The organism is Klebsiella sp. HN106 (assembly GCF_051209435.1).
GTDB classification, from domain to species: Bacteria; Pseudomonadota; Gammaproteobacteria; order Enterobacterales; family Enterobacteriaceae; genus Klebsiella; species Klebsiella oxytoca.
Map to the genome: position 1 here is coordinate 170,760 of NZ_JBLURD010000004.1, position 181,992 is coordinate 352,751.

Consider the following 181,992-nt stretch of genomic DNA (forward strand, 5'->3'; position numbering starts at 1 on the left):
GTACGCCGCTTTGCACCAGATGGCGGATATTATCGAAGATCTCACTGGCAGTTTTTCCAACGATCATTATTGACCTATGACAAAATGAAATTTAGCATAGGACGAATGATAATCAGAGTATGACTCGCTGTCCAGCGGGGGGAGAAAGGATGGGCCAGCAGGATGAAATACAATCGGTGCTCTTCAACGATAAAAGTCGGGCACTACAGGTCGATATCGTGGCCGTGCAGTCGCAGGTGGTCTACGGCAGCGTAGGAAACAGTATTGCGATACCGGCGATAAAGCAGCACGGCCTGCGAGTTATCGCGGTGCCGACGGTGCTGTTCAGCAATACTCCGCACTATGACACCTACTATGGCGGCGTCATCCCGGAAGAGTGGTTTGCCGGTTATTTAAAGGCGCTGGAGGAGCGTGACGCCCTGCGCGAGTTGCGGGCGGTCACGACCGGCTATATGGGAAGCGCGGTGCAGATTAAGCGCCTTGCGCAATGGCTGCAGCGCATTCGCGAGCATCATCCCGAGCTGTGTATTCTCGTTGATCCCGTCATTGGCGATGTGGATAGCGGTATTTATGTTAAGGCCGAGATTCCGGAAGCCTATCGTACTCATTTGCTCCCGCTGGCGCAGGGAATCACGCCTAATCTGTTTGAACTGGAGACGCTAAGCGGACTGCCTTGCCATAATCAGCAGGAGGCGATTATCGCCGCCCGCAGCCTGCTTTCTGATTCGTTGAAATGGGTCGTTATTACCAGCGCGCCGGGAGCGGATAGCGCCACGATCAACGTGCTGGTGGTTAGCGCAGAGTCGGTCGAGGTGATCGAACATCCGCGCGTAGAAACCGACCTTAAGGGAACGGGCGATCTTTTTTGCGCCGAGCTGGCGAGCGGCCTGGTGTGCGGAATACCGCTGGGTGATGCCGCTCATGCCGCCGCGCAGCGGGTGCTGGCGGTAATGACCTGGACCGATGAACAGGGCTGCGACGAGCTTATTCTTCCGCCGTCAGGGGAGGGGATATGAAGAGCTATCGTTTAGTGGTTCGTCAGCAGGGAAGAGTCGTCGGCCATTTTGAGACGACCGGCAGCGAAGCGCTGGAAGATGTTTGCGAAGTGGGGTCGCTATTTGGCGCCGTTGGCGGATATCAGTGTGATTTACAGGTTTCTGATAGCGAGAAGCGGATTCTGGAAAGCGGCCCTGAGGGGATGAAAATACTTTCACGGGAGAAGTGCTATCGGCCATTCAAAGCGGCGAGATAAAAAAATGGCGCCCTGAGAGGCGCCATTCTTCTGCGGCAAGAATTACTTCTTGATGCGGATAACCGGAGTTTCACCCACGGTTACGCTACCGGACAGTTTGATCAGCTCTTTGATCTCGTCCATGTTAGAGATAACAACCGGAGTCAGGGTAGACTTGGCTTTCTCTTCCAGCAGCGGCAGATCGAATTCGATAACCGGGTCGCCGACTTTCACACGCTGGCCTTCTTCAGCGATACGTTTGAAGCCTTCGCCTTTCAGTTCAACGGTATCAATACCGAAGTGAACGAACAGCTCGATGCCGCTATCAGATTCGATTGAAAACGCATGGTTGGTTTCAAAAATTTTACCGATGGTACCATCTACCGGCGCAACCATTTTGTTGCCAGTAGGTTTGATAGCAATGCCATCACCCACAATTTTTTCCGCAAACACTACATCCGGCACGTCTTCGATGTTGACGATCTCGCCAGAGAGCGGGGCAACAATCTCAATAGTTCCGGTGTCTTTTTTGTCATCAGAAACCAGAGATTTCAATTTATCGAACAAACCCATGATCTTCTCCTAAGCAGTAATTTGGGCCGCGCATCTCGTGAATTAGCAGATTGTTTTTTCTTCAATGAACTTGTTAACCAGCGTCATTAACTCGTCCGTTGTCGGTTGAGCAAGAGCCTGCTCTGCTAATACCTTCGCATCTTCGAAGTTCGTGTTACGAATAATCTTCTTAATGCGCGGGATGGAAATGGCGCTCATAGAGAACTCGTCCAGACCCATACCCAGCAACAGAAGTGTAGCACGTTCATCGCCCGCAAGCTCACCGCACATGCCGGTCCATTTGCCTTCAGCATGAGAAGCATCAATAACTTGCTTAATCAGCGTCAGCACAGACGGGGACATTGGCTGGTAAAGATGTGAAATCATATCATTACCACGGTCAACTGCCAGAGTATACTGCGTTAAATCATTGGTACCGATACTAAAGAAATCAACTTCTTTGGCTAAGTGACGTGCAATAGTCGCAGCGGCAGGGGTTTCCACCATTACGCCAATCTCGATTGCTTCGTCAAATGCTTTACCTTCGTCGCGCAGTTCCTGCTTGTAGATTTCGATCTCTTTTTTCAGTGCACGCACTTCTTCAACAGAGATGATCATCGGGAACATGATGCGCAGTTTACCGAAAGCAGAGGCGCGCAGGATGGCACGTACCTGGTCGCGCAGAATTTCTTTGCGATCCATGGCGATACGCACGGCGCGCCAGCCGAGGAACGGGTTCTCTTCTTTCGGGAAGTTCATGTACGGCAGCTCTTTGTCGCCGCCGATGTCCATGGTACGAACAATAACGGCCTGAGAGCCGCATGCTTCGGCAACTGCTTTATAAGCCGCGAACTGTTCTTCTTCAGTTGGCAGCGAATCACGGTCCATGAACAGGAATTCAGTACGATATAAACCAACGCCTTCTGCGCCGTTACGCTCGGCACCTTCAACGTCGCGTACGGTACCGATATTGGCGCAAACTTCAACCTGATGGCCGTCCAGCGTAATTGCCGGCAGGTCTTTCAGCTTAGCCAGTTCCGCTTTCTCTTCAGCGACCTGAGCCTGCAGGTTACGCAGCTCTTCGATCTGCTGGTCGCTCGGGTTAACCAGAACCTGGTTATTTACAGCGTCGAGAATCAGATAATCGCCGTTTTTCACCTGGCTTGTGACGCTACCGGTGCCCACGATGGCCGGCAGTTCCAGAGAACGCGCCATGATGGAGGTGTGGGAAGTACGGCCGCCCGCGTCGGTGATAAAGCCCAGCACCTTGTTCAGGTTCAGCTGTGCGGTTTCAGACGGGGTGAGGTCTGCGGCAACCAGGATAACTTCATCCTGAATTGCGCTAAGATCGATGATGGCCAGGCCGAGAATGTTGCGCAGCAGGCGCTTACCGATGTCGCGTACGTCAGCAGCACGCTCTTTCAGGTATTCATCGTCCAGTTCTTCCAGGGCAGTAGCCTGACCTTCGATAACTTCATTGGCTGCCGCATCGGCAGTCATGTGCTTATCTTTAATCAGGGCTATGATTTCCTGCTCAAGCTCCTCATCTTCCAGCAGCATGATGTGCCCTTCGAAGATGGCTTCTTTTTCTTCACCGAAAGTTTCACCAGCTTTGGTTTTGATGACCTCCAGCTGGGCGGAGGCCTTGGTGCGGCCGTTCAGAAAACGTTCAACTTCCTGATCAACCTTATCGGCAGAAATTTTCTTCCGGTCGATGACAATTTCATCTTCTTTCAGCAGAAGAGCCTTGCCGAAAGCGATACCCGGGGATGCTAAAATGCCTGAAATCATAACCCTACCTTACTTGTGACTGATATTAAAAAGAACCCGTGAACTTACTCGAGTTCAGCCATCAGTTTAACCAGATGCTCAACTGCTTTTTGCTCATCTTCGCCTTCGGCAGAGAGAGTTACAACGGTACCCTGGGTCAGGCCCAGAGTCTGCAGTTTGAACAGGCTTTTGGCGCTGGCGCTTTTGCCGTTGGAGGTTACAGTGATCTCAGAAGTGAAGCCTTTTGCTTCTTTAACAAACTGAGCAGCAGGGCGGGTGTGCAGACCGTTCGGAGCGGTAATAGTAACTTCTTGCTGGAACATTATATTTCCCCAACTTATAGGTTTAGTGTTGTGGACCTAAAGTTTAGCCTAACGGCCAAACTTTAGCCTGTATCGTTAGCGCCGGCATTACGTGTCCGGCTTCGGCACCAGCAGCTGAGAATCGCTGTGGAAACCTTCAGGCCGTTAACGTCTACCACGTCATTAAACATTATGCCGCTAAAGGAAGACTTGAACCAAATCATAAAATCGATTCAGCTTATGGAAATCCCAATCGGAATAATTTCGCGCATCGAAATAAATGTGCTGGTTAAATACCAGACCCAACGAAGTGAATCAATGCCAGGAGGGGTAAAAGTTTGATGTGCGCCACAAAAAAGCACCTGAAAAGGTGCTTTTTTACACGATATTAACAAGCTGGCATTACTGTTGCAGTTCTTTCTCTGTGAACAGATCCGCAAACAATGCAGTGCTTAAATAGCGCTCACCTGAAGAGGGTAGGATAACCACAATATTCTTGTTGGTAAAGGATTCATCCTCCTGCAGCTTCAGCGCAGCGGCAACGGCGGCGCCGGAAGAGATACCAGCCAGAATGCCTTCCTCTTCCATCAGACGGCGTGCGGTGGAGATCGCCTCCTCGTTGGTGATCGCTACCACTTTATCAACCAGTTTCAAATCCAGGTTGCCGGGAATGAAGCCTGCGCCAATACCCTGAATTTTATGCGGGCCGGGCTTAAGCTCTTCGCCTGCCAGCGCCTGGGCGATAACCGGGGAATCGGTAGGTTCTACGGCAACGGTAATCAGATCTTTTTTACCTTTGGTGCCTTTGATATAGCGGCTCACGCCGGTCAGCGTACCACCGGTACCGACGCCGGAGATGAAGACGTCGACCTGACCATCGGTATCTTCCCAGATTTCCGGGCCGGTGGTTTTTTCGTGAATTTCCGGGTTGGCCGGGTTGCTAAACTGCTGCAGCAGCAGGAATTTCTCCGGATTGCTGGCGACGATCTCTTCGGCCTTCTGGATGGCGCCCTTCATGCCTTTTGCGCCTTCGGTCAGGACCAGATTGGCGCCCAGCGCCTTCAGCAGTTTACGACGTTCGATGCTCATCGTCTCGGGCATCGTCAGCGTCAATTTGTAACCGCGCGCCGCCGCCACGTAGGCCAGCGCGATACCAGTATTACCGCTGGTAGGTTCTACCAGCTCAACGCCGGGTTTCAGCACGCCGCGTTTTTCGGCATCCCAAATCATATTGGCACCGATACGGCATTTTACGCTAAAGCTCGGGTTACGTGATTCTACCTTTGCCAGGATGCGCCCGTTACCGATGCGGTTCAGTCGTACCAGCGGCGTATGGCCGATAGTCAGGGAGTTGTCTTCAAAAATCTTACTCATGGCCTGTCCTTAACTGTATGAAATTTGGGAGTACGGCTTCAGCATACCCGCTTAAAGAATATGCGGAAGTAAGGATTTAGCATATCTATATTCGGAAGGGAAATAATGGCAAGCCAGAAGTAATAAGGAGCGGCATAAGCCGCTCCGAACGAGATAGCGCTATTTCCACATCGCGTGTTTGTCACGGTAGCAATCAACCCACATCGCCGTCGCGCCGCAAATTGCGACGGGCAGGATCACGAGGTTGAGCACCGGGATCATGGTAAACAGGCTGGTCAGAGCGCCAAACTGCATGTTGGTGACTTTGCGGGTGCGTAGCGCCTGGCGCATGGTTTTAAACGGCACTTTATGGTTATCAAAAGGATAATCGCAGTATTGAATCGCCAGCATCCAGGCGCTGAACAGGAACCACAGCACCGGGGCGACGGTCTGGCCGAAACCGGGAATAAAATAGAGAAGCAAAAGGACGATCGCCCGCGGCAGATACCAGGCAAACTTCTGCCACTCGCGCTTCATGATGCGCGGCACATCTTTCAGGATGCCGAAAATTCCGACGTCCGGCGGCGTCGCGCCAGTCAGACGCGCCTCAAGCTGCTCGGCCAGCAGGCCGCTAAAGGGCGCGGCAATCCAGTTGGCGATAGTCGAGAAGAAGTAGCCGAACACCAGCAGAATAGAAATGACGACGATGGGCCACAGCAGATAGTTAAGCCATTGCAGCCATTCAGGAACATGGCTCATCAAAGAAGGGATCCAGCTATCCAGTCGCGTGAACAACCACCAGAATGCGCCACCCATCAGCACGATGTTGACGAGTAGAGGGAGGAAGACGTATCGACGGATCCCTGGCAGCCCGATCAGCTTCCAACCCTGCGAAAAATAGTAGACGCCACTGCGCGGGGTCGTTACGGATGATGAAACCATAGTCAGGTGATACTCCTTTTTTAACATCCAGGCTGAATGTCGGGCTATTTTATCGGGTTAGCCGACAATAACCAGTTAGGAAATGTTCGAAAAAACAGCAAAAAGCACGATTTAGTTCATCTTTATGTAGTGAAAGCCCCAGACGCACTTGCACTTGATGTAATCGGCAAATACTCTTAGTGAGTAAATGTTTGCCGTGGTGGCAAGGTGTTAGAACAACAGAGAATATAATGATGCAGGATTTGCGTCTGATATTAATCATTGTTGGCGCGATCGCCATAATCGCTTTACTGGTGCACGGTTTTTGGACCAGCCGTAAAGAACGTTCCTCGATGTTTCGCGATCGCCCACTGAAACGTATGAAGTCTCGCGACGATGAAGAGTCGGAAGGCGACGACTTTGATGACGATGTTGAAGGCGTTGGTGAAGTCCGGGTTCATCGGGCGAGTCATGCGCCGAACGGCGTTCATGGGGAGCATGAAGCACCTCGTCAGCCGCCGCAGCACCAGTATCAGCCTCCTTATGAGCGTCAGGCGCAGCAGCCTGTGCGCCCGGAAGAGCCTGCCCGTGCAGCGCAGCAGCCGCATCAGCAGCCAGTTCACTCTCAGGCTCCGGTTCAGCAACCGCATTATGCCGCGCCGACGCAGCAGCCGGTGACACAGCCCGTGCAGCCCCAGCAGCCGCCGCAAACGCAGCCACAGCAATCGCCGCAGCCACAGCAGCATGTGCAGCAACCCGTTCAGCATGTGCAGCAGCCGGTTCAACAGCAGCCTGTTGCCGCTCCGCAGCCGCAGCCGACGCCTGAACCTCCGGCCCCTGAGCCGCAGCCGGCAGCGCCGCAGCCTAAAGAGCGCAAGGAGACGGTCATCGTGATGAACGTCGCCGCGCATCATGGCTCGCAGCTTAACGGCGAGCTGCTCATCAACAGTATCCAGCAGGCGGGCTTCAAATTTGGCGATATGAATATTTTCCATCGTCACCTGAGCCCGGACGGTAGCGGCCAGGTGCTTTTCAGTCTGGCGAATATGGTTAAACCTGGCACCTTTAATCCGGACAGCATGGCGGATATGATGACCCCTGGGGTGACTATCTTTATGCAGGTTCCGTCCTTTGGCGATGAACTGCAAAACTTTAAGCTGATGCTGCAGTCCGCGCAGTACATCGCCGATGAAGTCGGTGGCGTGGTGCTGGACGACCAGCGTCGTATGATGACGCCGCAAAAACTGCGTGAATATCAGGATCGCATTCGTGAAGTAAAAGAGGCGAACGCCTGATCCCGCTTTTTGCGTTTAATCTACTTATCCTGAACCCCCGCCCGTCGGGGGTTTTTTATCATTGATGGTGTGATATGGAATCGAACGAACAAAAACTGACTGAACTGCGAACCACGCTTCGCCATCATGAATATCTCTACCACGTCATGGATACGCCGGAAATTCCTGATGCGGAATACGACCGGTTAATGCGTGAACTGCGCGAGCTGGAAGCTCAGCACCCGGAGCTGATCACCCCAGACTCGCCCACCCAGCGCGTCGGCGCCGCACCGCTAGCCTCCTTTAGCCAGATCCGCCATGAAGTTCCGATGCTGTCGCTCGATAACGTCTTTGATGAGGAGAGTTTCCTCGCGTTTAACAAGCGGGTGCAGGACCGTCTGAAAAATAGTGATGATCTTACCTACTGCTGCGAGCTCAAGCTGGATGGCCTGGCGGTCAGTATCCTCTATGAGAACGGCTTGCTGGTACAGGCGGCGACCCGCGGAGATGGAACGACCGGTGAAGATATTACCTCCAACGTGCGTACCATCCGCGCGATCCCCCTGAAGCTACGCGGCGACAATATTCCGCAGCGGCTTGAGGTTCGCGGAGAGGTGTTTCTGCCGCAGGCAGGGTTCGAAAAAATTAATGAAGAGGCCCGGCGAACCGGGGGGAAAGTCTTTGCTAACCCGCGTAACGCCGCAGCAGGTTCTTTACGTCAGCTCGATCCGCGGATTACCGCGAAGCGTCCGCTCACTTTCTTTTGCTATGGCGTGGGCGTGCTGGAAGGCGGCGAGCTGCCGGCCAGCCACTCGGCACGCTTGCAGCAGTTTAAGTTCTGGGGGCTGCCGGTCAGCGAGCGCGTAAAACTCTGCCATACGCCAGAGGAAGTGCTTACTTACTATCGCAAGGTGGAAGAAGATCGACCGAATCTGGGATTTGATATCGACGGAGTGGTGATCAAAGTCGATTCGCTTGCGTTACAGGAACAGCTTGGCTTCGTAGCCCGCGCGCCGCGCTGGGCGGTGGCGTTTAAGTTTCCGGCGCAGGAGCAGATGACTTTCGTGCGCGACGTTGAGTTTCAGGTCGGGCGAACCGGCGCCATCACGCCGGTTGCGCGTCTTGAGCCGGTACACGTCGCCGGAGTACTGGTCAGCAACGCGACCCTCCATAATGCCGATGAAATCGAGCGCCTGGGACTGCGCATCGGCGATAAGGTAGTTATTCGTCGTGCCGGAGATGTGATTCCCCAGGTCGTGAACGTTGTGCTCTCAGAACGCCCGGAAGAGACGCGGGAAATCGTGTTCCCAACCCATTGTCCGGTATGCCACTCCGACGTCGAACGCGTTGAAGGCGAAGTGGTAACGCGCTGTACCGGCGGATTGATCTGCGGCGCGCAGCGCAAAGAGTCGCTCAAGCATTTTGTCTCCCGTCGCGCTCTGGACGTCGATGGTATGGGCGATAAAATCATCGATCAGCTGGTAGAAAAAGAGTATGTGCACACGCCAGCCGATCTCTTTCAGCTGACGCCGGGTAAACTCACCGGGCTCGATCGCATGGGGCCAAAATCAGCGCAGAACATCGTGGATGCCCTGGATAAGTCAAAAGAGACCACCTTCGCTCGTTTTCTTTATGCGCTGGGGATCCGTGAAGTGGGTGAGGCGACGGCAGCCGGTTTAGCGGCCCACTTTGGCACTATTGAGGCGCTTGAGCAGGCCTCGATTGACGATCTGCAAAAAGTGCCGGATGTCGGGATTGTCGTCGCCACGCACGTGCGTAATTTCTTTGCCGAAGAGAGCAACCGCGAAGTTATCGCTCAGCTGCGTAAAGAGGGCGTCCGCTGGCCTGCGCCGGTGGTGGTCAATGCTGAAGAGATTGATAGCCCGTTCGCCGGAAAAACGATTGTTCTGACCGGTAGCCTGAGCCAGCTCTCTCGTGACGATGCGAAAGCGCAGCTGGTTGCGCTGGGCGCGAAGGTTGCGGGCAGCGTGTCGAAGAAAACCGACCTGGTTATCGCCGGGGAGGCCGCGGGTTCTAAGCTCGCTAAAGCGCAGGAGCTGGGAATTGCGGTAATCGATGAAGACGAAATGCTGCGCCTGCTCGGAGAGTCGCGTGGATAAAGAGCAGCTTATTGAAATTGCCAATACGGAAATGCCGTTTGGCAAGTACAAAGGCCGTCGATTAATTGATGTGCCGGAAGAGTATCTGCTGTGGTTTGCCCGTAAGGATCAATTTCCTGCCGGGCATCTCGGCGAACTGATGGCATTAACCCTGTTGATTAAAACAGAGGGGCTGACCGGTCTGGTCCAGCCCCTTAAGCGTCCGCGTTAAGCTTCGGAGGCGCGGTTTTTTTCCTGCGCCTGCAATGCTTCGGCCTGGCGCTTATAGCGCCTCGCCAGCACTGCGCACACCATGAGCTGAATCTGATGGAAGATCATCAGCGGCAGCACCATGATCCCCAGGATTGAGGTCGGGAAGAGAATATTGGCCATTGGAATGCCGTTCGCCAGGCTCTTTTTCGACCCGCAGAAGACAATCGTAATTTCATCCGCTTTATTAAACCCACACCTGCGCGCTACAAACACGTTAATAGCTATCACAATTGCCAGCAGCACGATGCTGACAATAACGATGAACAGCAGCGATCCGATACCCACTTTGTGCCAGATACCGTTCACGACTGCCTCGCTGAATGCCGAATAAACGACCAGCAGGATAGAGGTCTGATCGGTTTTTGAGATCCACTTTTTATGTTTTGTCACCCAGTTGCCAATCCATGGGCGAGAAAGATGCCCCAGCACAAACGGCAGCAGCAGCTGCAGCATGATTTTACCGACCTGCTCCAGACTCCCGCCCGCGCCGTGCAGATTCATCAGCAGGCCGACCAGCAAAGGCGAAATGAAGATCCCCAGCAGGCTTGAGGCCGAGGCCGAGCATACCGCTGCCGCCACGTTACCGCCCGCCAGGGAAGTAAACGCGATGGCCGACTGGACGGTGGCTGGCAGAATGCAGAGATAAATAAACCCGGTGTATAGCGCCGGATCGACGTTGACAGGCGCCCACCAGGCAAACAGCACGCCAAGCACGGGAAAAACGATAAACGTGCTGCACATGACCCAGAGATGTAAACGCCAGTGGCTTCCTCCGGCAACGATCGCCTCACGCGAGAGTTTGGCGCCGTGCATAAAAAACAGCAGCGCGATGGCGGCGGTAGTTAAATGCTCAAAGAAGGGGACAAATCCGCCGCGAGCAGGAAAAAAAGAGGCCAGCAGGACGACGGTGACTAACGTTAGGGTGAATGGATCAAGAATGCGGAAAAATTTCATAAACGCTCCTGAAAATCGATGTCGCTATTGTGCTTTCTTTAGTTTGAGAAATAAAATCGATTTATTGCATCTATTCATGAAAAAAAGAGATGAATTACTCGCTACGACAGTTGAAGGTTTTTGTGACCGTTGCTCGCGTCAAAAGCTTTAGCCGGGCAGGGGAGAGTATTGGCCTTAGCCAGTCAGCGGTAAGCCATAGCGTCAAAGAGCTGGAGCATCAGACCGGGGTACGCTTGCTTGACCGAACGACGCGCGAAGTGGTGCTTACGGAGGCCGGCCAGCAGCTCGCGGCCCGGCTTGAGCGTCTGTTGGATGAACTAAACGGCACGCTGCGAGAGGCCGGACGCGTCGGGCAGCAGCTGATGGGAACCGTCCGGGTGGCGGCCAGCCAGACTATTTCCGCCCATCTTATCCCGCAGTGCATTGCCGACAGCAACCGTCGTTATCCGGAAATCGATTTCGTACTACACGACCGCCCCCAGCAGTGGGTGCTGGAGAGTATCCGCCAGGGGGAAGTGGATTTTGGCATTGTGATCGATCCTGGCGCTGCTACCGATTTACAGTGTGAGACGGTGCTCGCCGAACCTTTTCTGTTGCTTTGCCGTAGCGATCACCCTTTTGCCGGACGGAGCGCGGTGAACTGGCAAGACCTCCAGCAGCAGCGGCTGGTTCTGCAGGATTATGCTTCTGGTAGTCGTCCGCTGATTGACGCCGCGCTCTCGGGATTTGCCGTTAAAGCGAATATCGTGCAGGAAATCGGTCATCCGGCCACGCTATTTCCGATGGTTGAGTCGGGGATAGGTATCAGTATTTTACCCGCATTAGCGCTGCCGCTTCCTCAGGGCAGCCATTTGCAGGTGAAACGACTCACTCCGGTGGTGGAGCGTCAGCTGATGCTGGCGCGGCGTAAAAATCGCTCGCTTTCAACTGCCGCAGAAGCGCTGTGGGAGGTGGTGCGGCATCAGGCTGGCCAGCTGACCGCTTTGCGCGAGAATGACCCCTTGTATCAGAAATGAAATCAATAGCTTTTTGATATCGAACGTCCGGGAAAACTGTATTGGTAATCGATTGCGTACCCTCGTTATAACATCATGGTAGCCAATTAACTTATCGATTCTTCAGTTTCTAAGGACAGCTTATGAGCGACACGCTTTTTTCACAGAACCCATGGTATAGCGCAGACATCATTCGCGGATATAAGCCGGACTTTATGCCGCGGGTGGCTTTTATTCTTGGTTCGGGTCTTGGGGCGCTAGCGGAGCAAATTGAAGATGCAGTGGCAATTTCATACGAGAAGCTGCCTGGATTCCCGGTGAGTACCGTTCACGGCCATGCCGGCGAGCTGGTGTTGGGAAACCTGGCCGGCGTACCGGTTGCCTGCATGAAGGGGCGGGGGCACTTCTACGAAGGGCGCGGCATGAAGGTCATGACCGATGCCATCCGTACGCTAAAGCTTTTGGGATGTGAACTGCTGTTTTGTACTAACGCAGCCGGTTCTCTTCGTCCGGAAGTGGGGCCGGGAAGTCTGGTGGCGCTGAGCGATCATATTAATACTATGCCGGGTACGCCGATGGTGGGCCTGAATGATGAACGCTTCGGCGAGCGCTTTTTCTCGCTGGCAAATGCCTATGATGCGGATTATCGCGCCGTTCTACAGGGCGTTGCGGCAGAGGAGGGTTTTCCGCTGACTGAAGGCGTATTTGTCTCCTATCCCGGGCCGAATTTTGAAACGGCGGCTGAGATCCGCATGATGCAAATTATCGGCGGCGATGTGGTGGGAATGTCCGTGGTGCCGGAGGTGATAAGCGCCCGCCATTGCGGGTTGAAAGTGGTGGCTGTTGCAGCGATTACTAATCTGGCTGAAGGTCTGGGCGATGTGAAGTTATCCCACGCGCAAACCCTGGCAGCGGCCGAACTCTCCCGGCAGAACTTTATCAACCTGATCTGCGGCTTCTTACGCAAACTGGCCTGAAAATAATAAATATTGACCTCGCTTGCGGGGTCTTACTTTAATGGCAAGGAACGGAAAAAATGGGTATCGCTTCTCGCTTAAAGCTCATGTCGTTTTTGCAATATTTTATCTGGGGAAGCTGGCTGGTCACCCTGGGTTCTTACATGATCAATACGCTGCATTTCACCGGCGCAAACGTCGGCATGGTGTATAGCTCTAAGGGGCTGGCGGCCATTATCATGCCCGGCATCATGGGGATCATTGCTGATAAATGGCTTCGTGCAGAACGGGCCTATATGTTCTGCCATTTGGTTGGCGCGGGAGTGCTTCTTTATGCGACGGCCGTGACCGATCCGGATACGATGTTCTGGGTGATGCTCATTAACGCGATGGTCTACATGCCCACTATCTCCTTGTCTAACAGCGTCTGCTATTCATGTCTGTCGCAGTCCGGCCAGGATCCGGCGACCGCGTTTCCTCCCATTCGCGTTTTTGGCACTCTCGGTTTTATTGCCGCAATGTGGACGGTGAGCCTGATGGGGCTGGAGTTAAGCAGCGCACAGCTATATATCGCCTCTGCCGCGTCGCTATTACTGGCGATTTATGCATTTACGTTACCGAAAATTCCTGTCGTCGAGAAGAAAGCCGGAACCACCCTGGCCAGCCGGCTGGGGCTGGATGCCTTCGTGTTATTTAAAAATCCGCGGATGGCCATTTTCTTCTTTTTTGCGATGATGCTGGGAGCGGTACTGCAAATAACTAACGTCTTCGGTAATCCTTTCCTGCATGATTTTGCCCGCAATCCGGAGTTTGCCGACAGCTTTGTCGTACGTTATCCCTCAATTTTGCTTTCGGTGTCGCAGATGGCGGAGGTCGCTTTCATCCTCACCATACCGTTCTTTCTTAAACGCTTTGGCATCAAAACAGTCATGCTGATGAGTATGCTGGCATGGACGCTGCGCTTTGGCCTTTTCGCTTTTGGCGATCCCTCTCCGTTCGGTTTTGTGTTGCTGTTGATGTCGATGATTGTTTACGGCTGCGCATTCGACTTCTTTAATATTTCTGGATCGGTATTTGTTGAGCAGGAGGTCAGTGCCAATATTCGCGCCAGCGCCCAGGGCCTGTTTATGACCATGGTGAACGGCATTGGAGCATGGGTTGGTTCAGTTCTGAGCGGTATGGCCGTCGATTACTTCTCTATTGATGGCGTAAAAGACTGGCAGACTATCTGGCTGGTGTTCGCCGCCTATTCATTACTGCTGGCGGTTATTTTTGCCCTGTTCTTCCGCTATCAACATGAGCCTGAGAAACTTATCAACAAAGCGCTGACGCATTAATCTTCTTCAGCGGCGGAGTTTATACTCTGCCGTTTCATTTTCCAGGATGCAGTGTGGTAACTTTGCGCATTATCCTTCGCCTCAGGAGCGCATGTCCCATGGAACGCACGCATCGTATCGATCTGAAATTATTGCGCTATTTTCTGGCTGTCGCAGAAGAGCTGCATTTTGGTCGTGCGGCTGCCCGTCTGAACATGTCGCAACCGCCGCTTAGTATCCACATCAAGGAGCTGGAGCAGCAGCTCGGTACGCTGCTGTTTGTTCGCCACTCTCGTAGCGTGGCGTTGACCCATGCTGGAAAAATTCTGATGGAGGAGTCCCGCCGCCTACTTTCCAGCGCCAATCAGGCGCTGGCGCGAGTTGAGCAGATTGGCCGGGGTGAGGCGGGGAGGGTAGAACTGGGCGTGATAGGTACGGCGATGTGGGGGAAAATGCGCCCGGTAATGCGGCGTTTTTTGAAAGAGAACCCTAACGTAGAGGTGCTTTTCCGCGAGAACATGCCCGCCATGCAGATGGCGATGCTGGAGCGACGGGAGCTGGATGCCGGCGTGTGGCGGATGGCGACAGCGCCTACGCCAGGATTTACCAGCCTGCGTTTGCACGAGTCCTCTTTTCTGGTGGCCATGCCGGAGGAGCATCCGCTGGCGATGCTTGAGGCGATCCCGCTTGCGGCGCTGCGTAACGAATATTTTGTTACGATGCCTTCAATACATACCGACTGGACGTTTTTGCAGCGCGTCTGTCAGAGTGCCGGATTCTTGCCGATGATTATCCGTGAAGTGATGGAGCCGCAAACGGTACTGGCTATGGTCAGCATGGGAATTGGTATTACGCTCATCGCCGATAGCTATGCGCAAATGACCTGGCCGGGCGTTGTGTTTCGTCCGCTGGAAGAGCGCATACCCGCTGACTTGTATATTGTCTATGACCAACAACAGGCGACGCCCGCGCTGGAGAAGCTGGTAGCGGCGCTGGTGAATTGATGGTCAGTGCCGGATAGCAAGATGAAGGCCTGTGCCGGTTTCGTATATTGCAGATAGCAAAAAAGCGCCTTTAGGGCGCTTTTTTACATTGGTGGGTCGTGCAGGATGACTCGCTTCGCTTGCCCTTCGGGCCGTCGCCGCAGGCGGCTCCGTTGTCTCTCTTCGCTACTCGTCTCATCCTGAGACTCGCCCTTCGGGCAACGCTACGCGTTGTACAAAATTGTTCCCGACAATTTTGTCGACTCGAACCTGCAGCATGTTCGAATCTTTTGAATCGCAGATAGCAAAAAAGCGCCTTTAGGGCGCTTTTTTGCATTGGTGGGTCGTGCAGGATTCGAACCTGCGACCAATTGATTAAAAGTCAACTGCTCTACCAACTGAGCTAACGACCCGAAGTGGTGGGTGATGACGGGATCGAACCGCCGACCCCCTCCTTGTAAGGGAGGTGCTCTCCCAGCTGAGCTAATCACCCACTTCGGTACTTCACATTTTATGACAAGAAATCCAGCTGGCGAGAAAGTGGTGGGTGATGACGGGATCGAACCGCCGACCCCCTCCTTGTAAGGGAGGTGCTCTCCCAGCTGAGCTAATCACCCACTTCTCAATTTCTTGCTACACGGCGGAGACTACGTAAAGTAGTTGGTGGGTGATGACGGGTTCGAACCGCCGACCCCCTCCTTGTAAGGGAGGTGCTCTCCCAGCTGAGCTAATCACCCCCGCTGTGTGGAGTCGCATTATAGGGAGAGTTGAAAATGAGTCAACGCCTTTTCTAAATAATTTGTTTGTTCGTCGTAAAATTAAACAAAACGATCGCAATGTCATCTATGACGCATGATTTATAAACAAAAAGGGTAAAGCTTGACGTTGAAACGGTAACAACATTGAGGAATCAGCCCACGGTGTTAGAATATTCCTCCATAAAATCCAACGAACACTGCCGCGTGTCGGCACCTTTATCAAACGTAAGGCCACTTCATGAAAATCAAAACTCGCTTCGCGCCCAGCCCGACAGGCTATCTGCACGTTGGCGGCGCGCGTACTGCTCTCTATTCCTGGCTTTTTGCACGTAACCACGGCGGTGAGTTTGTGCTGCGTATTGAAGATACCGATCTTGAGCGCTCCACGCCGGAGGCCATTGAAGCCATCATGGATGGTATGAACTGGCTGAGCCTGGAATGGGATGAGGGTCCGTACTTCCAGACCAAGCGTTTTGATCGCTATAACGCCGTCATTGATGAAATGCTGGAAGCGGGCACGGCCTATAAATGCTATTGCTCTAAAGAGCGTCTGGAAGCGCTGCGTGAAGAACAAATGGCAAAAGGCGAAAAGCCGCGTTATGACGGTCGCTGCCGCCATGGTCACGAACATCATGCTGATGATGAACCTTGCGTTGTTCGTTTTGCCAACCCGGAAGAGGGGTCCGTTGTTTTTGACGACCAGATTCGCGGTCCGATCGAATTCAGCAACCATGAGCTGGACGATCTGATTATTCGCCGTACCGATGGTTCTCCAACCTATAACTTCTGCGTCGTGGTTGACGACTGGGATATGGAAATCACCCACGTTATTCGTGGTGAAGACCATATCAACAATACACCGCGCCAGATTAACATCCTGAAAGCGCTGAATGCGCCTGTGCCGGTTTACGCCCACGTTTCGATGATTAACGGCGATGACGGTAAAAAATTATCCAAGCGTCACGGCGCGGTCAGCGTTATGCAGTATCGCGACGACGGCTACCTGCCGGAAGCGCTGCTGAACTATCTGGTGCGTCTGGGATGGTCAAGCGGCGACCAGGAAATTTTCTCTCGCGAAGAGATGATTAAGCTGTTTAGCCTGGGAGCGGTGAGCAAATCTGCGAGCGCGTTCAACACCGAAAAACTGCAGTGGCTGAACCATCACTATATCAACTCGCTGGCCCCGGAATATGTGGCAACGCATTTACAGTGGCACATTGAGCAGGAAAATATCGACACCCGTAACGGCCCGCAGCTGGCTGAGCTGGTTAAGCTGCTGGGCGAACGCTGCAAAACGCTGAAAGAGATGGCGGCGAGCTGCCGTTATTTCTATGAAGATTTTGCCGAGTTTGATGCCGATGCGGCGAAAAAGCACCTGCGCCCTGTTGCTCGTCAGCCGCTGGAAGTGGTACGCGATAAATTAGCCGCTATCAGTGACTGGACTGCGGAAAATGTTCATCACGCGATTCAGGCGACGGCTGATGAACTGGAAGTCGGGATGGGCAAAGTCGGGATGCCGCTGCGAGTTGCCGTAACCGGCGCAGGCCAGTCTCCGGCGCTTGATGTGACCGTGCATGCAATTGGCAAATCCCGTAGCGTAGAACGTATCAATAAGGCGCTGGCCTTTATTGCTGAACGCGAAAGCCAACAATCCTGATACTTGAAACAGACATTGCAAAACGGCGGGGATAGCTAACCCCGCCGTTTTTTTTGCCTGCTACTTTGCATCAGTAATACCAAGCCGGGAGAGAAATCCGCTAATCCCCTCGCGCGCAAGAAGATCGCGCAGGTGTAACTGTTCGGTCGGGGTCATCAGGTGCATGGTTTCGACAATCTGCCGCCATATGGCGTCAGCATCATTCACAAAGTATTTGACGGGCTGTTCAGCCAGCTGATTATCTATCGCCAGATGCCGTAGCGCCGGAATATTGGCGAGGAAATCGATAACCGGCCTGTCGATGACGATAAGACGAGCGCGCCCCCCTTTGACTCCGGGTATCGGTTCCGTCCGCCATTTTTGTTCTCTGGCCCAGCGGTTTATGGTTTGTCGGGCGAGGTTAAGACTCTCGGCGAGCTCCGCTGGCGTCATTTTATCTTTAAGTTTCATCATGCTTTCACCGATCTCGGATACCCAGTCGGTTGAGTAATCCGGTGATCCCTTCACGCAACAGCAGCGACATCAGCAACTTTTGCTCACCCGGCGTCATCTCTTTGCACAGCGTAAGAAGCAGAGATTCCAGTTCGTTATCCGTTGCGGAGTAGGGGACCGGGTTTTCGGCCACGCGCTGCGCGCTGCGTATGAATTCGCGAACCTGCTCATTGACATGTACGAGGCGCGCTTTACCGCCCTGAACGCCGGGGCGCGGGGAGGTTTGCCACCCCTCTTTACGTACCCATTTGTTTATGGTTTGCCGACTGAAGCCAGTCAGATGCGCTATTTCTTCAGGTGTCATTCGTTCCTTGAGCATACTATTTCCTGAGTAAATATGTGGGAATTAGTTGCACATGTTATAGCATCCTTTTACAGGAAAGAGTGACATGTTTAGCTTCTGGCTGCGATAAGGCTCGCAATGTCAGCCGTTTGCCTGCTTTTTCAGCGATCAAATTGCGGGGATTCATTTTGCCGTTGACACCTGACGAAGGAATTCATATTATGCCGCCCGTCAACACGACACGCTTTACGTTACGGGGCTATAGCTCAGCTGGGAGAGCGCTTGCATGGCATGCAAGAGGTCAGCGGTTCGATCCCGCTTAGCTCCACCAAATCCTGCACCCAGCAGATTTGGTTCGTAAAGAGGTCCTGTGGGGCTATAGCTCAGCTGGGAGAGCGCTTGCATGGCATGCAAGAGGTCAGCGGTTCGATCCCGCTTAGCTCCACCAAATTCCGAACCCTCGCTGCGGCGGGGGTTTTTGTTTTTATCAGGGAAATGTAAAGTACTTTCTGAATAAGTCAGTAAATCTCCGCGTTAAGTAATTTCAGATTTTTTCACTATTTAAAATCTTGCCTGCCTTTATTAAGCAACATAATATTTGCTGCCTAAATATATTTGTTGCCGCAGGAGTTTTAATTAACAATAATGATTGATCATTTTAACATTAAGATCAAAAAAACTCTGCTGGCCCTTCTGGTCTGCTTTATAGCCATTCCGCTGTCCAGATTTATTTCTCCTCAAACTATTATTGACGGAAATCAAATTTATCTGGCATGGCTGCCGTTGAGCTTAATGTATGCTGTGCTTTTTATTTTTGGCCGCTATGCCGTTGCTCCATTGGTAATCGCGTTTGCGATTACCAATGCCTGGATAATCGATCTGACCTTCACTCAGGCGGTCATCCTGCTTTTTTGCCAGCTCTTCTCGGTATTCCTCTCCTGCGCTATTGTCCGTTATCAGCTTGGAAGGCGCTGGCGCGCCGGGCTGACGGCGAAACATATGGGCGTGAGGGTTTTCTGGGGCGGTTTCTTCGCGCCAATTCTGCTCAAGATCACAATGTATCTGGCGGGGCGCTTCTTTTCGTTTCCGCTGGCGATTTCCAGCTATTTCGGCAATATGTCGGTTATCTACACCGTTATCGATATACAGAGCCTGATTAGCGCTGCGTTAATTTTTACGACCTTCTTTTATTATCCGTTGCGGATGATTATCAGTCCGCGATATGCGCGAGTATTCTGGCGCAATCTTTGTCATTCATGGCAAGTGCGCGAGCAGCGAGTATTTACGCTGTACTGGTTTGTAGCGCTGGCGGCAATATTACTGGTGCTATGTACGCCTTATGATTCTGTTTTTATTGCTGGTTATTTAGTTCCTCTTATTTTCATTTTATACTTTATTGGTATTAGTCGTCTGGCGCATACGCTGATTCGCATTTCGTGGTCCGTTTCAGCATTTTTACTCGTGGCCTATAACCAGAATTTTTTGCATGGGGTACAAACTGAATATTCCCTGTCATTTGTGCTTTCGGTGCTAATTTGTTTCACTATCTGTCTGTTTTATATGGCGGATATCTACGCGCGCAGTGAAAGAATGAAGTTCAGATGGCGAGACCAGGCGGAAGAAGATCCGCTAACCGGTTTGCCCAATTTGCGTGCGCTGGAGAGTCATCTGCAGCGTAACCCCGCGGTTGCTATAAGCAGCCTGCGAATACAGAATCTGGATTTCCTTAGCCGCCATTACGGCATGATGATGAGGGTTGAGAGCAAACGGCAAATCGCCTGTAAGCTACAGCCGCTATTGTCTCAGGGAGAGCGGATTTTTCAGCTTCCCGGTAGTGAGCTATTGCTGGTGCTAAACGGCCCTGAACCTGAGGCGCGTTTAAATCATATCGTTTCCACGCTTAACCATAAGAAGTTCAGCTGGAACAACCAGACGTTGGATCTCGAGTTTGGCGCATCGTGGGGAGGCTATAGCGGTACCGAATCGGATATTCACCCGATGCTTGGTCAGCTTAGCTGGCTATCGGAGCAGGCCGGCGCGGCTCGTCGCGTGTTAGCGCTTGACGCCGCTCAGGAACAGATTTCCGATCAAACAAGCGAACAGGTCCGGCTGCTGGCGCAGATTAAGCAGGCGCTTAATGAGCGCGGTCTGGTACTGTATGCCCAGCCCATCCGCGATGCCGCAGGAAAGGGATACTATGAAGTTCTTTGCCGTATGCGCTGCGGTAATAACATCATTACGCCCGATAAGTTTATTCCGCCGATCGCGCAGTTTAATCTGAGCCAGCGCTTTGATATGCAGGTACTGGAAACGCTGTTCAGCTCGCTCAGGCACCATCAAGGGCAGCACTTCTCCGTGAATCTGCTGCCCTATACGCTGATGCAAAAGGATAGCGCGACGCAAATTATCTCGCTTTTTAAACGCTATAACCTGTCGGCGGAGGCGATAACGATTGAAGTCACCGAAGAGCAGGCGTTTTCCGATGTGGAAACCAGTATGTATAACATACAGCAGCTGCGAGAATTCGGCTGCGCTATCGCTATCGATGATTTTGGCACCGGCTACGCTAACTATGAGCGGCTGAAAAGCCTGCAGGCCGATATTTTAAAAATTGACGGTTGCTTCGTGCGGGATATCGAAACCGATCCGCTGGACGCCATTATGGTCAAATCGATTATCGAAATGGCTAAGGTTAAAAAGATGAAGGTGGTGGCGGAATACGTTGAAACGCCGGAGCAGCGGGAAAAACTTCTTCAGCTAGGGGTCGATTACCTCCAGGGGTATCTGGTAGGTAAACCGCAGCCGCTGAGCGAGCTGCGGACGTAAAAAAGCCGGGACTTGCCCGGCTTTCTCTCTAGCGAAGAGGGATTACAGTACCAGCGCGGCGATAGACGCAGAAAGCACGCTCACCAGAGTGGAACCGTAAACCAGCTTCAGGCCGAAGCGAGAAACCACGTTACCTTGCTCTTCGTTCAGGCCTTTAATTGCGCCAGCGATAATGCCGATAGATGAGAAGTTAGCGAAGGAGACCAGGAAGATAGAGATGATACCTTCCGCACGCGGTGAGAGCGTGGCGGCCACTTTCTGCAGATCCATCATGGCGACGAATTCGTTAGAAACCAGCTTGGTTGCCATAATACTACCTACCTGCAGCGCTTCGCCTGCCGGTACGCCCATGATCCACGCCACCGGATAGAAGATATAGCCGAGGATCCCCTGGAAGGAGATGCTATAGCCAAACCAACCGGTAACGGTGGCGAACAGGGCGTTCAGCGCAGAGATCAGGGCAATAAAGCCAATCAGCATGGCGGCCACGATAATCGCCACCTTAAAGCCCGCCAGGATATATTCACCCAGCATTTCGAAGAAGCTTTGGCCTTCATGCAGATTAGACATCTGCAGATTTTCTTCGCTTTCGTCAACGCGATACGGGTTAATCAGCGACAGAACGATAAAGGTACTGAACATGTTGAGTACCAGCGCCGCAACAACGTATTTCGGCTGCAGCATGGTCATGTACGCACCTACGATAGACATGGATACCGTAGACATCGCGGTCGCAGCCATGGTGTACATGCGGTTGCGGGACATTTTGCCAAGAATATCTTTATACGCGATGAAGTTTTCAGACTGACCCAGAATCAGCGAGCTGACTGCGTTAAAGGATTCCAGCTTGCCCATACCGTTGATTTTGGACAGTACGGTTCCGATCGCGCGAATGACGATAGGCAGAATACGAATATGCTGCAAAATACCAATCAGCGCGGAAATGAAGACGATAGGGCACAGAACTTTCAGGAAGAAGAAAGCCAGGCCTTTGTCGTTCATGTTGCCGAAGACAAAGTTTGTCCCTTCATTGGCAAAGCCGAGGAGTTTTTCGAACATCTCGGAGAAGCCCTTCACAAAACCCAGACCAATGTCAGAGTTCAGGAAGAACCAGGCCAGCAGCACTTCAATGACAAGCAGCTGAATGACATAACGAATACGAATCTGCTTACGGTTGTGGCTGACCAACAGGGCCAGAATAGCCACCACTACGATCGCGAGAATAAAGTGCAAGACGCGGTCCATATTTGCTCCAAATATGAGGCAGGTTAAATTTCTGTGCACATTCTATGTAACAAGCGCAAAGAAAACGAGAGCCAGCACACACTATTGCAAGGATATGTGACTAATGGCAAAAATAGTGATCAACCATGCATTTTTGTTATGTTACGTAAAAGTTTTAAAAGTTGCGCTGTTGTACTATTCTGATGACTGATTAAGAGAATTTATCAGTTCCCCGGTTTTAAGTTACTGACCTGCTATCGTTCCCCCCTATCACAGCAATCATTATCATCGCTCTAAATGAACTTGATAATCATTCGCATTTTGATAGCATAAAACATAGCAAAGGCTATATTTCCAGAGGCAGAAAATGACAAACAGTCGCGTTGAGAATAGCAGCGGTCGCGCAGCGCGCAAGATTAAGCTCGCCCTGATGGGGCCTGCGTTCATTGCTGCCATTGGCTATATCGATCCGGGTAATTTCGCGACTAACATCCAGGCCGGCGCCAGCTTTGGCTACCAACTGCTATGGGTGGTCGTGTGGGCAAATCTGATGGCGATGCTGATTCAGGTGATGTCGGCGAAGCTGGGTATCGCTACCGGTAAAAATCTGGCAGAGCAAATTCGCGACCACTACCCGCGTCCGGTGGTGTGGTTTTACTGGGTGCAGGCGGAAATTATCGCTATGGCGACCGACCTTGCAGAGTTTATTGGCGCAGCCATTGGATTTAAGCTGGTGCTCGGCGTGTCATTGCTGCAGGGCGCGGTATTGACGGGGATCGCGACGTTCCTGATCCTGATGCTACAGCGCCGCGGACAAAAACCGCTGGAAAAAGTCATCGGCGGACTGCTGCTGTTTGTTGCGGCGGCTTATGTCGTTGAACTTATCTTCTCCCAGCCGGCGCTGGCGCCGCTGGCGAAAGGCATGCTCGTACCGTCTCTGCCAACCAGCGAAGCGGTATTCCTTGCCGCCGGGGTATTGGGGGCGACCATCATGCCGCATGTTATCTATTTACACTCGTCGCTCACTCAGCACCTGCACGGGGGGACGCGCAAAGAGCGCTATAACGCCACGCGCTGGGATGTTGCCATCGCTATGACAATCGCAGGTTTTGTTAACCTGGCCATGATGGCGACCGCCGCCGCGGCCTTCCATTTCAATGGTCACACCGGCGTTGCCGATCTCGATCAGGCCTATCTGACGCTGGAGCCGTTGTTGAGCCACGCGGCAGCCACCATCTTTGGGCTGAGCCTGGTCGCCGCCGGTTTATCCTCCACGGTTGTAGGCACCCTGGCGGGGCAGGTCGTAATGCAGGGTTTTATTCGCTTTCATATCCCGCTGTGGTTTCGTCGGGCCATTACCATGCTGCCTTCATTCATTGTGATTTTGATGGGGCTTGATCCGACGCGTATTCTGGTGATGAGCCAGGTCTTGCTGAGCTTCGGTATCGCCCTGGCGCTGGTGCCGCTGCTCATCTTTACCAGCAATGCGCGGCTGATGGGGGATCTGGTTAATTCCCGGTGGGTGAAAGTGCTGGGGTGGGCGATTGTCGCGGTGGTTGTGGTGCTCAACGGCTGGCTGATTGTTGGAACGCTGGTCGGTTAAGCAGGTAATTAAAAAGGGAGCCGGATGGCTCCCTTTTGCGATTAATGATGCCCGTGACCATGGCCGCGGCCGCCATGGCCTCGTCCCCAGCCGCCGCGTCGGTCGTCGCGATCTTTCCAGCCTTCGCGATAGCCGCGTTCGTAGGCTTTACCTTTATCCCAGCCGCGATGCCAGCCGTTATCGTGACGACGCCAGCGGTTATCGCGCCATTCATAGTGTTTACGCCAGTAATCACGGTCGCGCCAGCCGCCACCGTCCCAGTAGTTACCATAATTGTCGCGATCGCCAATTTGTAATTTTATTGATGGCAACAGGGTGATTTCACCAGCGTTAGCGACCAATGGCGCTGAAGCCAGAAGCACTGCAGCCAAAATCAGTGACCTGAACATACTCTTCTCCTTCACGATCGGGGCCGTTGTCGGCCTGTTAACCCGATATTACGGGGCAGTAAAGCCCCGTCGCATCGGAGGAACTCCTAAATCGCCAGTGAGAGCACTTTTTGCTAAAGTAAAAATGAATTTACACCGCAAGGATTGCGTCAATCGTTGCCTGTTCTTCGGCGGTGAAACGGCGGTTTCCCAGCATGCCAATCGCATCGTCGAGCTGCGTGGTTTTGCTGGCGCCAATCAATACCGAAGTCACTTTCTCGTCGCGCAGCACCCAGGCCAGGGCCATCTGCGAGAGCTTCTGCCCGCGGGCTTCGGCCACTGCGTCAAGTTGACGAATCTTTTCCAGTTTGCTTTCGGTAAGCTGATCCGGTTGCAGGAATTGACTGCCGCTGGCGGCGCGGGAATCCGCCGGAATGCCATGCAGATAACGGTTAGTTAACTGGCCGCCGGCAAGCGGTGAAAACGCTATACTTCCCACCCCTGCGCTCTGCAGGAAATCGAGTAAACCCCCCTCGACCCAGCGTTCGAACATGGAATATTTAGGCTGATGAATCAGACACGGTGTGCCCAGCTCGTTAAGAATATTGACGGCTTCCCGGGCCTGTTCGAGAGGATAATTCGATAATCCAACGTACAGAGCCTTCCCCTGGCGGACGAGATGGTCCAGCGCGCGCATGGTTTCCTGCAGCGGCGTTTCAGGATCGGGACGGTGGTGGTAGAAAATATCGACATAGTCGAGGCCCATTCGTTTAAGGCTTTGGTCGAGGCTGGCAATCAGATATTTGCGTGAGCCCCAGTCGCCATAGGGGCCGTCCCACATGGTGTAACCGGCTTTACTGGAGATAATCAGTTCATCGCGATAGGGCAAGAAGTCCTCTTTCAGGATGCGACCAAAATTGCTCTCCGCGGAACCCGGCGGTGGCCCGTAGTTGTTGGCCAGGTCGAAATGGGTGATGCCGAGATCGAATGCGTGACGCAGAAGCTGACGGCTGGTTTCCACCCGCGTTTCGTCGCCGAAATTATGCCAAAGCCCAAGAGAAATTGCCGGTAGCTTTAGCCCGCTATGACCGCAACGGCGGTATTCCATCGTTTGATATCGCGTGGTGTTTGCCTGGTAAACCATACTTCCTCCGCACTTAAAACAGGGTTGTGTATACGTTTACACTAAAGAATGTTTGCCGGCGAGTATACTCCCGGAACGCGTAAATTTTGCTTTCCACCGTCTTTGTTGAGTGCAATCTGGACAGCGCAACTGCTTATTCAATACTCAACTTACCTGCACGAGAGGAGAGTAAGGATATGCAACCGACTTATACCATTGGCGATTATCTGCTGGATCGTCTCGTAGATTGCGGCATAGACCGCTTGTTTGGCGTACCTGGTGATTACAATTTACAGTTTCTCGATAGCGTTATTGCGCAGCAGAATTTAGGGTGGGTAGGTTGCGCTAACGAGCTCAACGCGGCCTACGCCGCTGATGGCTATGCGCGTATCAAAGGCGCAGGCGCGCTGTTGACCACCTACGGCGTCGGCGAACTGAGCGCGCTTAACGGTATTGCCGGCAGCTACGCCGAACATGTTCCGGTTCTGCATATTGTCGGCGCCCCCTCAACCGGCGCGCAGCAGCGCGGCGAGCTGCTGCACCATACGCTGGGCGACGGTGATTTCAGCCACTTCTCGCGCATGAGCGAGCAGATTACCTGCTCTCAGGCGGTACTGGCGGCGGGAAATGCCTGCCATGAAATCGACCGCGTACTCTGCGAGATGCTCACCCATCATCGCCCCGGTTATTTGATGCTGCCTGCCGATGTGGCGAAGGCAAAAGCGACACCCCCTGCACATCCTTTGCTTATTCCGAGTCTGCCTGCCGATGAGAACCAGCTGGCGGGACTCCGAGAGCACGCGGAGCGGATGCTCAGAAGTCGTCGTCGCGTATCGCTGCTGGCTGATTTTCTTGCTCAGCGCTATGGGCTACAAAATGTTCTCAGAAAATGGGTCGCCAGCGTGCCCGTCTCCTGCGCCACGATGTTAATGGGCAAAGGGCTTTTTGATGAGCAACAAAGCGGTTTTGTTGGCACTTACAGCGGGATTGCGAGCGCAGAGGAAACCCGCGAGGCCATTGAAAACGCTGACACCATTATTTGTATCGGCACCCGTTTTACCGACACCATTACCGCGGGCTTTACCCAGCATCTGCCGCAGGAAAAAACGATTGAAATCCAGCCGTTTGCCGTTCGGGTAGGCGACCATTGGTTCAGCCGGGTTCCGATGGATAAGGCGCTCGAAATAGTCATCGAGCTCTCCGCAAGTCTGGCGGGGGAATGGGTGCCGCCGAATATTCAGGCGCCCGGGGTGAGCGGCGCGCCTGAAGGAAGCCTGACGCAGAAAAACTTCTGGAGTACGGTGCAGGAACAGCTCCGCCCGGGAGACATTATTCTTGCCGATCAGGGAACCGCGGCTTTTGGCGCCGCCGCGCTTAAGCTGCCCACTGACGCAACGCTGATTGTCCAGCCGCTATGGGGATCGATAGGTTTCACCCTTCCGGCAGCCTACGGGGCGCAAATAGCAGCGGCGGACAGAAGGGTCGTGCTGATTGTCGGCGATGGCGCAGCGCAGTTAACTATTCAGGAACTGGGATCGATGCTCAGGGATAAGCAACGTCCGCTGATTCTGTTGCTCAATAACGAAGGCTATACGGTGGAGCGCGCGATTCACGGCCCCGAGCAGCGGTATAACGATATTGCGCTCTGGGACTGGAATCGTCTGCCTGATGCTTTTGCTCCCGATGTCCCGTCCCGATGCTGGCGCGTGACTCGCACGCATGAGCTGAGAGAAGCGATGAATAGCAGCGTCGCCTCAGACAGACTGACGCTGGTAGAGGTGATGCTGCCCAAAATGGATATCCCCGACTTTCTGCGCACGGTCACTCAGGCGCTGGAAGAGAGGAACAGCCGCGTTTAATCGCTATGCTTTCTGGCAATCATCAACGGCTTTCCGGCCAGCAGCAGCCAGGCCGGAAGCATAACAATGCACAGTAGCGGCAGTAGCGTGGTATCCGACACGACCACCGCCGCCATAAACAGGCTCAGCCAGCCATCACGCGTCACTACCAGCGTCAGGCCGAGGATAGCGCAGGAAACCGTGATGGCTGCCGGTACGGCGGGAACGTGTGCATGCAGCATCAGACCGAGCGCGACGCCGACGAACACGGCAGGAAAAATACGCCCGCCGCGAAAACCGCAGGCGGCGGCAAGTATCAGCGCCGCAAGCTTGATCACGGCAATAAGCAGGTAATCATTGGCGCCAAGCGTCAGGCTTACCGGCAACTGCTGCATCTCATCAAGGCCTTTAAATAGCGTGATATGCCCGCCGATGACGCCCAGAATCCCTAATAAAAACCCGCCGACGCCCAGCGTAAGCACAGGATTTTTCAGACGATGCATCAGCGTGTGTAGACGCGGCAGGCACCAGACGGCGACCATGCCAACGGCAATCGCGATAAGCGTCACGATGGCGCCGCTAATAATGTCGACGAAGCGCAGCTCCGACAGATAAGGCAGCGGTAGCGAAAAATGGGGGTGAAAAAACAGGCTGGTGGTCAGGGAACCCGCTGCCGCCGCAAGCAGCGGAGCAAATAGCTTGTCCCACAGGGGAACATCGTTGCTGCCGTTCAGCGTTTGCGAAAATATCAACGCCGCCGCGACCGGAGTGCCGAATAGCGCGCCGATGGTGCCGGAGGCGGCGAGAATCGTCCAGTCCAGAGGGGTAATGCGTGGAAACAGGCGACTGCCCACCGCAGCCGCCAGGGCGATATTCACGACCATAATAGGATGTTCCGGCCCCAGGCTAACGCCGCCCGCCAGACCCACTATCAGCGCCGCAAGCAGACCCGGCAGCGCGCTGGTGCTGACCGGTGCGCCTATCAGCGACTCTGTTGCCGGGTCCGGTCCCGCGTGCCCGGGACTAAAGCGCACGATCAGCCCAACGGCGATGCCGGTTCCGGTGAGAATAGCCATCGTCCACAAAGGGCCATCGGCATTGATGCCTACGCTCGCAGGCAGGCTGGTCCACAGGATATTTTGCAAAACGGCGGCTATTTTCATCGCCACGATTAAAACCAGACTGCAAGCAATACCAATGACGACTGCGGGTATCGATAATAGGAGCATGGTTCTGGCGCGTGGGTGCAGCATGAAAATATCCTTCTGAGTATCCTTGGCACTAATTTGCATGGACTCGTAAAGAGCGTCGACGCAAATGGTGCTGAAACGATAAAGTAATGATGCAACCTGAAAATTGTAAGCGCCAGGATGCTCAATTTTTCATGAATTTCAGTTCAATTGTGACGCAGATCGCTAAACCAGGGGCGCTTATGCGTTGGTCGTTGTTGTTAGCGCTTCATGAATTTAGAGTGTGCCAAAAGAATTATTTTGACTTTAGCGGAGCCGTAACGGAATGACAAAATTTGCTTTAGTAGGGGACGTAGGCGGAACGAATGCTCGTCTGGCGTTGTGCGATCTGGCAAGCGGGGAGATCTCCCGTGCAAAGACCTATTCCGGGCTCGATTATCCCAGTCTTGAAGCTGTTGTTCAGGTCTATCTGGAAGAGCATAACGTCAAGGTTGAGGACGGCTGTATAGCCATCGCCTGTCCCATTACCGGCGATTGGGTGGCGATGACCAACCACACCTGGGCATTTTCTATCGCCGAGATGAAAAAAAATCTGGGGTTCTCGCATCTGGAAATCATTAATGATTTCACGGCGGTGTCGATGGCGATCCCGATGTTGAAAGCCGAACATCTGATTCAGTTTGGCGGCGCGAAGCCGATTGAAGGCAAGCCGATAGCCGTCTATGGCGCAGGTACCGGGTTGGGCGTTGCTCATCTGGTTCATGTCGATAAGCGCTGGGTGAGCCTGCCGGGAGAGGGCGGGCACGTGGATTTTGCGCCTAACAGCGAAGAGGAAGGCATTATTCTGGAAGAGCTGCGTACCGAGCTGGGTCACGTCTCCGCCGAGCGCGTACTTTCAGGGCCCGGACTGGTGAACCTTTATCATGCGATCGTTAAATCTGACGGGCGTCTGCCGGAAAATCTGCAGCCTAAGGATGTGACTGAACGTGCGCTGGCCGATACCTGCATCGATTGCCGTCGCGCGCTATCGCTATTTTGCGTCATTATGGGCCGCTTTGGCGGTAACCTGGCGCTGACGCTCGGTACTTTTGGCGGCGTGTATATCGCTGGCGGCATTGTGCCGCGCTTCCTCGATTTCTTTAAAGCTTCAGGTTTTCGCGGCGGTTTTGAAGATAAAGGTCGGTTTAAAGCCTTCGTGCAGGATATCCCGGTCTATCTGATCGTCCACGACAATCCGGGGCTACTGGGATCCGGAGCCCACCTGCGTCAGACTCTGGGACAGGTTCTTTAATCCTTACGTTAACCCGGATAAATCGCTTATCCGGGTAACTTTCCTACAGATGCATGAGCTGGCGAAACTCTTTGACCTTGCTGCGGCTGACCGGAACCTGGAACTCCAGATCGCGAAGCCGCAGAATATAGGTGTTGTTAAACCAGGGTTCGATTTCGCGAATTTTGTTCAGGTTGACGCAGTACGAGCGGTGACAGCGGAAAAAGTGCGCCGTCGGTAGCTTGTTGCAGAACTCCGTAATATTCATCGGCATCACAAATGACTCTCTTCGGGTATAAACAAAAGTCATCTTTTCATGCGCTTCCGCATAGTAAATATCGTGGATGCTGGTGACGATAATCCGCTCATCTTTAATCAGGTTAATGGTGTCATTTTCCCTGGCCGGATTAGGCATCGCACCGGCGCTCGGCTGCTGCTGCTGCTGCCAGGCGCTGGTCAGCTTTTGCAGCATATTAATGATGCGCGACTCCTGATAGGGCTTCAGGATGTAATCAAAGGCTTCCAGCTCAAAGGCTTCCACCGCATGTTCTTTCCACGCGGTAATAAATACGATAAAGGGCTTATGCGCGAACTGGCTGATATTTTGCGCCAGTAGTACGCCATCCAGCGAAGGAATATTGATGTCGAGAAAAATGGCGTCGACTTTGTTGTGTTGTAAAAACTTCAGTACGTCCAGCCCGTCGTCAAAGGTGCCGACAATCTCCATCTCGCTATGGGTGTTAATCAACCAGGTGAGCTCTTGCTGCGCGAGGAACTCATCTTCAACAATGATGACTTTCATTTTATCTCCGCTCATGACAGCAGCGACTCCCTGGCCGCCTGGGGCGCGTGCTGGTGAGGCACATAGAAGGCGATTTCGGTCCCTGGCGTCAGGCGTCGGATATGCAGGCCTTCGCCGTACAGCAGCTTGACCCGATGATGAACATTGAGCAGGCCAATTTTATTTCCCGGCATTTCGTTAGCCTCGACTCTCGCCACTACCGCAGGGTCAATACCGTTCCCCGTATCGCGAACGCTAATTCGTACCCGATTTCCGCACTCATTAATGCCGATGGTCACCACCCCTTTACCTTTACAAGGCTGAATCCCGTGGACAATCGCATTCTCCACCAGCGGCTGAATAAGCAGGCTGGGGATCATAAAGCTGACTTCATCATCAATATCATAAATCACCGTCAGCTTGTCGCCGAAGCGAGCCTGTTCAATGGCGATGTAATCCTTGATTTGATACAGCTCCCTTTTGATGTCTATTTGTTCATCATCTTTTAATTCAATGTTGTAGCGGAGATAGCGCGACAGATTAAAAATTAACTGGCGCGCGGTGTCCGGATTCATGCGAATCGACGACGAAATCGCGTTCAGGGCATTGAATAAAAAGTGGGGGTTAATTTTGCTTTGCAGTGCGCGCAGTTCGGCTTTATTAGCCATTTCACGAAGCTGCTCTGCGCGGGAGACCTCCAGCTGAGTCGAGATGATTTGCGACAGGCCAATCGCCATTTCCTGTAGCGATGAGGTTATGCGGTGAGCGTGGCAATAATAGATTTTTAACGTACCGGTGACGATGCCTTTTTCCCATAGAGGAATGACCAGCATAGAGTGTATTTCCGGCGTCCGATGAGCTTCGTCATTGTTTTTAATAATGATTTTTCCATAGCGAATCGCCTGTTGCGTTGTCGGGCTGATAAAGTCGTCGTTATCCCGGTAGTTGATTTCCCCGACGCCGACGTAGGCCATCACATGTTGAGTATTGGTAATGGCGACGGCATCGGCATTAATATCGCGGCGGATAATATCGCATACCTGACGCAGGGACTCGCTATTGACGTGGCGAAACAAGGGGAGCGTTTTGTTAGCGATGTCGAGCGCCAGTTTCGCCTGACGCGCGGCGCTGGCCTCCTTTTCCCCTTCAACGCTCTGCACCAGCAAAACGATAAAACCGATGCATACGCTGCCAAGGATCATCGGAATACCGATTTTTGACACGATATCTATCCCCAGCGAGAACGATGGAGCCCACGCCACCACGAGTATCATGGTTAAGGTTTCGCACAGCATCCCGGCGAGGATCCCCGCTTTCCAGCGCTGCGCTTTAGGGACTTTACGACTGATTAACCCGGAGAGTAGACCGGCGACAATGCTGGTGATAAAGCAGGGGATGGCGGTGACGCCATCAATATCGATTAGATAGCGATGTACGCCGGCAATGACGCCCACTATCGCGCCTACCCAGGGGCCGAAGAGGATCCCGCCGGACATGACTGCGATAATACGCACGTTGACCAGTGAACCTTCGACCGGTACGCCGGACCAGGTACTGAAAAGGGCAAACAGGGAGAAAATGGCGGTAACGGCCAGCAGCTCTTTTGGCGTGTGCGCGGATTTATGCAGAAGTTCACGAAACAGGCGCAGGCGAATGAGAAAAAAGAGACAAATCAGCATTAATGCCGCGCGGTCAAAAACCGCCAGCAGCATAGTAAATATTTCGTGCATGTGTGCGCCGTGTTAATCGCGAGAAAGCAATATGATAGAAAACCTCGTCGCAGAAGACCAGCCGAAGAGAGGAATGAGGAAAAGTCACACAAATAAAAGGGGATTAATGACGATGCGCTGAGTTTCAATAGCGTCTGCGCAGGCGGTGCTTTTTGCGTAAAGTTAAAGATATCAAAATGTTAAATTTAATGAAGGGTATGATATCCAGGATGCTTCTTTCTGCCGTATTTAGCTGAAATGATGCCCGTTTTCAGCGTGAAAAATTTTTTTTAATCCACCTCTCGACAGGAAGAAAATATTCGGGTTATTTTCTAAACGTGCTGCGGTTGCAGCCGCGTCGCTCGGACGGTCCGGGCGCTAACGTTAATCCGAGGAATCTATGGCTGAATTCAGTCCTGAACGCCGTTTTACGCGTATCGATCGTCTCCCCCCGTACGTTTTTAATATTACTGCCGAACTCAAAATGGCTGCGCGACGCCGCGGCGAAGATATTATTGACTTCAGCATGGGTAACCCCGATGGCGCGACGCCGCCGCATATCGTTGAAAAGCTATGTACCGTTGCCCAGCGCCCCGATACGCACGGTTATTCCACCTCTCGCGGCATCCCGCGACTGCGCCGGGCTATTTCTCGCTGGTATCAGGATCGCTATGACGTAGAGATCGATCCGGAATCAGAAGCGATTGTGACCATCGGTTCAAAGGAGGGGCTGGCGCATCTGATGCTGGCGACGCTTGACCATGGCGACACCGTGCTGGTGCCGAATCCCAGCTATCCAATTCATATTTACGGTGCGGTGATTGCCGGAGCTCAGGTTCGTTCAGTTCCCCTCGTTGAAGGCGTGGATTTTTTTAACGAGCTTGAGCGCGCTATTCGTGAGAGCTATCCGAAGCCGAAAATGATGATCCTCGGTTTTCCATCCAATCCGACAGCGCAGTGCGTTGAACTGGAGTTCTTCGAGAAAGTCGTCGCGCTGGCGAAGCGTTATGACGTACTGGTCGTGCACGATTTGGCCTACGCCGATATTGTGTATGACGGTTGGAAAGCGCCTTCTATTATGCAGGTTCCCGGCGCGCGCGATGTGGCCGTCGAATTCTTTACGCTCTCAAAAAGCTACAATATGGCAGGCTGGCGTATTGGCTTTATGGTGGGTAACAAAACGTTGGTTAATGCGCTGGCGCGCATTAAAAGCTACCACGATTACGGCACTTTCACTCCTCTGCAGGTTGCGGCTATTGCTGCGCTTGAAGGCGATCAGCAGTGCGTTCGCGACATCGCCGAACAGTACAAACGCCGCCGGGACGTGCTGGTGAAAGGGTTACATGAGGCGGGCTGGATGGTGGAGTGCCCGAAGGCCTCGATGTACGTATGGGCTAAGATCCCTGAGCAGTACGCGGCCATGGGGTCCCTGGAGTTTGCTAAAAAGCTGCTGCAGGATGCTAAAGTCTGCGTTTCACCCGGCATCGGTTTTGGTGATTACGGTGATACTCACGTACGCTTCGCTTTAATCGAAAACCGCGATCGTATCCGCCAGGCCGTACGCGGTATTAAATCAATGTTCCGCGCCGACGGGCTGCTTCCGGCAGCGGCTAAGTTAACCAGCGAAAGCAACGAATAAAAAAAGGAGCCGAGAGGCTCCTTTTTTTAACACCGTTAAAGCTAGATCATCAGGGCGAAAGTACCGGCCCAAACGATGACCATAAAAGAAATGCCCATTAAGAAATATTTCACGACTCATCACTCCGCGCTCTCGGCGAGACGCCTTACATGAATTTGCTCTTCATTGCCTGCTCAGCTATCGCTAACTAAAACGACACTTTTTTAGCCGGCGGTAGCTGTAAATTCTGAGCGTAAACGGCTCCAGATGGCGCTAATGTACGCCTAAAAAATGAGGGAAACAAGAGCCATTTTTTTATTAATTTTTAGTTACTTACGAGTGTCGTGATTCGGCGACACATTAATTTCATTCGGTATTAAATTTCATTCTGGCGACGGTCGTTAACAATGGTTTTTGTAGGGATATAGTTACTTGATTTTGGGCTTTTTTCTGTCTGAATACGGGATGGGGTAACCATCCCGTAAGAGGATTAGACGGGTTTAGCGAGTGGCTGAGTTCTGATGTTGCCACTCTTGCGGATAGCGTGCCGGGGCAAAACGCAATGTGAGGAGCATTAACGCCAGGACGCAGGCGGCGTGAAACATCCAGCCCGGAAGGAAATTGCCGTTTAAGCTCCGCAGCAGCCCTGAAAGCCAGGGGGAAATACCTGCAATAATAAAGCCCACTCCTTGCATAAAGGCCACCAGGCGACCCGCGATAGCGGGGTGCTTCGCGTGATCGAGCGCCAGTACCAGGCAGAGCGGAAACGCGCCGCCAAGTCCAATACCGCAGCAGATAGCCCAGGCAAGCGGTAGCTGCTGCGGTAGCCAGATAAAGCCGCAGAAGCCGATGAGCTGCAGCGCCAGCGCCAGCATCAGAAGCTTTCGCCGATCTTCATGCCTGGCCAGAACAGGCAGAAGTAGCGCTCCGCCAGTCTGGCCGACGGTCATTAACGCCAAAAGGGTACCGCTAAACTGCGCGCTATAGCCTGACTGCATATAGTAGGGTGGCAGCCAGGCGATCAAACTGGCGTAACCGCCGTTTATCAAACCAAAATAGAGGCTAAGTATCCACGCTCGACGATGGCGAAAAACAGAGAGCTGTATTGTCGATGGCGTCTGGACAGGTAACGTTCTGCTTAGCGGCCACCAGCAAAGGAGCGCTGTCGCTGCGGGTAGCGCCCACCACGCAAGCGCGTGATACCAGATAGCGCTGTGCTGCGCCAGCCACGGCGTAAATGCGGCTCCCAGACCGCCACCGCCCATCAGCGCCGCTGACCAGAGTCCCATCACCTGAGGCGTCCGACGATGAAACAGGCGTTTTATTACCGCAGGAATGAGCGCCTGGATAATACCAATGCCGATCCCGCCAAGAAGCGCGCTGCTGAGTAATAGCGCGCTCTGCGGCGCCAGTTCGCGAAGTAAAGCTCCGGCGGCGATGATTAACAGACTGAAGGCGATACTTTGACGTTCGCTGAATCGGCTGTTAATCCAGCCGCCGGCAAGCGCCAGCAGACCCATCGCGATCACCGGGAGCGCAGTGAGCAGGGAGGCAAGCGTGAAGCTCATACCACTTGCCTGCTGTATCTGGGGAAGGAGCGGGCCTGGCGATGTCAGCAGCGGACGCATATTCATTCCGATAAGCACCAACACCAGCAGCATGGCGCCGTTACGTTGCGTCTGATTCATTGCCGGGTGACCGTGGCGTGTTGAGCGCTGAAGTAAGGATGGGGGGAATTCATTGCGATCTCCTGGGGCTATCAGTCAAAAGGCGCAGGGAGAGTACGCCTGTTGTTTGATAAGTTAAAATACTTATTTATGATTGAGTTCATTTGAATTGCTTATGAGTGAATTCATGTTGCTGCGACATCTCAATTACTTCATTGCCGTTGCTGAACAAGGTAGTTTTACGCGGGCCGCAGCGATACTGCATATTTCGCAGCCGGCTTTATCGCAACAGATTCGCCAGCTGGAGGAGTCTCTGGGCGTACGGCTTTTTGATCGCAGCGGGCGTCATACTTGTCTGACGGATGCCGGGAAGGTGTGGTTGACGTACGCGCACAGGGCGCGGCAGGAGCTCGCTGAGGGGCAGCGTGCGCTTCATGATGTGGAGGACCTGCAGCGCGGTTCGCTACGTATTGCGATGATGCCTACCTTTACGACTTACTTTGTGGGGCCGCTGGTGGCTTCGTTCTATCAACGTTACCCAAATATTACGCTGGATTTGCAAGAGATGACCCAGGAGCGAATGGAGGCCATGTTGCTCAATGATGAGCTCGATATCGGCATTGCTTTCGAAGGCAACGATGCGCGAGATATTGTTTATCAGCCGCTGCTTTCGGAAACCCTGGCGCTGGTGGTAGGCCGGCGTCACCCTCTGGCGACGGCCGAACGCGTCAAGCTGGCTGCGCTCAGTCAGGAATCTCTGATTCTGCTCAGTCGCGCTTTCGCGACTCGCCAGCAAATCGAACGTTACTGCCGGCAGCGTGATATTCAACCGAAAGTTCAGATGGAGGCTAACTCGATTAGCGCTCTCCTGGCCGTGGTAGAACGCACATCGCTGGCAACCCTGCTTCCGGCGTCCATTATTCTGGCGCGTGACGATCTCACTGCCATTGAACTCACCCCACCGTTACTCGCGAGAACCGCATGTCTGCTACAGCGAAAGGGCGCCTGGCAAAGCGCCGCGGCCCGCGAATTTATACTGATGGCGCATCGGGCTGCGATGAAGATCAGTGAAGGTCTTACAGATACTGAATAAGCGAGCTTTGTTGTTATGTTGATTTATGTTTATATGAAATGACTTATTAGCAGACTGGTAATTCATAAAGTATGGTCTTATTATGAAGTCAGGTTCATATCTGAAATTATATTGAAGGCCATTTGACGTTTAAAACTGAGGTATGCGCCACCGCTTCATGGCGCCAGAAAGGGTTTTTATTCTAATGTTTAAATTCACGGTTAGTCATTTGAGCGTGTATTCTGATGCCGGGAGATTAATACTGCCGTAGCTGGAGACCACGCCTTCTGCCCTTAGTCTATCCATTGCGATATTGAATATTTTATTTTTATTGTTTTCCGTTGCGTTTAGAATATTATCACCAAAGTGTGGGTTGGCTTGAATGATGTGATTGATGAATTCAATGAGCAGTTTATTTTGAAGAATAATTGAGGGATTATGCACCTCTTTATCCTCAATTATATTTAGCGGTTTTTCTGCAAATTCCAGAGGGCGGCTGCTGATGGTATGCTCATAAATTTTCTCAATCGCCTGATTAGTGATGTAAAGCTTATTCATCGTGATGGTTGGCTTCTCATCCTCATCGGGGGTGAAGTGACAGAAGAGGACGTTTCTTGCCGGTGAAATTATGCTGATCCGCTGTTCAGTAATGATGCTATCGGGGTTTTCTAGTACTTCCGTTAAATTCCTCGTGTGGCTGTACCACAGGCCAGATACGGAAACCCGGAGTTTTAACTGGGTAACAGGCGTTCCATATTGGGCATCCAGGTTCGGTTCACTTTCATTGAATCTAAAAATTTTGTTTATTTTGGAGTGAGGGGACCACGATCTTTCGCTTCTGCTCAATTCATCAATATTTGATGTGTTAAAAAAATAGGGTTTGTTGCCGCCCTGCTGATGGCGGATAGCACTCTTTAACGTTCCGTTGGTTCTGCCTAATTTGATGCAAAGGCTTATTGCACCAATATCATGCCAATGAAGCAGATCTTCTAATTCACAATTTAATAATTTTTGAGCGCGAGAGATTGAACAATATTCCAGTGGCGGAAGGTTGTTGAGTTTCCATATGTTCCGTTCTTTTCTTTCCATGGTCATTATTATCTTATGAAAAATAGGTTGGCTTTTGAGTTTCTTAAGCTGAATTTTGTCTACGTATTGATGATTGTATGATGTTTAATTCATGCTAAATAATTTATCAGAGATGATGTTGTATATCAATTGGTGAATCGGGTCAGACCGTTATCTGTCGTGCAGTCTATCACTTTTTCTGCAGTAATTAAATATATCGCTAATAGAAAATTATAATTGATAGCTATTATTACAGGGAATGATTTGCATTTAATTATTTATGTAGTGAATTGAATCCGGAGGTGTATACGACGTTAATGACAATACGGGATCGTGTGCTTTAGCTGGAGGTGGGAGTTCTCAGAACGTAAACTGTTCGATAAACGCCGGTTAACGAGCGTAGCTGGAAGGTTGAACAGCGGGCTGCCATCGCTTGCATCAGGCCTGCAACACGAAAATATCTCTAAAGGGGGCGGGGTGTCAGGCAGGGATTTCCCGATGTAACAAGGCAGATTGTCCCCTGCAGGAATCGAACCTGCAACTAGCCCTTAGGAGGGGCTCGTTATATCCATTTAACTAAGGGGACATGGCGCCGGGATTATAGCGTTATTTTCGGCGCACGTTAAGCTTGCGCGGCCCAACTGCTTAATCTATAGCCATTTAGCGCTTTTTTCTCTCTTCAGCCGCACGGGCTTTCTTCTCGTGGCTCATATCATTACGGATCTGAGCATGGCTTAATAACGCGAAAATAAAGGTCCCACCGCAGATGTTTCCGGCAAGGGTCGGGAGCGCGAACGGCCAGATGAATTCCTGCCACGGCAGCGTGCCGTTGAACACCAGGTAGAAAATCTCGACGCTGCCCACCACAATATGCGTAGTGTCCGCCAGGGCGATAAGCCAGGTCATCAGGATGATGACGATAATTTTCGCGGAGCCTGCGGCGGGAAACATCCACACCATGGTTGCGACCAGCCAACCGGAGATAATCGCATTGGCAAACATCTCCAGCGGAGGATTTTGCATCACCTTCAGGCTGATTTTAAGAAAGGCTTCGCGAGTCGGTTCATCGAACACGGGCATGACATCGAACGCCCATGCTGCGATAGCGGTTCCAATTAAGTTACCCGCCAGTACAACACCCCATAAACGTAACAGCAGGCCGATATTGCTGAGCGTGGGTTTATGCATAATCGGCAGGACGGCGGTGACGGTATTCTCGGTGAACAGCTGTTGCCGAGCGAGAATGACGATAACAAAGCCAAAGGTGTAGCCGAGATTTTCCAGCAAAAAACCGCCGGGCAGCTCGCTGAGATGGACATGGAATATGCCTTTGGCAACCAGCGAAGCCCCCATTGAGAGTCCTGCTGCAATCGCTGACCAGAGGAGCGCCATGGCATCGCGCTCAAGCTCTTTCTCTCCTTCCTGGCGAATCACTTCATGCGTAGCCATCGCCTGTGAAGGCAGGCGTTCTTCATCCACCTCAATTTCTTCACCATTCTGTTTTTCTTCACTTTCAACCTCAACATCTTCACTATCATGGTGAGTTTGCGGCTTCATAACTTTTCCTCAACGGCTGGTCTTTATTATAATCGTAGAGCGGTTTCGGTTATTTGGAGTGGATAAGCTCCTAAATTCTTTGTAATGACAAGATTAGCAATACGGAAATTGCAAAATGTGTATAGAATCGGGGGCATCAACAACGATGCCAAAAAAGGCTATGCTGAAAGCAGGCACATGCTTACGGGCGATATCTTAATGGAGGCGGCTGTCCTCGGATAACCCCCAGCGATAGCTAAAATTAACAGGGAGATACCTATGAATTTTCGCCTGTCGGCGCTTGCGCTTGGCGCCACATTGCTGGTGGGGTGCGCCAGTTCTGGTTCTGGCGATCTACCGCAGGGGCGTTCAGATCCGCTTGAAGGTTTTAACCGAACCATGTTCAACTTCAACTACAATGTTGTCGATCCTTATGTTCTTCGGCCTGTTGCCGTAGCGTGGCGAGATTATGTTCCGCAGCCGGCGCGTAATGGTCTGAGCAATTTTACCAGCAACCTTGAAGAACCTGCGGTAATGGTGAACTCCTTCCTGAAGGGCGATCCCTATAAAGGTATGGTGCACTTTACGCGTTTCTTCCTGAACACACTCCTCGGGATGGGTGGGCTGGTTGATGTAGCGGGAATGGCGAATCCAAAACTGCAACGCGTTGAGCCTGCTCGCTTCGGTAGCACCCTGGGTCACTATGGTGTGGGATACGGCCCCTATGTGCAGTTGCCTTTCTACGGCAGCTTTACGCTGCGTGATGAAGGCGGTGATATGGCTGATGACTTGTATCCGGTTCTTTCCTGGCTGACATGGCCGATGTCTATTGGTAAATGGATGGTAGAGGGAGTCGAAACCCGCGCGCAGCTGCTGGATTCCGATGGCTTGCTCCGTCAGTCCTCCGATCCGTATATCCTGATGCGTGAAGCTTACTTCCAGCGTCATGATTTTATCGCCAACGGCGGTAAACTTTCTCCGAATGAGAACCCCAACGCTCAGGCGATTGAAGGCGATCTCAAAGATATCGATTCACAGTAACCGTCGGGTTGAAAGTAAAAAGGGTGAACATGATGTTCACCCTTTTTTGTTGCTGCTGTTGATTAGAAACGGTAGTTAAAGTTCGCGCCGTACAGCCAGGCTTTACCTTCTGATTTAAAGGTATACGGCCCTTCTGTAAATTCGACGTGCTGACCGTGCATATAGGACACACCGACGTCGACGGAAGCATCTTTATTAAAGGCGTAAGTCGTACCGGCGCTGAGCCACAGGCGATCCTGATCCGGGATAGAGATGGAACGATTGGAAGCCGGAACCGGGCTATCATCAAAGGCGATACCGGTACGGAAGGTCCAGTTATCGTCATGGTAATAGGTGGTACCCAGAGCGATACGATAGGAATCTTTAAAACCTTCATCTTTATAGAACAGCGTTTCGCCGCCGCTGGTTTTGGTGGCTTTCAGCTCCTGGAACTGGCTCCAGCTGGTATAAGCCAGGCTGTAGTGAACGGCCCATTTTGGCGCTACGCGGTTATAACCTGAGATTTCCCACATTTCGGGCAGATTCAACGTCAGAGAACCGCCGATTGTCGAACCACCTGTGCCGTAAGGCAGTCCCAGACCGAGGGCAGAGTTAATAGGGTTGAGGGATGACGGCAGACTGCTCTTATAATCTCCGTCAAAATCAACTTTGACCTCAGAGCGGTAGGTTAAGCCGTAGCGGTTGTTTTTATCGACTTCATATAAAATGCCCGCATTCCAGCCGAAGCCCCACTCATCACCCTTCAGACGAGCGATTTGCGTATCGCGGCTGATACCGCCAGCCTGTTGACCAATTGCCGCGGCTTGGGCCGGAGAGAGTTTGCCGGCTTTCACCATTCCCGGTAGCTGCGCGCCGATAATATCCGGTAAATCGCCCGCGTAGCGCTCTAGTTTAGCTCTGGCATAGACGGCGTCAAAGCCTAAACCAAAGCTCCAGTGATCGTTGAGACGATAGGCGCCGCTCAGATTGAGGTTGAGGGTTTCGAGGTCGGTTGTACCGCCCATTGAGCCCGCGGCAAAATCATTGTTGAACTCGGTGGCTAAACCATAGTTAGACGTCAGAGAAGCCCCCCAGCCAAACTGGTCGTTAATCGGCGCCACAAAGTGCAGATTGGGTACCCATGCGGTTGGCGCGATATTGTCCTGGCTGGCGTCATTACCGATAACTGAACTGCCGGTGACGTTGACATCAGGATCGACAAAAATAGCGCCGCCCGAGAAAGTCGGACGGTCGAACATCATAATCAATGCCGGGTTACGGCTGACGTTTCCAGCATCGTCAGCAATAGCTCCTTCACCTGAATAGGCGCGACCAAGGCCCGATGAAGAGAATTCGTTTAACTGAAAGCCTGCCGACCAGGCCTGGCTTGAAACAAGTGCTACAGCCACTGCAAGGGCAGATTGGGTAAGGCGGGTTTTCTGGCTCATGCCCATAACCTCATAGAGTTATTTTTATTTAAACAATGTTACATGCTGTAACAGGAGCGCGAAGTGTAGGGTCTGCTTTACGACAGAGAAATCAGACCAGTGCGCTGAGTATAGGTCTGACCAGATGATATGTTGCAAGTTTGTTTATAAGTTTTTTCAATTGTGATCTAAGAAACGCGATCCAGTTGGCAAATTTGCCGGGGTACCCGCAATCCAAAGTAGGCACTTTTTGTTTTGGATCATTTTTAAGTGTGATTTCGGTCACTTATCTCCTTTGTCGCCATTAACGACTGGAGGCAGGCATGCCCCGGGCGTAAAATAAGCACATTATTTGTCTGGCACCTTGAGTGCATATACAGAGGAAATCTACGATGAGTAAATGCAGTGCTGATGAAACCCCGGTTTGCTGCTGTATGGATGTTGGTACCATCATGGACAACACCGATTGCACCGCATCTTATAGCCGCGTGTTTGCGAACCGCGCCGAAGCGGAAGAAATGCTTGCCGCATTGAGTGAAAGAGCGCGTAATGTTGAATCGGAGCCGTGCAAAATCACCCCGACCTTTACTGATGTTGATGGCGGCGTGAAGCTGGATATCGATTTCGTGTTTAGCTGCGAAGCTGAAACCCTGATTTTCCAGCTCGGCCTGCGTTAATCCCTTCCCAAACGCTCCTCCTCGCAGGGGCGTTATCTTTTCTAATCAATGTGTTTTGGCTCGCACTTTTTCTGTTCCCCGATTGGCTTAATGTAAAATATTAGTTAAAACTGTTATCAGGTCAGACCACTTTGTTTTATCGGTTAACAGGGGAGCGTTATGAGTCAGGCATTACCGCTAGTCACCCGTCAGGGCGATCGTATCGCCATCGTCAGCGGTTTACGTACGCCGTTTGCCCGGCAGGCGACGGCTTTCCACGGCGTTCCAGCCGTTGATTTAGGTAAGCTGGTGGTCGGCGAAATGCTGGCTCGCAGCAATATCCCCGCGGATATAATAGACCTGCTGGTATTTGGTCAGGTGGTACAGATGCCGGAAGCACCGAACATCGCGCGGGAAATTGTGCTGGGTACCGGTATGAGCGTACATACTGATGCCTATAGCGTCAGTCGCGCCTGTGCGACCAGCTTTCAGGCGGTGGCCAACGTCGCGGAGAGCCTGATGGCGGGAACCATTCATGCAGGCATCGCCGGCGGGGCCGACTCCTCTTCCGTATTGCCCATTGGCGTGAGCAAAAAACTTGCCAGAACGCTTGTTGATGCCAACAAAGCCCGCACTTTGGGACAGCGCCTGAAGCTCTTTTCCCGGCTGCGTTTCCGCGATCTTCTCCCTGTGCCACCAGCTGTTGCCGAATATTCCACCGGTCTGCGGATGGGCGATACCGCTGAGCAGATGGCGAAAACGTGGGGTATCACGCGTGAGCGGCAGGATGCGCTGGCGCTTCGTTCGCACCAGCTTGCGGCGAGGGCCTGGGAGGAAGGGAAATTAACGGCAGAAGTCATGACTGCCTACACGCCGCCGTTCCGTGAACCTCTGGAACAGGATAACAACATCCGTAAGAATTCAACGCTGGCAGATTACCAAAAGTTACGTCCGGCCTTCGATCGCAAACACGGTAGCGTGACCGCCGCTAACAGTACGCCGTTAACCGATGGGGCGGCGGCGGTGATCCTGATGACCGAATCCCGGGCTAAAGCGCTTGGGTTAATACCGCTGGGCTACCTGCGCAGCTACGCTTTTACCGCGATTGATGTTCGCCAGGATATGCTGCTGGGTCCGGCGTGGTCGACGCCGCTGGCGCTGGAAAGAGCCGGGCTGACGCTGGCCGATTTAACCCTGATTGATATGCATGAAGCCTTTGCTGCGCAAACGCTGGCGAATTTGCAATGCATGGCCAGCGATCGATTTGCCCGTGAGGTGCTTGGCCGCTCTCAGGCTATCGGCGAAGTCGATGAGAGCAAATTCAACGTGCTTGGCGGTTCGATTGCCTACGGCCATCCCTTTGCCGCCACCGGCGCGCGAATGATTACCCAAACGCTGCATGAACTGCAGCGTCGCGGCGGAGGATTTGGGCTGGTTACCGCCTGCGCGGCGGGTGGGTTGGGTTCAGCTATGGTTCTGGAGGCCGAATGATGGAAACCGTGTCGGCATTTACGCTTGAGGTTCGCCCGGACAATATCGCTGTCATCACCATTGACGCGCCAGGTGAAAAAATGAACACCCTGAAAGCTGAGTTCGCCAGCGAGGTGCGGGGAATTATCCGTCAGCTCCGCGACAATAAAGAACTGCGCGGCGCGGTATTTATTTCCGCAAAAGCGGATAACTTTATCGCCGGGGCCGATATCAACATGATTGCCCGCTGTCATTCCGCTCAGGAAGCGGAGGCGCTGGCCCGTCAGGGGCAGCAAATCATGGCCGAGATCCACGGGCTCCCCATTCCAGTGATCGCCGCAATTCACGGCGCATGCCTGGGCGGAGGCCTGGAACTGGCGCTGGCCTGCCACGGGCGGGTATGCAGCGATGATAATAAAACCCGGCTTGGCCTGCCGGAAGTTCAGTTGGGCCTGCTGCCAGGTTCTGGCGGCACCCAGCGTTTACCGCGATTAATTGGCGTCAGCAGCGCGCTGGAGATGATCCTGACCGGCAAACAGCTTCGCCCGCGCCAGGCTCTGAAGGCGGGACTGGTCGATGAAGTGGTGCCACAGACCATCCTGCTACAAACCGCAGTTGAACGGGCTCTTAAAGGTCGTCCGGCAAGCCGTACCGTCCCGGCGCGCGAACGTATTCTCGCAGGACCTCTCGCCCGCAGCCTGCTGTTTCGTCTGGTAGCGAAAAAGACGCATCACAAAACCCAGGGCAACTACCCGGCAACTGAGCGCATTCTGCAGGTGATTGAGACCGGACTGGCGCAGGGCTGCAGCAGCGGATACGCAGAAGAAGCCCGCGCTTTTGGCGAGCTGGCGATGACGCCGCAATCGCAGGCGCTACGATCGATTTTTTTCGCCAGCACCGATCTAAAAAAGGATCGCGGTGCGGATGCGCAGCCCGTCGCGCTGCGTAGCGTGGGCATTCTTGGCGGAGGACTGATGGGGGGCGGCATCGCCTACGTCACCGCATGCAAAGGAGAATTGCCGGTCCGCATTAAGGACATTCAGCCGCGCGGGATAAATCATGCATTGAAATACAGTTGGGATCTGCTCGATAAACAGGTGCGCCGCCGCTATCTGCGCGCCAGCGAGCGCGATCGCCAGATGGGGTTGATTACCGGTTCGCTGGATTACCAGGGCTTTGCCCATCGCGATGTGGTGATCGAAGCGGTATTTGAAGATCTGACGCTCAAGCAGAAAATGGTCAGCGAAGTGGAACAACACTGCCACCCGGAGACGATCTTTGCCTCTAATACGTCGTCTTTACCGATCGCAGAGATCGCGGCGCAAGCGAGCAGACCGCATCGGGTTATCGGCCTGCACTTTTTCAGCCCGGTAGAAAAAATGCCGCTGGTCGAAGTGATTCCACATCGTGGTACCGATCGGCAGACTATTGCCACGGTGGTAAAGCTGGCGAAGCTGCAGGGGAAAACGCCGATTGTCGTCGCGGATAAAGCCGGATTTTATGTTAACCGAATTCTCGCGCCCTATATTAATGAAGCCATGCGCCTGTTAATAGAAGGGGAGCCGATCGATCACATTGATAAGTCGTTGGTTCAATTTGGCTTTCCGGTAGGGCCAATTCAGCTTCTTGATGAAGTGGGGATCGAGACCGGCACTAAAATTATTCCCGTTCTGGAGGCGGCATGGGGAGAGCGTTTTAGCCCGCCTGCAAACATCATTAGCGCAATTCTGAATGACGATCGCAAAGGGAGAAAAAATAACCGGGGTTTCTATCTTTATGCGGTAAAAGGGCGTAAAAGCAAAAAACGGCCCGACCCGGCGATTTACAACCTGCTGGGTATCGCTTCTCCACAGGCGCGCTTGTCCGCGCAGCAGGTGGCGGAACGCTGCGTCATGATGATGCTCAATGAAGCGGCGCGCTGCTTCGATGAGCAGGTTATTCGCAACGCTCGCGATGGCGATATCGGCGCCGTGTTTGGCATTGGCTTTCCGCCGTTCCTTGGCGGCCCGTTCCGCTATATGGATAGATTGGGTGCGGGGGAAGTCGCAGCGATTTTGCAGCGTCTGGCCGCACAATACGGCCCGCGTTTTACACCATGTGACACTTTGTTACACATGGCCGAGCAGGGGGCGACCTTTTGGCCCGCTGATGAACGTACGACCTAAGTTGTGGTCAAAGAAGGTAAATCCGTTTGTGAATGGCGCAGTGCTTTGGCGATTTTGTAAGCGATAGTTGACTATACTTACGCCATTGAGGTAAAAAACAGCGTTTCATTCGTTGAATGGATCAGGCACAATGCCCGGCCACCGGGTCACCTGCGTATCGTCTACGTGGGTAAGACCGCGGTGCTTCTGGTTAACAAAAGCGGTGCAATATGCAAGTTTTTATCATGCGTCACGGCGACGCTGCCCTCGATGCAGCCAGTGACTCGGTTCGTCCATTAACCGTCTGCGGTTGCGATGAGTCTCGTCAGATGGCAACCTGGCTGAAAGGTCAAAAAGTGGATATTGAGCGAGTTCTTGTCAGTCCCTACCTGCGTGCAGAACAGACGCTGGAAATCGTTGGGGAGTGCATGAATCTGCCAAAAGATGTCGACGTGATGCCGGAACTCACGCCGTGCGGCGATGTTGGCATGGTCAGCGCTTATCTCCAGGCGCTGGCGAATGAAGGTGTGGCGACGGCGCTGGTCGTGTCCCACCTCCCTCTGGTGGGGTACCTCGTCTCAGAGCTGTGCCCGGGGGAAACTCCCCCGATGTTCACCACTTCGGCGATTGCCTGCGTTACGCTTGATGCCAGCGGCAAAGGCGAGTTCAACTGGCAAATGAGCCCCTGCAATTTGAAGATGGCGAAAGCTATCTGATTTCCTCCGGAGCCGACGTTTTACGGAAGCTCCGGCGGTTGCCACTCTTCAACTTCAATCAGTACCAGCAGTGCGGCGTCACCGCCGTACTCTTTTGGTGCCTGATGAAACGCCATGATATGCGGGTGCTGAGCCAGCCATAGCGGCGTTTGCTGTTTGAGAATATGCTTCCCATGCCCGTGCATTACGCAGGCGCAAAATACGTGCTCGCGACGGCAGGCGGCAATCAACGCCCCCAGCTCCTGCTTGGCCTGCTGCTGGGTCAAACCGTGCAGATCGAGAAACAGCTCCGGCGAATAATCACCCCGACGCAGTTTTTTCAGCTCAAAGTGGCTGACGTCCGCACGCACATACTTCACCGATCCTTCGGTATTCAGCAACGGCTGAAACTCATCAGAAAAGTAGTGGCTGTTATCGGCCTGCTCCTGGAGCAGCCGCTTGGGCGGTACTTCAGCGATTTTTTTGCGCTGCGGACGGTGAACAATGGTGTCCTGCTTAATCTGACGAGTGCCGGTCATTAGCTGCCGGAACAATGCCTGATCCTCCTCGCTTAGCGTTGTTTTCTTTTTCATTACCTGGTCTCATTTTTTCTTTGCCGGTAGTTTACCCGACTCGCCACGCATCCAGGCAAGGAAAACCTCTTTTTCCCCCTCAGCGTGACGTAAGAATGCTGATTTATCCCCGTCTTCGTGGCAAACTAGCCGCCGAATTTATAGCAGAGCGTGCCCTGGGGGATAGCGTGGATAAAATTTTTGTTGATGAAGCCGTTAATGAGCTTCATACCATTCAGGACATGCTGCGTTGGGCGGTTAGTCGCTTCAGCGCTGCAAATATCTGGTACGGACACGGTACCGACAACCCGTGGGACGAAGCGGTGCAGCTGGTGATGCCGTCGCTGTATCTGCCGCTCGATATTCCGGAAGATATGCGCACCGCGCGCCTGACTTCCAGTGAGAAACACCGAATCGTTGAGCGCGTGATTCGCCGCATTAACGAACGCATTCCGGTCGCTTATCTGACCAACAAAGCCTGGTTCTGCGGACATGAGTTTTACGTCGATGAGCGCGTGCTGGTGCCGCGCTCGCCGATTGGCGAACTCATTAATAACCATTTTTCCGGCCTGATTGACCACTATCCGCAGCACATCCTCGATATGTGCACCGGCAGCGGCTGTATCGCTATCGCCTGCGCTTACGCTTTTCCGGAAGCGGAAGTCGATGCGGTCGATATTTCCCCTGATGCGCTGGCCGTTACCGAGCAGAACGTAGAAGACCATGGCTTAATTCACCACGTGACGCCAATTCGCTCCGATCTGTTCCGCGACCTGCCGAAGGTGCAATACGATCTGATCGTCACTAATCCGCCGTACGTCGATGAAGAAGATATGTCCGACCTGCCGGGTGAATATCGTCATGAACCGGTTCTCGGCCTGGCGTCCGGTAGCGATGGCCTGAAGCTAACTCGGCGGATCCTGGCCTGCGCGCCGGATTATCTCAGCGATGACGGTATCCTGATTTGTGAAGTCGGCAACAGCATGGTACATCTGATGGAACAGTATCCTGACGTTCCATTTACCTGGCTGGAGTTTGAAAACGGCGGCGATGGCGTCTTTATGCTGACTAAACCGCAGCTGATTGCCGCCCGCGCGCATTTCGGCATCTATAAAGACTAAAACAACACGCAAACATAACGACAAGAACGGAGCCGTGATGGCAGGAAACACAATTGGACAACTCTTTCGCGTCACGACGTTTGGCGAATCGCACGGCCTGGCGCTGGGCTGTATCGTCGACGGCGTACCGCCCGGCATTCCGCTAACCGAAGCCGATCTGCAGCACGATCTCGATCGCCGACGTCCGGGAACATCGCGCTATACTACCCAGCGCCGCGAACCGGACCAGGTTAAAATCCTCTCCGGCGTATTCGAGGGGGTGACTACCGGGACCAGCATTGGTCTGCTGATTGAGAATACCGATCAGCGTTCTCAGGATTACGGCGCGATTAAAGACGTTTTCCGCCCGGGCCACGCTGACTACACCTACGAACAGAAATATGGCCTGCGCGACTATCGCGGCGGCGGTCGTTCCTCTGCCCGTGAAACCGCTATGCGCGTGGCTGCCGGAGCGATTGCCAAGAAATTCCTCGCCGCGAAATTCGGGATTGTGATTCGCGGCTGCCTGACCCAGATGGGGGATATTCCTCTGGCTATCAAAGATTGGGAACAGGTTGAACAAAACCCGTTCTTCTGTCCGGATCCAGAGAAAATTGAAGCGCTCGATGAACTGATGCGAGGCCTGAAAAAAGAGGGCGACTCCATCGGAGCGAAAGTAACCGTGGTGGCCGATGGCGTTCCGCCGGGGCTCGGTGAGCCGGTATTTGACCGCCTCGATGCGGACATTGCGCACGCGCTGATGAGCATTAATGCGGTGAAGGGCGTGGAAATTGGCGATGGTTTTGAGGTGGTGAAGCTTCGCGGCAGCGAAAACCGCGATGAAATTACCAAAGCGGGTTTCCAGAGCAACCACGCGGGCGGCATTCTAGGTGGTATCAGCAGCGGTCAGCAGATCGTGGCGAACATTGCGCTGAAGCCTACCTCCAGTATTACCGTTCCGGGACATACGATTAATCGCTCTGGCGAAGAAGTCGAGATGATCACCAAAGGGCGTCACGATCCCTGCGTTGGCATTCGTGCGGTACCGATTGCCGAAGCGATGCTGGCGATCGTGCTTATGGATCACTTTATGCGTCAGCGCGCGCAAAATGGCGACGTGACGACATCAATTCCACGCTGGTAATAGATGAAAAAAACCGTTATCGCACTGCTGGCGCTTCTCGCCAGCGGTACCAGCCTGGCGGCAACGCCGTGGCAGAAAATCTCCCAGCCCATCAGCGGCAGCCCGCAGTCGATCGGTGCATTTGCCAATGGCTGCATCGTCGGCGCGCAGGCGCTGCCGTTAAACGCCACCGGCTATCAGGTGATGCGTACCGATCAGCGCCGCTACTTCGGCCATCCGGATCTCGTGCAGTTTATTCAGCGTCTAAGCAACCAGGCGTATAACAGAGGTATGGGAACGGTACTGATTGGCGATATGGGGATGCCGGCCGGGGGGCGTTTCAACGGCGGTCATGCCAGCCATCAGTCCGGGCTTGACGTCGATATTTTTCTGCAGCTTCCGCAGGCGCGCTGGAGTTCAGCTCAGCTGCTGAAGCCGCAGGCGCTGGATCTGGTGGCCCGCGATGGTCAGCGCGTCGTGCCCTCGTTGTGGAGCCCGCAAATTAGCCAGCTGATTAAGATGGCGGCGGAAGATAGCGACGTCACGCGTATTTTCGTCAACCCGGCAATTAAGCAGCAACTGTGCCTGGATGCCGGTAACGATCGCGACTGGCTACGCAAAGTTCGCCCATGGTTCCAGCACCGGGCGCATATGCACGTGCGCCTGCGCTGTCCGGCAGGCAGCCTTGAGTGCGAAGATCAGGCTCCGCCACCGGCCGGCGATGGCTGCGGTGCGGAATTGCAAAGCTGGTTTGAACCCCCTAAACCAGGATCAACCCCACCTGTGAAGAAGACGCCGCCTCCGCTGCCGCCTTCCTGCCAGGCGCTACTGGATGAGCATGTTCTTTAATGGATAGTTTTATCGATCTTTTTATGGTATCGCCGACGGTAATGGTGGTGCTGTTTTTCGTGGCCATTCTGGCGGGATTTATTGACTCCCTGGCGGGCGGCGGCGGGCTATTAACCGTCCCGGCCCTGATGGCGGCGGGTCTTCCTCCAGCGCAGGCGCTGGCAACGAATAAGCTGCAGGCCTGCGGCGGGTCGCTGTCCGCTTCGCTTTATTTCATCCGCCGCAAGGTAGTGAATCTGGCCGACCAGAAGCTCAATATTCTGATGACCTTTCTCGGCTCGACCGGCGGCGCGCTGCTGGTCCAGCACGTCCAGTCTGATGTTCTCAAACAGATACTGCCAATCCTGGTTATCGGCATTGGCCTCTATTTTCTGCTGATGCCGAAACTCGGCGAAGAGGACCGGCAGCGACGTCTGTACGGTCTGCCGTTTGCCCTGGTGGCTGGCGGCTGCGTCGGTTTTTACGATGGTTTCTTTGGCCCGGGCGCCGGATCCTTTTACGCGTTGGCTTTCGTCACCCTGGCGGGGTTCAATCTGGCGAAATCGACCGCGCATGCAAAATTGCTTAACGCGACGTCCAACGTTGGCGGCCTGCTGCTGTTTATTATTGGCGGTAAGGTGATTTGGGCGACCGGCTTTGTGATGATGGCCGGGCAGTTTATCGGCGCTCGCGCGGGATCTCGACTGGTGCTGAGCAAAGGACAGTCACTGATTCGGCCAATGATCGTTGTGGTGTCGGCGGTGATGAGCGCGAAACTTCTTTATGATAGCCATGGACAGGAGATCCTCCGCTGGTTGGGGATGAACTAATGAACAGTACGCATAAATACGAACAGCTGATCGAAATCTTCGACGGCTGTTTTGCCGATGATTTTAATACCCGTCTGATTAAAGGCGATGACGAACCGATCTATCTTCCAGCAGATGAAGAGGTGCCCTATAACCGCATCGTCTTTGCCCACGGCTTTTATGCCAGCGCGCTGCACGAGATTTCGCACTGGTGCATTGCCGGAAAGGCGCGCCGCGAGCTGGTTGATTTCGGTTACTGGTACTGCCCGGACGGGCGCGACGCGATGACCCAGTCAAAATTTGAAGACGTCGAGGTGAAACCTCAGGCGTTCGACTGGCTGTTTTGCGTGGCGGCGGGATATCCGTTTAACGTCAGCTGCGACAATCTGGAAGGGGATTTTGAACCCGATCGGATCGCTTTTCAGCGGCGGGTACATGCCCAGGTCATGATCTATCTGGAGCAAGGGATCCCTGAGCGTCCCGCGCGTTTTATCAAGGCGCTGCAAGAATATTACCAAACGCCGCCTTTGACGGCAGAACAGTTCCCGTGGCCGGAAGACCTGCACTAAGGCCACGCTTTACATAATATGAGGAAAGAAGATGATCGCGGAGTTTGAATCACGCATTCTGGCGTTAATTGACAATATGGTAGACCACGCCAGTGATGATGAACTGTTTGCCGGCGGTTATCTGCGCGGCCACCTGACGCTGGCGGTGGCCGAGCTGGAAGGAGAAGGGGAGCATACTGCGCAGGCGGTGCATGATAAAGTGACCCAAAGCCTGGAAAAAGCCATCAGCGCGGGCGAACTGTCGCCGCCGGATCAGATACTGGTGCAGGGAATGTGGGACAGTTTGTATCAGAAGGCGATGCAGGCGTAGTTCTGTAGCGCTTCCTTAAGCCGACGCCCGGCGTTCATCCCGCCGGGCACGGTTCCTCCGCTATTATTTCACCGCTCTCCCCTTCAGCAGTTTTCTTACCCATAGCCGGTTCGGATTCAGCGCAGCTAGCGTCTCTTGATCCATCGGTAATGGCTCATTGCTCATTTGCGCCGCGAGGATCTCTGCCGCGAGCGGGGCGGAGCAGAGGCCGCGCGAACCCAGCGCTCCCAGCATATAAAGATTGCGGTAAACCGGCGCTGCTCTGGCCTTATCCTGATGTTCAGCCAGCGAGGCATATTCACTTAAGGTCGCGTCATAATCAGGCACGCTGCCGACCATCGGCAAATGATCGCGCGTCGCACAGCGCACGCCGCTGCGGGACTCATTCGCGCTTACGTCAACCTCCCGCGTCCATTGCGCCTGCGGGAAACAGTCTATCAGACGCTGTCGATTCTGCTGCTGATCGTCGGCGCTAAACGCGGTATCCGTCTGTCCACGATGATAGCTGGCGCCGATGCAGTGCTGCTGGTTGTGCGGGTTTTGCGGCGTCAGGTAGCCGTTGTAGCACAGCACCTGGCGTAAAGACGATAGCCCTGGCGTTGTTGGTATATGGCTGACCTGGCCGGCGACGGGATACATCGGAAGATGCTCCGTCTGGCTGAAGCGGGTTACCTGATGGCCATTGGCCAGCACCACGACTTCATGAAACTGACGATCGTTTAATTGCCAGCCGGTATTGTCCGCGCTGATAGTCTCTACGGGATATCGGTAGTGAACCCGTAATCCGCGAGTGGCGGCGAGCGCCAGCAGTTCTGCGGTTAACTGCTGGGGGCACAGCCAGCCTCCGGCAGGATAGGTTATTCCTCCGCAGCCGGTTTCCACTCCTGCTTGTTCCGCAGCGCTCTGCGCATTAACGGCGAGGGCGATTTCCGGCGGCAGATTAAGCTCAACCATCTGGGCAATTTTATGCGCGCTTTTTTCATCCCAGCCCAGCTGCGTCACCCCGCACCAGTCATGATCGAACATGACCGGCAGATCGTCGTAGAGGCGGCGAGCGAAAGTAAATGCAGCGGGGAAAAAGCGGGCCAGGGCGGGGTCGTGCTGGCTGAGCAGCGGATAGAGCGCTCCCTGGCGATTGCCGGATGCGCCTTGTGCCGGAGCGTCATCGGCGCAGTATAGTGTCACCTGCCACCCGCGCCGCAGCAGCGCCAGAGCGAGCAGGGCGCTGGCGATCCCTCCGCCAACAATCGCCGCATCGCGCTGTTCAGTGCCGCTGCGGGCAAACCACGGCGCACGCGCGGGAAAGTTGAGTCGTTGATTCATTTCCCCGATGAGCATTTCTCGCTTGCGGCCAAAGCCCTTGCGTTTCTGCATGCTGAAACCGGCTTCCTCCAGCCCGCGGCGCACAAAACCTGCGGAGGTAAAGGTGGCCAGAGTGCCGCCGGGTCTCGCCAGGCGAGCCATTGCCGCAAAGAGTTCCGCCGTCCACATGTCCGGGTTTTTGGCGGGCGCAAAGCCATCCAGAAACCAGGCGTCTACCTGCTGATTGAGCGAGTCGTCCAGCTCGTTGGTCAGCTGGTTAATATCGCCAAACCATAAATCCAGCGTGATGCGGCCCTCGTCCAGCAGCAGTCGATGACAGCCGGCAAACGGCAGCGGCCAACGGGCCTGCAGCTGCTCGGCCCAGGGCGCAAGCTCCGGCCAGTGCTGGTGAGCGAGGCGCAGATCGTCCGCGCGCAGCGGGAATTTTTCGAAACTGATGAAGTGTAATCTTTGCAGGGTAGCCTGAGGGTTATCGCGGCGAAAAACGTCAAACGCCTGCCACAGCGTCAGAAAGTTAAGGCCGGTACCGAACCCGCTTTCGGCAACCACAAATAACGGACGTGAGTGTGTTGAAAAACGTTCGTTGAGCCGGTTGCCGTCGAGGAAAACGTAGCGCGTCTCTTCCAGACCGTTGTCATTGGAAAAGTAGACATCGTCGAAATCTCGGGAAACAGGTGTACCCTCAGCGTTGAATTCCAGGTTGGCAGGTTGTATGGCGTTTTGTTTCACGTAAGTTACTCGAATCACAAGGCGTAGAACGATCTTAACGATGTGTGCCTGAGGGCGCAAATTTATACACAAATTGGCTGATCGGACTTGTTCGGCGTACAAGTGTACGCTATTGTGCGACTCGAAACTTAATATAGTGCGACTTACAGAGGTATTGAATGAAACGTGCAGTGATTACTGGCCTGGGCATCGTTTCCAGTATTGGTAATAACCAGCAGGAAGTCCTGGCATCTCTGCGTGAAGGACGCTCCGGGATCACTTTCTCTGAAGAGTTTAAAGATTCGGGAATGCGCAGCCACGTATGGGGCAACGTTAAACTGGATACAACCGGTTTGATCGACCGTAAAGTGGTTCGTTTCATGAACGATGCCTCTATCTATTCCTATCTCTCCATGCAGCAGGCGATTGAAGATGCAGGCCTGAAAGATGAGGTCTATCAGCAAAACCCGCGCGTGGGCCTGATTGCCGGTTCTGGCGGTTCTTCTAAATCTCAGGTTTTTGGCGCTGATGCCATGCGCAGCCCGCGCGGTCTGAAAGCTGTAGGTCCTTATGTGGTGACCAAGGCGATGGCATCCGCGGTCTCCGCTTGCCTTGCAACACCTTTCAAAATTTACGGTGTGAACTACTCTATCAGCTCCGCCTGCGCAACGTCTGCGCACTGCATCGGTAATGCTGTGGAACAAATCCAGCTGGGCAAACAGGATATCGTGTTTGCCGGTGGCGGCGAAGAGCTGTGCTGGGAGATGGCGTGTGAGTTCGACGCGATGGGCGCGCTGTCCACCAAATATAACGAAACGCCGGATAAAGCTTCCCGTACTTATGATACCCACCGTGATGGTTTCGTTATTGCTGGCGGCGGCGGTATGGTTGTGGTTGAAGAGCTGGAACATGCTCTGGCGCGCGGCGCGCACATCTATGCTGAAATCGTTGGCTACGGCGCAACTTCCGATGGCGCAGATATGGTTGCCCCGTCCGGTGAAGGTGCGGTTCGCTGCATGAAGATGGCGATGGAAGGCGTAGATACGCCGATTGACTATCTGAACTCCCACGGTACCTCTACGCCGGTAGGCGACGTGAAAGAGCTGGGGGCGATTCGCGAAGTCTTCGGCGATAACAGCCCGGCTATCTCCGCGACCAAAGCGATGACCGGTCACTCCCTGGGCGCCGCTGGCGTACAGGAGGCTATCTACTCTCTGCTGATGCTGGAACACGGCTTTATTGCCCCGAGCATCAACATTGAAGAGATGGACGAACAGGCAGCTGGTCTGAACATTGTGACCGAGCCGACCGAGCGTGCGCTGACTACCGTAATGTCTAACAGCTTCGGCTTTGGCGGTACTAACGCCACGCTGGTGATGCGTAAATACAGCGCATAACGAGCATGCTTTGCAAGGGGAGCCTGCCGGCTCCCCTTTTTTGTATTCTTGACAGACCCATGGGTGTAAAGGCAAACTCCTGCCACAACATTATTCTCTCAGATAATGCGTAAGCGTTTAACGTCATCCAACGCGCCTTAAACCTGATAATCAGGTGGAGAGGGCGTGGCCATCACCTCGCCTTACTCTGCGAACTGGAGTAAAGCATGTCCGCAGTCACTGAAACAAAAAAAACGCCTTCAGCGAATGGTTCGCTGTTTCGGATCACTTTCGCCGTTTTTCTTACCTATATGACCGTTGGCCTGCCGCTGCCGGTTATCCCCTTGTTCGTCCATCAGGAACTGGGCTTCGGCAACACCATGGTTGGTATCGCCGTTGGTATCCAGTTTCTGGCGACCGTATTAACCCGCGGCTATGCAGGTCGTCTGGCGGACCAGTACGGCGCGAAACGCTCTGTGCTACAGGGGATGCTGGCCTGTGCGCTGGCTGGAGGTGCCTGGCTATGCGCCGCGCTGCTGCCGGTCCCCGTAATGGCGAAGTTTGGCCTGCTGGTGCTGGGCCGTCTGATCCTGGGGTTTGGTGAAAGCCAGCTGCTCACCGGCAATTTAAGCTGGGGAATGGGGCTGGTGGGCCCGATGCGCTCAGGTAAAGTGATGTCGTGGAACGGCATGGCGATATACGGCTCGCTGGCGGCCGGAGCTCCGCTGGGGCTGCTGATCTACAGCCATTACGGCGTTGCAGCGCTGGCCGGCGTCACCATGGTGCTGCCGCTGGTGGCGTGGGCAATTAACGGCACGGTGCGTAAAATTCCCGCCCACGGCGGCGAGCGTCCGTCGCTGTGGAGCGTGGTGGGAATGATCTGGCGGCCCGGTATTGGTCTTGGACTGCAGGGCGTCGGTTTCGCGGTGATAGGCACGTTCGTCTCCCTCTATTTCGCCAGCAACGGCTGGGCGATGGCCGGTTTTACCTTAACCGCGTTTGGTGGAGCATTTGTGCTGATGCGCGTGCTGTTTGGTTGGATGCCGGACCGCTTCGGTGGGGTGAAAGTGGCCATCGTTTCGCTGTTGATTGAGGCGGTAGGCCTGGCGCTGCTCTGGCAGGCGCCCAATGCCTGGGTCGCGCTGGCGGGCGCGGCGCTAACCGGCTGCGGTTGCTCGCTTATCTTCCCGGCGCTGGGCGTAGAGGTTGTGAAGCGGGTACCGCCGCAGGTTCGAGGAACGGCGCTTGGCGGCTACGCTGCGTTTCAGGATATCTCCTACGGCGTCACCGGCCCGCTTACCGGATTGCTTGCGACTTCTTTAGGCTATTCTTCCGTCTTCCTGGCGGCGGCAATATGCGCCGTGCTGGGGATCCTCATTACGCTGGTATCGCTGCGTAAATAGGCCTTTTGTTCGGCCCGGTATACGGGCCGAACAGGCGGTTAAATCACTAACCACAGCAAAATAAGCCCCGCGAGCAGCGTCAACGCGATAGCCCACGGCTTTTTAAACGCCAGCCACGGCGATGAAGGCGGCGCCTGAACCGGTGGGATCGCCAGCGTCTCTTGCGCTCTGGCGACCCTGAGCACGAAAATTTTGTTCAGCAGCGTCAGCAGCTGGGCTGCGCTTAGCGGCGTTTGCGCCGTTGCGTGCCAGCTGGTTTGCGCAAAATCCATCACTCTTTGCCACTCCGCGGCTTCAAGCGGCTGCTTCAGGGCGGCCTGCAATGACATCAGCGTCGGCGTAGCCTGCGTGCTGAGCGTTTGCCGCGCATGGAGCCAGTATGAGAGGGGAGTGAAGTGGGTCGCCGGGATCAGTTCCCCGCTTTTGACGCCGCTTAGCTCCAGCATCGACTGCCAGATGAGCTTGCTGGACTCTCCGGTAGCTGCTGCCAGTTTGGTCACCTGTTGATTGAGCGTATTGTGCTCCGCTGGCAGCAGTGGACGATGGGTTGGCGGGCGCTGCTGCGGCTGAGGAATCGAGAGCTGGCCGCTTTGCAGCAGTTGCAAAACATTCTCCAGCTGCGGCTGGGTGAGCGCATGCAGCGCGGTTTGACCGTCATGCTGACGAATATAATCGCTGACCGCCTGACGATTATTACCCTGGTTCAGCAGTTCGCTCAGCTGCGCCAGGATTTGCCGGCGGTGGTGATTCTGTTGGGCAAGGATTAAGCGCTGGTTCAGGCTGTGTTCGGCGGCCGCAAAATGGCTTGCCAACAGCGGGGCGTCGTTTTTCAGGCTCAGATCGTGCTTTACGCAGGCCCACACTTCCGCACTTTGCTGCGATGTTAACGCCACCAGGCGCGTAATGAGCCGCTCAAGCGCGGTGCGCTGCTGGGTAGTGAGCGGAGGTTCGCCTGTCCCCGGAGGGCGATCGGACATACCTGAAACGGGATGCGTCATGATTAATCCTTTGCGTAGTGCTGTACTAAATTACTGTACTCAGGGCCGGGTGGTGATGTTCCTGGCGGGCAGATTATGGCACACTTCCCCGGTTTACTCTCGCTCTCAGACAGGTACTGAACCGTGAAAATCCTCGTTGATGAAAATATGCCCTATGCGCGTGAGCTTTTTAGCCGCCTGGGGGAAGTGAAGGCCGTTGCGGGTCGTCCCGTTCCGGTCGAAGCGCTCAATGACGCTGATGCGCTGATGGTGCGATCCGTCACCAAAGTTAACGAAGCGCTGCTCTCCGGCAAGGCTATCAAATTTGTTGGCACCGCAACGGCAGGCACCGACCATGTCGATCAGGCGTGGCTGCAGCGGGCGGGAATCGGTTTTTCCGCGGCGCCTGGCTGTAACGCTATCGCGGTGGTGGAATATGTCTTTTCAGCGCTGCTCATGTTGGCTGAACGCGATGGCTTTGCGCTGCGCGACCGTACCGTCGGGATCGTAGGCGTCGGCAACGTGGGCGGGCGCCTGCACAAACGTCTCGAGGCGCTGGGAATTAAAACGCTGCTTTGCGATCCCCCGCGCGCCGATCGCGGCGATAAGGGCGACTTTCGTCCTCTTGACGAGCTGGTGCAGGAAGCCGACATTCTGACTTTCCATACGCCGCTCTATAAGGAAGGGCAGTACAAAACGCTGCACCTGGCGGATGAGGCGCTGATTCGCCGCCTGAAGCCGGGGACGATATTAATCAACGCCTGCCGTGGGGCAGTGGTGGATAACGCTGCGCTGCTTAAACGACTACAGGAAAATCAGCCGTTAAGCGTGGTGCTGGATGTCTGGGAGCCGGAGCCGGACCTGAATATCGAGCTGCTCAAGCGGGTGGATATTGGTACGCCGCATATTGCCGGCTACACCCTTGAAGGAAAAGCGCGCGGTACGACCCAGGTTTTTGAGGCCTACAGCGCGTTTATTGGCCACCCGCAGCAGGTGGCGCTGGACACGCTGCTACCGGCGCCGGAGTTTGGTCGCATTACGCTGCACGGGCCGCTCGATCAGGCAACGCTAAAACGGCTGGCGCATTTGGTGTATGATGTGCGCCGCGATGATGCGCCGCTGCGAAAAGTCGCGGGCGTTGCGGGCGAGTTCGATAAGCTGCGCAAGAATTACCAGGAACGTCGCGAATGGTCTTCGCTGTACGTGCAGTGTAGTGATGCCCAGGCGGCGACGCTGCTGCGCCAGCTTGGCTTTAACGCCGTACATCATCCTGTTCGTTAATATCATCTTAATGCGCCTGCTGGATAATCCGGCAGGGCCGCTTTTTTTCTGGAGTACACCACCATGTCTGAAGGCTGGAATATTGCCATACTGGGCGCAACGGGCGCCGTAGGCGAAGCCCTGCTCGAAACTCTTGCCGATCGTCAGTTCCCGGTGGGGGATATTTATGCCCTTGCGCGTAGCGACAGCGCCGGTGAACATCTGCGTTTTGCGGGCAAGTCGGTTCTCGTACAGGATGCGGCGGAGTTCGACTGGACCCAGGCCCAGCTGGCATTTTTTGCCGCGGGTGTAGAAGCGACCGCAGCGTATGTCGAAGAGGCCACGAACGCGGGCTGCCTGGTGATTGACTTAAGCGGTCTGTTTGCTCTGGAGCCGGATGTGCCGCTGGTGGTACCGGATGTTAACCCATTCGTACTGGCGGATTACCGCAACCGTAACGTTATCGCGGTAGCGAATAGCCTGACAAGCCAGCTGCTGTCGGCGTTAAAACCGTTGATCGATCAGGGCGGTCTGTCGCGTATAAGCGTAACCAGCCTGCTTTCTGCTTCCGCTCACGGTAAAAAAGCGGTTGATGCGCTGGCGGGCCAGAGCGCTAAATTACTCAACGGTATGCCAATCGATGACGATGATTTCTTCGGCCGCCAGCTGGCGTTCAATATGCTGCCGCTGCTGCCCGATCGTGAAGGAAGCGTGCGCGAAGAGCGGCGTATCGTCGATGAAGCCCGCAAGATACTGCAGGATGACGGTCTGATGATCTCCGCTAATGTCGTGCAGTCGCCGGTGTTCTATGGCCACGCGCAGATGGTGAGCTTTGAAGCGCAGCGTCCGCTGGCGGCCGAAGAGGCGCGCGATGCCTTTAGCCGCGGGGAAGATATCGAGCTGTCCGAAGAGGGCGAATTCCCGACGCAGGTCGGGGATGCTTCCGGCAACGCCCGCCTTTCCGTCGGCTGCGTGCATAACGACTATGGTATGCCTGAACAGGTGCAGTTCTGGTCAGTCGCCGATAACGTTCGTTTTGGCGGCGCGCTGATGGCGGTGAAAATCGCTGAGAAGCTGGTGCAGGAGTATTTGTACTGATGTCTGAGATGGAGCAGCCGCCGGTCTACAAAATCGCGCTGGGCATCGAATACGATGGCAGCAAGTACTACGGCTGGCAGCGGCAGAACGAAGTCCGCAGCGTACAGGAGAAGCTGGAAAAGGCGCTCTCGCAGGTAGCGAACGAGCCTGTTAACGTTTTTTGCGCGGGCCGTACGGATGCCGGCGTTCACGGAACCGGCCAGGTCGTGCATTTTGAAACGCGCTCGCAGCGTCAGGATGCCGCATGGACCCTGGGCGTCAATGCCAATTTACCCGGCGATATCGCGGTTCGCTGGGTGAAGCGGGTTCCTGAGGATTTTCACGCCCGCTTCAGCGCCACCGCGCGCCGCTATCGTTATGTTATCTATAATCATCGTCTGCGGCCGGCGGTATTGAGCCGCGGCGTAACCCATTATTATCACCCGCTGGATGCAGAACGGATGCAGCGCGCCGCTCAGTGCCTGCTGGGAGAGAATGATTTCACCTCGTTTCGTGCGGTGCAGTGCCAGTCGCGCACGCCGTGGCGGAACGTGATGCACATTAATGTCACTCGTTATGGTGCATATGTGGTGGTGGACATCAAAGCGAATGCCTTTGTACATCATATGGTAAGGAATATTGTCGGCAGTCTGATGGAAGTAGGTGCCGGTAACCAGCCAGAGAGCTGGATTGCAGAACTTCTGGCGGCAAAAGACAGGACGCTTGCCGCCGCAACGGCAAAGGCGGAAGGATTGTATCTGGTGGCGGTGGATTACCCGGCGCGCTACGACCTCCCTGTCATGCCGATGGGCCCGCTGTTTTTGGCGGACTAACCTGGTCATTAAGGGCTAACGCAAATTATGGATCTGATTCACTTTTTAATCGATTTTATCCTGCACATTGATGTGCATCTGGCTGAGCTGGTCGCGGAGTACGGTATTTGGGTATACGCGATTTTGTTTTTGATTCTGTTCTGCGAAACCGGCCTGGTGGTCACGCCGTTTCTGCCGGGGGATTCTCTGCTGTTTGTGGCAGGAGCGCTCTCCGCGCTGCCGACTAACGATCTCAACGTGCATTTAATGGTGCTGCTGATGGTCATTGCGGCGATTGTTGGCGATGCGCTGAACTACACGATTGGCCGGCTGTTCGGTGAAAAGCTTTTCAGCAACCCCGATTCGAAAATTTTCCGCCGCAGCTATCTGGATAAGACCCATAGCTTCTACGAACGCCACGGCGGCAAAACCATCATCCTGGCCCGTTTCGTGCCGATTGTCAGAACGTTTGCGCCGTTTGTTGCGGGAATGGGGCATATGTCCTATCGTCATTTTGCGATGTATAACGTCGTTGGCGCGCTGCTTTGGGTACTGTTATTTACCTATGCGGGTTATCTGTTTGGCGATTTGCCGATCGTACAGGAAAACCTTAAGCTGCTGATCGTCGCGATTATTGTTCTGTCCGTACTGCCTGGCGTCATTGAAGTCATCCGCCACAAGCGGGCGGCGGCGAAACAGGCGAAATAACGCGGCGACGATCTTCGGACGGTATGCCGCCGTCCGAAGAGTGAAGTGTGAGCGGTTCGACCACTTTTTTATCCCATGTTACGGGATGTTATGATTTAATGTGCAACATTCATGGTCTGTGAGGGGCAAAAATGGCATTATGCGCCCCTTGCGACAAAACTGGCATCGACCAGGTTCAGGTAGAAAGGTTATCAATGAGCTGGATTGAACGAATTAAAAGCAATATAACCCCCACCCGTAAGGCAAGTATCCCTGAAGGTGTATGGACCAAGTGCGACAGCTGCGGTCAGGTATTGTACCGCGCAGAGCTGGAGCGCAACCTGGAGGTTTGCCCTAAGTGCGATCACCACATGCGTATGTCGGCGCGCAACCGCCTGCATAGCCTGCTGGACGAAGGTTCCCTCGTGGAGCTGGGAAGCGAGCTCGAGCCGAAAGATGTGCTGAAGTTCCGCGATTCGAAAAAGTATAAAGACCGTCTGGCCTCAGCCCAGAAAGAGACTGGCGAAAAAGACGCGCTGGTGGTCATGAAAGGCACTCTGCATGCTATGCCGGTTGTTGCCGCAGCTTTCGAATTCTCCTTTATGGGCGGGTCAATGGGCTCTGTGGTCGGCGCGCGCTTTGTCCGCGCGGTTGAGCAGGCTCTGGAAGACAACTGCCCGCTGATTTGCTTCTCCGCATCCGGCGGCGCGCGTATGCAGGAAGCGCTGATGTCGCTGATGCAGATGGCGAAAACCTCCGCTGCGCTGGCGAAAATGCAGGAGCGCGGATTGCCGTATATCTCCGTGCTGACTGACCCCACCATGGGCGGTGTCTCGGCGAGCTTTGCGATGCTGGGCGATCTGAATATCGCCGAGCCGAAAGCGCTGATCGGCTTTGCCGGTCCCCGCGTTATCGAGCAGACCGTTCGCGAGAAGCTGCCGGCAGGATTCCAGCGCAGTGAGTTCCTGATTGAGAAAGGGGCGATCGACATGATCGTACGCCGCCCGGAAATGCGTCTGAAGCTGGCCAGCATTCTGGCGAAGCTAATGAATCTTCCGGCGCCAAATCCGGAACCCGCTCACGAAGGTGAGGTGGTGCCACCGGTGCCGGATCAGGAACCAGAGGCCTGATAATGCAGAGGGCAGGCCTGACGGCGCTGCCCTTTTTTATACGCGTAGTTATCCTAACTCTTGCCGGACATCATGGAAAAACAACCTATTCCTCAGGCCACGTCGCCCCTGGCTACGTGGCTTTCTTATCTGGAACATCTGCACAGCAAAACTATCGATCTTGGGCTGGCGCGCGTCAGCGAGGTCGCGCAGCGGATGGCGGTAATAAAACCTGCGCCGTTTGTCTTTACGGTCGCGGGGACCAACGGCAAAGGCACCACCTGCCGTACCCTGGAATCGGTGCTGATGGCGGCGGGCTACAAGGTTGGCGTATACAGTTCGCCGCATCTGGTGCGCTACACCGAGCGGGTGCGCGTGCAGGGCGAAGAGCTGCCGGAACTCGCGCATACGACCTCTTTTGCCGAAATTGAAGCCGCGCGCGGCGATATTTCCCTGAGCTATTTCGAGTTCGGTACTCTCTCTGCGCTGTGGTTGTTTCAGCAGGCGCGACTGGATGTGGTGATTCTTGAGGTGGGCCTGGGCGGCCGCCTTGATGCTACCAATATCGTCGATGCTGACGTGGCGGTGGTCACCAGTATTGCCCTCGATCATACTGACTGGCTGGGGCCCGATCGCGAAAGTATCGGTCGTGAAAAGGCGGGGATTTTTCGCTCAGGCAAACCGGCCATCGTCGGCGAACCCGATATGCCGTTGACCATCGCAGAGGTGGCGAGCGAAAAAGGGGCGCAGCTCCTGCGCCGTGGCGTTGACTGGCAGTACGACGCCAGTGAACAAGGCTGGTCCTTCCGCGATCGGCAGGGGACGTTAAACGATCTGCCGCTGCCGCAGGTACCGCTGCCGAATGCGGCAACCGCGCTCGCGGCCCTGCGCGCCAGCGGGCTTAAGGTGAAGGAGCAGGCGATGCGCGACGGCATTCAAAACGCGATGCTGCCTGGGCGTTTCCAGATAATCAGCGAAGCGCCGCGGACGATCCTTGACGTTGCTCATAACCCGCACGCGGCGGCCTATCTCGCCGGGCGTCTCAAAACCTTATCGAAAACGGGGCGCGTACTGGCGGTTGTTGGTATGCTGCATGATAAGGATATCGCAGGTACGCTGGCGAATTTGCAGGCGGAAGTTGACGACTGGTACTGCGCGCCGCTGGAAGGGCCGCGCGGAGCCACGGCGGAGCAGCTGCTGGAACATTTACGCGCAGGTAAAGTCTATACCAGCGTTGCGCAAGCGTGGCATGCGGCGATGGCGGATGCCAGACCTGAAGATACGGTGCTGGTCTGTGGTTCATTCCACACGGTGGCGCATGTAATGGAAGAAATAGACGCGGGGAGAACCGGTGGCAAGTAAGTTTCAGAACCGTTTAGTCGGGACGATTGTGCTGGTAGCGCTGGGGGTGATTATCCTGCCAGGACTACTGGATGGTCAGAAAAAACATTATCAGGATGAGTTTGCCGCCATTCCGCTGGTGCCCAAACCAGGGGACCGCGATGAGCCGGATATGCTGCCAGCGGCGACTCAGGCGCTGCCTTCGCAGCCTCCGGAAGGGGCGGCGGAAGAGGTGAGAGCCGGTGACGCCGCGGCGCCATCGTTGGATCCGTCGCGCATACCGGTGAACAACAACAGTTTTGATGTGGTTCAGGAGCCGGTTGTCGCGCCAAAACCGCAGGCGCAGCCGAAACCTCAGCCGAAGCCGGTAGAGAAACCACAGCAGCAGCAGGTTGCGGCGCAGACGCCGCCGCCTAAGCCACAGCAGCAGGCTGAAATCCCGGCGCCGACCGGTAAAGCATACGTAGTGCAGCTGGGCGCGCTAAAGAACGCCGATAAGGTCAACGAAATTGTGGGCAAGCTGCGCGCTTCCGGTTTTAAGGTTTACACATCGCCTTCGACACCGGTGCAGGGTAAAATTACCCGTATTCTTGTGGGGCCGGATACCTCAAAGGATAAGCTTAAAGGCCAGCTTGGAGAACTGAAGCAGCTTTCAGGACTCAGCGGCGTGGTCATGGGCTACAGCCCGAACTAACTCTCTCTTTTTTAAAAGAGTAGCGAGCTGAAACCCCTGTCTGACGTGCCCTGAAGAGGCGAAAGGCAGTATGGCGTTGAATGTTTTTTCAGCGCCATTTTTATTTATGTAGGGCACGGAAATCCCTACGCAAACGTTTTCTTTTTCTGTTAGAATGCGCCCCGAACCGGACGACAGGGCGTAAAATCGTGGGACGTATATGGTCTGGATTGATTACGCCATAATTGCGGTGATTGGTTTTTCCTCACTGGTTAGCCTGATCCGCGGCTTTGTTCGTGAAGCTTTATCGCTGGTAACCTGGGGATGTGCTTTCTTTGTTGCCAGTCATTACTACACTTACCTGGCTGTCTGGTTCACGGGCTTTGAAGACGAACTGGTCCGAAATGGGATTGCTATCGCGATACTGTTTATCGCAACGCTTATCGTCGGCGCTATCGTAAACTTTGTGATAGGTCAGCTGGTGGAGAAAACCGGCCTGTCGGGTACCGACAGGGTCTTAGGGATCTGCTTTGGCGCCCTGCGCGGTGTGCTAATCGTCTCAGCGATTCTGTTCTTTCTCGATAGCTTTACCGGTATGGCGAAAAGCGAAGACTGGCAAAAGTCTGAGCTTATCCCGCAGTTCAGTTTCGTTATCAGATGGTTCTTTGACTATCTGCAGAGCTCGTCAAGTTTCTTGCCCAAAGCATAAGCGTTGGGATGTAGCTTAACGAGGAAAAGACGTATGTGCGGTATTGTCGGTATCGCCGGTGTCATGCCGGTAAACCAGTCGATTTATGACGCGTTAACGGTGCTTCAGCATCGTGGCCAGGATGCCGCAGGCATCATCACCATTGATGCGAACAACTGTTTCCGTTTGCGTAAGGCGAACGGACTGGTGAGCGATGTTTTTGAAGCTCGCCATATGCAGCGTATGCAGGGCAATATGGGGATTGGTCACGTTCGTTACCCGACGGCTGGCAGCTCCAGCGCCTCTGAGGCTCAGCCTTTCTACGTCAACTCACCGTATGGTATTACGTTGGCGCACAACGGTAACCTGACCAACGCTCACGAGCTGCGTAAAAAGCTGTTTGAAGAAAAACGCCGCCACATCAACACCACCTCCGATTCCGAAATCCTGCTCAATATCTTTGCCAGCGAGCTGGACAACTTCCGCCACTACCCGCTGGAAGCCGACAATATTTTTGCGGCGATTGCCGCCACCAACCGCCAGATTCGCGGCGCTTACGCCTGCGTGGCGATGATTATCGGTCACGGCATGGTGGCCTTCCGCGACCCGAACGGCATCCGTCCGCTGGTGCTGGGCAAGCGCGATATTGGCGATGGCCGTACCGAGTATATGGTCGCTTCGGAAAGCGTGGCGCTCGATACGCTGGGCTTTGAGTTCCTGCGCGACGTGGCGCCTGGCGAAGCGGTGTATATCACCGAAAAAGGCCAGCTGTTTACTCGCCAGTGCGCGGAAAACCCGGTCAGCAACCCGTGCCTGTTCGAGTACGTGTACTTTGCGCGTCCGGACTCCTTCATCGACAAAATTTCCGTTTACAGCGCCCGCGTCAATATGGGCACGAAGCTGGGCGAGAAAATTGCCCGCGAGTGGGAAGATCTGGATATCGATGTGGTCATTCCCATTCCGGAAACCTCCTGCGATATCGCACTGGAAATCGCCCGCATCCTCGACAAGCCGTACCGCCAGGGGTTTGTTAAAAACCGCTACGTAGGCCGAACCTTCATCATGCCGGGCCAGCAGCTGCGCCGGAAATCGGTGCGGCGTAAGCTTAACGCCAACCGCGCCGAGTTCCGCGATAAGAACGTGCTGTTGGTGGATGATTCCATCGTGCGCGGCACCACCTCTGAGCAGATTATTGAGATGGCGCGCGAAGCCGGGGCGAAGAAAGTCTACCTGGCTTCCGCTGCGCCGGAAATTCGTTTCCCGAACGTGTATGGCATCGATATGCCGACCGCCAATGAGCTGATTGCTCACGGGCGTGAAGTGGATGAGATTCGCCAGATCATCGGTGCGGATGGCCTGATTTTCCAGGATCTGGACGATCTGATTGACGCGGTGCGCGCTGAGAATCCGGATATCCAGCAGTTTGAATGTTCGGTCTTCAACGGTATCTACGTCACTAAAGATGTTGATCAGACCTATCTGGATTTCCTTGACTCTCTGCGCAACGACGACGCAAAAGCGGTTCAGCTGCAGAACGAAGTGGAAAACCTGGAGATGCACAACGAAGGGTAATGCCTTGATTCGCTGGAAGCCCGCGGTCCGAAGACTGCGGGCTTTTTGTTTTTAGAGGTCAGGCCTCGTTGATCCAAATTCGCATCTCGCCTTCGCCACGATTGGCCCAGCTAAACCATGGAATAAAGGTTAAGGTCTGTTTCTCTACCGCCGTCTGGCGATGGTCGAAGCTGTAGAGCGGTTTATCCTCCTGGGCGGTCAGTACCCGAAGCCCCTCCGCCTGCAGCACGATTTTTCCTTTTAGCACCCCGGTCCCTGGAATCTCGCGTATCTGACTCGCTTTGGGCAGCGACAGGTTGTGCAGTTCGGCGCTGTTATCAACCTCTTCCAGGCAGTAAACCAGCGGTCCGCGCTGAATGGCGACTTTACCGGCGTTATGGCGAACCAGTGGGTTGGCGTAGACCCGGCGGAGGGTCATCGGCAGGCGCAGCGTAATGATATCCCCCTGCTGCCATTGGCGCGTAATATGCAGATAGCCTTTCAGTTGTTCGCCCTGCGCGGCTTCGCCGTTGATGAGCACCTGCGGCGCTTCACACCATTCCGGCAGGCGCAGCGCCAGCGTATGCTGAACGGCCTGCGGGTGGCTGAAAGTGATGTTGACCTCCTCATCCCATGGATAGTTACCGCTGATTTTTAGCGCCAGCGGCTGGTCATTAATGGTGAACTGCGCTTCGCTTCCGGCGTAGAAATTGATAAACAGCGCATCCCGGCGCGGCGTGAACAGGTAGTGCCCGATAGCCACCAACGTGCGGGCGATATTTGGCGGGCAGCAGGCGCAGCCAAACCAGCGCTGGCGAACCGGTTTGATATGGTCGTAAATATGGTTATGCGGAATGCTTTTCGGATAGGTTTCCAGCGGGTTAACATAAAAGAAGTGTTTACCGTCCAGCGCCATCCCGCCGAGTACCGTATTGTAAAAAGCGCGTTCCATCACGTCGGCATAGTGCGCATCGCCTTCCATTTCCAGCATCCGACGGGCGAACATCATCAGGCCAATTGAAGCGCAGCTTTCGCCGTAGGCGGTATCGTTGGGCAGATCGTAGTCGCTGGTAAAAGCTTCGCCGATCCCCTGAGAGCCGATTCCACCGGTGATATACATCCGACGCTGCACCATGTTGTTCCAGATCCGCAGGCAGGTCTGACGTTTCTCTTCGTCATTTGTCATACGGGCGATATGCGCCAGGCCGGTCATCAGATAGACCGAACGTACGGCGTGGCCGACCGCTTCGTTCTGTTCAGCGAGCGGTTTGTGCGCATGGGTGTAAGTTTTGTCTTTGATCATTCCTGGCCAGGCGTCGCCCCAACCGATCCAGTGCCGGGTACCGCCGCGTTTTTCGAACTCGATATCGTAATAGTAGGGCTGCTTCCCACGCTCTTCGACGAAGAAGCAGGCCAACGCCTGATAGCGAGGTTCCCGGGTGACTTCATACAGGCGCATCAGCGCCAGTTCGATTTCCGGATGTCCCGGATAGCCGCGAAGCTGTCCGGGGTTAGGCCCGAAGACGGTATCAATGTGGTCGGCAAAGCGGCAGGAGATTTCCAACAGACGACGTTTACCGGTGGCGCGATAAAAAGCGACAGCTGCTTCAAAAAGATGCCCGGCACAGTACAGTTCATGACACTCTGCCAGGTTAGTCCAGCGCTGACCCGGTTCTTTTACGGTATACCAGGTATTGAGATAGCCGTCTTCACACTGCGCTTGCGCCAGCAGTTCGATCGCTTCGTCAGCGGTTTGTTCGAGCGTCGCGTCAGGTTTTTGGCTTAACGACCAGGCGACCGCCTCAAGCCATTTGGTGACGTCGCTATCCTGAAAAACCATTCCGTAAAATTGGCCATCCTCTTGTCCCGCGGCAATGCGATAGTTGGCCAGCGCGTGGCTGGGCTCCGCATCGGGAATATTGTCGTTCAGCGCTTCCCACTGATAAGGAATGACGACATCACGAATCAAACGCTGATACTCTCCCAGGAAAGGATCGGTAACGGTAATTCGGTTCAGGTCGGCTTCAATTACATCGGACTGCATCATGTTTACCTCAGGAAATTTGGCTATGTCTTTGGTTAAGATCGGTGGAGATACGTTTCATCATTGGGCCGTCCAGCCGGCACTTCAGCAGACACAGGGCCAGCACCAGATGGAAAATTGCCGGTATTACGGTTTGCAGCAGGGTGATGCCCTGAATAGACGCGGCAGTTTGATTTTCCAGGCCTGGACGGTACGCGACCAGAATCAGCAACAGGCTGATAATGCCGCCGGATGAGGCCCAGGAGAGCTTGATAAAAAAGAGGTTAAAGGCGAAGTTCATACCGGAGGAACGCACGCCATTCTTCCATTCACCGTAATCATCGGCGAAGGCCATAATCGAGAAGTGCAGCGGCAGGGTGAAACCAAGCACAACGTTGTTCATCAGGATACAGACCAGCCATAGTGTCTGATGCTGCGGGCCGGTGGGCAGGAACCACATCGCCACGCCGAAAATAACCAGCACCAGGTTAGTGCGGAAGTACAGCGTAACCATGTCGACGCGGCGTGAAAGCGGGTTGACGATCACCGCGCCAATAATCGCAGCCACGGTGACGATAGCAAAAAACAGCGACATAAAGCCGGCGCTGCCCTGCAGCGCGTAGGAGATAAAGTACATGTAGCCGCCGCCGCGAATGCACAGAATATTCACCAGCAGGAAGGACATCACCAGCATCAGCAGTAATTGGTCGTTCTTACGCAGCCCTTGCAGATGCTGGCGCAGCGTGAATTTTCCGGCCAGCGACAGCGGAACCCGCTCTTTGACCCAGAAAAAGCAAAGTAAAAACATGATCATACCAACGGCGCACAGCACGGCCACGCCGTACTGGTAGCCTTTAGCCAGATTCCCCTGGCCAAAAAGCTCGACCATCCATGGCAGCCCGACGGAGACCAGGAAGCCGGCGATACCGCTTAACACAAAGCGCCAGGACTGGCAGGACATTACCTGATCGTGACGGTTGGTCATGGCGTTTATCAGGGCGCAGTAGGGGACGTTATTGGCGGTATAGCCAATAGAGAGCAAAAAATAGGTCCCGAACGCCCAGGCAATTTTCATGTTTGGGCTCATGTCTGGCACGGTAAACGTCAGGATGCCGATAACCGCAAGCGGCACGGCAGTCCAGAGCTGCCACGGGCGAAAGCGGCCCCAGCGGCTGCGGGTTCTGTCAGCAATAACGCCCATAACCGGGTCTGATATCGCATCAAAAATTCTCAGGGTAAAGAACATTGCCCCGACGATGGCCGGGCTGAGGCCGAACACATCGGTGTAGAAAAAAAGCAGGAAGCCGCTGATTAAGTCAGAGATGCAGTGTCCACCGGCATCTCCCAGCCCATAGCCTATTTTTTCGCGGGTGGAGAGCGTTTCGCCCGCATCAACCATCTGCACATTCGTGTCCAGATTATCGACTGTAGCCATAACCAATCCTTATTTGCTAAGCAGAGTGTGAGGGTACACAGGTCATTACGATCTGTTTTTATATTTTTAGTAAACTTCATACGCTGCCGAGCATAGATCTAATCTTCTCTTTTCGTACATTTTTGACTTTTGTGCTTGTGATATTGATCTTGATTTTTACTATAAATTATTTTTAATGCCGATCTTGATCACATTTATCCGTGAAGGATGCCGGGATTTTTTGCGTTATTCGCTAAGCTGAGCATCATTTTTACGAGAAAAGGTCGAATTAAATGCATTTAGGAATGGATATCGGTGGGACCAAAGTTGAGACTGTCGTGCTGGATGACAAGGGAAAACTGGTCTGGCAGCAGCGCATTGCGACACCGAAAGCCAGTATTGAGCAGTTCTTACAGGGTATCATTGGAGAAGTCCATGCCGCGCAGGATTGGGCAGGCGAAAAGCTAAGCCTGGGATTCGGTTTGCCCGGCGCGATTGACACCGCTACTTGTTTAGTAAAAAATTCAAATATTCAGGTGGTCAATGGGCATCCGCTGCATGATATCCTTAGCGACTATTTTTCCCAGCCGGTGGCTGTCGCAAACGATGCTAACTGTTTCGCGCTGTCGGAAGCGATAGATGGCTGCGGCGCCGGTCATGAAGTGGTGTTTGGGGCGATCCTTGGTACCGGATGCGGCGGCGGTGTGGTGGTGCATCAGCGTTTGCTGACCGGGCCGAATGCCTGCAGCGGTGAATGGGGGCATAATCCTTTGCCGCACTATTCCCCGGAACACGATGGGCCTTCGCACTTGTGCTATTGCGGTCAGCATAACTGCGTAGAATCGTTTATCTCTGGCAGCGGGCTGGCCCGACAGTTTCGCTTACATAATGAAGGACGCGGAACCGCTGAAGAACTGGTGTTGAAGATGCGTGAAGGACACCCTCAAGCGCTGGCACTGTGGCGGCAATTCCGTAATCAGCTGGCGCGCGCCTTCGCAAACGTCGTGAATACGCTCGATCCGGATGTGATAGTGATAGGTGGGGGGCTGTCGGGCGTCGATGAGCTGTATAGCGATTTATCGGCTGAAATGGCAAAGTACATATTCGGTGGACGCTGCGTGACGCCGGTTCTGCCGGCAAAGCATGGCGACAGCAGCGGCGTACGCGGCGCAGCATGGGCTGGAGAGCAGGCGCTGCAGGGATAATCAGCGTAAACCCCGTAAAACAGGTGAAAACGAACGGAATGGTAAAAAAGACCAGAATTAAAGATATTGCGGCGGCCTGCGGCGTGTCGATTGCCGCAGTATCAAGAGCGCTAAAAGGGCAGCCGGGGCTTAGCGAGGAGACTCGTCAGCGGATCCTGTCGATAGCGGAAGCCGAAGGCTATGATTTTAGCCGCTTGCGCAACGGTCGCATCAAGCGGCTGCTGTTTTTAATGCACAGGGAACACAATATTGCCAGCGCTCTGCCGTTCTATTCGACCGTCATGCTTGGCGTTGCGGACGCTTGTAGAGAAAATGAAATTGCCATGAGCTTCCAGCCCATTGGTCCGGGAGATTCAGTTGGCGAGTTGATTAATCTCCATCAGCCTGACGCGCTGATCTGCGCGGGTTATCTTGAAGCAGAGATACTGGCGGAATTGAAAAAAACGGCGCTCCCCGTTGCCCTGGTTGATTTGTGGGCGGCGGATTTTCCCTGTGCCAATCCTGACAACTATCACGGCGGATTTATCGCCACCCGGCACCTGCTTGAACAGGGAAGAAAGCGTATTGCCTTACTCGGCCATTCACAGCACCATTACAGCATCCGTCAGCGTACTGAAGGCTATCTGCAGGCGCTGTTTGATGCCGGAATTTCTCTGGCCGAGGAGTATCGAGTCGAAGTCCCCCCGGTCAAGGAGATAGAAAAACCGCTGGTAGAAGGCATGGAGAAACTGCTGGCGCTACCGCAGCCGCCGGATGCTATCTTTGCTTATAACGATATGGCGGCGCTGGTGGCGATGAGAGTTTGCGCGCGGAAGGGCATCAAGGTGCCGGATGAGATTGCGATCGTCGGTTTCGATGATATTGAAGCTGCTGCCTGGGCCTGGCCGCCGTTAACCACGGTGGCCATTGATAAGCGTGAGCTTGGCCGCGATGCGTTCCGTCTTTTACTCAGCGATGAGGGTGACAGAAACCTGTTGTTGCCGGTGCGGTTAGTGGTTCGCGAGAGTTCATTGCGGTTGCGTCCGCAGGCATAATCCGGCAAAGTCTGCGCCATCGTGTGAAAGGGGCAATCATCGTGAAGCGACTCATTATCGGTATCTCTGGCGCCAGCGGCGCAATTTACGGCGTACGCCTGCTCCAGGTTTTGCGCGAGGTGCCTGATGTCGAAACCCATCTTATTTTAAGCCAGGCCGCCCGTCAGACGCTGGCGCTGGAGACGGACTTCTCCCTGCGCGAGGTGCAGGCGTTGGCCGACGTAGTGCACGATGCCCGTGATATCGCCGCCAGTATCTCTTCCGGCTCTTTTAAAACCGCCGGGATGGTGATTTTGCCATGTTCAATGAAAACGCTTTCCGGCATTGTTCATAGCTATACCGATGGGCTGCTGACCAGAGCGGCGGACGTGGTGCTTAAAGAGCGTCGCCCGCTGGTGCTGTGCGTTCGGGAAACGCCGTTCCACCTCGGTCATCTGCGTCTGCTGGTCCAGGCGGCGGAAATGGGCGCAGTGATTATGCCGCCGGTTCCGGCGTTCTATCATCGTCCTGGAAGCCTTGACGATGTGATCAATCAAACGGTCAATCGCGTTATCGATCAGTTTGATATCTCTCTTCCTGCAGACCTCTTTACCCGCTGGCAGGGCGCGTAGGGCGCACTAACATAGTGCGCTTTCTTCACCTCTGCGCTCCTGCAGTGCAATTTTGTCGCCTCGATCAAATCCTCAACATTTAATTTGTTTTTTTGCGCTACGGCGCTGCGGTTTATCCATTATTGCTGGTATCTTCCCTTTCAAGACAAACTTGCAACCTTTATTTAACAAATTTAACGCCGTTTCCAGCACGCACTGAGAGAATGGCATAAAACGTGCAAGATTTGTCGGCAGCACCAATAACAAGACAACGCATGACATAACAACATCACGACACTTAAGGGTAACCTATGAAGAAGACGGTCCTGGCTTTCTCTTTAATGATGGGCATTTGCAGCGCTTCCAGCGCCTTCGCCGCGCTGCCGCAGAGTATTCGCATTGGCACCGATGCCACCTACGCGCCTTTTTCTTCTAAGGATGCGAAAGGGGATTTCGTGGGTTTTGACATTGATTTGGGTAATGAGCTCTGTTCGCGCATCAAAGTAAAATGTACCTGGGTTGGCAGCGATTTCGACTCCCTGATCCCATCGCTGAAGGCGAAGAAAATCGACGCCATCATCTCTTCGTTATCGATCACCGAAAAACGCCAGCAGGAAATCGCGTTCTCTGACAAGCTCTACGCGGCGGACTCTCGCCTGATTGCCGCCAAAGGCTCACCGATTCAACCGACGCTGGAATCTCTGAAAGGCAAGCACGTCGGCGTTCTGCAGGGCTCCACCCAGGAGGCCTACGGCAATGAACGCTGGCGCAGCCACGGGGTAGACGTCGTGGCTTATCAGAATCAGGACTTAATCTACTCAGACCTCGCCGCGGGCCGCCTGGATGCCGCCTTGCAGGATGAGGTCGCCGCCAGCGAAGGCTTCCTCAAGCAACCAGCCGGTAAAGATTTTGCCTTTGCCGGACCTTCTGTTAAAGACAAAAAATTCTTCGGAGATGGCACCGGTATTGGCCTGCGTAAGGACGATAGCGAACTGAAGGCAGCTTTTGATAAAGCCCTGGCTGAGCTTCGCAAAGACGGCACCTACGACAAAATGGCGAAGAAATACTTCGACTTCAACGTTTACGGTGATTAAGTCGCCCGCTGGCCCGGATTCCGGGCCACGAGTATCTATTTCTGTCTGATATTGGTGCAACGGTGCTTTAAGCGGATTAATTTGGTGCAGGAAATTGCGCACTCTATGTTAAAAAGTGCATAGTTAAGCGTTTCCGATGCGAAAAAATTTGCTTTCCGGCGCAGAATGCTTTGCCTTACCGGGGCGAATAATGGCACGATAACTGCCGTAAGTACTTCTAATAAATCCATTAGAATGACAGTCTGTTGAGGATAGTTATGAAAAAACTGGCGTTGTCTCTCTCCTTAGCGCTGGCCCTTTCCAGCGTTTCCACCGTATTCGCAGCAATTCCGCAAAAAGTCCGCATTGGCACCGATCCTACTTATGCCCCGTTCGAATCAAAGAATGCACAGGGTAAATTGGTTGGTTTTGACATCGATCTGGCAAAAGAGCTGTGTAAGCGCATCAATACGCAATGTACCTTCATTGAGAACCCGCTGGACGCGCTGATCCCTTCTTTAAAAGCGAAGAAGATCGACGCCATTATGTCTTCGCTTTCGATCACCGAAAAACGCCAGCAGGAAATTGCCTTCACCGACAAACTTTACGCGGCTGATTCTCGCCTGGTCGTCAAAAAAGGCAGCGATATCACGCCAGACCTTGCGAAGCTGAAAGGTAAGCGCATTGGCGTTCTGCAGGGCACCACACAAGAAACCTATGGCAATGAACACTGGGCGCCGAAAGGTATTGAAATCGTTTCCTATCAGGGTCAGGACAATATCTATTCCGATTTGACCGCCGGACGTATTGACGCGGCGTTCCAGGATGAAGTTGCCGCCAGCGAAGGCTTCCTCAAACAGCCTATCGGCAAAGATTATCAGTTCGGCGGCCCGTCGATTAAAGACGAGAAGCTGTTTGGCGTCGGCACCGGAATGGGGCTGCGCAAAGAGGATAATGAGCTGCGTGAAGCATTAAATAAAGCCTTTGCCGAGATGCGCCAGGACGGCACCTACGACAAGCTGGCGAAGAAATATTTCGATTTTAACGTGTACGGCGACTAACCATCCCGCGTACCCCATCGCGCGTGACTTAGCGCGCGATGGTTGATGACAGACAGGGCAGACAGCATGCTGTACGGTTTTTCTCAGGTTATTTTTCAGGGCGCGCTGGTCACCCTTGAGCTGGCGTTAAGCTCGGTCGTTCTGGCAGTGCTTATCGGCCTGGCAGGCGCGGGGGCGAAGCTTTCCAGCAATCGTCCGCTGGCGCTGATTTTTGAAGGCTATACCACCTTAATTCGCGGCGTACCCGATCTGGTGCTGATGCTGCTGATTTTCTACGGGTTGCAGATCGCGCTCAACGCGCTGACCGATGCGCTTGGCCTCGCGCAGTTTGATATCGACCCCATGGTCGCGGGGATTATCACTCTGGGCTTTATTTACGGCGCTTACTTCACCGAAACCTTTCGCGGCGCCTTCCTGGCGGTACCGAAGGGACATATTGAAGCGGCAACGGCCTTCGGCTTCAGCGGCGGGCAGACCTTTCGCCGCATTCTGTTTCCGGCAATGATGCGCTATGCGCTGCCCGGAATTGGCAATAACTGGCAGGTGATCCTCAAAGCGACTGCCCTGGTCTCATTGCTGGGGCTGGAAGATGTGGTTAAGGCAACTCAGCTGGCGGGTAAAAGCACCTGGGAGCCTTTCTACTTCGCTATTGTCTGCGGCCTGATTTATCTGGTGTTTACCACGGTTTCCAATGGTGTGCTGCTGATGCTCGAACGCCGTTATTCTGTTGGCGTGAAGAGGGCTGACCTGTGATTGATATTATTCAGGAGTACTGGAAATCTCTGCTGTGGACCGACGGCTATCGCTTCACCGGCGTAGCGATTACGCTCTGGCTGCTGATCTCTTCAGTCGTGATGGGCGGCATACTCGCGGTTTTTCTTGCCATAGGCCGGGTATCGAGCAACAAATTTATCCAGTTCCCAATCTGGCTTTTCACCTATATCTTTCGCGGTACCCCGCTGTATGTGCAGCTGCTGGTGTTCTATTCCGGTATGTACACGCTGGAGATCGTCAAAGGTACAGAACTGCTGAACGCCTTCTTTCGTAGCGGTCTGAACTGTACGGTACTGGCGTTGACGCTGAATACCTGCGCTTATACCACGGAGATTTTTGCCGGAGCGATTCGTTCAGTGCCGGCGGGAGAGATCGAAGCCGCCCGCGCGTACGGTTTTTCTGCGGTCAAAATGTATCGCTGCATTATTTTGCCTTCCGCGCTGCGTATTGCTCTGCCTGCCTACAGCAACGAAGTGATCCTGATGCTGCATTCCACCGCGCTGGCCTTTACCGCCACGGTGCCGGATCTGCTGAAAATTGCCCGTGATATCAACTCGGCAACCTACCAGCCATTTACCGCTTTTGGCATTGCCGCAGTTCTGTATTTAATTATCTCCTATGTGCTGATTAGCTTATTCCGCAGGGCGGAAAAGCGCTGGCTGCAGCATATCAAACCTTCTTCGACGCATTGAGAACGCCATGTCCGACAATAAATTAAATGTAATCGATCTGCATAAACGTTACGGCGAACACGAGGTGCTGAAAGGCGTTTCGCTGCGGGCGAAAGCCGGGGACGTGATCAGTATTATTGGCTCATCCGGTTCCGGTAAAAGCACCTTTCTGCGCTGCATTAACTTTCTTGAAAAGCCCAGCGAAGGGACAATTGTGGTTAACGGGCAGAACATTGGTCTGGTTCGTGATAAAGACGGTCAGCTCAAGGTGTCGGATAAGAACCAACTGCGTCTGCTGCGGACTCGCCTGACGATGGTGTTCCAGCATTTCAATCTCTGGAGCCATATGACGGTGCTGGAAAACGTGATGGAAGCGCCGATTCAGGTTTTGGGCCTGAGCAAACAGGAAGCGCGCGAGCGGGCGGTGAAATATCTGGCGAAGGTGGGGATTGACGAACGCCAGCAGATTAAATATCCGGTGCATCTCTCCGGCGGCCAGCAGCAGCGCGTGTCCATCGCCCGCGCGCTGGCGATGGAACCCGATGTGCTGCTGTTTGATGAACCGACGTCGGCGCTTGATCCTGAACTGGTGGGTGAAGTGTTGCGCATTATGCAGCAGCTGGCTGAAGAGGGGAAAACCATGGTCGTGGTCACCCATGAGATGGGCTTTGCGCGCCACGTCTCCTCTCACGTAATCTTCCTGCATCAGGGCAAGATAGAAGAAGAGGGGCACCCTGACGAAGTCTTCGGTAATCCGAAAAGCCAGCGCTTGCAGCAGTTCCTGAAAGGCTCTTTAAAGTAATCCCTGTCCTGCCCCCGGCGGAATACTCTCCGTCGGGGCGGCTAACGCTCCAGCCGATATACCCAGTCGTCGTAATCAATTCCGTTCAGGCGATAGGCTTTTTCGAGCACCTGAATGCGGATAAAACCGTGTTTTTCCAGCAGACGAGAGGAACCAGCGTTACTGCCCAGCACCCAGGCATTGATGGCGTGAACGCCGAGCTGCTGAAAACCGTAGTCGCAAATCGCTTTTAGCGCTTCGCTGGCGTACCCTTTCCCCTGAGCTTCGGGCAGGAGTGCGTATCCGACATCCGCTTCGTGCGGGTTTTTACTGCTGATGCGCAGCCCGATATCGCCAATTGCCGCGCCGCTGGCATCACGTAAAACGAATACGCCAGGGTCTGCGCAGCGGGACTCAAACAGCGTCCGCAGCGCCGGCTCCTCAAGAAGCTCTCCCATATAGCGCATCACTTCTGGATCTCGCCGTAAGCGCAGAAAAAAAGGCCAGTCGGATGCGTTAAACCCAGAGAGACGCAGGCGCGGAGTGGTGAGTGTTATCATAAAGCAGTCCATACAAGTGGATTCTTCCGCCACCTTAACACCATAAAGCCGCGGAATGTTTATGCCTTTAAGCAACCGTCGGTGAAGCCTGGCGCTGACTTTCCAGCCCGCTAAGATAGTGCAACACGGTTTTGCTCTCCCGCGTAGCCCTCAGCTGCAGCGCCAGATTGAGATCGTCCAGCACCTCGGCGTGGGCGACCAGCGCTGAGTCTTCAGCAAGTCGTCCCTCCGTTACCAGCCAGCCAACGATGGTTTTCCAGCGCCATAGCGGCGAATTGCCTTTAACGCGCTGCACCGGTCCCGGAAACTGGCCCGAGCCTCGCGCGCCATCTTTCAATAAGGCGACGGCCTGTCGCGTCAGGCCGGTGAGTTCGGCAATATCGCTTAATCCTACCAGCGCGGAATCGACGGATTCGACTCGCGCATTCAGAGCCGGAGCGGATTCGATATCAGCAATGGCTGACAGAATAGCCTGCTCAAGAGAGTCTCTTTCGCGATCGAACTCCAGATAGACCGCCGTTCCGTAAAAACAGACCAGGGCGTCAGCGCAGCCTGCGGCATGCAGTGCATCTTCCAGACCCACGGTACGAGAAGTTACGCCGGAGAGGGTGAGCGTAAAATTATACAGCGCCATTGTTTAATCCTTCTTGTGGTTAAGCTGACCCGAGGCAGGCGGCTGGCAGCGGTCGACCATTCTGATAATTTGCCTGGCGTGGTTAATGGGTACCGCAGGCGTTGACCAGATGCTCATCATATGTTCCCGGTGCCGGGCCGTCCCACACATCAACCTGCCAAAACAGTGAACGCTTTTGCCGCCAGTGATAAAAATCCAGCCCCGTGCCAGCGAGTAGTCAATAGCTGCTCTGATATGTTTATCCGGATGTTCCTTCATCAATTCATCCTGGTAATGTTGAATAAGTTGTTGACGAATGTCAACGGTGTGGTGGTGTTAAATTACACACAGGGGTTATGGCAGAGTGAAAGACATATCACTGGAATAAGATTCACAGTTAAGGCGACAGAGGAATGGTGATTTTTGCGCGCTGCGAGGCGGGTTCAACAAATTAATTAATCAGGGAGAGCGATACTCTCCCTGAGAGACCTGGACTACCGCAGCACGTCGGCCAGCGCCTCTTCCAGATCGTACCAACGAAAGCCAAATCCGGCCGCTTCCAGGCGTTTAGGCAGCGCGCGCTGGCCGCCGAGTACCAGAACGGAAGATTCTCCCATCAGCAGACGAATAGCCGCCGCCGGGACGCGGAAAATCGCCGGACGGTTTAGCGCATGGCCCAGCGCATGAGCGAACTGCTCGTTACGAACCGGGTAAGGGGAAACCATATTAAACGGCCCGCGCAGGTCGTTATCAAGCAGCCACAGTATACCGTTGACCATATCGTCGATGTGGATCCAGGCCAGATACTGTCTGCCGCTGCCGATAGGGCCGCCGAGGCCAAGCTTAAAGGCGGGCGTCATTTTGGCCAGAATGCCGCCTCGCGGCGCCAGCACCACCCCGGTACGCAGCAGGCATACGCGGGTGCGATCGCTCTGCGCTTCGCAGGCAATCTGCTCCCAGCGGGCGCAAAGCTTGTGGGTAAACTCATTATGCGGCGGCTCTTCTTCGGTGACGACAACTTCGCCGAGATCGCCATAATAGCCGGCGGCTGAACCGCTAATCAGCACCGCGGGCGGCGCGTCGCTGGCGTTGATTAGGGTGACCAGCTTTTGGGTGATATCCCAACGGCTGTGGCAGAGGCGCTGCTTCTGCTCCGCCGTCCAGCGTTTATCGGCGATAGGTTCGCCTGCCAGATTGATGACGGCATCAAAACCGTTAAGATTCACCTGATGCTCAAAATCGCGCCACAGAGTGACGCGAGAATCGAGGCGGTTTTTCGCCTTTTCAGGGCTGCGGGTTGAAACCGTTACGCGATGCCCCAGCTCCAGCAGCCGGGGTATCAGATGCCGGCCAATCAGGCCGGTACCGCCAGTAAGCAGAACGTTCATAGCGCCTCCCGAAGATGCATCTAGCGCCGCCAGCTCATCGTCATGGAGACGGAATCGGCGTAGCGCAGTGCATGCAGTTTGTCGATCTCTACTTCAGCATATGTGACCCAGTGATGTTCGCGTGCGATGTCGAGCACATCCTGAGTTAATTTTTCCAGTAGAGAAAAGCGGTTATTTTCGATATGACTAATAATGCGCTTAGTAATGGTGCGGTAGTTCAGCGCATCGTTAATATCTTCGCTGTTGCGTGATTTCTCCGCCGGATAGTGGATAGCGACGTTGACCACCACATCCTGGCGGTTGGCGATCTCTTCCTCTTTAATTCCGATAAAAGTACGCAGGCGCAGGTTCTTAATTCGAATAATGGCGTCTGGTTGAGACATTGCAGGCTTCCTCCGGGTAGTAATTTCCGCCATCATACATCAAAGCTTCCCGGCCGAGCAGGGGGTTACCAGGCTTCTGTTTTCAGAAGCGCCTCAACGGTCGCCGGGCGATGACGAATGCGTTCAAACCAGTTGTGAACCGCCGGAAAACTGGCGAGGTCGATGCGCTGGCGCTGATGGGCATTCACCCACGGCCAGCAGGCGATATCGGCGATACTGTAGTGGTTGCCGCCCAGCCAGGGGCTCTCGCCAAGGCGCCGGTTGAGCACGCCGTACAGCCGCTGAGTTTCTACCTGATAGCGCTCGATGGCATAGGGTACCGCCTGCGGGGCGCAGTGGTTAAAGTGGTGGTTTTGCCCGAGCATCGGCCCTAAACCGCCGACCTGCCAGAATAACCACTGGAGCGTAGCGTGGCGCTCGCGGAGCTCACCGCTCAGTAACTTGCCGCTTTTTTCTGCAAGGTAGAGCAGGATTGCTCCGGACTCAAACAGGTTTAACGGGCCACCGCCGTCGGCGGGTTCATGGTCAACGATCGCCGGGATCTTGTTATTTGGCGAAATCGCAAGGTAGGAGGGTTGGAACTGCTCCCCTTTGCCGATATCCACCCGGATGAGACGATAGGCCAACTGAGCTTCTTCGAGGAAGAGCGTGATTTTGTGGCCATTGGGAGTGGGTGCGTAGTAAAGATCGATCATGAAAATCCCTCGCCGTTACGGGTCGCAAACTTTTCGAGTATAGGTGAACTGACGTTATCCGGCAGGCTAACCGAATCCGGGATGATTTTTGCCAGGCAAGTTCACCGCAATTAAGTATGTAAGATCCTCAAGGCGACGGTCAGTGACATCTTCTGAAAGACAGGCTATGTTGGCTTATCGCCCCATTACATTAGCCATTGAGGATGCTATGAGCCAGTCCGCGATTACCCTGTGGTCCGACGCCGATTTTTTCTCGCCCTATGTGATGTCCGTGTACGTTGCCCTGCAGGAAAAGAGCCTGCCTTTTACTCTAAAAACCGTCGATCTCGACAGCGGCGAGCATCTGCAAAGCGGCTGGAAAGGCTACAGCGTGACGCGGCGCGTACCGCTGCTGGAGGTCGGTGAGTTCTTCCTGAGCGAATCCTCCGCGATTACCGAATATCTCGATGAACGCTTCGCGCCTCCGGAGTGGGAGAGGCTGTATCCGCATGACCTGCAAAAGCGCGCGCGGGCGCGTCAGGTGCAGGCCTGGCTGCGTAGCGATTTAATGCCGATTCGTGAAGAACGCTCGACGGCCGTGGTTTTTGCCGGAGAAAAGAAACCTCCGCTCAGCGAAGCCGGGAAAAAAAGCGCCGGCAAGCTGTTTGAAACGGCTGGCGTTCTGCTATCCCATGGCGGGCAGAATTTATTTGGCGAATGGTCTATAGCCGATACCGATCTTGCGCTGATGCTCAATCGTCTGGTTCTGAACGGCGATGAGGTTCCGACCGCGCTGGCTGATTATGCCACCTTCCAGTGGCAGCGAGCGTCAGTCCAGCGCTACGTCGCACTCTCAGCCAAACGAGCGGGCTGATAAGCGTCAGCGGTTCCGTTATCATAGCGGCATCGTAATGCGTGGAGATGAATTGTATGAAGCTGATGTTTGCCTCGGATATCCATGGCTCTCTACCTGCAGCCGAACGCGTGCTTGAGCTGTTCGCGCGAAGCGGGGCGCAGTGGCTGGTTATTCTCGGTGATGTGCTGAATCACGGACCGCGTAACGCGCTTCCTGAAGGTTATGCCCCGGCCCAGGTCGCAGAGGCGTTAAACCGCGTAGCGGAGCGGGTGATTGCCGTTCGCGGCAACTGCGACAGCGAAGTCGATCAGATGCTGCTCCATTTCCCCATAACCGCCCCCTGGCAGCAGGTTTTGAGCGAGCGAACCCGCCTGTTTCTCACTCACGGACATCTGTACAGCCCCGATAATTTGCCTCCACTCGCCGCTGGCGATGTGCTGGCTTACGGCCATACTCATATTCCGGTAGCCGAGAAACGCGGCGAGATTTTTCTCTTCAATCCCGGCTCGGTCAGCATCCCTAAAGGGGGATTTACCGCCAGCTACGGTCTTCTGAACGAGGGGCGATTGCAGGTTTTAGCACTCGATGATCATCAGGTTATTGCAGAGGTCGCAATTTACCCGTAATTTACCCCTCAATCGTATAGACGCGCCGCGAGAGCGCTTTAAAAAGTAAGGTTTCCTGATGGCGGAACAGAATCATTTGGCAAGCACAGAATGGGTCGATATTGTTAATGAAAACAACGAGGTGATAGCACAATCCAGCCGCGAACAAATGCGCGCGGAGTGTCTGCGTCATCGCGCGACCTACATTGTTGTTCATGATGGGATGGGCAAAATCCTGGTGCAGCGTCGTACCGAAACGAAAGATTTCCAGCCGGGCATGCTGGACGCCACCGCCGGTGGCGTGGTGCAGGCTGATGAGCAAATGCTGGAGTCCGCGCGCCGCGAGGCGGAAGAAGAGCTCGGCATTGCCGGCGTGCCCTTCGCTGACCACGGGCAGTTCTACTACGAAGATAAGCACTGCCGCGTCTGGGGCGGTCTGTTTAGCTGCGTATCGCACGGACCGTTCGCGCTGCAAGAAGAAGAAGTGAGCGAAGTGTGCTGGCTGACGCCGGAAGAGATCACCGCCCGCTGCGATGAATTCACTCCGGATTCATTAAAAGCGCTGGCGCTGTGGATGACCCGCAATGCCAACAATGAGCCAACAAAAGCCGAAAAACAGGAAGAGGCGGAATAGCCTTTAGCAGCTATCCCGCATGCATAAACTGGACGCGATGGGTTTCCTGTCGCTCCAGTTTCCCTCATTAAAACGCTCCAGAAGGGCTCGCCCGGCTTCTATACCAATCTTGTGGTGCGGCACAGCCATGGTCGTTAACGGTGGCTGGCACACCCGACTCACGTCACTGTCGCCAAAGCCGACGACGGCTAAATCATCAGGCACCTTGATACGCCGACGCTGGCACTCATACAGCGCCCCGCATGCCAGCTCATCGGAAACGCAGACCAGCGCATCGAGTTCTGGCCATGCCAGCAAAAACTCCGGCAGCTGCGAAGCGCCGGTGGAAAAGTTGGCCGGTAGCGCAGCGTTAATCACCCGGTTAGGCGACATATGATGGCGCAGCATGGCCTTGTACCACCCCTGCAAATGCTGCTGAAAAATCCACTGTTCCTGATTGGCGCACAGTAGACCGATATTCTGATAGCCGCGGTGAATGAGCATCTCCGTCAGCTCGAACATCGCCGCTACGTTATCAATGCCGATATTCATGTCGATAGGATCGGCGCGCATCGCTCCCATTTCCACCACCGGAATCGAGGCGTTTTGCAGCCAGTGGCGTACGGTATCGCTATGTTCAACGCTAAGCAGAATGGCGGCGGCGATATTCGAAGCCAGCAGCGTTTCCAGCAACTTTTCTTCCTGCTCAAGACGGTGCTGCGATTCCGCGAGCATGATTTGATAACCCGCCGGCTGTAGTACCTGCTGAAGCCCGGCAAACATCGCTGAGCAGCCCGCCTCCGCCAGATTGGGGACCACCATCGCGATAGTTCTTGAAGAGGCTGATGCCAGGGCGCTGGCGGCGAGGTTAGGCATATACCCGAGTTCTTGCACCGCCGCTTCGATTTTTTCACGGAGTTTATCGGAAACTTGTTCCGGCGTGCGAAGCGCGCGGGATACGGTCATGGTTCCCACACCTGCCAGCTGAGCAACATCGGCGATCGTCACTTTACCGGTACTACGCCGTTTTCGGGTTAGAGACATACATATTCCTGCTAAACAGACGTTTTTTATTTTCATCCATTACTTCACGTGTCAGGGAGTATACGCCTTAACCGGGGCTTTTTGCTGCGTTTTCACAGGATGATTGTGAATTGATAGCGCTATCACAAATCTGAATGTTCCTTTTTGGTAGCGCTATCTTTGTGATCGTTCTCGCAGATAACTCTTCCCTGCTTGCATAAAGTTTGCCCATCTTTTGCTAAAAGACGGGGGATAAAATGCTCAACACATGGCTCTCTGATGCCACCATTGCGCTGCGGCAGAATGTAGACAGCTGGCCCCAGGCGCTGGATATCTGCGCCCGGCCGCTGCTCGAGGCCGGCGTTATCGAACCTGCTTACGTGAAGGCGATCGTGGAGCAGCATCGTAGGCTGGGGCCGTATTACGTGCTGGCGCCGGGACTGGCGATGCCGCATGCGCGGCCAGAGGAGGGGGCAAAGGGCTTAGGACTATCGCTGTTGAAACTGGAACAGGGCGTATCGTTTGGCTCAGAGGAGTTCGACCCGGTTGATATTATCATTATGCTTGCGGCACCGGATAAACATAGCCATCTCGAAATGATCGCGGCTCTGGCGGAATTATTTTCCAGCGATGAAGATATGCATCAATTACATCAGGCAACCGGCCTTGAGGAGATTAAAAAAATCATCGCACGCTTCTGAGTTAATTTAAACATCCGACTTATCGGACATTACGCGCCTGCGTGATGCGGACCTACTCTACCCAAAAAAGGTGATAACAATGAAAATTATGGCAATTTGCGGTTCTGGCCTGGGCAGCAGTTTTATGGTTGAAATGAATATTAAAAAAGTGCTTAAAAAGCTCGAAATCGAGGCCGAGGTAGAGCACTCCGATCTGTCGTCGGCAACTCCTGGCGCGGCGGATCTGTTTGTGATGGCGAAAGATATTGCTGCCAGCGCCAGCGTACCGGAAAGCCAGCTGGTGGTGATTACTAACATCATCGATATTAATGAACTCGAAGCGCAGCTGCGCGCGTGGTTCGCCAGACAATAACTATTTATAGCGAGGTGGATATGTTTATCCTTGAAACGCTGAATTTTGTTGTTGATATTCTTAAAGTCCCTTCAGTACTGGTCGGTTTAATTGCGTTAATTGGTCTGGTGGCGCAAAAAAAATCTTTCTCCGACGTTGTGAAGGGAACAATTAAAACTATTCTGGGCTTTATCGTTCTCGGCGGTGGCGCGACGGTATTAGTCGGCTCGCTGAATCCATTGGGGGGGATGTTTGAACACGCATTTAATATTCAGGGAATTATCCCTAATAATGAGGCGATAGTTTCTATTGCGCTGGAAAAATATGGTGCTTCAACCGCGCTGATTATGGCGTTTGGGATGGTGGCAAATATTGTGGTCGCCCGGTTTACGCGCCTGAAGTACATTTTTCTCACCGGGCACCACACCTTCTATATGGCCTGCATGATTGGCGTGATTCTCACCGTGGCGGGTTTTGAGGGGGTCGGGCTGGTATTTACCGGTTCGCTGATCCTTGGTCTGGTCATGGCATTCTTCCCGGCGTTGGCCCAGCGCTATATGAAGCGTATTACCGGAACCGATGACATTGCTTTCGGCCACTTCGGCACTCTGGGCTACGTACTGTCGGGGTGGATCGGTAGCGTTTGCGGTAAAGGCTCGCGTTCAACAGAAGAGATGAACCTGCCGAAAAACCTGAGCTTCCTGCGCGACAGCTCCATCTCTATTTCGCTGACCATGATGATCATCTATCTGATTATGGCGGTGAGCGCAGGGCGTGAATACGTTGAAAGCACCTTCAGCGGCGGCCAGAACTACCTGGTCTACGCCATCATTATGGCGATCACCTTCGCTGCCGGGGTGTTCATCATCCTGCAAGGGGTACGCCTGATTCTGGCGGAAATCGTACCGGCTTTTACCGGGTTTTCGGAAAAGCTGGTGCCGAATGCCCGTCCGGCGCTGGACTGTCCGGTTGTTTATCCCTATGCGCCCAATGCGGTACTGATTGGCTTCCTGTTTAGCTTCCTCGGCGGGCTGGTCGGGCTGTTCCTCTGCGGGCAATTTAAGTGGGTGTTGATTCTGCCCGGCGTGGTGCCGCATTTCTTTACCGGCGCGACCGCTGGCGTGTTTGGCAACGCGACCGGCGGGCGGCGCGGGGCAATGATCGGCGCGTTTGCCAACGGTCTGCTGATCACCTTCCTGCCGGTGCTGCTCCTGCCTGTACTGGGGGCGATTGGTTTTGCCAATACCACTTTCTCGGATGCTGATTTCGGCGTCGTCGGCATCGTGCTGGGTAATCTGGCCCGCTATCTGTCGCCGTTTGCGATAACTGGCCTGGTTGTGGCGTTGTTCGTACTGCTGGTGGCGTACAACGTTTTTGCGAAAAAGAAATCTGTGGGCCGCGGCGCGCAGGAGAACAGCGGAGCGAAATCATGAATGTGCAAGAAGTGACTAAACTGGCGCGAGACATTCGCGTCGCAACCCTTAAATCGCTGACGGATCTCGGTTTCGGCCACTACGGCGGCAGTATGTCGGTCGTGGAAACGCTGGCGGTACTGTACGGCGCGGTGATGAAAATTGATCCCGCCGATCCGGACTGGCCCGAGCGCGACTACTTTGTGTTATCGAAAGGCCATGCCGGCCCGGCGCTGTACAGTACGCTGGCGATAAAGGGATATTTCCCGATGGAGGAACTAAGCACGCTGAACCAGAACGGTACGCGGCTGCCAAGCCATCCGGATCGGCTAAAAACGCGCGGCGTAGACGCCACAACGGGGTCGCTGGGGCAGGGGATTTCCATCGCTGGCGGGATGGCGCTGTCGCATAAGCTGGCGGGACGGACGAATCGTGTGTTCTGTATCGTTGGCGACGGGGAACTGAATGAAGGCCAGTGTTGGGAAGCATTCCAGTTTATCGCCCATCATCGCCTGAATAACCTGACCGTGTTTGTTGACTGGAACAAGCTACAGCTTGACGGCAGGCTGGATGAGATCATTCGCGCTTTTAATCTGGAAGATAAATTCCGCGCCTTTGGTTTTGATGTCGTGACCGTTAAAGGCGATGACGTTCCCGGACTGCTGGCTGCGGTACAGCCCGTTCCGCCCGTCGATGCGCGACCGCGGGTAGTCATTCTCGATAGCGTGAAAGGCCAGGGCGTGCCGTATCTCGAAAATCTCAGCAACAACCACCATTTGCGCCTGACGGGCGAAATGAAAGAGACGCTAAACGAGGCGATTCGCCAACTGGAGGCCGAACATGATTAAGCTTGCACCAGCAGGGCAAAAAGATGCCGTAGAGATGCGTAAGGTTTATGCCGGGTTCGTCGCGGAGCAGATTGCAGACAAGAGCTCAATTATCGCGCTGGAAGCGGATTTGATGAGTTCCATGGCGATGGACGGCGTCGCGCGGGAGCATCCGCAGCACGTCATCAACTGCGGCATCATGGAAGCCAACGTGATAGGCACTGCCGCCGGGCTATCGTTGACCGGACGCAAGCCGTTTGTGCACACCTTTACCGCTTTTGCCAGCCGCCGCTGTTTCGACCAGCTGTTTATGTCGCTCGATTATCAGCGGAATAACGTCAAAGTGATTGCTTCCGATGCGGGGGTGACCGCCTGCCATAACGGCGGAACCCATATGTCGTTTGAAGATATGGGGATTGTGCGCGGCCTGGCGCATTCGGTCGTGCTGGAAGTGACCGATGCGGTGATGTTCGATGAGATTCTGCGTCAGCTTATCGATCTCGACGGCTTCTACTGGGTTCGCACCATTCGCAAACAGGCGCCGAGCGTGTACGCGCCGGGTTCAACGTTCACCATTGGTAAAGGGAATGTACTGCGCGAAGGTGAAGATATCACGCTGATTGCCAATGGGATTATGGTGGCGGAAGCGCTGGAGGCGGCGCGCCAGCTTGAGCAGGAAGGCGTTAGCGCGGCGGTGATTGATATGTTTACCCTGAAGCCCATTGACCGCATGCTGGTGAAAAATTACGCCGAAAAAACCGGGCGCATCGTGACCTGCGAAAACCACAGTATTCACAATGGACTGGGATCGGCGGTGGCGGAGGTGCTGGTGGAAACCTGTCCGGTACCGATGCGGCGCGTAGGAGTGAAAGAGCGCTACGGTCAGGTGGGAACGCAGGAGTTCTTGCAGAAGGAGTATGGCCTGACGGCGCATGATATTGTCTCAGCGGCGCGCGAGCTGCTGTAAATAAAAAAGGCGACCATCCGGTCGCCTTTTTTCATGCAGCGGGCAGATTATGCTTGCTGCTGGGACGACTGAATAGCGGTCAGGGCGATGGTATAGACGATATCGTCAACCAGCGCGCCGCGGGACAGGTCGTTCACCGGCTTACGCATGCCTTGCAGCATCGGCCCGATGGAGATCAGGTCGGCGGAACGCTGTACGGCTTTGTAAGTGGTGTTACCGGTGTTCAGATCCGGGAAGATGAACACGGTAGCGCGTCCGGCAACCGGGGAGTTCGGCGCTTTGGATTTCGCAACGTCAGCCATTACCGCAGCATCATACTGCAGCGGGCCGTCGATCATCAGGTCAGGACGTTTTTCCTGCGCCAGACGAGTTGCTTCGCGAACTTTCTCTACATCGCTGCCTGCGCCTGAAGTGCCGGTGGAGTAGGAGAGCATTGCCACGCGCGGCTCGATGCCAAAGGCAATTGCGGATTCAGCAGACTGAATGGCGATTTCAGCCAGCTGCTCAGCGGTCGGATCCGGGTTGATCGCGCAGTCGCCGTAAACGTAAACCTGTTCCGGCAGCAGCATGAAGAATACGGAGGAGACCAGAGAGCTACCAGGGGCCGTTTTGATCAGCTGCAGTGGCGGACGGATGGTGTTGGCGGTGGTGTGAACCGCGCCGGAGACCAGACCGTCAACTTCGTCTTGCTCCAGCATCAGGGTGCCAAGAACCACGTTGTCTTCCAGCTGCTCGCGAGCAACCGCTTCGGTCATACCTTTGCTCTTACGCAGCTCGACCAGGCGAGCTACGTAGCTTTCGCGAACCACTTCCGGATCGACGATTTCAATCCCGGCGCCCAGCTCTACGCCCTGAGACGCGGCAACGCGGGTGATTTCTTCGGGGTTGCCCAGCAGGACGCAGGTGGCGATACCGCGCTCGGCGCAGATAGCGGCGGCTTTAACGGTACGCGGTTCGTTACCTTCCGGCAGAACAACGCGCTTGCCTGCTTTACGCGCCAGCTCGGTGAGCTGATAGCGGAAGGCTGGCGGAGAGAGGCGACGGCTACGCTCGGAAGTCGCGGTGAGCGACTCGATCCAGTCAGCGTTAATGTAGTTAGCCACGTATTCCTGAACTTTCTCGATGCGCTCGTGATCGTCAACCGGAACTTCCAGGTTGAAGCTCTGCAGGCTCAGGGAGGTCTGCCAGGTGTTGGTGTTGACCATAAATACCGGCAGGCCGGTCGCGAATGCGCGTTCGCACAGCTTGCTGATGCGCTCGTCCATTTCGTAGCCGCCGGTCAGCAGGATGGCGCCGATTTCCACGCCGTTCATCGCGGCCAGGCAGGCGGCGACCAGAACGTCGGGACGGTCTGCGGAAGTGACCAGCAGCGATCCTGCGCGGAAGTGCTCCAGCATGTGTGGAATGCTGCGTGCGCAGAAGGTCACGGACTTCACGCGGCGGGTATTAATGTCGCCTTCGTTGATGATGGTGGCGTTCAGGTGACGCGCCATATCGATCGCGCGGGTGGCGATCAGATCGAAGCTCCACGGCACCGCGCCCAGAACCGGTAATGGGCTACCGTTCTGCAGCTGAGCCGGATCGATCTTCACGACTTTCGCTTTGGAAGAGTCGTCGAAGATTTCTGACAGGTCAGGGCGAGTACGGCCCTGTTCGTCAACTGGCGCATTCAGCTTGTTGACGATTACGCCGGTAATGCTGGTGTTTTTCGCGCCGCCGAAGCTGCTGCGAGTCAGCTCAACGCGTTCTTTCAGCTGTTCCGGAGTATCGGTACCCTGGGACATGACGAAGACGATTTCAGCGTTCAGCGTTTTGGCGATTTCGTAGTTCAGCGACTGGGCAAACTGATGTTTGCGGGTCGGGACCAGACCTTCAACCAGCACCACTTCAGCATCCTGAGCGTTGGCGTGGTAGTTGGCGATGATCTCTTCCATCAGCACGTCTTTCTGGTTGCTGGAGAGCAGCGACTCAACGTGGCTCATCTTCAACGGTTCTGCGGCCGGAAGGTCGGAGTTCGCGCGAATGATGGTCGTCGTCTGGTCTGGCGCATCGCCACCGGCGCGCGGTTGAGCGATTGGTTTAAAGACGCTCAGGCGCACGCCTTTACGTTCCATAGCACGGACAACACCGAGGCTGACGCTGGTCAGGCCTACGCTGGTTCCGGTAGGGATCAGCATAATTGTACGGGACACGATATATCCTCTTTCGTTACCGCCAGTATCGGGCGGGATACAAAACTGCACCACCAGCTTCCCGTCATACTTCAAGTTGCATGTGCGTTGGCTTTACTTGCTCACCCCAGTCACGTACTCCTCATACGCTCCTGGGGATTCGCTGCGTCGCCGCCTTCCTGCAACTCGAATTATTTAGGGTTATGGCTGGCGGTGTGGAATCAGGCGGTCAGACGGTTGGCGTCTTGCGCGATGACCAGCTCTTCGTTGGTCGGAATGACGATAGCCGGGCGAGTGCCTTCTTTGTTGATGAAGCCAGACTTGCCGAAACGGGCAGCCAGGTTGCGCTCGTGATCAACTTCAAAGCCCAGTACGCCCAGTTTGCCCAGAGACAGTTCGCGAACCATCGCCGCGTTCTCACCGATACCGCCGGTGAAAATAACCGCGTCCAGACGGCCATCCATCAGCGCGGTGTAGGAACCGATATATTTTGCCAGGCGGTGGCAGTAAACGTCCATAGCGCGTTTAGCATCCGCTTTGTCCTGGTAGTTGTCTTCAACATAGCGGCAGTCGCTGGTCACTTCGGTCAGGCCGAGCAGACCGGACTCTTTGGTCAGCATTTTGTTGATGGCGTCTACGCTCATGCCCAGGGCATCGTGCAGATGGAAAATGATTGCCGGGTCGATATCGCCAGAACGCGTACCCATAACCAGGCCTTCCAGCGGAGTCAGACCCATAGAGGTGTCAACGCATTTACCGTTACGGATAGCGGAAACGGAACCACCGTTGCCCAGATGGCAGGTGATGATGTTCAGCTCTTCAACCGGTTTGTTCAGAACTTTCGCAGCTTCCTGAGTCACATAGAAGTGGCTGGTACCGTGCGCGCCGTAGCGACGTACGCCGTGTTCTTTGTACAGGCTGTACGGCAGGGCATAGAGGTAAGATTCTTCCGGCATGGTCTGGTGGAACGCGGTGTCGAACACGGCAACGTTCTTATCTTTCAGATGCGGGAAGGATTTCAGCGCTTCAGCGATACCGATCAGGTGCGCAGGGTTGTGCAGCGGAGCGAAAGATGCGGAATCTTTAATGCCCTGAATGACGGAGTCATCGATAACAACGGAGCTGGTGTATTTCTCACCGCCGTGAACGATACGATGGCCGATTGCGGTCAGCTGAGCAGACAGTTCTGGTTTTTGTGCCAGAATAGTGTTAACGATAAAGTTCAGCGCTTCACTGTGAGCAGCGCCAGCGCCTAGCTCGGCTTCTTGTTTGCTGCCATCCATTTTCCATTTGATACGGGCTTCTGGAAGATGGAAACATTCTGCTAAACCGGACAGGTATTCGTCACCGTTGACGGCATCAAGGATAGCGAATTTCAGAGAGGAGCTACCGCAGTTCAGAACCAGTACTAACTTACTCGACATGGAAGTACCTTTTATGATACGTGGCTAAAAAAACGTCAGTGTGTCACAAAGCGTAGCGCAGGATGACATCGACATTTATGATTAACATCATGCCTTGCACTGTTTTCGGCACGATGGGAGAAGTACATTTGATTTTATGTCATTTTGCATAATTTTCAGCCAGTGGCAGAATATGCGATAATTTGACTAACCTGGTAAAAGGGTCTAACCGCCCCTCAGGTGCGCACAGAATACCTGATTGAGGCCGCCATTGCCAAAATCTTTTGAACGTTGTCATACACAGTTGGTGTTTTGCACAAATTTTTTAAGTTTTATATGTAAAGTTGAGGTAAGCCATGTCTGGTCCAGAAAATCGCCCTGTAAGTTTTTTCGGCTTGTTTCGCCACGGGCAGCATTATGCAAAGACCTGGCCTCTGGATAAGCGCCTTGCCCCGGTGTTTATCGAAAACCGTATTATTCGCGCCACGCGCTATGCGATTCGTATCATGCCGCCCGTAGCGATTTTCACGCTGTGCTGGCAAATCGCCCTTGGCGGCCAGCTTGGCCCGGCCGTGGCTACCGCGCTGTTTGCGCTGAGCCTCCCGATGCAGGGATTATGGTGGTTGGGCAAGCGCTCGGTGACGCCGCTGCCGCCGTCGATTTTAAACTGGTTTTATGAAGTGCGCGGTAAATTGCAGGAGGCCGGACAAGCATTAACGCCGGTCGACGGTAAGCCTGATTATCAGGCTTTAGCTGACACGCTTAAGCGCGCCTTCAAACAACTGGATAAAACTTTCCTGGATGATTTGTAATTGCATCAGGAAAACGCATATAAAAGAAGGCGCATAATTCATGCGCCTTCTTTTTTCACGCCGTAAAAAGTGTAACAGGAGTCAAAAATGGAAATGACCAATGCGCAACGTCTGATTCTGTCGAATCAGTACAAGATGATGACGATGCTCGACCCGGACAACGCCGAACGCTATCGCCGTCTACAGACCATCATTGAGCGTGGATACGGGCTGCAGATGCGCGAGCTGGACCGCGAGTTTGGCCAGCTTACCGAGGAAACGTGTCGTACCATCATTGATATCATGGAGATGTATCATGCGCTGCATGTCTCCTGGACCAACCTGAAGGACGCCAGCGGAATCGACGAGCGTCGGGTCACATTCCTCGGTTTTGACGTTGCCACTGAAGCTCGCTATCTCGGCTACGTTCGCTTTATGGTCAACGTTGAGGGTCGCTACAGCCACTTTGACGCCGGGACTCACGGCTTTAACTCCCAGACCCCGATGTGGGAAAAATACCAGCGTATGCTGAGCACCTGGCACGCCTGCCCGCGTCAGTATCATCTGAGCAGTAACGAAATTAATCAAATTATCAACGCCTGATGGAGGTTCCCGTGCAGTGTAAAGGTTTCCTGTTTGATCTTGACGGGACATTAGTCGATTCGTTGCCGGTGGTGGAGCGTTCGTGGTGCAAATGGGCGGATCGATTCAGTATCCCTCATGATGAAGTGCTGAACTTCATTCATGGCAAGCAGGCAATCACCTCGTTGCGTCACTTTCTCCCCGGCCGCAGCGAAGAAGAGATTCAGGCTGAATTCACCCTGCTGGAAACGGTAGAAGCGACGGATACCGATGGCGTTACGGCGCTGCCGGGTGCGGTTGCGTTGCTCAAAACCCTGGATGAAGCCGGGATCCCCTGGGCGATTGTGACGTCGGGTTCGATACCCGTGGCCCACGCTCGTCACCGTGCCGCAGGTCTGCCTGAAGCTGAGGTGTTCGTCACTGCCGAGCGCGTAAAGCACGGGAAACCCGCTCCGGATGCCTATCTGCTGGGGGCCGAACTGTTGGGCCTGGCCCCGGCGGATTGCGCCGTCGTGGAGGATGCCCCTGCCGGTCTGCTTTCCGGCCTGAATGCCGGCTGTCGGACCATCGCGGTCAACGTGCCCGCCGATGCACCGCGTCTTGATGAAGCGGATTTAGTATTAACGACGCTGGAAAGCCTGCAGGTTGAGCGTCTGCCTGACGGCAAGGTGAATGTTAGCCTTAAAAACTAATCTCATGATTTAGCCCCGCGTTGGCGGGGCTTTTTTATGCCAAACTTCCAACTCCATCTTCTGACAAGGATAAGTTGTGAACGGTGAATTGATTTGGGTGTTATCTCTTCTTGCCGTAGCCGTCGTGCTCTTTGCCACCGGAAAAGTGCGCATGGACGCTATCGCTTTGCTGGTGATTGTCGCGTTTGTCCTCAGCGATACCTTGACGCTCAGCGAGGCCTTCTCCGGTTTTAGCGATCCCAACGTTATCCTTATTGCCGCGCTTTTCATTATTGGCGATGGGCTGGTGCGTACCGGGGTTGCCACTAAAATGGGTTCCTGGCTGGTGAAGGTTGCCGGTAACAGCGAAACCAAAATGCTGGTTTTTTTGATGCTGACCGTTGCCGGGCTGGGCGCTTTTATGAGCTCGACGGGCGTGGTGGCCATTTTTATTCCGGTGGTGCTCAGCGTATCAATGCGCATGAACACCTCGCCTTCGCGGTTAATGATGCCGCTCAGTTTTGCCGGGCTTATCAGCGGGATGATGACGCTTGTCGCCACGCCGCCCAACCTGGTCGTCAACAGCGAACTATTACGCGAAGGGCTGCAAGGATTCAGCTTTTTTAGCGTCACGCCGATAGGCCTGGTGGTGCTGGTTCTGGGCGTTTTCTATATGCTGGTGATGCGCTTTATGCTTAAGGGAGATGAAAGCGAACAGGTCAGAGATGGGCGTAAACGCAGCACCTTTCGCGATCTCATCAAAGATTATCATCTGACCGGCAGGGCGCGTCGCCTGGCTATTCGCCCCGGCTCGCCGATGATTGGCCAGCGCCTGGACGACCTGAAACTACGCGAGCGCTATGGGGCGAACGTTATCGGCGTTGAGCGCTGGCGGCGCTTTCGGCGGGTTATCGTTAACGTTAATGGGGTATCAGAATTCCGCGCCCGTGACGTTTTGCTGATCGATATGTCGGCTTCGGACGTTGATTTACGCCAGTTTTGCGGCGAGCAGATGCTTGAGCCGATGGTGCTGCGCGGTGAATATTTTTCCGATCAGGCGCTGGACGTAGGGATGGCGGAAGTCTCTCTGATCCCGGATTCAGAGCTGATTGGCAAGTCGGTGCGCGAAATCGCTTTTCGTACCCGTTTTGATTTGAACATCGTGGGCCTGAAGCGCGATGGCAAAGCCATTGACGGCGCGGTCACCGATGAACCCCTGCAGCTTGGCGATATCATGCTGGTGGTTGGCAACTGGCGGCAGATAGCCCTGCTGGCCAAGCGGGGGCGGGACTTCGTGGTGCTGAATATGCCCATTGAGGTCAATGACGCCTCGCCGGCGCACAGCCAGGCGCCGCACGCCATTTTCTGTCTGGTGCTGATGGTGGCGCTTATGCTGACTGACGAAATACCTAACCCTATAGCGGCCATCATTGCCTGCCTGCTGATGGGTAAATTCCGCTGCATCAACGCGGAAAGCGCCTATAAAGCCATCCACTGGCCGAGCATTATTTTGATCGTCGGAATGATGCCTTTTGCCCTGGCGCTGCAGAAAACCGGCGGGGTGGATCTGGTTGTGAAAGGCCTGATGGACGTGGCGGGGAGTAAAGGGCCCTATCTGATGCTGGGCTGCCTGTTCGTGATGTGCGCGGCTATCGGCCTGTTTATTTCCAATACCGCTACCGCGGTGCTGATGGCGCCGATTGCGCTGGCTGCGGCGAAGTCGATGGGCGTATCGCCATATCCCTTTGCGATGGTCGTGGCTATGGCGGCTTCTGCGGCGTTTATGACGCCGGTATCATCACCGGTGAACACGCTTGTGCTGGGGCCGGGTAAGTACTCATTTAGCGATTTCGTCAAAATTGGCGTACCGTTTACCATCATGGTGATGGTGGTGTGCGTACTGCTAATCCCGGTACTGTTCCCGTTTTGATAGCGCTGTAAAAATTCCCGGTCAGGCGCGCGCCGGCCGGGAAGTGATTTATAAAGGCGAATCCTGGCTAATTTCATCAAGGGAAAGATGGAAGCTCGGTACAAATACCCGCATAAAGTAGTCCATCTCTGGACTGCGGCGCGATTCCAGCGTTTTCTCCAGGCGGCCCTTGGCCAGCAGAAATTCATTGTTACCCGCCGATAGCTCTTCCAGACACTTCAGGTAGGCGCAAAGCGCATCGGCCTGTTTGACAATGGATTTTTCCTCTTCGCTATAGTGATGTTCGTCAATGAGTGGCGCAAAAATATCGCGCAGCTCGTCAGGAACCATATCGACCAGCTTCTGCTGGGCGATTTTCTCGATGGCTTTGTACTCTTGCGCAATTTGCGAATTGAAATACTTCACCGGCGTCGGCAGATCGCCGGTCAGCACTTCCGAAGCATCATGATACATCGCCAGCAGCGCGATTCGCTCAGCGTTAACCTGGCCGCCAAATTTGCGATTTTTAATCGCCGCCAGCGCATGGGCAACCATGGCGACCTGTAAGCTGTGTTCGGAGACGTTTTCTGTGCGGACATTGCGCATCAGCGGCCAGCGGTTGATCAGTTTCAGGCGGGAGAGGTGGGCAAAGAAATGACTCTGACTCATAGGAACCCTTAATCAGTTACGACGTCGGGTGCCATTGTGCGCAGGGATCGCCGCCGGATGCAAATACCGGCGGCTGGACAGGCTTAATCAGAGCTGGTGGTAGCCGGAAAGGAAGCGTCCGAAGCGGGTAATCGCCATTTCAAGATCGTCTTCGCGCGGGAGGGTCACGATACGTACGTGATCCGGCCACGGCCAGTTAAAGGCGGTTCCCTGAACCAGCAGGACTTTCTCCTGCAGCAGAAAATCGAGCACCATTTTTTGGTCATCGTGAATATTAAAGCGTTTAGCGTCGATTTTCGGGAACATATACAGCGCGCCTTTCGGCTTAGTGCACGAGACGCCGGGGATTTCGTTAATCAGCTCCCAGGCGCGATTACGCTGTTCATATAAACGGCCGCCGGGAACGATAAACTCGCTGATGCTCTGATAACCGCCGAGGGCCGTTTGAATTGCATGCTGGGCCGGAACGTTGGCGCACAGGCGCATGGAAGCCAGCATCTCCAGGCCTTCGATGTAGCCTTTAGCGTGTTTCTTCGGGCCGTTAAGCACCATCCAGCCCTGGCGGAAGCCGGCGACGCGGTAGGTTTTTGACAGACCATTAAAGGTTACGGTGAGCAGATCCGGGGCCAGCGGGGCTATAGAATGGTGCTGCGCATCATCGTAGAGGATCTTATCGTAGATCTCGTCGGCGAAAATAATCAGGTTATTCTGCCGGGCGATCTCAACGATCTCCATCAGCAGCTCTTTTGAGTATACCGCCCCGGTTGGGTTATTCGGGTTGATAATCACAATGCCGCGGGTGCGCGGGGTGATTTTGGCGCGAATATCGTCGAGATCCGGGAACCAGTCGGACGATTCATCGCAAAGATAATGCACCGCTTTACCGCTGGAAAGCGCGACTGCGGCGGTCCAGAGCGGATAATCCGGCGCCGGAACCAGCATTTCATCACCGCTGTTCAGCAGGGCCTGCATGGCCTGGACGATAAGCTCGGAAACGCCGTTACCGATATAGATGTCTTCGACCGTCACATCGCGCATACCGCGGGCCTGATAGTGCTGCATGATGGCCTTACGCGCGGAATAAAGACCTTTTGAATCGCTATAGCCCTGGGAGGTGGGGAGATTGCGGATGACGTCAACGAGGATTTCGTCAGGTGCGTCAAAGCCGAACGGCGCTGGGTTGCCGATGTTCAGCTTCAGGACTTTATTGCCTTCTTCTTCAAGGCGTTTCGCCTCTTTCAGAACCGGGCCGCGGATGTCGTAACAGACGTTATCTAACTTGCTGGATTTTTCGATGGGGGACATGAACCTTGACCTTTTAGCTGTTATCGCCACTCCCTGCCGTGGAAGTCAGCACGGAACAATGTACTCCGCATCCCCGCTGTTTTGAAGGGTTAACAGGAGAAGATTTTGCTATTCATGTTTTTTTGGTTTAATCAATTTCCCTGGCGTCAGGCGATTTTGTTTATACATTATGCCTTCTCTGGTTTTATAATTGGTCTTATATTGTGTGATGTCGTGTTTTTGTGAACGTTTATATGGTTTTTTCTGCCTGGAGGATGAGCGGATTATTTTTTGCGCAATAAAGCGTCTCTTAAATGAGAACGTTTATTTCACAATACACAGCAGGTTGTAACAACTTGACGCGCTATTTTTAATGAAAGTATTTAATCGATAAATGAGCTTTATTTTACATAAGGAATATTCTTAGATTTGTTAATTTAATTAAGGTTCTGAAAAGCGTTTAAAATTAGCTGAGTTAATACTGATTAACTCTTATAAATATTGTGGTTTTCGGTTAGAATATCGCCGTTAATACGGACGTAGAGCTATACCCGGTAGCTAGTCTTTTTATTAATACATTGTTATTGCAGGTTTTTGTTATCTTCCTGAGGGCTATGGCAAGTTTGTCGCCCGTGAGGATGCCGAAGATGGCCATCGCTGGCTGTTTTTTTGCGTCACATCACAAAAAGCCAGCGCGTCGTAATTAAAAGCGCTTAGGCCTACGAACAAAATATTACTCAGAAATTCCGCACATTTGCTGCGGATGAGTGCTTTCTAATGCAATAACGTTCGTCCAGTTGTTCTTTCGCCTCTCTCCTGGCGGATAACGCGAAGCTGAAGGATTAGCCGGAAGCCTGGAGCACAGCATCAACAAGGCAGGTAAGCATTAGCCGCCTGAAAGTGAAGCAAATATGATAAATGAAAATCGTTCGATACTAAATTTAGACCTCGACCTCTTGAGAACCTTTGTTGCCGTCGCCGATCTCAGTACATTTGCCGCTGCCGCCGTTGCGGTGTGCCGGACTCAGTCAGCGGTAAGCCAGCAGATGCAGCGGCTGGAGCAGTTGGTCGGCAAAGAACTTTTTGCTCGCCACGGGCGCAATAAACTCCTGACAGAACAGGGTATTCAGCTGTTAGGCTATGCGCGGAAGATTCTGCGTTTTAACGATGAAGCCTGTATGTCGCTCATGTTCGGCAGCCTCCAGGGGACGCTGACAGTGGGTGCTTCTGATGAGACAGCGGATACCATTTTACCGTTCTTATTAAATCGGATCGGCAGTTTTTATCCCAAGCTGACCCTTGAAATTAAAGTCCTCAATCATCCCGATATAGTAGATATGCTGAACAATGGGGCGATCGATCTCGCGCTAACGACCCGACCAACGAAGGGTTCGGAAATGCTGACGCTACGCACTTCGCCAACCCTGTGGTACTGCGCGGCGGATTACGTTCTCCCGCAGGGCGAGTCGGTCCCGCTTGTATTGCTGGATGCCGCAGATCCGTTTCGCGAAGATATCACTACGGTACTCGATGTTGCCCGGGTTCCCTGGCATCTGTCCCATACGGCGTCATCAATGGCTGGGGTCAAAGCGGCGGTGAAAGCCGGACTTGGCGTAACCGCGCAGCCGGTAGAGATGATGAGCCCGGAGTTTCGCGTGCCGGGCAGAAGCGACGGGTTACCGGTGCTGCCGGATACCCACTACATGTTGAACTGTAACCCTCAGAAGGCAAGCGAGCTCACTCAGGCGATTTTCCAGTCATTGAGCACGGAGTACCAGCCATGGTCTAGCCAGCGCATTTATACCCCTGAAGGGGGAGATAATTCCCTTGTTTCCTGAAGGGAAAAAGCTAACAAACATCACAAAAACTGGTAACAAAATGTAAGTGCAAAAACGAACCACAGACCTGCAAAATCGCCACTGTGGTTCGTTTTTTTCAAATTTTATTGATGAATTAAATGTTTTGTTGATTTCTTTGCATGTAAATCAGTGGCTTAGTTCTGCTCTTCCTCTCATTTCTCCACTTTTCTCTGCACTTTCAATACTTCCTGCTAATGTTAAAAAACCATCTGGTTTGTTGCTGTTTTCTTGGTTGAATTAACAAAAGCGTGTCGCAGATCAAGAAAATACCCCTCCTTAGGGGGAGGAATCGTGTCTGAATCCTGTCAAAATAGACGGGTAATTTTGATTTACGGCGGAAACGGACACGATTCAACAACACTAAAGCCGAACAGTATGCAAGGTTATTCCGCATGAAAGGGCATTTAATGTTAATGAAAAAAATCCAATGTAAATTAATGTTGTGAAAACTTTTGTTAAAGTTGACAAAAGGTTAATGAAAGGAGTAAAAAGCCACCGCAACTGGCCTTCCACATCACCCAGGGACGCTTTTTTGCACGGCATTTTTTTTTATTCCTCCCCGTGAAACGCTGTGGCGTTCATCTGCCAGTAAGAGCAGAGGGTTTTAGCGCTACACTTTTTTGGTTAAGCAATGCGTATGTCAACATCCACTGAAGTCATCGCTCATCATTGGGCATTCGCTATATTTCTCATCATCGCTATCGGCCTGTGCTGCCTGATGCTCGTCGGCGGCTGGTATCTTGGCGGACGCGCGCGCGCGCGTAGCAAGAACACGCCGTTTGAATCCGGGATCGACTCCGTCGGTTCGGCTCGCTTACGTCTTTCTGCGAAGTTTTATCTGGTAGCCATGTTCTTCGTGATTTTCGACGTGGAAGCCCTGTATCTCTACGCATGGTCGGCCTCTATCCGTGAAAGCGGCTGGGTCGGCTTTGTGGAAGCCGCAATTTTCATTTTAGTGCTACTGGCTGGTCTGGTTTACCTCGTTCGTATCGGCGCACTGGACTGGACGCCTGCGCGCTCCCGTCGCACGCTGGTTAACCCGGAAACAGACAGTCCCACTAACCGTCATACGCAGTAAAAGCGAGGCAATAAGATGGATTATACGCTCACCCGCATCGATCCTAACGGTGAGAACGACCGTTACCCCCTGCAAAAACAGGAGATCGTAACCGACCCCCTGGAGCAAGAAGTCAATAAAAGCGTGTATATGGGGAAACTCGAACACGCCTTGCATGACATGGTGAACTGGGGCCGTAAGAACTCAATCTGGCCTTATAACTTTGGCCTTTCTTGCTGCTACGTGGAAATGGTGACGTCATTCACCGCGGTGCATGACGTTGCGCGCTTTGGTGCAGAAGTATTACGTGCCTCCCCGCGTCAGGCTGACCTGATGGTGGTTGCGGGGACCTGCTTCACCAAAATGGCGCCGGTCATTCAGCGTCTTTATGACCAGATGCTGGAGCCGAAGTGGGTTATCTCGATGGGCGCATGCGCCAACTCCGGCGGAATGTACGATATTTACTCCGTCGTCCAGGGCGTGGATAAGTTTATTCCGGTCGATGTTTACATCCCGGGCTGTCCACCGCGTCCGGAAGCTTACATGCAGGCGCTGATGCTGCTGCAGGAATCCATTGGTAAAGAACGCCGTCCGCTCTCGTGGGTGGTAGGCGATCAGGGCGTGTACCGCGCCAATATGCAGTCGGAACGCGAGCGTAAACGCGGCGAGCGTATTGCAGTGACCAATCTGCGGACTCCGGACGAGATTTAACTTGCGCCTGCGGGCGGGATAAAAACTTCGCAAATCAATCTACTACAGCGCGAAGCCTCGCCAGCAGTCACCACGGACCTTTTGCAATGGTGAACAATATGACCGATTTAACCGCGCATGACGCCGCACCAGCCTGGCAAACCCGCGATCACCTTGATGACCCGGTGATCGGCGAACTGCGCAACCGTTTTGGGCCGGATGCCTTTACCGTTCAGCCTACCCGCACCGGCGTTCCGGTGGTTTGGGTTAAGCGCGAACAGTTGCTTGAGGTGGGTGATTTCCTGAAGAAATTGCCGAAGCCTTACGTGATGCTGTTCGACCTGCACGGCATGGACGAACGTCTGCGCACGCACCGCGACGGTTTACCCGCCGCGGATTTTTCCGTTTTCTATCACCTGATTTCAATAGACCGCAACCGCGACATCATGCTCAAGGTTGCCTTGTCTGAAAACGATCTGCATCTGCCGACCTTCACCAAACTGTTCCCTAACGCTAACTGGTATGAGCGTGAAACCTGGGAGATGTTTGGCGTGACCTTCGACGGCCACCCGAACCTCAGGCGCATCATGATGCCGCCGACATGGGAAGGCCATCCGCTGCGTAAAGACTATCCGGCGCGCGCCACCGAATTTGACCCGTTTGAGCTGACCAAAGCCAAACAGGATCTGGAAATGGAAGCGCTGACCTTCAAACCGGAAGAGTGGGGCATGAAGCGCGGGACCGAAAACGAGGACTTCATGTTCCTTAACCTCGGCCCGAACCACCCTTCAGCGCACGGTGCGTTCCGTATTATTCTGCAGCTCGATGGCGAAGAGATTATCGACTGCGTGCCCGATATCGGTTACCACCACCGCGGCGCGGAGAAGATGGGCGAACGCCAGTCCTGGCATAGCTACATTCCTTATACCGACCGTATTGAATATCTTGGCGGCTGCGTTAACGAAATGCCGTACGTACTGGCGGTAGAAAAACTGGCGGGTATTACCGTGCCGGACCGCGTCAACGTGATCCGCGTGATGCTCTCCGAGCTGTTCCGCATCAACAGCCATCTGCTGTACATCTCCACCTTTATCCAGGACGTCGGGGCGATGACGCCGGTATTCTTTGCCTTTACCGACCGCCAGAAGATCTACGATCTGGTGGAGGCGATTACCGGTTTCCGTATGCACCCGGCCTGGTTCCGCATCGGCGGCGTCGCGCACGACCTGCCTCGCGGCTGGGATCGCCTGCTGCGCGAATTCCTCGAGTGGATGCCGAAGCGTCTGGATTCCTATGAGAAAGCCGCGCTACGCAACACTATCCTGATCGGTCGTTCGAAAGGGGTTGCCGCCTATAATGCGAAAGAAGCGCTGGAGTGGGGCACCACCGGCGCGGGCCTGCGCGCCACCGGCATCGGCTTCGACGTACGTAAATGGCGTCCCTATTCTGGCTATGAAAACTTCGACTTTGAGATCCCGACCGGCGGTGGCGTCTCCGACTGCTACACCCGCGTGATGCTGAAAGTGGAAGAGCTGCGCCAGAGCCTGCGCATTCTTCAGCAGTGCCTCGATAACATGCCGGAAGGCCCGTTCAAGGCGGATCACCCGCTCACGACGCCGCCGCCGAAAGAGCGCACGCTGCAGCATATCGAAACCCTGATTACGCACTTCCTGCAGGTTTCCTGGGGCCCGGTGATGCCGGCGCAGGAATCCTTCCAGATGATTGAAGCGACGAAGGGTATTAACAGTTACTACCTGACCAGCGACGGCAGCACCATGAGCTACCGTACCCGCGTGCGTACGCCGAGCTTCGCGCACCTGCAGCAGATCCCGGCCGCCATTCGCGGCAGTCTGGTCTCTGACCTGATTGTCTATCTGGGTAGTATCGATTTTGTTATGTCAGACGTGGACCGCTAATTATGCACGAGAATCAACAACCACAAACCGAGGCTTTTGAGCTGAGTGCGGCAGAGCGTGAGGCGATTGAGCACGAGAAGCACCACTACGAAGACCCGCGTGCGGCGTCCATTGAAGCGCTGAAGATCGTTCAGAAGCAGCGCGGCTGGGTGCCGGACGGCGCAATCTACGCTATCGCCGATGTGCTGGGGATCCCGGCCAGCGACGTAGAAGGCGTGGCGACGTTCTATAGCCAGATTTTCCGCCAGCCGGTAGGGCGTCACGTCATTCGCTACTGCGATAGCGTGGTGTGCCATATTACCGGGTTCCAGGGCATTCAGTCGGCGATCGAGAAGAAGCTGGATATCAAACCGGGTCAAACGACCTTTGATGGCCGCTTCACTCTGCTGCCGACCTGCTGTCTGGGCAACTGCGACAAGGGGCCGACGATGATGATTGATGAGGACACTCACAGTTATCTGACGCCGGAAGCGATTCCTGACCTCCTGGAGCGGTATAAATGAAAACCATTATTCGTACTGCCGAAACCCATCCGCTGACCTGGCGGCTGCGCGACGACAAGCAGCCGGTATGGCTGGATGAATACCAGAGCAAAAATGGCTACGCCGGGGCGCGTAAAGCGCTCTCCGGGATGGCGCCGGATGAAATCGTCACGGCGGTAAAAGACGCTGGCCTGAAAGGGCGCGGCGGCGCGGGCTTTTCCACCGGTTTGAAGTGGAGCCTGATGCCGAAAGACGAATCCATGAACATCCGTTATCTGCTGTGTAACGCAGATGAAATGGAGCCGGGTACCTATAAAGACCGCCTGCTGATGGAGCAGCTGCCGCACCTGCTGGTGGAGGGTATGCTGATCTCCGCTTTTGCGCTGAAAGCTTACCGCGGCTACATCTTCCTGCGCGGAGAATATGTTGAAGCGGCTCAGCATCTGCGCCGGGCGATTGCCGAAGCGACCGAAGCGGGCCTGCTCGGCAAAAACATACTCGGCACCGGTTTTGACTTCGAGCTGTTCGTCCATACCGGGGCAGGGCGCTATATTTGCGGCGAAGAAACCGCGTTGATTAACTCTCTCGAAGGCCGCCGCGCGAACCCGCGCTCGAAGCCGCCGTTCCCGGCCAGCTCCGGCGTATGGGGCAAACCGACCTGCGTTAACAACGTTGAGACCCTGTGCAACGTGCCGGCGATTCTGGCTAACGGCGTTGAGTGGTATCAGAACATTTCCACCAGTAAAGATGCTGGCACCAAGCTGATGGGCTTCTCCGGGCGGGTGAAAAATCCGGGCGTCTGGGAGCTGCCGTTCGGCACCACCGCGCGCGAGATCCTCGAAGATTACGCCGGCGGCATGCGCGATGGCCTGAAGTTCAAGGCCTGGCAGCCGGGCGGCGCGGGTACCGACTTCCTGACTGAAGCGCATCTTGACCTGCCGATGGAGTTCGAAAGCATCGGTAAAGCGGGAAGCCGCCTGGGGACGTCGCTGGCGATGGCCGTTGACCACGAGATCAACATGGTATCGCTGGTGCGCAACCTCGAAGAGTTTTTCGCCCGCGAGTCCTGCGGCTGGTGCACGCCTTGCCGCGACGGTCTGCCGTGGAGCGTGAAAATTCTGCGCGCTCTCGAGCGCGGCGAAGGGCAGCCGGGGGATATCGAGACGCTTGAGCAACTGTGTCGATTCCTCGGACCGGGTAAAACCTTCTGCGCGCACGCGCCGGGTGCGGTTGAGCCGCTACAGAGCGCGATTAAATATTTCCGCGAAGAATTCGAAGCTGGCATTAAACAGCAGTTCAGCAATACCCATGCAATCAACGGGATTCAGCCGAACCTGCTTAAGACGCGCTGGTAATGTATCCACAAGATCATTCAGGTTGCATCAAGGCGGCAACTGAGTGAACCCCCAGGACTTACTACAGTAAGTGACCGGGGTGAACGAAGGCAGCCAACGCAGAGGCCGCCTGAATGAAGAAGTGGAAAAGATTTTTTTACTTTGGAAGCACGCTAATGGCTACGATTCATGTAGACGGCAAAGAGTACGAGGTCAACGGAGCGGACAACCTGTTAGAAGCTTGTCTCTCTCTGGGTCTTGATATTCCTTACTTTTGCTGGCATCCGGCGCTGGGAAGCGTTGGTGCTTGCCGCCAGTGTGCGGTGAAGCAATATCAGAACGCGGAAGACACGCGTGGCCGCCTGGTGATGTCCTGTATGACTCCGGCATCCGACGGCACTTTTATTTCTATCGACGACGCAGAAGCGAAGCAGTTTCGCGAAAGCGTAGTTGAGTGGCTGATGACCAACCACCCGCACGACTGTCCGGTGTGCGAAGAGGGCGGCAACTGTCACTTACAGGATATGACCGTGATGACCGGTCATAGCTTCCGTCGCTACCGCTTTACCAAGCGTACCCACCGTAACCAGGATCTGGGGCCGTTCATCTCCCACGAAATGAACCGCTGCATCGCCTGCTACCGCTGCGTTCGCTACTATAAAGACTATGCCGACGGTACCGACCTGGGCGTCTATGGCGCTCACGATAACGTCTACTTCGGTCGCCCGGAAGACGGCGTGCTGGAGAGCGAATTCTCCGGCAACCTGGTTGAAGTCTGTCCGACCGGCGTCTTTACCGATAAAACACACTCCGAGCGCTATAACCGTAAATGGGATATGCAGTTTGCACCAAGCATCTGCCAGCAGTGTTCCATCGGCTGTAACATCAGCCCCGGCGAGCGCTACGGCGAACTGCGTCGTATCGAAAACCGCTATAACGGTACCGTTAACCGTTACTTCCTCTGCGACCGCGGACGTTTTGGCTACGGCTATGTGAATCTGAAAGATCGCCCGCGTCAGCCGGTTCAGCGTCGCGGCGACGATCTGATTACCCTTAACGCCGAGCAGGCGATGCAGGGGGCGGCAGATATTCTGCGCCAGTCGAAGAAAGTGATTGGTATCGGCTCCCCGCGCGCCAGCATTGAAAGCAACTTTGCGCTGCGTGAGCTGGTCGGCGCCGACAACTTCTATACCGGCATCGCGAAGGGCGAACAGGAACGCCTGCAGATGATGCTGAAAGTGCTGCGCGAAGGCGGTATTCATACCCCGGCGCTGCGCGAGATCGAATCTTACGATGCGGTGCTGATCCTCGGTGAAGATATTACCCAGACCGGCGCGCGTATCGCGCTGGCGGTGCGTCAGGCGGTGAAAGGCAAAGCGCGCGAAATGGCGGCGGCGCAGAAGGTCGCCGACTGGCAGATCGCCGCGATCCTTAACATCGGCCAGCGTGCGAAGCATCCGCTGTTCGTGACCAACATCGACGACACCCGTCTTGATGACATTGCGGCATGGACCTATCGCGCGCCGGTGGAAGATCAGGCGCGTCTTGGCTTCGCCATTGCCCACGCGCTGGACGATAGCGCGCCGGCGGTCGAAGGTCTGAGCAGCGAGCTGAAAGGCAAAATCGAGGTGATCGTTCAGGCGTTAGCCGGAGCGAAAAAACCGCTGATTGTTTCCGGAACTAACGCCGGCAGCATCGAGGTGATTCAGGCTGCAGCGAACGTGGCGAAAGCCCTGAAAGGCCGCGGCGCCGATGTTGGCGTGACCATGGTCGCCCGGGCAGTGAATAGCGTTGGTCTCGGGATGATCGGCGGCGGCTCGCTTGAAGAGGCGCTGAGTGAACTGGAAACCGGCGCAGCCGATGCGGTTATCGTGCTGGAAAACGATCTGCACCGCCACGCTTCAGCCGCCCGCGTAGATGCGGCGCTGGCGAAAGCGCCGCTGGTGCTGGTGGTTGACCATCAGCGTACGGCGATTATGGAAAAAGCGCATCTGGTGCTCTCCGCGGCAAGCTTTGCGGAAAGCGATGGCACCGTGGTCAACAACGAAGGTCGCGCCCAGCGCTTCTTCCAGGTTTACGACCCGGCCTATTACGATGCGAAAACCGTGATGCTGGAAAGCTGGCGCTGGCTGCACTCGTTGCACAGCACAGTGAACAATCGTCAGGTTGACTGGACGCAGCTGGACCACGTGATTGACGCCGCCATTGCCGCCCTGCCGCAGCTGGCCGGGATCAAAGACGCCGCGCCGGATGCGACCTTCCGCATTCGCGGTCAGAAGCTGGCTCGTGAACCGCACCGCTACAGCGGACGTACGGCGATGCGCGCCAACATCAGCGTGCATGAACCGCGTCAGCCGCAGGATAAAGACACCATGTTCGCCTTTTCTATGGAAGGGAACAACCAGCCGTCCGCGCCGCGTTCGCAAATTCCGTTTGCCTGGGCTCCGGGCTGGAACTCCCCTCAGGCGTGGAACAAGTTCCAGGATGAAGTGGGCGGTAAACTGCGCCACGGCGATCCGGGCGTGCGTCTGATTGAAGCCTCCGCCAGCGGTCTTGAGTACTTTACCACGGTACCGGCAAGCTTCCAGGCTGAAGAAGGGAAATGGCGTATCGCGCCTTACTATCATCTGTTCGGCAGCGACGAGCTGTCGCAGCGTGCTCCGGTATTCCAGAGCCGCATGCCGCAGCCGTACGTTAAGCTCAACCCGGCAGATGCCGCGAAGCTTGGCGTGAACGAAGGGGCGATGGTTTCCTTCAGCGTTGATGGCCAGGCGCTTAGCCTGCCGCTGGTAATCTCGGCGGGGCTGACGGCAGGGCAGGTTGGCTTACCGATGGGCTTGCCAGGGATTGCGCCGGTGCTGACCGGAGCGCGTATTGATACTCTGCAGGAGGCGAAAGCATGAGTTGGTTAACTCCCGATCTCATCGACATTCTGTTAGGCATCCTTAAGGCGGTAGTGATTCTACTGGTGGTGGTCACCTGCGGCGCGTTTATGAGCTTTGGCGAACGTCGTCTGCTGGGCCTGTTCCAGAACCGTTACGGACCTAACCGCGTGGGCTGGGGCGGTTCGCTGCAGCTTGTCGCCGACATGATCAAAATGTTCTTTAAAGAGGACTGGGTTCCGCGCTTCTCGGATCGTGTGATCTTTACTCTGGCGCCGGTGATCGCCTTTACTTCGCTGCTGCTGGCCTTCGCCATCGTGCCGGTCAGCCCGACGTGGGTGGTGGCCGATCTGAACATCGGTATCCTGTTCTTCCTGATGATGGCGGGCCTGGCGGTCTATGCGGTGCTGTTCGCCGGCTGGTCGAGCAACAACAAATACTCGCTGCTTGGCGCGATGCGTGCTTCTGCCCAGACCCTGAGCTACGAAGTGTTCCTCGGCCTTTCCCTGATGGGCGTAGTGGCGCAGGCCGGTTCATTCAACATGACCGATATCGTCAATAACCAGGCGCATCTGTGGAACGTCATCCCGCAGTTCTTTGGTTTCGTGACCTTTGCGATTGCGGGCGTGGCGGTATGTCACCGTCACCCGTTTGACCAACCGGAAGCGGAACAGGAGCTGGCTGACGGTTACCACATCGAATACTCCGGCATGAAGTTCGGTCTGTTCTTCGTCGGTGAATATATCGGGATTGTTACCGTATCGGCGCTGATCGTGACGCTGTTCTTCGGCGGCTGGAATGGCCCATGGTTACCTCCTTTCATCTGGTTCGCGCTGAAAACCGCGTTCTTTATGATGATGTTCATTTTGATCCGCGCATCATTACCGCGTCCGCGCTATGACCAGGTAATGTCCTTCGGCTGGAAGGTATGCCTGCCGTTAACGCTGATCAACTTGTTGGTAACGGCGGCTGTCATTCTCTGGCAGGCGCAATAAGGGGTGAATTGACCATGACCTTAAAAGAATTATTGGTAGGGTTTGGCACCCAGGTCCGCAGTATCTGCATGATCGGGATGCACGCCTTTGCCAAACGTGAAACTCGGATGTACCCGGAAGAGCCGGTATATCTGCCGCCGCGCTACCGTGGCCGCATCGTGCTGACGCGCGATCCGGACGGCGAGGAGCGCTGCGTTGCCTGTAACCTGTGTGCGGTAGCTTGTCCGGTAGGCTGTATCTCTCTGCAAAAAGCCGAAACTAAAGACGGCCGCTGGTATCCGGAGTTTTTCCGCATCAACTTCTCACGCTGCATTTTCTGCGGTCTGTGCGAAGAAGCATGCCCGACGACGGCGATTCAGTTGACCCCGGACTTTGAGCTGGGCGAATACAAACGTCAGGATCTGGTGTACGAAAAAGAGGATCTGCTGATTTCCGGTCCGGGTAAATACCCGGAATATAACTTCTACCGGATGGCGGGTATGGCAATCGACGGCAAAGATAAGGGCGAAGCAGAGAACGAAGCTAAGCCTATCGACGTCAAGAGCCTGTTACCGTAAGGAGAGGGCAATGGAATTCGCTTTTTATATCTGTGGCCTGATAGCCATCCTCGCAACCCTGCGGGTGATCACCCACACCAATCCGGTGCACGCGCTGCTGTACCTGATCATTTCGCTGTTGGCGATCGCCGGGGTGTTCTTCTCGCTAGGGGCTTACTTTGCCGGTGCGCTGGAAATTATCGTCTACGCCGGAGCCATTATGGTGCTGTTCGTGTTCGTGGTGATGATGCTCAATCTGGGCGGCAGCGAAATCGAGCAGGAGCGCCAGTGGCTGAAACCCGGGATCTGGATTGGCCCCGCCATCCTCTCTGCGGTACTGCTGGTGGTTATCGTTTACGCCATCCTCGGTATTAACGATCAGGGAATTGACGGTGCGGCGATTAACGCCAAAGAGGTCGGTATTGCGCTGTTTGGTCCGTACGTTCTGGCGGTGGAGCTGGCCTCCATGCTGCTGCTCGCGGGCCTGGTTGTTGCCTTCCATATCGGCCGCGAAGAGCGCGCCGGGGAAGTGCTGAGTAACCGCCCGAACGACAGCGATAAAAGAAAAACGGAGGAACACGCATGATCCCCTTAACACATGGACTGATCCTCGCCTCTGTCCTGTTTGTCCTCGGCCTGACGGGGCTGGTTATCCGCCGCAATCTGCTGTTTATGCTGATTAGCCTGGAGATCATGATCAATGCCGCGGCGCTGGCTTTCGTGGTTGCAGGAAGCTACTGGGGCCAGACCGATGGCCAGATAATGTATATCCTCGCCATCACCCTCGCCGCCGCGGAAGCGAGTATCGGCCTGGCGCTGCTGCTGCAGCTCCATCGTCGTCGCCAGAACCTGAACATCGATTCAGTAAGTGAGTTGCGCGGATGAACATGCTTACCCTAACCATTCTTTTGCCATTGATTGGCTTTGTTTTGCTGGCCTTCTCTCGCGGACGCTGGTCGGAGAATTTATCCGCCACCGTGGGGGTGGGTTCGGTCGGTCTGGCGGCGCTGGCGACGGCGTTTGTTGGCGTCGACTTCTTTGCCAACGGCAAACAGGCGGTCAGCGTTCCGCTGTGGACCTGGATGTCGGTGGGCGACTTCAATGTTGGCTTCAACCTGGTGCTGGACGGTCTCTCTCTGACCATGCTGTCCGTGGTCACCGGCGTCGGTTTCCTGATCCACATGTTCGCCTCCTGGTATATGCGCGGTGAAGAGGGCTACTCCCGCTTCTTCGCTTATACCAACCTGTTTATCGCCAGCATGGTGGTTCTGGTGCTCGCTGATAACCTACTGCTGATGTACCTCGGCTGGGAAGGCGTGGGCCTCTGCTCCTATCTGCTGATCGGTTTCTACTACACCGATCCGAAGAACGGCGCGGCGGCAATGAAAGCGTTCGTAGTGACCCGCGTCGGCGACGTGTTCCTGGCGTTCGCACTGTTCATTCTCTACAACGAGCTGGGCACCCTGAACTTCCGCGAAATGGTTGAACTGGCGCCTGCGCACTTCGCCGCCGGTAATAACATGCTGATGTGGGCAACCCTGATGCTGCTGGGCGGCGCGGTGGGTAAATCTGCGCAGCTGCCGTTGCAGACCTGGCTTGCGGACGCGATGGCTGGTCCAACGCCGGTCTCCGCGCTGATCCACGCCGCCACCATGGTGACCGCCGGCGTCTACCTGATTGCGCGCACGCATGGCCTGTTCCTGATGACCCCGGAAATTCTGCATCTCGTCGGGATCGTTGGGGCGGTAACGCTGGTGCTGGCAGGCTTCGCCGCGCTGGTGCAGACCGATATCAAACGCGTACTCGCGTATTCCACCATGAGCCAGATTGGCTACATGTTCCTCGCGCTCGGCGTGCAGGCGTGGGATGCGGCGATTTTCCACCTGATGACCCATGCGTTCTTCAAAGCGCTGCTGTTCCTGTCGTCCGGCTCGGTGATCCTCGCCTGCCACCACGAACAGAATATCTTCAAGATGGGCGGCCTGCGTAAGTCTATTCCGCTGGTGTACGTCTGCTTCCTGGTGGGGGGCGCGGCGCTGTCCGCACTGCCGCTGGTGACGGCAGGCTTCTTCAGTAAGGATGAGATCCTGGCGGGCGCGATGGCGAACGGTCATCTGAATCTGATGGTGGCCGGTCTGGTCGGGGCATTTATGACCTCCCTGTACACCTTCCGTATGATTTTCATCGTGTTCCACGGCAAAGAACAAATTCATGCTCACGCAGGGAAGGGGATTACCCATCATCTGCCGCTGATTGTGTTGCTGGTGCTCTCAACCTTCGTTGGCGCGCTGATTGTGCCGCCGCTGGATGGCGTACTGCCGCAGACCACCGAGCTTGAGCATGGACGCGTCATGACCCTGGAGATTGCCTCCGGAGTGATTGCCATCGCCGGTATTCTGATTGCCGCCTGGCTGTGGCTGGGTAAACGCACGTTGGTCACATCGATTGCCAACAGCGCGCCGGGTCGTCTGCTCGGGACCTGGTGGTACAACGCCTGGGGCTTTGACTGGCTGTACGACAAAGTGTTCGTCAAGCCGTTCCTCGGCGTGGCGTGGCTGCTGAAGAGCGATCCGCTGAATGCGCTGATGAACATTCCGGCGATCCTTTCCCGCTTCGCAGGTAAAGGCCTGGTGGTAAGCGAGAACGGCTATCTGCGCTGGTATGTGGCTTCAATGGGCATTGGCGCTGTCGTGGTGCTGGCGTTACTGATGGTATTGCGCTGAGTTTGAGGATTGTGGGCGTTGTCGGTTAACCCGACTTACAAGCAGTAGGCCCGGCAAGCATAGCGCTGCCGGGCAATAACACCCGCAATCCGAAGTGAATTTTCTGTGAGAATTCGTTGAAAATCGGTCCTGAACGGGACTTTAACAAGGAATAAAGATCGCCATGTTATTACCCTGGCTAATATTAATTCCCTTCATCGGCGGCTTCCTGTGCTGGCAGACTGAACGCTTTGGCGTAAAGGTGCCGCGCTGGATCGCGCTGATCACTATGGGATTGACGTTTATGCTTGGCCTGCAGTTGTGGATGCAGGGCGGCTATTCTCTCACGCAATCTACCGGTATTCCGCAGTGGCAGTCGGAATTCGTGATGCCGTGGATCCCACGCTTCGGGATTAGCATTCATCTGGCTATCGACGGTCTGTCGCTGCTGATGGTGGTGCTGACCGGGCTGCTCGGCGTGCTGGCGGTGCTCTGTTCGTGGCGCGAAATCGAGAAATATCAGGGGTTTTTCCATCTTAACCTGATGTGGATCCTCGGCGGCGTGATCGGCGTATTCCTGGCTATCGACCTGTTCCTGTTCTTCTTCTTCTGGGAAATGATGCTGGTGCCGATGTACTTCCTGATCGCGCTGTGGGGCCATAAGGCTTCCGACGGTAAAACGCGTATCACGGCGGCAACCAAGTTCTTCATTTATACCCAGGCGAGCGGTCTGGTGATGCTGATATCCATCCTGGCGCTGGCGTTTGTGCACTTCAACGCTACCGGCGTATGGACCTTCAACTATGAAGAGCTGCTGAAGACGCCGATGTCGCACGGCGTGGAATACCTGCTGATGCTGGGCTTCTTTATCGCTTTCGCGGTAAAAATGCCGGTGGTTCCGCTGCACGGCTGGCTGCCGGATGCGCACTCTCAGGCGCCGACCGCGGGTTCCGTTGACCTCGCGGGGATCCTGTTGAAAACCGCGGCCTACGGCCTGCTGCGCTTTGCGCTGCCGCTGTTCCCGAACGCTTCCGCCGAATTTGCGCCGATCGCGATGTGGCTTGGCGTCATCGGTATTTTCTACGGCGCGTGGATGGCCTTCAGCCAGTACGATATTAAGCGTCTGATCGCTTACACCTCCGTCTCCCATATGGGCTTCGTGCTGATTGCTATCTACACCGGCAGCCAGCTGGCTTACCAGGGGGCGGTGATTCAGATGATCGCTCATGGTCTGTCAGCAGCCGGTCTGTTTATCCTTTGCGGTCAGCTTTACGAGCGTCTGCATACGCGCGATATGCGCCAGATGGGCGGTCTGTGGAGCAAAATTAAGTGGCTGCCGGCGCTGTCGATGTTCTTTGCGGTGGCGACCCTCGGGATGCCGGGCACCGGTAACTTCGTCGGCGAATTTATGATTCTGTTCGGTAGCTATAAGACCGTGCCGGTGATTACCGTTATTTCTACCTTTGGTCTGGTGTTCGCTTCCGTATACTCGCTGTCGATGCTGCATCGCGCGTACTTCGGTAAAGCAAAAAGCGAAATCGCCGCCAAAGCGCTGCCGGGAATGTCCCTGCGTGAACTGTCGATCATCCTGCTGCTGGTTGTTCTGCTGGTGCTGCTGGGCTTCTTCCCGCAGCCGATTCTGGACACCTCGCACTCTGCGATGAGCAACATTCAGCAGTGGTTTGTTAATTCTGTTTCTACTACAAGGCCGTAATTCGCCATGACAATAACTCCACAACAACTGATCGCACTGCTACCGTTGCTGATCGTCGGCTTGACGGTGGTGGTTGTGATGCTCTCCATTGCGTGGCGACGCAATCATTTCCTTAATGCCACGCTGTCGGTTCTCGGCCTTAACGCCGCGCTGATCTCACTCTGGTTCGTAGGCCAGAACGGGGCGATGGACGTCACGCCGCTGATCCGCGTTGACGGCTACGCCATGCTCTATACCGGCCTGGTGCTGCTGGCCAGCCTGGCAACCTGCACCTTTGCCTACCCGTGGCTTGAGGGTTACAAGGACAATAAAGAAGAGTTCTATCTGCTGGTGCTGATTGCCGCGCTGGGCGGCATTCTGCTGGCGGGCGCGAACCATCTTGCGGCGCTGTTCCTCGGCATTGAACTGATTTCGCTGCCGCTGTTTGGCCTGGTCGGCTACGCTTTCCGCCAGAAACGTTCGCTGGAGGCCAGTATCAAATATACGATCCTGTCCGCCGTTGCCTCTTCGTTCCTGCTGTTCGGTATGGCGCTGGTGTATGCAAATTCCGGTAACCTCTCCTTCCTGGCGCTCGGTAAGAGCCTGACGGATGGCATGCTGCATGAGCCGCTGCTGCTGGCCGGTCTCGGCCTGATGATTGTCGGTCTTGGTTTTAAGCTGTCGCTGGTGCCGTTCCATCTGTGGACGCCGGACGTCTACCAGGGCGCGCCTGCCCCAGTATCGACCTTTCTGGCCACCGCCAGCAAGATTGCTATCTTCGGTGTGGTCATGCGTCTGTTCCTTTACATGCCGGTGGGTGACAGCGAGGCAGTGCGGGTGGTACTGGGTCTGATCGCCTTTGCATCGATTATCTTTGGTAACCTGATGGCCCTGAGCCAGACCAACATCAAACGTCTGCTCGGCTACTCTTCCATTTCCCATCTTGGCTATCTGCTGGTGGCGCTGATTGCCCTGCAGAGCGGTGAGATGTCGATGGAAGCGGTGGGCGTCTATCTGGCCGGATATCTGTTCAGCAGCCTCGGCGCTTTCGGCGTGGTGAGCCTGATGTCCAGCCCGTATCGCGGACCGGATGCGGATTCGCTCTACTCCTATCGCGGCCTGTTCTGGCACCGACCTATTCTGTCGGCGGTGATGACGGTGATGATGCTGTCTCTTGCCGGTATCCCGATGACGCTGGGCTTTATCGGTAAGTTCTACGTGCTGGCGGTGGGTGTGCATGCGCACCTGTGGTGGCTGGTCGGGGCGGTGGTCGTGGGTTCGGCGATTGGCCTCTACTACTATCTGCGCGTGGCGGTGAGCCTCTACCTCAGCGCGCCGGAGAAACTGAATCGCGATGCGCCGTCTAACTGGCAGTACAGCGCCGGCGGCATCGTCGTGCTGATCTCCGCGCTGCTGGTGCTGGTGCTCGGCGTGTGGCCGCAACCGCTCATCAACATCGTACAGCTGGCGACGCCGCTGATGTAATGCTGCACGCAGATTGGGAACGAACAAGGACCGCTTCGGCGGTCCTTTTTTTATCTCTACCAGCAAGCGATGGGAATTTTCTTTAATATTGCCTATTTTTCGTATTATTCATGCTTTTTATCATATTAATCTCACTTTACGTTTCCACTCATCCTCTTATTTTCCGTACTATTATTGATACGCACACTGTTGTGTTCTGTAGATGGAGAAAGTGAATGAAAACAAGGCGTAAGCATTTGACTGTCGGTGAAGTTCAGCGTTTGGTTGATGCAGCCAGGCGGGGGGCTAACCCGGAACGCGATGTCTGTTTATTGTGGATGTGTTTTAATCATGGATGCAGGGTGAGTGAAATTCGTCACTGGAAGCTCTCGGATATCGATATTCAAAGCGGGGTTATTTATATTCGACGGTTAAAAAATGGCTTTTCAACGACCCATCCCATATATAAACAAGAGGTGAAAGTTCTTAATGAATGGCTGCGCGTGCGTAAGGATTATCCCGGTAATCATTCCGGCTGGCTCTTTTTATCGCGCAATGGTCAACCTTTATCCCGGCAGCGAATATATCAGATGATGAAGAACCTGAGTCTTGTCGCCCAGCTGGAGATCAGCGCTCATCCCCATATGCTGCGCCACGCCTGCGGTTTTGCGCTGGCTAACAACGGTGTCGATACGCGATTAATCCAGGATTTTCTCGGGCACAGGAATATTCAGCATACGGTCATTTATACAGCAAGTAATGATGCAAGATTTAGAGAGGTTTGGTAAATGAAATAGTCATTTTGTATCAAACTGTCTCCTATGCTATCCACAGGTGGTAACAATGTCAATTTATGATTAACAATATTTTTTGTTATGTTTTTCATATGCTTAAATTATATATTGGTGTCATTTATTCTTGGGGTTATTTAAATTAGTTTAATGCATGAGTTGTCTCTCCTTTCGACCCTTAGTGTTTTATCGTGTTTATTAAGGTTTCACCTGGCAAATATAAAATCAAATATGCCTTCCCTGGCAATTTATATTTCAATTAATTGAAGTGGTCAAATTGATACAAAATGACCACTTCAAAATATTATATCCATTCATGGGTCAATGTTTTGAAGCGTTATTAATATCAAGCGTAAATAAAAGGATGCGCTCAGTATTGCGCTTTTAAATTAATGCATTGACTGCATTGAAAAGGATAAATCATGAAAAAAACATTACTTGCTGCTGTAGTTGCCGGTTGCGCGGCGTTCTCTGGTGCTGCGCTGGCGGATGACGGTCAGGTGAAGTTTCTCGGCGAAATCATCGATGCTGGCTGTGACGTGGTTAACGACATGACCAACCCGCTGGAAGTTCATATGGGGCAGATTGCCAAGACCGCGTTTAGCGGTACCGGTTCTACTGCGGCTGAACAGGATTTCTCGATCAAACTGGAAAACTGCCCGACGACCGTCGCCAAAGCATCGGTACTGTTCTCCGGCCCTAACGTCAACGGTGATAATGAAAAACTGGAGCTGACCGGCGCCGGTACCGATCCTGACGTTGCCGAAGGCGTGGCCCTGCAGCTGGTTGATGGCAGCAACAACAATACCCTGCCGCTGTTCACCCGTTCCACCAGCCTGAATATTCCGGCTACCGGCAAAATCGATCTGCCGTTCCGCGTTCGTTATATCCAGACTGATACCACAGTGGTTGCCGGTAAGGCAGACGGTAGCGCGAACTTCACTATCAGCTACAACTGATTCTCCGTTTGTATGACAGTGTTAGCGAGCCCTGCGTGGCTCGCTTTTCCAGGGAGCTGGAGATGAAACGATACCTGAAAGTGCTAATGGCTGGATGGCTGTTAGTGGGCGCTGCGGCACATGCGGGCGTCGTCACCGGGGGCACTCGCCTGATATATCCCGGGGGCAAAAAAGAGTCCTCTCTGAGCGTTACCAATACCGATGCTACGCCTTATCTCATTCAAAGCTGGGTAGAAGCTGCGCAGGGGGCCGCCCCTTTTCTGTTGACTCCGCCTTTATTTCGCCTGGATGGCGAGCAGCAAACCCGTCTGCGGGTGATTTATAGCGGCGGCCTGCCGGAAAACAAAGAGAGCATGTTCTGGATGAACATCAAAGCGATTCCTTCTTCGCAAGCGAAAGCCGGGGCCAACACCCTGCAGATCGCGATCAAAACGCGCATCAAACTCATCTATCGACCTAAATCCGTCGTGGGTTCGCCGGAGATGGTAACGGAACAGCTTCGCTGGGCGCGTAGCGGTAACACGCTCCAGGTAACCAATCCGACCGCGTTCTATATGAATTTCGCCGAGGTCAAAATAGGCGGGGCCGAAGTCAAGGACGCCAACTGGGTGGGGCCAGGGGAAACGGCGCGCTTTGAACTACCGCGCGGCAGCGCCGGCGCTTTGCAGTGGAAGCTGATTAACGATTACGGCGGAATCGGCGCGCAGCACCGCGCTAATTTGTAGAGGCTGTCTGGCCAGGGAGTTCCAGAGAAAATGAAAAATAATCATAAAAAATGGCGGCTTAACCGGATAGCCGGAGCTCTGGCCGTTGCGCTGTTACCGCTGTGTGACGAGGTCCTGGCGCGGGATGTTTTCAACCCGGCCTTGTTGGAAATGGATGGACCTCAGACGGGCATCAGGGATTTATCAGCCTATGAGCAGGTCGGAGGCCAGCAGCCGGGCAGCTATCGGGTGGATATTTACCTTAATAACGTTTTTATGGATACCCGCGATGTGACTTTTCAGCAGGGGGAAGGCGCCGGGAAAACGGAACTGCAGCCGTGCCTGAAGGTTGAAGAGCTTGCGGAATGGGGCGTGCGCGTCTCCCGGTTTCCAGACCTGGGGCGTAAGTCAGCAAACTGTGCGGATATGAGCGTCATACCGCAGGCGAAAGCCGAGTTTCGTTTCAGCCAACAGCGGCTGTTATTAAGCTTCCCTCAGGCGGCAGTGTCCAGCGCAGCCCGGGGCTGGGTCGATCCTAAACAGTGGGATGACGGGGTGACGGCGCTGCTGCTGAATTACGCTTTTAGCGGAGCCAACAACTGGTCGCGCAAGAACGACACGCCGGATAGCGATAATCAATACGTTAACCTCCGTCCCGGTATTAACATCGGACCGTGGCGTTTGCGTAACTACACGACCTGGACCCGCAGCAGCGGCGGCGGCGAGTCGAGTAACAGCTGGGATACGGTTTACACCTATGCGCAGCGCAATATTAATGCTCTGCAAGGGGTGATGACGCTGGGCGACAGTAGCACCGACGCCGACGTTTTTGAAGGCATTCCCTTTCGCGGAGCGATGCTGGCTTCCGATGACGATATGCTGCCGGAAAGCCTGCGCGGCTATGCGCCGGTTGTGCGCGGGATCGCGCGGACTAACGCCCAGGTCATTATTCGCCAGAACGGCTATGAGATTTATCAGACCTATGTCTCCCCCGGGGCATTTGAAATCACCGATATGTATCCGACCGGGGGTTCTGGCGATCTGTCGGTGACTATCAAAGAGGCCGATGGCAGCGAGCAGAACCTGATCGTGCCCTATGCTTCACTCCCCGTTCTGCAGCGTGAAGGGCGTCTGAAATATAGCGTAACTACTGGGGTGTATCGCGCCTACGACAACAGTATTGACGAGACGCCTCTCTCTCAGGCAACGGCCATCTACGGTCTGCCATGGGGATGGACGTTGTACGGCGGCGGTCAGTTTAGTAGCAAATATCAGTCGCTGGCGTTGGGTATGGGCAAAAACCTCGGCGAACTGGGAGCCGTGTCGACCGACGTTACCCAGGCCTGGTCGAATCGCCAGGATAAAGATAAAGAGAGCGGTCAGTCGGTTCGTCTTCGTTACAGCAAAGATCTTCCGGGATTAGGGACCAACGTCAGCCTGGCAGGATATCGCTATGCCACCAGCGGTTACTGGGATATGCAGGAGGTGCTGGATACCTATCGCGATGACGCCTATACGCCTTCAGTGGAACGGCGGCGCAACCGGGGAGAGGTGACGATCAGCCAGAGTCTTGGCGATGAGATGGGGTCGCTATCGCTAAGCTATATTCGCGAGGACTACTGGAACACCGGTCGTACCATGGAGTCCGTGGGCGTCGGTTACAACAATAGCTGGCGCGGCATCAGCTATAGCATGAACTATAGCTACAATCGCAATACCACCGATCAGAACACCGGTAAACGTAATGATGAAGACCATCTGTTCGCCTTAAGCATCAGCATACCGCTGGGCGACTGGCTACCTAATCCGGTCTATGCCAACTACTCCCTTAACAGCAGCAAAAATGGCTCCACGACCAACAACCTGGGCCTCTCCGGTACCTTGCTGGAGCGTAACAACCTGAGCTGGAGCGTACAGGAAGGTTACACCAGCCAGGGAAGAGGGGAGAGCGGTAGCGTTAACGCCGACTGGCGTGCGACCTACGCGGAACTGACCGGCGGCTACAGTCATGATAAATATAGCCACCGCCTTAACTACGCCCTGCGCGGCGGAGTTCTGGCGCATGAGAATGGGCTGACGCTCGGGCAGCCATTTGGTGAAACCCTCGCTTTAGTTAAAGCACCAGGCGCCGCTGGCGTTGGCATCAACAACCAGACCGGCGTCAGAACCGACTGGCGGGGCTATGCCCTGGTGCCTTACACCTCGCCGTATCGTAAAAACACCTTAACGCTTGATACCAGCACGATGCCGGATGATGTCGACCTTGAGCTAACGACGCAAACGGTGGTGCCAACCCGCGGGGCGGTAGTGCGCGCTAATTACGCTACCAGCGTCGGTAGCCGGGTGCTGATGACGGTGCGTCAGGATAACGGGCGGCCGGTGCCTTTTGGCGCCATGGTCAGCATTCCTGGAGCCGCGTCATCTGAGCAAGCTTTTATCGTTGGCGATAGCGGCCAGGTCTATCTGACCGGGCTGGAATCTAGCGGCGTACTTAACGTGAAGTGGGGGGCCAGCGCGCAAGATCGCTGCCGGGTCCAGTATGCGCTGCCGTCAGGGAAAAGCCTCACCGGCATTATCGTAGCCCAGGGGCTATGCCGTTAATCGAAAGGATGCAGAGACAATGAAACGATTTTCATGGGGATTACTGACCGGTCTGGCGGCGCTGGCGATATCGCCGCAGATTATGGCGGAAACGGGCTGGTGTCAGAATACGGGTAATGGCGGAGCTCCTTTCCAGGACAGCTTTTCATTTATTGAAACTTTTACTAACCCTTCGCAAAACCAGGCCGGAATGGCGTTCCCTCGTCTGTACCATTGGACTACCGGGGGAACCTATCAAGCGAAATGTGATTGCGGTAGCGATGTTACTGGTACTACGTATTTTCGAGCCACTGTTCCGGGATTAGTCGCGACGCAAACCCGAAGCGGCTTGAATTATTATCAGCTGAATAAATATCTGGAAATCGCCAGCGAGCTATTTATTGCCGGCGGGGTGAATCAGTATTTACCGACGCCCATTCAGGATAAAAGCAATCTAAATAATCAGGGTTATGCCTGTAACCCGGGCGGTACGCTGTTTAATACCGGTTCAGTGGGATATATCTCGCTCTACTTTACCCGGCCGTTCGTCGGTCAGGTGACGATCCCGCCAACGGTGATCCTGAACGTTTACGGGTCGCGGAAAACGGGGAGCTATAGCAGTATTCCTCTCACGCAGATCTCAATGAGCGGCTCGGTAACAGTACCGCAGTCCTGCGAGATTAATACCGGTCAGCCGATTAATATCGACTTCGGCGATATTGCCGCGAATAACTTTAAAACTTCAGGTCAGATGCCGACGGGCTTTACGCCGCATGTTGTCAATATGACGGTAGCCTGTACTAATATTTCCTCAGGGGTAAAAATTGCGCTTTCCTTCCAGGGAACGGCGGATACGAATGACAGTACCGCGCTGGCGACCACAAATAGTGATATTGCGGTTCGTATAGAAAATATTACTGGTGTCAAAATCCCCGTTATATCCGGAATGCTGCCGGTCAATCTGAATTACGCGACCCAGAAAGGGGACACGACCATGAAAATCTATCCGATTAATACCACCGGGAATGTACCCGATGGCGGCGGATTTACGGCGACGGCAACCATTCAAGCAGAAATCGAATAGCAGGAGTGAATAATGAAAAAGGCGCTATGGCTGGCATTGCTGCTGCCTGTTTTTTCATCCTGGGGCGGCATCCCTCTGAACGTGAAGGGTAATATATATTATCTCCCCTGCGACGTCAGCACCGATACGAAGTATCAGGAGGTGAATTTCGGCACGCTGCTGAATATCGATTTTCAAACTGCCGGCACCGCTTCTGAGTGGAAAACCTTTAGCCTGAACGTTGAAAATTGCCCGGCGGGTACGACGAAAGCGACGGTGAAATTTGATGGCGTGACCGACGGCGATGATGCCACGCATTTCGCCAATATGGCCGCCAGCGATGCGGCGCAAAATATCGCGCTGCAGATAACCAATACCGATCATTCCACAACCTATAAAAACCAGGATCGGATGACTATTGCTATTAACGGTAGCACCGGCAAAGGCGAATTCCCGCTGGCCGCGCGCTTATATTCAACGCAGGGCGGAGCAAAAGTGGGAAAATTCGAGTCGGTGGTGCAGCTGACTTTTACCTATCAGTAATTGTATGTATTAAATGGATGAAAAGGAATGTCATATGCAGGATGAGACGGAATATCTGAGCGTTAAAGACGTTGAGCGCCTGGTGCTTGCCGCACATTATTGTGCGCACCCCGAGAGAAATAGCTGCATGATCCAAATGTGCTTTTTGCACGGTTGTCGGATTAATGAAATTACCGCATTAACTTTGCGGGATGTCGACCTGCCGGGAAAACGAATTTATATTCGCCGGGCGCGTCACGGTATCTCGGGGTATCATCCATTACAACCCAAAGAGATTATCTCATTACAGCGCTGGCTGTTGGCCAGAGAGTGTTATCCAGCCCATAATGATTTACTCTTTATCTCTTCGCGGGGAAATCAGATGACTCGCCAGCGTTTTTATCAAATCATTCGTGAATGCTGTGAGCTGGCGAAACTGAAGCAAAATATTCACCCGCGGATGCTGCGCCATGCTTGCGGATATGAATTGGGTAAAAAAGGCATAGATGATGACTCTATCCAGGATTATCTTGGCTATCGCAATTTAAAATCTATTCTGCGTTATAACGGTTATGTTGAAGAGTAATTTTTGGCGTAATCGCGGGTAACGTTCATCTCCCGCGTTACGCCTGTTTTTTTATTCGATGTTATAAACCAGAAAATCTTCCGCCAGCACGGTAGGGGGAAAGACCTCCCGACACTCAGCCAACAGCCGATGACAGCCTTCGGCATCATAGCGCGAGCTAAAATGAGTGGCGATAAGCGTCCCGACGCCTGCTTCCCTCGCTAACGCCGCCGTTTGCTGGCTGGATGAATGCCCGCGACCGTTGGCTTTTTCCGCCATCGCCTGTTCGAGCGTAACCTCATGAACCATAACGTCCACGCCACGCGCCAGCTCCAGCGCCTCCGGGCAGGGGGCGGTATCGCCGAAAATCGCCAGCTTCTTACCGGGCGTTACCGGCCCAAGGTAGCGGCTGCCGTCAATCAACCGACCATCTTCCAGTTCAACCGTCAGCCCCAGTTTTAAGCGGTGGAACAACGGACCGGGAGGCACCCCCTCGGCGATAAGCTGTGCGGCATCAAGGGTACCCGGCTTATCATGCTGTTCGATCCGATAGCCGTAGCACTCAACCGGATGGTTTAACGGCCAGGCGGTGACCCGGAAACCGGCTTCATCAAATACCAGACCCGGTTCGACTTCGACGATTGCCAGTGGATAATCGGTCCAGGAACCGCTAAGACGCAGGGCGGTTTCCACAAACTCCTTAAGCCCCTTTGGCCCGTATAGCGTTAACGGCAGAGAATTACCCTGCATTGAGCGGCTGCACAGCAGGCCGGGAAGACCGAACAGATGATCGCCATGTAAATGGGTAATAAAGATCTTATTCAGCTTGCCGGGATGATAAGGGGTGTGGAGAAACTGATGCTGCGTTCCCTCCCCGCAGTCGAACAGCCACATCTCCGCCATAGTTGGCTGTTGCAAATTCAGCACCATCGACGTCATATTACGCGTACGGGTTGGCACGCCAGCGGATGTCCCCAAAAAGAGTAATTCCATCGTCCAGTGTCCTCAGGGCGTGGGTCAAAAAACAAAGTATACCAACTAAGGAACCGCAGATGATGACATGGCAGGATCTTCACCACGCTGAACTGACCGTCCCCCAGCTCTATGCTGTGCTGAAATTACGCTGTGCGGTGTTCGTTGTCGAACAAACCTGCGCCTATCAGGATATCGACGGCGACGATCTGGTAGGTGAGAACCGCCATCTTCTCGGCTGGCGCGGCGATGAACTGGTGGCCTATGCGCGCATTCTCAAGAGCGATGATGAATATGAGCCGGTCGTGATTGGCCGGGTGATCGTCAGCCCGGCGGTGCGCGGCGAAAAGCTGGGCTATCAGCTGATGGAGCAGGCGCTGGCCAGCTGCCGTCAACACTGGCCGCAAAAGGCCATCTATCTTGGCGCCCAGGCGCATCTGCAAAAATTCTACGCCAGCTTCGGCTTTGTGCCGGTGACCGATGTCTACGACGAGGACGGCATCGACCATATTGGCATGGCATACGAAATCGCCGCCCACTAGCCGCCGGGCTGATTAAAAGCCGCTCCCTCATCGTGGGTACTGCTATTCCGCAGCAGTACCCCGTATAATGTGGGGTTTTTACTCCGTGGAGGTTTGCGTGCTGTCTGTGTCCACCGCGCTGGAAAGCCTGTACCGCTGCCTGGATGAAGCGTTTCCGCCATCGCCCGGCTGGCGCATCTTCGATATCCCCTTCGCGCTGAATGACGCTTTTGATCCGCTTCTGTGGTGTACCCATCAGCAGCAGTGGCCGCAGTTCTACTGGCAGCAGCGCAGCGGCGATGAAGAGCTGGCCGCTCTGGGGGCGGTAAAAATCTTTTCCTCTCTGCCGCAGGCGCACGCTTTTCTTCAGCAACAAGCGCGTGACGATCTGCGGATTTGCGGCCTTAATGCGTTTGATCCGCAGCGCGGCATGCTGCTGTTGCCGAGGCTGGAGTGGCGTCGGCTTGGCGGTCACGCCACGCTACGCCTGACGCTGTATAGCGATACCTCACTCCGTGACGATGCCTGCGCGGCGCGCGAGTTTCTCCGCTCGCTGACGACCCGGCAAGCGCAGCCTGGCACGCTTCCTTCTCTGCTCAGTGAGCAGCATTTCCCGGCTTATCCGCAGTGGCGAGATCTGGTTGCACAGGCGACACAGGCGATAGCGGCAGGGGAGATGGATAAAGTCGTGCTGGCGCGCGCCACCGATTTGCAGTTTGCCGCCCCGCTGAACGCCGGGGCGATAATGGCCGCCAGCCGCCGCAGCAATCTGCACTGTTTTCATTATCTGATGGCCTTTAATCCGCAAGAAGCCTTCTTCGGCTCAACGCCGGAACGGCTATGGCGACGGCGCGGCGCGCTGATGCGTACCGAGGCGCTGGCGGGAACAGCGGCCAGCCATGAGGACGATCGCCAGGCGCAGCGCCTGGGCGACTGGCTGATGGGCGATGACAAGAACCAGCGGGAAAATATGCTGGTGGTTGAGGATATCTGTCAGCGTATGCAGGCGGAGACGCGCGCGCTGGAGGTGCTGCCGCCGCAGATCGTCCGTTTGCGTAAAGTGCAGCATCTGCGGCGCTGTATATGGGCCGAGCTGGACGTCCCCGATGATGCCCGCTGTCTGCGCCAGCTCCAGCCCACGGCGGCGGTCGCCGGGCTGCCGCGTCAGGTGGCGCTGGATTTTATCACCCGGAACGAGCTTTTTACCCGCGACTGGTATGCGGGCTCCGCCGGTTATCTGTCGCTGGCGCAAAGCGAATTTTGCGTTTCGCTACGCTCGGCGAAGGTACGGCAGCATACGCTCAGGCTCTACGCCGGAGCGGGCATCGTCAGCGGCTCTGACCCGGAGCACGAGTGGCAGGAAATTGAAAATAAAGCTGCAGGATTGCGTTCGTTACTGCTCACAGAAGCAGAGATAAAACGATGCATATCAAAACGGCAATAACGGGCTTTATCTATACTTAGCGTCAATATTTGATATCGGACAAATTCATGTCAGTAAGCGCATTTAACCGACGCTGGGCGGCGGTGATCCTCGAAGCTTTAACGCGCCACGGCGTGCAGCATATCTGCATTGCGCCCGGATCGCGCTCGACCCCTTTGACCCTGGCGGCGGCGGAAAACCGCGCGTTTATTTACCATACCCACTTTGATGAACGCGGCCTTGGCCATCTGGCGTTAGGGCTGGCAAAAGCCAGCGGCCAGCCGGTGGCGGTGATTGTCACTTCCGGCACCGCCACGGCCAACCTCTATCCTGCGCTGATAGAAGCGGGTCTGACCGGCGAAAAACTCATTTTACTGACCGCCGACCGGCCGCCGGAGCTCATCGACTGCGGTGCGAACCAGGCCATTCGTCAACCGGGCATGTTTGCTTCGCATCCGTCGCAGACCCTGGCCCTGCCGCGCCCGTCGCAGGATATCTCCGCCCGCTGGCTGGTCTCGACCCTCGACCAGGCGCTCGGCGCGCTGCACTGCGGCGGCATTCATATTAACTGTCCTTTTGCCGAACCGCTGTACGGCGATATGGACGACACCGGGGTCGCGTGGCAGCAGCAGCTCGGCGACTGGTGGCAGAGCGACAAGCCCTGGCTGAGTCACAATCTGCATCTGGAAAGCGAAAAGCAGCGCGACTGGTTTTTCTGGCGGCAAAAACGCGGCGTCGTGGTTGCCGGACGAATGAGCGCGGAAGAGGGCCTGAAGGTTGCCGAATGGGCGAAAACGCTCGGCTGGCCGCTGATTGGCGATGTCCTTTCGCAAACCGGGCAGCCGCTCCCCTGCGCCGATCTGTGGCTCGGTAACGGTCAAGCGGTTAGCGAACTGGCGCAGGCGCAAATTATCGTTCAGCTGGGCAGCAGCCTGACCAGCAAACGCGTTTTGCAGTGGCAGGCCACCTGCGAACCTGAAGAGTACTGGCTGATCGACAACCTGCCGGGTCGTCTGGATCCCGCCCAACATCGTGGTCGCCGACTGGTGTGCGCCATCGACCGCTGGCTTGAACAGCATCCGGCGGAAAAGCGGCAGCCGTGGGCTACCGTCATTCCTGCGCTTTCACGCCAGGCATGGCAGGCGGCTGTCGCCAGCAGCGAGGATTTCGGCGAGGCCCAGTTGGCGCAGCGAATCCGTCGCTACCTGCCGGATCAGGGCCAGCTGTTTGTCGGCAACAGTCTGGTGGTGCGCTTAATTGACGCCCTGTCGCAGCTTCCCGCAGGCTACCCGGTCTACAGCAATCGCGGGGCCAGCGGAATAGATGGTCTGCTGGCGACGACGGCCGGCGTGCAGCGTGCCAGCGCGCGTCCGACCCTGGCCATCGTCGGCGATCTCTCGGCGCTTTACGACCTCAATTCGCTGGCGCTGCTGCGTCAGGCCTCCGCGCCGCTGGTGCTGATTGTCGTCAATAATAACGGCGGGCAGATTTTCTCCCTGCTGCCAACGCCGCAGGAGCAGCGCAGCCAGTTCTATCTGATGCCGCAGAATATCCATTTTGCGCACGCGGCGGCGATGTTCGACCTGACTTATCATTGCCCCGCGGACTGGAGTGAGCTGGAGCGCGCGCTGGACGTTGCCTGGCGAGCGCCCGGCGCAACGCTGATCGAGCTGGTGGTTAATGAAACCGACGGTACGCAAACCCTCCAGCAGCTGCTTGCGCAGGTGAGTCAGCTATGATTCTGCACGCGCATGCGGAACGCGGGCTGCCGGGCTATCCCTGGCTGGTCTTCTTGCATGGTTTTGCCGGCGATAGCCTCGAATGGCGGGCGGTGGGGCTGGCGTTCGACGCGTATCCGCGTCTCCATATTGACCTGCCGGGCCACGGCGGCTCGGCGGATAGGGCAGTTAACCGTTTTACGGATGTCAGCGAGCTGATTAAGAATACGTTAATTAGTTACAACATACATAAGTACTGGCTGGTGGGGTACTCCCTCGGCGGACGGGTGGCGATGTATTATGCCAGCCAGTCGCATGAGGGGCTCTGCGGGCTGGTCGTCGAGGGAGGGCATCCGGGTCTGGCGGACGATGATCAGCGTGCGCAGCGCCGGCGCAGCGATGCCGCCTGGGCTGAACGCTTTCGCCGAGAGCCGCTTACGCAGGTCTTTGCCGACTGGTATCAGCAGCCGGTCTTCGCCTCCCTGGACGCAGCGCAGCGTGCGGCGCTGGTTGCGCTACGCAGCTGCAACAACGGCAGGGCGTTAGCCGCGATGCTGCAGGCCTGCTCACTGGCTGAACAGCCCGATCTGCGCGAGGCATTACGGGCGCGCGATTTCCCATTCCATTACCTTTGCGGCGAACGCGACGGCAAGTTTCGCGCCATCGCCGATGAGCTATCCGCCATCACGCACGTGATTAATCATGCCGGACACAACGCGCATCGGGAAAACCCCGATGCAGTCGTGGCTTGTCTGGCGCAGTTTTTAGCGAGTTAACCGAAGGACACTTTATGATCTCTCTTGATGAAGCAATGCTTTACGCTCCGATTGAATGGCAGGACTGCTCCGAAGGCTACAGCGATATTCGCTACCACAAATCGGCGGACGGGATTGCCAAAATAACCATCAACCGCCCGCAGGTACGTAACGCGTTTCGTCCGCTGACCGTCAAAGAGATGATTCAGGCGCTCTCGGATGCCCGCTATGACGACAATATCGGCGTGATCGTCCTGACCGGTGAAGGCGATAAAGCTTTTTGCGCCGGCGGCGATCAAAAAGTCCGCGGCGACTACGGCGGCTATCAGGATGACTCCGGCGTTCATCATCTCAACGTACTCGATTTTCAGCGCCAGATCCGCACCTGTCCGAAACCGGTAGTGGCGATGGTGGCGGGGTACTCCATTGGCGGCGGCCACGTTCTGCATATGATGTGCGATCTGACCATCGCCGCGGAAAACGCAATCTTCGGTCAGACCGGCCCGAAAGTTGGTTCTTTTGACGGCGGCTGGGGCGCCTCCTATATGGCGCGCATTGTCGGGCAGAAAAAAGCCCGTGAGATCTGGTTCCTGTGCCGCCAGTACGACGCGCAGCAGGCGCTGGATATGGGGCTGGTCAATACCGTCGTGCCGCTGGCGGATCTGGAAAAAGAGACCGTGCGCTGGTGCCGTGAAATGCTGCAGAACAGTCCGATGGCGCTGCGCTGCCTGAAGGCCGCGCTGAACGCCGACTGCGATGGTCAGGCGGGACTGCAGGAGCTGGCGGGCAATGCCACCATGCTGTTTTACATGACCGAAGAGGGTCAGGAGGGACGCAACGCTTTCAACCAGAAGCGCCAGCCGGACTTCAGCAAATTTAAACGGAATCCGTAATGCGGCAGGCGCAGGTCTACCGCTGGCAGCTACCGATGGACGCGGGAGTGGTGCTGCGTGAACGGCGGTTAAAAACCCGCGATGGCTTGCTTCTGCAGCTGCGCGATGGCGAGCGCGAAGGCTGGGGGGAGATTTCTCCCCTGCCTGGATTCAGCCTGGAAACGCTGGATGAGGCGCAGGCAGCGCTGCTGGCATGGGCGAACGCCTGGCGCGAAGGCCAGGATGGCGCGTTGCCGACGCCGCCTTCAGCCGCCTTCGGGATAAGCTGCGCACTGGCGGAGCTGGGCGGTGAGCTGCCGCTGGCGGCGGATTATCGCGCCGCGCCGCTCTGTTCCGGCGATCCGGACGAACTGTTCGCCAGGCTTTCGCAGATGCCCGGCGAGAAGGTCGCCAAGGTCAAGGTCGGCCTGTATGAGGCGGTGCGCGATGGCATGGTGGTCAATCTGCTGCTGGAAGCGATTCCCGATCTGACGCTGCGTCTCGACGCTAACCGCGCCTGGACGCCGCTGAAGGCGCAGCAGTTCGCTAAATACGTGAGCCCGCACTATCGCACCCGTATCGCCTTTCTCGAAGAACCCTGCAAAAACCGCGATGATTCGCGCGCGTTTGCCCAACAAACGGGCATCGCTATCGCCTGGGATGAGAGCCTGCGCGAAGCGGACTTTACGTTTGCTGCCGAGCCGGGTCTGCGCGCGGTGGTGATTAAACCGACGTTGACCGGCAGTCTGCAAAAGGTCCAGCAGCAGGTCGCGCAGGCTCATGCGCTGGGGCTGACGGCGGTTATCAGTTCAGCCATTGAGTCCAGCCTTGGCCTGACGCAGCTGGCGCGAATTGCCGCCTGGCTGACGCCGAATACCATTCCCGGTCTGGATACCCTGAGCCTCATGCGCGGCCAACTGGTGCGCAGCTGGCCGAAAAGCGAGCTGCCGTGTCTGACCGTCGATGAACTGGAGCCGCTGCTGTGACCTTTAGCGACTGGCCCTGGCGCCACTGGCGCCAGCAGCGAGGGGAGGCGCATGCGCTGCGCCTGAACGAGCGGCGGCTAAGCTGGCGGGAACTGTGCGCGCAAATCGATGCGCTGGCGGCAGGACTGCACGCCCAGGGCGTTCGCGATGGTGATGGCGTACTGCTGCGGGCTGACAACCAGCCCGATGTTTTGCTGGCATGGCTGTCGCTCCTGCAGTGCGGTGCGCGCGTGTTGCCGCTGAATCCGCAGCTGCCCGGGCCACTGCTGGCTGAACTGCTGCCGACCCTGGACCTGCGCCACGCGCTGGTGCTGAACGGCGGCGATCTTCCGGTAACGCTTAATCCACTGACTCTGTACCCTGTCGACGGCGAGCGCGCGGCTGACTGGCGAGAAGATCGTATGGCTTCCATGACGCTGACTTCGGGGTCGACGGGGCTACCGAAAGCGGCGGTACACGCTTTTCGCGCCCATATTGCCAGCGCTGAAGGGGTACTTGCGTTGATACCCTTTGCGCCGCAGGACGACTGGCTGCTGTCGCTGCCGCTGTTTCACGTCTCCGGCCAGGGGATTCTCTGGCGCTGGCTGGTTGCCGGCGCAGGCCTGACGGTGCGCGACAAACAGCCGCTGGCGCTGGCGCTACGCGGCTGTACTCACGCCTCCCTGGTGCCAACCCAGCTCTGGCGGCTGCTGAGCGGCGATGACGAGGTGTCGTTAAAAGCGGTTTTGCTCGGCGGCGCGGCCATCCCGGTGGCGCTAACCGAACAGGCGCGCAGGCGCGGTATCCGCTGCTGGTGCGGCTACGGACTGACCGAGTTTGCCTCCACGGTATGCGCCAAGGAAGCGGATGGCCTGGCGGATGTCGGGCTGCCGCTGCCGGGGCGCGAATTGCGCATCGTGGATGGCGAAGTGTGGCTTCGATCGGACAGCATGGCCGCAGGCTACTGGCGAGGCGGCCAAACGATACCGCTCACCAACGCCGATGGCTGGTTTGCCACCCGCGATCGGGGCCGGCTTGACAACGGCAGGCTGACCATCCTTGGAAGAATGGATAATCTTTTTTTTAGTGGCGGAGAAGGCATTCAGCCGGAGGAAGTCGAGCGGGTTATCGGCGCACACCCGTTGATTGAGCAAGTTTTTATCGTGCCGCAGGATGATGCGGAGTTTGGCCAGCGGCCGGTGGCGGTAGTAGAGTGTCGCGATCATGGCGATCCATCCGTGCTGGCTGACTGGTGCGCCGATAAGCTGGCGCGCTTTCAGCAGCCTGTGCGCTGGTTACGGCTGCCTGAATCGCTGAAAACCGGCGGAATTAAAATTTCCCGCCGGGCGTTACGTGACTGGGTCAACCAGCAGCAGAGCTCCGCCTCAGATGCGCTGGACGTGCAGTAGCTGCTTCGTATGCCAGCGGCCCAGCGCAAAAACGGTGGTCAGCGCGCCGAGCAGGGCGCAGAACATATCGGACTGAGTATCCCAGGGATCGCCCTGGGTGCCGAGAAAATCATCCGCCCCCTGTCCCAGCGCCAGCGCCGCCCACCATTCGATCAGCTCATAGACGGCGCTAATCGCCAGCGCAATGCAGCAGACCACGAAAGCGAGCATTTTACGCCCGTGAACGTAGCCGCCGCGCAGCAGAATCTCCCGCGCCGCCAGGGCCGGCACCAGCCCCTGGAAAAAGTGCCCCAGCTTGTCGTAGGGATTACGACTCAAACCCAGCCACGCCTGGACATCAAAGCCGATGGGCACTTTCGCGTAGGTGTACATACCGCCGACCATCAAAATGATGGCATGGAAGAAAATCAGCACATAAAGCAGCGTCGTCAGCGGATAGCGAGCGCGCGTGGCCAGCAAAAGCGGAACGATGATAATCACCGGCGTCACTTCCATCAGCCAGGTAAGCTTTTCCCCTGCGCTGATACCGGTATAAATAAGAATCAGGGCCAGCGCCAGCGCTGCGAATGTTAACCCCGAGCGGGATGCTGCGACGGTCATAACGGATCACCAGAAAGTTAAAACCATAACTATCAGGCAGGTGCGGTGAAAATTCAACGTATACCGAGACTGGCGGCGCTGAGCGACCGCCAGTTTCGTTGCGCATCAGGAAGAGGGCAGGTCGCCCTGCGTGTTAAGCTGACGTTTGCGCCAGTAACGCAGCAGCGGAGGGACAACAAGCACCGCGATGGCTAACACCAGGAGCGTTTTAGTTACGCCGCTTTGCCACAAAATCCCCACGTTGCCGTTACTGATGGACAGCGCGCGGCGCAGGTTCTGCTCCAGCATCTCGCCCAGCACAAACCCTAAGATCAACGGCGACATCGGGAAGTGCATCTTACGCATAATGTAGCCCAGCACGCCCAGCCCAACCATCAACAGCAGGTCGAAGGTGGTGCTGTGTACCGCGTAGACGCCGACCGCGGACACAGCGGCGATGGCCGGGGCCAGAAACCACAGCGGGATCGTCAGCATGCGGGTGAACAGACCGATCAGCGGAATGTTCATAATCAGCAGCATCACGTTGGCGATCAGCAGCGCGGCAATTAATCCCCAGACGATATCCGGCTGCTCGGTAAACATCGCCGGACCCGGAGTGATATTGTAGAGGGTCAGGGCGCCCATCATCACCGCGGTAGTTCCGGAGCCGGGGACGCCGAGGGTAAGCATCGGAATGAACGATCCGCAGGCGGAGGCGTTATTTGCCGCCTCCGGCGCCGCCACGCCGCGAATATCGCCCTTACCGAAGGTATCGCTGTTACCGCTGAGCTTTTTCTCGGTCATATAGGTGATGGCGCTGGCAATGGTCGCCCCCGCGCCCGGCAGAATACCGACAAAAAAGCCCACCACCGATGAACGCAGCGTCGCGCCCACGCACTGGCCCGCCTCTTTGGCGTTAAACAGCATGCGCCCGGTTTTCCGTACCAGCCTCTGTCCGCTGCTGGTGCTCTCCAGCATCAGCAAAATCTCCGAAACCGAAAAGAGCCCAATCACCACCACGATAAACTGCACGCCGTCGGAAAGATGAACGCTATCGAAAGTGAAACGGTACACCCCGGTATTGGCATCAACGCCCACCGTCGCCAGCCCCAACCCGATTAACGCGGCGAGAAACGATTTCAGCGGATTTTGCGCCATCATGCTGCCGAGGCAGGCGATGGCAAAAATCATCAGGGCGAAATATTCCGCCGGACCGAACGCCAGCGACCACTGCGCCAGCACCGGCGCGAACAGGATGATCCCGCCGATAGCGATCGTTGAACCCACAAAGGAGCTCACGGCAGAGATCGACAGCGCCACGCCGCCGCGTCCCTGCTGCGCCATCGGGTAACCGTCGATGGCGGTCATAATGGCGGCGGCATCGCCGGGCACGTTGAGCAGGATCGACGAAATACGCCCGCCGTATTCACATCCAATATAGACCGTAGCCAGCAGAATTAACGCCGATTCTGCGGGCAGGTGCAGGGCAAAGGCCAGCGGCAACAGGATCGCCACGCCGTTAATCGGGCCGAGACCCGGTAGGAGTCCGACGATGGTGCCGACGAAGCAGCCGATCAGCGCAATCGTCAGGTTGCCCGGCGTCATGGCGACAGCGAAGCCCTGCGACAGATAAATCCAGATATCCATAACCTTCTCCGTTAACTTAACCAGACGCCGAGCGGCAGGGTGACATCAAGCAGGGCGTCAAAGACGTACCACAGCGCGATGCCCATCGCGACGCCTGCTACCCCAGCAGCGGGCAGGGTGGCGCCAAACAGCAGGCCAAAAACAGCGGTCAGCAGCGCGGTGGCCAGAGGAAACCCCAGCCATTCAAAACCCCACGCATAAACCGCCAATGCCACGACCATCGTCAACAGCCGTTGTAAAACCAGACGCCCGGGCCAGGAGATTGCGTCGGGCCGCCGCAGTAGCAGCAAAACGGAGCACAGCAGCATCAGGCCGATAATGCCGACCGGAAAGGGGCGCGGGCCGACGGGTTCATAGGCGTATTCGCTGTGGATTTGCCAGGCGATAAACATCCCCCCTACGCAGAGCAGCAGCCATATTCCGGCAAAAATACGATCGCTCATCGCAGCCTCCGTGGGTTATTTGGCAAGGCCAAAAGATTTCGCCTGCAGGCGATACTCTTCCACCTGCTCTTTGACGTAGGCGTCCAGCTCTTTCCCGTTCAAATTGAATTCAAACAGGCCGCGCAGCTCGCGCTGTTTTTTAAACGCGTCGGTCTGCTGCAGTCGAGTAAACTCCGCCACCCACCACTGATAATCGGCATCGCTGACTTTCGGGCCGACGAAGAAACCGCGAATAATCGGCCACACCAGGTCATAGCCCTGCTCTTTGGCGGTAGGGACATCGGCGAGCGCGCCGGGCAGCCTTTCGTTAGCGAAGACCGCCAGCACGCGGATTTTATTGCCCTGGAGATAAGGCACCATTTCGCTGAGATCGCCGGATACTGCCTGCACGTGATTACCCAGCAGCGCGGTGACCGGTTCGCCACCGCCCTCAAACGCCACGTAGCGCATTTTGTGCGGATCGACGTTTGCTTTCTGCGCCAGCAGCGCCGCTTTCATCCAGTCCTGGCTGCCGATTGAGGCGCCGGCGCCGATGACGATACTGGCGGGATTTTTTTCCATTGCCGCCATAAACGACGGCAGATCTTTCCACGGCGAGTCGGCGCGGACGGCAATCATGCCGTAATCGGTGCCGACGCTGGCCAGCCAGCGGACATCATCCACGCCGTAGCGGCCAAACTTGCCCTGCGCCAGGTTGAGCAGCGAGCCGCCGGAGAAGGCGACAACGGTGCCGGGTTCTCCGGGGCGCTGGGCGACGATAGCGTTATAGGCCACTGCGCCTACGCCGCCGGGCATATAGGTGACGCGCATCGGTTTTTGGATGGCGCCGGTTTCCATCAGGCTCACCTGAATCAGCTTACAGGTGAGATCGAAGCCGCCGCCGGGCTTGGCGGGCGCGATACATTCGGTACGGGAAGGCGCTTCGGCGGCCCAGGCAGAGGCGGTAAAAAGGCATAACGCGATAGCGCTAAGAGGGCGAAGGAACGGGATATTCATAGGCTTCCTCAGTCAGATACAGGGGACGTTTTTTTGATTATGTGAACCGGCTTGTGGCTATTCGGTTGCGTGATTGTTAAAACAATTACCTTTCATTTCCCTTTCAATGCGGCAGCAACTTTACAGGATGTGATATGCGTCTCTTACTGGCAGAAGATAACCGTGAGCTGGCTCACTGGCTGGAGAAAGCGCTGGTACAGGGCGGGTTTGCCGTGGACTGCGTATTTGATGGCCGGGCGGCCGATCATCTGTTGCAAAGCGAAAAATACGCGCTGGCGGTACTGGATATCGGCATGCCGGGCTTCGATGGCCTGGAAGTCGTGCAGCGTCTGCGAAAGCGCGGACAAACCCTTCCCGTTTTGCTGCTGACCGCACGCAGCGCGGTGGCGGATCGGGTAAAAGGGCTCAACGTCGGCGCCGATGACTATTTACCAAAACCGTTTGAACTTGAAGAGCTGGACGCCAGGCTGCGCGCACTGCTGCGGCGTAGCGAAGGCCAGGTGCATGAGATTCAGCAGATCGGCTCTCTGGAATATCGCGATGAAGGCTATTTTTTACTGCGCGGACAGACGCTATCGTTGACCCCGCGCGAGCAGGCGCTGCTGACGGTGCTGATGTTTCGCCGCACGCGTCCGGTGTCGCGCCAGCAGCTGTTTGAACAGGTCTTCAGCCTTAACGATGACGTCAGCCCGGAAAGCATCGAGCTATATATCCATCGTCTGCGGAAGAAACTTCAGGAGAGCAACGTGCGAATTGTGACCCTGCGCGGCCTGGGTTACGTGCTGGAGCTCGCCGATGAGGTGGGGTAAGCCGCAGTCGTTATTCGCTCAGCTGCTGCTGTTTCTTGGCCTGCCGCTGGTGTTACTGTGGGGGCTGTCGGCATTCAATAGCTACGTCAGCGCTCTGCAGGCGGCGACCCAGGCTTACGATCGTACGCTGCTCTCCTCCGCCCGCACGGTGGCGGAACGCCTGGTGGTACGCGGCGGCAGACTGGAGGTGAATGTCCCCTGGGTGGTGCTCGATAGCTTCGAGCTGAATATGAACGATCGCCTGTACTATAAGGTGCTCGATCCCGGTAAGCGGGTGATTTCAGGTTTTGACGATCTGCCATCGATGCCGCCCTCAACCTCTCGTACCGAGCTCTATCCGGCGCTGGCGTGGTTTTATCATACCGAGTATCGCGGTCAGGCCATCCGCGTGGCGCGGCTGCTGCAGCCGGTTAACGAAGGTGGCGTTGTGGGAATGGCGGAAATCTATATCGCCGAAACGCTGCAGTCGCGGCGCTGGCTGGCGGGACAGCTGCTGTTTTCATCGTGGATCTCGCAGGGGCTATTGGTGCTGTTGACGCTGGTGCTCACCGGCTGGCTGCTGCGTCGGGTGCTGCGGCCGATGCGTCGGCTTTCGGCGCTCATGGTGCGGCGCGAACCCGGCCTGTTGACGCCGCTGCCGGAACTGCTGCCGTGGTCGGAAACCCGTTTATTGATTGTTGCTTTTAACCGCTATATCGACCGGCTGCGGGCGATGATCTCCCGGCAGGAGCGGTTTAGCGCCGATGCTTCTCATCAGTTAAAAACGCCGCTGGCGGTGCTGAAAACCCAGGCTTCGGTGGCGCTGGCGAGCGGCGATCCCCGGCTGTGGCGAGAGAGTCTGGAGGCGATGAGCGGCACGCTGGACAGTACGATTCTGCTTACCGAACGCCTGCTACAGCTGGCTACCATCAAACGTAAAGAGCAGGGAGAACATGCGTTTCCGCCGGTGGATCTGTATGAGATCGTCCACAACAGCTGCTTTTCCCGTCTTCAGCAGGCGCGGAGCAAAGCTATCGATCTCGGCTATGAGGGGGAACCCTCAACGGTGACTATCGCCGGCGATGGCGTGCTGTTGAGCGAGCTGTGCGCAAATCTGTTGGATAACGCGATCCGCTATACGCCGCAGGGCGGTATCGTCACGGTCAGCCTGCATCGTGAAGGGGAGGCGGTGCTGCTGGATGTTGAAGACAGCGGGCCGGGAATCGATGATGCGCAGATCCAGCAGGCGCTCATGCCGTTCCACCGTCTGGAAAACGTTGGTGATAATCCCGGCGCCGGGCTCGGACTGGCGCTGGTCAGCGATATTGCACGCCTGCATCGCAGCCATCCGCAGCTGCTGCGTAGCGAAACGCTGGGCGGGCTGAAGGTCAGGCTGCGCTTTTTGACTGTGGGTTCAGAGTAGGCCTTTCAGGGTGAGCGTCTTCCGGGTCGCCTCGTTCAAATCATAGTGGGGAAGATCTTCCGCTTTTACCCAGGCGTAGTCCTGAAACTCCTCGTTGATGGTTACTTCGCGATTGGCGCTGACGCAGTCGAAGATAAGATAAATCATATATATTTCTTCCTGACGGCCATCGGCGTAGGTTTTAACCCGTACGTCATCGCTAAAGGTCCACGGTGTGATGTGGGTTAGCTGCAGTTTTTCGCCCAGCTCTTCGCGAATTTCCCGCCGCAGCGCCGCTTCGATGCGTTCGCCAGGCTCGACGCCGCCGCCGGAGAGCGCCCACTGCCCGGGAAATACCCCGCGATCGTCGGCCATTTTGCACAACAGATAGTGACCCTCATGTTGAATGAGCGGGCAGACAATAGTCCTTTGACGCATAACTTCTCCTTAATGATGGCAGGGATATATCACGGGATGGTCCAGTTTGCGAGCTGCCTCGGCAAACCGCAAGCGAAAATACGCGTTGAGCGCGAGCGGTGGTAGGGTGAGCGCAGGTTAATGGGTTGGGGCCATCATCAGCTGCCGCTGGTTATTCCTCTGCTGTTTTATCACGGCAGAATCAGTCCCTACCCGCACTCAACGCGCTGGCTGGACGGTTTTTCTCTACCAGAGGTGGCCGAGCGGCTCTATAGCCAGAACTTTCCACTAATAGACGTGACTGAGATCCCAGATGACCAGCTGATACAGCACCGGCGGGTCGCTATGCTGGAACTGTTGCAAAAGCATATTCGGCAGCGGGATAGGATGGGCATCTCAGAGCAACTGGTCAGAATATCCCCCCGGGATACACTACCCGTCGGCAGTTTAAAACGTTGCTGAATTATATGCTTCAGGCGGGCAACGCCGCCGATCCGGTGGCTTTTTTACGCAAGCTAGCGCAAAAGACGTCACTCAAGCCGCATAAGGAGACGCTGATGAATATTGCTCATTTTCCCGAAGAGCGAGGTCGCAAAGAGGGGATGCTTCAGGGAATGAAGGCGGGGATAGAAAAAGGTTTGCGCAAGGGCCGACAGGAAGGTCGTAATGAAGGCAGAAATGAAGGGCAACTAGCGGCGACAAAACGCATCGCCCGGGCGATGCTGGAAGAGGGGCTTGAGCCTGCGCAAAGCTAACCGGACTGTCGCTGCGGCAGCTCGCTAAGCTTCAGCACTAACCCCTAAAACGTTTTCGTCAAACGGCAGCCGCACTTGGGCTGCCGTTTGTGTTTACAGGGTTTTCTGTAAGACTTTCAGCGCCGCGGCCACGCCCGCGCCGTAGTCGGGATGGACTTGACTAAACAGGCCAATTTGTCGCTGCTGGATAAATTCAGGGATATCCCGCATATCGCTGGCGATTCGATGGAACATACGCTGATGCTCGTCTTCGCTTAATAGCCCGAACAGCGCGCGCGGTTGGCTAAAATAGTCGTTATCTTCCCGATGATTCCAGTGAGCCGCCGCGCCTTCAAGATTTAAAGGCGGTTCGCTAAAGTCCGGCTGCTCCTGATAGAGGCCGAAGCTGTTTGGCTCATAGGTGACGCCGTTGCCGCTATTGCCGTCGACGCGCATCGCGCCATCGCGATGGTAGTTATGGAACGGGCAGCGCGGCGCATTGACCGGAATCTGATGATGGTTAACGCCCAGGCGGTAGCGCTGGGTGTCGCCGTAGGAGAATAAACGACCCTGCAGCATGCGATCCGGAGAGAAGCTGACACCAGGCACCACGTTAGCCGGATTCATCGCAACCTGCTCAACCTCGGCGAAATAGTTGTCCGGGTTGCGGTTGAGCTCAAGTACCCCCACTTCAATCAGCGGATAATCACTATGCGGCCATACTTTGGTCAGATCGAAAGGATGGTAAGGGACCCGGCTGGCTTCTGCTTCCGGCATGATCTGCACGTAAAAGGTCCAGCGCGGAAAATCGCCTCTTTCAATCGACTCATAGAGATCGCGCTGCGAACTCTCGCGGTCCTCGGCCACCAGACGTTTTGCTTCATCATCCATCAGGTTGGCGATCCCCTGCTGGGATTTAAAGTGGAATTTCACCCAAAAACGTTGATTGTCGGCATTTATAAAGCTGAACGCGTGGCTGCCGAAGCCGTGCATATGGCGATAAGAGCGCGGGATGCCGCGGTCGCTGAAGTCGATAGTCAACTGATGCAGCGTTTCGGGCAGCAGGGAGAAAAAATCCCACTTCCAGGTAGGGTTGCGCAGGTTGGTGCGCGGATCGCGCTTCACTACGTGGTTCAGGTCCGGGAATTACAGCGGGTCGCGAAGATAAAAAACAGGGGTATTATTGCCTACCAGATCCCAGTTGCCCTCTTCGGTATAAAACTTGATAGCGAAGCCGCGGATGTCGCGCTCGGCGTCTGCGGCGCCGCGTTCTCCGGCAACGGTGGAAAAGCGCAGGAACAGATCGGTGGTTTTACCGACCTCGGCGAACATTTTTGCGCGCGTGTAGCGGCTGATATCGTGAGTGACCGTTAATTTACCGTAAGCGCCGGAGCCTTTTGCGTGCATTCGGCGTTCCGGGATAACCTCCCGGTCGAAGTGGGCCAGTTTTTCCAGAAACCAGACATCCTGCAGCAGCATCGGGCCGCGAGGACCTGCGGTGATGACTTTGTTATTATCGACAACCGGCGCGCCGGAGCCGGTGGTTAATCCTTTTTTGCTCATCTTTATCTCCTGACAAAGTTTTATGTAACTTATTCATTTCCCGCAAGGGCAGAATAAGCTGAGCGCTATTTGTAGAATAAATATCCAACACGGACAATCTGGCTCTGGCTATCGATTTGATACCCGCGTCCGTTGGCCTGGCTCCGGTAGCAACTGGTTACAATCACAATGGTAAAGCTCGTCTTAGCGCATTGATTCCTTAACGTTCGGCAGTACAATTTCGCGGTTTTTTGGGACTTTTTAATTCTTGTTTGTTGGATAGAGTAAAAATGAAAAAAAGTATATTTGCGGCCCTCGCTGGCATGATGTTCGTCTCAACGGCGGCGCATGCGATCAGTTTCAGCGGACAGGCCGGCGAGCACTACACGAACCTTGGCGTCGGATTTGGCACGGAATCTACCGGCCTGGCGGTAACCGGCAACTGGCTGCATAACGATGACGACGGCGATGCGGCAGGCCTGGGACTGGGGCTGAACATCCCTTTAGGTCCATTCCTTGCCACCGTTGGCGGTAAAGGGGTTTATACCAATCCGAATAACGGCGATGAGGGCTACGCAGCAGCGGTTGGCGGCGGCCTGCAGTGGAAGATCGGCGACAGCTTCCGCCTGTTCGGCGAATATTATTATTCTCCTGATTCGCTCTCCAGCGGTATCGACAGTTATCAGGAAGCTAATGCCGGCGCGCGCTTTACCATTATGCGTCCTCTGAGCATTGAAGCCGGTTATCGCTACCTTAACCTGGCGGGTAAAGAAGGCAACCGCGATAACGCGGTCGCGGACGGCCCGTACGTCGGCGTTAACGCCAGCTTCTAACCCCTTCGGCGCGGTATTCCGCCGCGCCTGATTTTCAGGCTTTTTCGCCAGCCGCTTTGCGATATAGTATTTCTACTTATCAGGCTGGAGTTGACAATGTTAAACGTGGAAATGCTGTCCACCGGCGATGAAGTGCTGCATGGGCAAATCATCGATACCAATGCCGCGTGGCTGGCGGATTTCTTTTTTAATCAAGGATTACCTTTAAAGCGTCGCCATACCGTGGGTGACGATCTTGACTCCCTGGTGGCGATTTTACGCGAGCGCAGCGAGCATGCCGACGTGCTGATCGTCAACGGCGGTCTGGGCCCGACCAGCGATGATTTAAGCGCGCTTGCCGCAGCGACCGCCAAAGGTGAAGGGCTGATTCTGCATGAAGCGTGGCTGGAAACCATGACCCGTTTCTTTGCCGAGCGCGGAAGGCCTATGGCCGCCAGCAACCGTAAACAGGCGGAAATTCCGCAAAGCGCCGAGATGATCAACAATCCGGTCGGAACCGCCTGCGGTTTTGCTGTGCAGCTAAACCGCTGCCTGATGTTTTTCACTCCCGGCGTGCCGTCTGAATTTAAGATAATGGTCGAGCAGGAAATCTTACCGCGCCTGCGCGAACGTTTTCCGCTGCCCGCCGCGCCGCTGTGTCTGCGTCTGACCACCTTCGGTCGTTCCGAAAGCGAGCTGGCGCAGAGCCTCGAGCATTTACAACTGCCGCCGGGCGTGGTGATGGGCTATCGTTCCTCAATGCCGATTATCGAACTGAAGCTGACCGGGCCTGCCGAACAGCGCGAGGCGATGCTGGCGCTGTGGCCGGAAGTGCAAAAAGTGGCCGGAGAGAGCATCGTTTTCGAAGGCACCGAAGGCCTGCCGGCGCAGATCGCCCGTCGTCTGCAGGAGCGCCAGCTAAGCCTGACGCTAAGCGAGCAGTTCACCGGCGGTCTGCTGGCGCTACAGCTTTCACGGGTCAATGCCCCGCTGTTGGCCAGCGAAGTCATTCCGGCGCAGGAGGAGACCCTGGCGCAGTCTGCGCGCTGGGCGGCGGAACGGCGCGAAAAACACTTTGCCGGTCTGGCGCTGGCGGTGAGTGGTCAGGAGAGCGATCACCTGAACTTTGCGCTTTCCACGCCGGACGGCACCCACGCGCTGCGGGTGAAGTTCGCGACCAACCGCCACAGCGTGCAGGTGCGTCAGGAGGTCTGCGCGATGATGGCTCTCAACATGCTGCGCCGCTGGCTGAATGGCCAGCCCGTGGCCGGTGAACACGGCTGGATTAACGTCGTTGACTATCTCGCCGTTTAGATAAAACACCGCGTCGGGAGCCCTACCCGACGCGCAATCAGTCCAACCTGCTGTACTTGCTTTTAAAAATTCTGTGCACTATCTCGCATTTCTGTCCCCTTGAACGTCCACCCTGCTGGAATAGCGTCGTCATTTGAAGTCGCTCACAATTTACAGACCCGACAACCGCAACACTGATTCCAGTATTCAGGATTGGAGTCCAGTATGTTGGAATCAAGCAAAGTCCCGGCGCTAACCCGCGCCATCGATATTCTCAATTTGATCGCCCGCATTGGTCCGTGCAGCGCGGCGACCATTATTGACGAACTGGGTATTCCGAAAAGCACCGCTTACCTGCTGCTGGGAGAACTGAGAAAACAGCGCTTCCTCAGCATGGATAATCAGGACAACTACTGTCTGTGGACCAAACTGGTTGAGCTGGCCGGTCACGCGCTGAGCAAAATGGATCTGCGCGAACTGGCGCGTCCGCGCCTGACGCAGCTAATGGATCAGTGCGGACTGCTCTGCCATCTGGGCATTATCGATGGCGGTAACGCCTACTACATTCTGAAGATTGAATCCCCGGCCACCATCAGCGTGCGTTCCCACGAAGGTAAAAGCCTGTCGCTGTACCGCTCCGGTATCGGTAAATGCCTGCTTGCCTGGCAGCCCGAGCGGGTTCAGGAGTCAATTATCAGCGAGCTGCAGTGGGAGAGGGCAACGCCAACCACCATCACCAGCGCCCAGCTGCTTCGCGATGAACTGGGGCGTATTCGCGCCCGCGGCTGGAGCTTCGATAACGGCGAAGATTATCCCGACGTTCGCTGCGTGGCGGCGCCGGTTTTTAATGCCAATAACGAGCTGACCGCCGCCATCTCCGTGGTGGGTACTCGTCTGCAAATCAATGAAGACAATCGCGATTATCTCGCTGGCAGGGCGATTGCCTGCGCCAAGGACATTTCTCGTCTGCTGGGGTGGAAAAGCCCCTTCGAACAACAAGCCTCATAATAAGGAGAAGATCATGACCCTACCGAAAATTAAACACGTCCGCGCCTGGTTTATCGGCGGCGCTACCGCAGAGAAAGGCGCTGGCGGCGGCGACTATCATGACCAGGGAGCAAACCACTGGATTGACGATCATATCGCCACGCCGATGAGCAAATATAAACAGTATGAACAGTCCCGCCAGTCGTTTGGCATCAACGTTCTCGGCACGCTGATTGTTGAAGTCGAAGCCGAAAACGGCCAGACCGGCTTTGCGGTATCAACCGCCGGCGAGATGGGCTGTTTTATTGTGGAAAAGCACCTGAACCGCTTTATCGAAGGGAAGTGCGTCAGCGATATCAAACTGATCCATGACCAGATGCTCAACGCCACCATGTACTACTCCGGCTCCGGCGGCCTGGTGATGAATACCATCTCCTGTATCGACCTGGCGCTGTGGGATCTGTTCGGCAAAGTGGTGGGATTACCGGTATACAAACTGTTGGGCGGCGCGGTACGCGATGAAATTCAGTTCTACGCTACCGGGGCCCGTCCGGACCTGGCGAAAGAGATGGGCTTTATTGGCGGCAAGATGCCGACCCACTGGGGCCCGCACGATGGCGATGCGGGGATCCGCAAAGATGCCGCCATGGTGGCCGATATGCGCGAAAAATGCGGCCCGGACTTCTGGCTAATGCTGGACTGCTGGATGAGCCAGGACGTTAACTACGCCACTAAACTGGCCCACGCCTGCGCGCCCTATAACCTTAAGTGGATCGAAGAGTGCCTGCCGCCGCAGCAGTATGAAGGCTATCGCGAGCTGAAACGCAATGCCCCGGCCGGAATGATGGTCACCAGCGGCGAGCACCACGGCACGCTGCAATCCTTCCGCACGCTGTCGGAAACCGGCATCGATATTATGCAGCCTGACGTAGGCTGGTGCGGCGGTCTGACCACGCTGGTGGAGATTGCGGCGATCGCCAAATCGCGCGGCCAGCTGGTGGTGCCGCACGGTTCGTCGGTCTATTCGCATCATGCGGTCATTACCTTTACCAACACGCCGTTCAGCGAATTCCTGATGACCAGCCCGGACTGTTCAACGATGCGTCCACAGTTTGACCCGATTCTGGTTGATGAGCCGGTACCGGTGAACGGGCGCATTCATAAAACCGTTCTGGATAAACCGGGTTTCGGCGTCGAGCTGAACCGCGACTGCAACCTGAAACGTCCTTATAGCCACTGATCCCGTCGTGCCGCACAGCGCTGATGTGCGGCCTATTGTTGAGGATATTACGATGAGCAACACCTTGCTTGAGAGCGTGGTGAAGAAAAACCGCGCCCGTTTGATCCCCTTTATGCTGGCGCTGTACGTGCTGGCGTTTCTTGACCGTTCGAATATCGGCTTTGCGAAAGAGACCTATCAACTGGATACCGGCCTCAGCAATGAAGCTTACGCGCTGGGGGCGGGGATTTTCTTTGTGGTGTACGCCTTTCTTGGGGTACCGGCCAACCTGCTGATGCGCAAATTCGGCGCGAGAAAATGGATTGGCTGCACCACCTTACTGTGGGGCATTCTTTCAGCGGCGATGGCGTGGGCGGATACGGAAGCGAAATTTCTGCTGGTACGCACCCTGCTTGGCGCCGCCGAAGCGGGTTTCTTTCCGGGCATGATCTACCTGACCTCACAGTGGTTTCCGCAGCAAAACCGCGCCAGCATTATGGGATTATTTTATATGGGCGCGCCGCTGGCGCTGACCCTCGGGTCGCCGCTCTCCGGCGCGCTGCTGGAAATGCACGGTTTTATGGGGCATCCCGGTTGGTTCTGGATGTTTATTATTGAAGGCTTACTGGCGGTCGGCGCGGGTTTCTTCACTTTCTTCTGGCTTGACGACACGCCGCAAAACGCCCGCTTCCTGACCGCTGCCGAAAAGCAGGCGCTCATCAGCGAGCTGGCCAGCGAAGAGCAGAAAAAGATTACTTCGCGTTTGTCCGATGCGCTGCGCAACGGCCGCGTCTGGCAGCTGGCGATTATCTATCTCACCATTCAGGTGGCGGTTTACGGCCTGATCTTCTTCCTGCCGACCCAGGTTGCGGCGCTGCTCGGCACTAAAGTGGGGTTTGTGGCATCGGTGGTGACCGCGATCCCGTGGGTGGCAGCGCTGTTCGGTACCTGGCTGATTCCTCGCTACTCCGACCGCACCGGCGAACGGCGTAATATTGCGGCATTAACCCTGCTGGCGGCGGCAATTGGCATTGCGGTCTCCGGGCTGGTGTCGCCGGTACTGGCCATCATCGCGCTGTGCGTTGCCGCCGTCGGCGTCATTGCCGTACAGCCGGTCTTCTGGACTATGCCGACGCAGCTGTTATCCGGCACGGCGCTGGCCGCAGGCATTGGTTTCGTCAACCTGTTTGGCGCGATCGGCGGATTTTTAGCGCCGATTATACGCGTCCAGGCTGAAACGATGTTCGGCAATAATTCTGCCGGATTATTGACCCTCGCCTGCGTGGCGGTTATCGGGGTTGTTATTATCTTTTCACTGCGCGTGAGCCGCACGGTACCGCAGGCCGGCAGCGTACAGCATTAATTTAAGGGAGAACTATGAACGCAATTTTATCGAACCCATTTAAAGCGGGGTTATTGCAAGGGGAAGCACAAATTGGCCTGTGGCTGAGCTCGACCTCCTCTTATATGGCTGAGATTGCCGCCACCTCGGGTTACGACTGGCTGCTGATTGACGGTGAACATGCGCCGAATACCATTCAGGATCTTTATCATCAGCTACAGGCCATTGCGCCCTACGCCAGCCAGCCGGTGATTCGTCCGGTAGAGGGCAATCGCAGCCTGATTAAACAGGTGCTGGATATTGGCGCCAGAACGCTGCTGATCCCCATGGTCGATACCGCAGAACAGGCGCGGGACATTGTCTCGGCGACGCGCTATCCGCCGCTGGGGACCCGCGGCGTCGGCGCCGGGGTAGCTCGCGCCGCGCGCTGGGGAAGGGTAGAGAACTATATGGCGCAGGCCAACGATGAGCTGTGCCTGCTGATTCAGGTTGAGAGCAAAACCGCCCTCGATAATCTGGATGCGATCCTTGAAGTCGAGGGGATTGACGGCGTCTTTATCGGCCCGGCGGACCTGTCGGCCTCGCTGGGCTACCCGGATAACGCCGGTCATCCTGAAGTGCAGCGGGTTATTGAACAGAGCATCCGCCGCATTCGCGCGGCAGGAAAGGCGGCCGGATTCCTGGCCGTCGATCCAGAGATGGCGCACAAAGCGCTGGCGTGGGGGGCGAATTTCGTTGCCGTTGGTGTCGATACCAATCTCTATACCAGCGCGCTGGATAAACGACTGGCGATGTTCAGGCCGGTAGCCGAACAGGCGGAGGGCAAGGGGAGCTACTAGCCCCCCGGCGTTGGCGCTGGCGTCAGGCCAGCGCCTGCGCCAGCAGAGTGATGGGATGCTCGCAGCGTTTACTGGTGGACATCTCTATCTGCCATTTACAGGTTTCACAGTCGGTCACTACCAGGTCCGCGCCGCTCTCCTCAATTTGTCGGAACAGCGGCGCGCCAATCGCCTGCGATGAGTCGTAATTCTCCGACTTGAAGCCGAAGGTGCCGGCAATACCGCAGCATTGCGAGTCGAGCACCTCCAGCTGCAAGCCGGGGATCAGCCGCAATAGCTCAAGGGTATACAGCGACCAGCCCATCTTCTCCATATGGCAGGGCGTGTGATAGATCACCTTCAGCGGCAGCGATTTCAGCGCCAGCTTCCGTCCGGCGTCCAGCTGACGCCAGATCCAGCGGGTCGCCAGTTCAACCCGGTCGCGCACATCGTGATTATCGATATCAAGGACGTGCGGATATTCATCGCGCAGCGTAAAAGTGCAGGTCGAGGACGTCGCCACCACTGGCAGGTTATTTTCCCGCATCGCGGTAACGTTGCTCTGTGCCTGTTTACGCGCCTTCGCAAAAAAACCGTTGGCAATGAGCGGCACGCCGCAGCATTTTTCTTTATGCAATAGCTGCACGCCGATGCCTATGGCGTTGAGCACCCGGATAAGATCTTTACCCAACTGCGGATTGTTGTAGTTCACATAGCAGCCGTGAAAGAAGGCCACCTGCTCGGCGTACTGCGCCTGTTGGCCAGCCAGCTGTCGATACGCGCGGCGAAAGGTGCCGAAGCCATATTTGGGCAGCGAGCGGCGGTGATCGATTTTGAGCGCGGCATCCAGTACCCGACGTACCGGCATCAGCCCGGTGGCGGCGTTTACCAGCGGAGCAAACGGCGTGGAGAGGGTGCCCATCAGATCGGTGTGGCTGAGGATGGTATCGCGCAGCGTGGGCTTTTGCCGGCCGTATTCCATGCGCGCCCGCTGGATAATATCGCCGATTTTGACGTCTGAAGGGCAGGCGACTTCACAGCGTTTACAGTTAATGCAGTATTTTAACGCCTCGTCGTAGAGCGCGCCGTCTTTCAGGCGCAGGCGCTCGCCGTCCGGCCCGGCCTGTTTTGGCCCCGGGTAGCGCGGATTAACCCGGCTGACCGGGCAGGCGGTGGTGCAAACGGTGCATTTAATACAGTGTTCAAAGCGCGTGTCGTTCATGACTCACCTCCGGCAAGCTCGCCAATTAGCCCTGCGGCGTGAAGCGCGGTCACTGCGCACACGCCGCCGCCGCATCCCAGCGCGATGGCATCAAAACCGCCGAGGATCGAACCGACGGCGAACAGATTCTCCAGCGTCCGCCCCTGACGCTGGGGACGCAGAGCCTCATCGGTTTTCAGGCCGAAACGCTGCCAGGGCTGCGAGGCAAAAAAATCCTGCTGATACCAGCTTTCGCGCGGCAGCGTCTGCTGCAGATCCAGACCGAGGATCGGCTCGCGCACGCCGCTACGTTCGGCGACCAGCCCGTTGCTGAAAAAGCTGCCGCTGGCCAGCACAGCGAAGCGCGGGCGCAGCGGAATATCGCCGTGATTGCGCGTCCAGATCGCGTTAACCCTACCGTCCTGGTGGCTGATATCAATGACTTCATCCCCGGTCAGCCAGGTCCCGCCGCTGCGGATAAATTGCCGCTGCAGCTGGGCGTGCAGGCGCATCCCCGGCACCGATGGCGGCAGGGTAGGCAGCAGGCGCAGCGGGCAGGGCAGACGCTGCCGCAGCCACTGGTACAAGCGATCGTCGGCGAGGCCGAAGCAGGCGGGCATAATCAGTAAATTATGCTGCTGCGCCAGCGGGCGCAGCGCCGCCAGCAGGGCAGGCCAGTGCGCTTCATCGTCCAGCCGGCGGGCGATATTGGCGGCGCGAAATTCGGATGGGCTATCGCGCAGAACATCAAGAAGGGGTAATTCTATCTCGTGTGCTACGGCGGTCACGCCGTGCTGGTGCAGAGAGGCCGCGGCAAGATGCGGCTGGAAGTCGCCGAACCCGCTGATGCCAACGACGCAGACGCCGCTGACGGGCAGCGGCGCGGTGGCGATTTCCTGCGGAGAAAGCCAGGCCGCGCGTAAGATTCCCAGCGGCGTCACGCGCAGATGCGGCTGGCTGGCATCGCCCTGCATGGCAATCCCGCAGTCGGCAAACAGCGCCTGAGCCTGGCGGGCGTAATTCATCACGCTTTCGGCGCCGAGCCTGGCATAAGGGTGTTCGGGAAGCTGGCGGGCCAACTGGCCGATACCGTAAGCAACATCGGTGACGGTTTCGCCATTCGGCAGCGTCGAGAGCAAATCCAGCGAGGCGGAAGAGAAGTGCAGGGCGCTTTGGCCCCGGCTGATAATCACGCTGCGCAGGCCGCGCTGGTTGAGCGCCAGCCCGCAGAGCAGCCCGGCAAGGCCGCCGCCAATAATCGCGCAATCAAACTTCATCCTGGTGCTCCTTTTCTAATCCGCACAGACCGAGATAAACCCAGCGGGTAAACTCGCTTTCGCGCAGCGCATCCCCCCAGGCCACCGGCTGAACGCCTTTCCAGCGTTCGTTCAAAAATTGGGACAGCTGGGTGAGGGACCGCGCGGAGGTGGTGACGTTAAAACGCGCGAGCAGCCCGGCGGCGCGGCAGGCGCACAGTTCGCCCTGACAGGTTCCCATGCCGACGCGGGTACGGCGGCGCAGGTCAAGCAGGTTTTTCACCGCCAGGTTTTCAACCGCGTACTCTACTTCTCCGGCAGTGACCGCCTCGCATTCGCAGACCAGGCTACGGCGCTGGCGGCTATCGCCAAGCCATGCCGGGGTGCGATCGCCGTGGCGGTAGATGGCCGACCCGCGCAGCGGCGCAGGTAACGAGATGATTTTACTTAGCGTGGCTTCCGCCGGTTCCTGCGAACCGGGCAGCGGCGTATCGGCGGTCGTGCAGGGGGCGGTATTTCCGAGCTTGCGGCATAGCGCATCCGTGGCCCACTCCGCCATCAGACGATAGGTCATCAGCTTACCGCCGGTGATGGTGATGAAGCCTTCCATACCGTCGCGGCGGGCGTGGTCGAGCAGCACGATACCGCGGCTGACGCTACGGCCACTGGGATCGTCATCGCTGGCGACCAGCGGGCGTATACCGGAATAGGCGCGAAGGACCCGCGTCCGCCCCATGATCGGCGCCAGCTTTTCCCCCTCCCGCAGCAGCGTTTCGACTTCCTCGGTGGTTACACGGTTGTCGTCAATTTCGTCATAAGGAATATGCATTGAGGTGGTGCCAATCAGCGAAATAGTATCGCCGGGCACCAGGATATCGGCGTCAGCTGGTTTGCGGCAGCGGTTGATAACCTGACGGTTAATGCGGTGGTCGAGGATCAGCAAAGATCCTTTTGCCGGAAACATCGCGATGCGCAGGTCGGCGTACTCTGCGATGCGCTGCCCCCAAATCCCGGCGGCGTTGACCACCACCTGAGCGCGCAGCGTGCGCGATTCTCGGCGCTGATGATTGTAGATCGCGACGCCATGGACGCGATCGCCCTGCCGCAGCAGACCGGTGACTTCGCAGCCGGTGAGGATCGTCGCGCCATGTTCGCGGGCATCGAGCATATTCGCCGCGGTGAGGCGGAAAGGATCGACGGTGCCGTCGGGAACCTGTACCGCGCCGAGCAGCGCCGGGTTAACCGCGGGCTCAATACGCAGCGCTTCGGCGGGCGTTAGCGGCTGGGCTTCGATGCCTGCCTGCTGACAGGCGCTGATAAAGGTGTACTGGTACGCCGGGTCATCTTCCGGCAAGGTAATAAACAGGCCGCTGGTGGGCTCTATGCAGTGGCGGGCGATACGGCGCAATATACGGTTTTCGCTAATGCACTCGCGCGCTGATTCGCTATCGGTGACCGCATAGCGCGCGCCGCTATGCAGCAGACCGTGGTTGCGGCCAGTCGCGCCGGTGGCGATATCGTAGCGCTCCACCAGCGCTGCCTTTAGCCCGCGCAGCGCGCAGTCGCGCGCGATCCCGGCGCCGGTGGCGCCGCCGCCAATAATAATGACGTCATATTCACGACTATCGGCCATCTCCCCGTCCTCTGTTTTCGTTTTACATCATTTAGCCATATCGACAGCATTTAATGTTTGATTTCGAGCATATTTGCGCGCAATTCGAGCGTTTGTTGTGACTTTGTGCGCATATTAGAAAATGCTGTCATATTTCTGTAACAAAGTGTGCGACATTTCACAGTATTAGATTTACGCTTTGCCTACTATCGCGACCAAATCAGAAGTTGGTGAATAAATTACGTTTTTTTGCGTCGACGTCAGAAGAACAGCAATGGCCACGGAGGCTGATATGTTAAGTATATTTAAACCCGCAGCGCATAAAGCGCGATTGCCAACCGCGGAAATCGATCCTTTATATCGTCGATTACGCTGGCAGATCTTTATCGGTATTTTCTTCGGATATGCTGCTTACTATTTGGTTCGTAAGAACTTTGCTTTAGCAATGCCCTACCTTATCGAGCAGGGGTTCTCCCGTGGCGACCTCGGTTTTGCCCTTTCCGGTATCTCCATCGCCTACGGATTTTCGAAATTCATCATGGGGTCGGTTTCCGACCGCTCGAATCCGCGCATTTTTTTACCGGCAGGCTTGATTCTTGCCGCGCTGGTGATGCTGGTGATGGGCTTCGTCCCTTGGGCGACCTCCAGCATTATGGTGATGTTCGTTCTGCTGTTCCTGTGCGGCTGGTTCCAGGGGATGGGCTGGCCGCCGTGCGGACGTACGATGGTGCATTGGTGGTCGCAGAAAGAGCGAGGCGGTATCGTGTCGGTATGGAACTGCGCGCATAACGTCGGCGGCGGGATCCCGCCGCTGCTGTTCCTGCTGGGAATGGCGTGGTTTAACGACTGGCATGCGGCGCTGTATATGCCGGCTTTCGGCGCGATCCTGCTGGCGATTTTCGCCTTCGCGATGATGCGCGATACTCCGCAGTCCTGCGGTTTGCCGCCGATCGAAGAGTATAAAAACGATTATCCTGATGACTACAGCGAGAAGCATGAAGAGGAGCTGACCGCAAAGCAGATCTTTATGCAGTATATCCTGCCGAACAAGCTGTTGTGGTACATCGCCGTTGCAAACGTGTTTGTTTACCTGCTGCGCTACGGCATTCTTGACTGGTCGCCAACGTACCTGAAAGAGGTTAAGCACTTCGCGCTGGATAAATCCTCCTGGGCCTACTTCCTTTATGAATATGCGGGGATTCCGGGCACTCTACTGTGCGGCTGGATGTCGGATAAAGTGTTTAAAGGCAACCGCGGCGCGACCGGCGTCTTCTTTATGACCCTGGTCACCATCGCCACCGTTGTCTACTGGCTGAACCCGCCGGGTAACCCGGGCGTGGATATGGCCTGTATGATTATTATCGGCTTCCTGATTTATGGCCCGGTGATGCTGATTGGCCTGCATGCGCTGGAGCTGGCGCCGAAAAAAGCCGCCGGCACCGCTGCGGGCTTCACCGGCCTGTTCGGTTATCTCGGCGGTTCCGTGGCCGCGAGCGCCATCGTTGGCTATACCGTCGATTTCTTCGGCTGGGACGGCGGCTTTATGGTGATGATCGGCGGCAGCGTGCTGGCGGTTGTGCTGCTGATTATCGTGATGCTGGGTGAACGACGCCACCATCAACAGATGAAACAAGGTTAAGGTGCGGCGATGAAAAGTCAATTAACCACCCTGATGAGCGGAGTGCTGCTGGCCGCCACGGCGCTCTCCTTCAGCGCCGTGGCGGGAGAGAAAATCGTTATCGCCCACCGCGGCGCCAGCGGCTATCTGCCGGAACATACCCTGCCGGCGAAAGCGATGGCCTACGCGCAGGGGGCGGATTACCTTGAGCAAGACCTGGTGATGACCAAAGATGACCGGCTGGTGGTCCTGCATGACCACTATCTGGATCGGGTGACCGACGTGGCCCAGCGTTTCCCGCAGCGGGCGCGTAAAGATGGCCGCTTCTACGCTATCGACTTTACCCTCGCTGAGATAAAGTCGCTGAAGTTTACCGAAGGGTTTGAACCGAAAGATGGCAAGAACGTGCAAACTTATCCGGGTCGCTTCCCGATGGGGAAATCTGATTTCCGCATTCATACCTTCGAAGAGGAGATTGAGTTTGTCCAGGGGTTAAACCATTCGACCGGCAAAAACATTGGCATCTACCCGGAAATCAAAGCGCCGTGGTTCCACCATCAGGAAGGCAAGGATATTGCCGCCAGCACGCTGAAAGTGCTGAAGGAATATGGTTACACCGGCAAGCAGGATAAGGTGTATCTGCAGTGCTTTGACGCCAACGAGCTCAAGCGTATTAAGCATGAGCTGGAGCCGAAAATGGGGATGGATCTCAATCTGGTGCAGCTTATCGCCTATACCGACTGGAATGAGACCCAGCAGCGGCAGGCTGACGGCAAGTGGGTGAACTACAGCTATGACTGGATGTTCAAACCAGGGGCAATGGCGCAGATCGCCCAGTACGCTGACGGTATTGGTCCGGACTACCATATGCTGGTGGCGGAAGGCTCGAAACCGGGAGACGTGAAGCTGACGGCAATGGTGAAAGAGGCGCACGCCAGCGGCATGCAGGTACATCCATACACGGTTCGCGCGGATCAATTGCCTGACTACGCCATCGACGTCAATCAGCTCTATAACGTGCTGTACCATCAGGCGGATGTCGACGGCTTGTTCACCGATTTTCCGGATAAAGCCGTGCAGTTTCTGCACGCTAAGCAGTAAAAAGCCGGGTTTACCCGGCCTGTGAACGGCAGTTTTGTCGGGCGCATAAGCGTTATGCCGCCCGACAAAACTTACATCTCAATTTCGATATCGCCTTTTGCCCGGCAGCAGCAGGGCAAAATCTCTCCCGGCTGGACAAACGCCAGCGGCTCGGTGAGCCAGTCAACCTGACCGGAAACCAGCCGCAGACGACACGATCCGCAGTATCCTTCGCGGCATTGATACTCCACGTCGATATTGTGCGATTCCAGGGCCGCCAGCAGGGAGGGATGTTCATCCTGACACTCAAGGCGAGTGTCAGAAATCTTCAAGAAAATGCGTTTCATCAGAGCTGGAAGTTGCTCAGATCGTCAGCGTCGACTTCGGAATCGATCTGCCCGACCAGATAAGAGCTGACTTCCACTTCCTGCGGCGCGACCTGCACGTTATCGGACACCAGCCAGGTGTTGATCCACGGGATCGGGTTGGAGCGGGTCTGGAACGGCAGATCGAGACCTACCGCCTGCATGCGGATGTTAGTAATGTACTCAACGTACTGGCAAAGAATATCTTTGTTCAGGCCGATCATCGAACCGTCGCGGAACAGATAATCCGCCCACTCTTTCTCCTGCTGTGCCGCCAGCACGAACAGGTCGTAGCACTCCTGCTTGCACTCTTCGGCGATTTCCGCCATTTCCGGATCGTCAACGCCGGAGCGCAGCAGATTCAGCATGTGCTGAGTGCCGGTCAGGTGCAGCGCTTCGTCACGGGCGATCAGACGGATAATCTTGGCGTTACCTTCCATCAGCTTGCGCTCGGCAAAGGCGAAAGAGCAGGCGAAGCTGACGTAAAAACGGATGGCTTCCAGCGCGTTCACGCTCATCAGACACAGGTACAGTTTCTTCTTCAGCTCGCGCAGGTTCACGGTAATGGTTTTACCGTTCACGCTGTGGGTGCCTTCGCCCAGCAGATGCCAGTAGCTGGTCAGCTCAATCAATTCATCGTAATAGCTGGAAATGCCTTCCGCGCGTTTTTGGATCTGCTCGTTGGTGACGATATCGTCAAATACCATCGCCGGATCGTTGACGATATTACGGATGATATGGGTGTAGGAGCGCGAGTGGATGGTCTCCGAGAACGCCCAGGTTTCAACCCAGGTTTCCAGCTCAGGAATGGAAATCAGCGGCAGCAGGGCAACGTTCGGGCTGCGTCCCTGGATCGAGTCCAGCAGCGTCTGATATTTCAGGTTGCTGATAAAAATGTGTTTTTCGTGTTCCGGCAGCGCCTGGTAGTCGATACGGTCGCGGGAAACGTCAACTTCTTCCGGACGCCAGAAGAAAGAGAGCTGTTTTTCAATCAGCTTTTCGAAGATGTCATATTTTTGCTGATCGTAGCGGGCGACGTTCACCGGCTGACCAAAAAACATCGGCTCAAGCAGCTGATCGTTTTTAGTCTGAGAAAAAGTGGTATATGCCATTGAAGTGAGTCCTGTTGAGATTGTATCGCCCGGCGGCAGTGAGTTTGCCGGGCCTACAAAACCTTAGGCCGGGCCAGCATCGCGCCGCCCGGCAAAAAACTTAGATCTTACATGCGCCGCTTTCGCAGCCGTCGTCCTGAATAGACGGCGCCAGGTCATCCTGGGCATCTTCCGCGCCATCGCGAGTGTTGTGATAGTACAGCGTTTTGACGCCGAACTTATAGGCATTGAGCAAGTCTTTCAGCAACTGCTGCATCGGCACTTTGCCTGACGGGAAGCGCGTCGGGTCGTAGTTGGTATTGGCGGAAATCGACTGGTCGATAAACTTCTGCATAATACCGACCAGCTGTAAATAACCGTCGTTGTTCGGCATTTCCCACAGCAGCTCGTAGCCGTTCTGCAGTTTTTCGTAATCCGGCACCACCTGGCGCAGGATACCGTCTTTTGACGCTTTGATGCTGACGTGACCGCGCGGCGGTTCAATGCCGTTGGTGGCGTTGGAGATCTGCGAAGAGGTCTCGGACGGCATCAGCGCGGAGAGCGTGGAGTTACGCAGGCCGTGCGTTTTGATCGACTCGCGAAGCCGCTCCCAATCGTAGTGCAGAGATTCGCTGACGATAGCATCCAGGTCTTTCTTGTAGGTATCGATCGGCAGAATGCCTTTTGCATAGGTGGTTTCGTTAAACCACGGGCACGCGCCTTGTTCGATCGCCAGCTCGTTAGAAGCTTTCAGCAGATAGTACTGAATCGCTTCGAACGTTTTATGCGTCAGGTTGTTAGCGCTGCCGTCGGAGTAGCGTTTACCGTGCTTCGCCAGATAGTAGGCAAAGTTAATCACGCCAATACCCAGCGTACGACGGCCCATCGCGCCGCGTTTGGCCGCCGGGATCGGGTAGTCCTGGTAATCCAGCAGGGCATCCAGCGCGCGAACGGCCAGCACCGCCAGCTCTTCCAGCTCATCCAGGCTATCGATAACCCCGAGGTTGAAAGCGGACAGGGTGCACAGCGCAATTTCACCGTTCTCGTCGTTTACATCTTCCAGCGGCTTGGTCGGCAGGGCGATTTCCAGGCACAGGTTGGACTGGCGCACCGGCGCGACAACCGGGTCAAACGGGCTGTGGGTGTTGCAGTGGTCCACGTTCTGGATGTAGATACGACCGGTGGAGGCACGCTCCTGCATCATCAGCGAGAACAGCTCTACGGCTTTAATGCGCTGCTTGCGGATGCTGTCGTCCTGCTCGTATTGGGTATACAGGCGCTCGAACTCGTCCTGGTCGGCGAAGAACGCATCGTACAGGCCCGGAACGTCGGATGGGCTGAACAGGGTGATGTCTCCGCCTTTCAGCAGGCGAGTGTACATCAGCTTGTTGATCTGTACGCCGTAGTCCATATGACGAACGCGGTTGGCGTCGGTACCGCGGTTGTTTTTCAGCACCAGCAGGCTTTCGACTTCCAGATGCCACATCGGGTAGAAGAGGGTGGCGGCACCACCGCGGACGCCGCCCTGCGAGCAGGATTTCACTGCGGTCTGGAAGTGCTTATAGAACGGAATACAGCCGGTGTGGAAAGCTTCACCGCCGCGAATCGGGCTACCCAGCGCGCGGATGCGGCCGGCATTGATGCCGATACCGGCGCGCTGAGAAACGTATTTAACAATCGCGCTGGAGGTCGCGTTAATAGAATCCAGGCTATCACCGCACTCGATCAGCACGCAGGAGCTGAACTGACGGGTCGGGGTACGCACGCCGGACATAATCGGCGTCGGCAGCGAGATTTTAAACGTCGACACCGCGTCATAGAAACGCTTGATATAGTCCAGACGCGTCTCGCGCGGATAGTTGGAGAACAGGCAGGCGGCCACCAGAATGTACAGGAACTGGGCGCTTTCGTAGATCTCACCGGTGACGCGGTTCTGTACCAGATATTTGCCTTCGAGCTGCTTAACCGCAGCGTAGGAGAAGGTCATATCGCGATCGTGCTCGATAAACGAATCCATCTGCTTGAACTCTTCTTCCGTGTAGTCTTCCAGCAGATGAGTATCGTATTTGCCGTTTTTCACCATTTTCGACACGTGGTCGAACAGCGCTGGCGGCTCAAACTGGCCGTAGGCTTTTTTGCGCAGGTGGAAAATCGCCAGACGAGCGGCGAGATACTGGTAGTCCGGCGCGTCGCGGGAGATCAGATCCGCAGCGGCTTTGATAATGGTTTCGTGAATATCGGCGGTTTTAATGCCGTCATAGAACTGAATGTGGGAACGCAGTTCTACCTGGGAGATGGATACGTTATTCAGCCCTTCTGCCGCCCAATCCAGCACGCGGTGGATTTTGTCGAGATTGATGCGCTCGGTGCTACCGTCACGCTTTGTCACCAGCAGACTCTGATTCATGTGGTTTATACCTGTCCGTGAAAGAAAATATCCCCCACTTATCCACAGATCGCCGTTGTGACTAACTCTGTGGATAAATACTATATGTAGGGGGTGGTCGATAAAAGAAACGCTATATGGTGAGTATTCTAGTAAGGATTCTTTTGAGTACAAGAGTTGATTTTGACGTTAAATTGAGGTTGCGGAAGGGTGATAATCGCGAAATCCACGCCCCATAAGGCCTGGAGAAGATGTCAATAAATCTGAAAAAAAAATGAAAATTTGATCGAGTGCTGATTTCTTCATCGGAAGAAATAATAACGCGGCTTGATGCCGCGCAATCATCATAGGAAATACTGCTGACGTTATGCTTTTTTCGCCGTTGTATGCAACATATAGTTAACATCCACCCCCGGCGCCAGCTTGAAGGTATTGGTTAGCGGATTGTAATGAAGACCGGTAATGTGCTGCTCTTTCAGAATTGTCTCATCTACCCAGCCGAGCAGCTCCGCTGGTTTAATGAATTTCTTCACATCGTGGGTTCCCTTCGGCACCATCTTCATGACGTACTCGGCGCCGACAACCGCCATCAGCCAGGCTTTACCGTTACGGTTAATGGTAGAGAAGAATACCTGGCCGCCAGGCTTGACCAGCCGCGCGCAGGCGTGAACGACCGACTGCGGGTCCGGCACGTGCTCCAGCATCTCCATGCAGGTGACGACATCGTACTCCCCGGCGTGCTTCGCCGCGTGTTCTTCCACGGTTTCCTGGACATAGTCGACCTGAATACCGCTCTCCAGGGCATGCAGTTTCGCGACCTGAAGCGGTTCAAACCCCATATCCAGACCGGTGACCGTAGCGCCTTCCCGGGCCATGCTTTCTGCCAGGATGCCGCCGCCGCAGCCGACATCCAGCACTTTCTTACCAAACAGGCCGCCTGAGCGCTCCGCAATATAGCCAAGACGCAAAGGATTAATGCGATGTAACGGTTTGAATTCGCCCTCTAAATCCCACCAGCGCGATGCGACGGCTTCAAATTTAGCGATTTCATTATGATCAACATTGTGGGCCACCGACGGTTTTTCGGCATTCATGGGCGCTATTACTCCTGTTCAGTTCAGACCGGCAAGTATATCAGGCCTCCGCGATGAATAAACCGTCTATCCCTGTCCCTGTCACAGCGCGAAAATCATTGGGTATAGGTTTACCCGTATCACCGCGGCTGTGTTATAATTTGCGACCTTTGAATCCGGGATACAGTAGAGGGATAGCGGTTAGATGAGCGACCTTGCGAGAGAAATTACACCGGTCAACATTGAGGAAGAGCTGAAGAGCTCCTATCTGGATTATGCGATGTCGGTCATTGTTGGCCGTGCGCTGCCGGATGTCCGAGATGGCCTGAAGCCGGTACACCGTCGCGTACTATACGCCATGAACGTATTGGGCAATGACTGGAACAAAGCCTATAAAAAATCTGCCCGTGTCGTGGGTGACGTCATCGGTAAATACCACCCTCATGGTGATACTGCCGTATACGACACCATTGTACGTATGGCGCAGCCATTCTCCCTGCGTTACATGCTGGTAGATGGCCAGGGTAACTTTGGTTCGGTCGACGGCGACTCCGCCGCAGCGATGCGTTATACGGAAATCCGTATGTCGAAGATCGCCCATGAACTGATGGCCGACCTCGAAAAAGAGACGGTGGATTTCGTCGATAACTATGACGGCACGGAGAAAATCCCTGACGTTATGCCGACCAAAATCCCGAACCTGCTAGTCAACGGTTCGTCCGGTATCGCGGTAGGTATGGCGACTAATATTCCGCCGCACAACCTGACCGAAGTGATCAACGGCTGTCTGGCCTACGTTGAAAACGAAGACATCAGCATTGAAGGGCTGATGGAACATATTCCCGGCCCGGACTTCCCGACAGCTGCGATCATCAACGGTCGCCGCGGCATTGAAGAGGCCTATCGTACGGGTCGCGGAAAAGTGTACATTCGCGCTCGCGCGGAAGTGGAAGCTGACGCGAAGACCGGCCGCGAAACCATCATCGTGCATGAAATTCCGTATCAGGTGAACAAAGCGCGCCTGATTGAGAAAATCGCCGAGCTGGTCAAAGACAAACGCGTTGAAGGCATCAGCGCGCTGCGCGACGAGTCTGATAAAGATGGCATGCGCATCGTGATTGAAGTGAAGCGCGATGCGGTGGGTGAGGTGGTGCTTAACAACCTCTATTCGCAGACTCAGCTCCAGGTCTCCTTCGGTATCAACATGGTTGCCCTGCACCATGGTCAGCCGAAGATCATGAACCTGAAAGAAATTATTGCCGCGTTCGTGCGCCACCGCCGCGAAGTGGTGACCCGTCGTACTATTTTTGAACTGCGTAAAGCCCGCGATCGCGCGCATATCCTCGAAGCGCTGGCGATTGCCCTGGCCAACATCGATCCGATTATCGAACTGATTCGCCGCGCGCCGACTCCGGCGGAAGCGAAAGCAGCATTAATCGCGCGTTCATGGGATCTGGGCAACGTTTCCGCTATGCTGGAACGCGCAGGCGATGACGCCGCTCGTCCGGAATGGCTGGAGCCTGAGTTCGGCGTACGCGACGGTCAGTACTACCTGACCGAACAGCAGGCGCAGGCGATTCTGGATCTGCGTTTGCAGAAACTGACCGGTCTTGAGCATGAAAAACTGCTCGATGAATACAAAGAGCTGCTGGAACAGATTGCGGAACTGCTGCACATTCTGGGCAGCGCCGATCGCCTGATGGAAGTTATCCGTGAAGAGCTGGAGCTGGTCCGTGAACAGTTCGGCGACGCGCGTCGTACCGAGATCACCGCTAACAGCGCGGATATCAACATCGAAGACCTGATCAACCAGGAAGATGTTGTCGTGACCCTTTCGCATCAGGGCTACGTGAAGTACCAGCCGTTAACCGATTACGAAGCACAGCGTCGTGGCGGTAAAGGTAAATCTGCGGCGCGTATAAAAGAAGAAGACTTTATCGACCGCCTGCTGGTGGCCAACACCCACGACACGATCCTCTGCTTCTCCAGCCGCGGGCGTCTCTACTGGATGAAGGTTTATCAGCTGCCGGAAGCCAGCCGCGGCGCGCGCGGGCGTCCGATCGTCAACCTGCTGCCGCTTGAAGCCAACGAACGTATCACTGCGATTCTGCCGGTACGTGAGTACGAAGAGGGCGTGAACGTCTTTATGGCTACCGCCAGCGGTACCGTGAAGAAAACGGCGCTGACCGAATTCAGCCGTCCGCGTTCTGCCGGTATTATCGCGGTTAACCTCAACGAAGGCGACGAGCTGATTGGCGTCGATCTGACCTCCGGTCAGGACGAAGTTATGCTGTTCTCCGCCGCCGGTAAAGTGGTGCGCTTTAAAGAGGACGCTGTCCGCGCAATGGGCCGTACCGCTACCGGCGTACGCGGCATCAAGCTGGCCGGCGAAGATAAAGTGGTTTCGTTGATCATTCCGCGCGGTGAAGGGGCCATCCTGACCGTTACGCAGAATGGCTACGGTAAACGTACCGCGGCTGAAGAGTATCCAACCAAGTCGCGTGCGACCCAGGGCGTAATCTCAATCAAAGTGACCGAACGCAACGGTTCCGTGGTGGGCGCGGTGCAGGTTGATGACTGCGACCAGATTATGATGATCACCGATGCTGGCACGCTGGTACGAACCCGCGTTTCCGAGGTGAGCATTGTCGGCCGTAACACTCAGGGCGTGATCCTGATTCGTACCGCGGAAGATGAAAATGTGGTCGGTCTGCAGCGCGTTGCTGAGCCGGTTGATGACGAAGAGCTGGATGCCATCGACGGCAGCGCGGCGGAAGGCGATGAAGATATCGCGCCGGAAGCGGACACTGACGATGACATCGCCGAAGATGAAGAGTAATTCTCTGCGGTAATTGTTCTGAAAGGGTCGGGCTCATCCCCGGCCCTTTTTGTTTTCCCGTTGCGGGACCGTAGTTTTATCGTTACCTTAACGCCATTCTGTTGAGCCCCTGACGGCCGAGCATCGCCACATTGAAATATCTAGCTTCTTTCCATAACACGTTAAAAGTTTCACGCTATCTGTTCAGAGCGCTGGCGGTACTGCTGTGGGTGCTGGTCGCTTTTGTTTCGGTGTTTTACATCGTCAACGCTTTGCACGATCGGGAATCGGAAATTCGCCAGGAATTTAACCTCAATGCCGATCAGGCGCAGCGCTATATACAGCGTACGGCCGACGTGATTAAGGAGCTGAAATATGTTGCCGGTAATCGGCCGATAGATGGCGGCGAAGGCGGCGATACGCCGGCTCAGCGCGGCAATATTTCAATTCCTGATTTTGAACCGCTCTATCCGGATTCCGACTGTGCGCTGATGAGTTCCACCTGGCGTAATTCGCTGCAGTCATTGGCGTGGTTTATGCGCTACTGGCGCGACAATTTCTCCACGGCCTACGACCTCAATCGTATTTTTTTGATTGGTAGCGACAATCTGTGCATGGCCAACTTCGGCCTGCGTGATATCCCGCTGGAGCGGGACCAGGCGCTTAAAGTACTGCATCAGCGCATTGAGCAGTATCGCGACGCGCCGCAAAACGAGCGCGGCAATAATCTGTTCTGGATAAGCCAGGGCGTGCGCCCGGGCGTTGGCTATTTCTATGCGCTCACGCCCATCTATGTGGCGAATCGTCTGCAGGCGATGCTTGGCGTAGAGCAAACCATTCGTATGGAAAGTTTCTTTACCCCGGGCAGTTTGCCGATGAACGCGACGATCCTTGACGATAATGGACAGTCGCTGATTTCACTTGCCGGGTCGAATAGCAATATCAAACCGGACGCGAAGTGGATGCAGGAGCGTCTGTGGTTTGGCTATACCGCGGGTTTTCGCGAGCTGGCGATGAAAAAAAGTCTGCCGCCGTCATCCTTAAGTATTGTCTATTCGGTGCCGGTAGATCAGGTGCTGGAACGCATTCGGATGCTGATACTGAACGCGGTGGTACTCAATCTGCTCACCGGCGCGCTCCTTTTCGCCCTCGCCCGAATGTATGAACGACGGATTTTTATTCCGGCCGAAAATGATGCCCAGCGCCTGGAAGAGCATGAGCAGTTCAACCGCAAAATCGTTGCCTCCGCGCCGGTGGGGATCTGTATTTTACGTACCCTCGACGGCACCAATATCCTGAGTAACGAGCTGGCGCATAACTATCTCAACATGTTAACTCATGAGGACCGGCAGCGGCTGACGCAAATTATCTGCGGCCAGCAGGTAAACTTTGTCGATGTGCTGACCAGCAATAATACCAACCTGCAAATCAGCTTTGTCCATTCGCGCTATCGCAACGAGAACGTGGCGATCTGCGTACTGGTGGACGTATCGGCGCGCGTCAAAATGGAAGAGTCTCTGCAGGAGATGGCCCAGGCCGCCGAGCAGGCCAGCCAGTCGAAATCGATGTTCCTCGCCACCGTCAGCCACGAACTGCGTACGCCGCTGTACGGGATTATCGGCAACCTCGATCTCTTGCAGACCAAGGAGCTACCGAAGGGCGTCGATCGTCTGGTGACAGCGATGAACAACTCTTCCAGCCTGTTGCTGAAAATCATTAGCGATATTCTCGATTTCTCTAAAATTGAGTCCGAGCAGCTTAAAATTGAGCCGCGGGAGTTTTCGCCGCGTGAGGTAATGAACCATATCTCCGCCAACTATCTGCCGCTGGTGGTGCGTAAACATCTTGGGCTGTACTGCTTTATTGAGCCAGACGTTCCGCAACTGATGTCCGGCGATCCGATGCGCCTGCAGCAGGTTATTTCAAACCTGTTGAGTAATGCGATTAAGTTTACCGATACCGGCTGTATTGTCCTGCACGTAGAGCGGGCGGATGATTATCTGCGCATCAGCGTACGCGACACCGGCGAAGGGATCCCGGCGAAAGAGGTGCTACGCCTGTTTGATCCGTTCTTCCAGGTCGGTACCGGCGTGCAGCGCAACTTCCAGGGAACCGGGCTCGGCCTGGCGATTTGTGAAAAGCTTATCAGCATGATGGATGGCGATATTGCCGTCGAAACCGAACCGGGTATGGGCAGTCGATTCACTATTCGTATCCCGCTTTATGGCGTGCAAAATACACCGCCGCTGAATATTGATGGCCTGGCTGAAAAATGCTGCTGGCTGGCGATTGATAACAGCTCGCTGGCGGTGTTCGTCGAGCAGTTGCTGACCTTCCACGGCGTTCCTGTCCGTCGTTTTGACGGGCAAACGCCGGGAGCGGAAGATATTCTGTTAACCGATAGCGAGACGCATGAAGCCTGGGCTGGCTGCGCGATGGTGATCTTCTCTCGTCGGCATATCGGTATTCCGCAAGAGCGGGTACCCGGCGAGTGGCTGCATAGCGTCGCCACGCCGCACGAGCTACTGCCGCTGCTGGGACGCATCTTCCATATTGCCGTAGCCAGTGCGGATAACGGCCCTGCGCTAGCTGCCGCGGATGCGCAAAACGCCAGCAATGATGACATGATGATTCTGGTGGTTGACGATCATCCGATCAACCGTCGCCTGCTGGCCGATCAGCTTGGATCGCTGGGCTATCAGTGCGTGACAGCAAATGATGGGATCGATGCGCTGAATGTCCTGAGCAAACAGCATATTGATATCGTGCTCAGCGACGTCAACATGCCGAACATGGACGGCTATCGTCTGACTCAGCGTATTCGCCAGCTGGGGCTCACGCTGCCGGTGATTGGCGTCACCGCCAACGCGCTGGCGGAAGAGAAGCAGCGCTGCCTGGAATCCGGTATGGACAGCTGTCTTTCTAAGCCGGTCACGCTGGATATCATTAAGCAGACGTTAACGCTCTATGCTGCGCGGGTACGTAAGGGAAGGGAGTAGAGAAGCTTCCCGGATAACGCCGCGCTATCCGGGAAGAAAAGAGTTTAGTCTTTGTCGGTGGAGCTCAGGGAAACGGAAGAGAGGTAGTTCAGCAGGGCGATGTCGTTTTCCACGCCGAGCTTCATCATCGCCGATTTTTTCTGGCTACTGATGGTTTTGATGCTGCGGTTGAGCTTTTTGGCTATCTCGGTGACCAGGAAGCCTTCGGCGAACAGGCGCAGCACTTCACTCTCTTTCGGCGACAAACGTTTGTCGCCGTAACCGCCGGCGCTGATTTTTTCCAGCAGGCGCGAAACGCTCTCGGGAGTGAATTTTTTGCCTTTTTGCAGCGCGGCCAGCGCTTTAGGCAGGTCGGTTGGCGCCCCCTGTTTCAGGACAATCCCTTCTATGTCCAGATCCAGAACCGCGCTAAGGATCGCCGGGTTGTTATTCATCGTCAGTACAATGATTGACAGGTCCGGGAAATGACGCTTGATGTATTTGATAAGCGTAATGCCATCGCCGTATTTATCACCGGGCATGGATAAATCGGTAATCAGGACATGTGCGTCCAGTTTTGGCAGATTGTTGATTAATGCGGTGGAGTCTTCAAACTCGCCGACAACGTTCACCCACTCAATTTGTTCAAGTGACTTACGAATACCGAACAGTACGATCGGATGGTCATCGGCAATAATTACGTTCATATTGTTCATGTATTAGGCTACCTTGCTACAGCAAGCTCTTGACGTAGTCGTCAATGTCGCTGATATATTTTTCTATGCCTTGCGCATCTTTTTCTCGAATCAGATGCTCAAGCGTTTCACATAACTGCTTGCCGGGTACCAGATTTAGCATAGCAAACGCCCCTTTGAGGCGGTGAGCGGTCTGCGCCAGCGCGGCGAAATCGCCCGTTGCCCGTTCATTATACAGCCTCTTAACATCATCTGGTACCGTGTCAGCAAACAGCGTGTAATAGCCGCTGGCATGCAGTTCGGCGTTACTTTCGCTACCGGCAGAGGAAGGCTGCTCCTCTTCCTCTGCAAGCTGCTGCTCAATCAATTGCAGGATAGCTTCCTGCAGCGCAGCGCTGATATTAAAGTTTACGCGGAGCTGACCAGGACCAATCTTATGAACCCGGGCTTCATCATCGCTTAAAAGCAAGCCCGAAGCAGTAAGATTAGACGGATTATCCGTTAAAAAGAGATCATATTGTTGACTTGTGATTCTGTCATCCGGCGTGATGCAGGTGGCCCCCCAGCTCTCCAGCTGGCGAGTCACAATACGGCGGACTTCATTGGCGGTCACATCAAGCAATATCACCACGTCATCCAGCAGATGTTCCCCTGACTCACTCTCCTCTGCGCTGGCGGCCATTTTTAAATGCAGGGAGTAGCGGGTACCCAGCGACTCGCGTGCTTTGATATTGAGCTGCCCGCCGAGCTTGCGCGTCAGGCGATCGCAGAGCCAGAAGGTGAGGGCGTTGGCCTTGCCGTAGAGGTCTGCCTGCGTATCGTTGAGGAACGGGAAGTGCATATTGTCAATTTCGTTTGCGGAAACGCCGTTGCCGGTATCGAGAATACGGAAGGTCAGACGATCGTCCGCTGATTCATCTTTACTCACTTCCAGAGTAATTTTGCCAATAGGCGTGGTGGTAACCGAATACTGGATAAGCAGTAAAAGCGTACGGCGCAGGGCGTCGCGATCGCCGTAGCGTTGCTCATTGGCCGGCAAGGCGTTGTTAATCAGCAGCTGTAGACCCTTACGTTTGATGATAGGTAGCACTTCAGGCACCACTTCATCTATCAGTTCCTGAATCGAGAATAGACCCTGAGCGCTCTTCCAGCTATCGCTCTCCAGCAGGTTTGCCAGCTCGATTTCATCTACCAACTGCACCAGTTCGTCCGCATGCTGGGCCAGCCTGCGGCTTTCAGCCATGCCGAGCGCCGCGGCTTCTTCCGCCAGCGTCTGCGCCGGCTGCCTGAGCGCCGCGCCGATATGCTGCATAAACGCCGTGCGGCCCTGCTGATTTTTCTCATACAGACGCTGGGCCTGCTTAAGTTTCTTATTCACCATCACCTCACGGTCCTGATCGCGAATAATAAAAATTTGCGTTCGTGGCGAAACCTGACTGCGGAACTGACGGATTTCATACAGTTCATTGTTCACCGTCGCCTGGATCACGCCCTGATGCTGATCGGCCATATTAATGATGTTTTGCAGGTTCAGATGCGGCAGCAGATGATCGGCGATCGGATTGCTGATCACCGTACGGTTAGCCTCCAGATCGTGCACCAGCAGCCCGAGCGGCAGCAGGGAAACGATCTCTTCGTGAATGGCGCGCTCAGCGCGTAGTTCACTATTGGCTGCCGAGGAGATAGCCGTTCCCGCGACGCTTTTACGTCCGCTGTAGTGGCGGAAGGTGGTAAATCCGAACAGCGCCAGCGCCAGCAGACCAATATTCAGCAGCAACGGCAGTAAAATATTTTGCAGCGATTCCAGAATCAGCTCGCTAAAGGGCACCATCCAGACCAGGCGCATACCGGTGGTATTAATGGTCGTGATAATTTCAATCTGCGGGCCGTTAAAGTTAATGCTGACGATGTCGGCAGCTTCTTTATCCGGATTGCTGGTTCCGTTCTGCGAGGGATCGGGCTCCAGACGGAAACTCTCCAGAGACATACTCGGCGGAATGAGATCGTTAATAGGCAGATCGAAGGCCACTACCGTCGCCAGATGACCGGGCTGGTTAAAGGTGGTGCGTAAGGTGAAGTAGTAGCCGTTTTGCCAGGCGAGGTGGCGCAGCGACGAAAACGTCTCGCGTTCATCAAGGGTATTGGCCTGCAGCAGCATCTCAGCCCGGCGTGATTCAACGACGCTGCTGATCGTCGATTCTTTGAAGCTGGAAGAGAGATCTTTTAACGGCAGCGTTGAAACCAGTATCAGGCTGTTATCCAGGCCGTTGAGATAATACATTGACCAGGGAATCGTCTCGGCGCCCCACAGGATATCGAGATAGTTGGAGATTTTTTGCGTCATTTCCAGCGTTGAGCCGTCATGAGAGCCAAAAATCAGCGCTTCGGTTTTGCGCCGGGGTTTCTCCAGATAGTAAACATCCTGCTTTAAACGCGTTTCCTGCAACCCGGTCTCGGAGGCTGAGCTGGCAGAGGTTGCGGCGATGTTGTCATAGATTTGCCAGGTGGCGTAGCGCCAGGTATCGATGCGTTTATGCAAGTCGTAGCTGACATCGACAACCTGGTAGCTTTTATCTTTTAGCCAGGCGTTAACGGCGCTTTGGATCATGACCCCCATCGTCGCCAGCAGGACGATGACCATGAGAATAAAGAAGCGGGTAATGTTGCCGGGTATCAGGGAAAATTTTTTCGGGGTCATCGTGTGAGAGTACGACTCATCAGTGTGTGTAAACGGACTGTTGCACCAAGTTAACCGGGGGCAGCGCAGATGCTACGAACAGTATAAAGGTTAACGTCCAAAATCCATACATCTGAATACCCTACAATGACTTTTTTGCCTTGAGATTTATCTTAAACCAGTAATGCGAGCAAAGATGTACACCGCAGTTGTTTTTGTACAATTATTGACGGATTACCTTAGGGAAATAGCACTAAATAACAAGAAATTATATAAATAGCGTTGAGCTTAGACGTAAGTTGTTTGATTAATAACCGTTATTTTTTTCACGAGTAGCATGGAATAATTAAAGATGTGTAAAGAAGGGTAAAAAAAACCGGATGCGAGGCATCCGGTTGAAATAGGGGTAAACAGACATTCAGAACTGAATGACGGTAATAAATAAAGTTAATGATGATAGCGGGATTAATTTTAGTCGCAGACGAGAATTTTGTTTTACCATTCAGTGCTATAGAGATGTAACCATGTAACTCATTGACAGGGATTGAAAATTTTTATTTTTTGATTATTAGTGCTTATTTAGTTGCGCATTTGTGGCAGAAAAAAAGTTCCCTTGGATTTACAAATTGAAACATCTTGTGGGTATTTTGAAACATCTTAGAAGTTTTAGTATCATATTCTTGTTGGATTATTCTGCATTTTGCAGCACAATGAAATAGCCGACTGATTAGAAGGGTAATCAGTAAGCAGTGGCAATAATAAAAGGCATATAACAAACAGAGGGTTAATAACATGAAAGTTAAAGTACTGTCCCTCCTGGTACCGGCTCTGCTGGTAGCAGGCGCAGCGAATGCGGCTGAAGTCTATAACAAAGATGGCAACAAATTAGACCTGTACGGTAAAATCGACGGTCTGCACTATTTCTCTGACGACAAATCTTCCGATGGCGACCAGACCTACATGCGTCTGGGCATCAAAGGCGAAACTCAGATCAACGACCAGCTGACCGGTTACGGCCAGTGGGAATACAACGTTCAGGCAAACAATGTTGAAGGCTCCAGCGATCAATCCTGGACTCGTCTGGCATTTGCGGGTCTGAAATTCGGCGACGCGGGTTCTTTCGACTACGGTCGTAATTACGGCGTAGTATACGACGTGACTTCCTGGACCGACGTTCTGCCGGAATTCGGCGGCGACACCTACGGTTCTGATAACTTCCTGCAGTCTCGCGCTAACGGCGTGGCGACCTACCGTAACTCCGACTTCTTCGGTCTGGTTGACGGTCTGAACTTTGCTCTGCAGTATCAGGGTAAAAACGGCAGCGTAAGCGGTGAAGGTTCCACCAACAATGGTCGTGACTGGAATAAACAGAACGGCGACGGCTACGGCACCTCTCTGACCTATGATATCTACGACGGTATCAGCGCTGGTTTTGCGTACTCTCACTCTAAACGTACTTCTGAGCAGAACAGCATCAACACCAGATATACCGACTCTGACGGCTTCTCTCGCCGCATTCTGGGTGAAGGCGACAACGCTGAAACCTACACCGGCGGTCTGAAATATGACGCCAACAATATCTACCTGGCGACTCAGTACTCCCAGACCTATAACGCAACTCGTACTGGTAACATCGGTTTTGCTAATAAAGCGCAGAACTTTGAAGTGGTTGCCCAGTACCAGTTCGACTTCGGTCTGCGTCCGTCCGTGGCTTACCTGCAGTCAAAAGGTAAAGACCTGGGCCGTTATGGTGACCAGGATATCCTGAAATATGTTGATGTAGGCGCAACCTACTACTTCAACAAAAATATGTCTACCTACGTTGATTACAAAATCAACCTGCTGGACGACAACAAATTCACCAAAGATGCCGGTATCTCTACCGACGACGTTGTTGCTCTGGGCCTGGTTTACCAGTTCTAAGCACGCTGAAGTTTGAAAAAAGGCGCCGATGGCGCCTTTTTTTATGCCCGGTTTAACCTTGCTGGTGTACTCTTTGGGCCTTAGCAAGAGGAAGCCAATTTTATGGACATGACATTTTTCCGCGCCGCCCTGTTCGGGGCCCTGGTATTACTTTCAGGTTGTGATTCAGCCACTTCTCCCCAGACGCCAAAATCCGCCGCTACCGTACTGGACGGTAAAACCATGGGCACATTCTGGCGGGTCAGCGTCATAGACCTTGATCAGGCGAAGGCCGAGGCGCTGCGTCAGAAAGTTCAGGCTCAGCTGGATGCTGACGATCTTCTGCTTTCCACCTGGAAGAACGATTCAGCGTTGATGCGCTTTAACCATTCGCCGGAGACATCGCCCTGGCCGGTCAGCGAGGCGATGGCGGATATCGTGACGATGTCCCTGCGAATTGGCGCTAAAACTCACGGCGCTATGGATATTACCGTCGGGCCGCTGGTCAATTTATGGGGCTTTGGCCCGGACAAACAGCCGGTAAAAACGCCGGATCCGCAGCAGATTGCCGATGCCAAAGCGCGTAGCGGCTTACAGCATCTGACGGTGATCAACCGGGCCGACGGGCAGTATCTGCAAAAAGACATTGCGGATCTGTTCGTCGATCTCTCCACCGTCGGTGAAGGCTACGCTGCCGATCATCTGGCGCGCCTGATGGAACAGGAGGGGATCTCGCGCTACCTGGTCTCGGTGGGCGGGGCGCTGGTGAGCCGGGGCATGAATGCCGAAGGTCAACCGTGGCGGGTAGCGATCCAGAAACCGACCGATCGCGAAAATGCGGTACAGGCGATCGTCGATATTAACGGCCACGGTATCAGTACCTCGGGCAGCTATCGCAACTACTATGAGCTGGACGGCAAGCGCATCTCGCACGTCATCGATCCGCAAACCGGGCGACCAATCGATCACAAGCTGGTTTCGGTGACCGTTATCGCTCCGACGGCCCTGGAAGCCGATGGCTGGGATACCGGGCTGATGGTGTTGGGGCCGGAAAAAGCGCAGGAGGTGGTGCGTGAACAGGGGCTGGCGGTCTATATGATTGTCAAAGAGGGGGAGGGGTTTAAAACCTGGATGTCTCCGCAGTTCCGCGCTTTCCTGGTTGGCGAGAAAAATTAAACCGCAAGATTTCGGGTTTTTGCTAACGGACTTCGGCCCAGACTGAAGTTACACTTACAGCAGGAGTCCGTGATGAAACCGATAATGTTTGATACCGATGAGCGCCGCTGGCAGGCAGTATGCGAACGCGATACCGGCGCCGATGGTCAGTTCGTTTTTGCCGTGCTGACTACCGGCGTTTGCTGCCGTCCGTCCTGCCGCTCTCGTCGCGCGCTGCGGGAAAATGTTCGCTTCTATCCTGATGTCGATACCGCGCAGGCGGCAGGCTTTCGCCCGTGCAAACGCTGCCAGCCGGAAAACAGCGATCCGCAGCAGCAGAAGGTAGAGAAAGTCGCTGCCGCCTGCCGTCTGCTGGAGCAGGAGACGCCGATCACGCTGGAAGCACTGGCACGCCAGCTTGCGGTTAGCCCCTTTCATTTTCACCGCCTCTTTAAATCCGTGACCGGTATGACCCCCAAAGCCTGGCAACAGGCCTGGCGCGCTCGCCGTTTACGCGAAGCGTTAGGGCAGGGGGCGAAAATTACCGACGCGGCGCTATCCGCCGGTTTCCCGGATAATAGCAGCTACTATCAGCAGGCTGACGCCGCGCTGGGGATGACCGGCCGTCAGTTTCGCCGCGGCGGTGAGAATATGGACATTACCTGGGTATGCGGCGACGGGCCGCTGGGGCGCTGCCTGGTGGCTGAGAGCGAACGGGGAATCTGTGCCGTGCTACCGGGAGATAACGACAGCTCGCTGTATGATCAATTAGCCAGCCTGTTCCCCAATGCGCGACTGCATCCAGGCGATGAAGTCTTTCGCCTGCGGGTTGCGCAGGTCTTTTCTCATCTTAACGATCATCGCCAGCCGTTTTCTTTGCCGCTGGATCTGCGCGGCACGGCTTTCCAGCTTCAGGTCTGGCAGGCGCTGCGCCAGATCCCGGCGGGGGAGACCCGCAGCTATCGCCAGGTGGCGCAAAGTATGGGGCGTCCCCGCGCGGTGAGGGCGGTGGCCAGCGCCTGTGCCGCCAATAAGCTGGCGCTGGTTATCCCGTGTCATCGTGTGGTTCGCGAGGGTGGGGCGCTATCCGGCTATCGTTGGGGAACGGCGCGTAAGGCGCTGCTGCTGGCGCGAGAAGCGCAATACGAGGAGACATAATGCTCGATCTTTTTGCCGATACGCCGCCCTGGCAGGAGCAACTGGCTCCGGGGGCGATAATTTTGCGCCGCTACGCCCGTGAACGCGCGCCAGCGCTTTTGCAGGCAATCACCGATATTGCCCATCGTTCGCCTTTTCGTCAGATGGTTACCCCCGGCGGCTATACGATGTCGGTGGCGATGACTAACTGTGGCGAGCTGGGCTGGACCACGAACGCGCGCGGCTATCTCTATGCCAGCGACGATCCGCTGACGGAAAAGCGCTGGCCGCAGATGCCGCCGCTTTTCCGCGAGCTGGCCTCAGAGGCGGCGGCGGCGGGCGGCTATGCGCACTTTACCCCGGATGCGTGTCTTATTAATCGCTATCAGCCCGGCACAAAGCTGTCGCTGCATCAGGATAAAGACGAGCGCGACCTGCGGGCGCCGATCGTCTCCGTCTCGCTGGGGTTGCCGGCGATATTCCAGTTTGGCGGCCTGCGGCGTAGCGATCCGCTACAGCGGGTGCTGCTGGAGCACGGCGATGTGGTGGTCTGGGGCGGCGAATCACGGCTGTTTTACCACGGCATTCAGCCGCTAAAAGAGGGTGTTCATCCGGATACCGGCTCCTGTCGCTACAATCTCACTTTCCGCCTGGCAGGGAATAAAGAATAAAAATAAGAATTATTCTTGCTGTCATCGTCGAGCAGTTTAAACTGCTGGCTGTTTTTGCTTGCCCGGATTACGCGTTATGGAACTTCTTCTTCTTGTCTGGCGTCAGTACCGCTGGCCGTTTATCTCCGTCATTGCCCTGAGCCTGCTGAGCGCGGCGCTGGGTATTGGGCTTATCGCCTTTATTAACCTGCGCCTGATAACTATCGTCGATACCTCCCTGACGGTACTGCCGGAATTTCTGGGACTATTATTGCTGCTGATGGCGGTCACCCTCGGCTCGCAACTGGCGCTTACTACGCTCGGCCACCATTTTGTTTATCGCCTGCGCGGGGAATTTATTAAGCGCATTCTGGATACGCAAATTGAGAAGATCGAGAAAATCGGCAGCGCGTCGCTGCTGGCCGGGTTAACCAGCGACATCCGCAACATTACCATTGCTTTCGTGCGTCTGCCGGAGCTGGTACAGGGGATTATTCTGACCTTTGGTTCCGCCGCTTATCTGGCCTGGCTGTCAGGAAAAATGATGCTGGTTACCGCGCTGTGGCTGGCGTTGACTATCTGGGGCGGATTTGTGCTGGTGTCGCGGGTCTACAAGCACATGGCCTCGCTGCGCGAAACCGAAGATAAGCTGTATCACGATTATCAAACGGTTCTCGAAGGACGCAAAGAGCTCACCCTTAATCGCGAGCGCGCTGAATATGTATTTAATCAGCTCTATCTCCCGGACGCGCGCGAATACCGCCACCATATTGTCCGCGCCGATACCTTCCATCTGAGCGCGGTCAACTGGTCGAATATTATGATGCTGGGCGCGATTGGCCTGGTCTTCTGGATGGCTAACAGCCTGGGCTGGGCCGATACGGCGGTGGCGGCCACCTATTCGTTGACGCTGCTCTTCCTGCGCACGCCGCTGCTCTCAGCGGTTGGCGCGCTGCCGACTCTGCTCAGCGCTCAGGTGGCATTCAATAAGCTGAATAAGTTTTCGCTCGCGCCCTACCGCGCTGAATTCCCGCAGGCGCAAGTGTACCCCCACTGGCAGACGCTCGAGCTGCGCGATATTACCTTCCATTATCCCGACAACAGCTTTGCGGTCGGGCCGATTAATCTGACTCTCAGGCGCGGCGAGCTGGTATTCCTGATTGGCGGCAACGGGAGCGGAAAATCGACGCTGGCCATGCTGCTGACCGGTTTGTATCAGCCGGTTTCTGGACAGATCCTGGTTGACGGGAAGCCGATGGCGGCGGATAAGCCGGAAGATTACCGCAAGCTTTTCTCGGCGGTCTTTACCGACGTCTGGCTGTTCGACAGGCTGCTGGGACCGGAAGGGAAGGCGGCCGATCCGGCGCTGGTGGAGAAGTGGCTGGGCTATCTGCAAATGAACCATAAGCTACGGCTGGACGATGGCAAAATTCTTGACCTGAAGCTGTCAAAAGGGCAGAAAAAGCGCGTGGCGCTGCTGCTGGCGTTAGCAGAAGACAGAGATATCATCATGCTGGATGAATGGGCGGCAGATCAGGACCCCCATTTCCGCCGCGAATTCTATCAGGTGCTGCTGCCGCTGATGAAGGAGATGGGCAAAACCCTCTTTGCCATCAGCCATGACGATCACTACTTTCAGCACGCCGACAGGCTGCTGGAAATGCGCGGCGGCCAGCTCTCAGAGCTGACCGGAAATGAGCGCGAACTGGCGACCCGCGATGCGGTTGCCCGTACCGCCTGATCGGTTTACGCCGTCCCGGAGGCGTTAGTCGACCTCCGGGGTATCTGCAGGCTGCTGTTTTTTCCGTCGACCGAATTCATAGCGGTTATTATTTCCGCCTCCTCGCGCTATGCTTAAGGCTTCCGGCCTGCTGGTCTGACAGATATTTTTACAAGGATTGCCTGACCGATGTCCGTTTTGCACAAAAAAAGCGCCAGATTGCGCGATGAAGAGCGCGCCCGCCTCATTTGGCTCCTGAGCACCGATAAAGCCGTCACATCTTCACTGCTGGGTAAATTAACCCTCGCTGAACGCTACGATGACAGTACCCTGGCCGACGATCTGGCGGAAGTGGAAATGCTGGTTTCACACCTGCCGCCGCCGGATCTCGCCGATGCGCTCGAAGCGCTGCCCTATGATGCGCGCAACGCGCTCTGGCGGCTGGTCGCCGATGATAAGCGCGGCAAAGTGCTGCTGGAGGCGTCGGAAAGCGTCTGGGGCGACCTCATCGAAGAGATGAGCGATCACGATCTGCTGTTCGCGCTGCAAAATCTCGATATCGATGAACAGGTTTACCTGCTGCAGCACTTGCCCCGCGATCTGACCGGACGTTTACTGGCCACCCTGCCTGCGGATAAGCGCGCGCGTATTCGCCAGATGATGCGCTACGCCGACAATACCGTCGGCGCGATCATGGAGTTTGAGGTCATTACCGTCCGTCCGGAAGCGACTCTCGCAGCGGTGCAGCGCTATCTGCGGCGACTAGGTAAAATGCCGGAGAATACCGATAAACTGTTTGTGACCACCCGCAATAAGCTGCTGCTCGGCGAACTCGAGCTGCAAACCATTCTGCTTAACGATGCGCAGAAGCGGGTAGGGGAAGTGATGGAAGGCGATCCGGTGACCTTCCAGCCGCACGAAGACGCGGAGAAAGTGGCGCGTACCTTTGAACGTGATGACTTACTTAGCGCCGCGGTGATTGATGCCGACGGCAAGCTGATGGGACGTTTAACCATTGATGAGATCGTTGACGTGGTCTATGAGGAGACGGATAACGATTTACGCCGGATGGGCGGCCTGAGCAACGATGACGACGTGTTTGCGCCGGTGAGCAAAGCGGTGAAGACCCGCTGGGCCTGGCTGGCGGTGAATCTTTGCACCGCGTTTATCGCTTCCCGCGTGATCGATGGCTTCGAACATACTATTTCCCAACTGGTGGCGCTGGCGTCGCTAATGCCGATTGTCGCCGGGATTGGCGGCAACACGGGCAACCAGACGATCACCATGATCGTGCGGGCAATGGCGTTACAGCATATTCAGCCGGGAAGTTTTACCTTCCTGATCTTGCGCGAGATGGGCGTTGCGCTGATCAATGGGATCGTCTGGGGCGGGATTATGGGGGCTATCACCTGGTGGCTATACGACGATCCGCAACTGGGCGGCGTGATGACGTTGGCGATGATGCTCAATCTACTGATGGCGGCAATGATGGGCGTCATTATCCCAATGGTGATGGTCAAGCTGGGACGCGACCCGGCGGTCGGCTCCAGCGTAATGATTACCGCGATTACCGACACCGGCGGATTCTTTATTTTTCTTGGGCTGGCGACGCTTTTTCTGATGTAGCCTGCGCTTGAGTCCGCAGACGGCGGGGGATTAGTGCCATTGAGATCAGCCCTGCCAGAACGCCGATTGCCAGATTGCTGGTGCCGACGGTTGCGCCGACGGTCACCAGCATCACCAGCGTTTCCGGCCACGGATTGCGCGCCAGCTCAGCCGGACGAATACTGTGCCAGCTAAAGGTCTTCACCGCGACAATCACCATCACCCCGGCGAGCACGGCCATCGGGATTTTTGCCATCACTTCGCTTAAGGCAGTCACCAGCAGGAGCAGCACCAGGCCTGCGGCAACGGTCGACACGCGGCTGCGCGCTTTACCCATTTCAACATTAACGATGGTCTGGCCGATCATCGCGCACCCGGCGATACCGCCATAGAACCCGGCGAGAATGTTGGCGATGCCCAGACCCGCGCTCTCGCGCGCTTTGCTGGAAGGCGTTTGGGTTAAATCATCCACCAGCTTTGCCGTCAGAAGCGACTCCATCAGGCCGACAAAAGCGATACTCAGCGCGCAGGGCCAGATGATGTGCAGCGTGGTTAAATTCAGAGGAACTATCAGGCTGGTTAACCCCGGTAGTCCGCCGCTCATTGAGCCTTCATCGCCGACGGTCGGCAGCAGCTGGCCGCTGAAAACGGTAAACAGCGTCAGCAGTACGATAGCGATGAGCGGAGAAGGGATTGCCTTTATATAGCGCGGCGCCCACAGCACAATCAGCAGCGTTAACACGAACAGGCCGATAATCAGCGGCTGCTTGCTCCAGAAATGCGGTACCTGGGCAAAAAAGATGAGAATACCCAGCGCGTTAACAAAACCGGTCATCACCGGCTGCGGAATAAAGCGCATCAGGCGCGCCATGCCGCAAATGCCAAACAAAATTTGAATAACGCCGGCCATTATGACCGCCGGGAGAATGTAGCCGACGCCATATTGATGCACCATCGGACCAATCACCAGCGCTACCGAACCGGCGGCGGCGGTGACCATCGCTGGTCTGCCGCCGAGAACCGACATCGCCAGGCACAGCACTACGGAGGCAATCAGGCTGACTTTCGGATCAACGCCAGCGATAACCGAGAAGGAGATGACCTCGGGGATTAGCGCCAGTGCGGTGAGTACGCCCGCCAGCGTTTCACGCGTCAGCAGCGCGGGCGAGCGCAGGATCTGGCCTAATGCGCCAGCGTTGCTGGAGGTAGCGGAATCAGAAACAGGGGGCATAAAAAAATTTCGCAGAATTTAAAAAATTTGGGCCATGATCGGTCGCTGGTTACGTGCGGTCGGTCACAAAACCGAGGATAATAGCGCGGAAGCGCCTCTGATACCAGTACAAAATGTGATTTATGATACACATTTATTAAACATTTTTATAACAGATCTCAAAACTCAACTTAAAATTTAAACAATATTTAAATTTTTTTTCTTCAGTGTTACCTTTGAAGCCGAGAATCGTTTCACCTGCGCTAAATAAAAAAGCGAGTAAAGTAAGGCTCAAATCCGATGAAGAAAAAGATGGCCGTACCCAGCTCACAGGCGGTTGGTTCCAATAACACTCGGACCAACACCCGCCATGAGCAAGAGACGGATGTATTGTTGATTGGCGGCGGCATCATGAGCGCCACGTTGGGAACCTGGCTGCAGGAACTGGAGCCGGATTGGTCTATTACCATGGTCGAGCAGATGTCCAGCGTGGCGGAAGAGAGCTCGAACGGATGGAACAACGCGGGTACCGGCCACGCGGCGTTGATGGAACTGAACTATACGCCGCAAACCGCTAACGGTATCAACATCGATAAAGCGGTCGACATCAACGAATCCTTCCAGATTTCTCGTCAGTTCTGGGCCCATCAGGTGACCCGGGGCATTCTGAAAAAGCCTAAATCCTTTATTAACAGCGTGCCGCACATGAGCTTCGTATGGGGCGAAGACAATGTTAACTTCCTGCGCGCTCGATATGCGGCTTTACAACAAAGCGAGCTGTTCCGCGGTATCCGCTACTCTGAAGATCATCAACAAATAAAAGAGTGGGCTCCGCTGGTGATGGAAGGACGCGATCCGCAGCAGAAGGTGGCCGCGACCCGCTCGGAGGTGGGTACCGACGTGAATTACGGCGAAATCACCCGTCAGCTGATCGCCGGGCTGCAAACCCATGATAATTTCTCTCTCCAGCTGGGGACCGTGGTGCGCCGTTTTAAGCGCAACGCCGACAAAAGCTGGACCGTTACGCTGGCGGATGCGAACAACCGCCACCAGAAACGGGTTATCAAGGCTAAATTTATCTTTATCGGGGCCGGCGGCGCCGCGCTAACCCTGCTGCAGGAAACCGGTATTCCGCAGGCTAAAGAGTACGCGGGCTTCCCGGTCGGCGGACAGTTCCTGGTGTGTGAGAACCCGGAAGTGGTTAATCACCATCTGGCCAAAGTCTACGGTCAGGCCGAGGTTGGCGCGCCGCCGATGTCGGTTCCGCACATCGACACCCGTATTATCGACGGCAAACGCGTGGTGCTGTTTGGGCCGTTCGCAACTTTTTCGACCCGCTTCCTGAAAAACGGTTCGCTTTGGGATCTGCTGGCCTCGACCAACACCTCGAATATCATGCCGATGCTCAACGTGGGGCTGGATAATTTCGATCTGGTGAAGTATTTGATTAGCCAGGTGCTGCAAAAGGACAAAGATCGTCACGCGGCGCTGTGTGAATACTATCCGGAAGCGCGCAAAGAAGACTGGCGCTTATGGCAGGCTGGCCAGCGCGTGCAGATTATCAAGCGCGATGAGAAGAAGGGCGGCGTTCTGCGCCTCGGTACCGAGGTCGTCAGCGATGACGAAGGCACCGTAGCCGCGCTGCTGGGCGCCTCGCCGGGAGCGTCCACTGCGGCGCCGATTATGCTGCAGCTCATGGAAAAAGTGTTCAAAGAGAAGGTCAACTCAGCGGAGTGGCAGGCGAAACTGAAAGCGATTATACCAAGCTACGGTACGCGTCTGGACGGCAACGCTGCGGAAATTGAAAAGGCGCTGGCGTGGACCAGCGAAGTGCTGGAACTGCACTACGAGCCGGTTACGGTGGCTGATGAGGTACCGCAGGCGGAGCTGAAGCCGCTGCCGGAAGGTAAACCGGTCGCTGATATTGCGCTCTAACTTTTTCTCCGGCGGCTCAGGCCGCCGGATTCACTCGTACAGGGATTAACGCACAACGGCCGTGCCGATGGTTTCGTCCGCTCTCCAGATACGATATTTCACATCGATGTTGGCCGGGGTATAAACCACGATTGGCAGCTTACTGTTGTAACGCAGCATTCCCGCATCGCCCAGACCTGCCATCACAAACTGCTTCTCTTTTTTACCATCCGGACAGGCCATCATGGTCGAGACGGGGGAAGTCACTTTATCAAATACGTAGTAGTCGTAGCCCCAGCCTTCAAGGGTTTTGCTTTCCAGTTGACCGCCAAGACGATGACGATTGCAGTCGACTTCCAGCGTTTGGCCAATCATCAGCTCCACTTTTAACGTCGACTCATCCTGCTGCTGCGGCAGCTGGATCACCTGACGCTTCATCCCTTGCTCCGCTTTAGGGTAGGGAGCGATTTTTTCCAGCGGCTGTTCAGTTGCAACGGCGCTGGCGGAAACGCAGGCAAGAGCCAGCATGGAAGCGGCGAACGTAGTGATTTTTTTCACGTGGGTAATCCTTTGTTATCAATCCTCAACGGCATAAGAGTAGCATTTATCCGCTGAATGATAAGTGCAATTTACCAAAATTTTCACAAATAGCAGTTATAAATTCTGTTTATGAGAGGGAGCGTAGTCGTTAACTACTTCCCATAAGCTTAACGTCTCGGTTTAAGCCGGGCGCTGAGAACGGGGTTTCATCGCAGTCGAGCAGGGGGTGCCCCCCTGCGTTTTGCTGTCCCGCGCTGTTTTTACTCATTTACCGCTCAGATAAAACGCCGATCGCCACCTGACGGGATGGCAGCATTTTACCTGTAAAGCGCAGCAATACAGCGCTGCTACTCTTCGTGATTTTTACCTTCTTCGAGGAAATCTTCATCAAGCTCATCAATGTTTCCAGCGTGATCGCGTCCGGAGAGAAGGTTCCAGCAGGCGATAAACAGCGCGGCGATCAGCGGGCCGATAACAAAACCATTGATGCCGTAAATTTCCATTCCGCCGATCGTGGTGATCAGGATCAGGTAGTCCGGCATTTTGGTATCTTTACCAACCAGTAAAGGTCGCAGAATGTTATCCACCAGCCCTACGATGATCACAAAGAAACCGACGATAAACGCGCCCTGCCAGAGCTGGCCGGTCGCGAAGAGATAGATTGCCGCTGGAACCCAGATAATCGCCGAGCCCACCGCCGGGATTAGCGACAGAAACGCCATCAGGGCGCCCCACAGGATGCTGCCATCAATCCCCACGATCCAGAACGCCAGTCCCCCAAGCGCGCCCTGCGCAAGCGCCACCGCGACGGTGCCTTTTACCGTCGCCCGGGAGACGGCGGCAAATTTAGCAAAAAGATGCTGCTTCACATGATTCGATAGCGGCAGGGATTCAAGGATCAGTCTGACCAGATACGGGCCATCTTTGAGCAGGAAAAACAGCAGATAAAGCATGATGCCGAAGCTGACGGTAAAGCCGAAGGTCCCTTTCCCAATCAAGAATGCGCTACCGGCCAGGTACTGGCCTCCTTTCAGCGCTACGTCTGAAAGCTGGCGCTGAATCTGTTCCGCGCTATCGAGATTATGCTCAGAAAGGAAGCTCCTGGCCCATTCCGGCAGATGAGCAAACAGGCTGGCTACCACGGTCGGGAACTGGGTGTCATTATGCTGCAGTTTGGTGTAAACCACGTTGAGCTCGAAGGCCAGCGACGAAAGAATGATCGCCAGCGGGGTAAAGACAATCAGGCAGATAATGACGATGGTCAGCAGCGCCGCCAGGCCGTTGCGCTCGCCGAGCCGATCGCGCAGTTTGTTTTTCACCGGGTGGAAGATCACCGCCAGAATGGCCGCCCATAAAATGGCTGAATAATAGGGGGAGAGAACGTCGAAAAAAGCCAGGGTGACGATCAGCACGATCAGGATGAAAAATCCTTTCGTAAGTCCATTAACTCTCATGTAAATCCTTCAGAAAAATGACGTGTACAGTCAAATAATAGAAGTTTCTCGGCAATTTACAATCATAGCTGCTGCGGCGATGTGTAGAAGAGCTGTATTGATGGGAGATATCATTTCTGCTCATACTTTAAACACACCGGCAGAATGGATTCGCGCTATTTTTGTTCTCGCTTTCTCTGTCCGGCTCGCCAGGACGAGTAATCAGCCGCTGAGACTGCCAGGTATTATTTGGCTCTTTTATATTAAATTCTCTTTCCATTATTATCACGATATTAATACCCACTATTATTATTCCCTTACAGCGGGTATGCATGAAAATATTTAAACTTCTATTGATTGTGCAGAGTGTTTTCAGTTCCAGGAATAATTGTTATCCCTAGAGTGCATTGATTTATATCAATTAAATGGTTTTATTTATATATGAATGCAAAGTTTATTCATACGTCTGCTATGAATTTAGTCATTACGCAGAATGAATTATTAGTAATTTTTTACTGAGAGTTGAATTTCTTAATTGAAACCCTGGTTAAAAGCGGGAGGCTTACTGGTTGACCTGTTACAATACTTTGTTCTACTATGGTTTTATTCAGGCTATTCATTATTTTTCTCTAAGGTCCCTCAGAAGAGATTGCTATGGCCGCTACGACTCAGAATAAAAGCCGGGTTAACGTATTAATTTACCCTTAAGACTGTATGTCGGTGGCGTACAGTGAAGTGTCGATCTACGACTAAAACTTCTAACCACCAGCGATTGTCAGTCGTAATACAGCAGCCGTTTATTCTCTGAAGGAGAAAAAATCATTATCAATAAAAATTATTTCAATGTCGGGCTATTTTAATTTGTCCCGGACATAATCTTCAGCGTGCAAAATATGCTGGCAGGGACGGTTCGGAATAAAAGTTGATGCTGAATGTTGCCTGTATTAAAGACTTTAATCAGGAAATAGTTGGTCGAAGAGATCGTAACATCGCGCCATGCTGGCGACGCCGCTCTAATTGCTGGCTTCTTAATAACGCTACTTTTCAGGAAATAACCTGGAAATATTTTAAAAGCCCCTGGGTGGTCAGAAGCGTTAGCTGCCGAAATGCGCGAACCTGGCAAAAACACACAATCAGCCTGTCAGGCCTGATGCGCTTTGGTAAGTGAGCAGCGACGGGCGGTAGCGTGCCCGCAAACGATAAAGAGAGATTCCTGTGAAAACCCCGTCGTGCCGCAACGCCAACTTAATCCTGTCTGTACCCGTGCTGCAGAAGGAGTGCGCCAGACCCGGGCGTGCGGGCAAATCCTGCCCGGGCACTGTCAGCCGGCGCAGACGGGCCCGGTTCCGGCCTGCAATAAAGTGGAGCGGCCTGCGATGACGTTTGAGAAAGAGGTGAGCGAATGAGTGATATCCCGGCACAGCAGTTCAGCCACAACCATCCTCTGTTAACGGTGCGCGGCTGCCGCGCCCTCCTGGACGTGCTGGCCTTTGAAGGCGATGAGGCCCTGAGCGAACCGTTCAGCTACCAGATTGAATTCACCAGCGCCGACAAAACCCTCACGCCGCAGCAGATGCTGATGCAGGATGCCGCCTTCAC

Annotated in this window: 160 protein-coding genes, 7 tRNA genes and 3 pseudogenes (1 of these 170 cut by a window edge); 110 read left to right on the top strand and 60 right to left on the bottom strand. The window is 55.1% G+C overall.

What is annotated here, in order from left to right; all coding sequences use genetic code 11:
* Positions 1 to 67: the start of a MocR-like B6 salvage transcription factor PtsJ gene (ptsJ, locus tag ACSIPU_RS13445; RefSeq protein ID WP_196557864.1), read on the bottom strand. The gene continues 1,232 nt to the left of window position 1, outside the view; 67 of the gene's 1,299 nt are visible here — the first part of the coding sequence; its start codon is at positions 65 to 67; the stop codon falls past the left edge of the window.
* Between the two features lie 82 nt (positions 68 to 149).
* Here ptsJ and pdxK point away from each other — a divergent pair, with 82 nt between their 5' ends.
* The gene (gene pdxK, locus ACSIPU_RS13450) at positions 150 to 1,016 is read left to right on the top strand and encodes a pyridoxine/pyridoxal/pyridoxamine kinase (RefSeq protein WP_004114329.1); all 867 of its coding nucleotides are present in this window, start codon (positions 150 to 152) and stop codon (positions 1,014 to 1,016) included.
* Positions 1,013 to 1,252, top strand: coding sequence for a hypothetical protein (locus ACSIPU_RS13455; protein ID WP_004104337.1), 240 nt, complete (start codon positions 1,013 to 1,015; stop codon positions 1,250 to 1,252). Before pdxK ends, ACSIPU_RS13455 begins: the two co-directional genes overlap by 4 nt.
* Before the next feature lie 42 nt (positions 1,253 to 1,294).
* Here the strand turns inward: ACSIPU_RS13455 and crr are convergent, their stop codons facing one another.
* The 5 genes from crr to cysZ all read right to left on the bottom strand — a co-directional run bounded on the left by crr (position 1,295) and on the right by cysZ (position 6,150).
* Positions 1,295 to 1,804, bottom strand: coding sequence for a PTS glucose transporter subunit IIA (gene crr, locus ACSIPU_RS13460; protein WP_000522253.1), 510 nt, complete (start codon positions 1,802 to 1,804; stop codon positions 1,295 to 1,297).
* A gap of 42 nt (positions 1,805 to 1,846) precedes the next feature.
* Positions 1,847 to 3,574 carry a phosphoenolpyruvate-protein phosphotransferase PtsI gene (gene ptsI, locus ACSIPU_RS13465; RefSeq protein ID WP_004104336.1) on the bottom strand — a complete coding sequence of 576 codons (1,728 nt, stop codon included), beginning with the start codon at positions 3,572 to 3,574 and terminating at the stop codon, positions 1,847 to 1,849.
* A gap of 44 nt (positions 3,575 to 3,618) precedes the next feature.
* Entirely contained in the window at positions 3,619 to 3,876 is a 258-nt protein-coding gene (gene ptsH, locus ACSIPU_RS13470; protein ID WP_002913505.1) for a phosphocarrier protein Hpr, read from the bottom strand.
* Between the two features lie 381 nt (positions 3,877 to 4,257).
* Positions 4,258 to 5,229, bottom strand: a complete 972-nt coding sequence (gene cysK, locus ACSIPU_RS13475) for a cysteine synthase A (RefSeq protein ID WP_004104335.1) — start codon at positions 5,227 to 5,229, stop codon at positions 4,258 to 4,260.
* A 159-nt stretch (positions 5,230 to 5,388) separates the two neighbouring features.
* Entirely contained in the window at positions 5,389 to 6,150 is a 762-nt protein-coding gene (cysZ, locus tag ACSIPU_RS13480; RefSeq protein WP_004104334.1) for a sulfate transporter CysZ, read from the bottom strand.
* A 230-nt stretch (positions 6,151 to 6,380) separates the two neighbouring features.
* Between cysZ and zipA the strand changes: the two genes are divergently transcribed.
* The 3 genes from zipA (at position 6,381) to ACSIPU_RS13495 (ending at position 9,734) form a co-directional block, all read left to right on the top strand.
* A complete protein-coding gene (gene zipA, locus ACSIPU_RS13485; RefSeq protein ID WP_023329891.1) occupies positions 6,381 to 7,424 on the top strand; it encodes a cell division protein ZipA in 1,044 nt (347 codons plus the stop codon).
* Between the two features lie 74 nt (positions 7,425 to 7,498).
* The gene (ligA, locus tag ACSIPU_RS13490) at positions 7,499 to 9,523 is read left to right on the top strand and encodes an NAD-dependent DNA ligase LigA (protein WP_004104332.1); all 2,025 of its coding nucleotides are present in this window, start codon (positions 7,499 to 7,501) and stop codon (positions 9,521 to 9,523) included.
* Positions 9,516 to 9,734 carry a DUF3820 family protein gene (locus ACSIPU_RS13495; RefSeq protein WP_004104331.1) on the top strand — a complete coding sequence of 73 codons (219 nt, stop codon included), beginning with the start codon at positions 9,516 to 9,518 and terminating at the stop codon, positions 9,732 to 9,734. The genes ligA and ACSIPU_RS13495 overlap by 8 nt, the downstream gene beginning before the upstream one ends.
* Here the strand turns inward: ACSIPU_RS13495 and ACSIPU_RS13500 are convergent.
* Positions 9,731 to 10,729, bottom strand: coding sequence for a bile acid:sodium symporter family protein (locus ACSIPU_RS13500; RefSeq protein ID WP_004104330.1), 999 nt, complete (start codon positions 10,727 to 10,729; stop codon positions 9,731 to 9,733). The genes ACSIPU_RS13495 and ACSIPU_RS13500 overlap by 4 nt on opposite strands.
* Before the next feature lie 89 nt (positions 10,730 to 10,818).
* Between ACSIPU_RS13500 and ACSIPU_RS13505 the strand changes: the two genes are divergently transcribed.
* The 4 genes from ACSIPU_RS13505 (at position 10,819) to ACSIPU_RS13520 (ending at position 15,000) form a co-directional block, all read left to right on the top strand.
* Positions 10,819 to 11,745 (top strand): LysR family transcriptional regulator, encoded by a 927-nt coding sequence (locus ACSIPU_RS13505; protein ID WP_004114320.1) that lies wholly within the window; start codon positions 10,819 to 10,821, stop codon positions 11,743 to 11,745.
* A 122-nt stretch (positions 11,746 to 11,867) separates the two neighbouring features.
* Positions 11,868 to 12,701 carry a xanthosine phosphorylase gene (gene xapA, locus ACSIPU_RS13510; protein ID WP_047720810.1) on the top strand — a complete coding sequence of 278 codons (834 nt, stop codon included), beginning with the start codon at positions 11,868 to 11,870 and terminating at the stop codon, positions 12,699 to 12,701.
* A gap of 59 nt (positions 12,702 to 12,760) precedes the next feature.
* Positions 12,761 to 14,017, top strand: a complete 1,257-nt coding sequence (locus ACSIPU_RS13515) for a nucleoside permease (RefSeq protein WP_196557862.1) — start codon at positions 12,761 to 12,763, stop codon at positions 14,015 to 14,017.
* A gap of 98 nt (positions 14,018 to 14,115) precedes the next feature.
* Complete coding sequence (locus tag ACSIPU_RS13520) at positions 14,116 to 15,000, top strand: LysR family transcriptional regulator (RefSeq protein ID WP_004104318.1); 885 nt, start codon at positions 14,116 to 14,118, stop codon at positions 14,998 to 15,000.
* A 316-nt stretch (positions 15,001 to 15,316) separates the two neighbouring features.
* Here ACSIPU_RS13520 and ACSIPU_RS13525 read toward each other — a convergent pair.
* The 4 genes from ACSIPU_RS13525 to ACSIPU_RS13540 form a co-directional block, all read right to left on the bottom strand.
* Positions 15,317 to 15,392: transfer RNA gene (locus ACSIPU_RS13525), tRNA-Lys, on the bottom strand.
* Between the two features lie 4 nt (positions 15,393 to 15,396).
* Positions 15,397 to 15,472 (bottom strand) — tRNA-Val (locus tag ACSIPU_RS13530).
* A 48-nt stretch (positions 15,473 to 15,520) separates the two neighbouring features.
* Positions 15,521 to 15,596 (bottom strand) — tRNA-Val (locus ACSIPU_RS13535).
* 44 nt (positions 15,597 to 15,640) lie between these two features.
* Positions 15,641 to 15,716, bottom strand: a tRNA-Val gene (locus ACSIPU_RS13540).
* 259 nt (positions 15,717 to 15,975) lie between these two features.
* Here ACSIPU_RS13540 and gltX point away from each other — a divergent pair.
* Positions 15,976 to 17,394 carry a glutamate--tRNA ligase gene (gene gltX / locus ACSIPU_RS13545; protein WP_004104317.1) on the top strand — a complete coding sequence of 473 codons (1,419 nt, stop codon included), beginning with the start codon at positions 15,976 to 15,978 and terminating at the stop codon, positions 17,392 to 17,394.
* 60 nt (positions 17,395 to 17,454) lie between these two features.
* Here the strand turns inward: gltX and ACSIPU_RS13550 are convergent, their stop codons facing one another.
* Both ACSIPU_RS13550 and ACSIPU_RS13555 read right to left on the bottom strand, forming a co-directional pair.
* Positions 17,455 to 17,847, bottom strand: coding sequence for a YfeC-like transcriptional regulator (locus ACSIPU_RS13550; protein ID WP_004104316.1), 393 nt, complete (start codon positions 17,845 to 17,847; stop codon positions 17,455 to 17,457).
* A gap of 4 nt (positions 17,848 to 17,851) precedes the next feature.
* Positions 17,852 to 18,205, bottom strand: a complete 354-nt coding sequence (locus ACSIPU_RS13555) for a YfeC-like transcriptional regulator (protein ID WP_004104315.1) — start codon at positions 18,203 to 18,205, stop codon at positions 17,852 to 17,854.
* A gap of 219 nt (positions 18,206 to 18,424) precedes the next feature.
* Here ACSIPU_RS13555 and ACSIPU_RS13560 point away from each other — a divergent pair.
* The 3 genes from ACSIPU_RS13560 (at position 18,425) to ACSIPU_RS13570 (ending at position 20,995) form a co-directional block, all read left to right on the top strand.
* Positions 18,425 to 18,500, top strand: a tRNA-Ala gene (locus tag ACSIPU_RS13560).
* Between the two features lie 41 nt (positions 18,501 to 18,541).
* Positions 18,542 to 18,617 (top strand) — tRNA-Ala (locus ACSIPU_RS13565).
* Between the two features lie 197 nt (positions 18,618 to 18,814).
* Complete coding sequence (locus ACSIPU_RS13570) at positions 18,815 to 20,995, top strand: EAL domain-containing protein (protein WP_004104314.1); 2,181 nt, start codon at positions 18,815 to 18,817, stop codon at positions 20,993 to 20,995.
* A 42-nt stretch (positions 20,996 to 21,037) separates the two neighbouring features.
* Here ACSIPU_RS13570 and ACSIPU_RS13575 read toward each other — a convergent pair whose 3' ends face one another.
* Positions 21,038 to 22,240, bottom strand: a complete 1,203-nt coding sequence (locus tag ACSIPU_RS13575; protein ID WP_023329888.1) for a NupC/NupG family nucleoside CNT transporter — start codon at positions 22,238 to 22,240, stop codon at positions 21,038 to 21,040.
* A gap of 346 nt (positions 22,241 to 22,586) precedes the next feature.
* On the opposite strand from ACSIPU_RS13575, the gene ACSIPU_RS13580 reads away from it, so the two are divergent.
* Entirely contained in the window at positions 22,587 to 23,822 is a 1,236-nt protein-coding gene (locus tag ACSIPU_RS13580; protein ID WP_004114311.1) for an Nramp family divalent metal transporter, read from the top strand.
* A gap of 41 nt (positions 23,823 to 23,863) precedes the next feature.
* On the opposite strand, the gene ACSIPU_RS13585 is transcribed toward ACSIPU_RS13580, so the two are convergent.
* Entirely contained in the window at positions 23,864 to 24,211 is a 348-nt protein-coding gene (locus ACSIPU_RS13585; protein WP_004104306.1) for a DUF2502 domain-containing protein, read from the bottom strand.
* Positions 24,212 to 24,341: 130 nt separating this feature from the next.
* The gene (gene mgrA, locus ACSIPU_RS13590; RefSeq protein WP_032728593.1) at positions 24,342 to 25,334 is read right to left on the bottom strand and encodes an L-glyceraldehyde 3-phosphate reductase; all 993 of its coding nucleotides are present in this window, start codon (positions 25,332 to 25,334) and stop codon (positions 24,342 to 24,344) included.
* 176 nt (positions 25,335 to 25,510) lie between these two features.
* Between mgrA and ACSIPU_RS13595 the strand changes: the two genes are divergently transcribed.
* Entirely contained in the window at positions 25,511 to 27,172 is a 1,662-nt protein-coding gene (locus ACSIPU_RS13595; protein ID WP_196557861.1) for an alpha-keto acid decarboxylase family protein, read from the top strand.
* On the opposite strand, the gene ACSIPU_RS13600 is transcribed toward ACSIPU_RS13595, so the two are convergent.
* Complete coding sequence (locus tag ACSIPU_RS13600) at positions 27,169 to 28,404, bottom strand: ion channel protein (protein ID WP_024274532.1); 1,236 nt, start codon at positions 28,402 to 28,404, stop codon at positions 27,169 to 27,171. The two genes, ACSIPU_RS13595 and ACSIPU_RS13600, sit on opposite strands and share 4 nt — an antisense overlap.
* 262 nt (positions 28,405 to 28,666) lie before the next feature.
* Here ACSIPU_RS13600 and glk point away from each other — a divergent pair, with 262 nt between their 5' ends.
* Entirely contained in the window at positions 28,667 to 29,632 is a 966-nt protein-coding gene (gene glk / locus ACSIPU_RS13605; protein WP_004104302.1) for a glucokinase, read from the top strand.
* A gap of 43 nt (positions 29,633 to 29,675) precedes the next feature.
* On the opposite strand, the gene ACSIPU_RS13610 is transcribed toward glk, so the two are convergent.
* Together ACSIPU_RS13610 and ACSIPU_RS13615 are read right to left on the bottom strand one after the other, a co-directional pair.
* The gene (locus ACSIPU_RS13610; RefSeq protein ID WP_023321391.1) at positions 29,676 to 30,413 is read right to left on the bottom strand and encodes a LytR/AlgR family response regulator transcription factor; all 738 of its coding nucleotides are present in this window, start codon (positions 30,411 to 30,413) and stop codon (positions 29,676 to 29,678) included.
* 11 nt (positions 30,414 to 30,424) lie between these two features.
* On the bottom strand, positions 30,425 to 32,104 hold the full coding sequence (locus ACSIPU_RS13615) for a sensor histidine kinase (protein WP_162098335.1): 1,680 nt from the start codon (positions 32,102 to 32,104) through the stop codon (positions 30,425 to 30,427).
* A 397-nt stretch (positions 32,105 to 32,501) separates the two neighbouring features.
* Between ACSIPU_RS13615 and alaC the strand changes: the two genes are divergently transcribed.
* On the top strand, positions 32,502 to 33,740 hold the full coding sequence (gene alaC, locus ACSIPU_RS13620; RefSeq protein WP_004104296.1) for an alanine transaminase: 1,239 nt from the start codon (positions 32,502 to 32,504) through the stop codon (positions 33,738 to 33,740).
* Between the two features lie 41 nt (positions 33,741 to 33,781).
* On the opposite strand, the gene ypdK is transcribed toward alaC, so the two are convergent.
* Both ypdK and ACSIPU_RS13630 read right to left on the bottom strand, forming a co-directional pair.
* Complete coding sequence (gene ypdK, locus ACSIPU_RS13625) at positions 33,782 to 33,853, bottom strand: membrane protein YpdK (RefSeq protein WP_077777854.1); 72 nt, start codon at positions 33,851 to 33,853, stop codon at positions 33,782 to 33,784.
* Between the two features lie 366 nt (positions 33,854 to 34,219).
* Positions 34,220 to 35,407 carry a cyanate transporter gene (locus ACSIPU_RS13630; RefSeq protein ID WP_004104294.1) on the bottom strand — a complete coding sequence of 396 codons (1,188 nt, stop codon included), beginning with the start codon at positions 35,405 to 35,407 and terminating at the stop codon, positions 34,220 to 34,222.
* 166 nt (positions 35,408 to 35,573) lie between these two features.
* Between ACSIPU_RS13630 and cynR the strand changes: the two genes are divergently transcribed.
* Positions 35,574 to 36,479 (top strand): transcriptional regulator CynR, encoded by a 906-nt coding sequence (gene cynR, locus ACSIPU_RS13635; RefSeq protein ID WP_004104292.1) that lies wholly within the window; start codon positions 35,574 to 35,576, stop codon positions 36,477 to 36,479.
* Positions 36,480 to 36,683: 204 nt separating this feature from the next.
* Here the strand turns inward: cynR and ACSIPU_RS13640 are convergent, their stop codons facing one another.
* The 3 genes from ACSIPU_RS13640 to ACSIPU_RS13650 form a co-directional block, all read right to left on the bottom strand.
* Positions 36,684 to 37,553, bottom strand: coding sequence for a hypothetical protein (locus ACSIPU_RS13640; RefSeq protein ID WP_004114296.1), 870 nt, complete (start codon positions 37,551 to 37,553; stop codon positions 36,684 to 36,686).
* 487 nt (positions 37,554 to 38,040) lie between these two features.
* Positions 38,041 to 38,112: transfer RNA gene (locus tag ACSIPU_RS13645), tRNA-Arg, on the bottom strand.
* A gap of 74 nt (positions 38,113 to 38,186) precedes the next feature.
* The gene (locus ACSIPU_RS13650; protein WP_004104191.1) at positions 38,187 to 39,083 is read right to left on the bottom strand and encodes a formate/nitrite transporter family protein; all 897 of its coding nucleotides are present in this window, start codon (positions 39,081 to 39,083) and stop codon (positions 38,187 to 38,189) included.
* A 258-nt stretch (positions 39,084 to 39,341) separates the two neighbouring features.
* On the opposite strand from ACSIPU_RS13650, the gene mlaA reads away from it, so the two are divergent.
* Positions 39,342 to 40,103 carry a phospholipid-binding lipoprotein MlaA gene (gene mlaA / locus ACSIPU_RS13655; RefSeq protein ID WP_004104189.1) on the top strand — a complete coding sequence of 254 codons (762 nt, stop codon included), beginning with the start codon at positions 39,342 to 39,344 and terminating at the stop codon, positions 40,101 to 40,103.
* Between the two features lie 62 nt (positions 40,104 to 40,165).
* On the opposite strand, the gene fadL is transcribed toward mlaA, so the two are convergent.
* Positions 40,166 to 41,530: a long-chain fatty acid transporter FadL gene (fadL, locus tag ACSIPU_RS13660; protein ID WP_004104187.1), complete on the bottom strand. Its 1,365-nt coding sequence runs from the start codon at positions 41,528 to 41,530 to the stop codon at positions 40,166 to 40,168.
* A gap of 371 nt (positions 41,531 to 41,901) precedes the next feature.
* Here fadL and ACSIPU_RS13665 point away from each other — a divergent pair, with 371 nt between their 5' ends.
* The 4 genes from ACSIPU_RS13665 to sixA all read left to right on the top strand — a co-directional run bounded on the left by ACSIPU_RS13665 (position 41,902) and on the right by sixA (position 46,495).
* Positions 41,902 to 42,186, top strand: a complete 285-nt coding sequence (locus ACSIPU_RS13665) for a YfcZ/YiiS family protein (RefSeq protein ID WP_004104185.1) — start codon at positions 41,902 to 41,904, stop codon at positions 42,184 to 42,186.
* A gap of 159 nt (positions 42,187 to 42,345) precedes the next feature.
* Positions 42,346 to 43,656: an acetyl-CoA C-acyltransferase FadI gene (gene fadI / locus ACSIPU_RS13670; RefSeq protein WP_004104183.1), complete on the top strand. Its 1,311-nt coding sequence runs from the start codon at positions 42,346 to 42,348 to the stop codon at positions 43,654 to 43,656.
* On the top strand, positions 43,656 to 45,800 hold the full coding sequence (gene fadJ / locus ACSIPU_RS13675; RefSeq protein ID WP_024274530.1) for a fatty acid oxidation complex subunit alpha FadJ: 2,145 nt from the start codon (positions 43,656 to 43,658) through the stop codon (positions 45,798 to 45,800). The genes fadI and fadJ overlap by 1 nt, the downstream gene beginning before the upstream one ends.
* Positions 45,801 to 46,009: 209 nt before the next feature.
* A complete protein-coding gene (gene sixA, locus ACSIPU_RS13680; protein WP_014230284.1) occupies positions 46,010 to 46,495 on the top strand; it encodes a phosphohistidine phosphatase SixA in 486 nt (161 codons plus the stop codon).
* Between the two features lie 20 nt (positions 46,496 to 46,515).
* Here sixA and smrB read toward each other — a convergent pair whose 3' ends face one another.
* Entirely contained in the window at positions 46,516 to 47,067 is a 552-nt protein-coding gene (gene smrB, locus ACSIPU_RS13685; protein ID WP_004104178.1) for an endonuclease SmrB, read from the bottom strand.
* A 167-nt stretch (positions 47,068 to 47,234) separates the two neighbouring features.
* On the opposite strand from smrB, the gene prmB reads away from it, so the two are divergent.
* From prmB to ACSIPU_RS13715, 6 genes are read left to right on the top strand one after another with little or no spacing between them, the layout of a single operon-like run.
* Positions 47,235 to 48,167 (top strand): 50S ribosomal protein L3 N(5)-glutamine methyltransferase, encoded by a 933-nt coding sequence (gene prmB, locus ACSIPU_RS13690; protein WP_024274529.1) that lies wholly within the window; start codon positions 47,235 to 47,237, stop codon positions 48,165 to 48,167.
* Positions 48,168 to 48,204: 37 nt separating this feature from the next.
* Complete coding sequence (gene aroC / locus ACSIPU_RS13695) at positions 48,205 to 49,290, top strand: chorismate synthase (protein ID WP_004104176.1); 1,086 nt, start codon at positions 48,205 to 48,207, stop codon at positions 49,288 to 49,290.
* A 3-nt stretch (positions 49,291 to 49,293) separates the two neighbouring features.
* Positions 49,294 to 50,118: a penicillin-insensitive murein endopeptidase gene (gene mepA / locus ACSIPU_RS13700; protein WP_032728590.1), complete on the top strand. Its 825-nt coding sequence runs from the start codon at positions 49,294 to 49,296 to the stop codon at positions 50,116 to 50,118.
* Entirely contained in the window at positions 50,118 to 50,927 is an 810-nt protein-coding gene (locus tag ACSIPU_RS13705; RefSeq protein ID WP_004104169.1) for a sulfite exporter TauE/SafE family protein, read from the top strand. The genes mepA and ACSIPU_RS13705 overlap by 1 nt, the downstream gene beginning before the upstream one ends.
* On the top strand, positions 50,927 to 51,475 hold the full coding sequence (locus ACSIPU_RS13710) for an elongation factor P hydroxylase (RefSeq protein WP_016808406.1): 549 nt from the start codon (positions 50,927 to 50,929) through the stop codon (positions 51,473 to 51,475). Before ACSIPU_RS13705 ends, ACSIPU_RS13710 begins: the two co-directional genes overlap by 1 nt.
* Positions 51,476 to 51,506: 31 nt before the next feature.
* Complete coding sequence (locus ACSIPU_RS13715; protein ID WP_004104165.1) at positions 51,507 to 51,785, top strand: YfcL family protein; 279 nt, start codon at positions 51,507 to 51,509, stop codon at positions 51,783 to 51,785.
* Positions 51,786 to 51,848: 63 nt separating this feature from the next.
* Here the strand turns inward: ACSIPU_RS13715 and mnmC are convergent, their stop codons facing one another.
* Positions 51,849 to 53,837, bottom strand: coding sequence for a bifunctional tRNA (5-methylaminomethyl-2-thiouridine)(34)-methyltransferase MnmD/FAD-dependent 5-carboxymethylaminomethyl-2-thiouridine(34) oxidoreductase MnmC (gene mnmC / locus ACSIPU_RS13720; RefSeq protein ID WP_024274527.1), 1,989 nt, complete (start codon positions 53,835 to 53,837; stop codon positions 51,849 to 51,851).
* Between the two features lie 158 nt (positions 53,838 to 53,995).
* Here mnmC and fabB point away from each other — a divergent pair, with 158 nt between their 5' ends.
* Complete coding sequence (gene fabB, locus ACSIPU_RS13725; protein WP_004104161.1) at positions 53,996 to 55,213, top strand: beta-ketoacyl-ACP synthase I; 1,218 nt, start codon at positions 53,996 to 53,998, stop codon at positions 55,211 to 55,213.
* A gap of 206 nt (positions 55,214 to 55,419) precedes the next feature.
* On the top strand, positions 55,420 to 56,595 hold the full coding sequence (locus ACSIPU_RS13730) for an MFS transporter (protein WP_004104159.1): 1,176 nt from the start codon (positions 55,420 to 55,422) through the stop codon (positions 56,593 to 56,595).
* A 38-nt stretch (positions 56,596 to 56,633) separates the two neighbouring features.
* On the opposite strand, the gene flk is transcribed toward ACSIPU_RS13730, so the two are convergent.
* On the bottom strand, positions 56,634 to 57,593 hold the full coding sequence (flk, locus tag ACSIPU_RS13735) for a flagella biosynthesis regulator Flk (protein WP_023321382.1): 960 nt from the start codon (positions 57,591 to 57,593) through the stop codon (positions 56,634 to 56,636).
* Between the two features lie 123 nt (positions 57,594 to 57,716).
* Here flk and pdxB point away from each other — a divergent pair, with 123 nt between their 5' ends.
* The 9 genes from pdxB (at position 57,717) to purF (ending at position 66,791) form a co-directional block, all read left to right on the top strand.
* A complete protein-coding gene (gene pdxB, locus ACSIPU_RS13740; RefSeq protein ID WP_160886078.1) occupies positions 57,717 to 58,853 on the top strand; it encodes a 4-phosphoerythronate dehydrogenase PdxB in 1,137 nt (378 codons plus the stop codon).
* Between the two features lie 63 nt (positions 58,854 to 58,916).
* The gene (locus ACSIPU_RS13745; RefSeq protein WP_004104155.1) at positions 58,917 to 59,930 is read left to right on the top strand and encodes an aspartate-semialdehyde dehydrogenase; all 1,014 of its coding nucleotides are present in this window, start codon (positions 58,917 to 58,919) and stop codon (positions 59,928 to 59,930) included.
* Positions 59,930 to 60,742: a tRNA pseudouridine(38-40) synthase TruA gene (gene truA, locus ACSIPU_RS13750; protein ID WP_004104154.1), complete on the top strand. Its 813-nt coding sequence runs from the start codon at positions 59,930 to 59,932 to the stop codon at positions 60,740 to 60,742. The genes ACSIPU_RS13745 and truA overlap by 1 nt, the downstream gene beginning before the upstream one ends.
* 27 nt (positions 60,743 to 60,769) lie before the next feature.
* Complete coding sequence (locus ACSIPU_RS13755; RefSeq protein ID WP_004104153.1) at positions 60,770 to 61,429, top strand: DedA family protein; 660 nt, start codon at positions 60,770 to 60,772, stop codon at positions 61,427 to 61,429.
* Positions 61,430 to 61,623: 194 nt separating this feature from the next.
* On the top strand, positions 61,624 to 62,538 hold the full coding sequence (gene accD / locus ACSIPU_RS13760; protein WP_016808402.1) for an acetyl-CoA carboxylase, carboxyltransferase subunit beta: 915 nt from the start codon (positions 61,624 to 61,626) through the stop codon (positions 62,536 to 62,538).
* 72 nt (positions 62,539 to 62,610) lie between these two features.
* Positions 62,611 to 63,879 (top strand): bifunctional tetrahydrofolate synthase/dihydrofolate synthase, encoded by a 1,269-nt coding sequence (gene folC / locus ACSIPU_RS13765; protein ID WP_196557859.1) that lies wholly within the window; start codon positions 62,611 to 62,613, stop codon positions 63,877 to 63,879.
* Positions 63,869 to 64,552 (top strand): cell division protein DedD, encoded by a 684-nt coding sequence (dedD, locus tag ACSIPU_RS13770; RefSeq protein WP_004114272.1) that lies wholly within the window; start codon positions 63,869 to 63,871, stop codon positions 64,550 to 64,552. Before folC ends, dedD begins: the two co-directional genes overlap by 11 nt.
* Before the next feature lie 199 nt (positions 64,553 to 64,751).
* Positions 64,752 to 65,240, top strand: a complete 489-nt coding sequence (gene cvpA, locus ACSIPU_RS13775) for a colicin V production protein (protein ID WP_004104143.1) — start codon at positions 64,752 to 64,754, stop codon at positions 65,238 to 65,240.
* Positions 65,241 to 65,273: 33 nt separating this feature from the next.
* Positions 65,274 to 66,791, top strand: a complete 1,518-nt coding sequence (purF, locus tag ACSIPU_RS13780) for an amidophosphoribosyltransferase (RefSeq protein ID WP_004104140.1) — start codon at positions 65,274 to 65,276, stop codon at positions 66,789 to 66,791.
* A 58-nt stretch (positions 66,792 to 66,849) separates the two neighbouring features.
* On the opposite strand, the gene ACSIPU_RS13785 is transcribed toward purF, so the two are convergent.
* The gene (locus ACSIPU_RS13785) at positions 66,850 to 68,817 is read right to left on the bottom strand and encodes a glycoside hydrolase family 127 protein (RefSeq protein WP_196557857.1); all 1,968 of its coding nucleotides are present in this window, start codon (positions 68,815 to 68,817) and stop codon (positions 66,850 to 66,852) included.
* 7 nt (positions 68,818 to 68,824) lie between these two features.
* Positions 68,825 to 70,228 (bottom strand): MFS transporter, encoded by a 1,404-nt coding sequence (locus ACSIPU_RS13790; RefSeq protein WP_023329883.1) that lies wholly within the window; start codon positions 70,226 to 70,228, stop codon positions 68,825 to 68,827.
* 272 nt (positions 70,229 to 70,500) lie between these two features.
* Here ACSIPU_RS13790 and ACSIPU_RS13795 point away from each other — a divergent pair, with 272 nt between their 5' ends.
* From ACSIPU_RS13795 to hisP, 8 genes are all read left to right on the top strand, one after another.
* A complete protein-coding gene (locus tag ACSIPU_RS13795) occupies positions 70,501 to 71,412 on the top strand; it encodes an ROK family protein (protein WP_016808383.1) in 912 nt (303 codons plus the stop codon).
* A 38-nt stretch (positions 71,413 to 71,450) separates the two neighbouring features.
* Positions 71,451 to 72,446, top strand: a complete 996-nt coding sequence (locus ACSIPU_RS13800) for a LacI family DNA-binding transcriptional regulator (RefSeq protein ID WP_004104128.1) — start codon at positions 71,451 to 71,453, stop codon at positions 72,444 to 72,446.
* 41 nt (positions 72,447 to 72,487) lie between these two features.
* Positions 72,488 to 73,057 carry a UbiX family flavin prenyltransferase gene (locus tag ACSIPU_RS13805; RefSeq protein WP_196557856.1) on the top strand — a complete coding sequence of 190 codons (570 nt, stop codon included), beginning with the start codon at positions 72,488 to 72,490 and terminating at the stop codon, positions 73,055 to 73,057.
* 290 nt (positions 73,058 to 73,347) lie between these two features.
* Positions 73,348 to 74,130 (top strand): lysine/arginine/ornithine ABC transporter substrate-binding protein ArgT, encoded by a 783-nt coding sequence (gene argT / locus ACSIPU_RS13810; protein ID WP_004104124.1) that lies wholly within the window; start codon positions 73,348 to 73,350, stop codon positions 74,128 to 74,130.
* A 257-nt stretch (positions 74,131 to 74,387) separates the two neighbouring features.
* Positions 74,388 to 75,170 (top strand): histidine ABC transporter substrate-binding protein HisJ, encoded by a 783-nt coding sequence (gene hisJ, locus ACSIPU_RS13815; protein ID WP_196557854.1) that lies wholly within the window; start codon positions 74,388 to 74,390, stop codon positions 75,168 to 75,170.
* 66 nt (positions 75,171 to 75,236) lie between these two features.
* Positions 75,237 to 75,923, top strand: a complete 687-nt coding sequence (locus tag ACSIPU_RS13820; protein ID WP_004104120.1) for a histidine ABC transporter permease HisQ — start codon at positions 75,237 to 75,239, stop codon at positions 75,921 to 75,923.
* Positions 75,920 to 76,636 (top strand): histidine ABC transporter permease HisM, encoded by a 717-nt coding sequence (gene hisM, locus ACSIPU_RS13825; RefSeq protein ID WP_004104118.1) that lies wholly within the window; start codon positions 75,920 to 75,922, stop codon positions 76,634 to 76,636. Before ACSIPU_RS13820 ends, hisM begins: the two co-directional genes overlap by 4 nt.
* A 7-nt stretch (positions 76,637 to 76,643) precedes the next feature.
* Positions 76,644 to 77,417, top strand: coding sequence for a histidine ABC transporter ATP-binding protein HisP (gene hisP / locus ACSIPU_RS13830; RefSeq protein WP_004104116.1), 774 nt, complete (start codon positions 76,644 to 76,646; stop codon positions 77,415 to 77,417).
* 41 nt (positions 77,418 to 77,458) lie between these two features.
* Here the strand turns inward: hisP and ACSIPU_RS13835 are convergent, their stop codons facing one another.
* The 6 genes from ACSIPU_RS13835 to yfcG all read right to left on the bottom strand — a co-directional run bounded on the left by ACSIPU_RS13835 (position 77,459) and on the right by yfcG (position 81,035).
* Positions 77,459 to 77,956: a GNAT family N-acetyltransferase gene (locus ACSIPU_RS13835; RefSeq protein WP_004104114.1), complete on the bottom strand. Its 498-nt coding sequence runs from the start codon at positions 77,954 to 77,956 to the stop codon at positions 77,459 to 77,461.
* A gap of 67 nt (positions 77,957 to 78,023) precedes the next feature.
* Positions 78,024 to 78,590: a hypothetical protein gene (locus ACSIPU_RS13840; RefSeq protein WP_004104113.1), complete on the bottom strand. Its 567-nt coding sequence runs from the start codon at positions 78,588 to 78,590 to the stop codon at positions 78,024 to 78,026.
* A gap of 3 nt (positions 78,591 to 78,593) precedes the next feature.
* Positions 78,594 to 78,848: a hypothetical protein gene (locus ACSIPU_RS13845; protein WP_004104111.1), complete on the bottom strand. Its 255-nt coding sequence runs from the start codon at positions 78,846 to 78,848 to the stop codon at positions 78,594 to 78,596.
* A gap of 215 nt (positions 78,849 to 79,063) precedes the next feature.
* Positions 79,064 to 79,957 (bottom strand): TIGR01777 family oxidoreductase, encoded by an 894-nt coding sequence (locus ACSIPU_RS13850; RefSeq protein ID WP_196557852.1) that lies wholly within the window; start codon positions 79,955 to 79,957, stop codon positions 79,064 to 79,066.
* Positions 79,958 to 79,977: 20 nt separating this feature from the next.
* Positions 79,978 to 80,340, bottom strand: a complete 363-nt coding sequence (gene folX, locus ACSIPU_RS13855) for a dihydroneopterin triphosphate 2'-epimerase (protein ID WP_004104107.1) — start codon at positions 80,338 to 80,340, stop codon at positions 79,978 to 79,980.
* Positions 80,341 to 80,405: 65 nt separating this feature from the next.
* Positions 80,406 to 81,035, bottom strand: coding sequence for a GSH-dependent disulfide bond oxidoreductase (gene yfcG, locus ACSIPU_RS13860; RefSeq protein WP_004104106.1), 630 nt, complete (start codon positions 81,033 to 81,035; stop codon positions 80,406 to 80,408).
* A gap of 208 nt (positions 81,036 to 81,243) precedes the next feature.
* On the opposite strand from yfcG, the gene yfcF reads away from it, so the two are divergent.
* From yfcF to yfcD, 3 genes are read left to right on the top strand one after another with little or no spacing between them, the layout of a single operon-like run.
* A complete protein-coding gene (yfcF, locus tag ACSIPU_RS13865) occupies positions 81,244 to 81,888 on the top strand; it encodes a glutathione transferase (RefSeq protein WP_004104105.1) in 645 nt (214 codons plus the stop codon).
* A 56-nt stretch (positions 81,889 to 81,944) separates the two neighbouring features.
* Positions 81,945 to 82,496 carry a phosphodiesterase gene (gene yfcE / locus ACSIPU_RS13870; protein ID WP_004104104.1) on the top strand — a complete coding sequence of 184 codons (552 nt, stop codon included), beginning with the start codon at positions 81,945 to 81,947 and terminating at the stop codon, positions 82,494 to 82,496.
* 58 nt (positions 82,497 to 82,554) lie between these two features.
* Positions 82,555 to 83,109 carry an NUDIX hydrolase YfcD gene (gene yfcD, locus ACSIPU_RS13875; RefSeq protein WP_004104103.1) on the top strand — a complete coding sequence of 185 codons (555 nt, stop codon included), beginning with the start codon at positions 82,555 to 82,557 and terminating at the stop codon, positions 83,107 to 83,109.
* Positions 83,110 to 83,112: 3 nt separating this feature from the next.
* On the opposite strand, the gene ACSIPU_RS13880 is transcribed toward yfcD, so the two are convergent.
* Complete coding sequence (locus tag ACSIPU_RS13880; protein ID WP_004104102.1) at positions 83,113 to 84,132, bottom strand: LacI family DNA-binding transcriptional regulator; 1,020 nt, start codon at positions 84,130 to 84,132, stop codon at positions 83,113 to 83,115.
* A gap of 236 nt (positions 84,133 to 84,368) precedes the next feature.
* Between ACSIPU_RS13880 and ACSIPU_RS13885 the strand changes: the two genes are divergently transcribed.
* From ACSIPU_RS13885 to ACSIPU_RS13905, 5 genes are all read left to right on the top strand, one after another.
* A complete protein-coding gene (locus tag ACSIPU_RS13885) occupies positions 84,369 to 84,812 on the top strand; it encodes a PTS sugar transporter subunit IIA (RefSeq protein ID WP_023321372.1) in 444 nt (147 codons plus the stop codon).
* 79 nt (positions 84,813 to 84,891) lie between these two features.
* A complete protein-coding gene (locus ACSIPU_RS13890; protein WP_004104098.1) occupies positions 84,892 to 85,164 on the top strand; it encodes a PTS sugar transporter subunit IIB in 273 nt (90 codons plus the stop codon).
* A gap of 20 nt (positions 85,165 to 85,184) precedes the next feature.
* A complete protein-coding gene (locus ACSIPU_RS13895; protein WP_004104096.1) occupies positions 85,185 to 86,576 on the top strand; it encodes a PTS ascorbate transporter subunit IIC in 1,392 nt (463 codons plus the stop codon).
* Positions 86,573 to 87,403: a transketolase gene (locus ACSIPU_RS13900; RefSeq protein ID WP_004114251.1), complete on the top strand. Its 831-nt coding sequence runs from the start codon at positions 86,573 to 86,575 to the stop codon at positions 87,401 to 87,403. Before ACSIPU_RS13895 ends, ACSIPU_RS13900 begins: the two co-directional genes overlap by 4 nt.
* On the top strand, positions 87,396 to 88,349 hold the full coding sequence (locus ACSIPU_RS13905; protein ID WP_004114249.1) for a transketolase family protein: 954 nt from the start codon (positions 87,396 to 87,398) through the stop codon (positions 88,347 to 88,349). Before ACSIPU_RS13900 ends, ACSIPU_RS13905 begins: the two co-directional genes overlap by 8 nt.
* Positions 88,350 to 88,396: 47 nt before the next feature.
* On the opposite strand, the gene pta is transcribed toward ACSIPU_RS13905, so the two are convergent.
* The gene (gene pta, locus ACSIPU_RS13910) at positions 88,397 to 90,541 is read right to left on the bottom strand and encodes a phosphate acetyltransferase (RefSeq protein WP_004114247.1); all 2,145 of its coding nucleotides are present in this window, start codon (positions 90,539 to 90,541) and stop codon (positions 88,397 to 88,399) included.
* A gap of 200 nt (positions 90,542 to 90,741) precedes the next feature.
* Complete coding sequence (gene ackA, locus ACSIPU_RS13915; RefSeq protein WP_004104091.1) at positions 90,742 to 91,944, bottom strand: acetate kinase; 1,203 nt, start codon at positions 91,942 to 91,944, stop codon at positions 90,742 to 90,744.
* A 335-nt stretch (positions 91,945 to 92,279) separates the two neighbouring features.
* Here ackA and yfbV point away from each other — a divergent pair, with 335 nt between their 5' ends.
* From yfbV to ACSIPU_RS13935, 4 genes are all read left to right on the top strand, one after another.
* On the top strand, positions 92,280 to 92,735 hold the full coding sequence (gene yfbV, locus ACSIPU_RS13920) for a terminus macrodomain insulation protein YfbV (RefSeq protein ID WP_004104090.1): 456 nt from the start codon (positions 92,280 to 92,282) through the stop codon (positions 92,733 to 92,735).
* Between the two features lie 87 nt (positions 92,736 to 92,822).
* The gene (locus ACSIPU_RS13925) at positions 92,823 to 93,317 is read left to right on the top strand and encodes a YfbU family protein (RefSeq protein ID WP_004104089.1); all 495 of its coding nucleotides are present in this window, start codon (positions 92,823 to 92,825) and stop codon (positions 93,315 to 93,317) included.
* 11 nt (positions 93,318 to 93,328) lie between these two features.
* Positions 93,329 to 93,988 (top strand): sugar phosphatase, encoded by a 660-nt coding sequence (locus ACSIPU_RS13930; protein WP_016808374.1) that lies wholly within the window; start codon positions 93,329 to 93,331, stop codon positions 93,986 to 93,988.
* Between the two features lie 76 nt (positions 93,989 to 94,064).
* Positions 94,065 to 95,897 carry an SLC13 family permease gene (locus ACSIPU_RS13935; RefSeq protein ID WP_004104087.1) on the top strand — a complete coding sequence of 611 codons (1,833 nt, stop codon included), beginning with the start codon at positions 94,065 to 94,067 and terminating at the stop codon, positions 95,895 to 95,897.
* Positions 95,898 to 95,945: 48 nt separating this feature from the next.
* On the opposite strand, the gene yfbR is transcribed toward ACSIPU_RS13935, so the two are convergent.
* Positions 95,946 to 96,545, bottom strand: coding sequence for a 5'-deoxynucleotidase (gene yfbR / locus ACSIPU_RS13940; RefSeq protein ID WP_004104086.1), 600 nt, complete (start codon positions 96,543 to 96,545; stop codon positions 95,946 to 95,948).
* 87 nt (positions 96,546 to 96,632) lie between these two features.
* Positions 96,633 to 97,850, bottom strand: a complete 1,218-nt coding sequence (gene alaA, locus ACSIPU_RS13945; protein ID WP_004104085.1) for an alanine transaminase AlaA — start codon at positions 97,848 to 97,850, stop codon at positions 96,633 to 96,635.
* An 890-nt stretch (positions 97,851 to 98,740) separates the two neighbouring features.
* Here alaA and ACSIPU_RS13950 point away from each other — a divergent pair.
* The 22 genes from ACSIPU_RS13950 (at position 98,741) to ACSIPU_RS14055 (ending at position 122,644) form a co-directional block, all read left to right on the top strand.
* Entirely contained in the window at positions 98,741 to 99,667 is a 927-nt protein-coding gene (locus tag ACSIPU_RS13950) for a LysR family transcriptional regulator (RefSeq protein ID WP_004104083.1), read from the top strand.
* A gap of 46 nt (positions 99,668 to 99,713) precedes the next feature.
* A complete protein-coding gene (locus ACSIPU_RS13955) occupies positions 99,714 to 99,929 on the top strand; it encodes a hypothetical protein (RefSeq protein WP_101836956.1) in 216 nt (71 codons plus the stop codon).
* A gap of 390 nt (positions 99,930 to 100,319) precedes the next feature.
* Complete coding sequence (gene nuoA, locus ACSIPU_RS13960; RefSeq protein ID WP_004104081.1) at positions 100,320 to 100,766, top strand: NADH-quinone oxidoreductase subunit NuoA; 447 nt, start codon at positions 100,320 to 100,322, stop codon at positions 100,764 to 100,766.
* 15 nt (positions 100,767 to 100,781) lie between these two features.
* Positions 100,782 to 101,456 carry an NADH-quinone oxidoreductase subunit NuoB gene (gene nuoB, locus ACSIPU_RS13965; protein WP_002913178.1) on the top strand — a complete coding sequence of 225 codons (675 nt, stop codon included), beginning with the start codon at positions 100,782 to 100,784 and terminating at the stop codon, positions 101,454 to 101,456.
* 86 nt (positions 101,457 to 101,542) lie between these two features.
* Positions 101,543 to 103,351, top strand: a complete 1,809-nt coding sequence (gene nuoC, locus ACSIPU_RS13970; RefSeq protein WP_004104077.1) for an NADH-quinone oxidoreductase subunit C/D — start codon at positions 101,543 to 101,545, stop codon at positions 103,349 to 103,351.
* A gap of 2 nt (positions 103,352 to 103,353) precedes the next feature.
* Complete coding sequence (gene nuoE, locus ACSIPU_RS13975) at positions 103,354 to 103,854, top strand: NADH-quinone oxidoreductase subunit NuoE (protein WP_004104075.1); 501 nt, start codon at positions 103,354 to 103,356, stop codon at positions 103,852 to 103,854.
* On the top strand, positions 103,851 to 105,188 hold the full coding sequence (nuoF, locus tag ACSIPU_RS13980; RefSeq protein ID WP_004104072.1) for an NADH-quinone oxidoreductase subunit NuoF: 1,338 nt from the start codon (positions 103,851 to 103,853) through the stop codon (positions 105,186 to 105,188). Before nuoE ends, nuoF begins: the two co-directional genes overlap by 4 nt.
* A 155-nt stretch (positions 105,189 to 105,343) precedes the next feature.
* Positions 105,344 to 108,070 carry an NADH-quinone oxidoreductase subunit NuoG gene (gene nuoG / locus ACSIPU_RS13985; protein WP_023329882.1) on the top strand — a complete coding sequence of 909 codons (2,727 nt, stop codon included), beginning with the start codon at positions 105,344 to 105,346 and terminating at the stop codon, positions 108,068 to 108,070.
* On the top strand, positions 108,067 to 109,044 hold the full coding sequence (gene nuoH / locus ACSIPU_RS13990; RefSeq protein ID WP_004104068.1) for an NADH-quinone oxidoreductase subunit NuoH: 978 nt from the start codon (positions 108,067 to 108,069) through the stop codon (positions 109,042 to 109,044). The genes nuoG and nuoH overlap by 4 nt, the downstream gene beginning before the upstream one ends.
* 14 nt (positions 109,045 to 109,058) lie before the next feature.
* The gene (nuoI, locus tag ACSIPU_RS13995; RefSeq protein WP_004104066.1) at positions 109,059 to 109,601 is read left to right on the top strand and encodes an NADH-quinone oxidoreductase subunit NuoI; all 543 of its coding nucleotides are present in this window, start codon (positions 109,059 to 109,061) and stop codon (positions 109,599 to 109,601) included.
* A 10-nt stretch (positions 109,602 to 109,611) separates the two neighbouring features.
* Entirely contained in the window at positions 109,612 to 110,166 is a 555-nt protein-coding gene (nuoJ, locus tag ACSIPU_RS14000; protein WP_004104064.1) for an NADH-quinone oxidoreductase subunit J, read from the top strand.
* Positions 110,163 to 110,465, top strand: a complete 303-nt coding sequence (nuoK, locus tag ACSIPU_RS14005; protein WP_004104062.1) for an NADH-quinone oxidoreductase subunit NuoK — start codon at positions 110,163 to 110,165, stop codon at positions 110,463 to 110,465. The genes nuoJ and nuoK overlap by 4 nt, the downstream gene beginning before the upstream one ends.
* Positions 110,462 to 112,303, top strand: a complete 1,842-nt coding sequence (gene nuoL, locus ACSIPU_RS14010) for an NADH-quinone oxidoreductase subunit L (RefSeq protein WP_004104060.1) — start codon at positions 110,462 to 110,464, stop codon at positions 112,301 to 112,303. The genes nuoK and nuoL overlap by 4 nt, the downstream gene beginning before the upstream one ends.
* A 163-nt stretch (positions 112,304 to 112,466) precedes the next feature.
* Complete coding sequence (gene nuoM, locus ACSIPU_RS14015) at positions 112,467 to 113,996, top strand: NADH-quinone oxidoreductase subunit M (protein ID WP_032728583.1); 1,530 nt, start codon at positions 112,467 to 112,469, stop codon at positions 113,994 to 113,996.
* 6 nt (positions 113,997 to 114,002) lie between these two features.
* On the top strand, positions 114,003 to 115,460 hold the full coding sequence (nuoN, locus tag ACSIPU_RS14020; RefSeq protein WP_004104058.1) for an NADH-quinone oxidoreductase subunit NuoN: 1,458 nt from the start codon (positions 114,003 to 114,005) through the stop codon (positions 115,458 to 115,460).
* A 215-nt stretch (positions 115,461 to 115,675) separates the two neighbouring features.
* The gene (locus ACSIPU_RS14025) at positions 115,676 to 116,227 is read left to right on the top strand and encodes a tyrosine-type DNA invertase (protein WP_004104057.1); all 552 of its coding nucleotides are present in this window, start codon (positions 115,676 to 115,678) and stop codon (positions 116,225 to 116,227) included.
* Positions 116,228 to 116,652: 425 nt separating this feature from the next.
* Complete coding sequence (locus tag ACSIPU_RS14030) at positions 116,653 to 117,189, top strand: fimbrial protein (RefSeq protein WP_004104056.1); 537 nt, start codon at positions 116,653 to 116,655, stop codon at positions 117,187 to 117,189.
* Between the two features lie 62 nt (positions 117,190 to 117,251).
* The gene (locus ACSIPU_RS14035) at positions 117,252 to 117,914 is read left to right on the top strand and encodes a fimbrial biogenesis chaperone (RefSeq protein ID WP_004104055.1); all 663 of its coding nucleotides are present in this window, start codon (positions 117,252 to 117,254) and stop codon (positions 117,912 to 117,914) included.
* Positions 117,915 to 117,944: 30 nt separating this feature from the next.
* On the top strand, positions 117,945 to 120,494 hold the full coding sequence (locus ACSIPU_RS14040) for a fimbria/pilus outer membrane usher protein (RefSeq protein ID WP_032728580.1): 2,550 nt from the start codon (positions 117,945 to 117,947) through the stop codon (positions 120,492 to 120,494).
* Positions 120,495 to 120,513: 19 nt separating this feature from the next.
* On the top strand, positions 120,514 to 121,557 hold the full coding sequence (locus ACSIPU_RS14045; protein ID WP_023321366.1) for a fimbrial protein: 1,044 nt from the start codon (positions 120,514 to 120,516) through the stop codon (positions 121,555 to 121,557).
* Positions 121,558 to 121,569: 12 nt separating this feature from the next.
* A complete protein-coding gene (locus tag ACSIPU_RS14050; RefSeq protein WP_023321365.1) occupies positions 121,570 to 122,079 on the top strand; it encodes a fimbrial protein in 510 nt (169 codons plus the stop codon).
* 34 nt (positions 122,080 to 122,113) lie between these two features.
* Positions 122,114 to 122,644, top strand: coding sequence for a tyrosine-type recombinase/integrase (locus tag ACSIPU_RS14055; RefSeq protein ID WP_004114230.1), 531 nt, complete (start codon positions 122,114 to 122,116; stop codon positions 122,642 to 122,644).
* 51 nt (positions 122,645 to 122,695) lie between these two features.
* Here ACSIPU_RS14055 and rnz read toward each other — a convergent pair whose 3' ends face one another.
* Positions 122,696 to 123,616, bottom strand: a complete 921-nt coding sequence (rnz, locus tag ACSIPU_RS14060; RefSeq protein ID WP_023321364.1) for a ribonuclease Z — start codon at positions 123,614 to 123,616, stop codon at positions 122,696 to 122,698.
* Between the two features lie 59 nt (positions 123,617 to 123,675).
* Between rnz and ACSIPU_RS14065 the strand changes: the two genes are divergently transcribed.
* From ACSIPU_RS14065 to menE, 7 genes are all read left to right on the top strand, one after another.
* Positions 123,676 to 124,137, top strand: coding sequence for a GNAT family N-acetyltransferase (locus tag ACSIPU_RS14065; RefSeq protein ID WP_435322149.1), 462 nt, complete (start codon positions 123,676 to 123,678; stop codon positions 124,135 to 124,137).
* Positions 124,138 to 124,234: 97 nt separating this feature from the next.
* Positions 124,235 to 125,560, top strand: coding sequence for an isochorismate synthase MenF (gene menF, locus ACSIPU_RS14070; RefSeq protein ID WP_196557849.1), 1,326 nt, complete (start codon positions 124,235 to 124,237; stop codon positions 125,558 to 125,560).
* A 47-nt stretch (positions 125,561 to 125,607) separates the two neighbouring features.
* Positions 125,608 to 127,278 carry a 2-succinyl-5-enolpyruvyl-6-hydroxy-3-cyclohexene-1-carboxylic-acid synthase gene (gene menD / locus ACSIPU_RS14075; RefSeq protein ID WP_004104038.1) on the top strand — a complete coding sequence of 557 codons (1,671 nt, stop codon included), beginning with the start codon at positions 125,608 to 125,610 and terminating at the stop codon, positions 127,276 to 127,278.
* Positions 127,275 to 128,033: a 2-succinyl-6-hydroxy-2,4-cyclohexadiene-1-carboxylate synthase gene (gene menH, locus ACSIPU_RS14080; protein WP_032728577.1), complete on the top strand. Its 759-nt coding sequence runs from the start codon at positions 127,275 to 127,277 to the stop codon at positions 128,031 to 128,033. The genes menD and menH overlap by 4 nt, the downstream gene beginning before the upstream one ends.
* Positions 128,034 to 128,047: 14 nt before the next feature.
* Entirely contained in the window at positions 128,048 to 128,905 is an 858-nt protein-coding gene (menB, locus tag ACSIPU_RS14085; protein ID WP_004104035.1) for a 1,4-dihydroxy-2-naphthoyl-CoA synthase, read from the top strand.
* Positions 128,905 to 129,870 carry an o-succinylbenzoate synthase gene (gene menC / locus ACSIPU_RS14090; protein ID WP_032728575.1) on the top strand — a complete coding sequence of 322 codons (966 nt, stop codon included), beginning with the start codon at positions 128,905 to 128,907 and terminating at the stop codon, positions 129,868 to 129,870. Before menB ends, menC begins: the two co-directional genes overlap by 1 nt.
* Entirely contained in the window at positions 129,867 to 131,258 is a 1,392-nt protein-coding gene (menE, locus tag ACSIPU_RS14095) for an o-succinylbenzoate--CoA ligase (RefSeq protein WP_032728574.1), read from the top strand. The genes menC and menE overlap by 4 nt, the downstream gene beginning before the upstream one ends.
* Here the strand turns inward: menE and ACSIPU_RS14100 are convergent.
* The 4 genes from ACSIPU_RS14100 to ACSIPU_RS14115 all read right to left on the bottom strand — a co-directional run bounded on the left by ACSIPU_RS14100 (position 131,235) and on the right by ACSIPU_RS14115 (position 134,923).
* Positions 131,235 to 131,858: a DUF2238 domain-containing protein gene (locus tag ACSIPU_RS14100; RefSeq protein WP_004114209.1), complete on the bottom strand. Its 624-nt coding sequence runs from the start codon at positions 131,856 to 131,858 to the stop codon at positions 131,235 to 131,237. The two genes, menE and ACSIPU_RS14100, sit on opposite strands and share 24 nt — an antisense overlap.
* Positions 131,859 to 131,963: 105 nt before the next feature.
* Positions 131,964 to 133,484, bottom strand: a complete 1,521-nt coding sequence (locus ACSIPU_RS14105; protein WP_004114208.1) for a tripartite tricarboxylate transporter permease — start codon at positions 133,482 to 133,484, stop codon at positions 131,964 to 131,966.
* An 11-nt stretch (positions 133,485 to 133,495) separates the two neighbouring features.
* Entirely contained in the window at positions 133,496 to 133,927 is a 432-nt protein-coding gene (locus ACSIPU_RS14110) for a tripartite tricarboxylate transporter TctB family protein (RefSeq protein WP_016808363.1), read from the bottom strand.
* A gap of 15 nt (positions 133,928 to 133,942) precedes the next feature.
* On the bottom strand, positions 133,943 to 134,923 hold the full coding sequence (locus tag ACSIPU_RS14115) for a Bug family tripartite tricarboxylate transporter substrate binding protein (protein ID WP_004104027.1): 981 nt from the start codon (positions 134,921 to 134,923) through the stop codon (positions 133,943 to 133,945).
* A 134-nt stretch (positions 134,924 to 135,057) separates the two neighbouring features.
* Between ACSIPU_RS14115 and tctD the strand changes: the two genes are divergently transcribed.
* Together tctD and ACSIPU_RS14125 are read left to right on the top strand one after the other, a co-directional pair.
* Entirely contained in the window at positions 135,058 to 135,732 is a 675-nt protein-coding gene (tctD, locus tag ACSIPU_RS14120) for a transcriptional regulator TctD (RefSeq protein WP_016809054.1), read from the top strand.
* Positions 135,719 to 137,134, top strand: a complete 1,416-nt coding sequence (locus ACSIPU_RS14125; protein WP_004104022.1) for a sensor histidine kinase — start codon at positions 135,719 to 135,721, stop codon at positions 137,132 to 137,134. The genes tctD and ACSIPU_RS14125 overlap by 14 nt, the downstream gene beginning before the upstream one ends.
* On the opposite strand, the gene nudI is transcribed toward ACSIPU_RS14125, so the two are convergent.
* On the bottom strand, positions 137,126 to 137,551 hold the full coding sequence (gene nudI / locus ACSIPU_RS14130) for a nucleoside triphosphatase NudI (protein ID WP_004104021.1): 426 nt from the start codon (positions 137,549 to 137,551) through the stop codon (positions 137,126 to 137,128). The genes ACSIPU_RS14125 and nudI overlap by 9 nt on opposite strands.
* Positions 137,552 to 137,662: 111 nt before the next feature.
* Between nudI and ACSIPU_RS14135 the strand changes: the two are divergent.
* A pseudogene (locus ACSIPU_RS14135) lies at positions 137,663 to 138,326 on the top strand (Rpn family recombination-promoting nuclease/putative transposase); the annotation flags it as partial.
* Between the two features lie 52 nt (positions 138,327 to 138,378).
* On the opposite strand, the pseudogene ACSIPU_RS14140 reads toward ACSIPU_RS14135, so the two are convergent.
* Positions 138,379 to 139,827, bottom strand: a pseudogene (locus ACSIPU_RS14140) (catalase).
* A 269-nt stretch (positions 139,828 to 140,096) separates the two neighbouring features.
* On the opposite strand from ACSIPU_RS14140, the gene ACSIPU_RS14145 reads away from it, so the two are divergent.
* The 6 genes from ACSIPU_RS14145 to yfaU all read left to right on the top strand — a co-directional run bounded on the left by ACSIPU_RS14145 (position 140,097) and on the right by yfaU (position 146,298).
* A complete protein-coding gene (locus tag ACSIPU_RS14145) occupies positions 140,097 to 140,639 on the top strand; it encodes a YfaZ family outer membrane protein (protein WP_004104018.1) in 543 nt (180 codons plus the stop codon).
* A gap of 96 nt (positions 140,640 to 140,735) precedes the next feature.
* On the top strand, positions 140,736 to 141,932 hold the full coding sequence (locus tag ACSIPU_RS14150) for a nicotinamide mononucleotide deamidase-related protein YfaY (protein WP_004104017.1): 1,197 nt from the start codon (positions 140,736 to 140,738) through the stop codon (positions 141,930 to 141,932).
* 204 nt (positions 141,933 to 142,136) lie between these two features.
* Positions 142,137 to 142,919 (top strand): IclR family transcriptional regulator, encoded by a 783-nt coding sequence (locus ACSIPU_RS14155; RefSeq protein WP_004104016.1) that lies wholly within the window; start codon positions 142,137 to 142,139, stop codon positions 142,917 to 142,919.
* 13 nt (positions 142,920 to 142,932) lie between these two features.
* Positions 142,933 to 144,138 (top strand): L-rhamnonate dehydratase, encoded by a 1,206-nt coding sequence (gene rhmD, locus ACSIPU_RS14160; RefSeq protein WP_004104015.1) that lies wholly within the window; start codon positions 142,933 to 142,935, stop codon positions 144,136 to 144,138.
* A gap of 52 nt (positions 144,139 to 144,190) precedes the next feature.
* Entirely contained in the window at positions 144,191 to 145,480 is a 1,290-nt protein-coding gene (locus ACSIPU_RS14165) for an MFS transporter (protein WP_004104014.1), read from the top strand.
* Positions 145,481 to 145,494: 14 nt separating this feature from the next.
* Positions 145,495 to 146,298 carry a 2-keto-3-deoxy-L-rhamnonate aldolase gene (gene yfaU, locus ACSIPU_RS14170; protein WP_004104012.1) on the top strand — a complete coding sequence of 268 codons (804 nt, stop codon included), beginning with the start codon at positions 145,495 to 145,497 and terminating at the stop codon, positions 146,296 to 146,298.
* 22 nt (positions 146,299 to 146,320) lie between these two features.
* Here the strand turns inward: yfaU and glpC are convergent, their stop codons facing one another.
* Genes glpC through glpA form a run of 3 tightly spaced genes read right to left on the bottom strand, consistent with a single transcriptional unit; the run spans position 146,321 to position 150,367 of the window.
* A complete protein-coding gene (gene glpC, locus ACSIPU_RS14175; RefSeq protein ID WP_004114188.1) occupies positions 146,321 to 147,499 on the bottom strand; it encodes an anaerobic glycerol-3-phosphate dehydrogenase subunit GlpC in 1,179 nt (392 codons plus the stop codon).
* Entirely contained in the window at positions 147,496 to 148,755 is a 1,260-nt protein-coding gene (gene glpB / locus ACSIPU_RS14180) for a glycerol-3-phosphate dehydrogenase subunit GlpB (protein WP_024274508.1), read from the bottom strand. The genes glpC and glpB overlap by 4 nt, the downstream gene beginning before the upstream one ends.
* A complete protein-coding gene (gene glpA / locus ACSIPU_RS14185; RefSeq protein WP_004104005.1) occupies positions 148,745 to 150,367 on the bottom strand; it encodes an anaerobic glycerol-3-phosphate dehydrogenase subunit A in 1,623 nt (540 codons plus the stop codon). The genes glpB and glpA overlap by 11 nt, the downstream gene beginning before the upstream one ends.
* A gap of 271 nt (positions 150,368 to 150,638) precedes the next feature.
* Here glpA and glpT point away from each other — a divergent pair, with 271 nt between their 5' ends.
* Both glpT and glpQ read left to right on the top strand, forming a co-directional pair.
* Positions 150,639 to 151,985, top strand: coding sequence for a glycerol-3-phosphate transporter (glpT, locus tag ACSIPU_RS14190; protein ID WP_004104004.1), 1,347 nt, complete (start codon positions 150,639 to 150,641; stop codon positions 151,983 to 151,985).
* A 9-nt stretch (positions 151,986 to 151,994) separates the two neighbouring features.
* Positions 151,995 to 153,065: a glycerophosphodiester phosphodiesterase gene (gene glpQ, locus ACSIPU_RS14195; RefSeq protein ID WP_004114182.1), complete on the top strand. Its 1,071-nt coding sequence runs from the start codon at positions 151,995 to 151,997 to the stop codon at positions 153,063 to 153,065.
* Between the two features lie 71 nt (positions 153,066 to 153,136).
* Here glpQ and yfaE read toward each other — a convergent pair whose 3' ends face one another.
* The 4 genes from yfaE to ubiG all read right to left on the bottom strand — a co-directional run bounded on the left by yfaE (position 153,137) and on the right by ubiG (position 157,980).
* Entirely contained in the window at positions 153,137 to 153,391 is a 255-nt protein-coding gene (gene yfaE, locus ACSIPU_RS14200; protein WP_004104002.1) for a class I ribonucleotide reductase maintenance protein YfaE, read from the bottom strand.
* Positions 153,391 to 154,521, bottom strand: coding sequence for a class Ia ribonucleoside-diphosphate reductase subunit beta (nrdB, locus tag ACSIPU_RS14205; RefSeq protein WP_004104001.1), 1,131 nt, complete (start codon positions 154,519 to 154,521; stop codon positions 153,391 to 153,393). Before nrdB ends, yfaE begins: the two co-directional genes overlap by 1 nt.
* Positions 154,522 to 154,621: 100 nt before the next feature.
* On the bottom strand, positions 154,622 to 156,907 hold the full coding sequence (nrdA, locus tag ACSIPU_RS14210) for a class 1a ribonucleoside-diphosphate reductase subunit alpha (protein ID WP_004104000.1): 2,286 nt from the start codon (positions 156,905 to 156,907) through the stop codon (positions 154,622 to 154,624).
* A 344-nt stretch (positions 156,908 to 157,251) separates the two neighbouring features.
* Entirely contained in the window at positions 157,252 to 157,980 is a 729-nt protein-coding gene (ubiG, locus tag ACSIPU_RS14215; RefSeq protein WP_004114176.1) for a bifunctional 2-polyprenyl-6-hydroxyphenol methylase/3-demethylubiquinol 3-O-methyltransferase UbiG, read from the bottom strand.
* 184 nt (positions 157,981 to 158,164) lie between these two features.
* On the opposite strand from ubiG, the gene gyrA reads away from it, so the two are divergent.
* Complete coding sequence (gyrA, locus tag ACSIPU_RS14220) at positions 158,165 to 160,798, top strand: DNA topoisomerase (ATP-hydrolyzing) subunit A (protein ID WP_004103997.1); 2,634 nt, start codon at positions 158,165 to 158,167, stop codon at positions 160,796 to 160,798.
* 131 nt (positions 160,799 to 160,929) lie between these two features.
* A complete protein-coding gene (gene rcsC, locus ACSIPU_RS14225) occupies positions 160,930 to 163,776 on the top strand; it encodes a two-component system sensor histidine kinase RcsC (RefSeq protein WP_196557846.1) in 2,847 nt (948 codons plus the stop codon).
* A gap of 44 nt (positions 163,777 to 163,820) precedes the next feature.
* Here the strand turns inward: rcsC and rcsB are convergent, their stop codons facing one another.
* Together rcsB and rcsD are read right to left on the bottom strand one after the other, a co-directional pair.
* On the bottom strand, positions 163,821 to 164,471 hold the full coding sequence (rcsB, locus tag ACSIPU_RS14230) for a response regulator transcription factor RcsB (protein ID WP_004103995.1): 651 nt from the start codon (positions 164,469 to 164,471) through the stop codon (positions 163,821 to 163,823).
* Positions 164,472 to 164,487: 16 nt separating this feature from the next.
* Positions 164,488 to 167,148 (bottom strand): phosphotransferase RcsD, encoded by a 2,661-nt coding sequence (rcsD, locus tag ACSIPU_RS14235; RefSeq protein ID WP_004103994.1) that lies wholly within the window; start codon positions 167,146 to 167,148, stop codon positions 164,488 to 164,490.
* A 771-nt stretch (positions 167,149 to 167,919) separates the two neighbouring features.
* Here rcsD and ACSIPU_RS14240 point away from each other — a divergent pair.
* The 6 genes from ACSIPU_RS14240 to mgtE all read left to right on the top strand — a co-directional run bounded on the left by ACSIPU_RS14240 (position 167,920) and on the right by mgtE (position 175,317).
* Entirely contained in the window at positions 167,920 to 169,050 is a 1,131-nt protein-coding gene (locus ACSIPU_RS14240; RefSeq protein ID WP_196557844.1) for a porin OmpC, read from the top strand.
* A 102-nt stretch (positions 169,051 to 169,152) separates the two neighbouring features.
* Entirely contained in the window at positions 169,153 to 170,205 is a 1,053-nt protein-coding gene (apbE, locus tag ACSIPU_RS14245) for an FAD:protein FMN transferase ApbE (RefSeq protein ID WP_047720823.1), read from the top strand.
* A gap of 72 nt (positions 170,206 to 170,277) precedes the next feature.
* Positions 170,278 to 171,342: a bifunctional DNA-binding transcriptional regulator/O6-methylguanine-DNA methyltransferase Ada gene (ada, locus tag ACSIPU_RS14250; protein ID WP_004103989.1), complete on the top strand. Its 1,065-nt coding sequence runs from the start codon at positions 170,278 to 170,280 to the stop codon at positions 171,340 to 171,342.
* Complete coding sequence (alkB, locus tag ACSIPU_RS14255; protein ID WP_004103987.1) at positions 171,342 to 171,992, top strand: DNA oxidative demethylase AlkB; 651 nt, start codon at positions 171,342 to 171,344, stop codon at positions 171,990 to 171,992. The genes ada and alkB overlap by 1 nt, the downstream gene beginning before the upstream one ends.
* 76 nt (positions 171,993 to 172,068) lie before the next feature.
* Positions 172,069 to 173,712 carry a multidrug ABC transporter permease/ATP-binding protein gene (locus ACSIPU_RS14260; protein ID WP_049129130.1) on the top strand — a complete coding sequence of 548 codons (1,644 nt, stop codon included), beginning with the start codon at positions 172,069 to 172,071 and terminating at the stop codon, positions 173,710 to 173,712.
* 168 nt (positions 173,713 to 173,880) lie between these two features.
* On the top strand, positions 173,881 to 175,317 hold the full coding sequence (mgtE, locus tag ACSIPU_RS14265; RefSeq protein WP_004103983.1) for a magnesium transporter: 1,437 nt from the start codon (positions 173,881 to 173,883) through the stop codon (positions 175,315 to 175,317).
* On the opposite strand, the gene ACSIPU_RS14270 is transcribed toward mgtE, so the two are convergent.
* Entirely contained in the window at positions 175,280 to 176,527 is a 1,248-nt protein-coding gene (locus ACSIPU_RS14270) for a SulP family inorganic anion transporter (protein WP_004103980.1), read from the bottom strand. The genes mgtE and ACSIPU_RS14270 overlap by 38 nt on opposite strands.
* Before the next feature lie 279 nt (positions 176,528 to 176,806).
* On the opposite strand from ACSIPU_RS14270, the gene mqo reads away from it, so the two are divergent.
* The gene (gene mqo, locus ACSIPU_RS14275) at positions 176,807 to 178,441 is read left to right on the top strand and encodes a malate dehydrogenase (quinone) (protein WP_004103978.1); all 1,635 of its coding nucleotides are present in this window, start codon (positions 176,807 to 176,809) and stop codon (positions 178,439 to 178,441) included.
* Between the two features lie 45 nt (positions 178,442 to 178,486).
* Here the strand turns inward: mqo and eco are convergent, their stop codons facing one another.
* Entirely contained in the window at positions 178,487 to 178,978 is a 492-nt protein-coding gene (eco, locus tag ACSIPU_RS14280; RefSeq protein WP_004103977.1) for a serine protease inhibitor ecotin, read from the bottom strand.
* A 329-nt stretch (positions 178,979 to 179,307) separates the two neighbouring features.
* Entirely contained in the window at positions 179,308 to 180,414 is a 1,107-nt protein-coding gene (locus tag ACSIPU_RS14285) for an AI-2E family transporter (protein ID WP_004103976.1), read from the bottom strand.
* 1,381 nt (positions 180,415 to 181,795) lie between these two features.
* Here ACSIPU_RS14285 and ACSIPU_RS14290 point away from each other — a divergent pair.
* A pseudogene (locus ACSIPU_RS14290) lies at positions 181,796 to 181,992 on the top strand (type VI secretion system tip protein VgrG); the annotation flags it as partial.

Coding starts and splice junctions, on each gene's coding strand:
- pdxK (WP_004114329.1), top strand. CDS start 150: ATGGGCCAGCAGGATGAAATACAATCGGTGCTCTTCAACGATAAAAGT.
- ACSIPU_RS13455 (WP_004104337.1), top strand. CDS start 1,013: ATGAAGAGCTATCGTTTAGTGGTTCGTCAGCAGGGAAGAGTCGTCGGC.
- crr (WP_000522253.1), bottom strand. CDS start 1,804: ATGGGTTTGTTCGATAAATTGAAATCTCTGGTTTCTGATGACAAAAAA.
- ptsI (WP_004104336.1), bottom strand. CDS start 3,574: ATGATTTCAGGCATTTTAGCATCCCCGGGTATCGCTTTCGGCAAGGCT.
- ptsH (WP_002913505.1), bottom strand. CDS start 3,876: ATGTTCCAGCAAGAAGTTACTATTACCGCTCCGAACGGTCTGCACACC.
- cysK (WP_004104335.1), bottom strand. CDS start 5,229: ATGAGTAAGATTTTTGAAGACAACTCCCTGACTATCGGCCATACGCCG.
- cysZ (WP_004104334.1), bottom strand. CDS start 6,150: ATGGTTTCATCATCCGTAACGACCCCGCGCAGTGGCGTCTACTATTTT.
- zipA (WP_023329891.1), top strand. CDS start 6,381: ATGATGCAGGATTTGCGTCTGATATTAATCATTGTTGGCGCGATCGCC.
- ligA (WP_004104332.1), top strand. CDS start 7,499: ATGGAATCGAACGAACAAAAACTGACTGAACTGCGAACCACGCTTCGC.
- ACSIPU_RS13500 (WP_004104330.1), bottom strand. CDS start 10,729: ATGAAATTTTTCCGCATTCTTGATCCATTCACCCTAACGTTAGTCACC.
- ACSIPU_RS13505 (WP_004114320.1), top strand. CDS start 10,819: ATGAATTACTCGCTACGACAGTTGAAGGTTTTTGTGACCGTTGCTCGC.
- xapA (WP_047720810.1), top strand. CDS start 11,868: ATGAGCGACACGCTTTTTTCACAGAACCCATGGTATAGCGCAGACATC.
- ACSIPU_RS13515 (WP_196557862.1), top strand. CDS start 12,761: ATGGGTATCGCTTCTCGCTTAAAGCTCATGTCGTTTTTGCAATATTTT.
- ACSIPU_RS13520 (WP_004104318.1), top strand. CDS start 14,116: ATGGAACGCACGCATCGTATCGATCTGAAATTATTGCGCTATTTTCTG.
- gltX (WP_004104317.1), top strand. CDS start 15,976: ATGAAAATCAAAACTCGCTTCGCGCCCAGCCCGACAGGCTATCTGCAC.
- ACSIPU_RS13550 (WP_004104316.1), bottom strand. CDS start 17,847: ATGATGAAACTTAAAGATAAAATGACGCCAGCGGAGCTCGCCGAGAGT.
- ACSIPU_RS13555 (WP_004104315.1), bottom strand. CDS start 18,205: ATGCTCAAGGAACGAATGACACCTGAAGAAATAGCGCATCTGACTGGC.
- ACSIPU_RS13570 (WP_004104314.1), top strand. CDS start 18,815: ATGATTGATCATTTTAACATTAAGATCAAAAAAACTCTGCTGGCCCTT.
- ACSIPU_RS13575 (WP_023329888.1), bottom strand. CDS start 22,240: ATGGACCGCGTCTTGCACTTTATTCTCGCGATCGTAGTGGTGGCTATT.
- ACSIPU_RS13580 (WP_004114311.1), top strand. CDS start 22,587: ATGACAAACAGTCGCGTTGAGAATAGCAGCGGTCGCGCAGCGCGCAAG.
- ACSIPU_RS13585 (WP_004104306.1), bottom strand. CDS start 24,211: ATGTTCAGGTCACTGATTTTGGCTGCAGTGCTTCTGGCTTCAGCGCCA.
- mgrA (WP_032728593.1), bottom strand. CDS start 25,334: ATGGTTTACCAGGCAAACACCACGCGATATCAAACGATGGAATACCGC.
- ACSIPU_RS13595 (WP_196557861.1), top strand. CDS start 25,511: ATGCAACCGACTTATACCATTGGCGATTATCTGCTGGATCGTCTCGTA.
- ACSIPU_RS13600 (WP_024274532.1), bottom strand. CDS start 28,404: ATGCTGCACCCACGCGCCAGAACCATGCTCCTATTATCGATACCCGCA.
- glk (WP_004104302.1), top strand. CDS start 28,667: ATGACAAAATTTGCTTTAGTAGGGGACGTAGGCGGAACGAATGCTCGT.
- ACSIPU_RS13610 (WP_023321391.1), bottom strand. CDS start 30,413: ATGAAAGTCATCATTGTTGAAGATGAGTTCCTCGCGCAGCAAGAGCTC.
- ACSIPU_RS13615 (WP_162098335.1), bottom strand. CDS start 32,104: ATGCTGCTGGCGGTTTTTGACCGCGCGGCATTAATGCTGATTTGTCTC.
- alaC (WP_004104296.1), top strand. CDS start 32,502: ATGGCTGAATTCAGTCCTGAACGCCGTTTTACGCGTATCGATCGTCTC.
- ACSIPU_RS13630 (WP_004104294.1), bottom strand. CDS start 35,407: ATGAATCAGACGCAACGTAACGGCGCCATGCTGCTGGTGTTGGTGCTT.
- cynR (WP_004104292.1), top strand. CDS start 35,574: ATGTTGCTGCGACATCTCAATTACTTCATTGCCGTTGCTGAACAAGGT.
- ACSIPU_RS13640 (WP_004114296.1), bottom strand. CDS start 37,553: ATGACCATGGAAAGAAAAGAACGGAACATATGGAAACTCAACAACCTT.
- ACSIPU_RS13650 (WP_004104191.1), bottom strand. CDS start 39,083: ATGAAGCCGCAAACTCACCATGATAGTGAAGATGTTGAGGTTGAAAGT.
- mlaA (WP_004104189.1), top strand. CDS start 39,342: ATGAATTTTCGCCTGTCGGCGCTTGCGCTTGGCGCCACATTGCTGGTG.
- fadL (WP_004104187.1), bottom strand. CDS start 41,530: ATGAGCCAGAAAACCCGCCTTACCCAATCTGCCCTTGCAGTGGCTGTA.
- ACSIPU_RS13665 (WP_004104185.1), top strand. CDS start 41,902: ATGAGTAAATGCAGTGCTGATGAAACCCCGGTTTGCTGCTGTATGGAT.
- fadI (WP_004104183.1), top strand. CDS start 42,346: ATGAGTCAGGCATTACCGCTAGTCACCCGTCAGGGCGATCGTATCGCC.
- fadJ (WP_024274530.1), top strand. CDS start 43,656: ATGGAAACCGTGTCGGCATTTACGCTTGAGGTTCGCCCGGACAATATC.
- sixA (WP_014230284.1), top strand. CDS start 46,010: ATGCAAGTTTTTATCATGCGTCACGGCGACGCTGCCCTCGATGCAGCC.
- smrB (WP_004104178.1), bottom strand. CDS start 47,067: ATGAAAAAGAAAACAACGCTAAGCGAGGAGGATCAGGCATTGTTCCGG.
- aroC (WP_004104176.1), top strand. CDS start 48,205: ATGGCAGGAAACACAATTGGACAACTCTTTCGCGTCACGACGTTTGGC.
- mepA (WP_032728590.1), top strand. CDS start 49,294: ATGAAAAAAACCGTTATCGCACTGCTGGCGCTTCTCGCCAGCGGTACC.
- ACSIPU_RS13705 (WP_004104169.1), top strand. CDS start 50,118: ATGGATAGTTTTATCGATCTTTTTATGGTATCGCCGACGGTAATGGTG.
- ACSIPU_RS13710 (WP_016808406.1), top strand. CDS start 50,927: ATGAACAGTACGCATAAATACGAACAGCTGATCGAAATCTTCGACGGC.
- ACSIPU_RS13715 (WP_004104165.1), top strand. CDS start 51,507: ATGATCGCGGAGTTTGAATCACGCATTCTGGCGTTAATTGACAATATG.
- fabB (WP_004104161.1), top strand. CDS start 53,996: ATGAAACGTGCAGTGATTACTGGCCTGGGCATCGTTTCCAGTATTGGT.
- ACSIPU_RS13730 (WP_004104159.1), top strand. CDS start 55,420: ATGTCCGCAGTCACTGAAACAAAAAAAACGCCTTCAGCGAATGGTTCG.
- flk (WP_023321382.1), bottom strand. CDS start 57,593: ATGACGCATCCCGTTTCAGGTATGTCCGATCGCCCTCCGGGGACAGGC.
- ACSIPU_RS13745 (WP_004104155.1), top strand. CDS start 58,917: ATGTCTGAAGGCTGGAATATTGCCATACTGGGCGCAACGGGCGCCGTA.
- truA (WP_004104154.1), top strand. CDS start 59,930: ATGTCTGAGATGGAGCAGCCGCCGGTCTACAAAATCGCGCTGGGCATC.
- ACSIPU_RS13755 (WP_004104153.1), top strand. CDS start 60,770: ATGGATCTGATTCACTTTTTAATCGATTTTATCCTGCACATTGATGTG.
- accD (WP_016808402.1), top strand. CDS start 61,624: ATGAGCTGGATTGAACGAATTAAAAGCAATATAACCCCCACCCGTAAG.
- folC (WP_196557859.1), top strand. CDS start 62,611: ATGGAAAAACAACCTATTCCTCAGGCCACGTCGCCCCTGGCTACGTGG.
- cvpA (WP_004104143.1), top strand. CDS start 64,752: ATGGTCTGGATTGATTACGCCATAATTGCGGTGATTGGTTTTTCCTCA.
- purF (WP_004104140.1), top strand. CDS start 65,274: ATGTGCGGTATTGTCGGTATCGCCGGTGTCATGCCGGTAAACCAGTCG.
- ACSIPU_RS13785 (WP_196557857.1), bottom strand. CDS start 68,817: ATGATGCAGTCCGATGTAATTGAAGCCGACCTGAACCGAATTACCGTT.
- ACSIPU_RS13790 (WP_023329883.1), bottom strand. CDS start 70,228: ATGGCTACAGTCGATAATCTGGACACGAATGTGCAGATGGTTGATGCG.
- ACSIPU_RS13795 (WP_016808383.1), top strand. CDS start 70,501: ATGCATTTAGGAATGGATATCGGTGGGACCAAAGTTGAGACTGTCGTG.
- ACSIPU_RS13800 (WP_004104128.1), top strand. CDS start 71,451: ATGGTAAAAAAGACCAGAATTAAAGATATTGCGGCGGCCTGCGGCGTG.
- argT (WP_004104124.1), top strand. CDS start 73,348: ATGAAGAAGACGGTCCTGGCTTTCTCTTTAATGATGGGCATTTGCAGC.
- hisJ (WP_196557854.1), top strand. CDS start 74,388: ATGAAAAAACTGGCGTTGTCTCTCTCCTTAGCGCTGGCCCTTTCCAGC.
- ACSIPU_RS13820 (WP_004104120.1), top strand. CDS start 75,237: ATGCTGTACGGTTTTTCTCAGGTTATTTTTCAGGGCGCGCTGGTCACC.
- hisP (WP_004104116.1), top strand. CDS start 76,644: ATGTCCGACAATAAATTAAATGTAATCGATCTGCATAAACGTTACGGC.
- ACSIPU_RS13835 (WP_004104114.1), bottom strand. CDS start 77,956: ATGATAACACTCACCACTCCGCGCCTGCGTCTCTCTGGGTTTAACGCA.
- ACSIPU_RS13840 (WP_004104113.1), bottom strand. CDS start 78,590: ATGGCGCTGTATAATTTTACGCTCACCCTCTCCGGCGTAACTTCTCGT.
- ACSIPU_RS13845 (WP_004104111.1), bottom strand. CDS start 78,848: ATGAAGGAACATCCGGATAAACATATCAGAGCAGCTATTGACTACTCG.
- ACSIPU_RS13850 (WP_196557852.1), bottom strand. CDS start 79,957: ATGAACGTTCTGCTTACTGGCGGTACCGGCCTGATTGGCCGGCATCTG.
- folX (WP_004104107.1), bottom strand. CDS start 80,340: ATGTCTCAACCAGACGCCATTATTCGAATTAAGAACCTGCGCCTGCGT.
- yfcG (WP_004104106.1), bottom strand. CDS start 81,035: ATGATCGATCTTTACTACGCACCCACTCCCAATGGCCACAAAATCACG.
- yfcF (WP_004104105.1), top strand. CDS start 81,244: ATGAGCCAGTCCGCGATTACCCTGTGGTCCGACGCCGATTTTTTCTCG.
- yfcE (WP_004104104.1), top strand. CDS start 81,945: ATGAAGCTGATGTTTGCCTCGGATATCCATGGCTCTCTACCTGCAGCC.
- yfcD (WP_004104103.1), top strand. CDS start 82,555: ATGGCGGAACAGAATCATTTGGCAAGCACAGAATGGGTCGATATTGTT.
- ACSIPU_RS13880 (WP_004104102.1), bottom strand. CDS start 84,132: ATGTCTCTAACCCGAAAACGGCGTAGTACCGGTAAAGTGACGATCGCC.
- ACSIPU_RS13885 (WP_023321372.1), top strand. CDS start 84,369: ATGCTCAACACATGGCTCTCTGATGCCACCATTGCGCTGCGGCAGAAT.
- ACSIPU_RS13890 (WP_004104098.1), top strand. CDS start 84,892: ATGAAAATTATGGCAATTTGCGGTTCTGGCCTGGGCAGCAGTTTTATG.
- ACSIPU_RS13895 (WP_004104096.1), top strand. CDS start 85,185: ATGTTTATCCTTGAAACGCTGAATTTTGTTGTTGATATTCTTAAAGTC.
- ACSIPU_RS13900 (WP_004114251.1), top strand. CDS start 86,573: ATGAATGTGCAAGAAGTGACTAAACTGGCGCGAGACATTCGCGTCGCA.
- ACSIPU_RS13905 (WP_004114249.1), top strand. CDS start 87,396: ATGATTAAGCTTGCACCAGCAGGGCAAAAAGATGCCGTAGAGATGCGT.
- ackA (WP_004104091.1), bottom strand. CDS start 91,944: ATGTCGAGTAAGTTAGTACTGGTTCTGAACTGCGGTAGCTCCTCTCTG.
- yfbV (WP_004104090.1), top strand. CDS start 92,280: ATGTCTGGTCCAGAAAATCGCCCTGTAAGTTTTTTCGGCTTGTTTCGC.
- ACSIPU_RS13925 (WP_004104089.1), top strand. CDS start 92,823: ATGGAAATGACCAATGCGCAACGTCTGATTCTGTCGAATCAGTACAAG.
- yfbR (WP_004104086.1), bottom strand. CDS start 96,545: ATGAGTCAGAGTCATTTCTTTGCCCACCTCTCCCGCCTGAAACTGATC.
- alaA (WP_004104085.1), bottom strand. CDS start 97,850: ATGTCCCCCATCGAAAAATCCAGCAAGTTAGATAACGTCTGTTACGAC.
- ACSIPU_RS13950 (WP_004104083.1), top strand. CDS start 98,741: ATGATAAATGAAAATCGTTCGATACTAAATTTAGACCTCGACCTCTTG.
- nuoA (WP_004104081.1), top strand. CDS start 100,320: ATGCGTATGTCAACATCCACTGAAGTCATCGCTCATCATTGGGCATTC.
- nuoB (WP_002913178.1), top strand. CDS start 100,782: ATGGATTATACGCTCACCCGCATCGATCCTAACGGTGAGAACGACCGT.
- nuoC (WP_004104077.1), top strand. CDS start 101,543: ATGGTGAACAATATGACCGATTTAACCGCGCATGACGCCGCACCAGCC.
- nuoE (WP_004104075.1), top strand. CDS start 103,354: ATGCACGAGAATCAACAACCACAAACCGAGGCTTTTGAGCTGAGTGCG.
- nuoF (WP_004104072.1), top strand. CDS start 103,851: ATGAAAACCATTATTCGTACTGCCGAAACCCATCCGCTGACCTGGCGG.
- nuoG (WP_023329882.1), top strand. CDS start 105,344: ATGGCTACGATTCATGTAGACGGCAAAGAGTACGAGGTCAACGGAGCG.
- nuoH (WP_004104068.1), top strand. CDS start 108,067: ATGAGTTGGTTAACTCCCGATCTCATCGACATTCTGTTAGGCATCCTT.
- nuoI (WP_004104066.1), top strand. CDS start 109,059: ATGACCTTAAAAGAATTATTGGTAGGGTTTGGCACCCAGGTCCGCAGT.
- nuoJ (WP_004104064.1), top strand. CDS start 109,612: ATGGAATTCGCTTTTTATATCTGTGGCCTGATAGCCATCCTCGCAACC.
- nuoK (WP_004104062.1), top strand. CDS start 110,163: ATGATCCCCTTAACACATGGACTGATCCTCGCCTCTGTCCTGTTTGTC.
- nuoL (WP_004104060.1), top strand. CDS start 110,462: ATGAACATGCTTACCCTAACCATTCTTTTGCCATTGATTGGCTTTGTT.
- nuoM (WP_032728583.1), top strand. CDS start 112,467: ATGTTATTACCCTGGCTAATATTAATTCCCTTCATCGGCGGCTTCCTG.
- nuoN (WP_004104058.1), top strand. CDS start 114,003: ATGACAATAACTCCACAACAACTGATCGCACTGCTACCGTTGCTGATC.
- ACSIPU_RS14025 (WP_004104057.1), top strand. CDS start 115,676: ATGAAAACAAGGCGTAAGCATTTGACTGTCGGTGAAGTTCAGCGTTTG.
- ACSIPU_RS14030 (WP_004104056.1), top strand. CDS start 116,653: ATGAAAAAAACATTACTTGCTGCTGTAGTTGCCGGTTGCGCGGCGTTC.
- ACSIPU_RS14035 (WP_004104055.1), top strand. CDS start 117,252: ATGAAACGATACCTGAAAGTGCTAATGGCTGGATGGCTGTTAGTGGGC.
- ACSIPU_RS14040 (WP_032728580.1), top strand. CDS start 117,945: ATGAAAAATAATCATAAAAAATGGCGGCTTAACCGGATAGCCGGAGCT.
- ACSIPU_RS14045 (WP_023321366.1), top strand. CDS start 120,514: ATGAAACGATTTTCATGGGGATTACTGACCGGTCTGGCGGCGCTGGCG.
- ACSIPU_RS14050 (WP_023321365.1), top strand. CDS start 121,570: ATGAAAAAGGCGCTATGGCTGGCATTGCTGCTGCCTGTTTTTTCATCC.
- ACSIPU_RS14055 (WP_004114230.1), top strand. CDS start 122,114: ATGCAGGATGAGACGGAATATCTGAGCGTTAAAGACGTTGAGCGCCTG.
- rnz (WP_023321364.1), bottom strand. CDS start 123,616: ATGGAATTACTCTTTTTGGGGACATCCGCTGGCGTGCCAACCCGTACG.
- ACSIPU_RS14065 (WP_435322149.1), top strand. CDS start 123,676: ATGATGACATGGCAGGATCTTCACCACGCTGAACTGACCGTCCCCCAG.
- menD (WP_004104038.1), top strand. CDS start 125,608: ATGTCAGTAAGCGCATTTAACCGACGCTGGGCGGCGGTGATCCTCGAA.
- menH (WP_032728577.1), top strand. CDS start 127,275: ATGATTCTGCACGCGCATGCGGAACGCGGGCTGCCGGGCTATCCCTGG.
- menB (WP_004104035.1), top strand. CDS start 128,048: ATGATCTCTCTTGATGAAGCAATGCTTTACGCTCCGATTGAATGGCAG.
- menC (WP_032728575.1), top strand. CDS start 128,905: ATGCGGCAGGCGCAGGTCTACCGCTGGCAGCTACCGATGGACGCGGGA.
- ACSIPU_RS14100 (WP_004114209.1), bottom strand. CDS start 131,858: ATGACCGTCGCAGCATCCCGCTCGGGGTTAACATTCGCAGCGCTGGCG.
- ACSIPU_RS14105 (WP_004114208.1), bottom strand. CDS start 133,484: ATGGATATCTGGATTTATCTGTCGCAGGGCTTCGCTGTCGCCATGACG.
- ACSIPU_RS14110 (WP_016808363.1), bottom strand. CDS start 133,927: ATGAGCGATCGTATTTTTGCCGGAATATGGCTGCTGCTCTGCGTAGGG.
- ACSIPU_RS14115 (WP_004104027.1), bottom strand. CDS start 134,923: ATGAATATCCCGTTCCTTCGCCCTCTTAGCGCTATCGCGTTATGCCTT.
- tctD (WP_016809054.1), top strand. CDS start 135,058: ATGCGTCTCTTACTGGCAGAAGATAACCGTGAGCTGGCTCACTGGCTG.
- ACSIPU_RS14125 (WP_004104022.1), top strand. CDS start 135,719: ATGAGGTGGGGTAAGCCGCAGTCGTTATTCGCTCAGCTGCTGCTGTTT.
- nudI (WP_004104021.1), bottom strand. CDS start 137,551: ATGCGTCAAAGGACTATTGTCTGCCCGCTCATTCAACATGAGGGTCAC.
- ACSIPU_RS14145 (WP_004104018.1), top strand. CDS start 140,097: ATGAAAAAAAGTATATTTGCGGCCCTCGCTGGCATGATGTTCGTCTCA.
- ACSIPU_RS14150 (WP_004104017.1), top strand. CDS start 140,736: ATGTTAAACGTGGAAATGCTGTCCACCGGCGATGAAGTGCTGCATGGG.
- ACSIPU_RS14155 (WP_004104016.1), top strand. CDS start 142,137: ATGTTGGAATCAAGCAAAGTCCCGGCGCTAACCCGCGCCATCGATATT.
- rhmD (WP_004104015.1), top strand. CDS start 142,933: ATGACCCTACCGAAAATTAAACACGTCCGCGCCTGGTTTATCGGCGGC.
- ACSIPU_RS14165 (WP_004104014.1), top strand. CDS start 144,191: ATGAGCAACACCTTGCTTGAGAGCGTGGTGAAGAAAAACCGCGCCCGT.
- yfaU (WP_004104012.1), top strand. CDS start 145,495: ATGAACGCAATTTTATCGAACCCATTTAAAGCGGGGTTATTGCAAGGG.
- glpC (WP_004114188.1), bottom strand. CDS start 147,499: ATGAACGACACGCGCTTTGAACACTGTATTAAATGCACCGTTTGCACC.
- glpB (WP_024274508.1), bottom strand. CDS start 148,755: ATGAAGTTTGATTGCGCGATTATTGGCGGCGGCCTTGCCGGGCTGCTC.
- glpA (WP_004104005.1), bottom strand. CDS start 150,367: ATGGCCGATAGTCGTGAATATGACGTCATTATTATTGGCGGCGGCGCC.
- glpT (WP_004104004.1), top strand. CDS start 150,639: ATGTTAAGTATATTTAAACCCGCAGCGCATAAAGCGCGATTGCCAACC.
- glpQ (WP_004114182.1), top strand. CDS start 151,995: ATGAAAAGTCAATTAACCACCCTGATGAGCGGAGTGCTGCTGGCCGCC.
- yfaE (WP_004104002.1), bottom strand. CDS start 153,391: ATGAAACGCATTTTCTTGAAGATTTCTGACACTCGCCTTGAGTGTCAG.
- nrdB (WP_004104001.1), bottom strand. CDS start 154,521: ATGGCATATACCACTTTTTCTCAGACTAAAAACGATCAGCTGCTTGAG.
- nrdA (WP_004104000.1), bottom strand. CDS start 156,907: ATGAATCAGAGTCTGCTGGTGACAAAGCGTGACGGTAGCACCGAGCGC.
- ubiG (WP_004114176.1), bottom strand. CDS start 157,980: ATGAATGCCGAAAAACCGTCGGTGGCCCACAATGTTGATCATAATGAA.
- gyrA (WP_004103997.1), top strand. CDS start 158,165: ATGAGCGACCTTGCGAGAGAAATTACACCGGTCAACATTGAGGAAGAG.
- rcsB (WP_004103995.1), bottom strand. CDS start 164,471: ATGAACAATATGAACGTAATTATTGCCGATGACCATCCGATCGTACTG.
- rcsD (WP_004103994.1), bottom strand. CDS start 167,148: ATGACCCCGAAAAAATTTTCCCTGATACCCGGCAACATTACCCGCTTC.
- ACSIPU_RS14240 (WP_196557844.1), top strand. CDS start 167,920: ATGAAAGTTAAAGTACTGTCCCTCCTGGTACCGGCTCTGCTGGTAGCA.
- apbE (WP_047720823.1), top strand. CDS start 169,153: ATGGACATGACATTTTTCCGCGCCGCCCTGTTCGGGGCCCTGGTATTA.
- ada (WP_004103989.1), top strand. CDS start 170,278: ATGAAACCGATAATGTTTGATACCGATGAGCGCCGCTGGCAGGCAGTA.
- alkB (WP_004103987.1), top strand. CDS start 171,342: ATGCTCGATCTTTTTGCCGATACGCCGCCCTGGCAGGAGCAACTGGCT.
- ACSIPU_RS14260 (WP_049129130.1), top strand. CDS start 172,069: ATGGAACTTCTTCTTCTTGTCTGGCGTCAGTACCGCTGGCCGTTTATC.
- mgtE (WP_004103983.1), top strand. CDS start 173,881: ATGTCCGTTTTGCACAAAAAAAGCGCCAGATTGCGCGATGAAGAGCGC.
- ACSIPU_RS14270 (WP_004103980.1), bottom strand. CDS start 176,527: ATGCCCCCTGTTTCTGATTCCGCTACCTCCAGCAACGCTGGCGCATTA.
- mqo (WP_004103978.1), top strand. CDS start 176,807: ATGAAGAAAAAGATGGCCGTACCCAGCTCACAGGCGGTTGGTTCCAAT.
- ACSIPU_RS14285 (WP_004103976.1), bottom strand. CDS start 180,414: ATGAGAGTTAATGGACTTACGAAAGGATTTTTCATCCTGATCGTGCTG.